Here is a 199,250-nt window from a genome sequence, read left to right on the forward strand (position 1 = left end):
TATTTCGCGCTCTCAGCGGTTCAAGTTCCGGTCAACCGGGGTTCGAACAGCCGGCTTGCGGATGTAGCTCAGTTGGTTAGAGCGCCGGCCTGTCACGCCGGAGGTCGCGGGTTCGAGTCCNNNNCTCCCCCCAAAATCAGTACGACCGACCTCGGGCCCCAAAAAGGCTGCGATAGGGCGACCTTCATCCGAGCCTTGACCATTCCAGGCAAGCGGCGATCTCCTGTGGCCGATAGCCAGCTAGAGGATCCCGACTCAATGAACGCCTATCGGTTGATCGCCGCGCTCATCGTCTGGGCCGGCCTGCTGCTGCAGTATTATCTGATGGTCCACGGCCAAAGCGGCGAGGTGTTCGCCACCCGCACCGTCAACTTCTTCAGCTACTTCACCATCCTCAGCAACCTGCTGGCCGCCGTGGCGTTCTCCGCCCCGGTCGTCGCCCCGGCCAGTCCGATCGGCCGCTTCTTCAGCCGCCCCTCGGTGCGCACCGCCATCGTGCTCTACACCAGCGTCACCGCGGCGACCTATATCGGCATCCTACAGGGCCTGTGGAAGCCGGAAGGCTTGCAGTGGGTCGCCGACACCACCTTGCACTATGTGACCCCAGCGCTCTTCCTCATCGATTGGCTGCTGTTCAGCCCGAAGGGAACGCTGCGCTGGGGTTCGGTCGGGTCCTGGCTGGCCTTTCCGCTGGCCTATGGCCTCTACAGCATCTTCCGCGGACCGCTGTCGGGCTTCTGGCCCTACCCGTTCCTCGACACCTCGCAGCTCGGCATGGCCAAGGTGCTGGTCAACATGGCGGCGATGAGCGGCTTGTTCCTGGTCCTGGGACTGGCCTTCGTGCTCATCGACCGCCTGCTGAAGCGTCGGCGGGGCTAACCGGCCGCGCGCATCGTCTTCAGCGCGCCGGCCCAGCGGGCCAGTTCATCCAGCAGCGCCTTAGCCGAGGTCTCGTGCAGGTCGTTGGGCGTGAAGTTCTTCTCGGCGTCCAGGTGCTGGGGGAACATCGGGATGGTCACCTGCTCGGGCAGCGGCATGATCTTGAAGCTGGTCAGCATCAGCTTCTCGGCCTGCACCGCGCGCAATCCACCCGACACCCCGCCATAGCTGACGAACCCGCCCGCCTTGTTGGCCCACTCGTGGACCAGATAGTTCATGGCGTTCACCAGCGAGGGCGGCGGGCCGTAGTTGTACTCCGGGGTCACGAACACGAAGGCGTCGGCGCTCTCGACGCTCGCGCTCCAGGCCTTGGTGTGGTCGTGCTGATAGTTGCGCAGCCGCGGGTGATGCGGCTCGTCATAGACCGGCAGGTTGAAGTCCGCGAGATCGACCAGTTCGGTTTCGAAGCCGCCATGCGCCTTCGCATAGGTCTCGAACCACCGCCCGATGGAAATCCCGACACGGCCGGGACGGGTGGAACAGACGATGACGTTGAGCTTCAGGGACATGGTCGACCTCATGGAACGTAGAGGTCAGCTATAGCCTGTTGCGCGCCGACCGCTAGCCGGGCGGGCCTTGCGGGAACGCCGGCAGACCGGGCGTCATCTGGTGCCAGGGCGGCGCCTCGGCGGTCCAGATGTGCATGGCCGGCGACAGGGCGGACGGATCGTCCAGGCTGCCGACCTTCACCGCCAGGAACGGCATGCTGGCCGGATCGGAATAGAGCGGCGTGCCGCATTCGGGGCAGAAGACCCGCTCCACATCGGACCCGCTGCCGCCGGCGCTCTTGAACCCCTTGGGATAGCCCTTGGTCAGCTCAAAGGCGGTGCGCGGCGCCAGCGCCACATAGTTCGGCCCGCCGCCGGAACTGTATTGGCACTGCCGGCAGTGGCAGACCCCGACCGCAATCGGCGGCTGGGTGATCTTGTAGCGGACCGATCCGCAGGCGCAGCCGCCTTCCAAGTCGCTCATATCGTCCCTTCCCTAGCCGACCAGCTCAGCACTCTTGGTGAGCACGAAGTCCTTTGGATCGGGCGCCAAGGTGGCGCGCCAGTAGTCCACCAGGGCGAACGGCCAGTTCTGGCTCACCCGCCCCTTCTCGTTCTTGTACCAACTCGTGACCTGAGGCGCGCCCCAGGCCATCAGGCTGTTGCCCTCGTCGACCTTGATGTTGAAGGCGTCGTGCACCTCGCGCTTCGGCTCCATCGCCGCCGAGCCGGTTTCCGCCAGCAGCTTCAGGCATCCCAGGATGTAACGAACGCTGCATTCGGAGAAGAAGATGATCGAGCCGTTGACCACGATGTTGGTGTTGGGGCCGTAGATCATGAACAGGTTGGGGAAGCCCGGCGTGGTCATGCCCAGATAGGCGCGCGCGTCGCCATCCCAACGGGCGTGCAGGTCCGCGCCGTCCCGGCCGGTGATCTTCATCGGCCAGAGGAATTTCGAGGCGTAGAACCCGGTGCCGTAGATGATTACGTCGAAATCGCGGGCCTGGCCGTCGGCGGTGACGACGCCCTGCGGCGTGATCTCCGAAATCCCCTCGGTGACCAGTTCCACGTTGTCGCGCTTCAGGGCCTCGATCCAGACGCCGTTGTCCAGCAGCGAGCGCTTGCCGCCGACCGGATAGGTCGGGATCACCTTGGCGATCAGGTCGGGACGGTCCGGCGCCTGGGCGGCGATAGCCTGGGCGATCATTTCCCGGAAGCCCAGGTTCAGCTCGCTGACCGCGGTCGGCGGCCCCTTCCAGGCCGGATCGGCCGTGACCATGGGCAACAGCCCGTCGGTCACCATCCAGAACATCCAGAACCGGTACCATTTGTCGTAGAACGGCACGTGTTCCATCAGCCAGTTCATGCCGTCTGGCACGTCCTCGTGATAGTGCGGCACCGGGAAACCCCAGGGCGGCGTGCGCTGGAACACCGTCAGGCTGGCGACCTTGCCGGCGATCTCCGGCACGAACTGGAAGGCGCTGGCCCCCGTGCCGATCACCGCCACCCGCTTGCCGGTCAGGTCGACGTCATGACGCCATTCGGCCGAGTGGAAGGCCGCACCGGCGAACCGCTCGCGGCCCTTGATCTCCGGATAACGCGGCCGGTTGAGCTGGCCGACAGCGGTGATCACCGCCTGGGCCTCGACCTGCTCGTGGCCTGAAGGGGTCTTCAGCCGCACCTTCCAGACCGCGCGCGGTTCGTCCCAGACCATCTCCTCGACCGTGGTCTCGAAGCGGACGTGCTTCTTGACGTCGTGACGGGCGGCGACCCCGCGGAAATAGTCCAGCAGCACGGGCTGGGTGGAGAAATGCTGCGGCCAGAAATGGTTCGGCTCGAAGCTGTAGGAGTACATGTGGTTGGAGGAATCCACCCGGCAGCCGGGATAGGTGTTCTCCAGCCAGGTTCCGCCGACATCGGCGTTCTTGTCGACGATCTCGAAGGGAACGCCGGCCTGGGTAAGCCGGATGGCGGCCAGGATGCCGGACATGCCCGCCCCCACCACCAGGACGTTGAGCCGCCGCGCGGCGGCCTTGAGCTGCGGCGAGGACCAGTTCGGATCCTTGGAGCTGTGGCCGTCGAGGGCCAATTCGTCGCTCAGGAAATCCCCATAGCCGTCGGGGATATCGGCGCCGGCGACGAAGCTCATCATCTGGCGGACCGCGTCCGGCCCCGGGATCGGGGCCATCGGCCGCTTGCCGGTCAGGTAGTCGGTGATCGCGACCTTGGCGGCCGCCCGCATCTTGGCCTGTTCGGCTTCCGAGACGCCGGTCTCGCCGCGCGACAGCGGCGTGTAGATCGGCCGCCACTCCGGGCGCAGCCAACCAAGATCGCCGGTCAGGTGCACCAGAGCGGCCGACAACGCCGGGAGATGCGCCGTCTCCAACGCCTGATCGAGGGGGGCCAGATCCACGGCCATGCTCTTCCTCCCTGGGTCGTCCTTGTTCTTGGGAGGAAGCTTACGCCTCTCGCGACCGAGGGAAAGGGCGCCCTGACGTCAGGCGCCCTGCACCCCTCAGGCCACGATCCGAACCGGCAGGGTCTCGTAGCCCTTCACGAAGCTGGAACGGACGCGGCGCGGCTCCTCGACGACCTCGATGCGTTCGAACCGCTTGAGGATCTCCTCCCAGACGACGCGAAGCTGCATTTCCGCCAGCCGGTTGCCGACGCAGCGGTGGATGCCGAAGCCGAACGACATGTGCTGGCGCGGCCGTTCGCGGTCGATGATGAAGCGTTCGGGCTCGGCGATCGCCTCGTCGTCGCGGTTGCCCGAGACGTACCACATGACCACCTTGTCGCCCTTCTTGATGGTCTTGCCGCCCAGCTCGATATCCTCGGTGGCCGTGCGCCGCATGTGGGCCAACGGCGTCTGCCAGCGGATAATCTCCGGGACCATCGAGGTGATCAGCGAGGGGTCGGCCCGCAGCTTGTCATACTGGTCCGGGTTCTGGTTGAGGGCGTAGAGCCCGCCCGACATTGAGTTGCGGGTGGTGTCGTTGCCGCCGACGATCAGCAGGATGATGTTCCCGAGGTACTCGTCAGGCGTCATGTTGCGGGTGGCCTCGCCGTGCGCCAGCATCGAGATCAGGTCACCGCGGGGCGGCTCATTGACCCTCTGGTTCCATAGCTCGGTGAACTCGGCTAGGCACTCCATCAGTTCGGCTTGGCGTTCGTCCTCGGTCTCACAGATCCCGCCCGGCATGGGCAAGCAAGTCGCCACGTCCGACCAGCGGGTGAGCTTGCGACGCTCCTCGAACGGGAAGTCGAACAGGGTCGCGAGCATCTGGGTGGTGAGCTCGATCGACACCCGGTCAACCCAGTCGAAGACCTCGCCCCTAGGCAGGGCGTCCAGGATCTTGGCCGCCCGCTCGCGGATGATCGGCTCCATCATGTGCAGATTGGTCGGCGAGACGATCGGGCTGACGGTCTTGCGCTGAACGTCGTGCCGGGGCGGGTCCATGGCGATGAAGCTGGGCCGGCGCAGATCGGGCCGCGCGTCGCGGATGGTGATGCCGCCCAGCGCCGCCTCGGACGAGAAGGCGCCGTGATTGGTGTCGACCGCCATGATGTCGTTGTACTTGGTCACCGACCAATAGGCGCCGAACTCGGAGTCGGCGCAGTAGTGGACCGGGTCCTCGCGCCGCAACCGTTCAAAATAGGGCCAGTGGGTGTTGTTCAGGAACAGCTCCGGATCACCGGGGTGCATTTCCTCCAGCGGCATGGAATAGGCGCGAGCCCGCGCCTCGTCGGCCAGCTTCATGGAGCCGTCAGCCATAGCGATCCTCCTTGGCTTCGACGCCTGGTTCGCGGCTGTCAGGCGCTCGCCGACGTCGTTGGAGGGATGAAAACCCAAACCGCCCAACGTCACAACGCCTTAAAAATCCAAACTAAGTTCGGTTTCCGCTCAAGATCGTCGCGCCCGCCAGGCCTCATAGGGCGACGCCTGCCCCGCGCCGGGCGGCCGGCGCCGAACATCCATGGCCTGGCTCTCAAGCGGTTTGGCCAGTTCGGCGTAGACGGGCGCCGTCGAAAGGCCGAACGGCTCACCGTCTGCATTGGAGTAGGCGAACCGGACCGCGCCGATCCCAGTCAGGTACATGGCCGACAAGCACATCGGGCACGGCTGGCCGCTGGCATAGACCACGCAGCCGTCCAGGCGCGGGGTTCCCAGGACCTGGGCCGCTCTTCGAATCGCCGAAAGCTCGGCATGGGCGGTCGGGTCGCCGGTGGCGCCGATCTCGTTCACCCCAGTGGCGATCACCACCCCGTCCTTCACGAGCACCGCGCCGAACGGTCGTCCGCCGGCGTCGCGGACATTGGCCAGGGCCAGATCGATAGCCTGCTGCAGGAAGCTCTCGTCGCCGGGCATGGAGGTTCTCCTAGGCTTGGACCTGCTTGATCTGCTCGATGACCTCGCCCGTCAGGCGCATCCCAGAGGCGGCGAGGTTCTCCATCAGGTGGTTCATACGCGTGGTGCCGACCACCGCGCACGATACGTTCGGGTTCGCCAAGACATAGGCCAGCGCCGCCTGGGACGCGGTCATTCCCGGAATTTCGCCAAGAAAACCGAAGCGGGCGCCCCTGGCCACGTCGGCGCGGTGATTTTTCAGGGCGCGCAGGGCGTACCAGATGTCCCGCGGCGCCCGCAGGCGCAGGACTTGACGGTTGGCGTGCCCCATGGCCAGGGCCATGCCCGCCAGCACGCCCTTCCCCTGCCCCGCCGCCTTCGCGATCAGGGCCGTCCGCTCGGGACGCAGGACATTGTAGTCGACCATCACCACGTCGAAGACCGGCAGACCGATCACATGGTCGATCAGGCCCGGGTCGAAGCTGTTGACGCCCAGCGCCCGCACCAGGCCGCGTCGCTTCAGACCCTCCAGCATCGCCAGCATCTCGTCGTCCAGTTCCGCCACGGCCGGACCGTGCAGCTGCAACAGCGGCAAGGCGTCCAGGCCCAGGTTGCGCAGGCTGCCTTCGACGCTGGCCGTGATCGCGACCGGTGAAAAGTCGCGCGCCACGCGGCGGCCGTCGTGGAAGGTGCCGGCCTTGGTGGCGACCACCACCCGGTCCAGGTTCCGGCCCTTTAAGGCCCGGCCGAGCCGTGGCTCGGCCTCACCGCCCGAATAGGCCGCGCCGGTGTCGAAGAAGGTGACGCCATGATCCAGCGCCGCATGGACCAGAGCCAGCGCCTGGCGCTCGTCAAAGGCCTTCTGGCCCCACCAGCTGGCGCAGCCGAGCCCGATCTCAGAGACGGTCAGGCCGGTCATGCCGAGCGGGCGATACTGCATCAACGTCACTTCTTGCAGAAGGCGGCCCTGGACGGGGCTTGTCCTGCGGAGCTCCGGAGGAGCGAAGCAGGATGGTGGGCGGCGAGGGGTTCGAACCCCCGACCCCCTGGGTGTAAACCAGGTGCTCTGACCAGCTGAGCTAGCCGCCCGCATGGGCTCTTTACAGGACAGCCCGTAGATAGCGAAAGGGCGACCTCCGGGTACGGAGGCCGCCCTAGAACGCTAAGTCCGTCGGAACGGACCTTAGTTCAACGAGCCTTTCAGGCCTTCGCCGACGCGGAAGCGCGCGGTCTTCGAGGCCGGACGGCTCACCGTTTCACCGGTGCGCGGATTGCGCGCGGTGCCCGCCGCGCGGTTCACCGGCACAAAGCTGCCGAAACCGACGAGCCGGACTTCTTGGCCCGTCTTCAGCGACTCGGTGACGCTCTCGATGAACGCTTCCAGCGCGTCTTTCGCCTGCGCCTTATTGAGGCCCGCCTTCTCGGCGATCGCCGTGACGAGTTCGGCCTTGGTCATTGTTTGTCTCTCCCAGCCCGTTATCTCAAACCGCGAACCTCTCGCGGAAGCGCGAGGCTGCTTCGCGTTGCGCGATTATGGCGAGCGTTTTTCGCGCGTCAAACAAAGGCGGCGCGGGAATGACCCGCGCCGCCCAATTTAACGTCGATTTTCCACTGTTTAGTGGGTGATGACCGTGTCATCGCCCGCATCATCGGCCGCAACCGATACCGGCGGTTGGTCGGCGGGGTTCCATTCGATGGGACTCAGTGGCTGAGTCAGGGCCCTGGCGAGCACCTCGTCGACGTTCGAGACCGGGATAATCTCCAGCCCCGACTTCACGTTTTCCGGGATATCGGCCAGGTCCTTCACGTTCTCCTGAGGGATCAGGACGGTCTTGACGCCCGAGCGGAGGGCCGCGAGCAGCTTCTCCTTCAGGCCGCCGATGGCCGTCACCCTGCCCCGCAGCGTGACCTCGCCGGTCATGGCGAGATCCTTGCGGATCGGGATTCCCGTCAGCACCGAGACGATAGCGGTGGCCATCGCCGCGCCGGCCGAGGGGCCGTCCTTCGGAGTCGCGCCATCCGGCACGTGGATGTGCACGTCGGTCTTCTCGAAGATCGGCGGCTCGATGCCGAAGTGAGTCGCGCGGCTGCGAACATAGGAGTTCGCCGCGGCGATCGACTCTTTCATCACGTCCTTCAGGTTGCCCGTGATGGACATGCGGCCCTTGCCGGGCATCTTGACCGCTTCGATGGTCAGGATGTCCCCGCCGAACTCGGTGTAGGCCAGGCCGGTGATGATGCCGACTTGGTCTTCCTCGTCCGTTTCGCCGTAGCGGTACTTCTGGACGCCCGCGTACTTGGCCAGCCGCTCGTCGTCGATGGTGATCGACTTGACGCTCTCACGCGAGAGGTCGCGCACCGTCTTACGCGCCAGGTTGCCCAGTTCGCGCTCGAGCGAGCGGACCCCGGCCTCGCGGGTGTAGTAGCGGATCAGGTCGCGGATGGTGTCCTTCGGAACGACGAACTCCTCAGGCGTCAGCCCATGGTCCTTCGTCAGCTTCGGCAGGACGTGCCGCAGGGCGATCTCGACCTTCTCATCCTCGGTGTAGCCGGGGATGCGAATGATCTCCATGCGGTCCAGCAGCGGCTGGGGCATGTTCAGGCTGTTGGCCGTGGTGACGAACATCACCGGCGACAGGTCGTAATCCACCTCGAGATAGTGGTCGGCGAAGGTGGAGTTCTGCGCCGGGTCCAGCACTTCCAGCAGGGCCGAGGACGGGTCGCCGCGATAGTCGGAACCCATCTTGTCGATTTCATCCAGCAGGAAGAAGGCGTTGGTCGACTTGGCCTTCTTCATCGACTGGATGATCTTGCCCGGCATGGAGCCGATATAGGTCCGGCGGTGACCGCGGATCTCGGCCTCGTCACGCACCCCGCCCAGGGAGACCCGGACGAACTCGCGATTGGTGGCTTCGGCGATCGACTTGCCCAGCGAGGTCTTACCCACGCCCGGAGGTCCGACGAGGCAGAGGATCGGGCCCTTCAGGGCGCCGGTCCGGGCCTGCACGGCCAGATACTCCAAGATGCGTTCCTTGACCTTCTCCAGACCGTAGTGGTCCCGGTCGAGGACTTCCTCGGCCTTCGCCAGATCGATGGTCTTGGTCTTGGCCTTGCCCCACGGGATCGAGAGCAGCCAGTCGAGGTAGTTCCGCACGACGGTCGATTCCGCCGACATCGGGCTCATGTTGCGCAGCTTCTTCAGCTCTGCATCAGCCTTGGTGCGGGCTTCCTTGCTGAGCTTCGTGCGCTTGATGCGCTTTTCCAGCTCGAGCAGTTCGTCGCGTTGATCGTCCTGCTCGCCCAGCTCGCGCTGGATCGCCTTCATCTGCTCGTTGAGATAGTACTCGCGCTGGGTCTTCTCCATCTGGCGCTTCACGCGGTTACGGATTTTCTTTTCCGTCTGCATGACGCTGATCTCGCCCTCCATCAGGGCGTAGACCTTCTCCAGGCGCTTCACGACGTTGAAGACCTCAAGCAGGCTCTGCTTCTCGGCGATCTTCACCGACAGATGGCTGGCGATGCGGTCGGCGAGTTCGCCGGGCGCGTCGACTTGCGGCATGGAGGCCAGGGCCTCCGGCGGCACCTTCTTGTTCAGTTTGACGTAGTTCTCGAACTGCTCGACGACCGCACGCGACAGGGCTTCGGCCTCGGCCGACGCTCCGCCGTCTTCGGAAATGAAGGCGATCTCGGCTTCGTAGAACTCTTCCTGTGCGGTGAAGCGGGAAATGCCGGCGCGAGCCTTGCCTTCCACCAACACCTTCACAGTGCCATCGGGCAGCTTCAGAAGCTGCAGGACCGTGGCGACCACACCGACGTCATAGATGGCTTCGGGCGACGGATCGTCGTCGTCCTTGTCCTTTTGGGTGGCCAGAAGGATCTGCTTGCCTTCGCCCCGCATCGCCTCTTCGAGCGCGCGTACGGATTTCTCCCGGCCCACGAAGAGCGGCACCGGTTGATGCGGGAAAACCACGATGTCCCGCAGCGGTAGAATGGGAAGGGTCTTAATCTCGGACATGATGCATTCAACTCCTGCCGGCCTGTTGGGGAGTCAGGCTCGGCCCCCGGGCCGTGGTCACATCAGACGATGCGTCTGAGTCGGACGACCCGTCCGCCTTGGTTGGCGGCTTGTTGGTTCATTTATGTGGACGCTTCTGCGGCGCATTCAAGCGCAGCAACAAACGTCCGCGGCGATCTGTCTAGGAAGTGTGGCGCTCGATACTCAAGCGCCTTCGCTTTTTGCGACCTGTTCTCGGGCTTTTTTCAGCATTTCATCCAGGGCGGCGCGGTCGAAATACTGGCCTTTCAACACCACGCCGCGGATCTGGCGGGTGGCGGCGATGTCGGCCAGCGGGTTGTGGTCAAGGATCAGGATGTCCGCCGCCTTGCCAGGCGCGATCGCGCCATAATGCTGTGATTTGCCCAGGAACCTGGGGCCGTTGATCACCGAGGCCTGCAACGCCTGAAGCGGCGTCAGGCCGCCGGTCACGAAGATCTGAAGTTCGTCGTGCAGGCCGATACCCGGATAGTTGAACGAGTTGAGGAAGCCGGCGTCGGTGCCGGCCAGGATTGACACGCCCGCCGCCTGCAGCAGCGGCAGCAGCGTGACGTTCTTCTCATAGACCGCGTGGCGCCGGGCGATCGCCGCCGCATCGTCCTTCGCCGCCCGCTCGACCCGCCAGGCATAGGTGCCCTTCAGGCCGGGGCCGATGTAGGCGAGATAGGGATCGGCGGCGTGATTGTCCTGGTCCAGATAGGCGGTGACCTTGCTGCCGTTGAGGGTCGGGCTGACGAAGGTTCCACGCGCGGCCAGGCGGCGAAAAGCGGCGCTGGCGGCCGCCTCGCTGAAGGTGGCCAGGGTCTGGTCGGTGGCCTGGATGCTGGTGATCCGGCCGGCGGCCACGTCGGCGGCGATCTGCGCCTCCCGCGGCGAGCCCATCTTCAAGGCGTAGCCCATGTGCTCGATGGAGCCGAGCCCGGCTTCGCTGGCCTGCTCGACGGTCAGGGCGGCGGGAATGTGGGCCGATGTCGTCATCCCGCGCGCCTTGGCCTGACGCAGGACATAGAGGAAGAGATCGGGCTTGAGCGTATTGTCGGTCACCTTGACGAAGTCGACCTTCAGGCCCTGCAGCTTGGTCAGCGCGGCGTCGACCTCGGGCTCCGAACCGACCTCCAGCGTGCCCTTCCAGATCGGCTTCAACCCCTCCAGCTTGGGGCCGGAAGTGTAGATCGTCGGGCCCAGCAGTTTGCCGGCCGCCACCTCGCCGCGCCAGGCCAGCACCTCTTCCGGCAGATCGCCCGAGGCGTCGCGGACGCTGGTGATCCCGTGCGCCAGATAGAGCGGCAGCAGCGCCTTGTTCTCCTCGATCAGCGCCGGGCCGCCGCCGAAATGCACATGGTTGTCCCACAGGCCCGGCATGACGAACCGCCCGCCGGCTTCAACGACCTTGGAGGCGGCGTAGGCCTTCCGCGCCCCGGCCGTGGGCGCCACCGCGACGATCTCGCCGCCGCGCACGGCGACAGCGGTCTTCGGCGACAGAGTCCCAGTGGCCACGTCGATCACCGTGGCGTCGAGGATCAGCAGGTCGACTCGCTCGGTCGCCTGCGCCGCCAGAGCGCCCATGCTGAAGGCCGTGGCGCAGGCGAGAAAGAGCAACGGACGACGCATGAGGGGCCCCTGATTGGCGATTCCCCTCCCTGTTAGCGCCTCAAAAGCGCCACGTCCCGCCGCCCTGGGCGCAATACACGGCTATTTCGTCGCGCCCTGGCCGGTCGAAGGCGCGTACATGAAGGTCCCGCAGAGGTCCGCCTCAGGTGACCTCGCGCTTGGCGGATTGGGGCCCTTGAAGGCGATCAGGACCATGGCGGACGCCCCGCTGCTGTCGCCGCCCTCGTAGCTGACGATGAAGGTGGTGGGATCGGCGCCGCAGAAGCCGCCGTTGCGGGCCTTGGCGGGGTCCTCTTTCGTCACCCGAAGCACCTTCAGATCGGCCGTACCCGGAACGTTGATCAGGCTGCCGAGGCTGGCCTTGGTCACGGCGTAGGGATCGCCGGCCTTGGCGGCCCCTGCCCCTTCGAGGCTATAGGTCTGCCCCTGAGCGAAGGTGAAAACGCCGCCCTCAGCCCTAAGATCGCCAGTCACGCCCATCGCGGTGTTGGAGATCGCGTCGAACTTGCCGCTGGGGACCACGACCGCTGGGCCTGTGGCAGGGCCCGGAGCGATCAATGGCGCGGCGGCCGTCTCAGCGGGCTTGGCGGGTTCGCTAGCGGGCTTGGCGGCCCGGTCGCAGCCGGTCTGGATGAAGCCGACAACCGCCAGGGCGGCGAACGCGGACAGGCGCATCTAGTTCAGATCCACATTGGCGTACCGACCGTCATAGTTGCAGTCGAAGCTGTAGGTCACCGTCCGGGGCCCGACGTCGGCGGCCACATAGCCCTGGACCGAATAGCCCCGGTTCTGGGCCCTAGCCGAGGTGATGCGGTCGATGCGCGCCCGCGAGCCGTAGCGCGAGACCTGGTTGAGCGCCTCATTGGAGCAGCTGTCGACGGCCCGGCGGGTGTCGCCCGACCATGACGAGCCATTGTTGTTGCTGTCGTTCTTCGCGCTGGAGGCCAGAGCCCCCAGGATCAGCCCGCCGATCAACAGACCGCCGACCACGGCGGCGGTGTTGTCCTTGTCCTTGCCGCCGCCGGAATAGCGATCCTCGACGCGGAAGCGCCCGCGGCAACCGCGATCCACCCAGATGCCGCGACCGTCGCGTCCCCAGGTCTGGTTCTCGATGCAGGGGCCGCGATCATTGCTGTACTGCTGGTCCAGCCAAACGCGTCCGCGCGCGTCGACCGAGCAGTAGTTGCGGCCATAGCCGGAGGACGAACAATCGACGTAGGAATCCGCCAGGGCGGGCGTTACAGGCGCCGCCCATAGGCCAAGAACGGTGGCGGTTATCATCAAGCCCACGCGCATGGTCGATCTCCGCTGATGCAGCGGGTGTCACCCTAGCGCGAACAACCTTCTGTTGAAAATAGACCTTGTCATCGGACGACAATGGAACTCAGATCGCCCCGAATGCTGGGCAAGGTGATCGACATGCGGCACGCTTTGGTTACTGGCGCTATTCTTGGCCTCACGCTCCTGGCGGGCTCGGCCGCCGCGCAAAGCGTCGACGCCGCGCTGGCCCGAGGAACCCTCAAGGTCTGCATCGTCGAAGGCGCGCCCTACGCGCTCAAGACCCCGCGCGGCCAGTGGATCGGCCATGAGATCGATGTCGCCGAACGGCTGGCGTCCGACTTTGGTCTCGCGCCCGAGTTCGTGCCGGTGACCTACGCGGACATGATGACCCGCCTGGCCGGGCGCGACTGCGATCTGATCGCGGCCTCGCTGGCCATCGAACCGGACCGGTTGCGCCAGGCCTGGTTCACCACGCCCTATGGCGAAAGCGACGTCGGCGTCGTCACCACTCGCAAGGACGCAGCCGCCCTGGCCGATCTGGACAAGGCCGGCGTCACCATCGGCGCGGTGACGGGCACGCCGGCAGCGGATCTCGCCAAGGCCAGGTTGCCGCTGGCCACCATCGAGGTCTTTCCCGACCTGATCGCCGCCGAGCGCGCCCTGGACGGCGGCGCGGTCGCCGGCCTCGCCTACAAGGCCCCGATCCCCCGCCTGATCGCGGTCAAGGCGCCGGCCAAGTACGTCGTGGTCGGGGGCGATCCACTGGCGCGCACCGCTGACGCCTTCGCCGTCCGCAAGGGCGACACCGACATGCTGAACCTGCTGAACGGATGGGTCGAGGCCCGGCGGCGCGACGGCTTCCTGGCCCGCACCGACGCCTATTGGCTGACCACGCTCGACTGGATGGAGCGGCTCAAGCCCCGCGCAGCCCCCGCCGCCGCGAAATAGTCCCGGCCCCTCAGGCCTTACGCGGACCCGAGCGGATGGTGGCCGCGCCGATCAGTCCGGCGGCGGCGGCGGCGATGGCCGCGGCCTTCATGGCCATGCGATAGCCCTCGGCGAGTTGGCTCGTCGCCTCCCCGCCCGATCCCGCCGCCAGCACGAACCCGACCAGCGCCACCGCCAGCAGGCCGCCGATCCGCGCCGTGGCGTTGTTGATCCCCGAGGCCGCGCCTTCATAGGCGCCTGGAACCGCGCCCAGCACGGCGTCGGTCAGCGGCGCCACCGCGATCCCCATCCCGACCGCCAGCAGGACCAGGCCGGGAAACACACCGCTCCAGTATCCTGGCTCGCCGGCCCGAAGCGCCAGGAGCGCGAACCCGGCCGCGACCACCAACGGGCCGATGGTCAGCATGGTCCGAACGCCCAGCCGCGCCGTCAGCGCGCCGGCCATCGGCGACAGCACCGCCAGGCCGACCGAAAGCGGCAGCAGGGCCGCGCCGGCGCTGGCGGCCGAATAGCCATGACCACGGATGAGTTGGAACGGCAGCAGGAACAGCGCCCCGCTGAACGCCGCATAGAGCAGGAAGGTCAGGCCGTTGGCGCCGCTGAACGTCGCCGACTGGAAAAGCTTCAGCGGGACCATCGGGCTCTCAGCCCGGCGCTCAATGACCACGAAGGCCGCGAGCGCGGCGACGCCCAGCAGCAGCCCGGCGATCACCGATGACGCATGTAGCCCCCGCGCTGGGGCCTCGGTCAGGCTCCAGGTGATCGCAGCCAGCCCCAGCGTGGCGGTCAACGCGCCGGCCCAGTCGACAGGGCCTGCCCTGGGCGCCCGGCTCTCGCGAGCCCCGGCCAGGATGAACCCCACGGCCAGCGCCGCCAGCGGCAGATTGATCAGGAACACCGCCCGCCAACTGACCGTGTCGGTAAGCCAGCCGCCGAGCACCGGCCCGATCGCGCTCATCAAACCGCCGGCCCCGGCCCAAATCCCCACGGCGCGGGCGCGGCCCGCCTGGTCGAAGGAGGCCCCGAGGATGGCCAGGCTGGCCGGAACCAGCAGAGCCGCCCCAAGGCCCTGCAGGCCCCGCGCCGCGATCAGCAGCGGTAGGCTGGGCGCCAGGCCGCACAGGGCCGAAGCGCACGAGAAGACCACCACCCCGACGACAAAGACGCTGCGTCGGCCATAGCGATCAGCCGCCGCGCCGCCCGCCAGGACCAGCGCGCCGAGGAACAGCAGATAGGCGTTCATGATCCACTGCGCCGAGGCCGCGTCGCCGCCGAGCTGCTGCTGGATCACCGGCATGGTCAGGTTGACCGCCGAGCCGTCGATGAAGGCCAGGCTGGAGCCCAGCACCGTCCCGATCAGCACCAGCGGCCCCTTGGCCTTGCCAGGATGAGGCGCGGTGGCGGCGACCACGCCGCGGTCACAGGGCGGCGCGATCTGGCTCATGACCTAGCGGCCAAAGAAAAAGGCCCCGCGGAACATGTCCGCGGGGCCTTGATCACGTTCGGAACCGCCCGGCTCTTAAGCCGCGCCGCCCTTGTCGCGACGCTCGGCGTAGATGACCAGCGGCTGGGCGCGGCCTTCAACCACCTCGGCGTTGACGACGATCTCTTCGACGCCGTCATAGGTCGGCAGCTCGTACATGGTGTCGAGCAGGATGCCTTCCAGGATCGAGCGCAGGCCCCGCGCGCCGGTCTTACGGATGATCGCCTTGCGGGCCACCGCGTTGAGCGCGTCGTCGGTGAAGGTCAGACCGACATTTTCCATGTCGAACAGACGTTGGTATTGCTTCACGAAGGCGTTCTTCGGCTCGGTGAGGATCTTCACCAGGGCCGGTTCGTCCAGGTCGTCCAGGGTGGCGATCACCGGCAGACGGCCGACGAATTCCGGGATCAGGCCAAAGCGCAGCAGATCGTCCGGCTCCACCTGACGGAAGACTTCGCCCGTGCGGCGTTCGTCCGGGTCCGACACCTTCGCGCCGAAACCGATCGAAGTGCCTTGGCCGCGCGCCGAGATGATCTTCTCGAGCCCGGCGAAGGCGCCGCCGCAAATGAACAGGATATTGGTGGTGTCGACCTGCAGGAACTCCTGCTGGGGATGCTTGCGCCCGCCTTGCGGCGGCACGGAGGCGACGGTGCCTTCCATGATCTTCAGCAGCGCCTGTTGGACGCCCTCGCCCGAAACGTCGCGGGTGATCGAGGGGTTGTCCGACTTGCGGCTGATCTTGTCGACTTCGTCGATGTAGACGATGCCGCGCTGAGCGCGCTCGACGTTGTAGTCGGCGGCCTGGAGCAGCTTCAGGATGATATTCTCGACATCCTCACCGACATAACCGGCTTCGGTCAGGGTCGTGGCGTCGGCGACCGTGAACGGAACGTCGATGATTCGAGCCAGAGTCTGAGCCAGCAGAGTCTTGCCGGTCCCGGTCGGGCCGATGAGCAGGATGTTGGCCTTGCCCAGTTCGACGTCGTTATTCTTCGTCGCGTGGTTCAGACGCTTGTAGTGATTGTGGACGGCGACCGAGAGCACCTTCTTGGCGTGGTCTTGCCCGATCACGTAATCGTCGAGAACTTCGCGAATTTCTTTCGGCGTTGGCACGCCGTCCTTAGACTTCACGAAGGAAATCTTATGTTCTTCGCGGATGATATCCATGCACAGCTCTACGCATTCATCACAGATGAACACGGTTGGGCCCGCGATAAGCTTGCGGACCTCATGCTGGCTCTTGCCGCAGAAAGAGCAATAGAGAGTGCTCTTGGAGTCCCCGCTCGCGGCCTTGGTCATGGTCGTTTCTCACTCTCTCGACGACATCGACGCATCGCCATCATCGCTCGGCCCGGAGGCGTCCCTGACGCCATCAGTGCAGGATACGTGCCCGGGGTTGTCTAATCCTTGACATTCCTCGATCCGAGCCACGATCACAAGCCTTCGACAGAACTCAGTGACATTTGGTGTCAGGTCGCCCAATGGCGGGTGCGTCCGAATCCCTAGATGGGATCGTGCCGAAGTGGTGCAAGTGAGCCGCCGTCGATGTCGCACCGGCCCCTCCCCCAAGGCCGACGCGGCGTCCAGCGGCTCTGCTTGAGTTGACACGCGCGCCGGGGCGGTGCGTTGGGGGATATATGGCTAGGCGAAATCTACGGCGCATTGGCGCATCGCCGTTCGAATCCTTGAACGAGAACGTCGAGGACGCAGGCGTGGTCGCCTTCGACTTTGACGGCACTCTGACCGTGCGCGACAGTTTCACCGCCTTCCTGAAATGGCGAGCCGGTCCGGCGCGTTACAATCGGGGAATGGTCAAGCTTCTGCCGGCGGCGATTTCCTATCTGGGACATCGCAATCGGGGTCGGATCAAGGCCGCGGCGGTGCGCGAGTTCCTCACCGGGGTTCCGCGCGAGCAACTGGAGGCCGAGGCGCGCGCCTTCGCCGAGCTCATGGCCCCCCGCCTCCTGCGCCCGGACGCCGTGCGCACCTGGCGGCGCTGGGACCAGCGGCACGCGAAGCTGGTGATCGTCACCGCTTCTCCCGACATCGTGGTGGCGCCCTTCGCGCGCGGCCTCGGGGCCGACCTGCTGATCGGCACGGAACTGGCCTTTGACGACAATGATCGGGTCACCGGCGGCTTCCTGGGCCCCAACTGCCGGGGGCCGGAGAAGGTGCGCCGGCTGCAGGCGGTGTTCGGCCCGGACATCCATCTGGCCGCCGCCTATGGCGACACCAGCGGAGATCGTGAGATGCTGGCCATCGCCGACGAGGCCGGCTACCGGGTTTTTCAGGAAAAGCCCTGACGCCTGCCGCGCCGTCGCCTCAAGACGGAGCACGACACCCGTGATGATCACCGGCCCGCAGATCACCGCTGCCCCCGCCGACGGCGGCGGGCGCTAGCCCCATGCGCTTTCGGGTTCAGAAGCTGATCCGCGACCGGCTGCCGGCGATCATGCGGGCCCAGGGGCTGGCGGTGTTCGACCGGCGGCTGGATGACGACGAGTTCGTCGCCGCCCTGAAGGACAAGCTGCTGGAGGAGGCGCGCGAGGTCCATGAGGCCGCCTCCCCGGCCGAACTGGCCGACGAACTCGCCGATGTGATGGAGGTGATCGCCGCCCTGGTGCAGGCCAGCGGCCTTCGCCCGGACGATATCGAGGCCCGGCGGCAGGCCAAACGGGCCGAGCGCGGCGGCTTCGACCAGCGCGTTTTCAACGCCGCCGTTGAAGCGCAGGACGGCCTGCCGGCCGCAGACTACTATCTGGCCAGGCCGACGCAGTATCCTCGCGAGGACTGAGCAAGCGATGAAGCACGCAGGCGAGCAGGCGCTGGACGAGTTGGAGACGCTGCTGGCGGCCCTGCGCCCGCTACCGGGCGTGATCGAAAAGAAGCGCGGCGTCTTCTATCGCAAGTCCAAGGCCTTCCTGCACTTCCATGAAGACCCCAAGGGCCTGTTCGCCGACCTGCGCGCGGCGGGCGGCGGCGACTTCGAGCGGTTCGACGTGACGCTCGAGGCCGATCGTCAGGCCCTGGTGGCCACGGTGGCGGACCGGCTCAAGGCCTAGCCGACCAGGGCGCCACCTGGCCGATGATGCTCAGGGGCCGGTCGGCGCGGACCGCCTCCAGCACCCCGGCCGAAATCTCGTCATTGGTCAGCCAGCGCGAACCGCCGGCCTCCAGTTTGAACCCCAGCACCACCTGACGGACCTCGCAGGCCGGGAGGCCCTCAGCGACCGCCGCGGCCCGCCCCAGCCGGTCAGGATGGGCGGGATCGGCCGTGGCGCTGCCCAGCACCTGAAACAGCCGTCCCTTGACCTGCGCGGCCAGCAGACGAGGCGCGGCGATCTTCAGGGTGTGGAACCAGGCCACCGCCAGATCGATGGGGCCAGAACGCTCCACAGCCGCCGCCAGGGCCGCGTTGAAGGCTTCCGCGTCATGATAGTCGCAGTCGAAGCCGCCCGCCGTCTGCGACGCATGCCGCGACAAAAGCGAAAGGCGCCCGCCATCGCCGGCGAGCGCCTCCACAAGTCCTGACAACATGCCGGTTCCGCCCACCACGAGGATGTGCGCCGGCATCGGCCTTAGTCGTCCGAGCGCGTCTCATAGACGTGGTCGACGAGACCCCACTCCTTGGCCTCCTCGGCGGTCATGAAGGTGTCGCGGTCGAGCTTTTCCTCGACCTCTTCAAAGGTCCGGCCGGTGTGCTTGGCGTAGATTTCGTTCAGGCGGCGCTTGGTCTTGATGATGTCCTCGGCGTGGCGCTCGATGTCCGAGGCCTTGCCCGAGTAACCGCCCGACGGCTGGTGCACCATGATGCGGGCGTTGGGCAGCGAGATCCGCGAGCCCTTCGCGCCGGCCATCAGCAGGAACGAACCCATCGAGGCGGCCATGCCCATGCACAGCGTCACCACCGGCGACTTGATGTATTGCATGGTGTCGTAGATCGCGAGGCCCGACGTCACCACTCCACCGGGGGAGTTGATGTACATCTGGATCTCTTTCTTGGGGTTCTCGGCTTCGAGATAAAGCAGCTGGGCGCAGATCAACGCCGACATGCCGTCCTCGACCGGACCGTTCAGGAAAATCACCCGCTCCTTCAGGAGGCGGGAGAAAATATCGAAAGCGCGCTCGCCGCGGCTGGTTTGCTCCACGACCATGGGCACCAGGTTCAGCGCGGTGATCTGCGGGTCACGCATAGAAGAAAGCCTCTCTGGATGGGTCGACTCTGCGCGCAGAGCCGCGTTCCCCACCGATATCGCGTGGCGGAGGGGCCAACGCAAGGTGACCGATAGTCCTAAAGAAAATCCCTCCCCGATTCGGGGAGGGATTCTGATGGTGCGATCGACGTTTTGGGGCGCTTAGGCGCCGTAGCCGGCCGGCATGTCGTCTTCCTTGAGGAGCTCTTCCTTGGAGACTTTCTCGTCCGTCACCGTGGCCTTGTCGACGATCAGGTCGACGACCTTGTCTTCGAAGATCGGGGCGCGCAGCTGGGCTTGCATGTTCGGGTTCTGACGGAACATGTCGAAGATCTGCTGGGCTTGCTGGCCGTAGCGCATGGCTTCGGCGCGCATGGCTTCCAGCAGTTCCTGCTCGGTGACCTGCACTTCGTTGGCGCGGCCGATCTCGGCCAGGACCAGGCCCAGACGCACGCGGCGCTCGGCGATCTTGCGGTACTCGGTCTGCAGCTGGTCGTCCGACTTCTCGGAATCTTCCGGCGGCAGGCCGCCACGGTCCTTGTCCTGCTGAACTTGCTGCCAGATGGCGGCGAATTCAGCTTCCACCATCTTCGGCGGCAGCGGGAAGTCGTGGCGCTCGTCCAGCACGTCCAGCAGGGCGCGCTTCAGCTTGAAGCGCGAGGCGCCGGCGTATTGCGACTCCAGGTTCTGCTTCAGCAGTTCCTTCAGCTTCTCGAGGCTTTCGATGCCCAGGCGTTCGGCCATGGCGTCGTCGATCTTGGATTCGACCGGGGCGCGGACTTCCTTCACCGTGGTGGTGAATTCGGCGTCCTTGCCGGCCAGGTTGGCGGCTTGGTAGTCGGCGGGGAAAGCCACCTTCACGATGACTTCGTCGCCGGCCTTGGCGCCGATCAGTTGTTCTTCAAAGCCCGGGATGAACTGGCCCGAACCGAGGACCAGCTCCGAATCGGTGGCCGTGCCGCCCTGGAAGGCTTCACCGTCGATGCGGCCCACGAAGTCGATCACGACCTGGTCGCCGTCCTTGGACTTCACCGACTTGCCGGTGCGCGGCTCGTAGGTGATGTTTTGCTTGCCCAGCTCTTCGACGGCCTCGTCGACTTCCTCGGCGGACGGCTCGTAGGTCGGGCGCGTCAGCGAGATCTTGGTCAGGTCGGTCGGCTCGAAGTCCGGCATGATCTCGACAGCGATCTCGTAGGAGAGATCGGCCTTGCCGTCGATCACCTGGGCGATATCGCCCTCGGGCTTCAGGTCGGGTTCGCCGGCGGGGCGCAGGTTGTTGTCCGCCAGCACCTTTTGGGTGGTCTCGGTGATGGTCTGCTCGACCACCTCGGCCATCAGCGCCTTGCCATGCAGGCGACGGACGTGCGCGGCCGGCACCTTGCCCGGACGGAAGCCCTTGATGTTGAGCTGCGGCATGATCTCGACGATCCGCGCCTCGAGCCGTTCGTTCAGATCCGCGACCGGGACGGTCACGCCGTAAACGCGGCTCAGGCCTTCGCCAGACTTTTCAACGATCTGCATCGACATTCTCGAAATTCCGGAGTGCGGCGCGAACTCGCGCCAACAGATCCGCCCTAGGGGTGAAACGATGGTCGCCGCCGAACAAGCGGCGGCGAGCGGGCGCTCTTATGTCATTTCGCACGCGCCAGTCCAAGCCCAAAGACAGCGCTATCGGACGGCAAGGCGAGCAAGCAACCCGCGCGGGCCGTCGTCTGATTAGGGATTGGTGCGGGCGAGAGGACTCGAACCTCCACGCCTTGCGGCGCTAGAACCTAAATCTAGTGCGTCTACCAGTTCCGCCACGCCCGCGTTCCGCCCCTGCCATCGGCGAACCGGCGGGCCGCGTCAAGCGTCATCGACCAGAAGGCGCGGCCACATTCTGGTTCCTGGTTAACGTACAATTCAGCCGGACGGCGGTGATCCTGCGTCTGGCGGGGCTGGTCCGTCGCGGGGTTGCTGGGCATGGCGCAGGTCGTCGACGTGAAATTGCGGTTGGCCGGGCCGCAGGACAGCGAGCGCATGCTGGCCTGGCGCAACCTGCCGGAGATCCGCCGGTGGATGTACACCGACCACGTCATTTCCCAGGCCGAGCATGAGCGCTGGTTCGCCGGCGCCCTGGCGAACCAGACCCGGCGCTACTGGATCATCGAGCTGGACGGAACGCCTGTCGGGCTAGCCAACCTGGCCGATATCGACGTGGGCCAGCGCCGCGCGGCCTGGGCCTATTACCTCGCCGATCCGTCGGTGCGCGGGCGCGGGGTCGGAGCCTTCGTCGAGTACTTCGTAATCGAGCACGTGTTCGGCGAACTGAACCTCGGCAAGCTCTGGTGCGAGGTGCTGGTCGAGAACGAGGCCGTCTGGAAAATGCACGAGGCCTTCGGCTTCCAGCGCGAGGCGCTGTTCCGCGAGCACGTCTGGAAGGACGGTGTTCCTTCCGACGTGGTCGGGCTGGGGCTTCTGGCCCGCGACTGGGCGGCGGTCCGCGAGGCCAGCCGCGAGCGGCTCAAGACCCGCGGCCTGCCCGTCTAGCCGCCCCTGGGACCGACAAGTTCCAGGGCCAGCGGGATCAACGACACCACCAGCAGCACCGCCATGGCGATGTTGAAACCGCGTAGCACGGCGGGCTTGTCGAGGAAGCGGCGCAGGCCGACGCCAAAGCCTGTCCAACTCATCACGCACGGCAGGTTGATCGCCACGAAGATCAGCGAGACCACCAGGATATTGGCGACATAGTGCTCGCGCGGCGCATAGGCGGTGACCGCGCCGAGCGCCATCGCCCACGCCTTGGGGTTCACCCACTGGAAGGCGGCGGCCTGCAGGAAGGTCTGGGGCTTGCCCGCCCCGTTCCCCGCCGAGATCCCCTTCGCCGTGGCGATCTTCCAGGCCAGCCACAGCAGATAGGCCCCGCCCGCCACCGCCAGGATGTCGTGAAGTTCCGGATAGGCCGAGAACAGCCCGCCCAGTCCCAGGCCGACGGCCACCACCAGGACGAAGAACCCGATGGTCACGCCCAGCAGGTGCGGCACAGTGGCCTTGAAGCCGAAGTTGGCGCCCGAGGCCATCAGCATGGCGTTGTTAGGCCCCGGCGTGATCGAGGACACGAAGGCGAACAGCGCCAACGCCGCCAGCAGTTCGGGAGTAAGGGAAGTCATGGGAGGTTCCTTGAGGGTGCTCCTGGCGCAGGATTGGGGCCCTGAAAGCAAAAACCCCCTCCGTCGCCGGAAGGGGTTTTCGAATGATCGTCAGGTTCGCTTGGAACCCTAGACCTCGACGCCCTCCCACACGCGCAGAACTGCCCGCCCGGCCGATACCGGGCGGCCAATAGCCTGAATGGCTGCTGCGCGTTGGAGGATCGAGATCATGTTGAAATCGGCGTTAGCATGAGCCGCTAGGCTTGGCCACACGGCTAGAGATCGCGCCCCTCATAGAGCCGGCGCAGGATGCTGGGGGCGAGACCGGGCAAGTCCTCCGCCGTCAGGCCAGGACCGTGCAGGTCGGCGGCCTCGGCGTGAATCCAGGCCGCGGCGCAGGCGGCCTCGAAGCTCTCCATGCCCTGGGCGATCAACGACCCGATGAAGCCCGCCAGCACGTCGCCCGACCCCGCCGTCGCCAACCACGGCGAGCCGTTGACGTTGACGCAGACCCGGCCGTCGGGCGCGGCGATCACCGTGTCGCCACCCTTGAGCAGCACGATGGCGTCGGCCTGCTTCGCGGCCCGGCGCGCCGCGGTGATCCGTTCGGGGGAGTCCTTCAGCACGCCAGGGAACAGGCGCTCGAACTCACCCGGATGCGGGGTCAACACGTCGTCGACGTCGAGCACCGAGAACAGCTCCTCAGGGTCGTCGCGGAAAACGGTGATGGCGTCGGCGTCGATCACCAGCGCCGCGCCGGTGCGCGCCAAGGCCAAGACATTGACCAAGGTGTTCTCGGTGACGCCGGCGGCCGGGCCGATGACGGCGGCGTCCACGTCGGCGGCCAGCTGCTCCAGCTCGGCCTCGGTGTCGAAGCCCTTCAGCATCACCGCTTCCAGGTGCCCGGCGTTCACCGACAGCGCTTCCGAAGGCGACAGCAAGGTCACCACGCCGGCCCCCAGACGCAGACCCGAACGCGCCGCGAGCCGCGCCGCGCCGGTGTTCCAGGCCTCGCCCGACACCACCACCAGGCGGCCGCGCGCGTGCTTGTGGGACAGGGAGGTCGGCCAGGGGAAGCTGGAGAGCCAGAAGTCCGGCCCGTTCTCCACCAGATCGCCGAAGGTCTCGGCCAGCCCAATGTCAGCGACGATCACCTCGCCGCACAGGCTATGGCCCGGCAGCAGCACGTGGGCTGGCTTCTTGGCGTGGAAGGTGATGGTCAGGCCGGCCTGGATCACCGGCCCCTGCGGCGCGCCGGTGTCGCCCGGCAGCCCGCTCGGAACATCCACGGCGATCACGGCCTGCGGCTGGTCGGCCAGGCGGGCGGCGATGGCCGCGGCCTCGCCATTCATCGGTCGCGACAGACCAGCGCCGAACATCGCGTCGACAAACAGCCGCGCCTGCAGCGGAGCGTCGAAGGCGACAAGGCCGCCGTCCCAGCGGGCCGCCGCGGCCTTGGCGTCGTCGGTCTGCGGCGGAGCGAGCGCCCTCACCTCCACCGGCCAGCCGCGTTCCTTGAGCAGGCGGGCCACGACATAGCCGTCGCCGCCATTGTTGCCGGGGCCGCACAGAACAGCGACCGAGCGTTGGGAGAAACGTTCGACGATGGCCTCAACCACCGCCGCGCCGGCCCGCTCCATCAGTTCGGCGCCGGGCGTGCCGGCGGCGATGGCGGCCCGATCGGCGGCGGCGATCTCAGCGACCGTGTGAATCCTGCGCGCGGGCACGGCCGCTCCTGTGGCTAGTCTAAAGAACGCCGCTCGAGGCTTCGCGCCCCCGTTCCACCAGGATCAAGTCGTCGCCGCCGGTCTCCAGGGTGGAGATCGAGGCGTGATCCGGGCGGAAGACCAGAACGCGCTCGTCGCCATCCAGATGCGACATGACCGCGTTGATCGCCACATAATGCGAGAAGACGGCGGCGCCACCCCGCGCATGCAGGGCTTTCACGATCTCTCCGCGCCAGGCTTCGTAGTCCAAGTCGCCCTCGACGTCCTTCCACTTGCCTTGGAACACGCCGCGCAGCCAGGCCGGGCGGTCCTGCGCGCTCAGGCCGGCCGGCGTCGGGATTTCCCCCACGGCGGGGTCGATCTCCAGATCGACGCCGAGCGCCTGCGCGGTCGGCATTGCGGTTTCCCGGCAGCGCCGCAGCGGAGAACTGACCACCCGCTTGGGACGGTCAGCTTCCGGCAACGACATCAGATAGTCCCGCGCCGCATCGGCCTGCGCCTTGCCGGCGTCGTCCAGGCCGGGGTCCTCGTCGGCCTCGCCCCAGGTGGCGGCCGGCTTGCCGTGGCGGATCAGGTAAAGTCGGGACATCAAATCAATCCGGTACGAAAATGTTGCGCGCGCCGTCCTCGGAACGTCCGACGGTTCCGGTGCGGCCCACAGCCTCGCTCGCCTCCAGGTCGCGAAGCGTGGCTTCGTCGGCTGGGGTGTTGGCGATGAAGCGGCGGCCCTCCGAATCGCGGCCGATGACGATGCCCATCATGTAACCCTCGCGGCCGTGGACGACCGTGTAGGTTTCGATTGTGGCCGCGCCTGTTGGCGTTTCGATGACAACCGGGTGCGGCAAGGCGTCGATCTGGGCCTGGATCAGCTTCGGGTCCTGCCGCTCGAACGGGCCGTTGAGCGGGGTCGTGGAATAGACGCCGGTCGACTGCTTGGTCAGGAACCAGCCATTGGCCGTGACCAGGCCGTAGGAACCGGGATCATCGCGCAGACGCTGCATCATCACGGCGATGGAGTGCATGGCGTAGTTGTTGCCGGGGCCGCCCATGTACGGGATCCCGCCGGTGACGGTCAGGCCGCGAGGATCGTCCAGCGACAGGCCCAGTTCCTCGGCCCCGACCTCAACCGCAACCGGGAAGCAGGAATAGAGGTCGATATGACCGATGTCGGCGATGCCCACGCCCGCCATCTCCAGGGCCCGCTGGCCGGTCAGCCGCATGGCCGGGCTGGAATGGAAGTCCTGCCGGTCGATCGGGAACCAGAGGTCCGAGGCGTCGGCGCAGCCGTGCAGATAGACCAGCTTGTCTTCCGGCACGCCCAGTTCGCGGGCGGTCTTCAAGCTGGCCACCAGGACCCCGGCGGACTGGTCCACCTCCATGATGGCGTTCAGGTACTTGGTGTAAGGGAAGCCGACCATCCGGTTGCGTTCGGTGATCTCCACCAGTTCCTGCGCCGAGCGCGCGATGGGGAACCAGGCCTCGGGATTCTTGGCGGCCACCTCGGTGAAAGGCGCGAACAGCTCGCCCATGCGCTTCTGGTGGTCGGGAATCGAGCGCCCGTCGCGGGCCCGCAGGGCGTTCTCGAACAAGGGGTAGCAGTTGATCGGCCGGCCGATGCCGTGCTTGGCCTCGTAAGGCGTGACGCCGGGACGCGGATCGCCGATGCGGTTGGGCTCGGGCAGTTCGTCGACATCGTCCCAGTCGGCGAAGCCCAGGCCGCGCTGCAGGCGCTTGGTCGCCGAGCCGAGGAATTCGCAGCCGACCACCAGGGCCAGCTGGGTCTCGCCCTTGGCGATCCGCTCGCAGACGGTGTTGACCAGCTGCTGGGGGCTGTTGCCGCCCATGTGCGAATAGACAGAGTAGGCCGGATCGGCGCCCAACCGCCGAGCCAGGGTGGCGGGCGGATTGGTGGAATGGGGCACCAGCCGCCCTCCCCCTGGCGCGTCGATTGTGAAGCCGACCACCGCCAGGGTGTCGATTCCCGCCAGCGCCTCGGCCTTCAATCCGGCGTCAGTCGCCGCGCGTTCCGCCGCAATCTTCAGCAATGCGGTCGGCGACGGCGATTCGCCCGGTTCGCCCCTGTAGGTGAATTGGCCCGCTCCGATGAGAACCGGTGTCCTGTCGTCCATTTTTCGTCCCCTCCCGACCCGCATCCGCGCCAAACCTAGGCGCTGGACCGACCCGGCAATGCGTTTGCGGCGCTGATCGCCTTTTGGGCGCCGTGTGACTAAAATTGCGGCATTACGATCATCGCATGCTCCCGCGACGGAACCGCAAGCCCCTAGCCCTTGTCGTCCACCGCCCGAGCGTGCTCGTAGCCCCAACCGCAGGGGCGGCCGCTGCACGAGTGAGACCGGGTCATGAAAAAGATCGAAGCCATCATCAAACCGTTCAAGTTGGACGAGGTGAAGGAAGCCCTGCAGGAGCTGGGCGTTCAAGGCATGACCGTGATCGAAGCCAAGGGCTATGGCCGTCAGAAGGGCCATACCGAACTGTACCGAGGCGCGGAGTACGTCGTGGACTTCCTCCCCAAGATCAAGATCGAGGTGGTCGTCGCCGATGATCAGCTTGAGCCCGCACTCGAATCCATCGTAGGCGCAGCCCGCACCGGCCGCATCGGCGACGGGAAAATCTTCGTGTCGGAAATCACCGACGTGCTGCGCATCCGCACCGGGGAGACCGGCGCCGCAGCCGTCTAAGACTTTAGCCTATCGAGACTTCTTCAAGGGGATAAGACCAATGGCTACCGCCCAGGACATTCTGAACGAGATCAAGGAAAAAGACGTCAAGTACGTCGACGTCCGCTTCACCGACATTCGCGGTCGAATGCAGCACGTCACCTTTGATATCGATCTGGTGGACGAGGAATTCCTGACCGACGGCACGATGTTCGACGGTTCGTCGATCGCGGGCTGGAAGGCGATCAACGAAAGCGACATGAAGCTGCGTCCGGACCTGGACACGGCCTATATCGACCCCTTCTACCAGCAGACCACGCTGTGCCTGTTCTGCGACGTCGTGAACCCCGACACCGGCACCCCCTACAACCGCGACCCGCGTTCGATCGCCAAGGCGGCGCTGAACTACGTGAAGTCGGCCGGTATCGGCGACACCGTGTTCTTCGGCCCTGAAGCCGAGTTCTTCATCTTCGACGACGTGCGCTGGTCCACCGATCCGCACAACACCGGCTACTCCTACGACTCGACCGAACTGCCGGCCAACACCGGCAAGTCGTACGCCGAGGGCAATATGGGCCACCGCCCGGGTCCCAAGGGCGGCTACTTCCCGGTCAACCCGGTCGACTCGGCTCAAGACCTGCGCGGCGAAATGCTGGCCGTCATGGGCGAGCTCGGCATGAAGCCGGAAAAGCACCACCACGAAGTGGCGCCGGCCCAGCACGAACTCGGCCTGAAGTTCGACACCATGATCGTCATGGCCGACCGGATGCAGCTCTACAAATACGTCATCCACAACGTGGCCGCGGCCTACGGCAAGTCGGCGACCTTCATGGCCAAGCCGATGTTCGCCGACAACGGTTCGGGCATGCACGTCCACCAGTCGATCTGGGCCGACGGCAAGCCGCTGTTCGCGGGCGACAAGTACGCCGGCCTGTCGCAAATGTGCCTGTGGTACATCGGCGGCATCATCAAGCACGCCAAGGCGATCAACGCCTTCTCGAACTCGACCACCAACTCCTACAAGCGTCTGGTGCCCGGCTACGAAGCCCCGGTGAAGTTGGCCTACTCGGCCCGCAACCGTTCGGCCTCGATCCGCATCCCGCACGTCGACTCGCCGAAGGCCAAGCGCATCGAAGCCCGCTTCCCGGACCCGATGGGCAACCCCTACCTGACCTTCGTCGCCCTGCTGATGGCCGGCCTGGACGGCATCATCAACCAGATCGACCCGGGCGCGGCCCAAGACAAGAACCTGTACGACCTGCCGCCCCGCGAGCAGAAGAAGGTTCCGGAAGTCTGCGGCTCGCTGCGTGAAGCTCTGGAAAACCTCGACAAGGACCGCGGCTTCCTGAAGGCCGGCGGGGTCATGGACGACGACTTCATCGACGCCTACATCGAGCTGAAGATGCAAGAGGTCATGCGCCTCCAGATGCATCCGCACCCGGTCGAATTCGACATGTACTATTCCTGCTAGTCGAAACCGCCTGAGGCGATTTCAGGAAGGGGCCGCGGAGCAATCCGCGGCCCCTTCTCTGTTGGGCGCACCTCAGGGTGGTTGACGGACGCTGTTCAGTCAGCCGACATCCCCGGCCAAGCTTGCGGAAAACGCAGGCGGCGAATGGGGGAATCACGATGGCGAAGAAGCTTCTGACGACGGCCGCCCTGGTGCTGGGCGCGGGTCTGGCCTCCAGCGTCGTCGCCGCCCCCTATGAGGCGCAGATCGTCCGGACCCAGTTCGGCATCCCCCACATCACCGCCAAGAACTATCGCGGCATTGGCTATGGCCAGGGCTACACCTTCGCCCAGGACAACCTCTGCCTGCTGGCCGACAAGGTCGTCACGGTGAACGGCGAGCGCGCCAAGCACTTCGGCCCCGACGCCACCACCGTCATCGCCTTCACCGACATCAAGAACCTGGAGAGCGACTTCTTCTTCCGGGCCAACACCGACATCGCGGCCCTGCGCGCCGCCCGCGCCAAGGGCCCTGCCGACTATCGCGACCTGGTCGACGGCTATGTCGCCGGCTTCAACCGCTTCCTGGCCGACACGCCCAAGGACAAGCTGCCCGGCGAGTGCGGCGACAAGGCCTGGCTGCGGCCGATCACGATCGACGACATGCTGCGCCTGAACGAGGAGCGGATGATCCAGGCCAGCGGCGGGGCCTGGCTGCGCCAGACCAACGCCGCCGCGCCGCCGACGACCGCCGCGGCCCTAAAGCCGGCCGCGAGCCTTGGCCTGCCGAACATGGCCGAGATGATCGGCCTGGGCTCCAACGGCTGGGCCTTCGGCCGCGAGGTCACCGCCAACCAGTCGGGTCTGCTGCTCGGCAACCCCCACTTCCCGTGGGAAGGCACCAATCGCTTCTACCAGACCCACCTGACGATCCCCGGCAAGTTCGACGTGATGGGCGTGACCATCGCCGGCGGACCGGGCATGTCGATCGGGTTCAACAAGGACGTGGCCTGGACCCACACGGTCTCCACCGACCGCCACTTCACCCTGTTCGAACTGGCCCTCGATCCGGCCGATCCGACCGCCTACCTCGTCGACGGCAAGCGCCACGTCATGGATCGCAAGAACGTCACGGTCGAGACCCCCACCGGGCCGCAGACCCGCACATTCTATACGACCAGCTACGGCCCGGTCGTGGTGATGCCCCAGGCTGGCCTGACCTGGAACACCAAGACCGCCTACGCCCTGCGCGACGCCAACCGGGGCAACTCCAACTCGTCCGAAACCTGGCTGCGGATCGCCCGCGCCAAGTCGGTGGGCGAGATCAGGCAGGTGATCGAGCAGACATTGGGCATTCCGTGGGTCAACACCATCGCCGCCGACCGGCATGGCGACGCGCTCTACGCCGACATCACCGCCACCCCCAACGTCTCGGCCCAGAAGCTGAAGGACTGCGCGCCCAGCGCCGCCGCCGCCGCCCTCGGGCCGATGGCGCGGGTCTATGTGCTGGATGGCGCGCGCTCGGCCTGCAACTGGGACGCGCCCGGCCTGATGCCCGGCGCGGCCATGCCGGCCATCGTCCGCACGGACTATGTCGCCAACAGCAATGACAGCTACTGGCTGGCCAACGCCAAGGCGCCGATGGCGGCCTTCTCGCCGCTGGTCGGCCCCGCGGCGACCCCGCAGAACCTGCGCACCCGCTCAGGCATTGTGGAGATCGACAGCCGCCTGGCCGGCGAAGACGGCCTGGAGGGCAAGACCTTCGACGCCCAGAAGATCAAGACCATGCTGTTCTGGAACCGTAACCTGGCCGCCGACCTCTATCTCGACGACGCGCTGAAGGTCTGCGGCGCCAGCCCCACGGCGACCACCGCCGCCGGCAAGACCGTGGACATCAAGGCCGCCTGCGAGGTCCTGGCCAAGTGGGACCGCCGCATGGACAACGAAAGCGTCGGCGCCCACGTCTTCGTCGAGTTCTGGCGTCTGGCCCAGAAGATCCCGAACCTCTACGCCACGCCCTTCGACCCCGCCGATCCGGTCCACACCCCGCGTGGCCTGAAGACCGACGGCGAGACCGCCGCCAAGCTGCGAGCGGCCCTAGCCGGCGCGGTCGAGGTGCTCGAAACCCAAAAGACGCCGCTGGACGCGCCCTATGGCTCGATCCACTTCGCGATCCGCGGCGACCAGAAGATCCCGATCCACGGCGGCGAAGGCGGCGACGGGGTGCTGAACGCCCAGCAAGCGCGCTGGAACCCGCAGGCCGGCGGCTACGTGCCCAATCACGGCTCCAGCTACATCCAGGTCGTGACCTTCGACGACAAGGGACCGGTGGCGGACGCCGTGCTGTCCTACTCGCAGTCCTCGGACCCGGCCTCGCCCTACTTCGCCGACCAGACCTGGCTCTACTCCAAGAAGGGCTGGCACCGCCTGCCCTTCAGCAAGGCCGACATCGCCAAGGACGGCGCCGGGCCAGTGTTGGCGCTCAAGGGAAAATAGGCTCCGGCAGGCGCTCGCCGCTTCGGGCGGGCGCCGCGGCGCGGTTCTCCCGCGCATAATCGGTTCCCTCCCCAGTCCGCGATGTCGCGCCCTGCTGCGCCACATTGCATTCGCTTGGTCGGCGATTCATATGGGGCGGTCTCGAATCGTTCCATTTTCCCGGCAGCATGTCCCAGCCCCCCACTCCGCAAGCTTCCCTCTTCGACGACGCGTTGAATCCCGCGCCCGCCGCGCCGCTGGCGCAGAGCCATGAGCCGCGGCCTGATCCCGTCGTGTTGGGAACCAAGGAGCCGCTCGACGGCTACTCGGCCAAGGACATCGAGGTCCTCGAGGGGCTCGAGCCCGTTCGTAAACGCCCCGGCATGTACATCGGCGGCACTGACGAGCGCGCGCTGCACCACCTGTTCGCCGAAGTTCTCGACAACGCCATGGACGAGGCCGTCGCCGGCCACGCCAAGCTGATCGAGGTGCGGCTGGACGCCGACGGCGTGCTGACCGTCAAGGACGACGGCCGCGGCATCCCCGTCGACCCGCACCCGAAACATCCGGGCAAGTCGGCGCTGGAAGTCATCATGACCGTCCTGCACTCGGGCGGTAAGTTCTCGGGCAAGGCCTATGAGACCTCGGGCGGCCTGCACGGGGTCGGCGTCTCGGTGGTGAACGCGCTGTCTGAGCGCGTCGATGTCACCGCCTGGAAAGACGGCTTCGAATGGCGTCAGTCGTTCAGCCGCGGCAAGCCGCTGGCCGGCATCGAGAAGTTGAACCCGACCCGCAAGAAGGGCACGGCGATCAGCTTCCTGCCCGACCACCAGATCTTCGGCGAGAACGCGGTCTTCAAGCCGGCCCGCCTCTACCGGATGGCGCGCTCCAAGGCCTATCTGTTCGGCGGCGTCGAGATCCGCTGGAGCTGCGATCCCTCCCGCATCCAGGACCAGACCCCGGCCGAAGCGACCTTCCGCTTCCCGAACGGCCTGGCCGACTTCCTGGCCGAGCGGGTCAAGGGCATCGAGACCGTCACCCCCGAGCCCTTCGCCGGGCGCATCGAGCGCAAGAGCGAAGGCGGCGCAGTCGAGTGGGCGCTGACCTGGACCCCGGCCGGCTTCGGTGAGGCCGACGGCTTCATGCAGTCCTACTGCAACACCGTGCCCACCCCGGAAGGCGGCACCCATGAAGCCGGCCTGCGCGCAGCCTTGACCCGGGGCCTGAAAGCCTACGCCGAACTGACCGGCGAGAAGCGCGGCAGCATCCTAACGGCCGAGGACGTGATCTCCCAGGCCGGGGCGCTGATCAGCGTCTTCATCCGCAACCCCGAATTCCAGGGCCAGACCAAGGAGCGGCTGTCGTCGTCCGACGCCCAGAAGCTGGTCGAGAACGCCCTGCGCGACCCCTTCGATCACTGGCTGACCGCGCAGCCCAAGGCCGCCTCGGCCCTGCTCGAGTTCGTGATCGAGCGCGCCGAAGAGCGGCTGAAGCGCCGGCGCGACAAGGACGTCCAACGCGCCTCGGCGACCCGCAAGCTGCGCCTGCCGGGCAAGCTGGCCGACTGTTCGGGCCAAGCCACCGACGGCACGGAGATCTTCCTGGTCGAAGGCGACTCCGCCGGCGGCTCGGCCAAACAGGCCCGCAATCGCCGCACCCAGGCGATCCTGCCCCTGCGCGGCAAAATTTTGAACGTCGCTTCGGCGACGCTCGACAAGCTGGGCGGCAACAAGGAACTGACCGACCTGATGCTGGCGCTGGGCGTCCAGGGCGGCTCGAAATTCAAGGAAGAGGACCTGCGCTACGAGCGCGTGGTGATCATGACCGACGCCGACGTCGACGGCGCCCACATCGCTTCCCTGCTGATCACCTTCTTCTACCGCACCATGCCGAACCTGATCCGGGCCGGCCGGCTCTATCTCGCCCTGCCCCCGCTCTATCGGATGAGCCATGGCGGCAAGACCATCTACGCCCGCGACGATGCACACCGCGAGGAGCTGCTGGCCACCGAGTTCAAGGGCAAGAAGCCCGAGATCGGCCGCTTCAAGGGCCTGGGCGAAATGATGCCGGCCCAGCTCAAGGAGACCACCATGGACCCGACCACCCGGACCATGGCCCGCGTCACCCTGCCCCGCGCCGAGGAAAGCGTGGAGGACCTGGTCGAGGCCCTGATGGGTCGCAAACCGGAGCTCCGCTTCCGCTTCATCCAGGAAAACGCTGAGTTCGCGGTGGCCGACCTCGACGTCTAGCCCCGGCTGGCGGGCTGTTTCCGTCCCAGGGATCCAGCTTGGACGACGGCTCGCCAAGCGTCTTGGCGCCGCCCGCGCCAGCACCGCCGAGCCCTCGGCCGCCGCCTGACATGTCGCGCGCCGGTCTTCGTCCCGCCGTTCATAAGCCGTCCGACCACGGGCGATTTGGCCCGGTCGGCGGACAAACCCCGAGGGCCTTTGAACTACTAGCTACAGAACGCGTTTGACTTGAAGCTCGCACGCCGTATCTTGCCGCCGCGCGTGACGATCGCCGTCCGCGCCGCCGCGGCTTGCAAGCTCACTTCCTTTTACGGGCGGGCGCGCCGCCCCCATTGCAACTGAATGACCGAATTTTCCGAACTGGGCTTGTCGCCCGCTACGCTTCTGGCCGTGGCCGAGACCGGCTACACCACCGCCACGCCGATCCAGGCTGAAGCCATCCCCGTCGCCCTGCAAGGCCGCGACGTTCTTGGCATCGCTCAGACCGGCACGGGCAAGACCGCCGCCTTCACCCTGCCGATGATCGAACGCCTGGCCGCTGGGCGCTCGAAAGCGCGCATGCCGCGCGCCCTGGTGATCGCCCCGACCCGCGAGCTGGCCGACCAGGTCGCCGCCTCCTTCGACAAATACTCCAAGGGTCAGAAGCGGACCCTGTCCTGGGCGCTGCTGATCGGCGGCGTCTCCTTCGGGGACCAGGAGTTGAAGCTTGATCGGGGCGTCGACGTCCTGATCGCCACGCCGGGCCGCCTGCTCGACCATTTCGAACGCGGCAAGCTGCTGATGACCGGCGTGCAGATGCTGGTGGTCGACGAAGCCGACCGCATGCTCGACATGGGGTTCATCCCCGACATCGAGCGCATCTTCAAGCTGACGCCCGCCAAGAAGCAGACGCTGTTCTTCTCGGCGACCATGCCGCCGGAAATCACCCGGCTGACCAAGCAGTTCCTCAATGATCCGGTGCGGATCGAGGCGACGCGGCCGGCCACCACGGCTGAGACCATCTCGCAGTACATCGTGCGACTGCCGACCGCCGATCCGAAGGCCAAGCGCACTGCGCTGCGCATGCTGATCGCCGCCGACGACGTGCGCAACGGCATCGTCTTCTGCAACCGCAAATCCGAAGTCGACATCGTCGCCAAGTCGCTGAAGACCCACGGGTTCGACGCCGCCCCCATCCACGGCGACCTCGATCAGGCCACGCGGATGCGCACGCTGGAAGCGTTCCGCAAGGGCGAGCTGAAGCTGCTCTGCGCGTCGGACGTCGCCGCTCGCGGTCTCGACGTTCCTGACGTCAGCCACGTCTTCAACTACGACGTGCCGCACCATGCCGACGACTATGTGCACCGGATCGGCCGCACCGGCCGGGCCGGCCGCAGCGGCAAGGCCTATATGATCGTCACCCCTGCCGATGCGAAGAACATCGACAAGGTGCTGAAGCTGATCGGCAAGAACCCTGAAGAGGTCGTGCTGGAAGGCGTCGACTTCGCCAGCATCAAGGACGAACGCCGCGAACGCAGCGGTGGACGTGACCGTGGCGGCCGCGAACGCGGTGGCCGCGAACAGCGCCCGCGCCGTATCGAGCCGCACGGTGAAGTCGCCTCGATGGACGCCATTGTCGCGCCGCCAGCCGCCGAGGGCGAGGAAGCTGCTCCGCGTCGCCGGACCCGTGGCCGCGCCGAGCCCAAGCCCGCGACCGTCGTCGCTCCCGAGGCGCCCGTCGTCCGCGAGGAACGTCCCAACCGCGAGGAACGTCCTAGCCGCGAGGAACGCCCCCGCCAGGAAGAACGTCCTCGTCAGGAAGAACGTCCCCGCCGGGAAGAGCGCCCTCGTCAGGAAGAACGCCCGCAACGCGAGGATCGTGCACATCGCGACGCGCGCCCTCGTCGTGACGAGCGTCCCCGCCGCGACGATCACCACGACGACCGCGACAGCGTCGTGGGCTTCGGCGCCGACACTCCGGCGTTCCTGTTGCGCGCCTCGCCCAGACCTTCGACCACCGAATAGAGCCGCGCCTTAACGGCTCGTTCGGCTATCCCGACTAAGGTCATCGCCCAGAATTAGGGTTCTGCGTGAAACGCGGAGCTTGAGACCGGGGAAGACAGAATGTCGGGCGACATCGAAACCAAACTGCGTGGACCGGGGGCTTACGCCCTCGCCCGTCGGACCATGGACGCCATGGAGGCGAACCAGGTTTGGCCGACCGCAGTCAATTTCGAGCTTTGGACCCACTACGTCGCCGAGCCCGACAGCGCCCTGGGGCGGGAAATCGCCCGGCTGCTGTCGTCCGGTGAAGCCTTCACCGACACGCTCGCGGACGAACTGGCCGCCGCCTTCCTGCCGAAGGCCAAGCTGAACGAACAGATCCGCGACGCCGGCGACGCCCTGACCAAGGAATTGGACGCCGTCAGCCGCGCCATCGAAAGCGCCCAGAAATCCAGCGAAGCCTACGGCCAGACCTTGGCCGGCGCCTCACGGTCCCTGGCCGACATGGACGATGCGGCCGAACTCAAGGCCATGGTCGAGAACCTGAGCACCGCCACTCGGCGCGTCCAGCGCGAGAACAAGTCCCTCGAAAAGCGCCTGTCGGAATCGACCTCCGAGGTCACCAAGCTGCGTGAACACCTGGAACAGGTCCGACGCGACGCCACCACGGACGGCCTGACCAACCTGGCCAACCGCAAGGCTTTCGACGAAGAGCTCGCCCGGGCCTGCGCCGACGCCGAGGCCGACGGCCACAGCCTGACCCTGGCGGTCATCGACATCGACCACTTCAAGAACTTCAACGACACCTGGGGCCACCAGACCGGCGACCAGGTGATCCGCTACGTGGCCAGCGTGATCGGCCGGGTCGGCGCACCGCCTCGCTTCGCCGCCCGCTACGGCGGCGAGGAGTTCGCGCTGATCTTCCCGCGCGAGACCGCCGAGATAGCGATCACCGTCCTGGAAGAGATCCGCGAGGAAGTCTCCTCCCGCATGCTGAAGCGCCGCTCCACCAATGACGACCTGGGCGCGATCACCGTCTCGGTCGGATTGGCCGAGCTGCATCGCGGCGAAGGCGCCCACGGCCTGATGGAGCGCTCCGACAGCGCGCTCTATGTTTCCAAGCGTTCGGGCCGCAATCGGGTGACCAGCGCCGAGACCGTCGCCGCCGCAGCCTGAGCCTGGCGCTTTTCCCCTAGCCTGACGCCGGGGTATCCTCTCTTAGATCGTCCGCAGAGACGCCCAAGGGGAGCCCGCCATGGCCTATTCGAAGATCAAGACGTCGGTAAGCGACGGTATCGGCCTGGTGACCCTGGCCGACCCGTCCACCCTGAACGCCGCAGGCCTCGACCTGATGGCCGAGCTTCAGGACGCCTTCGAAGCCTTCAAGAACGACGAGGCCGTGCGCTGCGTGGTGCTGACCGGCGAGGGCCGAGGCTTTTGCTCCGGCGCCAATCTCTCGGGCAGAGGCCCTGCTCCCGAGACGGCCGATCCGGAAGGCCCCGACGCCGGCGCCAGCCTGGAGAGCACCTACAACCCCTTCGTCAGTTCGCTGCGCGAATACCCCATCCCGATCGTCACCGCGATCAACGGCGTCGCCGCCGGCGTCGGCTGTTCGCTGGCCCTGATGGGCGACATCATCGTCGCGGCCGAGAGCGCCTACTTCCTGCAGGCGTTCCGCCGCATCGGCCTGGTGCCGGACGGCGGCTCGACCTACCTGCTGCCCCGGCTGATCGGCAAGGCGCGCGCCATGGAGATGGCCCTGCTCGGCGAGAAGGTTCCGGCCAAGACCGCGCTGGAATGGGGCCTGGTCAACCGCTGCGTGCCCGACGACCAGTTGATGGCCACGGCCATGGAGCTGGCCAAGGCGCTGGCCACCGGCCCCAAGGCCCTGGGCGCCATCCGCAAGCTCGTCTGGGAGAGCCTAGACGAGGAATGGGCCGCCCAGCTCCACGCCGAGCGCACGGCCCAGAAGCACGCCGGCCGCACCGAGGACAGCCGCGAGGGCATCCTGGCCTTCCTTCAGAAGCGCCCCGCGGAGTTCAAGGGCCGCTAGGTCGAGGCGCGGGCTCGCTCACGCCTCACCCAGATGGTCTCGGACGCGGCCACCACCACCAAGACGGCCGAGACCAGCGCGCTCAGGACCAAGGGCGTCATGCTCATCCCAATCGGGGCCAACACCGCCAAGGCCAGCAGGCCACCGATATGGGCGCGAGGCAGTCGCCCGGTCGTCGCGCGCCGGAACAACAGGTCGCCCAGCAGGTAGAGGCCGGGGCCGCCGAGCAGCACCGCGGCGGTGCTGAGATGCATCTCGCCGTAGGGATGGGCCAAGGTCAGTTCGTCGCCTACGGCGGTCACCACCACGCCGGCGATCAGCGGCATGTGGATGTAGGTATAGGCCAGCCGCGCCACTCGGCCGGGATCGCTGGAGGAGACGAACTGCCGGCTCGCGCGCTCGGCGGCGGCGTCGAAATAGATCCACCACATGGCCACGCTGCCGACAAAGGCGGCCAGGAACGCGCCGATCACGCCGACGCTCGGCTCAAGATTGGCGGCGGTCGCGCCGGTGACCAGGATCGACTCGCCCAGCGCGATGATCACGAACAGCGCGCAACGCTCGGCCATGTGCGCGCCCTCGACGTCCCAGTCGGCGGTGGTCGATCGGCCAAGGCCCGGTGTCCAGAAGCCCAGCGACGGCGAGACGAAGTCGATCAGCATGGCGCAGGCCCACAGGGCCAGCCGCGCGCCGTCTTCCGCCAAGCCGCCGGCGATCCACAGCACCCCCGAACCGATCAGCCAGATCGTGATCCGCTGGAAGTTCCGATAGTTGGCCGCGTTGTGGCCGCGAAGCGCCCACATGACGAAGGCCGAGCGCCCGACCTGCATGAAGACATAGGCCCCAGCGAAGGCCAGGCCGCGGTCGCCGAAGGCCCGCGGCAGCGACGTCGAGAGCATCAGCCCCGCCAACATCAGGACCAGCAGCATGAGCCGGACCGGCGTGCGGTCCGGCTCCAGCCAGTTGGTGATCCAGCAGGTGTAGATCCACACCCACCAGACCGCGAGGAACAGCAGCGCGGTCTGCACCGCGCCCATCGGCGTCAGGTGCTCGAGCAGCGAATGAGAAAGCTGGGTGATCGCGAAGACGAAGACCAGATCGAAGAACAGCTCGATATAGGTGACGCGGTGGTGCTCGTGCCCCGCGCGCCTCCGCTGCAGATCCGCCCGCGCCCCGATCATGCCCGTTCTCCGCTTTCGCAGGGGCAAGTCTAGGCCAGCGCAGCGGACGCGCCAGCGGCCTCATGCAAAGATTGTTCGAGAAGCTCGGCCGCCGCTAGGCGTCGTGCGCCTTGGCGGGCTCGATGGTGACGCTTTCGCCGCAACCACAGGCGTCGGTCTCGTTCGGGTTCTGGAAGGTGAACTTCGAGGAGAGCTTGGTGGTCACGTAGTCGATCGTGGTGCCGATCAGGAACAGCACCGCCTTGGGCTCGATCAGGATCGTCACGCCCTTGTCCTCGACCACCTCGTCCAGCGGCCCGGCGGTTTCGGCGTATTCCAGAATGTATTCCTGGCCGGCGCAGCCGCTGTTCTTCACGCCAACCCGCAAGCCTGCATAAGGCTTCTCGGCCTTGTCCATGATCTCGCGCACGCGGACGGCCGCGGCGTCGGTCAGGGTGATGACCTTTGGCCGGGGACGGCGAACGCGAGGAGCGGGCGTGAGGTTAAGGTCGGTCATGCTCAGCCTTATATGGTGTCAGAACATGTTGAGTTGAAGCTTCGCCTCGTCGGACATCCGAGACGGATCCCACGGCGGGTCGAAGACCAGGTCGACTTTTACCTCGCCGATGCCTGGAATTTCCTTCACGGCGTCCTGCACCCAGCCCGGCATCTCGCCAGCCACCGGGCAGCCTGGCGCGGTCAGGGTCATGTCGATGGCGACGTTCTTCTCGTCCGACACGTCGACCTTGTAGATCAGGCCGAGCTCGTAGATGTCGACCGGGATTTCCGGGTCGAACACCGTCTTCAGCTTCTCGATCAGCAGATCCGTCAGAGCGTCTAGCTCTGCTTGGCTCAGCGGCGAGGCGCTGGTCGGTTCGATGGCGGTCGCGTCATCCATAAGCATGCTCAAGCAAAAAAGGCCTGGGTACGGTTGAGGGCGTCGACGAAAACGTCGGCCTCCCCTTCCGTATTATATAGGGCGAAGGAAGCCCGAGCGGAGGACGTGACGCCGAAACGTCGCATCAGGGGCTCGGCGCAGTGAGTTCCGGCCCGCACCTCGACGCCGTAGCGGTCGAGAATTTGGGCCACGTCATGGGCGTGGGCGCCGTCGATGATGAAGGACAGAATAGCGCCCTTGCCAGGCGCCTCACCCAGCACGCGCAGCCAGTTGGCGCCGCTCAGGCCCTCGCGGACCCGCGTATAGATCTTGGCCTCGTGGGCGGCGATCGCGTCGCGATCCAGGCCGTTCAGCCATTCGATGGCCGCGCCCAGACCGATCGCCTCGATGATCGGCGGGGTGCCGGCTTCAAAGCGATGCGGCGGGTCGGCATAGGTGATTTTTTCGAGGCTGACCTCGCCGATCATCTCGCCGCCGCCCTGATAGGGCGGCAGGGCGGCGAGTTCAGCGGCCTTGCCGTAGAGAACGCCTATCCCGGTCGGGCCATAGAGCTTGTGGCCGGAGAAGACGTAGAAATCGACGTCCAGGGCCTTCACGTCGACGGCCAAGTGGACAATGCCCTGGCAGCCGTCCAGCAGCACCTTGGCGCCCACGGCATGGGCCTGGGCGATGATCTCGCCGACCGGATTGATGGTGCCCAGCACGTTGGACATGTGCGTGACGGCCACGACCTTGGTCCGCGCGGTCAGCAGGCCCGGCAGGGCCTCCATGTCCAGACGGCCGTCGTCGAGCACGGGAATGAACTTCAGGACCACGCCCAGGCGTTCGCGCAGGAAGTGCCACGGCACGATGTTGGCGTGGTGCTCCATCTCGCTGAGCACGATCTCGTCGCCGGCCTTGAGGCCCGCGCCGATCCCGGAAGCGACCAGATTGATCGCCTCGGTCCCGCCCTTGGTGAAGACGATCTCGCCCAACTCGGCGTTGAGGAAGCTCGCCACCGACTTGCGGGCGGCCTCGTAGGCGTCGGTGGTCTCGTTGGCCAGGGTGTGCAGGCCGCGGTGCACATTGGCGTAGGAATGCTCCATGACCCGGGTCATGGCCTCGATCACCGCGCGCGGCTTCTGGGCCGAGGCGCCGCTGTCCAGATAGACCAGCGGCTTGCCGTTCACCTGCCGGCCGAGGATCGGGAACTCCGCGCGGACCTTTTCGACGTCGAAGGCCATGGTCAAAGCCCCAGGCCCTTGGCGGCCCAGAGCCTGGCCGCCTCACGCGCGCCCTCGTGCTCGATCCGGTCGATGACCTCGCCGACAAAGGCTTCGGTCAGCAGAGCGCGGGCGACCTCTTCGGGCATGCCGCGCTGCTGGGCGTAGAACAGGGCGTCCTGGTCGAAGGCGCCGATGGTGTTGCCGTGGGCGCATTGAACGTCGTCGGCGAAGATCAGCAGCTCAGGCTTGGCGTCGACCTCGGCCTTGTCGGAGAGGATCAGCGCATGGTGGCCCATGCGGGCGTCGGTGCGGTCGGCGCCTTCGGCGACCACGATCCGGCCCTGGAAAACGCCGCGCGACTGGTCACGGACCACGCCCTTGGTCAGCTGGCTGGTGGTTCCGTCGACGCCCAGATGCTCGACCACAGTGGTCAGGTCGGCATGGCGCTTGCCGGCCAGCAGATAGGCGCCGTCCAGGCGAACCGCCGCGCCAGCGCCCGGATGGGCGACGCGGGTCTCGATGCGCTGGCGACGAGCGCCGTCAGTCAGCACGGTCTGGGCGAACTGCGCTTCGGCCCCTAGGGTGACCTCGGCGATGGAGACGCTGACGCCTTCAGCGCCATCGGCGGCCAGGACGATGCGTTCCAGGCGGGCCTTGGCCCCCACCGTGATCTTCAGGTCCAGATTGGCGACATAGTCGGCGCCGTCGCCCTCATAGCTTTCCAGCAGGATCAGATGGCCGCCGTCGGCGACCTCGACCTGCGCGGACGCCGAATGCGATCCGCCGCCCAGGGCCGCGAAATGCAGCGCCACCACATAGGGCTCCACCGAAGCGCTGCGGATGACGAACGGGTCGCTGGCGTTGACCACATGGATCGGCAGGTTGGCGAGGCTCGCGAACGGCCCGACCGGCGCTTCGCCCGCGAAGGGCTCCGACGGCGGCGGCAGAACGCGCAGCAGGCCGCGCAGGTCGGTCCACTTCCAATCCTCGTCACGCTTGCTGGGAAGCTGCGTGACGTCGTTGGCCTTGAGGGCGGTCGCTAGGCTCAAGCTGCCCTCGCGTACTTGTCGTAGCCTTCGCGCTCCAGCTCGTGGGCCAGTTCCGGACCGCCGCTCTCGGCGATACGGCCATCGGCCAGCACGTGGACGCGGTCGGGTTTGATGTAGTCGAGCAGCCGCTGATAGTGGGTGATCACCAGCATGGCCCGCTCGGGACTGCGCATCGCGTTCACGCCGTCGGCGACGATCTTCAGGGCGTCGATGTCAAGGCCGGAGTCGGTCTCGTCGAGGATCAGGAAGCGCGGCGAAAGCATCGCCATTTGAAAGATTTCCATCCGCTTCTTCTCACCGCCCGAGAAGCCGACATTGAGCGCCCGCTTGAGCATCTCGAAGTCGATCTTCAGCGAGGCGGCCGTCGCCCGGGCCAGCTTCAGGAACGCCGGCGCGGTGATCTCGGCCTCGCCGCGCGCCTTGCGCTGGGCGTTCATGGCGGTGCGGATGAAGGTCAGGGCCGGAACGCCGGGGATCTCCAGCGGATACTGGAACGACAGGAAGACGCCGCGGGCGGCGCGTTCGCTGGGATCCAGCGACAGCAGGTCCTCGCCGTCGAGCGTCGCGGTCCCCTCGCTCACCTCATAGCCCTGACGCCCGGTCAGGACATAGGACAGGGTCGACTTGCCGGCGCCGTTCGGCCCCATGATCGCGTGGACCTCGCCGGCCGGGACGTCGAGCGTCAGGCCCTTGAGGATCGCCTTGCCGTCGATTTCGGCGTGCAGGTTGGAAATCGAAAGCATCAGTTGGTCTCGTCGGCCAGGTATTGCGCCATCAGATCGAGGGCTTCCTCGTTCGTGTTCACCGTTTTGGCCTTACGCGGCGCGGCGGTGGGGGTGGAGGCGGTGCGTTTGTCGCCGGCCCGGACATTGATGGTCCCGGCCTCGAAATAGGCGTCGATCAGGTAATCGTCGTGATGCAGGCTGACCGTGTAGCGGCGAAGCTCCAGGGTCAGTCCTTTTTCCTTCAGGAAGCCCACATCGTCGGCCAGCGCGGCGTGCAGCATTTCGGCGCGCGCCAGATCCTCTTCCTGCTGCTTGCGCTCAGCCTCTTCGCGCGCATGACGAGCGGCGTCGCGGCGGGCGTGTTCAGCTTCGAAGGCGCGGCGGAAGGACATCGTGCGGTTCTCAAAGGTTGCGAGGGTCATCCGACGGATCCCTCCAGGGAAATGGCGACGAGTTTCTGGGCTTCCACGGCGAACTCCATGGGCAGTTCCTGCAGCACGTCCTTGACGAAGCCGTTGACCAGAAGCTGCACGGCCTCCTCCTGGGAGAGCCCGCGCTGCATGGCGTAGAACAGCTGGTCTTCGGAAAGCTTGGTGGTGGTGGCTTCGTGCTCGAACACGCACTGGCCGTTGCGCGCCTCGACATAGGGCACGGTGTGGGCCGCGCAGGTTTTGCCGATCAGCAGGCTGTCGCACTGGGTGAAGTTGCGCGCGCCCTTGGCCTTGGGGTGGGCCGAGACCAGGCCGCGATAGGTGTTGGACGAGCGGCCCGCGCTGATGCCCTTGGAGATGATCCGCGAGCGGGTGTTGGCCCCCAGATGGATCATCTTGGTGCCGGTGTCGGCCTGCTGGCGACCGTTGGTGATGGCGATCGAGTAGAACTCGCCGACGCTGCTCTCGCCGCGCAGGATGCAGGACGGGTACTTCCAGGTGATCGCCGAACCGGTCTCGACCTGGGTCCACGACACCTTGGCGCGGTCACCGCGGCAGTCCGCGCGCTTGGTGACGAAGTTGTAGATGCCGCCCTTCCCGGTTTCCGGGTCGCCCGGATACCAGTTCTGGACGGTGGAATATTTGATCTCGGCGTCGTCCAGGATGATCAGCTCGACCACGGCGGCGTGGAGCTGGTTCTCATCGCGCATCGGGGCGGTGCAGCCCTCCAGATACGAGACGTAAGAGCCCTTGTCGGCGATGATCAGGGTGCGTTCGAACTGACCGCTGTTCTCCGCATTGATACGGAAATAGGTCGAGAGCTCCATCGGGCAGCGCACGCCCGGCGGCACATAGACGAAGCTGCCGTCGGAGAAGACCGCCGCGTTCAGGCAGGCGTAGTAGTTGTCGGAGACCGGCACGACCGAGCTCAGATACTTCTTCACCAGCTCGGGGTGCTCGCGGATCGCCTCGCTCATCGAGCAGAAGATCACCCCGGCCTCGGCCAGTTCCTTCTTGAAGGTGGTGACCACCGAGACGCTGTCGAACACGGCGTCGACCGCGTAGCGCGGCGCGCCCTTCACGCCGGCCAGCACTTCCTGCTCGCGCAGCGGAATGCCCAGCTTGGCGTAGGTCGCCAGGATGTCGGGGTCGACCTCGTCCAGGCTGGCCGGGCCGACCTTTTCCTTGGGCGCGGCGTAGTAGTAGCTGTCCTGGTAGTCGATGCGCGGGAAGTAGACCTTGGCCCATTCCGGCTCGTCCATGGCCAGCCAGCGCTCATAGGCGTCCAGCCGGTACTCCAGCATCCACGCCGGCTCGTTCTTCTTGGCAGAGATGAAGCGCACGATGTCGGGCGACAGGCCCTTGGGGGCGAAGTCCTGCTCGATGTCGGTGACGAAGCCGTGCTTGTACTTCTCGAGGCTTTCGACGTGTTCGACGGTTTGTTTGACGGCGGCCATTTTACTAACTCCTCACGCCGCCGGCGCGCGGTGACGCGCGGCGTGACGGGAATGAACTTGTTCCCAGGCGGCGGCGAAGGCCGCCCAATCCTGCTCGGTGGTCGCCCACCCTCCAGAGACGCGGATGGCGCAGCTGGCCAGGTCGTCCAGGCCCATGGCGGTCAGGACATGGCTGGCCTTCACCTTGCCGGACGAACAGGCTGAGCCGGCGCTGACCATGATCCCGGCCAGATCCAGCGCCATCACCTGAAGTTCCGCGCCATACCCGGCGGCGGCGACGCACAGCGTGTTGGGCAGCCGTGCGGCGTCCTCGCCGATCACCAGCGCGCCATTCGCCTTCAGGCGCTCGGCGGCGGCGTCGCGCCAGGCGCTTTGAATTTCCTTGTCGCGCAACGAGGCCATGGCCGCGGCGCCGAAGCCCGCGATCCCGGCGACGTTCTCGGTGCCGGCGCGGCGTCCGCGCTCCTGCCCGCCGCCGTGCTGGCGACGCACCATGGTGGCGCGGGGGCCGAAGGTCAGCGCGCCCACGCCCTGCGGCCCGCCCAGCTTATGAGCCGAGACGACCAGGGTGTCGGCGCCGAGCGCGCGGCTGTCGGTGATGATCTTGCCGGCGCCCTGGATGGCGTCGACATGCAGCCAACCCTCGGCGGCGCGGACGATCTCGGACGCTTCACGCACCGGCTGGATCACGCCAGTCTCGTTATTGGCCAGCATCAGGGCGACGAAGGGTCGACCGTCGGCGGCGTCCCAGGCGGCGAGCCGCGCGGTCAGCCAACCCAGGTCAGCGGTCCCATCGGCCTTCACCGGCAGATATTCCACCGCGACGCCGGACGCCTTGGCGCTTTCCAGCACGCTGTCGTGTTCGACGGCGCTGACGATCAGGCGCTTGGAGCCGGTGGCGACCGCGCTCTCGATGGCCAGAGCGTTGGCTTCGGTGCCACCCGAGGTGAAGATCACGGTCGAGGCCGGCCCACCGATCAGGGCGGCGACTTCGTTGCGGGCATGCTCGACGATCGCGCGGGCCGAACGTCCGGCCGCGTGCACCGACGATGGATTGCCGCCGATGGCGAAGGCGCGCGTCATCGCCTCGACCGCCTCGGGGCGGATCGGCGCGGTGGCGTTGCAATCGAGGTACACGCCGCTCATGCCGCCCTCGACTCCCGGTCGGACAACCGTCCGCTCACGAGATCCTCAAGCGAGACCGAGGCGAGATAGGTTTCGAGCTGACGCCCCATCTCTTCCCAGAGATCGTGGGTCATGCAGCGCTCGCCCTTGAGCATGCAGCCCTTGCCCTTGCCGCAGCGGGTCGCGCGCAGGGGCTCGTCCACGGCCATGACGATGTCGGCGATGTTGGTGTGTTCGGCCTCGCGGGCCAGGCGATAGCCGCCGCCCGGACCACGCAGGCTCTTCACCAGGCCGCGACGACGCAGGCGGGCGAACAATTGCTCGAGATAGGAGAGCGAAATCTGCTGGCGGGCGGCGATTTCGGCCAGGGTCACGGCGCGATCGCCCTCGGCCAACGCGGCCTGGCGGCGCGCGAGGTCGGCCATGGCCATCACCGCATATCGTCCCTTAGTCGAAAGGCGCATGTCGCTCCGTAAAACCTCAGTGCTTTTTTTCGAGCTTTTGGCGCGGCCCGTATGTTACAGGCCCCGGCTTGCACGGGGCTTGTCGCCGGAACCGGCCGACGGTCGCGATCTAGGAAGACCGAGCGCAGTAGTCAAGTATTAGACGCTACGCCTGACGAGAGGGATAGCATGCCAGAAGTGGTTCTGACCGGCGCGGCCGGGCGGATTGAAGGCCGGTACACCCCGGGCAAGAGCGAGACGGCGCCCATTGCGCTGATCTTGCATCCGCACCCGAAAGCCGGCGGGCAGATGAACCACCCGGTGGCGGTGCAACTCTTCCACCTGTTCATGAAGCGCGGCTTCTCGACCCTGCGGTTCAATTTCCGCGGCGTCGGCCGCAGCCAGGGCGAGTTCGATTCGGGCATCGGCGAATTGGCCGACGCCGCGACGGCGCTTGATTGGCTGCAGACGAACAACCCCGCCGCCTCGCAATGCTGGGTGGCCGGCTACTCGTTCGGCGCCTGGATCGGCATGCAGCTCTTGATGCGTCGCCCGGAGACGGACGGCTTCATCTCGGTCTCGCCGCCGACCAACATGTATGACTTCAGCTTCCTGGCGCCCTGCCCGGCCTCGGGCCTGATCCTGCACGGCGGCGCCGACACCGTGGTTCCGCCCGTCGAGGTGGAACGCGTGGTCTCCAAGCTGCGCACCCAGAAGGGCATCGTCATCGACCACGAGGTCGTCGACGGCGCCACCCACTTCTGGGCCGAGCACCTGCCGGAAGTCGAACGCCGCGTCGGGACCTATCTCGACAAGCGCATCGAAGCCGACCCGATCTAAGCGGGCAACACCGCTCATCCCGGCGAAAGCCCGGGACCTAAGCCGAGGTCGGTTCAAGCTCCGACCTCGGCTTTTTTCTGAGAGGCCGCTTGGATCCCGGCTTTCGCCGGGACGAGCGGCCTTGGCGACTTCAGCCGCCAGACTTCAGGTAATCCAGCGCCATCAGCGCCTGAGCCCGCACGCCGGTCTCCATGGCGCGCTCATCGACGTCGAAGAACGGCGAGTGGTTGCCGCCCTTCGGGTTGCCGACGCCCAGATGATAGAAGAAGCCTGGGATCTCCTTCTGGAAGTACGAGAAGTCCTCGGCGCCCATAATGTAGTCGATGTCGTCATGGACATGGCCCTGCGCGGCGCGCGCCAGGGTCGGCTTCATCTGGTTGGTCAGGGCGCGGTTGTTGTCGGTGACCGGATTGGGCTGGCCCCAGTTGATCTTGCCGCTGGCGCCGTAGCGCTCGGTGATCGAGGCCACCGCCTTGTCGGCCCGGGCCATCACGTCGGTGCGCATGCCGGGGTCGAAGGTCCGCAGCGTCCCCGTCATCGCCATGTCCTCGGGGATGATGTTGTAACGCAAGCCCCCATGCAGGGTCGCGATGGTCAGCACCGTCGGGGTCTTGGAGACATTGATCTGGCGCGAGGCGATCTGGTTGAAGGCCGTGACGATGTCGGCGGTCAGCGACGACATGTCGATCCCTTGCCACGGCATCGAACCATGGGCCTGTTTGCCCTTCAGCTGGATCTCGAAGCGATCGGAGGCGGCCATCATCGGGCCGGGCCGCCAGACCAGGGTCCCGACCTCGCCCGGGAACGCATGCAGACCGAAGATGGCGTCGACCTTGGGGCTCTTCAGCACGCCTTCCTTGACCATCAGCGGCGCGCCGCCCTCCTCGCCCATCGGCGCGCCTTCCTCGGCGGGTTGGAAGATGAAGACCACCGTGCCTTCGATCTGGTCCTTCATGCCGGCGAGGATCTCGGCCGTGCCCATCAGGATGGCGACGTGGCTGTCGTGGCCGCAGGCGTGCATCACCGGCACGGTCTGGCCGTTGTATTGCGCCGTCACTTTCGAGGAGAACGGTAGGCCGGTCTGTTCGGCCACCGGCAGGGCGTCCATGTCGGCGCGCAGAGCCACGACCTTGCCGGGCTTGCCGCCCTTCAGGATGCCGACCACGCCGGTCTTGCCGACCCCGGTGCGGACCTCCATGCCCAGGGCCCGCAGATGGTCGGCGACGATCTTGGCCGTGCGGACCTCGTTGTTGCTGAGCTCAGGGTGCTCATGCAGGTCGCGGCGCCAGGCGATGACCTTGGGCTGCAGCGCCTTGGCCTTGGCGAACACCGCCGCGTCATAGGGCTTGGCCGCCGGGACCTGAGCCGCCGGCGCCTGTTGCGCCTGGGCCGAACCGGCCATCACCATCGCCGCGGCGACACCCGCGAACCAAACCGCCTTGGACATAGTTGCTCCTGCTCTAGGTCGACGGGCGAGCGATGCGCCCGCCGGTCATGGGCGCCGGAACGCCCGTGGTCTTGGGAAATGAGATCGGCAGGCCGCGAAGCGTGCGCGCCGCCAGATAGGCGAAGGCCTCGGCCTCGATGGCGTCGCCGCGCCAGCCATGATCCTCGGCGGTCCTCACCGGCACGCTCAGGCGCTCGGCGAAGGCCTTCATGATCTGCGGATTGTGCCGGCCGCCGCCGCAGACCACCAGTTCGGTCGGCGCCCCGCCCATCATGTCAAAACCCATCTTCAGGGCCTCGGCGGTGAAGGCCACCAGGGTAGCGGCGGCGTCCTCCAGCTTCAGGTGCTCCAGCGAGGTCAGCGAGAAGTCATAGCGGTCGAGCGACTTGGGCGGCGGGGCCTGAAAATAGGAATGGCCCAGCAGGCCGCGCAGCACGCCCTCGTCCACCTGCCCGACGCTGGCGTAACGGCCGCCGGCGTCAAAGCGCCCGGCGCCGCGATCCTGGACCAGCAGATCGATCATGCCGTTGCCCGGGCCAGTGTCGAAGGCCGCGATCTCGTCGCCGCCGGACCAGAAGGTGACATTGGCCACCCCGCCGACATTCAGCACCGCCAGCGGCGCGGCGATCCCAGCGGTTCTCGCGCGGGCCAGATGGTAGATGGGGGCCAGCGGCGCGCCCTCCCCGCCCGCGGCCACGTCGGCGGTGCGGAAGTCGTAGGCGACCGGCACGCCGGCGGCGTCGGCCAGCCATTGCGCGTCGCCCAATTGCACGGTGCGGCCGACGCGCCCCGCCTGCGGGCGTTCATGCAGCACGGTCTGGCCGTGCATGCCCATCAGGTCGATGTCCGCCCAGCTCAGCCCGTGTTCGGCCAGGAAGCCCTCGGCGGCTTCGAAATGCTCGCGGGCGACGGCGGCGGCGGCCTCCTGGAAGATCGCGGGCTCCGGCGCGCCGCGTTCCCATTGCAAGGCCTCGCGGGTGGCGGCCAGCGCGATGTCGCGCGTCGCCTCGGTCAGCTTGCGCTCCCCGGCAGGGCCGAAGGCCGAAATCGTTTCGCCATCGGTCTCCAGGATCGCCATGTCGCAGGCGTCGAGGGAGGTGCCGGTCATGAACCCGAGAACTCGCATGGAGCTTGACTGCCATGACCTACGCGCCGTAGCTAGCCGCCATGATCATCCGCGACGCCATCGCCGGCCGCTATTACCGCCTGCCCTAGAGCAGGCGCGGAACGATCCCTTGCGCCACCCCTTTCGAGGTCGGCGCCGCATCCCCAGGAAAATGACGGTCCCCGGCCTCTCGCCGATCAGGAGCCTGTCAGATGTCCCTCGAAAACTCCGACGCCTGCGTGTTACAGCGCCCTACAGAATCCCAGCCTTCAGAAGACCGCCCCATGTCCGCCGATCAGCCGTACAAGTCCTCCTTCCTGCAAACCATGCAGGAGCGCGGATACATTCATCAGATCACCCACCCGGTGGAGCTGGATGAAGCCGCCGGCAAGGGGCCGATCACGGCCTACATCGGCTTCGACGCCACGGCGTCCAGCCTGCACGTCGGCCATATGATCCAGATCATGATGCTGCGCCGGCTGCAGCAGGCCGGCCACAAGCCGATCGTGCTGATGGGCGGCGGGACCACCAAGGTCGGCGACCCGACCGACAAGGACGGCCAGCGCCCGCTGCTGACCGAAGCGCAAATCCAGGCGAACATCTCGACCATGAAGGTCAGCTTCGCGCGCTTCCTGACATTCGGCGACGGGCCGACCGACGCGGTGATGGTCGACAACGCCGACTGGCTGGACAAGCTGGGCTACGTCCAGTTCCTGCGCGACTACGGCGTGCACTTCACGATCAACCGCATGCTGTCCTTCGAGAGCGTCAAGCTGCGGCTCGAGCGCGAGCAGCCGATGACCTTCCTCGAGTTCAACTACATGCTGATGCAGGCCACCGACTTCCTGGAGTTGGAGCGCACGCACGGCTGCGTCCTGCAGATGGGCGGCTCCGACCAGTGGGGCAACATCATCAACGGGGTGGAGCTGATCCGCCGCGTCGACCAGAAGCCGTCCTTCGGCCTGACCACCCCGCTGCTCTCCACCGCCTCGGGCCAGAAGATGGGCAAGACGGTCGGCGGCGCGGTCTGGCTCAACGCCGACATGCGCAGCCCTTACGACTACTGGCAGTTCTGGCGCAACACCGAGGACGCCGACGTCGGCCGCTTCATGAAGCTGTTCACCGACCTCTCGCTGGAAGACATCGCCCGTTATGAGGCGATGCAGGGCGCCGACATCAACGAGGCCAAGAAGGTGCTGGCCAACGAAGCCACCCGGATGCTGCACGGCGAGGAAGCGGCGTCGGCCGCCGCCGAGGCCGCCCGCGTCGCCTTCGAGGTCGGCAGCGTCTCCGGCGACATGCCGACCTTCGAAGTGCCGAGCGCCGACCTGGCGGCCGGGATCGTCCTGGCCGCGCTGGCGACCGACGCCGGCCTGGCCGCTTCGCGCGGCGAGGCCAGGCGCCTGGCCCAAGGCGGCGGCCTGCGCGTCAACGACAGCGCCGAGGCCGACGCCAACCGCACGATCACCTCGGCCGATCTGGTCGACGGAGTCGTGAAGCTGGCGGCCGGCAAGAAGAAGATCGTTCTGGTGAAGCCCGTTTAGAACCACACCCCTCTACAATCGTCATGGCCGGGCTTGTCCCGGCCATCCATAAACACCGATGCTCGAGATTACCTCCGCCGGCTCGTGTCTATGGATCACCGGGACAAGCCCGGTGATGACGAGCTTGGTGGGGCTCAACACCCGGAAGGCACGCCCATGTCCGAACTGACCCAAGGGGCTCCTGCGCCCGACTTCGAACTGGCCGGCGCCGCGGGCCCGGTGACGCTCACGGGCTTCAAGGGCAAGCCGCTGGTCGTCTATTTCTACCCGAAGGACGACACCTCCGGCTGCACCAAGGAGGCCCAGGAATTCACCGCCCTGGCCGCCGACTTCGCCAAGGCCGGGGTCGCCCTGCTGGGGGTTTCCAAGGACAGCGTCGCCAGTCACGCGAAGTTTACGGCCAAGTACGACCTCGCCGTCCCGCTGGCCTCCGACCCCGAAGGGGTGATGATCGAGCGCTACGGCGCCTGGGTCGAGAAGAACATGTACGGCCGCAAGTACATGGGCATCGAGCGCTCGACCTACCTGATCGACGCCGAGGGCAAGCTGGCCCGAATCTGGCGCAAGGTTAAGGTTCCCGGCCACGCCGCCGAGGTGCTGAAGGCCGCGCAAGCCCTTTGAGCTTAAGCGTGCGGCTGCGACGGGTCGCCGCACGTACCGCCGTTCGTCGTCGTCGCCTGGAACCGTCCGACGCGCGCTCCTGTTGTAGATATGTCGCGGCTGTTTGCTATGTGTGATTGGCGGGGCCGTGACGCGACACCGTATCTAGCGGGACTATTCAGCTCCCGTTAACCAAGGAGTTAATACTCCAAGCTCACGCGACTCGCGCACGCTGCAGCGCGAAGGGCCTTGCGCGCCCTCCAAAACTCATTGCATATCGCCGGCACCCCCAGGTTCCGTAACCGATACGGTGAGCATGACACGCTTCGCGCGCCTTCGCCGATCGCTCGAAGAGCTATTTCCCGAGAGACACCTCTACGTCCGCTCCGGCGGGGAAATGCGCTCTTTCGTTCTGACGTCCGGCCGCCAAATGGTGATCGCCGGCGGTATCGCGGCCGGCGCGCTCTGGATGGGCGTCAGCACGGCGGCGATGATGGTCAACGCCATGGCCCTGTCCGGCCACGACCAGGAACTGGCCCGCATGGAGGCCAAGTCCGAGCGCCTGGTGGCCGACCGCGAAGCCCGTCTCAACAGCGCCGTCGCCCAGCTCAACGCCGCCGAGGGCGGTGTCGACACCCTGGCCGTCACGGTGGAGCGTCGCCACGCGGCGCTCGCCATGCTGCTCACCGAACTCAAGGGCCAGCCTGGCGCCACCGCCGCCCTGACCCCGTCCATCGAGAAGGCCACCAGCGCGCCGCCGAGCGCCAGTCCGCTGCGCCGCATCGAGATGGTTCGCGCCGGCCAGGAACGCCTGATCGACGCCGCCGACGACTTCGCCAAGACTCGCGCCGATCGGCTGCGGCTGGCCTTCCGTCTGGCCGGCCTGACCCCCTCCTCCTATATGCCCAAGGCCGGCTCGCTCGGCGGGCCGCTGATCGAGGCCAAGGACCCCCGCGCCCTGGCCGCCGTGCTCGACGTCGATGAAGGCTTCGCCCAGCGCATCCAGCATGCGGCGACGAACCTCTCCGAGGCCGGCTCCCTGGCTGAGGCGGCCACCCGCCTGCCGTTCGCCCGACCGACGACCTTGACCCCGCAGACCAGCAGCTTCGGCGTGCGGTTCGACCCGTTCACCCGTCGCCCCGCGTTCCATTCCGGGCTCGACTTCGCCGGCGCGACCAACACGCCGATCTATTCCACCGCGCCGGGCGTGGTGTCGTTCACCGGCGTCCGCTCGGGCTATGGCAACACCATCGAGGTCGATCACGGCCGGGGCTTCAAGACCCGCTATGCTCACCTGAACGGCATCGCCGTGCGTCCGGGGCAGCAGATCGCCGTCGGGCAGCGTATCGGCGCGATGGGCTCCACAGGCCGGTCCACCGGACCGCACCTGCATTACGAGGTCTGGGTCAACGGTCGCGCCCAGAACCCCAACCGGTTCATAAAGGCTGGCGATTATGTTCTCCAAAACGGCTAAGCCCGAAAAGGCTTCCGTGAAGTCCGACGCGTCCCTGTCGGCACAATCGAGCGACCCGGCCCGCAAGACGCCGCGTGCGGCCTCTCTCATCAGCGAAGACATCACCATCGAGGGCAGCATCGTCGGCGAAGGCGAACTGCATGTCGACGGCGTGATCCGCGGCGATGTCCGCATCGGCCGCCTGACGATCGGCGAGACCGGCCACATCGAGGGCTCGGTCCAGGCCGAGAGCGTCGAGGCCCGCGGCCGCGTCATCGGCACCCTGACCGCCAAGCAGGTCCGCCTCTACGGCACCGCCTATGTCGACGGCGACATCACCCACGAGCAGTTGTCGGTTGAAACCGGCGCCTTCTTCCAGGGCCGCAGCCTGAAGTTCCAGCGCCCCGCCCCGGTCGCGCTCGCCGCCCCGGAAGCCGCCAAGGAATCCCAGAGCGCCTGAGGCCTGGTTTCAGGCCGCCGCGTCCTCATAGGCGCCGTTCTTCAAGAGCGGCGCGCAATGGCTGACGTTCAGTTCCAGCGCGATCTCGACATCCATCGCGTGCTCGCGCCCGATCAGTTCCTGGCCTGAACGGCAACCGCGTAAGGTCTCGCCCAGATGCGGCTTGGCGCTGCGGAAGGCCTCACGCGCCACCAGCGCCTCGGGCTCGCCTGGCAAGTCCAGGGCCTCGATGATGGCGCCGGCCCCGATCAGATCCTCGATGGCCGGGCGCAGGCTGCCGTCGGCCCAGCGCTCGCCGGCCGGGATCACCGCGACATCCCCGCCCTCAGCCAGGGCGCGGGCCTTGGCGGCGACGGCCTGGGCGTTGCGCAGGCAGCCGGCCAGCACGATCGCCTTGCCGCAGGCCAGCGACAACCGCGAGCCGTTCGGCGAGGGCAACAGCAGGCGCTCTCCGGGATTGAGCTTCATCAGGCTGGCGGGCGACAGGCTGAGCTGTCCGCCGGCCTTGCGGCTCGCCGCCAGCCGGACGCCCAGTCGGGCGGCCTCGGCGCGGGCGGCGTCCTCGTCGCCATAGGGGAACGGGTGGATCCGCGCATGGCGATGCACCGCCACGTCCACGGCCGTCGAAAACGACAAGACGTCGACGATGACCACGACGGCGACGCGATCACGCAGGATCTCGACCCCGTTCGGCCCCCACTCGCAATGGACCTTTTGCATGTCGCACCTGCCTCTTATCCGGCGTCTGTGATCAGAACGCCGGACGCCGCCCAAATGCAAACTTGTCCTTAGCCCTCGAGGTCGCGAGTGTTCCCGACCTTCTGGGCCAGCGAGGCGCCCATGAAGGCGTCCAGGTCGCCATCCAGCACCCCTTGGGTGTCGGAGGTCTCCACCTCGGTCCGCAGGTCCTTCACCATCTGATACGGCTGCAGGACGTAGGAGCGGATCTGGTGACCCCAGCCGATATCGGTCTTTTGGTCTTCCAGGGCCTGGGCCTCGGCCTCGCGCTTCTGCAGTTCCAGCTCATAGAGCCGGGCGCGCAGCATCTTCCAGGCCTCTTCGCGGTTCTGGTGCTGCGAGCGCCCCGCCTGGCAGGCCACCGCCACGCCGGTGGGGATGTGGGTCAGGCGGACGGCGGAATCGGTCTTGTTGATGTGCTGACCGCCGGCGCCCGAGGCGCGGTAGGTGTCGGTGCGCACGTCGGACGGATTGATGTCGATCTCGATGGTGTCGTCGACCACCGGATAGACCCAGACCGACGCGAAGGACGTATGGCGCTTGGCCGCCGAATCGTAGGGCGAGATGCGCACCAGCCGGTGAACACCGGCCTCGGTCTTCAGCCAGCCATAGGCGTTCGGGCCCTTGACCTGCAGAGTGACCGACTTGATCCCGGCCTGTTCGCCGGCCGTCTCTTCCAGGAAGTCGACGGTCATGCCGTGAGCGTTGGCCCAGCGCGAATACATCCGCAGCAGCATCCCGGCCCAGTCGTTGGACTCGGTGCCGCCGGCGCCGGAATTGATTTCAACGAAGGCGTCGTTGCCGTCCGCTTCACCCGAAAGCAGGGCTTCGAGTTCAGCGCGCGCGGCGCGTTCCTTCAGGCTCTTGAGCTGGGCGCGAGCTTCCTCGAGGGAGGCCTCGTCGCCATCCTCATCGGCCATCTCGGCATAGCCCACGGCGTCGGCCAGGTCGCGCTCAAGAGATTGCACGGCCTCGACCTGAGCGGCCAGCTTGCTGCGTTCACGGGTGATCGCCTGGGCGGCGGTCGCGTCGTTCCAAAGGCTGGGATCCTCGACGCGGGCGTTAAGCTCGTCGAGCTTTCTTAGGGCAGGTTCCCAGTCAAAGTCGCCTCCTGAGCAGTTCAATCGACTGCTCGATGTCAGCCTTAGAGGCCTCGACATCCGCTCTCATGGGAATCTCCGAACCAGAAACGTTCTGGGGCGCGGCAGATAGCGCGCGTTTGCGTCCATGACAATGGTGAGGAGCAGATGCTCCCCACCCCAGGCCCTAGTAGAGCCCGGTCATGTCATCCTGCTTCTTCGGGGGCGGCGGAGGCGGAACGCCTTGCGGGGTCAGCTTGCCGTCCGGCCAGACCTGATTGTACGGCATCGGCCCGGCGCTCGGCGCGCCGCTCACGACCGAGGTCGCGACCCGCGGCTCGGTGCCGGGTCGGAAGGCTTCGCGAATGCCCCGGACGCTGGCGAACTTGGCGTTCTTCGGGGCCTTGAACTCTTCCTTCGGCAGGTCCTTGGTCGCCGCGGCCATGAACTCGATGAAGATCGGCACGGCGGCCGTGGTCCCGGTCTCGCCATTGCCCAGGCTGCGGTTGTCGTCGAAGCCGACGAAAATCCCGGCCACGATTTGCGGCGTGAAGCCGACGAACCAGGCGCTGCGGTACTCGTTGGTGGTGCCGGTCTTGCCGCCCACCGGACGGTTCAGCACCAGGGCCGAAGTCGCGGTGCCGCGTTGGACAACGCCCTGCAGCATCGAGGTGACCTGATAGGCGGTGATCGGGTCCATGACCTGCTGGCCGCCTGGCGGAACCCGCGGGCTCTCGTCGCCGCTGAACCCGGCGTCGCACTTCGGGCAATCGCGCTTGTCGGCCCGGAAGATGGTCTCGCCGTTGCGATCCTGGACCAGTTCGATCAGGTGCGGTTCGACCCGTCGGCCGCCGTTGACGAAGGTCGCGTAGGCGGAGGTCAGCTTGAAGGGCGTGGTCTCCCCCGCCCCCAGCGCCATGGCCAGGACCTTGTCCATCTTCTTGACCACGCCCATCCGCACGGCGAGGTCGCTGATCTTGCTCATGCCCACGCCCTGGGCCAGACGGACGGTCATGGCGTTGCGCGACAGCTCCAGGCCGCGCCGCAGGGTGAGCGCGCCATAGTAGCGGCGGTTGTAATTCTCAGGCGTCCAGCTCTCGCCGGCCTTGCCGCCCTGTAGGGTGATCGCCGAGTCCATCACGATGCTGGACGGCGTGTAGCCGTTCTCCAACGCCGCGGCGTAGACGATCGGCTTGAAGGCCGAACCTGGCTGGCGCATCGCCTGGGTCGCGCGGTTGAAGCTCGACAGCGAGAAGGAATAGCCGCCGACCATCGCCAGGACCCGACCGGAATTGGGCTCCATCGCCACCAAGGCGCCATTGACCTGCGGCACCTGACGCAGGCGGAATCCGCCGCCTTGCGCCGGTTCGACGAAGATCAGGTCGCCCGACTTCAGACCCTTGCCCGCACGGGCCCAGGCGACGTCCTGGCTGACGATCGAACCGGTCCCGCCATCGCCGCTCACCCGCACGCGGACATTGCCGCCCGAGGCCTCGGTGACCAGGGCCGCGCGCCAGGCGCGGCGCTCGGCCGGCTGGCTCTTCTTCTTGGCGACGTCTTCCCAGCCGTCGGCGGTGTCGACATGCGCCCAGGCGCCGCGCCAGCCGTGGCGGCGATCGTACTGTTCCAGGCCGTTCATCAGCGCCACCCGCGCCGCCGTCTGCAGCTCGGGATCGAGGGTGGTGCGCATGTAATAACCGCCCTCGTTCAGGCGCTGGCCCAGGGTCGCCAGACCCCGGCGGCGAACTTCCTCCACGAAGAAGTCGGCGTCGCGGTACTTGGCCCGCGTCGGGGCGTTCTGGACCTTGAGGTCCTCACGCTTGGCGGCCTCGGCGTCGGCCCGGCTGACCCAGCCGAGCTCGGCCATCTGGTCGAGGATCCAGTTACGACGGATGATCGCCTGCTGCTTGCGGCGCAGCGGATGATAGTTGTCGGGCCCCTTGGGCAGCGCCGCCAGATAGGCCGACTCCGCCAGGGTCAGATCGGTGATCGACTTGCCGAAATAGTTATAGGCGGCCGCGCCGACCCCGTAGGAGCGGTAGCCCAGCCAAATTTCGTTCAGATAGAGTTCGAGGATCTGTTCCTTGTTGAGCGTCTTTTCCAGACGCCCGGCCAGGATGGCCTCTTTCAGTTTGCGCCCAACGGTGGCGTCGCTGGTCAGCAAGACGTTCTTGGCGACCTGCTGGGTGATGGTCGAACCGCCTTCGAGGCGCCGGCCGTTCACCGCGTTCAAGACGTTCTTGGCCATGGCCCGCGTCAGGCCCATGGCGTCGACGCCGCCGTGGCTGAAGAAATTGCGGTCCTCGGCGGCCAGGAACGCCTGGGCCAGCTGCGGCGGGATGTTGTCGTAAGGGACGTAGATGCGGCGCTCGCGCGAGAACTCGCCGATCAGCACGCCGTCCCAGGCATAGGCCCGCGTCGCGGTCGGCGGGCGGTAATCCACCAGATCGCCCGCGTCGGGCATGTCGTGGAACAGCCATGCGGCATAGATGGCGATGGCGAACCCGGCCAACGCGATAGCGCTCAGCACCGCCACACCGGCGATCGCGATCCATCTTCCCGGGGGATTCAAAACTGACCGACCTCCGCAGGGCGAACCCTACCCGAAGCGTTCGGTCTAGCGTGCATCGGGCCGGGCGCCAACGGCCCTGCGACAGCTTAGCGCGAAGCCAGCTTCGTCTGCTGCCCGAAGTAGTCGTCGATGGCGTCGGCCACGCCGCTCATCAGACGGGTCCGGCGGCTGGGATCGCGCAGCACCGCCTCGTCGTCGGCGTTGGTGATGAAACCCATCTCCAGCAGCACGGCGGGCACGTCGGGGGCGAGCAGCACGGCCAATCCAGCCTCGCGGTGGCTGCGGCGCAGCAGCGGCTGGTGATCGCTGACCCGGTTCAGCAGCACCTCGGCGAAGGTCGCCGAGCGGTTGCGGGTCATGCGCTGGGTCAGGTCCAGCAGAATGGTCGAAACGCCGTTGTCGCCATGGGTTCCGGCCTGCATGAACCAATCGTCCTTGCTGACGAACTTGGCCGAACGGCCGGTCGCGCGGTCGGCCAGGGTGTAGACGCTGGCCCCGCGCAGGCTGGCGTCGGAGCCTGAATCCGCATGCAGAGAGATAAAGAGGTCAGCGTCGGCGCGCCGCGCGATCTGCACGCGCACGCCGTGGTCGACATAGATGTCGGTGTCGCGGGTCATCACGACCTTGTAGCGGCCGGTCTTCTCGAGCTGAGACTTCAGCGCCCGAGCCGCCGCCAGGGTGACGTCTTTTTCATTGCCGGCCGCGCCGCGCGCGCCGGGATCCTTACCGCCGTGGCCGGCGTCGATCACGATCACCTTTTTCAGCGGCAAGGCGGCCTTGATCGGCTTGATGGGGGCCGAGAGGAATCGGGCGCCGGTCGTCTGAGCCACCTGAACCGGCCCAGGCGCCTTGGCGGCCAGATCGACCACATAGCGATAGTTGCTCACCCCGTCGGCGGGCGGCAGCAGGAAACGGCGCTTGATTGTGGCGTCGGCCGCCAGGTCGAGACGCAGACGCGCGCCGCCGGGACCGTCGTCGACAACCCAGGCCTTCACCAGGCCCAGCCCGCCGCCCTGAAGGCCGCCTTCCACCGAGACGCCGGGAAGATTCAGCACCACGCGGCGATCATCGGCGCCGTCAGCCGCCACCTTGCCGGTGGCCGAGCGATTGAGATCGATGACGATGCGGGTTTCGGTGAGGTCGCCGCCGAGACGAACCTTCAGGACATCAGCGCCCGCGCCGGCCGCCTGGGCCCCTGCGACAGCCGCCAGACAGCAGATCGCGGCGCCGACGACAGCCAGCACGCCTTTTCTGCCGATCCTGAAGATGCCGCCCATACGCGCGCAGCCCCGCAACTAAACTGAAACGAACCTAACCCCCATATAGCGTCATGCGACATGGACAAACGGTTAACCCTGTCGTCACACTTTCCATCTTGGTGCGGCGGCTTTCCTTTTTGCGTCCAGTGTTGCAATGTCCGCTCGCGCTGGAGTGCGCGCGCTTTGCGTCGCAAAGCCGCCTTCCGCGCGAAAACCAGCCAGCGTTGGCTATTCGCCCTTCGGCGACAACGCATCATCCGATCCGCGCTCAATGTTGAGCGCGCCTGGGAACACACTAATGGGCAGCGCCGCTCGAGCCCTCTTCCGGCCTACCGCTCGTCTTGTCGGTTTCGACAACGCGATGAGCGGTGGCGTGCGCGCCCTCCTGACAAACCGGCGGCGCCCGAGCCGAGAGTTCGCGGCGCGCCACGGAGACGTATTTAATGTCCAAGAAGATGCTTATCGACGCCGCTCACGCCGAAGAGACGCGTGTGGTGGTGATCGACGGATCCCGGGTTGAAGAGTTCGATTTCGAGAGCCAGAACCGCAAACAACTCAGAGGCAATATCTATCTCGCCAAGGTGACGCGCGTTGAGCCGTCGCTGCAGGCCGCCTTCATCGAGTACGGCGGAAATCGTCACGGCTTCCTCGCCTTCAACGAAATCCACCCCGACTACTACCAGATCCCGGTCGCCGACCGCGAAGCGCTGATGCGCGAAGAGGCCGACGACGAGGACGATCACCACGAGTCGCGCTCGCGCTCGTCCGACGATGAGGACGAGGACGCCGACGAGGCGGACGAAGACGACGTCATGGAAGAAGAAGTCGCCCGGCGTCGCCGGCGGCTGATGCGCAAGTACAAGATCCAGGAAGTGATCCGCCGCCGGCAGATCATGCTGGTTCAGGTCGTCAAGGAAGAGCGCGGCAACAAGGGCGCGGCCCTGACCACCTACCTCTCCCTGGCCGGCCGCTACGGCGTCCTGATGCCGAACACCGCCCGTGGCGGCGGGATCAGCCGCAAGATCACCACCATCACCGACCGCAAGCGCCTGAAGGGCGTCGTCCAGAGCCTGGACGTGCCGGACGGCATGGGCCTGATCGTCCGCACAGCCGGCGCCAAGCGCACCAAGGCCGAGATCAAGCGCGACTACGAATATCTCCTGCGTCTGTGGGAGAACATCCGAGAGACCACCCTGCATTCCGTGGCCCCCGCCCTCATCTATGAGGAAGAGGACCTGGTGAAGCGCACCATCCGCGACCTCTACGATAAGGATATCGACGAGGTCTGGGTCGAGGGCGAGGCCGGCTTCAAGGAAGCCCGCGACTTCATGCGCATGCTGATGCCCTCGCAGGCCAAGAAGGTGCAGCCGTACCGCGAGGCCACCCCGCTGTTCGTCAAGCACCGGGTCGAGGACCACCTCAGCCAGATCTACACGCCGGTCGTGCCGCTGCGCTCCGGCGGCTATCTGGTGATCAACCAGACCGAGGCCCTGGTCGCCGTCGACGTGAACTCCGGCCGCGCCACGCGCGAGCGGAACATCGAGGCCACCGCCCTCAAAACCAACATGGAGGCGGCCGAAGAAACCGCTCGCCAGCTGCGCCTGCGCGACCTAGCCGGCCTGGTGGTCATCGACTTCATCGACATGGATGAGGCGAAGAACAACCGCGCCGTCGAGAAGAAGCTGAAGGACGCGCTGAAGGACGACCGCGCTCGCGTCCAGATGGGCAAGATCAGCTCGTTCGGCCTGATGGAGATCAGCCGCCAGCGCCGCCGTTCGGGCGTCCTGGAAGGCACCACCCACGTCTGCGAGCATTGCGCCGGCACCGGCCGCGTGCGCTCGGTGGAGTCCAGCGCCCTCGCCGCGCTGCGCGCCGTCGAGATCGAAGCCCTGAAGGGCGGCGGCGAAGCGACCTTGAAGGTTCCGCGCGCCGTCGGCCTCTATATCCTCAACGAGAAGCGCAACCATCTGGCGCGCCTCCACGAGAACCTCGGCCTGTTCATCACCATCGCCATCGACGATGCGCTAGCCCACGCCGATCACGAGATCGAGCGGACCGCCAGCGAAACCCGGCCCGAACACACCGCCCTCGTCCATCAACCCGCCGCCCACGCCTACGCTCCCATCGACGACGACTTCGATGACGAAGCTGTCGAGGACGAGGAGGAAGACGAGGAAGAAGAAGACGAGGACGAAGAGGCCATCGAGCGCGAGGCCACCGACGACGACGAGGCCGAGCAGCGCGTGCAGGACCACGAGGACGATGGCGAAGAGCGCGGCGGACGCCGCGGTCGCCGCCGTCGCCGGCGTGGACGTCGTGACGGTGAGCCGCGCGAAGCCGGCGCCGCCGCCGTCGCGCCTGGCGTGCCCAGCGAACAACCTGCCCGCCCCGACGACACTGAAGACGACGGCCAAGGCGGCCGGCGTCGTCGCCGTGGTCGCCGCGGCGGTCGCCGCATGCGCGACGATGGTCGTCCGACGGACATCTTCTCGTGGACCCGTCCGTGGGTGCCGTATGGCGAGGATCCCTTCGTCTGGCACGATCCGGCGGAAGACTTCCCGGCCGCCCGTGCGCCTGCTCCGGTCGCCGCCAATGACGAGGCGCCCGTCGCCGAAGTCGCGGCTGCGTCCCCGGTCCTGAGCGCTCAGCCGGAATTCGACGGCGAAATCTGGGTTGAACTGCCCGCGGTCGAGGAAAAGCCGAAGAAGGGCCGCTCGCGTCGTGGCCGTGGACGCGGCAAGGGCGACAGCGACGAAGCCACGGTGGAAACCGCGGCCGAAGCGCCCGTCGAAGCCGAAGCCGTGATCGAAGTCGCACCGGAACCCGAGCCCGCGCCGGAACCGGTCGTCGAGGTCGAGGCCCCGCCGGCCAAGAAGCCGCGCGCACGCCGCACCAAGGCCTCCATCGCTGCTGAAGCCGCCGCTGCTGAAGCCGCCGAGGCGGTCGCCGAACCGGTGGCCGAGGTCGTCGTCGAGGCCGCGCCGGAACCCGCGGCGGAACCGGAGCCCGCTCCGGAGCCGATCCCCGTGGCCCGCGAACCGGACCCGGCGGAGATCTCCTCCAAGCCTGCCGCTGCGCCCCGCAAGGGCTGGTGGCGTCGCGGCTAGACCGCATATCGGAAAATGGAAACCGGCCGCGCAAGCGAGCCGGTTTCCACTCCGCATGAAGCGCGTTAGGTTTCCATGATGGGGCTTGGCGGGGGGCGCTTGGAGTTGTTCGGCATGGTTTCCCCTGCCCGCCCGTTTTCCCGGATCGCGATGGCCGCTGTCGCGGCGCTGAGCCTTGCGCTGCAATCGGTTCCGGCGCGCGCGGAAGACGGCGTCGCCCTGATCCGCGACACCGAGATCGAGGAAATCCTGCGCAAGGATTCCGAACCGATCTTCAAGGCCGCCGGCGTTGATTCGAGTTCGATCGAGATCCTGCTGATCGGCGGGAAGGACATGCAGGCCTTCGCCGGCCCGGGCGTCATGGGCGTCTATACCGGCCTGATCCTGGAATCGCAGAACCCCAACCAGCTCCAGGGCGTCATCGCCCACGAAGTCGGCCACCTCGCCGCCGGACACTCCGCCCGTTCGGGCGAGATGACGGCGGCCGGCATGAAGCCGTTCCTGCTGACCATGGGCCTGGGCGTGCTGGCCGCGCTCGCCGGGTCAGGCGAAGGCGCGGCGGGCCTGATCGGCAGCGCCAGCTATTTCGGCACCCTGGGCGCCATGGGCTATAGCCGCGAGCAGGAAAGCCGCGCCGACCAGGCGGGCGCGGCGATGCTCGAAAGAGCCGGACTGTCCGGCAAGGGCCTGGCCGACTTCTTCGACAATTTCCGCTACCAGGAGGTCTTCCAGGAAGCGCGGAGGTTCGCCTACTTCCGGTCCCACCCGCTCTCGTCCTCGCGGATCGAGGCCCTGCGCCACCGGGTGGAGCAGAACCCCCACTACAACACCCCCGACACGCCCGAGGCGCTCTTCGAGCACAATGTCATGAAGGCCAAGCTGGACGGGTTCCTGAACCCGACCGTGGCCATCACCAAGTACACCGAGAAGGACGCGTCCTACCCGGCGCGTTACGCCCGGGCGATCGCCTACTACCAGATGAAGCAGCCCGATCAGGCCCTGAAGCTGATCGACGCCCTGCTGACCGAACAACCGACCAACCCCTACCTTTGGGAATTGAAGGGCCAGGTGCTGTTCGAGTTCGGCCGCGCGGTGGAGGCCGAGGCGCCGCAGCGCAAGTCGGTGGAGCTGAAGCCCGACGCCCCGTTGCTGCGCATCAATCTCGGCCAGACCCTGATCGCGCTGAACGACGACAAGAAGGTCGAGGAAGGCGTCGGCGAGCTGCGCAAGGCGCTGACCCAGGAACACGACAACGCCACGGCCTGGCGCATCCTGGCCCAGGCCTATGACAAGCAGGGCAAGGAGGGCCTAGCCCGCCTGGCCACCGGCGAATACTTCTTCGCGCTCGGCGACGCCCAGCAGGCCCGCGTCTTCGGCATGCGGGCCCGCGAAAAACTCGACAAGGACACGCCGGAATGGCGCCGCGCCACCGACATCGTCCTGACCTCAAAACCCAGCAGGGACGATCTCAAGGATCTGGCCTCCGAAGGCTCGATCAACCGGCGTTCCTCACGCTGACGCTTCGCAAACCTCCGCTTCTCACCTATTTGGCCTACATGACCATGACCTCTCGCGCGGCTCTCGCGCTCTGCGCCGCTCTCGCCCTGCCGCTCGCCGCCTGTGCGAAGGATCCCGACGCCGCCTTCGGCCAGAAGGTGCGCGCCTATCTGCTCGCCCACCCCGAAGTGATCGAGGAGGCCGTGCAGAAGCTGCAAGAGAACAAGCAGGTCGCCGCCGCCGAGGCCGCCAGGGCCTCGCTGGGCAAGTTCCGCGCCCAGCTGGAACGCGACCCCCGGGACTTCGTGGCCAATCCCGACGGAAAGATCACCGTCGTCGAGTTCTTCGATTACCGCTGCGGCTACTGCAAGGTCAGCGCGCCCGAGGTGGTGAAGCTCATCAACGAGAACCCCGACGTCCGCTTCGTCTTCAAGGAATTCCCCATCTTCGGCGGCGAATCGAATCTCGCCGCCCAGGTCGCCCTGTCGCCGGTGGCCAAGCCTAAGACCAAGGCCCTGTTCACAGCCTTCATGGCTGAGAAGGCGCTGGACGAGGCCGCCATCGACCGCCACCTGCGCGCCGCCGGGATCGATCCCGCCATCGCCAAGAAGGAAGGCGCGTCGGAAGCCGTGCAGAAGCACATCGCCGACACCCGCGCCCTCGCCCAGGCCCTGGCGATCGAGGGTACGCCAGCCTTCATCATCGGTGATCGCCTGATCCCCGGCGCCGATATGGCCGCCGTGCGCGCCGCCATCGCCGAAGCCAAGACCGGGACCTTGAAGACCGTCCCCAACGTCAAGCCGTCCTAACCGGGAAGTCGCCGCCGAAACTCAGGCTTCCCGCCATCCGACGACGCAGCTAGGCTCCCCTCGGGGAACTTAGGAAACAGTCCGTCCGACAACGGGGGAGCCTGAGTAAGAACATGCACGAACGTGTGTTGGTTATCGGGGCCGGTATAGCTGGACTTTGCACGGCGCTGGCCTTGGCGCCGACTGGACGCGACATCGTCATTCTTGAACGTGATCCGTCGCCGCCGCGTGGCGACGCCGATGAAGCCTTCAAGGATTGGAACCGGCGCGGCGTCGGCCATCTCCGCCACAGCCATGCGTTCCTGGCGCGGCTGCGCACCATCATCAAGACCGAACACCCCGAACTGCACGCCGAGCTTCTGCGCGCCGGTTGCCGCGAAATCGGCTTCGACCGGATGCTCACCGACATTCACCGCGCCGACTACCGGCCGCAGGCCGAGGATCGCGACTTCGTCGTCCTGACCAGCCGGCGCACGACGCTGGAGCTGGTGATCCGGCGCTATGTCGAACATCACCCCAATGTCCGCATCGCCTCGGAGACCTTCGTCCGCAAGCTGCTGACCCAGGCGACGCCCGAAGGCCTGCGCGTGGTCGGGGTCTCGGTGGCCGACGCCAACGGCCCGCGCGACGTCATCGGCGACATCGTGATCGACGCCGGCGGCCGGACCTCCTCGGGCATCGAACAGCTCATGGAGGAAGGGGCTGTGATCCCCGAGGAGAGCGAGACCGCCGGGATCCTCTACTTCACCCGCCACTTCCGACTGCAGCCCGGCGCCAGCGAGCCGCCGCGCAGCAAGCTGGCGGCCACCGGCGATCTTGGCTTCCTGAAGTTCGGGGTGTTCCCAGGCGACAACGGCTGCTTCTCCATCACCATCTGCGTGCCCGAGATCGAGCTCGAGCTGCGCAAGGCGATGGTCGACCCAGAGGTCTTCAACGCCGTCTGCGCGCGTATTCCGGGCCTGGTTCCGTGGATCGATCCGGCGATCGCCGAGGGCGTCAGCCGGATCTACGGCATGGGCGAGTTGAACAGCCGCTGGCGCGATCTCGCACCCGAAGGCGCGCCGTCGGTGCTGGGATACTTCGCGGTCGGCGACAATCTTATCCGCACCAATCCGCTCTATGGCCGCGGCTGCTCGTTCGCCGCCGTCAGCGCCTATCTGCTGCGCGACGTCCTGGTCTCCACCGAGGACGCCGGCGAGCGCCTGATCGAGTTCCAGGCGCGGGTGAACGCCGAACTCCACCCCTACTATCTCAACATGCGCGACCAGGACCGCTCGGCCATCCGCCGCGCGCGGCAGAACCTGACCCCCGGCTATCGCCCCAACATCAAGAGCCGGGTCATCAAGAGTTTCCTGGAGGACGGCGTGAACATCGCCGTGCGGTCGGACGCCAACCTGCTGCGCGAGGCGCTGCGCGGCTTCCACATGCTGGAGCACCCCTCGGCGTGGCTGAAACGCCCGGACAATCTGGCCAAGATCCTGCGCTACTGGCTGCGCGGCAAGGCCCGCAACGCCGAGGCCTATCCGCCCAAGCTGGGACCAGGCCGGATCGAGCTGATGCGGTCCGTCGGCCTCTCGCCTGAGGCCGACATGATCCGCGCGGCCGCCTAGCCTTCGGAAACCGCGTTGAACAACCCGCCACGGGCCATCTGATCGCGGGTGGCCTCAGGCGCCAGCGTCGCCATCTTGTCCAACTCAACCAGTTCCGGCGGCACGTACCAGTGCAGGGTGTCGGCGTGGTAGGCCTGCCAGACCACCTTGGCGACCTCGACCGGCGGGATGGCGCGGAACATGCCGTCCTTGGGCGCGCCCTCGACGACGCCAGGCGGCAGGATCGGCGTGTCGATCACGCCCGGCAGGACGTCGGCCACGCGCACGCCATAGGCCTTGAACTCCACCGACAGGGCTTCAGAGAGCCCCTTCACGGCGTGCTTGGTCGCCGAATAGACCGCGATATTGGCCATGCCGAAGGTGGCCGACGACGAGGAGGTGGTGAAGCAGAGCGAGTTCGGCGTGGCCTTCAACAGCTCGATCCCCGCGTGGATTCCGATCAGCACGCCCATCAGGTTCACCTGGACGACGGCGATCACGTCTTCAAAGGGCTGGTCGGCGAAAGGTCCGCCACGGCCGATGCCGGCGTTGTTGAACAACAGGTCGAGCTTGCCTCCCGTCGCCTGGGCGAAATCGGCCAGGGCGGCGCGATAGTCCTCGCGGTCGGTGACGTCCAAGGTGCGGACGATGCAGGCGCCTTCGCCAAGCTCGGCGGCGAGCGCGCTCAGCCCGGCCTGGTTGACGTCATAGCCGCCGACGAACCAGCCCTTTTCAGCGAACAGCCTGGCGGTCGCCAGGCCCATGCCGGAGGCCGCTCCGGTGATGAAAATCGACTTGCGTCCGTTCGCCTGGCCCATCGCGCTTCCCTTTTCCTCAGGCGCGCGGTGTCATCCCGCGCTGCTTCAGCCGCCACACCAGCACATCGAAGCGGTCTTGTCCGAAGAAGGGCTCATCCTCGAACACCATTGTCGGCACGCCCCAGTGGCCCGCCTCGCGGTGCGCGTCCTGGTTGGCCTGGATTTCAGCGGCGATCCCCTCGGCCTGGGCCAGGGCCGCACTGGAGAGCAGATCGATGTCGAGACCGGCGCGGGCGATAGCCTCGCGAAGCTGATCGCCCTCGTTCCAGGGGCGTTCGCCGCCCTGCCAGATCAGCCGGCTGACCTCGTCGTAGAAGGCCAGCCCCGAGGGCGTGCGGCCCGCCAGCACGCCCAGCGGCATCAGCAGGTCCAGGTGCGGCTGTTCCTTGGCGCCGTTCAGGGTGGCGAAGTCGACGACCACGGGATCGGGCTTCGGCCAGGCCAGCGGCAGCTCCAGGAAATCGGCCAGCCGCCGAATGTCGCGCATCAGATAGGGGATGAACAACGGGTCCTGCTTGGTGAAGAACCCTTCGGAGCGGACCGCCAGCGGGTAGACCGCCCGCACCTTGATGTCGACGTCCCAGGTCTCCGCCAATTCCCGCAAACGCGGCGTCACCAGATAGGAATAGGGACTGCGGAAGGACCAGAAGACGTCGACGCTGAGAGCCATCAAATCAAACCGGATAAGGGTGAGGATGGCTCAGCATACATACGTTTTGGCATACGTCCTGCCAAAAACGATTCCCGACCGGCGATCACCGCATGCTTCATCGCATTGGCCATGCGAATCGGCGATGTCGCGCCGGCGATGGCGGTGTTCATCAGAACCGCGTCGCAGCCGGTCTCCATGGCCAGGACCGCGTCCGACGCCGTGCCGACGCCGGCGTCGACCAGCACCGGGACCTTCGACTGCTCGATGATCAGGCCAAGGTTCAGGAAATTCTGGATGCCCCTGCCCGATCCGATCGGCGCGGCGGCCGGCATGATCGCGCAGGCCCCGGCGTCTTCCAGCTTTTGGGCGTAGACCGGATCGTCGCTGCAATAGACCATCACCTGGAAGCCGTCGGCCACCAGCAGCTTCAGCGCCCGCAGGGTTTCTTCCATGTCCGGCAGCAGATGCTTGGTGTTCGACAGCACCTCCAGCTTCACCAGATCCCAGCCGCCCGCCTCGCGCGCCAGGCGCAGGGTGCGGATGGCGTCCTCGCCCGTGAAGCAGCCGGCGGTGTTGGGCAGGAAGGTGAACCGCTCAGGGCTCACATAGTCGACCAGCATCGGCTGATTGGGGTCGCTGAGGTTCACCCGGCGCACGGCGACCGTGACGATCTCGGCGCCGGCCGCCTCGGCGGCGGCGGCGTTCTCGGCGTAGTCCTTGTACTTGCCGGTGCCGACGATCAGCCGCGAGGTGAAGGTGCGGCCAGCCACCGTCCACGTGTCGCCCTGTTGGATAGACCCATCCATGTCAGCCGCCTCCGATAAAATGCACAATCTCGATCCGGTCGCCGTCAGCGATCGCGGTCTGCAGATAGGCCGAACGCGGCACGATCTCCAGATTGCGTTCGACCGCCACCTTACGCGCGTCCAGGCCCAGTTCGGCCACCAGAGCGGCCAGCGTCGACAGGGTTCCGAAGGCCCTTTCCTCGCCGTTTATGGTCAGCGTCATGACGCCCTCGTGAAGCTTGAAGTTTCCGAATGCTTGTGACCCCCGCCGCCGACCGTTACAAGACGGCGGAATCGACGGCGGAGCCGAATGTCGAAACCGATCTATGTGCTTAGCGGGCCCAACCTCAACCTCTTGGGGGTCCGGGAGCCGGAGATTTACGGGAAAGAGACGCTGGAGGACGTGCGCACTCGTTGCGAGCGTCGCGCCGGCGCCCTTGGCCATGCCGTGATCTTCCGCCAATCCAACCACGAGGGCCAGTTGATCGACTGGGTGCAGGAGGCTCGTACAGAGGCCTGCGCCCTGGTGATCAACCCGGCGGGCTACGGGCATACGTCCGTCGCCCTGCTGGACGCCCTCAAGACGCTCGATATCCCGATTGTCGAGTGCCACCTCTCGAACCCGGCGGCGCGCGAGACGTTCCGTCGCGAAACCTATGTGTCCCTGGCCGCCACCGGAGTCGTCTCCGGCTTCGGCGGGGCAAGCTATGAACTGGCCGTCGAGGCCGCCGCGGGCCTGGCCCGCTAAGCCTCAACCCAAGTTAAGGAATTAAATATGGCTAGCAGTCCCAAGGCTCCTGCCGATCCGATCGACGCCCGCATGGTGCGCAAGCTGGCCGATATCCTCACAGACACCGGCCTGTCGGAAATCGAAGTCGAGTGCGATGGACTGAAGATCCGGGTGGCCAAGACGCTGACCTCGGCCCCGATTCAGTACGCCCCTGCCCCGGCCCCCGTCGCTGCGGTCGCCGCGCCTATCGCCGCCCCGGCCGGTGAGGCCCCTGCGCCAGAACGTCGCAAGGGCGACGTCGTCAACTCGCCGATGGTCGGCACCGTCTACCTGCAGCCGCAGCCCGACTCCCCGGCCTTCGTGAAGGTCGGCGACATGGTCAGCGCGGGTCAGACCCTGCTGATCGTCGAAGCCATGAAGACCATGAACCCGATCCCCGCGCCCAAGGCCGGCAAGGTCGTGGAGATCATCGTCGAAGACGCCCAGCCCGTCGAATTCGGCGAGCCTCTGGTGGTCATCGAGTAGATTCGATGTTCGACAAAATCCTCATCGCCAATCGCGGCGAGATCGCCCTGCGGGTCCATCGGGCCTGTAAGGAAATGGGTATCTCGACGGTGGCGGTCCACTCGCAGGCCGACGCCGGCGCCATGTGGGTCCGGCTGGCCGACGAGAGCGTCTGCATCGGTCCTGCGCCCGCGGCCAAGAGCTACCTGAACATCCCCTCGATCATCGCCGCGGCGGAGATCACCGGCGCCCAGGCCATTCACCCGGGCTATGGGTTCCTCTCGGAAAACGCTCGGTTCGCCGAGATCGTCACCGCCCATGGCCTGACCTTCATCGGTCCGACGTCGGACCACATCAAGATGATGGGCGACAAGATCACCGCCAAACAGGCGGTGAAGGCGGCCGGCATCCCCGTGGTGCCCGGCTCCGACGGCGCCGTCACGACCGAGGAAGAGGCCTTCGCGGCCGCCAAAGAAATCGGCTTCCCCGTGCTGATCAAAGCCGCCGCCGGCGGCGGTGGTCGCGGCATGAAGGTCGCCCAGACCCAGGAAGACCTCTACGAGGCGGTCTCCACGGCCAGGGCCGAGGCCCGCGCGGCGTTCGGCGACGACGCGGTCTATATGGAGCGCTACCTCCAGACCCCGCGCCACATCGAGATCCAGGTCATCGCCGACAAATTCGGCAATGTCTGCCATCTGGGCGAACGCGACTGCTCGCTGCAGCGCCGCCACCAGAAGGTGCTGGAAGAAGCCCCCTCGCCCGTCATCGACGCCGCCGGCCGCGCCAAGATCGGCAAGGTCGTGGTCGATGCGGTCAAGGCCATCGGCTATCTCGGCGTCGGCACCATCGAGTTCCTGTACGAGAACGGCGAGTTCTTCTTCATCGAGATGAACACCCGCCTGCAGGTCGAGCACCCGGTCACCGAGGCCATCACCGGCATCGACCTGGTCCGCGAACAGATCCGCATCGCCGCGGGCCTGCCGCTGTCGTTCCGCCAGGAGGACGTGGTCTTCGAAGGTCACGCCATCGAGTGCCGGATCAACGCCGAGAACCCGAAGACCTTCGTGCCCTCGCCGGGCCTGGTCACCGACTTCCACGCCCCCGGCGGCCTGGGCGTGCGCCTCGATAGCGCGCTCTACGCTGGCTATTCGGTCCCGCCCTACTACGACAGCCTGGTCGGCAAGCTCATCGTCCACGGCCGCGACCGCGAGGAGTGCATCGCGCGCCTCAATCGCTGCCTGAACGAGATGGTGGTCGGCGGTATCGAGACCTCGATCCCGCTGTTCCAGGAACTGCTGCAACAGCCTGACATCCTGGCCGGCGACTACAACATTCACTGGCTGGAACGGTGGATGAAGGCGCAGGCCGAGGCTTAGAGGATCGCCGTCAAGGCCGCATGGACACCTTCGGCCCCCGCGATCTTCTGGAGTGCTACGCGCGCGGCGTCTTCCCGATGGCCGACGCGCGGGAAGACGAAAGCGTCTTCCTGATCGATCCGGAAAAGAGAGGCGTGATCCCGCTGGACGGGTTTCACGTCTCCCGGCGACTTGCCCGCACGGTGCGCGGCGATCCCTTCGAAATCCGTATCGACACCGCCTTCCCGCAGGTCGTGCTGGAATGTGCGGCGTCCAAGCCCGGCCGCACTGAGACCTGGATCAACGGCGTGATCGAGGACCTCTACGCCCAGCTGTTCGAGATCGGCCACGCCCACAGCGTCGAGTGCTGGCGCGACGGGCGCCTGGTCGGCGGGCTGTACGGCGTGTCGCTGGGCGGAGCTTTCTTCGGCGAGAGCATGTTCTCGCGTGAGACCGACGCCTCGAAGATCGCCCTGGTGCATCTGGTGGCCCGGTTGATCGCCGACGGCTTCCGACTATTGGACGCCCAGTTCATCACCGAGCATCTGACGCAGTTCGGGACGCAGGAGATCCCGCGCGCCGAATATCAACGCCGGCTGGCCCGGGCGCTGCCGGTGGCGGCCGATTTTCAGCGGGCGGCGACGGGCACGGGCGCTGCGGCCCTGCAGGTGATCAGCCAGGCGTCATAGACCGGGTGCTGCAGCGGATGCAGCCCAGGTGACGACGCATACATCCAGCCTCGGAAGGTCTGGCGCGCCGGCGGGGTCGGCTTGCCGGGGGCGGAACGCGGCTGCGATTCGACCGTCATATAGGCCATCGAGTCCTCGACCGGCTCATCAGCCGCCGAGCGCTCGCAGGCCTTCACGGTGAAGACCAGGTTCTTGTAGCGGACCGGCCGCCCGACAGCGGCCTCGAAGCGGATCGATTCCGCAGAGATCTTGTCCAGCGCCTGGATCACCGCGACGTCGTAGCGGGCGCGCTTGATCGCCGCTTCGGTCGGTTTGGCGGCCACCGTCGCCTTGGGCGGCGGCGCAGGAGCGACATCCTCGTCGGCGATCGGCGGCGGCGCGGCTACCGGCGGCGGCGCAATCACCTGGACCGGCGGGGCTTCCTCGGCCGGGGCGGGCGCGACAACGGGCGGGGCCGCCGGCGTTGCGGTCGGCGCAGGGGTAGGCGACGGCTGCGCCGTCGCAGGCGCGGCAGGAGGATTGGCCGGCGGCGTGGGCTGCGCGGCGGCGCTGGTCGCGGTCAGCGCAAGCAGGACGGCGATGGTGCTAGCCCGCGCCATGACTATTCCGGACGCCAGGCCTCGTAGTCGCCAGTCGCCTTCTGGCGCTCGCCGCTGCGGGCGATGGAGCCCTGCGGACGCCAGGCGTGAACCGTGCCGGTCAGGTTAGGGATATGGTCCAGTTCCCAGGGCTGCCGCTTCAACGGCTCGAGCGTCGGCGGCAGTTCGAAGGTGTGGTGCAACCAGCCGTGCCAGTCGGGCGAGACCTTCGAGGCCTCGGCGTAGCCGTTATAGACCACGTAGCGGCGCTTACGGCCGTCGTACGAATCCTTGGTGTCCTTGGCTTCGTAGTAGCTGTTGCCCAGCTCGTCCTTGCCGATGAAAACGCCACGGCGACCCAGGGTGAAGCGGATGCCGATGGTCGCGCCGTTCCACCAGGTGAAGATATTCTTGAGCACGTTTGGGAGTTCCGGACAGAGCTAGAGAAGCGCGCGGACTATAGGTGGCGCGCCGGCGAGCGTCCAGCGGCGCGAGCGACGCAATATGTTGGGGATACCGCCAACGGCGACCGCAACATGTATTGCCCGAAGGCGCGGCTCTGCCTAGACTCAGGCTCTGGGAGAGCCATTCATGCGGATCGAGGCGGCGAGGATCGAACAGCGGACGCTGGAGCGCACCGCCAGCGTGACCCAGGTGCTGGCCCCCGCCTCTTGGACCGACGCCCGTGTCGAGGCTTGGCTGGACTGGCTGGACGAGGATTCCGACCTCCCGGCCGCCGTCTTCCGCTACGCCGAGGATCTGGTGCAACGCGGCGACGCCGCCGGCCTGTTCGACAGCGCCCGCGCGCGCGGCGGCTTCCGACGCGACCTCGGCGCCGCCATGCTGTCGGGCCAGATCGCCCTCAGCGCGCCCCGGATCGGCCCGCACATGCCGGTGATCCAGTCCGGCGAACCCGAATTTGACGGCCTGCTCGCCACCCTGCGCGCCGAGCATCGTGGGCGCGCTATGGCGCGGGCCGCAATCCGCGAGATGAGCGCGCGCCTGCAGGCGGTGATGGACAGCATCCTGCGCTGTGAAGGCGACCCGGCGGCCTGCGCCGACCTGCGCGCCAACGCCAACCTGGCCCGTAGCGCCGAGGCCGCCCGCGCGGCCGGCGCCACCGACGCCATGATCCTCGAAGCCATCGGCCTGGCCCGGTCGGGCGAGGACGAGTGGGTCGCCACGCTCCCGATCTTCAACGACGTCGACGGGCTGGAACTGATCTGCGTCACTGGGCGCGCGCCCGACGCCGCCCTGGCCGGCGCGGCCTGGGACACCGGCGCGGCCGCCGCCGCCTTCTCACCCGAGGCCGGCCGCGGCGTCGCGGCCGCCTGGGGCGGAGCCCGCGGCGCGATCAATGTCGTGGCCTTTGGCGCGGGGCAGGATTTCGACGCCGCGGCCTTCGACGCCGCCGTCGCGCTCCTGGCCCTGGCCCTCGCCGCTACCGGCGACGAGCGCCCTGCGTCGCTGGGCATCGCCGGGGTCGCCGACTGGCTGGTGGCCCAAGGGCTGTCCTATGAGTCCGAGGCCGGCCGCGACGTGGTCCGCGACCTCTATCGCCGGGCAGCCTCCGCCACGGTCGCCTCAGGCGCTAAGCTGAACGGCGGCCTGGCCGTGTTCGACGATCCCGAGATCGCCCTGCGGCTGGGCGGCGTCAGCCCCGCCGCCGCACCCTGGCTGGGCCCGATCACGGTGGCTGAGACCGAAGACGGCGCCCTGACCCGGGTGTTGTCCGAAGCCGCCCTGCAAGGCCTGACGGCGGTCGGGGCCGACCTGGCCCAGGCCCGCGGCCATGTGCTGGGCCGCCTCGACCTCTCCGAGGCTCCTGGCGTCGACCACGCGGCCTTGAACGCCCGCGGCTTCACCGACCACGAGATCGCCCAGGCCGAGGCCGCCCTGCCCTTCGCCGCGCATCTGCGCGAGGCCTTCGCCGGCATCGACGCAGGCTTCCTCTGCGACGTGCTGGGGGCGTCCGACGCCGATCTCGCAGACCTGGACTTCGACGTGCTGCAACATGCCGGCTTCTCCGCCGCGGAGATCGCTCAGGCCGAGGAGCATGCGCTCGGCGCCGGCGCCCTAGCCGAGGCCGAGTTCCTGACCCCGGCGCAGCGCGCGGTGTTCCAGACCGCCGACGATCTGGGTCCGGCCCCCTATTTCGCCCTGCTGTCGGCGATCGCCCACGCCCTGGCCGTGCCGGCCATGGCCGAGATCGAGCTGGAGTGGGACACCACGCCCACCGACGCCCGCGAGTTGATGGCCCTGGCCGCCCAGGCCGGCGTACCGGCGATCCGGGTTCGCCGCGCCGCCGCGCCAGCCAACCTGGTGCTTGACCTACCCAGGGTCGCCGAGCAGCCGCCCCGCCCGGCCCGTGAATTCTCGCCGGAGCCCGAAGAGCGCTCGACCCAGGAACGGATCGTCGAGCGCATCGTCGAACGCGACCGGACCCGCCGCAAACTGCCCGATCGCCGCAAGGGCTATATCCAGAAGGCGGCCGTCGGCGGCCACAAGGTCTATCTGCACACCGGCGAGTACGACGACGGCGAGCTCGGCGAGATCTTCATCGACATGCACAAGGAAGGCGCCGCCTTCCGCTCGTTGATGAACAACTTCGCGATCGGCATCTCCATCGGCCTGCAATACGGCGTGCCGCTGGAGGAGTTCGTGGACGCCTTCGTCTTCACCCGCTTCGAGCCCGCCGGCCCGGTCACAGGCAACGACTCGGTGCGCTCGGCCACCTCGATCCTCGACTATCTGTTCCGCGAACTCGGCGTGTCCTATCTGGGCCGCGACGACCTCGCCAACGCCGATCCGGGCGAGTTGAACGCCGACGGCCTGGGACAGGGCAAGTTTGACGATATCGACCAACCCCAGCCCGCCTCGCACTTCATCTCCCGCGGCTTCGCCCGTGGAGCGGCGCCCGACAATCTGGTCTTCCTGCCCAGCGCCGCGCGCGCGCCTGGCGCTTCCATCGAGGCCGATGTCTGCGCGGCTTGCGGAGACGTCGCCGTGGTGAAGAAGGGCGCCAGCCTGATCTGCGAGACCTGCGGAACCCGCGCCGGCCAGCATGGCGGAGACATGACCGGTTAAACCGGGCCTTAAAGCTTGAGCGTTAGACAGGGTCGACTCGTCGGAGGGTTCGACATGAAACCGCTCGCCCTGATAGGCGCCGTGGCCCTGCTGGCCGCGGCCTTGCCCGCAACCGCTCAGAACGCTGGACAGATCGGCCAGGCCCGCCGTGGGGCCAGCTGTCCCAAGTGCAATCTCTTCCAAGCCGATATGAGCGGCCTGGAGATGCGCGGCCAGAATTTCGCCGGCGCCCGGCTGCGCCAGTCCGACCTCTCCCTGGCGGTGATGAACCGCGTCAGCTTCGCCGGCGCCGATCTGCGCGACATCGAGGCCTATGGCGCGGTGTTCTCCGGCGCGAACTTCTCCGGCGCGGACATGACCCATGCCAGCTTCGTGGGCACGCATCTCACGGGGGCGAATTTCTCCGGGGCGCGACTGGAGGGGACCAATTTTTCCGGCGCCGAGATGGATGGCGCACGAGGCTTGTCGCAAGCCCAGCTGAACCGCGCATGCGGCGACGGCTCTACCCGTTTGCCGGGTGGTCTGCGCATTCCACAATGCTAGCTAAGCTGCTGACAATTACCGCGAATTAAGTAGCGTCCACAGGTTCCCGGGGGCACATCTGCGGTCATGGACCACTCGACCCGAGCCAAGACACCCCGTCTGAGCCGCCTCGCCTTCACCCTGACCGCACTGATCGGGACGGCCACGGCCGCTGTCCCCAGTCTCGCCAGCGCGAACATGGGCGACAAGGATGTGGCGCGAATGGTGTCGTTCGGCGGCGCCTGCGCCAAGTGCGAACTCTCAGGCCGCAAGCTGACCGGAGCCCAGTTCGTGGGAGCCAATTTCGCCGGGGCAGCCCTGGTGGGTTCCGACCTCCGCGACGCCCGGTTCATGGGTGCGAACTTCGCCGGGGCCGATCTTTCCCGCGCCGATCTGTCCGACGCCCAGATGGTCGGTTCGAACTTCAGCAAAGCGGTTCTGGTCGACGCCACCCTGCGGTCGGTCGAGGCTAGGGGCGTCAACTTCTCCTCCGCCGATCTTTCCGGCGTGGACATGCGCGACGCCGGCGCGACCGGATCGAATTTCTCCCGGGCCCTGATGGCCAACGCCAAGCTCCAGGCCGCTGAATTTCCCGGCGCCAATTTCACCAGGACCGACGCCCGCGGCGCGAACTTCCGTGACGCCGAGATGAGCGGAGCGACCTTCGCCTCCGGCCTCTTCGACCGCGCGTCCTTCCGCGACGCGGACCTGAGCGCCTCCAACCTGGCCGGGGCCACCTTCGTCGGAGCCGACTTCCGAGGGGCCAGCATGACCAGCGCCAATATCGGCGGCGTCGACCTGTCGCGCGCCAAGGGCCTGGACCAGGATCAGCTCAACGACGCCTGCGCCGACGCCGGGACCAGGGTTCCGGTCGGGCTGGTGGCCAAGAGCTGCCGTGGCGGCGCAAAGGTGCGCTACATCTCCGCGCCGCTGCCGCATAGGCCGCCGGCCCTGCCGAAGGCGCCTGCGCCCCCGGCCGGCCCGCGCTATCTGGTCGCGGTCGACTGAGATATCCAGCCGCCCCCGCGGGGGCGGCCAGCGATCGCCCCTAGACCTTGATCGGCGGGGCGAGACGGATGTGCAGTTCCTTGAGCTGCTTTTCCAGCACCTCGGACGGCGCGTTCATCAGCAAGTCCTGGCCCTGCTGGTTCAGCGGGAAGGCGATGACCTCGCGGATGGCCGTCTGACCGGCCAACAGCATGACGATGCGGTCGATGCCGGGGGCCAGACCACCGTGCGGCGGGGCGCCGTGGCGGAAGGCGTTCAGCATGCCGCCGAACTCTTCCTCGACGACCTCGGGGCCGTAGCCGGCGATCTCGAAGGCCTTCAGCATCAGGTCGGGGCGGTGGTTCCGGATCGCGCCGGAGCACAGCTCGTAGCCGTTGCAAACGATGTCGTACTGGTAGGCCAGGATATCCAAGGGATCCTTGGTTTCCAGCGCTTCCAGTTCGCCCTGCGGCATCGAGAACGGGTTGTGCGAGAAGTCGACGTGGTTCGTCTCCTCGTTCATCTCGTACATCGGGAAGTCGACAATCCAGACGAACTCGAAGCGGGTCTCGTCGATCAGGTTCAGGTCCGTGCCGACCTTGGTCCGCGCCGAACCGGCGAACTTGTAGAAGACCTTGGGATCGCCAGCGACGAAGAAGGCCGCGTCGCCGCGACCAAGGCCGAGCTGGCTCATGACCGCGTCGGTGGCCTCTGCCCCCAGGTTCTTGGCGATCGGGCCGCCCCAGGCGCCCTGGTCTTCGCTCCAGAAGATGTAGCCGAGGCCAGGCTGGCCCTCGCCCTGCGCCCAGCTGTTCATGCGGTCACAGAAGGCGCGGCTGCCGCCCTTGGGCGCCGGGATCGCCCAGACGGCGTTCTTGGCGTCTTCCAGAATGCGGGCGAACAGGCCAAAGCCGCCGCCGCGGAAGCGCTCGGACACGTCCTGCATGACCAGCGGGTTGCGCAGGTCGGGCTTGTCGCTGCCGTACTTGGCGATCGATTCCCGGTACGGGATGCGCGGGAACGGGTACGGGGTGACGGTCTTGCCGTCGCCGAATTCAGTGAAGACGCCGTGCATCACCGGCTCGATGGCCGCGAACACGTCTTCTTGGGTGACGAAGCTCATCTCGACGTCGAGCTGGTAGAATTCCAGGCTGCGGTCGGCGCGCAGATCTTCGTCGCGGAAGCAGGGCGCGATCTGGAAGTAGCGGTCGAAGCCAGCGACCATCAGCAGTTGCTTGAACTGCTGGGGCGCCTGCGGCAGCGCATAGAACTTCGAGGGGTGCAGACGCGAGGGCACCAGGAAGTCGCGCGCGCCTTCCGGCGACGAGGCCGTCAGGATCGGCGTCTGATACTCCAGGAAGTCCTGGGCGATCATACGGTTGCGGATCGAATGGATGACCTTCGAGCGCAGCACGATGTTCTTGTGCAGGGTCTCGCGGCGCAGGTCGAGATAGCGGTGCTTCAGCCGCAGCTCTTCCGGATACTCCGGCTCGCCGAAGACCGGCAGCGGCAGCTCGGCGGCTTCCGACAGCACTTCGACGGTCCGCACGCGTACCTCGACCTCGCCGGTCGGCAGGTTGGCGTTCACGGTCTCGGGCGAGCGGGCCACGACGTCGCCGTCGATGCGGATCACGCTCTCAGCGCGTAGGCGCTCGACGGTCGCGAAACCAGGCGTCTCGGGGCTGATCACCAGCTGGGTCAGGCCGTAGTGGTCGCGCAGGTCGATGAAGACCAGGCCGCCGTGATCTCGCTTACGGTGGATCCACCCCGAGAGGCGGACGGTCTTACCCGTGTCGGCGGCGCGAAGAGCGCCCGCGGTATGGCTGCGGTAGGCGTGCATTTTGGAGTCGCAAACGGCTGAAAATGAGGCGCGGAAGACCGCATGCGGGGCCTGAAAAGTCAAGGTAAGCCGGCCCCTTCCCTCCCATAGCTCTACAAATCGCGTCGTGGCCGGGACAAGCCCGGCCACGACGTTCAATTTGCCTACTTCGCCGGGTCGACCAGCGCCTGATAGACCAGGGTCCGCGTCAGGCCGCTCAGATCCTCGCCGCCGGTTCCGCCATAGCGCTGGACCATGCCGACAAAGACCACGTCGTTGGTGGGATCTGCCCAGAACCAGGTGCCGGCCGCGCCGCCCCAGCTCATCGTGCCCTTGCCTTCCAGCGTCCCGGCCTTGCGCGGATCGTTGACCACCATGAAGTCGAGGCCGAAGCCGACCGACTGGTTGAAGCTGTTGCCCACCGATCCGTTTGAGGAAACCAGCGCCGCCTCGGGAATGACGTTGGTCCCCATCAGCTCGACGCTGGCCGGCGACAGGATGCGCACGCCGTCCAGTTCGCCGCCGTTGACGATCATCTGGGCGAAGCGAGCGTAGTCGGTGGTGGTCGAGACCAGGCCGCCGCCCCCCGACTCCAGGCCCGGCGCGGTGACGAAGGTCGCAATTGGCGACCCGAACAGGACCTTCGCCTCCTCGATCTTGCCGGTGTCCTGATTGGCGATATAGACCGCCGCCAGCCGCGAGGCCTTGGCCTGGCCGGTGCTGAAGGCGGTGTCGGTCATCTTCAGCGGCTTGAAGATGCGGCTGTCGAGAAACTGCCCCAGCGTCTGGCCCGAGAGCTTCTCGACGATGTGGCCCTGCAGGTCGACCGCGACCGAATAGCTCCACTGCTCGCCCGGCTGGTAGATCAGCGGAATGCCGGCGACCTTGGTGGTCATCTCCTGGAGGCTGGAAGACCCCAGCACCCGCTGCTCGCGGAACAGCTTGTCGACCGGATGCTTGTCGCCCAGGCCATAGCCGAAGCCGGCCGTGTGGCTCATCAGCTCGCGCATGGTCGGGGGACGTTTGGCGGCTTCCAGGATCGGCTGACCCTTGGCGTCGACGCCCTTCCAGACCTTCAGGTCCTTGAACTCCGGGATGAACTTGGTGACCGGGTCGTCGAGCTTCCACCTGCCCTCTTCGAACAGGATCATCATCGCCACGCCGGTGATCGGCTTGGTCATCGAATAGATGCGGAAGATCTCGTCCTTGGCCATCGGCTGGCCGGTCTCGAGGCTCGTCTTGCCGTAGGTGTTGAAGGCCACGACCTTGCCATGACGCGCCAGCAGGGTGGTCATCCCCGCCACCCGGCCGTCGGCCACCACCTTGGCCATCGCGCTGTCCAGCCGCTTCAAGCGCTGGCTGTCGAAGCCGACCGCCTCTGGACTGGCGGCCGGCGCCAGCGCCGCCGGCCTGGCCTGGGCGTGGGCCGCAGGCGCGGCCGTCAGGCCGATGGACACGGCCGCCAAGCCGCCCGCAAGCAAATGCATCCTGCGCGTCATACGCTTCCCCCGATCATTGTTCGGTGAAGCTTAGCGACGCCTCGGACACCCGCAAGGCGTCATCAACGCTACTTAGGCTTGAATCGCTTGCTGGTCGGGAAGCCCTTGGGCGCCAGCTTGCCGGCGGCGGCGCGTTTGGCCAGCCAGTCGCGCCATTCGCCCCAGACGCGGGTGCGGCCGGCCGAATCGATCCAGGTCGCGCCCTCTTCGGCCTTGAAGACAATCGCGTCGCGCAGCCCGCCCTCGCGATAGCTCTGCAGCTTGACGCCCTTGCCGCGCGGCATTTCCGGCAGCTCGGCCAAGGGGAAGATCAGCACCTTGCCGTTGTCGCCGACCACGCCCAGGTGATCGCCGGCTAGCGGCATGGCGAAGGCCGCGCCCTTGGCCCCGGCGTTGAGCACCTGCTTGCCGGCGCGGCGGAAGCTGATCGCCTCCTCCTCCGGCAGGATGAAGCCGTAGCCTTCCTTGGACGCGATCACCCGCTTGGTCCCCGGCTTGTGCGGGAACATGTCGATGATGTCGGTCTTGTCGTCGAGATCGAGCATCAGCCGCAGCGGCTCGCCGTGACCTCGCGCGCCCGGCAACTTGTCACAGCCGATGGTGAAGAACCGGCCGTCGGAGGCGAAGATCAGCAGCTTGTCGGTGGTTTCGGCCGGAACGATGAGTCCCAGCTTATCGCCCTCTTTGAACTTCAGTTCCGAGGGGTCTTCCACCTTGCCCTTGGCGGCGCGGATCCAGCCGCGCTCGGACAGGATGACGGTGATCGGCTCGCGCACGATCATCGCCTCGATGGCGGCGTCGGCGTCGACCACCGGAGCGGTGTCGAACAGCGAGCGGCGCTTGCCAAGCTTGGTGTCGGGGCCAAGGATCGCGCGCACGTCCTTCAGGCCCACGCCGACCAGTTTCCACTGGGCCGGTTCAGAGGCCAGCATCTTCAGCAGGCCGTCGCGTTCTTCGGCCAGTTCGGCGTGCTCGCGGCGGAGCTCCATCTCCTCCAGCTTGGCCAGTTGGCGCAGCCGGGTGTTGAGGATGGCGTCAGCCTGGATGTCGGAAAGCTCGAAAGCCTCGATCAGCTTGGCCTTGGGATCGTCCTCGTAACGGACGATGCGGATCACCTCGTCCAGATTGAGGAAGGCGATGACCAAGCCGTCCAGGATGTGCAGGCGCGCTTCGATCTTATCCAGACGGAAGCGGGCCCGGCGGACCAGCACTTCGCGACGGTGATCGAGGAACGCCCGCAGCGCCTGGCGCAGCCCCATGACACCCGGCGAACCGCGGGCGTCCAGCACGTTCATGTTGACCGGGAAACGTGTCTCCAGCGCCGAGAGCTTGAACAGGCTCTCCATCAGCACTTCGGGTTCGACGTTGCGGTTCTTGGGCTCGATGACCAGGCGCACGTCCTCGGCGCTCTCGTCACGCACGTCGCCCAGCAGCGGCGCCTTCTTGTTCTCGATCAGGTCGGCGAGCTGCTCGACCAGATCGGCCTTCTTCACCTGATACGGGATCTCGGTGATGACGATCTGATAGGTGCCGCGCCCGGTCTCTTCTTTCGACCACAGCGCCCGGACCCGGATGCCCCCACGCCCTGTGGCGTAGGTTTCCAGCATGCTCTCGCGCGGTTCGACAATGACGCCGCCGGTCGGGAAGTCAGGCCCCTGGACATGCTCCATCAGGCGAGCGGTGTCGGCGTTCGGGTCTTCCAGCAGCACCAGGCAGGCGTCGATCAGTTCGGCGGCGTTGTGCGGCGGGATCGAGGTCGCCATGCCCACGGCGATGCCGCTGGAGCCGTTGGCGAGCAGGTTGGGGAAGCCGGCCGGCAATACCACCGGCTCTTCGTCTTCGCCGTCATAGGTCGGGCGGAAGTCGACCGCGTTCTCGTCGATCCCGTCGAGCAGCAACTGGGCGGCGACCGTGAGCTTGCACTCGGTGTACCGCATGGCCGCGGCGTTATCGCCGTCGATATTGCCGAAGTTCCCCTGGCCGTCGATCAGCGGGTAACGCTGGGCGAAGTCCTGGGCCAGGCGCACCAAGGCCTCATAGACCGCGACGTCGCCATGCGGGTGATACTTACCGATCACATCGCCGACCACGCGGGCGCACTTCTTGGCCGAGCTGTTCGGATCCATACGCAGTTGGCGCATGGCGTACATCAGCCGCCGGTGAACGGGTTTCATCCCATCGCGGACGTCAGGCAGGGCGCGGCCGGTGATGGTGGACAACGCGTAGGCGAGATAGCGCCGAGACAGGGCCTCGGTCAGCGGCTCATCGATAATGCGGTCGCCGTCGCCGCTACCCGGCGGGGTGATGTGCTTGGTCATGTCGAATCAAACTCGGAGTTCAGTCCACTTCTAGCGGGCGCCGCAGCGGAAGTCGCCGCGACGCATGGACTCTCCGAGCGCCCGACGCAACTCCCCGGCGCCGAGCCGCGTCAGCAGGCCGCCGGCGAGCCTCACCCTAACGTCCGACCAGGGCCTCGTCGGGCATCTCGATGTCGATTTCGAGCGTCGAGACCTGGGCCCCGCGGTCGAGTTTGACGATGACCTTGTCCTGATCGATCGGGATGTGCTTGGCGATGACCGCAAGGATTTCCTTGTGGAGAATCGCCGCCAGATCCGACTGCCCCGCTTGCACCCGCTCGTGGGCCAACAGCAGTTGCAGCCGATCACGGGCGACCGGCGCCGAGCGGCTACGCGTGAAAAAATTCAGGAAGCTCATGCCACGGCCGCCTTTCGCCCGAACAGCCGGCGCATGAGGCTCTGTCGCTCAGGCGGCGTGTCCACCACGATATTCTCACCGAGCAACCGGCGCGCCGCGTCGATATAGGCGCGCCCCGCAGCCGAGGTCGGATTGTGCAGCGTCACCGGGGACCCGACGTTCGAGGCGCTGAGGACGTCAGGGCTCTCGCTGACGATGCCGAGCAGCGGGATCGCCAGGATCTCCAGGATGTCGTCCACCTTCATCATCTCGCCCCGCGCCGCCCGCGCGGCGTCGTAGCGGGTCAGCAGCAGGTGCTTCTCCAGCCGGCCGCCGTCCTCGGCGCGCTGCGTCTTGGAATCGAGCATACCGATGATCCGGTCGGAGTCCCGCACCGACGAAACCTCGGGGTTGGTGACCACCACCGCCAGGTCGGCGAACCGCATGGCCAGCAACGCGCCCTTCTCGATCCCGGCGGGGCTGTCGCAAACGATCCAGTCGAAGCGCTCGCGCAGTTCGCCGATCACCCGACCGACGCCCTCCTCGGTCAGGGCGTCTTTGTCGCGGGTCTGGGAGGCCGGCAGCAGATAGAGCGTCTCGACCCGCTTATCGCGGATCAGCGCCTGGGGCAGCTTGGCGTCGCCCTGAACCACATTGACGAGATCGAAGACGACACGTCGCTCGGCCCCCATCACCAGGTCCAGATTGCGCAGCCCGACATCGAAATCGACCACGACGACATTCTGGCCCGCCTGGGCCAGGGCCGCGCCGAGTGATGCGGAAGACGTGGTCTTTCCCACGCCCCCCTTGCCCGACGTGACGACCATTACCTTGGACATGCGAGACACACTTTCTTCACTGGCCTAATTTTGAGAACATTCAGTCGAGCGCCGTCAGGCGCAGCGCGCCGCGATCAGACATCACCTGGACGGGGCGGCCGTGCAGCGCCTCGCCCCAGTGTTCGGCCGTCCGGTACAGGCGGTCGACGCCGACCAGTTCGGCCTCCAGCCTGCGGCAGAAGATCCGCGCCGCCGCGCCGGTTCGAAGCCCGGCGATCGCCCGGCCGCGCAGCGAGCCGTAGATGTGGATCGAGCCCCCGGCGATCACCTCGGCGCCCGAGGAGACCGGACCAATGATCGTGACGTCGCCGTCCTCGAAAAGGACCGACTGGCCAGAGCGCACCGGCCGATCGATCAGCAGCGAGGGCGCGTTGGACGAAGTGACAGGCGCTGGCGAACGCTCCCCGCCCGCCGCCACAGGAGATGTTTCAGCCCAGGCCTCGAGCGTCTGCGCGCGCCCGTGCAGCGTCTTGGGCATGCGTTCCCAACGGGTCCCCGCCAAGAGCGCCGGATCGACGCCCTCGACCCCGATGAGCCTCAGCTCGCGCGCCTCAAGGCCCTCCAGCACGATGAACACCGCTTCCGGCCCGCCGGCCTCAAGGGTCTCGGCCAGGTTGGCGACGATGGGGCGATCGACAAAGAAGCCTGCCGCGCCGCGCATCTGCTGATCAAACGCCGCAAACCACGTCGCCATCGGAAACGCCGGGGTGACGACCAGGGCCATGAAGGTCCGGCCGCGGAGCGTGACGTGGGGCAATTCGAGCCCCTCCGGCATATCCGCAAGACGACTCTGTCGGGGGTCGAGCAAGTCCGCCATGAGCCGTGTGATCTCCGTCCAAATCCGGCCCGACGGAGCATCACCGCTCCCGGCGAGCTTTCGCCGCCGCGAGCCGCATGCACGGCCGGGTTTTTGATTGTCTGGCTGTTCGACTGGCGTTGCAGAACGCCCGGAGCGCAGCGCCGTGGCTGCATTCCGAATCGTGCTGCGAAAGAAGGCCGCGACCCAGCGTGTCGGACCTGTTCTTCCCGCGAACATAGGCCAATTTTGGACCGGTCAAGCTCGTGTTTTGAACGAAATCCCGCCGCTTTTGGGCCATCTTTGGCCCAACGGCGCTCGCTATCACGGATCGAAAATCACAAGCGCTGCGTGTCGGTCAGGCGCTCGACCATCCAGACCCGGGCTGGCGGCAACGGCCGGTTCAGCGGGCCGAACACGAACAGTTCAAGAAAGTGCGCGGTCAGATCCAGGCCAGCCAGCACATCGCCCGGCGACAGCCGGCTCTGGGACGACAGCATGAAGGGCGGCAACGGCAGCAGGCGGTCCTTGTAGGGCTCGCCCGCCGTGCGACAGACGGCCCGGCCGGTGCGGGGACTGACATAGATCAGATCGTCCCGCGAGCCGGTCGCCGCGCACTTGGAGAGATCAAGGCCAAAGCCGAGATCCTGCAACAGACCCGCTTCAAATCGCACGAACACCGCCGGCCAGACATCAGGCAAAGCCAGGGCCGCGGTCAGCGCCTCGAAGGCCAGGAAGGCGCCTGGATGGGGCTCGCGCTCCGGCAGGGCGGCGGCGACCACGGCGGCGGCGGCCGACAACCCGGCCAGCGCCATGGGATCATCGAACAGCGCGGCAGGCCCCTCGCCCACCGGCTCCAACGCCGCCGAGCCAAGCTGGTCCGAGACCCTGGCCCGGTACTGGACGATGGTGCGCGCGCCGGCCTGCAGGAACGGCTTCATGCGTCGAGACGCGCCGCCCGCGACGTGAGCCGCCCATTTGCCGTGGTGGGCGGTCAGCAGTTCAACGATCGCCCCGGTTTCCCCGTGAACGCGGGCCGACAGCACATAGGCGTCGTCCTCGAATTCCATCAGCTCCCCGCAGCGACCGCGCGCTCGAACAGCGGCGCCCAATCGGGCTCGACGGCCAGGCCGAAGGTCTCGGCGAGCACCTCGCCGATCTCCGGCGCGCTGAGGATACGCCGCTCCACCTTCCCATCCAGGGCGCGGATGGTCAGCCGGTTATGCAACAGGCTGTAACGGGCCTCCCGCGTCGTGCGCGCCGCCATCAGGTTTTGCCGGAAATGCGAGGTTGGATGGGTGGAGGTGAACCAGTTGGGCAGGTCGTAGTCCACGTCGAGCTGCACCTCGCGCGACAGCTGATAGACCGGCGTCCAGACCTCGCCCAGCAAGACCTGCAGCGCGATGTCCTCACCCTCCGGCACCAGACGGAAGGTCTCGTGCGGGGTCGGCTGGGGATCGATGATCCCGAACTTCAACGGCGCGGTCAGGACCAGGCCGCCAAAGCCGACATCGGCGTACCAAGGCTCCTCGTCGATGGTCACCCACAGGCCCATATGGGTGCGGGCGCGTGGCGGCGTCCCCGGCGGCAGGGTCCACTGCACGCGGGCGATCAGGCCCTCGACCTCGAAGCCGAGCGCCGTGAGCGCGCGCTTAAAGAGGAGGTTCTGCTCGTAGCAGTAGCCGCCTCGACCAGCTCCAATCAGCTTGGCGTCGACCACCGCCGGATCGAGGTCGACGCCCCGATCCAACAGGACGTCGATAGCCTCGAACGGGATGGCGGCCGGATGCAGGGCGTGCAGCGCCCGCAGCGTGTCCAGGGTCGGCGTGCGCGGCCCGTCGTAACCGATGCGGGCCAGGTAGGCGTCAAGGTCGATCATGCCGCCTACCTATGGCCTCAGACGTCGAAGTCCAGGCCCACGTCGCCGTAGAACTCGCGCTTGTCGGCCCAGCGCTCGTCGACCTTCACGTGCAGGAACAGGTGCACTGTGCGGTCGAGCAGCTCAGTCAGCTCTTCACGCGACTTCTGGCCGATCCATTTCAGGGTCTGGCCGTTCTTGCCCAGGATGATCGGGCGCTGGCTCTCGCGTTCCACATAGATCGTTTGCTCGATCCGCAGCGAACCGTCCTTGCGCTCTTCGAAGGCCGTGGTTTCGACGGCCGCGGCGTAGGGCAGTTCCTCGTGCACGCGCAGGAACAGCTTCTCGCGGGTGATCTCGGCGGCCAACAGGCGGGCCGGAAGGTCGGCCGTCTGCTCTGCCGGATAGAGCCAGGGGCTCTCGGGCATCAGGGCCGCGAGCCGGGCCTTCAGGTCGTCCACGCCCTGGCCGTCGGCGGCCGAGATCATGAACACCTCGGAATAGACGCCGGTCTCGAACAGGCGCTGGGCCAGGGCCAACAGCGTATCGCGGCGCATGCCGTCGATCTTGTTGAGCGCCAGGATCGCCTTCTTGCCGGACCGCTGGAGCCCTTCAACGATGGTGACGACGTCGATGGCCGAACGCTTGTCGGCGGACTTGGCGCCCGGCTCGCCGGCGGCCAGTTCGGCCACCGAGTCGACCAGGTGGACGATGTTGTCGGCCTCGTCAGCGCCGCCCCAGGCCGAGCGGACCATGGCGCGGTCCAGCCGGCGACGGGGCGAAAAGATGCCGGGGGTGTCGACCAGGATGATCTGGGCCTCACCGGCCATGGCCACGCCACGGACGGGGAAACGGGTGGTCTGGACCTTCTGGGTCACGATGGAGACCTTGGCCCCCACCAGACGGTTGGTCAGGGTCGACTTCCCCGCATTGGGGGCTCCGATGATCGCGGCGAAGCCGGCGCGGGTGGTCATAGAGGTCCTTCTCGTTTCAATAACATCGTTAGGGCCGCAGCCTTTTCGGCGTCCTGTCTGGACGGTCCTTGGGCAAGCTCCGGCTCGTAGTCGCCGACGGTCACCGAGACGGTGAACGACGGCGCATGGTCGGGTCCTTCGCGGCCGACGACCTTGTAGGCTGGCAAAGCCATACCACGTCCCTGCGCCCATTCCTGCAGCTGCGTCTTCGGGTCCTTGATCCGCGGCTCGTCCAGCATGGCGAACTCTTCGGTCCAGAACTCCAGGAAGAAGGCGCGGGCGGCCTCCAGCCCGTCGTCGACATAGAGCGCGCCGATCATCGCCTCGCAGGCGTCTCCGAGCACGGTGTCCTTGTCGCGGGCCCCGATCTTGGTGGCGCTGGCCGCCATGCGCAGGGCGTTGGGCAGGCCGATCCGCCGGGCGACGCGAGCGCAGGAATGGTAGTTCACCAACCCGGCCATCAACCGGCTCATCTCGCCTTCCCGTGCGTCGGGATTGAGCGCCATCAGCCGTTCGGCGGCGAGCAGGTTCAGCACCCGGTCGCCCAGGAACTCGAGCCGCTCATAGTGGCGGACCTTCAAGGCGCCGTCGCCCACGCTGGCGTGGGTCAGGGCCCGTTCCAGAAGCTCGCGGTCATGAAAGGTGTGGCCGATCCGGCCCTCAAGCTCGGCGACCGCGACTTCGCGCTTGTTCATTGAAGGACGTTGAAGAACCGGCTCGGACGCGCGTTCAGCACCCAAGTCCAGGGCTTGAACAGCGAGGCGCCGGGGTTCCAGGACAGCAGGATGATCTGCGCCTTGCCGACCAGGTTCTCGGCCGGCACGAAGCCGACGCCGATCTCGGCGGGCACGCGGCTGTCGAGGGAGTTGTCGCGGTTATCGCCCATGAAGAAGTAGTGGCCCTCGGGCACGACGAAGGTCGGGGTCTTATCGACCTCGCCGTCGGGACCGAAGTCATAGGTCAGGAACTGCTTCCCGTTCGGGAAGGTCTCTTTGTATTGCTCGACGGTGCGGGTGAAGCCGTAGCCCGAATCGATCATCACCGGCGGCAGGGCCTGGCGCGGGACTTCCTTCTCGTTGATCCACAGCCGGCCTTCGCGCATCTGCACGCGGTCGCCCGGCAGGCCGACGAGGCGCTTGATGTAGTCGGTGCGACCGTCACGCGGCAGCTTGAAGACGATGATGTCGCCCCGGTTCGGCACACGTTCCATGATCCGGCCGTCGAAGATCGGCGGGCTGAACGGGATCGAGTGACGCGAGTAGCCGTACGAATACTTGGAGACGATGATGTAGTCGCCTTCCAGCAGCGTCGGCTCCATCGAGGCCGACGGAATGGTGAAGGGCTGGAAGAACAGAACGCGCAGGAACAGCGCGATAAGCAGGGCGTAGGCGACCGTTTTCACGATCTCGACAAACTCGTTCACCGCACCGGACTTATCCGGGGATTCCGAGGTCTCTGCGCTGTCGGTCATCATGGATCCTGCGATTTGTCCCGAAGTAGCGGACAGTCTGCCTAGCTAGACGCTGCATACGTCCGGAGCAAGCACGCCACCCGTGAACTCTGTGTCATGGCCTGTAAAGGCGCTTATGCCGCAATGCGAGCAAGATCGAGGCCATGCGACGCTCGGTGCGATTGCGGCTCCGCTTGCAGGGTCTATGTACTGATCTGATGAACCGATCCGCCCTTCCCTGGCTGCACGTCCTGCTCGCCCTCGCGGTCGTGGCCGTGTGGGGCACCAACTTCGTCGTCATCCGAATCGGGCTGGATCATCTCCCGCCCCTGACCTTCGCGACGCTGCGCTTCACCTTCGCCTTACTGCCGGCGGTCTTCTTCCTGAAGAAGCCTGACGTCCCGTGGCGCAACCTGGCGGCCTACGGCGCCCTGATCGGCGCCGGGCAGTTCGGCCTGCTCTACATCGCCATGAGCGGCTTCATCTCGCCGGGCCTGGCCTCGCTGGTCGTGCAGACCCAGGTGTTCTTCACCATCGGCCTGGCCATGTGGCTGGCCAAGGAGCAGATCCGCAGCTTCCAGATGATCGCCCTGGCGCTGGCCGCTGTCGGCCTGGTGGTCATTGTGGCCCATACCGACGCCTCGGTGACGCCGCTGGGACTGGTGCTGGTGCTGTTCGCCGCGGCCAGTTGGGCCGGCGGCAACGCCTTCTCCAAGGCCGCCGGCAAGGTCAACATGCTGGCCTATGTCGTCTGGGCGAGCCTGTTCTCGGTCCCGCCGCTGCTGATCCTGGCCCTGGTCTTCGAGGGTCCGCAGGCGATGATCCAAGGCGTGCGCGCCGCCGACGCCGCCACCTGGTCGGCGGTGATCTGGCAATCGGTCGGCAACACCCTGTTCGGCTACGCCGCCTGGGGCTGGCTGCTTTCGCGCCACCCGGCGGCGGTGATCACCCCGATGGCCATGCTGGTACCGGTGTTCGGCATGGGCGCCTCGGCCATCTGGCTGGGCGAGAGCCTGCCCCCGTGGAAGCTGCTGGCGGCGGGCCTGGTCATGAGCGGGCTGGCGATCAACATCTTCTGGCCGGCCCTGGAACGGCGGTTCGCCCAGGCTTAGCTATAAGGCCGTTTCCTGGAGGACCGCCCATGCCGAGCCGCGCAGCCGTAGACGCCTTCACCGCCCAGGTGCTGAGCGGCGACCATGTCGGCGCCATCCGCGACTGGTACGCCCAAGACGCCTCGATGCAGGAAAACCAGGGCGAGCCCCGCGTCGGCCGCGACCTGCTGATGGCGGGCGAGGCCAAGACCCTGGCGCGGGTGAAGAGCGTGGAGACCGAGCTCCTGGCCCCGCCGATCATCGACGGCGACACCGTGGCGATCCGCTGGCGCTTCACCTTCGTGCCGCACGAGGGCGAGCCGCGATCCATGGAAGAGGTCACCTGGCAGACCTGGAGCGGCGACAAGGTCGATTGCGAGACCTTCTTCTACGACCCTAAGCAGATGGCCTCGTAGTCGTCGCCTACTCCGGCAGCGCCTCGATGATCACGAAGGCCTGGGCGTAGGGGTGATCGTCGGTGAGCGACAGGTGGATCACCGCCTTGTGGCCGGGCGGGGTCATCGCCTCCAGCCGCTTCAGCGCCCCGCCGGTCAGCGCCATGGTCGGCTGGCCCGAGCGCATATTGACCACGCCCATGTCGCGCCAGAAGACCCCGGCCCGCATGCCGGTGCCCAGGGCCTTGGCGCAGGCTTCCTTGGCCGCGAACCGCTTGGCGTAACTGGACGCCTTGTCCGGCTTGCGTTCCGAACGCGTGCGCTCGATCTCGGTGAAGATGCGGTGGGTGAAGCGCTCGCCAAAGCGCCCCAGGGTGTCGGCGACCCGGCGAATGTCCGACAGGTCCGAGCCGATCCCGATGATCACGCCGCTCTCCCGATCCGGGCTTCGTCCATCAGGGTGCGCATGCGCTGAATGGCCGGGGTCAACCCGACGAAGATCGCCTCGCCGATCAGGAAGTGACCGATGTTGAGCTCGGCGAGTTCCGGGATCGCGGCGACCGCCTTGACCGTCTCATAGTCGATGCCGTGACCGGCATGGACCTCAAGGCCTAGGCGCGCGGCCTCGGCCGCGGTGGCCTTCAGGGCGCCCAGCAGACGTTCGACCTCCGGCGAGCGTTCACGAACCGCGTCGCAATAGGCGCCGGTGTGCAATTCGACGACCTGCGCGCCCATGGCCTGGGAGGCCGCGGCCTGGGCGGGATCGGCGTCGATGAAGCAGGAGACCCGCACACCGGCGTCGACCAGCTTGCGAACCACTGGAGCAATGTGATTGTGGCCGCCGGCCACGTCGAGGCCGCCCTCGGTCGTGCGCTCTTCGCGCCGCTCGGGCACCAGGCAGGCCGCGTGCGGCAGATGCGCCAGCGCGATGGCCTCCATCTCCCGGGTGACCGCCATCTCGAAGTTCAACGGCCGGCCGCGCTTGCGGGTGATGACCGCCAGGGCCTCGATGTCGGCGTCGGAGATATGCCGGCGATCTTCGCGCAGGTGCGCGGTGATTCCATCGGCGCCCGCCGCGATGGCCAGTTCGGCTGCGCGCACCGGATCGGGATAACTTCCGCCACGCGCGTTCCGAATGGTCGCCACGTGGTCGATGTTCACGCCCAGGCGCAGCCGGCTCATCCGTGCAGTCTCCGGCTGCCGGGATCCTCGATCGGGATCGCGGCGAGTTCTGGCGGCAATTGATCGGCCGGATAGGCCGGCACGTCGAGGCGGGCCAGGGCCACGAACGGCGCGCCCGGATCAGCCCGGCCGCCGGAACGGTCGACGATGCAGGCCGCGACCACAACATTGCCGCCCGCCGCCTTGATCGCCTCGACGCATTCACGCGACGACAGCCCTGTGGAGACGATGTCCTCGACCATGGCGATCCGCGCGCCCGGCGGGATCGAGAAGGCCCGGCGCAGCTTGAACGAGCCGCCCTCGCGCTCGACATACATCGACGGCACGCCCAGATGCCGCGCGGTTTCGTAGCCTGGGATGATGCCGCCGACGGCCGGGGAGATGCACAGATCGACCTCGCCCACCGTCTCGACGATCTTGGCCGCCAGCGCCTTGCAGAGCCGCTCGGTGCGCTCCGGATACTGGAAGACCAGGTTCTTCTGCAGGAAGGTGCCGGAGTGCAGCCCGCTGGACAGCACGAAGTGTCCTTCGCGCAAAGCGCCCGAGGCGCGGAATTCTTCGAGGACGTCTTCGGTGTTCATAGTGGGCCTCCTGACTTGCGGATTACCCAACGCCTGCCAAGCTGTCACCGACCAATTCGTTTTGGGAGGACGAACCGGTGAAGCTGTTCCAGACCTATGACTCGCCCTTCCCGACCCGGGTGCGGCTGTTGCTCTACGCCAAGGGCATCGACGCCGAGATCATCCGGCCGCCGGGCTTCGGGGCTACGGCGGAGTCCAAGGCCGAGTATCTGAACGTCAATCCGATCGGCCGGGTGCCGGCCCTGGTGCTGGACGACGGCCGGGTGCTGCCGGAATCCGAGGTGATCTGCGAGTACCTCGAAGACGCCTATCCGACCCCGTCGCTGCGTCCGACCGATCCCTGGGAGCGGGCCAGGATGCGGCTGCTGTCGCGGATCTGCGACTTCTACGTGGTGATGGCCATGGTTCCGCTATTCAACTTCGCCGGCCGCTCGCGCCGTCATTGGGAGATGCAGGCCATCTATGACGCCTCTGGCAAGGTCGCCGAGGCCCTGGCCTATCTGGAGACCTTCATCGGGTCCGACGGCTACGCCGTGGGCGGCGCCCTGACCCAGGCCGACGGCGCCATCGCCCCGCAACTGGTCCTGGCCAGCGAGTGGATTCCAGCGCTGTTCGGAACGCCCGATCCGCTGGCCAGCCTGCCCAAACTCGCCGCCTACTGGGTCGCCATCCAGAAGGACCCCATCGCCAGCCGCCTGATCGAGGAGACCCGTGAGGCTATCGCTCAGCAGCAGGCCGCGGCGCGCGAAATGGCCAAGCAGGCCGTTTGATGATCGATCGCGGCCTGCGCCTCGCCACGCCGCGCCTGATCCTTCGCGCCTTCGAGCCGGCCGACGCTCAACGGCTGTTTGAGATCCAGTCCAACTGGAACGTCACCCGGATGCTGCGCCTGGCGCCCTGGCCCGCCACACTGGAGGCCATGAGCGAATGGGTGGACATCCACGGCCAGGAGTGGCGGGCCGGCGCGGCCTACCGCTTCGCCTGCGTGCTGGACGGCCGGGTCATCGGCTGCGCCGACATCGACGGGCTCGACGGAGGCGGCGGCGAGCTCGGCTACTTCTTCGATGAGGCCCATTGGGGAAAGGGCTTGGCCCGCGAGGCCGCCGGGGCGGTGCGCGACTTCGCCTTCGGCCATCTGGCGCTGGATCACCTGATCGCAGGCCATGCCGCCGAGAACCCGGCCTCGGGCAAGGTGCTGCAGGCGCTGGGCTTTCGCTATGTCGGCGAGACCACCAAGTTCTCCAAGCCGTATGGCCAGGACGTAGCCTATCGCCTGCTGCGCCTGAAGCAGGCCTGGCTCTAGACGGCGAAGGTCGTGAGATCCGGCGCCTGGCTGTTCCAGCCGCTGGCCCGCTCGAACGCCGCCGCCAGGGTGACGACGGAGGCCTCGTCCGCTGGCCCGCCCATGATCTGAAGGCCGGCGGGCAAGCCATTAGCCGTCAGGCCGCAGGGCGCGGTCGCGGCCGGCAGGTCCAGATAGTTTCCGGCGCGGGTCAGGCTGGAGAGCGGGGAAATCGTCTCGTCCACACCAGCGATGGGCGGGGCCTCGATGGGACAGGTCGGGCAGACCAGCGCCGAGTAGCCCGCCAGCCAGGCGTGAAACTCGGCTTGGTCCTCAACCCGCCTGGCGCGGGCGGCGACCAACTGCGCATCGGTGATGCCCCGGCCCATCCGAAAGCGACTGACGATCCACGGATCCATCTGATCGGCGTTCGCCTCGATGTGAGCCCCGCGCACGCGCCAGCCTTCGGCGGCCATCAGCACGCCGTTGGGTTCGAAATAGGCCGACAAGGGGCGCGGCGGCATGGCGGTCTCGATCTCCACACCCGCCTTGCGCAAAGCGTCGAGGGCCAAGCCGTAGAGCCGCGCGATCTGCGGCTCCATGTCGTCGATGGCTTCAGGCGCCAGCGCCGCANNNNCTTCCCCATCGGGCCCGGAGATGATCGCCAAGGCGCGCGCGGCCTCGGCGACGCTGCGGGCCAGGGTTCCCACCGTGTCGAGACTGGGCGCCAGGTCATGGACGCCCCGCAGACTGACCAGTCCCCGCCCTGGCTTCAGGCCGACCACGCCGCACACCCCGGCCGGGATGCGCACCGAGCCGCCGGTGTCGGTGCCCAGCGCCACGTCGCAGAGGCCCGCCGCCACCGCGACCGCCGATCCGCTGGACGAACCGCCAGGCGCGCGATGAACCTGGGCGTCCCACGGGTTCCATGGCTCCCCCACCGCTCGATTGGTGCCCCAGCCGCCATAGGCCAACTCCACGGTCTGGGTCTTGCCCACCGCCGCCCAACCGGCCTCCAGCAGCCGCTCGACGGCCGCGGCGTGGCGTGCGGGCGATGGATCCAGCGGCGAGCGCCCGCCGCCACCGGTCGGGACGCCGGCGAAATCGATCATATCCTTGACGGCAAAAGTCGGTCCCTGCCCGGCCGCCGGGTCGAAGACGGTGGTGAAGGCGTTCAGCCTGCCGCCATAGCGGTCAATCCGCGCCCTGGCCTGCGACGGGGTCACCAGGCCCAACTCCAATCCTTGGCGGTGGGACGGCAACCACCGTCAGCCCAGCCCTTCCAGGCCCGCCCGCGCACCACCTGCCCGGCGGCGACGCCGGTCGGCTCGCCGTCCGCCAGGACCAGCTTGCCGTTCACCAGCACATGGCTGACGCCGGTGGCGAACTGCTTGGGCTGCTCGTAGGTCCCCTTGTCGCCGATGGTCTTGGGATCAAACAACACCACGTCGGCGTGATAGCCGACCTTGAGCAGCCCCCGGTCCCTTAGCCCCAGGTTCTGGGCCGGAAACGCCGAGAGCCTGCGCACCGCGTCGGCCAGGCTGGTGGTCTTCTCCTCACGCACATACTTGCCGAGCACCCGGGCGAAGTTGCCATAAGCGCGCGGATGGGTGCTGGATTTCAGGAATACGCCCTCCGGCGCCTGGGCCGAAGCGTCGGAGCCGAAGCTCATCCAGGGCAGCGCCGTCTGGCGGGCGACGTTCTCCTCCGACATCAGGAAATAGACCACCTGCACGCGGCTGCCGTCCTCGATGACCAGGTCGATGGCCGCGTCCTCAGGACTGATCCCCCGCGCCTTGGCGACCTGCGCCAGGGTCTTGCCGGTCAGGTCCTTCATGGCCGGGTTCTTGAACCCGACCAGCAGGGTCCCCTCAGCCCCGGCATGGCGATAGAGGTTCTCGAAGGACGGCTTTTCCTGACGCATTTCGGCGATGACCTTGGCGCGGGTGTCCGGGTCCTTCATCCGGCCGATCCACTGCTCCACCCCGCCCGCCTGCACCCAGGGCGGCATGGCGGCGTCCAGACCCGTGGAGCCGGCGGTGTAGGTGTACATGTCGGCGGTGATGCGCTGGCCGCTGGCGCGGGCGGCCTCGATCCGGGCGATGGCGGGATCGAGCTTGGACCAGTTGGCGCGGCCAGCCTGTTTCAGGTGGTAGATCTCCGCGGGCGCGCCCGATAGGCGAGAGATCTCGATCAGTTCGTCGATGGCCTCCAGCAACCGGTCGGCTTCCGAGCGCATGTGGCTGATATAGATCCCGCCGCAGCGCCCAGCGTCGGTGGCCAGGGCGGTCAGCTCCGGCGTCTCGGCGTAGCTGGCTGGCGCGTAGATCAGCGATGAGCCGACCCCGAGCGCGCCATCCTCCATCGCCGCAACCACCAGCTTGCGCATGGCCAAGAGTTGCTCGGGCGTTGGATCGACATCGCCCTCGCCCAGCACGTGTTCACGTACGGTGGCCGCGCCCACGAACGAGGCCACGTTCACCGCCACGCCGCGCTTCTCCAGCCAGGCCAGGTACTGATCGAGCGTGGTCCATTCGATGGGATACTTGATGTCGCCCATTCGCTGGGTTTGCAGGCGTTTCATCTCCGGACTCAGCGGGCCCATCGAACTCCCCTCGCCCATGACCTCCAGCGTCACGCCCTGCTTCAGGTCCGAGAGGCCGCGCCCGTCGGCGATCAGGCTGTCGGTCGCCCAGGAGAGCATGTTGATGAAACCGGGCGAGACCGCCCTGCCCTTGGCGTCGATGGTGGTTCTGGCGGTTTCCGGCGCTCGCGGGCCGACATAGGCGATCCGGCCGTCCGCCACCGCCACGTCGCCCTTGAACGGCGCGCCCCCCGAACCGTCATAGATCTGGGCGTTGCGGATCACCACGTCATAGGCCGGCGGCGAGGCGGCGAGCGCCGCGGTCGAGGCCAGCAGGGCGGCGGTCAGGGCGAAGGCGGCGTGTCTGTGCATGACGCCATGTGAAGCGAGAATCCGCCGTCTGTCAGGCGAGAGTTTTTTCGTCCGCCCCTGGAACTTCGCCCCGAGGCTCCTCGTTTACTCCTTGATCGATGACGAAAGTCGGAGATCACGCCCGATCAAACACCAGCAGTGGAAATGATCGGACAAGAAGCCCGGCGAACGCTCCCACAATCCTGGTGAGAACGCCGGGCTTCGCTGTTTCTGGGCGCCGGCGGCGGGTCGCTATATCTGGCCGCCCGCGGAACGCGACCTTCCCCCGCCCGTTTCGCCGCTAAGGCCCGCCGCAGCGGCCGGCCATTTCCCTGGGAGTCTTCGCCATGAAAGTCAGCGATTGCATGACGCGTAACGTCAAGATGGCCGGCCCGACGCAAACCCTTCAGGAAGCCGCGCGGATGATGTTCGACCTCGACGCCGGCGTGCTGCCCGTCAGCGAGGGCGACCGGCTCGTCGGGATGATCACCGACCGCGACATCGCCGTCCGCGGCGTGGCCCAAGGCAAGGGTCCGGACGCCCGGGTCGGCGACGTCATGAGCAAGGAAGTTCGCTACTGCTACGACGACGAGGAAAGCGAGGCGGTGCTGCGCAACATGGGCGACATCCAGCTCCGCCGCCTTCCGGTCCTTAATCGCGACAAGCGCCTGATCGGCATCGTCTCGCTCGCCGATCTCGCCTCGGTCGGCCAGACCGCCCGCGCGGGCGAAGCGCTCGGCGGCATCGTCCGCCCCGGCGGCGAACACTCCCAGTCGATCCACTAGAAACAGCTCGCTCGCTTAGATCCTCCCCCGCTGGGGGAGGTGGCGCGCGAAGCGCGACGGAGGGGACTGCGGCGGGTGTCGAAGCCCCCTCCGTCAGCCAATCGGCTGACAGCTCCCCCAGCGGGGAGCATCTGACGGGGTGAGCCGCTAGCCCTTCGCCCGGTCCACGGTCTCGATGCTGGGATTGGCGCGCAGGGCCGCGGCGATATGGGTCAGGTGGCGGGCGTCCTTCACCTCGACGTCGAAATCCACGTCGAAGAAGTCCGATTGCCGCCGGTGCATGCGCAGATTGACGATATTGCCGCCAGCCTCGCCGATCACCGTGCAGGCCTGGCCCAGCACGCCCGGCGCATTCTTGATTGTGGCGCTCAGCTTGGACAGCGTGACGGTGTTGCGCTCGGCCTCGGGCGTCCATTGCAGGTCGCGCCAGAGTTCCTCGCGATCCTCGAAATCGGCCAGGGTCGCGCAGTCGATGGTGTGGATCGTCAGGCCCGTGCCGTCCGGCTCCAGGATGCCGACGATGCGGTCGCCCGGCACCGGGGTGCAGCAGGTTCCGAAGTTCAGCGAGACGCCGGGCGTCAGCCCGCCGCCGCGCACATAGAGCCTGGCCCCCTTGCCGCCTTCGATGCGGCGCGTGGCTGTAGCGGCGTCGCGGTCGGAGGCCTTCAGGCCGGGGAAGATCACGTCCAGCACCTGGGTCGGCGAGATGCGCCCACGGCCGACCGCCTCGAACAGGTCTTCCTCGGTGGCGACGGCGAAGCGTTCCAGCGACGGCTTCAGCAGCACGTCCTTGCGCGCCTTGCCGGCCCGCTCGAAGGTCTGGTCGACGGTGGCGAGGCCGAGCCGGATGAACTCTTCCTTCTCGGTCTGGCGGATGTGACGGCGGATCGCCGAGCGCGCCCGGCCGGTGACCGTCAGCGAGCGCCAGTCCGGCGGCACCACCGGCTTGGCGCCGCGGATCACCTCGACCACGTCGCCGTTCTGAAGAGCTGTCCGTAAGGGTTTGAGTTCGCCGTTGATTTTGACGCCGATGCAGGTGTCGCCAACGTCGGTGTGGACGGCATAGGCGAAGTCCAGCGGCATCCCCCCGCGCGGCAGGCTAACCAGCTTGCCCTTGGGCGTGAACACGAACACCTGGTCGAGATACATCTCGAGCTTGGCGTGCTCGACCAGTTCCTCGACGTCGCCGCCGTGCTCCAGCACCTGGACCAGGTGGCGCAGGTTGACCAGCGGGTCGCGGCCGCCCTCGGCGGCCTGGGCCTCGGCGTCGAAGCCGTAGGACTTGTCCTTGTAGCGCCAGTGAGCGGCCACGCCGTCCTCGGCGATCCGGTCCATGGTCTCGGTGCGGATCTGCATCTCGATGCGCATGCCGCGCGGGCCGACCACGGTGGTGTGGATCGAGCGGTAGTTGTTCCGCTTCGGCGTCGAGATGTAGTCCTTGAACCGCTCAGGCACGCTCGGCCAGGCCCGGTGGATGACGCCCAGCGCCTGATAGCAGTCGCTCTCGGAATCGACGATCACCCGGAAGGCGAAGATATCGGAGAGCTGGGAGAAGCCGATCGATTTGCGCTGCAGCTTGCGCCAGATCGAATAGGGGTTCTTCTCGCGCCCGAAGACCCTGGCCGACAGACCGGCGGCCTCCAGCCGGCTGGCGATTTCGCCAGACACCACCGCGACCGCCCCGCCCTGCTCGATCCGCAGGGCCTCGAGCCGGCGGCCGATGGCGTCGCGCGCCACCGGGTTCAGGTGCTCGAAGGCCAGCTCCTCCAGCTCCGAACAGATCCGGTGACAGCCGATGGAGCGCGCCAGCGGCGCATAGATGTCGAGGGTTTCGCGGGCGATCCGCTCACGCTTGGCGGGGCTCTTGATGTAGTGGAGCGTCCGCATGTTGTGCAGACGGTCGGCCAGCTTGACCATCAGGACGCGCACGTCCTTGGAGATGGCCAGGATGAACTTGCGAAGGTTCTCGGCCTGCTTGGTATGTTCGCTGTTGAGCTCGAGCTTGGTGAGCTTGGTCACGCCCTCGACCAGCTCGGTGATCTCGCCCCCGAACAAGGCGCGGATATCGTCCGGGGTGACCGGCGTATCCTCGATCACGTCATGCAGCAGGGCTGTGACGATGGTGGCGGTGTCCAACCGATAGTCGGTCAGGATCCCCGCCACCTCGATAGGATGGGCGAAGTATGGGTCGCCGGAAGCGCGCTTCTGACTGCCATGCATCCGCATGGCGTAGACATAGGCGCGGTTCAGGACCGCTTCGTCGGCGGTAGGGTCGTACGAGCGGACCTTTTCGATCAACTCGTACTGACGAAGCATCTTCGGACGCTTGACGACCGGCGCGTCCGTTCTGTCGGCGGGCGGTTCGGGCGCCGCCGTTAAGGTGAGAGGTTCTGGGCCTTCTGGGCTCAGTACCGCTCCTCCTGGCCGCCGTCGCGGTCGCTCTGCAGAGCGCGGACCAGCTCCAGCTCGCTCATCTGCATGTGGGTCGGATCGGCCAGCAGGGCGAGGGTTTCAGCCTCTTCCTCGGCTTCCGAGCGCTCGTCAACACGTTGCAGGGTCCCGATCAGGTTCTCCCGCAGCTCGTCGGCGTCGACCACGTCGTCGGCGATTTCACGCAGCGAAACGACCGGGTTTTTGTCGTTGTCGCGGTCGACCAGGAGCGGAGCGCCAGCGGAAATGGCGCGGGCGCGATGGGCCGCCAGCAGCACGAGGCTGAAGCGGTTGGGGACCTTCTCGACGCAATCTTCGACGGTGACGCGGGCCATGGAATCCTCAGAGGGGCGATAGAACCGAACAAAATAGAGGCTTTGCGCTCATTGTGCAACGCCGCAACGCGGGCTTATCGGCGTTCAGATGCCGCAGAGGCCGGCCTCATGCAGGATATCGCCTGGCGTTTCAAACACCGCGCTCGGTCGCTGGGCGCGCAGGATCTCTGGCGTCGCATAGCCCCAGGTGACCGCGCCGGTCGCCAGATGCGCCTTGCGGGCGGCCTCGATGTCGCGAACCTCGTCGCCCACGCAGAGCACGTCGGCCTCGGCCACGCCGGACTTGCGGATGACCGCGCGGAACTTCGCCGCCTTGCCGAACACCGAGGCGCCGCAGCCGTAGTGAGCGATCAGTCCGACCAGATCGGGGCCCAGAACCTGGCGGACCGTCGCCTCGGCGTTGGAACTGACCACGGCGATCTTCACGCCGCCGGCGTCCAGGCGGCGAAGCATGTCGCCCACGCCTGGGAACAGTTGAAGCGACGGCGCGGCCTCGGCGGCGAGCGCCCGGAAATGCGCCGCGATGAACGGCATCTTCCAGGTCGGCACGCCCAGGCGGCTGACGATCTCGCGGTTGGAGCACCCGCGCAGGGCCGCCATCTCAGCGAGATCGATCTGGCGGAAGCCGAAGCGTTTGGCGACGTCGTTGAGCACGCACGCAAACCACTGCGCGCTGTCGGCCAGCGTTCCGTCAAAATCGAAAATCAGAAGGCGGTAGCCCAAGAGAGCACCTGCATACCGACGATAGGGCGGCGGGGGCTATACCTTGAGATGTTCCCCGTCAACGGAGCACTCCCCAGGCGTGACTTCGCGTCGCGGCTGGCGCCCCTCATCGGCTCAGAGATCGGGCGGGAGCTGAACCGGCGTTGCATCGCGCCCGACGCTGGCCGTCCGCGCCAATTCGGCGGCGGTGCTCCCCAGCACCGGATGGCGCCACCCTGGGTCGATTTCAGCCAACGGCCCCATCACGAACAGCCGTTCATGGGCGCGGGGATGCGGCAAGGTGAGACGGGGGTCGTCCGACACCACCCGGCCATAGGCGATGAGATCCAGATCCAAGGTTCGCGACGCGTTTGGCGCGCCCCTGGTCCGACCGAACTCGGCCTCGATCATGAACAACGTTCGGATTAGCTCATCGGGCGAAAGCTGAGCCTCGACAAGCACAACGCCGTTGCGATACTCCTGGGCATTCGGGTCCGGCCAGGCGGCGGAGCGCCACCAGGACGACCTTCTCAGCATGGGCAATCCCGCCTTCGCGAAACGAGCGAGCGCCGCCTCAAGAAGGGCTTCGGACGAACCAAAGTCGCCGGCCATATTGCCGCCAAGGGCGACGATGACCGCATCGTCCGAATTCATGCCCAACGCCCTATTTCCAGGATTTTCGAACCCATGACCTTCTACCCCACCGACAGGCTCGCGCTCTTCATCGACGGAGCGAACCTGTACTCGGCCGCCAAGGGTCTGGGCTTCGATATAGACTATCGCAAGCTGCTGGAAGAGTTCCGCCAGCGGGGCGTCCTGGTTCGAGCCTATTACTACACCGCCCTGGTCGAGGATCAGGAATATTCGCCGATCCGCCCGCTGGTGGACTGGTTGGATTACAATGGCTTCCGGCTGGTGACTAAGCCGGCGCGCGAGTACACCGACGCTCAGGGCCGCAAGCGCTGGCGCGGTGACATGGACGTCGAGATCGCCGTCGACATGCTGGAGATGGCGGCGCACGCCGACCACCTGGTGCTGTTCTCCGGCGACGGGGACTTCCGCGTCCTGGTCGAGGCCGTGCAGCGCCGCGGCGCGCGGGTGACCGTCGTCTCGACGGTCAAATCACAACCCCCGATGGCGTCCGACGACCTGCGCCGGCAGGCTGACAGCTTCGTGGACCTGGCCGACCTGGCCGACATCATCGGCCGGCCCTCGCGTCTGCCGCGCTTCATCCAGGAAAGCCGTGTGGCCCGCGAGAGCGACGCCGATCACGACGCCGACGCCGAGGCCTGATGTCTGTCGAGCTATGGGGCGCAGAGCCGCCCCGCGACTGCCCTCTCTGCCCCCGGCTCGTGGCTTACCGCGAAACCAACCGCGCCCAGAACCCCGACTGGTGGAACGGCCCGGCCCCATCCTTCGGCGACGCCGAGGGCCGCCTGCTGATCGCGGGCTTGGCGCCTGGCCGCACCGGGGCCAACCGCACCGGCCGACCCTTCACCGGCGATCACGCCGGCTGGATGCTCTACGACACCTTGACCAAGACCGGCTTCGCCAACGGCAAGTTCGACGCCCGCATCGATGACGGCCTTGAGTTGACCGACTGCATGATCACCAACGCCGTGCGTTGCGCCCCACCTGGCAACAAGCCTGAGACCAGCGAAGAGAACACCTGCCGCCCGTTCCTGACCGCGCGACTGGCGGCGATGCCGAATTTGAAGGTGATCGTCACCCTGGGCGACGTCTCGCGCCGCAACGTGCTCAAGGCCCTTGGCCTGAAGGCTTCGGCGGGCATTCCCGGCCACGGGACCGAGTTCCAAGCAGGCCCCTACGTGGTGCTGAACAGCTACCACTGCTCACGGCTCAACACGAACACCGGCCGGCTGACGGCGGAGATGTTCGAGGCGGTGTTCCGGCGCGCGCGAGAACTCGTGGGCGTCTAAACAGCGCGCGCACCCGCCTATCGGCGGTTGAAGTGCTTTTATTCAGGATAGCGAATCCGCGACGTCGACTTCGCGCAACCTTCACCATCTAGGCGAGCGCGACCGGGCGTGCCTGACAGGCGATTGGCGCGCCCTTTTGCAGTCTGCTCAAGGGATTCGACAATATGCGTAAAGTTCTGCTGGCCAGCGCCATGGCGCTGGCCGTTTCGACCTTCGCCGGCGCCGCCGATGCCGCGGTCAATATTCTGTACCGCGTCGACCACACGAACGGCGTCGACTACGTCGCCCAGGCCCTGAACAACGGGGCCTACAACGTGACCACCACGTCCGGTGATCTCAGCGGCTACAACCTCTCGTTCTACGACATCGTCGTCTATCTGAATCAGGACTCAAACGTTCCTGGCGGCGATGTTGGACGCCTCGACAGCTACATCAACAGCGGCGGCAAGCTGATCTTCAACACCTGGCAGGCCGGCCATCCGAGCCTCGGCGGCGACTACGGCGGAAAGAACAACAACGACACGTTGAACGTCGGCGCCGTGTTCGACGCCGGCATCGGATCGCCTCTGTCCATCACCAAGGCCGGCGAATGGGACACGTTCAGCAGCAGCCTCATCCCGACCTCTGCGACGATCGCGGCGACCTACGGCGACGGGACGGCCGCAATTCTGCTGGGCAACGGCGGGCGCACCATCTGGAACGGCTTCCTCAACGACTCGGTCGCTTCCAGCCAGCTCTATGGCAACCAGCTCAGCTACCTGGCGGGCGCGATCTCGGCCGTGCCGGAACCGGCCACCTGGGCGATGATGATCACCGGCTTCGGCCTCGCCGGCTCAGCCCTGCGTCGCCGCAGAGACGGTCTGGCGCTCGCGGCCTGATCACCCGGCCCGAGGGGACGCCTCGCGCGGCCCCTCAGCTACCGGCTCCAGTACAGATACCGCCAGGCGCGCTCGAACCCGACGCCGCGATAGAGCGACCTCGCGCCGGCGTTGCTTTCCTCGACCTGCAGGAACACCCGCTCGATCCCGCGCGCTTGAGCAGCCGCGCCCAGGCCGGCCAGGACCCGCCCGGCAAGCCCCTCCCCGCGCCTGGCCTTGTCGGTGCGCATGCCGTGCACGCTGGCCCAGCCATGCCCGAAGGCGGCCACGCCCACCGCGATGGTGCGACCTCCGTCGCTGACCCCGCCATAGACGGCGTCAGGGGACCTGGAGAGCGCGGCGACCCGATTGGCGCCGTCGGCGGGATCGAAACCCTCGCTGGTGAACACCGCCGCCCAACCGGGGCTTGGCGCGCCCTCGACCGGGGCCGGTTCGCCGCGCGCACCTGCGATCATGCCCAAGGCCCCGCCGGTCTTCACCAGGGTCGGTTGTTCAGACACATAGCCGCGGCGCGTAAGCTCGACGCGGACGTCTTCCAGACCCGGAGCATCGGCGATCCTGAACGCCGGCTTCAGGCCTCGCGCGGCGTAGGCCGCTTCGATCTCGTCCAGAACCGCAACATCGCAGGCCAAGTCATGGCGCAGAGGAACCGCGCTGCTGGCGCGCCGGATCGTGCCGGGGTCCAGCGTGACCAGCCAATCGCCGATCTCCAGCACCTCATGCGGCGTGACGGCGGCTGCCGTGGCGCGTTCGATAGCTTCGACGTCGACGGCCGTGGCCACGCCTAGCCCTTGTCGCGGAGCAGCCGGGCCTTGTCGCGGGCCCAGTCGCGGTCGGCGGTGGCCTCGCGCTTGTCGTGCAGCTTCTTGCCCTTGGCGAGCGCGATCTCGAGCTTGGCCAGGCCCTTCTCGTTCCAATAGAGCTTGGTCGGGATGATCGTGCGGCCGTCGCGCTGGACCGCGCCGATCAGCTTGTCGAGCTGCTTGCGGTGCAGCAGCAGCTTCCGGTGCCGACGCGGCTCGTGGTTGAAGCGGTTGGCCTGGGCGAAGGGCGGGATGTCGGCGTTGATCAACACCACCTCGTTCCCCTCGATCGAGGCGTAGGACTCGGCGATGTTGGCGCGGCCGACCCGCAGCGATTTGACTTCCGAACCGGTCAGCATGATGCCGGCCTCGAAGGTGTCTTCGAGGAAGTAGTCGAACCGCGCGCGGCGGTTTTCGGCGATCAGCTTGCCAACCATCAAATGACGCCAGCGTCTCTCATGCCGGCCAACACTTCGGCGCGCGAGGCCTCGGAGGCCGCCACGATGGGCAGGCGCACATCTTCCAGGCAGAGGCCCAGGTGCGCCATGGCGAACTTGGTCGGCGAGGGCGAGGCGTCGGTGAACAGCGCCTTGTGCAGGCGGATCAGCCGGTCCTGCCAATAGAGCGCGGTCTTCCAGTCATCGCCCATGACGGCGTTGTAGAAAGTGGCGCAAAGGTCGGGCGCGACGTTCGAGGTCACCGAGATGCAGCCATGGCCGCCGTGAGCCATGTAGCCCAGGGCCGTCAGGTCGTCGCCCGACAGCATCACCCAGTCGTCGCCGCACAGCAGGCGCTGCATGGTCGCGCGGGTCATGTCGCCGGTGGCGTCCTTGATCCCGACGACGTTCGGCAGCTTGGACAGGCGCCCCAGGGTCTCGTTGGAGATGTCGATCGCCGTGCGCGAGGGCACGTTGTAGACCAGCACCGGCAGCTGAACGGCCTCGTTGATCGCCGCGTAGTGAGCGTAGAGGCCCTCCTGGCTGGGGCGATTGTAGTAGGGCGTCACCACCAGGGCGGCGTCGGCGCCGACCGCCTTGGCGTGCTTCACGAGCTCGATGGCCTCGTCGGTCGCGTTGGAGCCGGCGCCAGCGATCACCGGCACGCGGCCGGCGGCGGTCTTCACCGTCAGCTCGACGACGCGGCGATGCTCGTCATGCGACAGGGTCGCGGTCTCGCCGGTGGTGCCGACGGGCACGAGGCCGTGGACGCCGCCGGCGATCTGGCGCTCGACGAGGGCCACCAAGGCGTGCTCATCCACCGCGCCGTCGCGGAAAGGGGTCACCAGGGCCGGCATCACGCCCTTGAACAAAGGATCTGACATGGTCTGCAAAAAGCCGTGAAAGCGAGGCGAGTTGTTGCGGCCTCAAGATTTGGCCGGACAATATGGCGGGGCGACCCCGCGCCGCAACATATCTTCCGTATTCCGAGAAACCTGGAGTTCGACACCTTGGCTTTCAAGGCCCGCAAAGCGTTCCTGACAACGACTTCCATCGTTCTGCTGGCCACGGTCGCCCAGGCCCAGCAGGCGCCGACTCAGGCGCCGTCGCCGCAGGATCGGCCGCCCTACGAGGGTCCGCGCCCTATCGAGCTCACCCAGACGCCGCAATCGGCCTATCGCCAGACGCCCGCTCAGACCGATGTCGCCACCCTGAATTCGGCATTGGCGTCGGCCAAACGCGGCGATGTGACCGGCGCACGCACCGCGATCGCGATGCTGAACGACCCGATCGCCAAGAAAATCGCCACCTGGGCGCTGGCCGACTCGGCCGGTGATTCGCTGTCGTTCTTCGAAATCGACCAGGCGCGGCGCGATCTGGCCGGATGGCCAAGAGCCGCCCGCCGCCAGCTGGCCGCCGAAAAGCTGCTCGAAACGTCGGGGCAAAGCCCGCAGCAGATCATCCAATGGTTCGGCGGCGCGGAGCCGCAGACCGCCGAGGGCGCGATGGCCCTGGCCTCGGCCTATCAGGCCACGGGCAAGTCCCGGGAAGCCGCCGATCTCATCCGCCGGGTCTGGCGCGACAACCTGTTCGAAGTCGGTCCGCAGAGGACCATGCTGGCCCGCTTCGGCGGGATGCTGACCCCGGAAGACCACGTCCGCCGCGCCGACATCCTGCTCTACGGAGCTCAAGGGCCGGCCGCGCGGGACATCCTGGTGCTGCTGCCGCCCGACCAGCTTCAACTCGCCCAGGTCCGAATGGCGCTGCGGTCGGGCGCCGGGAACGCCAACGACCTGATGGCCGCCCTGCCCGGCAACCTGATCAACGATCCGGGGATCGCGTTCGAACGCGCCAGCTACTACCGCAAGCGGAACCTGGAGAACCTCGCCCTGGCCAATGTCGCGAACTTCCCGCGCGACCTGGCTCACGGCGACATGGCCACCCGGATCTGGGACGAACGCTACCGCCTGGTCCTCTACGCCCTGCGCAACGGCGACTCGGCCGGCGCATATGCGGCGGCGGCCAACAGCGGCCTGACCTCCGGCGCGCCTGGCGCCGACGCCGAGTTTTACGCCGGCTGGATCGCCCTGACCCGGCTGAAGAACCCGACCCAGGCCAATATCCACTTCGCCAATGTGGAAAAGATCGGCCAATCGCCGATCACGCGCGGCCGAGCCTTCTACTGGCTGGGACGCACGGCCGAGGCGCGCGGCGACCGGGCCGCCGCCCAGCGATTCTATGGGGCCGGAGCCAAGTACAACACCACCTTCTACGGCCAGCTGGCCGCCGAGAAGGTGGACGGCGGGCGCCTGGTCCTCGGGGCCGACCCGGTCATCACCCAGGCCGATCGCGCCCGTTTCGAGGCCCGCGATACGGTCCGGGCCGCACGGCTGCTGAACGACATCGGCAATCGCGATCTCTTCCGCACCTTCGTGCTGGCGCTGGACGATATCCTGCCCACGGTCGAGGAACAGGCCATGCTGGTCGACCTGGCCCGCGGCTATGGCGACCAGGACACCTCGATGAAGGTCGTCCGCACCGCGGCCCAGCGCGGCTTCATCCTGCCCGAGCGCGGCTATCCGCTGCGCACGCCGCCGCCAGTGATGGGCGCGCCCGATCCCGCCCTGACCCTGGGCATCACCCGGCAGGAAAGCGGATTCGATCCGATGGCGCGGTCCGGCGCCGACGCGCGCGGCATGATGCAGTTGCTGCCGGCCACCGCCGCCAGCGAAGCGAGGCGCCTGGGCATGAGCTTCGAGACCTCGATGCTCTACCAGCCGGACTTCAACATGCAGCTTGGCCAGGCCTTCCTGGGCCGACAGATCAACAATTTCTCCGGTTCGTACCCGATGGCCATCGCCGCCTACAACGCCGGGCCCGGACGGCCGCCGCAATGGATCACCTTCTGCGGCGACCCGCGCGGCGCGGCCACTGATCCGATCGACTTCATCGAGTGCATCCCGTTCTCCGAGACGCGCAACTACGTGATGCGGGTCATGGAAGGCATGCAGGTCTATCGCGCTCGCTTGAGCAACGGCTCTGCGCCCATCACCCTCAGCGCCGACCTGAAGCGCGGCGGCTACACCTATGCTGGGCCGACAACGACCACGTCTCAGCCGCTGCCTATCGGCGGCAGCAACGCGCCGATCCCCAATCCCTAGAGACGCTCGCTCCACCACCGCTCGATCAACGGAGCGATCAGCTCGGTCTCCTCATAGAGGTGGTCGTCTCCGGGGATTTCGCGGATCGTCGCCTGCTCATGGCCCATGACCACCGCCGCAAGGTCGTCGTGGGATCCATTGTAGTCGGCGGTCTGCTGAATCAGCAGGGTCGGGACTTCGGCCAGGTGCGCCGACAGCAACGGGACCAGGCCCTGAGCCTCGAACCGTTTCAGCGGCGTGGCGATGAACACGGCGGCGCGCGGCGCCAGGCCGTAGTCGCGGCGAGCGATCATCGCGACCAGGGTCCCGATAGACTTGGCGATGACCAGATCGGCCCCTATCGCCGCGACCGCCTCAGCCTCGGGCCGCACATCGGGGTTGGCGATGTCCTCATGGCTCCAGAAGCCATAAGGTCGCAGGGTCACGACGTCTTGCCCGAGCCGCAGACGGTCGGTCAGGTCCTGCATCTGCTTGAATGTCGAAGGCTTGCGTCCAGGGAGGGCGAGCAGTTTCACCGCCCGGCCCCGGATCGCGCCTAGTCCACCACTAGGCCGTACATCAGGCCGTCGAGGGTGACCTCGATCAGTTCCTCGGTGGGGGCCCAGCCGAAGTTCGGACGATTGACCATCAGCGCGACCACGCCGTGGCACGACGCCCAGAGCGCCTGGGCCGCGGAATCGGCGCTGCCGGTCCGCAGACGGCCCTGCGCAGCGATCTCGCGCACGACGTCTGAGAAGATCTCGTAGCACTGCGCGCCAAGGTCGGCGGTGGTCATCTCGTCCTGCATCACCGCGGTGATGTGGCGAACATTGGAGAACACCAGCTCATAGGCGTTGGGATGGTCGAGGCCCCAGCGCATATAGCTTTCCAGCATCAGCTTGACGCGATTAGCCGCATCCATCGGCATGGACGCTATCTCGGCGTTGCGCTCGAGAAGCTGGCGGATCGTGCCCTGGCAGATCTCCAGCAGGATGCAGCTCTTGTCGGGGAAGTGCATGTAAAGCGCGGTGGACGACACCCCCACCTCGTCGGCGATCTTGCGGATCGTCGCGCCGTCATAGCCCTCGGCCACGAAGATGCGCTCGGCGGCTTCGAGAATTTCCGCCCGACGCAGATGCCCGTCGCCCTTGGGCTTGCGAGCTGATCGCCTCGTGGTGACTGAAGTGGTCACGGGTTTCCTTCCGAGTCCGTACTATGGCGAACGGAAACCAAAACCACGGCCGTGGCAAGCCCGCGCGCAATAAAGTGAGGCAATTCCGAGACTAAGGCCATGACCTTAGGTCACTACCAGCGTTTTCTTGACGCAGGCGCCAGCTTGGGCGCCAAACTGCGGTGTCGGGGGACGCAAAGTTGAACGGAGCGGCTATGAGATTGCCCGACGACCAACTGCAGCGCCTGGCGCTGCACAGCGCCTTTGGCCTCCATCTGATCGCCAAATGGATGGCTGGGCGCACTGATGTCGACCCCGAGATCCGCGACCGGTTGAGCGTGCACATCGCCGCGCTCGACGGCGTCCTGTTGGCCAACGGTCACGACTGGATTCGCGACGAAATCGAGGGCACCGAGGCGGCTCTGCAGGGCCGCTGATCTCGCCGGGGGCTGGACCTCGGCGCGCCGAACCGGCTAGTCGGTGGCCATGAGCACGCCTGCCCCCGTTGTCGCGGACCTTCCCGGCGCCATGCGCACCACCGGATGGGCCGATTACGCCCTGCTGGACTCCGGCGGCGGCCGTAAGCTGGAACGCTACGGCCCCTATACGGTCGTGCGCCCCGAGCCGCAGGCCATGTGGACCCCGCGCCTGCCCGACAGCGCCTGGGAGCAGGCCGACGCGGTCTTCAATCCCAGCGACGAGGAAGACGCCGGCAACTGGCGTTTCAAGGGCAAGCCGCAGGAAAGCTGGCCGATGGCCTGGGGCGAAGCGAAGTTCCACGCCCGGTTCACCGCCTTCCGCCACCTGGCCTTCTTCCCCGAGCAGGCCGCCAACTGGGCCTGGCTGGATGAGCGGCTGCGCGCCGCGCACGGCCAGCCGCGCGTGCTGAACCTGTTCGGTTACACCGGCGTCGCCAGCCTGGTCTGCGCGGCGGCCGGCGCCCATGTCACCCATGTCGACGCCTCCAAGAAGGCCATCGGCTGGGCCCGCGAGAACGCCGCCCTCTCAGGGCTGGAGGACAGGCCGATCCGCTGGATCTGCGAGGACGCCCGCCGCTATGTGCAGCGCGAGGTGCGCCGTGGCTCGCGCTACGACGGCATCATCCTCGATCCGCCCAAATACGGCCGCGGCCCCGACGGCGAGGTCTGGCGACTGTTCGAAAACCTGCCGGAACTCGCGGCCCTATGTTCCGAACTTCTTTCGGAAAACGCCTCATTCCTGCTGCTCAACGCCTATGCCGAACGAATCTCGGGGGCGGCGCTGTCGTCGCTGCTGGCCTCGAACCTCGAAGATCGCGGCGGGAGCATCGACTGGGGCGAGCTGACCCTGGTCGAAGATAAACAGGACCGCCAGATCGGCATGTCCTTCTATGGCCGGTGGGCGTCATGAGCCGCGCCGTCACCTCGCTGACCAACCCGACCGTCAAGGCGGTCCGCGCCCTGCACCTGCGCAAGGAGCGCGAGGAAACCGGGCTGTTCGTGGCCGAAGGCCTCAAGATCGTCACCGACGCGGTCGAGCTGGGCCACGCGCCGCGCATCTTGATGTACGGGCAGGACGCGCAAAGCCACCCCCTGCTCCGCCGCGCCATCGAGGCCACCGGCGCCGCGCACGGCGAGGTGCTCGAAGTCACCCACGACATCCTGGCCAAGGTGTCCCGCCGCGATAATCCCCAAGCGGTGGTGGGCGTCTTCGCCCAGGTCTTCACGCCGCTCGCTGATCTGAAGCCGGAGGCGGCCCCCTGCTTCGTCGCCCTGCACCGGGTCCGCGATCCGGGCAATCTGGGCACCATCGTGCGCACCGCCGACGCCGCCGGCTGCGGCGCGGTGATCCTTGTCGGCGAATGCTGCGATCCGTTCTCGGTCGAGGCCGTACGCGCCACCATGGGCTCGATCTTCGCCGTCCCCATCGTGCGCGCCACCGAGGCGGAGTTCGCCGAATGGCGCTCGTCATGGCCCGGTTCGGTCGTCGGCACCCTACTGACCGCCGAGGTCGACCATCGTCAGGCGACCTACGCCAAGCCGGCCCTGGTGCTGATGGGTAACGAGCAACAGGGCCTGACCCCGGACATGGCCGCGCTCTGCGACGTCAACGTCAAGATTCCCATGCGCGGCCGCGCCGACAGCCTGAACCTGTCGGTCGCCACCGGCATCATGATCTACGCCGCGACTTAGGCTTCTTCTCTCCCCCGCCGGGAAGAGGAACCCTAGGTCCCGCGCGGCTTGGCGCGGGCGGTGGGGGCGGTGTTGGCCGGGTCCTCGGGCCAGACGTGCTTGGGATAGCGACCTCGCATGTCCGAGCGAACGTCCTTCCACGACCCGCCCCAGAACCCTGGCAGGTCCTTGGTGGTCTGGATCGGGCGGTGCCCCGGCGACAGCAGCGACAGGGTCAGCGGCACGCCGGCGACACGCGGGTGCTCGGTCAGGCCAAACACCTCCTGCACGCGCACGTCCACCCGCGGCCCGCCCTCGGCGGCGTAGTCGATGGTGAAGCTGTTGCCAGTCGGCGCGGTCCAGCGGGCCGGGGCGGTCGATTCCAACCGTCGTTGCTGTTCCCAGGGCACCAACGCGCGAACGGCGCCGTCCAGTGCGTCGGGCCTCAGGGCCGCGAGCGACCTCACCCCTGCGAGCAACGGCGTCAGCCAGTCGTCCACGGTGTCGATCAGGGCGGCGTCGGAGAGATCGGGCCAGTCGGCGCCCTGCGCCCGCAGGAAGGCGCCGCGCTGGCGGAACGACTTGGCCGCGTCGCCCCAGGGCAGTTTGGCCAAGCCCTCGGTTCGGACGCGCCCGGCCAGGGCCGAGGCGATCATCGCCGGATCGGGGTTCTCATCGATCTCCTCACGGATGGTGATCCGTCCGAGCCGGGTCAGGCGCTTGCCGCGCAGACGGCCGCCGCCGCTTTCGTCCAGGCGATTTTCCACCTCGAGCTGACCGGCGAAGGCCCGCACCAACTCGGTCTCGTCCAGCGGCGCGGCCAGCAGGATGCGGTCACGGCGATCGCCGCCGCCGAGTTCGGCGATGGCCAGCCATTTCTCTCGCGCCAAAGCGTCGGTCGGCTCGACGAAGGCGCCGCGGCCGGTGACCAACTGGAACTCGCCCGACCCGCCACGCGCCTTGGCGATGCGTTCGGGATAGGCGAAGGCGAGCAGCAGCCCGTCGTCCAACGGCTCGCCCCGGCCAGGCTTGCCGGCTAGGCCCGCCCAACGCTCGGCCAGGGTTCGGGCGTCTCGCGCCCGGGTCGAGCGATCACGCTGGAAGCCTTCCAGACGGTGGCGCAGGTCGGCGTCGCGCCCCCCGAGGTTTCGCTCGGTCACCAGGGCGGCGATCTGCGCCGCGCGCGGGGCCTGGCCCGTTGCGGCCGCCTTCAGCACCATATGGGCCAGGCGCGGGGCCAGTGGGAACTCGCTCAGCGCCTCGCCGTGCGCGGTCAGAACCCCGTCCTCGGTCAGCGCCTCAAGGCGTCGCAGCAGGCTCCGCGCCTCGCTAAAGGCCGCGCTGGGCGGTGGATCGAGGAAGGCCAGGTCTGCGGCGTCCTTCGCGCCCCAGCGGGCGAGATCGAGCGCCAGGCCCGAAAGATCGGCGTCCAGGATCTCAGGATCGGCGAAGGCCGGCAGGGCGCGGGTCTCGGCCTCGTCCCATAGGCGATAGGCGACGCCCGGCTCGGTGCGCCCGGCCCGGCCGCGACGCTGGTCGGCGGCCGCGCGACTGACACGGATAGTGGCCAGCCGCGTCAGGCCGCTGGCCGGATCGAACCTTGGAACCCGCGCGACGCCCGAATCGATCACCACGCGGACGCCCTCGATGGTCAGGCTGGTCTCGGCGATGGAGGTGGCCAGCACCACCTTGCGGACACCGGGCGGCGCCGGAGAGATCGCGCGGTCCTGTTCGGCCGGATCCAGCGCGCCATAGAGCGGCGCGATCCGAACGTCGGGACGCCGCACGCGCTCGGCCAGCAACTCGGCGGTGCGGCGGATCTCGCCCTGCCCCGGCAGGAACACCAGGATGCTGCCGGTTTCCTCGGCCAGGGCCCGCTCAACGGCGCGCACCGCGCGGTCCTCCAGCCTCAGGCGCTCGTCGCGGCCGAGATAGCGGGTGTCGACGGGATGGGCCCGGCCCTGGCTCTCGATGACCGGAGCCTCGCCCAGCAATCTCGCCACCGCAGCGCCGTCGAGGGTCGCCGACATCACCAGGATGCGCAGGTCCTCGCGCAGCAGGCCCTGAGCGTCACGCGCCAGGGCCAGGCCCAGGTCCGCGTCCAAGCTACGTTCGTGGAATTCGTCGAAAATCACCGCGCCCACGCCATCTAGGCTGGGATCGCCAAGGATCATCCGGTTGAAGACGCCCTCGGTGACGACCTCGATCCGGGTGCGCGCCGAGACCCGCGACTGCATCCGAACCCGGTAGCCGACCGTCTCACCGACCTTTTCGCCCAGGGTCTTGGCCATGCGGTCGGCCGCGGCGCGGGCGGCCAGACGGCGCGGCTCCAGCATCACGATCTTGCGGCCCGCGAGCCAGGGCGCATCCAGCAGCCGAAGCGGAACCACCGTGGTCTTGCCCGCGCCAGGCGGCGCGACCAGCACCGCTTCGGTGCGGACATTCAGCGCGGCCTGCAGTGCAGGCAAAATATCCTCAACCGGAAGCATGCCGTGGTCTAGCCGCGCCTGCTTCCCACGCCAAGCAGGACGCTCATCCCGCAGGCGCCTGGTTTCCCGCAATGGGGCCTTACTGCTTGCCGCTTGACCGCAAGGTTCCGAACGGGCCACGTAGCGCCAAATCAAGACCGCGCGGCGGGGGCCGTTCGGATTCTCCAGGAGGAAATATGTGGCGAGTTAAATCGCTCGACGCGATTCTTGCGACCGCAGAAAAGAAGTCGCTGCACCGCTCGCTGGGTCCGTTCCAGCTCACCATGCTCGGGATCGGCGCCATTATCGGCACGGGGATTTTCGTGCTGACCGCCGAAGCCGCCCAAAAAGCCGGGCCCGGCATGATCGCCGCCTTCATCATTGCCGGCTTCGTCTGCGCGGTCGCCGCGCTTTGCTACGCCGAAATGTCGTCCATGGTCCCGGTTTCGGGGTCGGCCTACACCTACAGCTACGCCGTCATGGGCGAGATGCTGGCCTGGATGGTCGGCTGGGCGCTGATTCTTGAATACGCGGTCGCGGCCGGCGCCGTTTCCGTCGGCTGGTCCGGCTATGTGGTCGGCCTGATCGAAAACGCCTTCCACATCGACATTCCTAGCGCCCTGGTGCTCGGTCCGATGGACGGGGGGATCATCAATCTGCCCGCCGCGATGATCGCCCTGGTGGTCACCGCCCTGCTGGTGGTCGGCACCAAGGAATCGGCGACCGTCAACGCCTTCCTGGTGGCTATCAAGGTGGCGGCCCTGTCGCTGTTCTGCGTCCTGGCCCTGCCGGTGATGAAGATGGAGAACTTCGAACCCTTCGCCCCGCTCGGCATGGCCGGGATCTCGGCGGCCGCGGCCTCGATCTTCTTCGCCTATGTTGGTTTCGACGCGGTCTCGACCGCGGCTGAGGAAACCAAGAACCCTCAACGCAACATGCCCATCGGCCTGATCGGCTCGCTAGGCATCTGCACCATCTTCTACATCCTGGTCGCCGCGGGCGTCATCGGCGGCGTCGGCGCGCAACCGGTCATGGACGCGGCCGGCGCAGGCCTGCGTCCGGGCAGCGCCGAACTCACCGCGGCCTGCCAGACAGCGGGCGCCACCCATGTCGTCTGCTCCAAGGAGGCGCTGGCCTGGACCCTGCGTGAAATCGGCTGGCCGCAGATCGGCAACCTGATCGGCCTCGCCGCCGGTCTCGCCCTGCCTTCGGTCATCCTGATGATGATGTTCGGCCAGACCCGCATCTTCTTCGTCATGAGCCGCGACGGCCTGCTCCCGGCCGTGTTCTCCAAGGTCCACCCGACCTTCCACACCCCCTATGTGATCACCATCATCACCGGGGTGTTCGTGGCGCTGTTCGCGGCGTTCTTCCCGGTCGGCGTATTGGCCGACATCTCCAACTCCGGGACGCTGTTCGCCTTCGCCATGGTGGCCATCGCCGTCTTGGTGCTGCGACGCACCGATCCGGACCGCAAGCGTCCGTTCCGCACGCCGGCCGTGATGGTCGTCGCGCCGCTGGCCGCCATCGGCTGCGTCTATCTGTTCTTCAGCCTGTCGACCGAGACCAAGCTGCTGTTCGTGGGTTGGGCCGCGATCGGTCTGGTGGTCTATTTCCTCTACGGTTACCGCCGGAGCCATGTGGGCCAAGGCATCGTGGACGTGCCGGAACTCGATCCGGACGCGCCTCCCGGACCAGTGGCGCCGATGCCCGGCGCGCCAGCGCCCGGCGATCGCCAACACTAAAAATGGAAAGGCCCGGGTTCGCCCGGGCCTTTTCTTATGGCGCGCAAGGCCCGATGCTGGGGCCATGCAAGCCGAGCCTCCCATCCGCGCCCTGATCGCGCCGGTCACCCCTCTCCAGCAGAACTGCACCATCGTCTGGTGCGCCAAGACCCTGAAGGCCGCCATCATCGATCCCGGCGGCGAGGTTCCGCGCCTGATCGAGGCGCTCAAGGAGCATAACCTCACGCTCGAGAAGATCTGGATCACCCATGGGCATCTGGACCACGCCGGCGGCACGGCGGCGCTGAAGCAGGCGTTCGACTGCCCCATCGAGGGCCCGCATCCCGACGACGCCTTCTGGATCGACGAAATCGAAACGTCAGGCGCCAAGTGGGGCATGCCCGACGCGCGCAGTTTCACCCCCGATCGCTGGCTGGCCGACGGCGACAGAGTGACGCTGGGCGAGACCGAGTTCGAGGTCTACCACTGCCCCGGCCACACCCCCGGCCACGTGATCTTCTTCCATCGCGAGGCGCGCTTCGCCCAGGTCGGCGACGTGCTGTTCCAAGGCTCCATCGGTCGCACCGATTTCCCACGGGGCAACCATCAGCAGCTCATCGCCTCGATCACCGGCAAGCTCTGGCCGCTGGGCGACGACGTGCGCTTCGTGCCCGGCCACGGCCCAATGTCCAGCTTCGGACAGGAGCGCCGCACCAACCCCTATGTGGCCGACCAAGTGCTGGCGGACGCCTGATGCTTTCAGGCGTGAAATCTGAGTGTTACGCGAGGGCGTGAGTATGGCCCCGATGGAAACGCGCATCGAACAGTCCGCCGCCGGGGTGCAAGGCGCCCAGACGGGCGCCCGCATCCTCATGGTCGACGACGACCCGGGGATCCGCGACGTCGTCTCCGACTTCCTCGGCAAGCACGGCTACACCGTGGAGACCGCCGGCGACGCCCGTGAAATGGAACAGGTTCTGGAGCGCGGCTCCGTCGACCTGATCGTGCTGGACGTCATGCTGCCCGGCGAGGACGGCCTAGCGATCTGCCGTCGGCTGGCGGTCGGCGAAGGCCCCCCGGTCATCATGCTCTCGGCCATGGGCGAGGACACCGACCGCATCGTCGGGCTCGAGCTCGGGGCCGACGACTATCTCTCCAAGCCCTGCAACCCCCGCGAACTGCTCGCCCGGGTGCGCGCGGTGCTGCGACGGGCCGAACACCGCGCCCAGAACGGCGGCGTCGGCGCCGGTTGCGAGTTCGCCGGCTGGCGGCTGGACCTTGTGCGCCGCGAACTGCGCTCGCCGCAGGGCGTGGTGGTGAACCTCTCGTCCGGCGAATTCTCGTTGCTGCGCGCCTTTGTCGAGCGCCCGCAACGGGTGCTGACCCGCGATCAACTGCTGGAGTTCGCGCGTGGCCCGGATTCGGAAGCCTTCGACCGCGCGATCGACGTCCAAATCAGCCGGCTGCGGCGAAAGCTGGACGATGGCGGCGGTCAGGATCTGATCCGCACGATCCGCAATGAAGGCTACATGTTCACCGCCAAGGTGAAGCGTACATGACGCCCCCGTGGGCCGGGCGGCCTACGGCCTCGTTGTTCGGCCAACTGCTGGCCCTGATCGGCCTCAGCCTGGCGGCGGCGCAGGTCATCAGCCTGATCCTGCTGTTCAACCTGCCGCCCCCCGCCCCCGACTTTTACCGGGTGAGCGAAATCGTCCAGGCGTTCCACGGAACGTCTCCGGCCTTCACCGAGCGCCGTCCGCTGGTGCTCAAGATCGTCGACCGTCCCCCGACCACGGTCATGGCGCTGGAAGGGCGGATGACGCTCAAGATCCGAAGCCAGTTGGCCGAGGCCCTCGGCGTGCCCGACGAGCGGGTGGTGATCTCCTCCAGTTCCCACTTCCCGGTTTCCGACCGCCGCATCTTCCGCGTGATCCGCGACCGCATGGCGCGTGACGGGGGCGAACAGGAGGAACATTTTCTGATCGCGCCCTTCGACGTGGCGCTTCGGCGCGATGACGGCCGCTGGGAAATCGTGCGTCCCGAAAGGGGCATCGGGCTCGATCCCTGGCAACAGCGGATCGTGCTGCTGTTCTTCCTGTCCGCCCTGGTCATGACCCCGATCGCCTTCGTATTCGCCCGGCGGCTCTCCGCGCCGATCACGCTGTTCACGGATGCGGCCGAACGGCTGGGCCGCGACCCTCGCGCGCCGCCGCTGTCGGTGAAGGGCTCAGCCGAGATCACCGTAGCGGTCAGGGCGTTCAACGACATGCAGGAGCGCCTGCGCCGCTACGTCGAGGACCGCACCGCCATGGTCGGCGCCATCGCCCACGACCTGCGCACCCCCCTCACCCGCCTGCGATTCCGCATCGAGAACGTCCCCGAAGACGTCAGGATCAAGATGTCGGCCGACATCGACCAGATGGAGGACATGATCTCCGCCGCCCTGGCCTTCGTGCGCGACACCACCCGCGAGGGGGAACGGACGCCGCTTGAGCTGTCCTCCCTGCTGGAAAGCCTTTGCGACGAAATGGCCGAGACCGGGGCCGATACACAGGTCGAGTTGGGTCAAAAGGTCGTCCTGCACGGCGACCCGCTGGCGCTGCGGCGGCTGTTCACAAACCTGCTCGAGAACGCCGTGAAGTTCGGCAACCGGGCGCGGGCGCGCGTCTATAGCGACGCGGTCAGCGTAATCGTCGAGATCGAGGACGACGGCCCCGGTATTCCGCCAGATGAAGTCGAGCGCGTGTTCGAGCCCTTCTACCGGCGCGAGCCCTCGCGCAGCCGCCAGACCGGCGGCATCGGCCTGGGCCTGGCCGTCGTGCGCTCCATCGCGCGCGGCCACGGCGGCGACGTCATGCTGATCAATCGCCAGGGCGGTGGTCTGACGGCTAGAGTTCAACTGCCGATCTGAGAATTGTTGCCGGGGCGCAAGACTTGGTCGCCTAGTGAAATTGCCCAGAAACGCTGATTGGGTCTTGATGCTGGACACGGTTCGTATCGCCGACCCAGTCAGCGGGTGTTCACCGGAACTTGCGTAGACGTTCGGCGATACTGCATCGACCAGCGGAGACTACACGTCGCATGAGCCAGACCCCGCCTCGTCCCGCCAAGCGCGGCCTGCGCCTGCCCAAGGTCGGCTGGATCGTGCTGATCGTCCTGGTGCTCGCGGCCCTGGGGGTCGCGGGATGGCAGCTCATGAAGCCCAAGGAGCCCAAGGATCCCTACCGCATGGCCGCGGTGGAGACCGGCGCGATCACCAAGTCGGTGTCGGCCTCAGGCACGCTTGAGGCTCTGGTGACCGTCGATGTCGGCTCTCAGATCTCCGGCCAGATCATCAAGGTCATGGCCGACTTCAACGACGTGGTGAAACGCGGCCAGATCCTGGCCGTGCTCGATCCCCAGACCTATCAGACGCGTGTGGCCCAGGGGCAGGCCGACGTGATGGCCGGCGAGGCCTCGTTGCGACAGGCCCAGGCGCAGCTGGCCTCGGCCCAGGCGGACTACGACCGCAAGAAGACCCTGGTCGCCCAGAACATCTACGCCCCCTCGGTGCTCGACACGAGCCAGGCGACCTTCCGCACGGCGCGCGCCGCCGTCGGCGCGGCTCGCGCCCGCATCGCCCAGAGCCAGGCGGCCTTGAACAGCCAGCGGGTGGACCTTGGCCGCACCAGCATCATCGCTCCCATCGACGGGGTGATCGTCGATCGCCAGATCGAGCCAGGCCAGACCGTCGCCGCCAGCCTGCAGGCCCCCGTGCTGTTCCGCATCGCCCAGGACCTGTCGAAGGTCGAGGTGAAGATCTCCGTCGACGAGGCCGACATCGGCCAGGTCAAGGAAGGCCAGTCGGTCAAGTTCACGGTGGACGCCTTCCCGGACGACAACTTCACCGGCGTCGTCACCCAGGTTCGCAAGCAGCCGGTGACCGACCAGAACGTCGTCGCCTATGTGGTGATGGCCCAAGCCGACAATCCCAAGGGCACGCTGCTGCCCGGCATGACCGCAAACGCCGACATCGTGATCGAGCAGAAGCGCGACGTCATGAAGGTTCCGGCCGCGGCTTTGCGCTGGACCCCGCCCAGCGCCAACGGCCAGACCGTGCGCACCTCGGGCTTTGGCCCTCCCGGCATGGGCGGCCCGCCTGGCGGCGGTCAGCGCCAACAGGGCGCTCGCCAAGGCGGCATGGGCGGCGGTCAGCGGATCATCGAACAACTCGACCTCGACGCCGCCCAGCAAAAGGCCTGGAGCGTGATCCAGGCCGATCTGCGCCAGAAATCGGCGGCGGCGAGCGCCTCGGCCGGCGGCGACCGCGGCGCGGCCCGCGAGGCCATGCGCAAGAACATGACTGAAGCCTTCGCCAAGCTCGAGCCCTTCCTGAAGCCCGCCCAGAAGCAAAAGCTGGACGCCTTGCGCGCCACCATGGGCCAGGGCGGTCGCGGCGACGCGGGCGGCTTCAGCAGCGGCGTGGTCTATGTGCTGCGCGACGACAAGCCGGTCCCGGTCCCGGTCCGGGTCGGGGCCACCGACGGCGCGTTCACCGAAATCCGCGCTCGCGACCTGAAGACCGGCGATCAGGTGATCACCGGCGGCGGCCCAAAGGCCAAGATCAAGGCCGCCAGCTCGCCCATGGGCGGCGGGCCCGGCGGCGGCGGCGTCCGGGTGCGGATGTAGGCCGTGATCGAAATCACCGACCTGCGGAAGCTCTATGTGATGGGCGAGGAAGAGGTGGCGGCGCTGGCCGGCGTCACCCTCTCCATCGGCCGGGGCGAGAACGTCGCCGTGATCGGCCCGTCGGGTTCGGGCAAGTCATCCCTGATGAACATCCTGGGCGGCCTCGACCGCCCCTCCAGCGGTGCCTACCGGTTCGACGGCGAGGACGTGGGAGGCTTCACCGACGACGAACTGGCCGCCTTCCGCCGCCAGCGGATCGGCTTCGTGTTCCAGTCCTTCCAGCTGCTGCCCCGGCTGACCGCGCTGCAGAACGTCGAGCTGCCGATGATCTACGCGGGTCTGCCGCCGAGGGACCGCCGCGACCGCGCCGCGGCCCTGTTGGACCGCGTGGGCCTTGGAACCCGCATGGGCCACAAGCCGACCCAATTGTCCGGCGGCCAACAGCAGCGCGTGGCCATCGCCCGCAGCCTGGCCAACTCTCCCGACCTGTTGCTGGCCGACGAGCCGACCGGCGCGCTGGACACCCATACCGGTCAGGAAGTGCTGGCGCTGTTCCGGCAGCTCAACAGCGAAGGCCTGACGCTGGTCATCGTCACCCACGACCTCGACGTCGCGGCCGCCGCGCGGCGGCGCATCTCGTTCCGCGACGGCCTGGTCGTCGAGGACGAACGCGAGGCGGCGGCATGAGACCGATCGAACTCCTGCGCTTCGCCACCGGCGCCATCATCGCCCACCCGATGCGCTCGGCGCTGACCTCGCTCGGCGTGGTCATCGGCGTCGCCGCCGTGGTGATGATGACCTCCATCGGCCTGGGCGCGCAGCAGCGCGTCACCTCGACCATCGCCGGGCTCGGCTCGAACCTTATCATCGTCAGCCCAGGCGCCTCCCGGGCCGGCGGCGGCGGGGGTGGCGGGGGCTTCGTCATGGGGGCGGCGGGCTCTGGCCAGACCCTGACCGACTCCGACGCCGAGACCATCGCCAAACAGGTCGAGGGCGTGGTCGCCGTGGCCCCCGTGGTCCGCGGCCAGGTTCAGCTGATCGCCGACGGGGCGAACTGGAACACCCGTATCGAGGGCGTCACCCCCGACTATCTGGTGGCGCGCGACCTCACCCTCGCCTCCGGCCGGATGTTCGACGAGCGCGAGGCGCGTCAGGGCAAAAAGGCCATCGTCATCGGCCAGACCGTGGCCACCGAGCTATGGGGCGATCTCGACCCGATCGGGCGGCGCGTGCGGGTGCGCGGCGTACCGTTCGAAGTCATCGGCGTGCTGGCCTCGAAGGGCCAGTCGAGCTTCGGCCAGGATCAGGACGACGTGGTGCTGGGCCCGCTTGGCGCGGTGCGCTCGCGCATCGTCGGACGTCGGGCGCGCGGCACGACCGTTCAGACCATCTATGTGAAGGCCGCCGACGCCGACAGCCTCGACCGCGTGCAGGAGGACACCACCAACCTGCTGCGCGACCTGCACCGCATTCGGCCCGGTGACAGCGACGATTTCCAGACCCAGAACATGGCCTCGATCCTCCAGGCCTCGCAGGCGGCCGTCGCCACCTTCACCATCCTGCTGGCCGCGGTGGCCGCCGTTTCGTTGTTGGTGGGCGGGGTCGGCATCATGAACATCATGCTGGTGGCTGTGACCGAACGAACGCGCGAGATCGGCCTGCGCATGGCGGTGGGGGCCAAGCGGACAGACATCCTCATTCAGTTCGCGCTGGAATCGATCACGCTTTCACTGGCCGGTGGATTGATCGGACTGACCATCGGCGTGCTGGGCGCTGTCGCGATCGCCAAGCTCGGGTCCTGGCCGGTGGCCATTCCGGCCTGGGCGGGTCCTGTATCCTTGGGCTTTTCGAGCCTGGTCGGCCTGGTGTTCGGCGCCTATCCCTCCTGGCGCGCGGCCCGGTTGGATCCCATCGAGGCGCTCAGGCGCGAATAGGTCGCAGGTCCAATCGTCATTTTCCGCGCAACCTCCGCCGCACCTGGCGAGTTTGCTTGACCGTAACGGAAGCAGTGGCGTCACCGCCCTCTCCCCAACGGTTGACGCAAAGAGGAACCGCTCATGGATCTTGACCCCAACGCCAAGCCGAAATCCCGTCGCGGATTCGCCGCTATGAATCCCGAACGCCGCCGCGAGATCGCGCGCAAGGGCGGGGCCAGCGTGCCCGGCGAAAAACGCAGCTTCGCGAAGGACCGCGACCTGGCCGCCTCAGCGGGGCGCAAGGGCGGCGAGTCCTCTCGGGGCGGCGGCCGCACCCGCGGCGAACGCCTGGAAAGCTAAGCTCGCAGGAGCACCATCGCGAAGCTCGGAGCGGGGCTTTCCCAGCACCGCTCCAGCTTCCACCCTGCCTGCCGGGCAAGCTCGGCGAAGCCCTCGACGGTGAACTTGTAGGAGTTTTCCGTGTGGATGGTTTCGCCGGCCGCGAACCGGAATGCCCGGCCGGCGACGCTCACGCTCTGGTCGATACGGCTGACCACATGCATCTCCACGCGGCTCTCGGCCGCGTTCCAGATCGCGCGATGCTCAAAGGCCGCGAGATCGAAATCCCCGCCAAGCTCTCGATTGATCCTGACCAGCAGGTTCAGATTGAACGCCGCCGTGACGCCCTGCGCGTCGTCATAGGCCGCGACCAGGGTCTGCTCGTCCTTCGCCAGATCGATCCCGACCAGAAACCCCGCCCCTTCGCCCAGCAGCCGTTTGGCGCCGGCCAGGAAGGCCACCACTTCGCCTGGCCGGAAGTTGCCGATCGTGGATCCCGGGAAGAAGCCAACATGCGGCCGGCCCGCGGCTTGCGAGGGCAAGGCCAGGGCCGTGGTGAAGTCGTCGACCAGCGGCGCCACCGGCAGGCCGGGATAGTCCGCCGCGATGGCCTGGGCCGCCGCGTCGAGCGCCGACTTGCTGATGTCGATGGGGACATAGACGCCAAGCTGCGGCGCGGCGTCGAGCAGCAGGCGCGTCTTGGTGCTGGCGCCGCTGCCGAACTCGACCAGCGCCGCACCCTTAGGGATGGCCGCGGCCATCTCCGGCACACGTTCCTTCAACAAGGCAAGCTCAGTGCGGGTCGGATAGTATTCCGGCAGTTCGGTGATCGCCTCGAACAGCCGCGAGCCCTCCGCGTCGTAGAAGTATTTCGCCGGCAGCTCCTTCCGCGGCCGCGAAAGCCCGTCCAGCACATCGGCTTCAAAGCCCTCGCTCGGCGCTTGGTCCCGATCAGCGTCCCAAGCCAGGCGCAGACCCGAGAACATCCACCGCTGATGCGGATGGAAGAAATTGCGGTAGCTGGGGCGAATGTGGCCGTCGGGCGTCACGCAACAACCGCCGCGCAGCACCATCTGGCCGATCATGAACTTGCCATTGTATTCGCCGACCGCGCCGGCCGCCGGGTGGAAGCCGGGATAGGGGCCATAGGCGCTGCGAGTCCATTCCCAGACATCGCCGAACATCTGGCGCAGGCCGGCGGCGGACTTGGCGGCGGCGGGGCCAAGCTGGCCCTGCTCCAGCAGGTTTCCGGCCACCTGCAAACCGGACGCGGCATGCTCCCACTCCGCCTCGGTCGGCAGGCGCGCGCCGGCCCAGGTCGCATAGGCGTCGGCCTCGTAGAAGCTGATGTGCGTCACCGGAGCGTGCGGCGCCAAGGCGCGGCGGCCCTGCAGCGTCATGGCCAGCCAGCCGATGTCGCCCTCCTCCCAGTAGAGCGGCGCGGTCCAGCCCTCGGCCTGGACGCGGGCCCAGCCTTCCGAGAGCCAGAGTTCCGGCCGGCGATACCCGCCGTCGGCCATGAACGACAGCCACTCGCTGTTGGTCACCAACCGGTCGGCCAGGCGATAGGGCTTCAGATAGGCGCGATGCCTGGGGCCCTCGTTATCGAAGGCGAACCCGTCGCCGTCGTGACCGATGTCCACCAATCCGCCGTCGAAGAGGGTCGCCGCCGCCGCGCCCGGATCGCGTCCGACCGGCAGGGCCGGCGCTGGCGCATAGGCGGGCTTCAACGGCGACTGGGCGAACAGGTGCAAGATATCCATCAGGATCAGCTCCTGATGCTGTTCCTCGTGCGCCAGGCCCAGGTCCAACAGGTCGGTGAAGTCCTCGACGCCGCCGGCCAACAGCTTGGCCATGCCCTCGTCGACATGGCCGCGATAGGCCAGGACCTGCGCCAGCGAGGGGCGGGTCAGCAGCCCGCGTTCGGGGCGCGGCTGACGCGGGCCCAGCGCCTCATAGTAGGAATTGAACAGATAGGCGTAGGCGGGGTCGAACGGCGCGTAGCCTGGCAGGTGCGGCCCCAGCAGGAAGGTCTCGAAGAACCAGGTCGTATGGGCCAGGTGCCACTTGGCCGGGCTGGCGTCGGGCATGGACTGAGCCGACTGGTCCTCCGCCGAAAGATGCGCCGTCAGGCCCAGGGTCGCCTGCCGCACACGGCGGTAGCGGGCGCCCGGATCGCGAGCCTGTGTCGCCCTGAGCGGGGCCGGGGCCAGTCTCGCCTCGTCGTGTGACGCCATCGGCCGCTCCACTTCGTTTATCAGATCATGGACGCCGCTGGTCTCGCGACGGGGTTGCAGCTGGTCCCGGCCAGAACGCCGCAACCTGTACGCAGTTCCGGAAATCTGGGGTGTCGGCGACGGAACGCAAGCCGGAACGGTTGAAGCAAGGGCGCGTTGAAAAGCCGTCGAAGCGCGAGATTCGCCTGACGGGCGACCGTGCCGATCGAGGCCAGCATGAGCAACGAAAGTGATTGGCGCAATGACGTCGTGGCGATGATCCCCGCCCTCCGCGCCTTCGCTTGGTCCTTGAGCCACAACGGTTCGGACGCCGACGACCTGGTCCAGGACACCCTGATCAAGGCCTGGACCAACCGCGACAAGTTCGAGCCCGGCACCAATCTGCGGGCCTGGTTGTTCACGATCCTGCGCAACACCTACTACACGCAGGTCATCCGTCGACGCCGCGAAGTCCGTGACGAGACCGGCGAGTACGCCAACAATCTCAGCTCGCCGCCGACCCAGGATTGGAGCGTCGCCGTGCGCGCCCTGCAGGCTGGGCTGGCCCAATTGCCGGACGAACACCGCGAGGCCCTGATCCTCGTGGGCGCCGCGGGGCTGTCTTACGAGGAGGCCGCCGGGATCTGCGGCTGCGCGCTCGGCACCATCAAGAGCCGCGTCAACCGGGCCCGCGCCCGCCTGCTGAAGATCATGGACGCCGCCGACGCCGCCGATGTGATGGCCCAGGACGCCCCGGCGGCCAACCGGGCCTAGCCGCGCCGCGCCCCACCGCTACTATGCCGGCCGACTCAGCTCCGACCGGATATTCCATGCCTCGCTCACTGCCCGCCGCCGCCCTGCTCGCCGCTCTTCTCGCCTCGCCCGCCGTGGCGGCGCCGAACGGAGGAGCGGCCAAGATCGTCGGCAGCCCGGCCTTCAAGGCGGCCCAGGCCACGTTGGATCGCGAGCATGAGCGCACGGTGGCCGACATCGTGACCCTGACCGAGATCCCGGCCCCGCCCTTCAAGGAGACCGCCCGAGGCAAGGTCTATCGCGCGATGCTGGAAGCACACGGCCTGACCAACGTCGAGACCGACGCCGAGGGCAATGTGATGGGCCTGCGCAAGGGGACCAAGCCGGGCCCCGTGGTCGTGGTGTCGGCCCACCTGGACACCGTCTTTCCGGAAGGAACCGACGTGAAGGTCCGCCGCGAAGGGACCAAGCTCTATGCGCCGGGCATCGCCGACGACACGCGGGCGCTGGCCGTGCTGCTCGCCTGGGTCCGCGCGCTCGACGCAGCCAAGATCAGCACCAAGAGCGACATCCTCTTCGTCGGCACGGTGGGCGAGGAAGGCGCAGGCGACCTGCGCGGCGTCCGCTACTTCTTCGGTCAGGGCAAGTACAAGGATCGCACCAAGGCGTTCTTCTCGGTCGACGGCCTCGACCCCAGCCAGATCACCCACATCGGCGTCGGCTCGAAGCGCTATCGCGCCACCTTCAAGGGTCCGGGCGGCCACAGCTATGGCGCGTTCGGGATCGTCAATCCGATGGCCGCCATGGGCAAGGCCGTCGCCGACCTCTACACCGTCCAGGTTCCGACCGATCCGAAGGTGACCTATTCGGCCTCCGTCACCGGCGGCGGCACGTCGGTCAACGCTATCCCCGACAAGGTGTTCACCGAGTTCGACATGCGCTCGGCCGACCCGGTCGAGCTGGCCAAGCTCGAAACCCGCTTCAAGACGATCGTGGACGAGGCCGTGGCCGGCGAGAACAAGGCCCGCTCGACCCGCTTTGGCCCGGTCAGCGCCGAGCTGACCTCGATCGGCGACCGCCCGGCCGGTCAGACGGTTCTGACCGCCCCGCTCGTGACCGACACCGCCGCGGCGATCACCGCCCTCGGCTTCACGCCCACCTTCAACGCCTCCTCGACCGACGCCAATGCGCCGATGGCCAAGGGCGTGCCGGCGATCACCATCGGTTCGGGCGGAACCGGCGGCCGGGCGCATTCGCTCGAAGAATGGATCGACGTCGAAAAGGGCCCGAGCGTGCGCGGGATGAGCGTGGGCCTGGCCGCGATCCTCGCGGCGGCGGGCGTCAACTAACCCTGAAGACCGCCAGCAGGCCTTTGAACCAGCCCGCCAACGCCTCCCACAGCCCTGCAAACCAGGACTGCGGGCTGGCGGGCTTCTCCGGCACGAACCAACTGGGCGCGGCGGGCGGGGCGCAGTTCATGCGCATGCCCACGCCCTTCAGATAGCCGCGCCGTATGCCGCCGGCCTTGATCGCCGCCTCGACCACCTTGCGATGCTGGTCGGCCCCCGTGAGTTTCCGCACCCAGCCCCGGAACGGCAGCAGATCCTGGGTTTCACCCCGCACGCCCGCGACGGCGGCGGCCTTGGCCTGCGCGCCGACCTTCTGCAGGCGCGTACGCTCGTCCGGCGCCGGCGCCTCGTCCAGGTCCGGGCCAAGCGCGGCGTCCAGCTTCCCGATCTCGCCGGCGATCGCCTCGCAACGGCCAAGCTCGCCGACATCGTAGGGATCGGCGACCGCGCGCCTCAGCACATCGGGAATGTCGTCCTGCTTGATGTTCAGATCTTCGAGCGGCGCGGTCACCGCGCCGCGAAAGCCTTCGTCGCGCTGGGTGCTGCCGCGGTCGACGGCGTGGGCCGAACCGGCAAGGCATAGGATGAGGGGCGGAAGAAAAATCAGGACTGGACGCATCCACGGCAATCTAGCGGCCTCCGCGCCGCTTGGCCTGCGGCTTATTCGGCTTCGTCGGAACAGGCGCATCGCCCCGTCGTTTCTCCGAGGAGCCTGTGGAGGACCCGCGCCATGCCCCATCGCGATCACCACCCCGAAGACCCTCGCGACGAACGCCGATGGCGTGAAGCTGAGGCGCGGGACGAGCGCCGAGCCGATCACGGTCCCCGCAGCTTCGGCGAGGAGGGCCGCTACTCCTCCGATCAGGCGCGCTACTACGGCGCCGACGCCCGATCCTATGGTCCGTCCCCCAGCCACCGGGCTCATCTGGAGCGACCGCCGTGGCGGCGCGCCCGTTTCGAAGCCAATGGCTCCGAACCCGCGCCGGCCCTGCCCGCCGACTACGAAGACGCCCTCACCCGCGGCTACTACAGCCTGGAGGGACCGCATGGCGGCCAGGAGTACGGCATCGAGGCCCACGGCTATCGGGAATCACTCCCCAGCCAGCACCAGCGCCGTCAGCGCCATCGTCACCCGCCGTCAGGCTACGAGGACGCGCCCTATGGCGATCAGCCGCTGGACCGCCGCGACCCGGGCATTCGAGAGTTCGGCCCTCCCGCCGACTACGCCTACCACCCCCACGCCAACACCGAGTTCGACCCTGAGTACCTGACCTGGCGTGAAGAGCAGCTTCACGGCCATGATCGCGACTACGCCTTCTGGCGCGCCGAGCAGCACCAGAAGTACGACGCCGAGTACCGGATCTTCCGCAGCCAGCGTCAGGACGAGTTCGGCAGGAGCTTCGCTGACTGGCGCACCCAACGCGACGCCCAGAACCCGCTGAACGCCCCAGCCAGCGAAGGCCAGGCCCCGCCCGAGGACAAGGTCTGAAGGGGCCTAGCTCGTCACGCGCGTGAGCCAGGTCAGCAGATCGGCGACGACCTCGGCGCGATTGGTCTCGTTGAGCATCTCGTGGCGACCGCCTGGGTAGATCTTCACGTCCAGGTCCTGGAGGCCCGCCGCGCGGTAGCGATCAATCAGCGGCGTCAGCAGCGCCAAATCCTGGTTGATCGGGTCCTTGTCACCGACGAACACATAGATCGGCAGGCTTTTCGGGATCTTGGCGATCTCGCCCTCGTCCTTCAGCCGCGCCGCCACACGTGCGAAACTCCCTGCGCTGCTGGCCTGCCTGGAGAATCCGCACAGGGGATCGGCGATATAGGCGTCCACCTCCGCCTCATCGCGCGAGAGCCAGTCAAAGGGCGTGCGGGGCGTCTCGCCCTCGTCGCCGATCTGGTCCAGCGACTTGGCCGCGCCGGTCCTGTCGCCGAATGCGGCGGTTCCCGACAGGACCAGTCCGTCGATCTCGTCGCCATGATCGAAGACGTAGGCTTGGGCGAAAAACGATCCGAGGCTGTGGCCCAGCAGGATCAGCGGCAGGCCTGGATGCTCGGCCCGCGCGATGGCCGTGAGCCGGGCGATGTCCTCGATGACCGCCTCAGCTCCATTCTCGCCGAAGTCGCCGAGCGCCTCCTTGCTGGGGGCGGTGTAGCCGTGACCACGGTGATCCTCGGCATAGAGCACGAACCCCGCCGTCATCAACGGCGCCAGCGGTCCGGGGTAGCGCCGGGCGTGCTCGCCCATTCCATGAGCGATCTGCACGATCGCCCTGGGCTCCACGCCCGCCGCCGCCCAGCAGTATGCGGCGATCGAGGCGCCGTCGGCGGCCTCGAAGCGGAACTGTCGCTCTTCGATGTTCATGGGCCTCCCCCGCGCTCACGCCTGCGCATGATCCAGGCTTCGCTGGACCGAGTCGACGGCCTTGGCGCGCCGAAGCCGCTCGGCGGCTCAAATTGGAAGGAAAATGGCGGTGACGCAGGGATTCGAACCCTGGATACGCTTTCACGTATGACGATTTAGCAAACCGTTGCCTTCAGCCACTCGGCCACGTCACCAGCGTTTTTGCGGGTTGTCTCCCGCCCGGCCGGGGTGTTCGCAGTCGTTCGACGGCGAGCGCTCCAAATCGGGTCGCACTCCATAACCGAAACCCTATGCCCGGAGCAACGGGGCTTAGGCGATAAAGGTGGATTGTCTGCCTGCCGATAGAAAGACACCGCCCCTCCTATGAAGGGCGAGGCGTTGGCCATGCCGGAAAAAACCTAGGCCAGGGCAAGTGCGGCGCGCGCCGCACGCCCGCAAACCCGCGCCGACGAAGTCGATGATGCGGCCCGGCACGGCTGTTGCAGCGAACGCCGATACGAGACACTCGCGCACCAAAACGAGCCCATCGTGCAGTGCGCGCAGCCGGCCCCCTCAGGGCGTCGGCGAGAGGCAGGGGGAGCGCATCGACCAGCGGCGCGCTCCCCTTGCTGACCCTCTGGTCAGGTCTGGGGCTTGCTGTAGCGTCGGTTCGCCCGAACGGCGTCCACGCTCTCGGCATAGGTGTCGAGGATCCATTTGCGGGTCGCCAGCTTCTCGTTGCCGGTCCGCGAGAGCGAGATCCCTTCAACATCGGCGATGCGTTCCATCAGCCGATAGGCGACGTGTTCAGGCGAATTCTCGCCGGACTGCGATAGGGTTTGATCGGCCACAGATCCCTCGACTTGTTCCTGACAACCATCAGGCGCGCGCTATCGGCCGCTCGACCAAGCGCCACGCCTTTAGGTGGCAACGCGCGGAAATCGCTACGGTTGCGCCGCTCCACCCCGCTCCATAGACAGGGCGTTCCGATCGCTCGAGGCTTGAGAACCAGCATGGAAATCAAGTGCAGATCCTGGATCGTCGCCTTGGCCGTCGCCGCGACGCTGACCGGCACGACCTCCCTGGCCGCCCCGGTCCCGCCCAATGAGATCTCGGCGCATCCAGGCCTTCTGGCCCGGCTTCCAGACGGCCGCCGGCTGAATTTCCGATGTTCCGGGCAAGGCGCGCCCACCGTGATCCTCGAAGGCGGCTACGCCGCCACCTCGCTGGCTTGGTCGCGAGTTCGGGCGCTGGTCGCCAAGACCAACCGCGTCTGTACATATGATCGCGCCGGCTACGGCTTCAGCGATCCGGGGCCCCTGCCCCGCGACGGCGCGGCGATCGCCCGCGATCTCGATCGCGGATTGCGCGCGGCCAGGATCAGCGGCCCCTTCATCCTCGTCGGGCACTCGGCCGGCGCGCTCTATGTGCGCCTGTTCTCCAACCGCCGACCGCGCGAGGTCGTGGGCATGGTGCTGGTCGATCCCTCGGTGGAATATCAGGAGCAACGATTCGCCGCCGAATTCGGACCAGGCGCCGGCAGCGTGGCCCCGCTCAAGGCGGTGGCGGCCCGCTGCCTGGCCGCAGCCGAACAAGACCTGCTGCCCTCAAGCGAACCGGGCCTGGCCCGCTGCTCCGACCGCGCTTCGCAAAATCAGCCCGCCAGCGTCGCCGCCGCACGCATGGCTGAAAGCATCCGCGCCTCGACGTGGCGGACCAAGCTGTCGGAGTTGGACACCCTGTGGACCTCGACATCGATGCAACTCAGCGATGGGAGACAATCCTATGGCGAGTTGCCGCTCATCGTGCTCACCGCCGAGGGGACCTATTCCAGTGCGCCCGAGCCCGCCCGCGGCGCCGTCCAAAGCCTATGGCAGCGGCTGCATCAGGAGCTCGCGGACCGCTCCACACGGGGTGTGGAGCGGCAAGTCGCCAACAGTTCGCACATGATGATGAATGATCGCCCAGAGGTAGTGGCGGCCGCGATTGCAGAAATCGCTGGCGCGGCTCGCTCCCGGGTGCGCCGCTGAGAAATTCGCCTGCTGGTTGATTGTAAAATTTTAAGCATCGCGACCGATGACGGTAGTCGTCCGTCCACTATTCATTCATCATGATTGCTCGGCGCGTTCAACTTTTGACAAATCGCGCCGTAAGGTTTGCAGGAATAGTACAAGGAGTATATGGCCGCGCCACCGACGTTAACGGCTCGCATAGGGCCGGTATGTCAAAGTCGCGTGGCATCTTCTCAACTACCGGTCCCCAATGTCCTCCGTCGTCGACCTCACGCCAAACCACTCGCCCGACCGTCGCGCTAGGCGACAGGCCGACGTTTCGGCGGCTGAGTGGGCCGCGCCCGGCCGTGACCGGCGGGGCCCGCTGCGCCCTGAAAGGCTGACTCCCACCCGCTTGAGGCTCTCGGGCCGGGTGCTGACCAGGTTCTTCCAGGCCGGCGACGCCCTGGCCTTGATCCTGGGCGGCGTCATGGCCGCGGCGCTGACCCACGGTGCCAATGTCTTGCTGATCTATGGCGGCGCGGCCGTCGCCACCTTCGCCAGCCTGCGGTTGTTCGACTGCTACAAGTTCGGTCGGCGCGAAGATCTCGCAACCCATCTCATGCGCGTGACGGTCTGCTTCGCCGTGGCGGTCGCCATGTGCTTTGCGATCCTGACCCACTTTGTTGGCGTGGTGATGCTGGCGGCCTCGCTCGGGGTCTGGACCCCGATGGCCTTCCTGGCGGTCGCCGCCGCGCACGGGGTCTGGTGGCTAAATGTCAAACGTTGGCGCGCCAACGGCCGGCTGACCCCCAACCTGGTCGTCGTCGGGGCCACCGGGGCCGCCGAACGCCTGATCGCCGCGGTTCTCGACACCCGCGAGGCCAATGTGCTGGGCGTGTTCGATGACCGCGTATCCGACAATCCGCCGCAGTTGCACGGCGTCCCGCTATTGGGCGGCACCGACGAACTGCTCGCGCACCGCATCATGCCTTACGTGGACCGGATCGTGTTGACCGTGCCCTCGGGCGCGCGTGACCGGGTGCACAACCTGCTGGAACGGCTGATCGTTCTCCCCAACGAGATCACGCTGCTGCTCGATCAGGACGGCGAGGCCGACGAAGCCGAGGCCATCGACCGGATCGCCAACATTCCACTGACCCGCATCTCGGGCGATCAGATCGATCAGGGCAAGGCGATCGCCAAGCGCGCCCAGGACATCGTCGTCGGCTCGCTCGCCCTATTCATCGCCGCGCCGATCATGCTGATGGTCGCCGCCGCGGTGAAGCTCGACAGCCCCGGCCCGATCTTCTTCCGGCAACGTCGCCACGGTTTCAACAATGAGGAAATCGTCGTCTGGAAGTTCCGCTCGATGCGGACCGACGCCGAGGACGCCAAGGCCGCGCGCCAGATCAGCGTCGGAGACGACCGGGTCACCAAGGTCGGCGCCTTCATCCGCAAGACCAGCCTCGACGAGCTGCCGCAGCTGATCAACGTGCTGACGGGCGAGATGTCGCTGGTCGGGCCGCGTCCGCACGCCATCGGGATGAAGACCGGCCAAGTCGAAAGCTCACGCCTGGTGAGCGAGTATGCGCACCGCCACCGCATGAAGCCCGGCATGACCGGCTGGGCGGCCATCAACGGTTCGCGCGGCGCCGTCGATACGCCGGAACTGGTGCGCGCCCGGGTGGCCCTGGACGTCGAGTACATCGAGCGCCAGTCGTTCTGGCTCGACCTCTACATCATGTTCATGACCGTGCCCTGCCTGCTGGGCGACTCCGAGACGGTCCGCTAGGGGCGCCAAGCCCCGCCCCCTTAACGGTTTGCAACAGGTCTTCGGGCCATTCTCCTCGCCAGGCGGCCCCAGAACGGGCGCGCCTGCGACGTGCAGAAGGGCGGCTCGATGTTCTGGCGGGGCGTGATCGGCTACTTGCCGGTCAACATTGTGCAGGGGCTCGTGGGGTTGCTCACGATCGTCACCTTCACACGCCTGCTGACCCCAGGGCAGTTTGGCGACTACGCCATCGGCTTCGCCGTGATGAGCCTGGTTCACACCTCGGTCTTCACCTGGAACGAAGCGGCGATGGCCCGCTACTGGCCCAGCGAAGACCTACGCGACGGCGGCGCCGACCATGCCGCGGCGATCTATCGGACCTGGCTGATCCTGCTGGCCGCCGTGCCATTGGCCTGCATCGTCGCCCTGGCCCTGCCGTTGAACAGCGGCCTGAAGCTGGCGATCGTCGCCGGCCTGGCCGCGGTCCTGCCCAGGACCTTCGCCAAGCTCGCCCAGGAACGCCGCCGCGCGGCCGGCGAGGTCGGCGGCTCGGCGACGATCGACCTTGTCCAGACTCTCGGCGGTTTCATGATCGGCGCCGGCCTTGTCTGGGCCGGCTGGGGCGGCGCGGGACCGCTCGCCGGCTTTGGGTTCGCATCGCTGATCTGCGCTGTCTGGTGTTTCCGCTCCGAGATCGGCAAGGCCAAGGGCGGGCGCTTCGAAGCGGTCCGCCTGCAGCGACACGCCCAGTACGGAGTTCCGCTGGCGCTGTCCCTGATCCTCTCGCTGATCCTGTCCAGCACCGACCGTTTCCTGCTGGCCGCCTTCCTCGATGAAGCCGCGGTCGGCGCCTATCACGCCGGCTACAGCCTCGCCAACCGCACCCTCGACGTGGCCTTCATCTGGCTCGGCGCCGCGGGCGGCCCGGCCCTGGTCATGGCCCTGGAGCGCGGCGGCCGCGACGAGCTGATCACCGCAGCCCGCGAGCAGGCCTCGCTGATGATCCTGCTCACCGTGCCCGCGGCGGTCGGCCTGGCCCTGGTGGCGGCCCCGCTGTCGCACCTGATGGTCGGCGACGGCCTGGCCGACAGCGCCGCCCAGGTCACCCCGTGGATCGCTCTGAGCGGCCTGCTGGCCGGCCTGACCACCTACTACTTCAACCAGGCCTTCATTCTCAGCCAGCGCACCAGCCTGCTGCTGCTGGCCATGGCGGCGCCGGTCATCGCCAACATCATCCTCAACATCATCCTGATCCCGCGGTTCGGCTTGCACGGCGCCCTTTGGGCGACGCTAGCCAGCTACGCGCTGGGCCTGTTGACGGCCGCCATCCTCGGCCGCCGCTCGCTCCCCTTGCCCCTCCCCTGGCTGACCCTGGCCCAGGCGGTCGGCGCGGCGGCGCTGATGGCCCTGGTCGTCAGCCGTATTCCAGCCCTTGGCGGCCTGCCGGAGTTGATCGCCAAAGCCGCTGCCGGGGCCGCCGTCTATGGCCTGATCGTCTACCTGGTCGACGCCGGCGAGTTCCGCAGCCGAGCCGAAGCCGTCCTGCGCACCCTACGCGCCCGGAACGCGACATGACCCAGACCGTGACCCTGTTCGACAACGCCGCCTGGGCGCGAAACCAGGCCAAGCTTTCGGTCCTCATTCCGTTCAAGGGCGACGATCCGACCCCGCTGCTCGCAGCGCTGGCGCGCGAAACCTGCGCGGCGGAGATCGTCATTCTGGACGACGGCTCCGATAACGCCGACCTCGCCGCCAAGGTCGAGGCCGCCATCGCGGCCCTGCCTCTACCCGCACGGTTTGTCCGCCTGGCGCGTAACGAAGGACGCTCCAAGGGCCGCAACCGCCTGGTCTCCCACGCCCGCGCCGACCGCTTCCTGTTTCTCGACAGCGACATGCTGCCGGACGATCCCCACTTCCTCGGCCACTGGCTGAACCTCGTCGCCGAGGCCGACCCACCAGTGGCCTTCGGCGGGTTCTCGCTGAAACAGGTTCCCGCGCGCCGCGACCAGGCGCTGCACCGGGCGATGGCGTCTCACAGCGACTGCCTGGGCGCCGAGGTCCGGGCGCTGAACCCGGAGAAGCACGTCTTCACCTCCAACCTGCTGGTGCGCCGCGACGTGTTCCAGGCCGAGGCCTTCGACGAGAGCTTCGCCGGCTGGGGTTGGGAGGACGTCGAATGGGGCATGCGCGTCGCCCGCCGCTGGCCGATCCTGCACCTCGACAACACCGCCACCCACCTAGGTCTCGACACCGCTGGGGCCATGGCCGCCAAGTATGAGCAGTCGGCCGCGAACTTCGCGCGCGTCATCGCCGCCCATCCGGCGGTGGTCGCGACCTATCCCAGCTACCGCGCCGCCAAGGTCCTGAAGCGGGCCCCGCTGCGCGGCCTCTGGCGGCCGATGCTGAAGCGCTACGCCCTGACCGAGGGCGCCCCGCTCTCCAGCCGCGCCTTCGCCATGCGGCTCTATCGAGCCGCGCTCTACGCCGAGGCGGTCTAGCTCAGCGCCGCCGTGCGCTTGGGGTCGAGATTTCCCGGTCCGGCCAGGCCAGCTTGACTGCGATCGTCACGAACAGCAGCCAGCGGAAGTCATGGAAGGTGACAGCGATGCTCTCCGTCAGCGTCATCAGGCTGTAGACCATCAGGAACGGCACAGCGAGATAGGCGCCCCGGTCGCGGAACACCGCCACCACCGCCAGGACCACGGTCTGAAAATACATCATGGCGAAGGCCGCCAGCCCGAACACGCCCAGTCCCAGCCACTGTTCGATCCAGGAGTTATGGGCGTGGATCGGCACGAACCCGGCGTCCCGGCTGATCTCGGCCAGCGGCGCCCAGACGCCCTTCAAATCCCACACGACCCCGTAGCCGTAGCCTGTCCAGGGTCGCCGCTCGATCTGGCGCATGGCGGCGTCCCAGATCTGGGTCCGCCCGGTGAAGGTGGCGTCCTTGCCCAGCACGCTGAAGAACAGGTCCGAGGCGAACAGGAACAGCGCCGCCACCATCGCCACGCCCAGCACCGCCAACCAGATCGTCGTCACCCCCGCCGCCGGATTTCGGCGCACCAGGGCCACGAAGATCAGGCCGCCGAACCCCAGCATCAACGACACCAGCGAGGTCTTGGAGGTCGACATCAACACCAGGAACAGGGCCAGGATCGCAAAGCCCGACCAGAGCAGCGCCCGCCGGGGATTGAGCACCGCCGCCGCCGCGAGCACCACGAACCCCAGGGCCATGATCCCGCCCAGCGCGTTCTTCTCCGGCCAGACGCCGCGCCAGGCCCCCGGGAACAGCGAGTGCATCACCCCGATCGAGGGGACCAGCAGCGAGACCAGGATCGCGATGACGGTCAGTAGCGCAAAGCAGCCCGCCAGGATCTCGGTCAGCGTCTCCCAGCGATAGCGGGCGGCCAGGATGATGGCCCCCAGCGTGGTGAAACAGAGGGCGACCGCGCGGCGCAGGGTTTGATCAGGTGCCACCGACCAGGCGGTCGAGAGCACCACGATCAGCAGCAGGACGATCAGGAACGGCTGGCGCAGGGTGGCCAGCAGCGTCTCGCGCGGCGACAGGACGCACAGCCCCAGGGTCGCGGCGTAGGCCGGCAGGTACAGCATGCGCACGATGCCGCTCGCCGCCGGGTCGCCGCTCTCGCCCAGCAGCGGGAACACCCAGAACTGGCTGTAGATCAGGAAAACCAGGGCCGCGGCGCCGATGGTCAGCAACCGCCACGCCGTAACAGGCTCCTCCCCGGCCGCATCTCGGCCGAAGACGGCCTGGGTCACGGCAGGATGGCCTTCAGGAATGCCGGCGTCGTCACCACGCCGCGATTGAAGAACAGGCCGGTCATGTGCCCGCCGGCGGCGGTGACGGCGTCGCGTAGCTGGGCCGGGGCCCGGACGTCAGCCTGGTCGGCGGCGACCACCAGCACGGTCTGATCCATGAACGGCGCCACGGTCAGGGCCGCGCGTGACCGCTCGGGCGAGGGCCCGTCGACAATCACCACGTCGGCGAACCGGCGCAGGGCGTTCCAATAGTCGCCGGTCGGCAGGATGTGGACGGTCTGGCTGCCGACCAGCCGTTCGCGCTGGAACCGCGTCACCCACCACCGCGCCGCGCCGACCCGGTGGGCGGCGAGATAATGGGCGTCGGGCCAGACATCGCCGCTGGCGGTGCGCGCCGCCGGCTGGACCGTAAAGAACATCGAACCGTCCGGGCTGGCCTGGGCCGGCGCCGACAGCGCCCCATAGCGTCCCGCGCCGGCGGTGATCGCGGCGTGCTGGGGCGCGGCCATCAGGTCAAGGTCAACCAGCCAGACCGAGCGCCCGGCGCCCTTGGCGACATAGAGCGCGAGTTCGCGCGCCACGGTCGAGACGCCCTCGCCTCGGCGCGCGGCGGTGATCTGGATCACCCGCCCACGACCAGCCGCAGGCGGCCCGAGGGACGCCCACAGTTCGGCCATCTCGGAGTTCAGGTCGACCATGTCTCGAATCGCTGCGCGCGGAGTTGGCCAAGGCTACCGCAAAGCGGAGCTTTCTACCGCGCCTTCATCGTGGCCGCGCCCAGGATCGGGAGGTCCAGGGTGCGCGAGGCCGATTGCGGCGTCGGCATGCCCGGCCGCAGGAACATCCGCAGCAAACCCGCGCAGAGGGCGGTGAAGCCAGCGAACAGGAAGGCCAGCACCACCACCGGTTTCCGCAGGCTCTTGCCCTTGGTCGGCGGGATGGCGCGCTGGACGATTCGGATATTGTCGTTGGTCAGGGCGGCGATCTCCTGCGCCGCGCGGCTCTGCTCTTCCTTGACCGTGAAGTCGCGGACATTGGCCTGCATGACATCGCGGTTGAGCGAGAGCTCCTGGAACCGCGGCTCCAACTGCGCCAGGCGCAGGCGGCGCTGCATCACTTGCTCGATCTGGCCGGCCAAGGCCGCCTGGGACTGCTTCAGGGCGCCGACCTCCGAGGTCAGCTGGATCTTCTCGGTCTGCAGCGTCTGATAGACCGGATTGACGCCGATGCGCTTAGCGCCCTCGCCCGCTGTTCGCCCTGCCGCGATCCCGGCTTCCAGTTGGGCGATCTGGGCGTCCAACTCCTGCACGGGCCTCGCGTCGGCGCGATAGCGCGACAGCAGATCTTCCCGCTGCAGCTTGAGGGTGACGAGCTTCTCGCCCGGCGCGCTGGATACGTCGCGATAGAGGCCGACCTCGCGCGCCACGGCGCCGAACTGGCCGTTCAGAGCGGCCAACCGGCCGATACGGTCCTGCAGCTGGGCGTCGGTCTGATACTTCTGCTGCTCGATCTGCGCCTGCAGCTGCGACAGCGACGTCTTCTCGGCGACGAAATCGCCGATCCGGTTGTTGGTGAGGAAGTCCTCATAGGCGCCGTCGGCCTCGGCCAGACGGCTCTCGAACAACCGACGCTGCTGCTCCAGAGCCGGAGAGCTCGGATCGAGCAGCACCGAGCGCCGATAGATCAGATATTCCTCGAGCAGGGTGTTCAGGATCAGCGCCGCGGTTTGCGGGTCCTGGTGGCTGAACCCGATCCGCACCACCGGGGTGTCCGGCGCGGTTTCGATCTTCAGACCCTGCTCGATGGAGCGGGCGGCCAGCGCCATGATCAGCTTTTTGTCGGCCGGGGAGGCCTTGGCGTACTTGGTGGCGAGCTCAGGATAGGTTCGCGACAGGCCGAGCCGCTCGATCACCCGCAGCTTGAGCTGCCCCGCGCCGAGGATCTCGGTCTCCGATTGCAGCATCTGGTCGGAATCAAGCACCGCCCCTCGCCCGGCGTCACCGGCCCGCGGCTCGTAGACATACTCCTGGCCCAGCCGCACCAGCACGCTGGAATAGGCTTCATAGCTGGTCTTCATGTTCAGCGCCGCCAGCACGCCCAGCACGAAAATCGCCAGGAATATCGCCAGCATCAGGTAGCGCTCGCGCCACAGCAGCGTCGGGAAGTCGGTCAGGGCGTAGCGCGGCCGCGCCGTCCAAAGCGAGGATGGCGCTGCATCCTGCGTCCGTGCTGCCCAACCGCCCTGCGCGACCATGGAATCCCGACCAAACCAACCCTGACCGGACCCTGGGGGCCTGCGATTAACACTCCGTTACCCATTCTCCTTAACCTTTAGGCCATGCTCAGAAGGCGCTCCTCCGCACCCGTGCTCGCCGCTTGCGCCGGCCTGGCCTTGGCCGGATGCGCGATGCCGTCCGCTCCGCCCATGGACGTGATGGGACGGTGGCGGGAACCCGCGCCACGCCAAGCTGCGCAAGCGTTTGGCGACATTCCCTACGCCAGCTGGAGCGACTACGAGCCCGACTACCGGTTCTATCCCGGCGACGAGCTGGAGATTTCGCTGGCCTCGGCGCCGGAGCTCAACAAGACCGTCACGGTGCAGCCCGACGGGCGCATATCGCTGCCGCTGATTCCCGCCGTGATGGCCGCGGACCGGACGATTCCCGAGCTTCAGGCGAGCCTGGCGCGGGCCTACTCCACCCAGCTTCTACGCCCGCAGGTCGATGTGGTCGCCAAGGCCGCGCCCCTGAAGATCTTTGTCGGCGGCGAGGTGGGCAATCCCGGGGTCATCGACCTGACCGGCGACGCCGACGCCCTGCGCGCGATCATCCAGGCTGGGGATTTCAAGACCACGGCAGATCGCAGCGCGGTCTACATCATTCGCCGGGGACCGGACGGACGCGGCATGATGCGGCGCGCCGACCTGTTCCGCGGCCTGAGGAACGCCGAGGCGGACCTGGTTCCCTTAAGGCGCTTCGATATCGTCTATGTCCCGCGCAGCGGCGTGGCCGAGGCCTCGCTGTTCGTGCAGCAGTACTTCCGGGACCTGTCGCCGATTCAATTCGGCTTCAGCTACGCGCTCGGCGCGCAGAATGTCGCTCAATAGACGCAGCGAGAGCTGATCGCGACGCGATCAGCCGGTGGCCAGCCACTCGCGGGCCTGACGCTGAGCCTCGGCGACCTCGTCGGACGCCATCTCCTGGCTCAGTTCCTTGCGATAGACCTTGGCTTCCAACGAGCCGCGCATGGCGGCCAGGTTGAACAGCATGTGGGCGGACACGTAGTCGAGCGGCGCGCCGCCCTGTCCGGTCGAATAGAGCAGCCCCATCTTGAACAGCTCGTCGCCCGAAGCATTCGGTGTCGGCAGCGGCAGCCCTTCCGCGCCTTCGTTTTCCACGCTCGTAAGCATGAGTTCGTTTCCCTAGCCCCGCTGGTCCGTCCCCATTCTGGGTTCCGATCCCGGCGTTCATGAGGGATAGAAAAGTCGATACCCACTAAACATAGGGTTAATCGCCAAAATTCAGCGTGTGCGACGGGTTCTCAATCACTATTCGCGACGCTTACTGCCTGGAAAACTCGGCATCCGGAATCCTATATTTTCCGCGCCCCAGAGCCGTGGCGAGGCGTCATGCGCCCAAGCTGACAACCTCGTTCAGGTCGAGTTCAGGCAAGGCGGATCAAATTATGTATCAACGACACTAACTGCTGAGCCTGGAGGCCTAGCCATGAAACGCCTGATCTTAAGCCTCGCCGTCGCGGCCGCCGTCGCTGGCCCGATGGCCTTCAGCGCGACCTCGGCCCTCGCCGACGACGACCGCGGCCGTGGTCGCGGAAACCACGAGCAACGCTGGGACCGCCATGACGGGCGCGGCGACCGCGATCGCGGCGGTCGCTGGGAGCGTGATGATCGCCGGGGCGACCGGGGTGATCGCTGGGACCGCCGGGACGACCGTCGCGACCATTGGGATCGCCGCGACGACCGCCGCAGCTACAACAACTGGGATCGCGGTCGCCACAACGGCTATTACTACAACAACCGCTGGTACTACGGCCCGCCGCCGCAAGCCTATTACGGCAATCCCTACTATCGCCCAGGCTACGCCGCCTGGCGCCGGGGTTCGTCGCTGCCGCCCTACTACCGCGGCTATGTGGTGAACGACTACTACCGCTACCATCTGCGCCAGCCGCCGCGCGGCTATGCTTGGTACCGGGTCGGAGACGACTATCTGCTGGCCGCCATCGCCAGCGGCATCATCTTCGACATCATCGTCAACGGCTCTTAGCCGCCCGAATGAAAACGCCCCGGAGGTCTCCTCCGGGGCGTTTGACTATCAGATGCCCAGCTTGGACTTCAGCAGCTGGTTGACCGTTCCGGGGTTGGCCTTGCCCCCGGTGGCCTTCATCACCTGGCCCACGAACCAGCCGATGGCCTGAGGCTTTTCCTTGACCGAGTCGGCCTGGCCCGGATTGGCCGCGATCAGGTCCTCGATGATCTTCTCCAGCGCCCCGGTGTCGGAGACCTGTTGCAGCCCTTGCTTCTCCACGATCTCACGCGGACGGCCCTCGCCGGCCCACATGCGCTCGAAGACGTCCTTGGCGATCTTGGAGGAGATAACGTCCTCCTCGATCAGCGACACCAGCTCGGCGATCACGTCGGGCTTCAGCGGACTGTCGGTGATGTCCAGGCCGCCGGCCGTCAGCTTGGCGGCCAGTTCGTTGGTCACCCAGTTCGAGACCAGCTTGGCGTCACGGCCCTTGGCCGCTTCCTCGAAGAAGTCGGCCCTGGCCTGCTCGATGATCAGCACGCCGGCGTCATAGGCGGTCAGGCCATACTGCGACTGCAAGCGCGCCTTCTTGGCGTCCGGCAGTTCGGGCAGCGAGTCCTGGATCGCCTTCACCCACGCCGGGTCGAGCTCCAACGGCAGCAGGTCGGGATCGGGGAAGTAGCGATAGTCGTGCGCCTCTTCCTTGGAGCGCATCGAACGGGTTTCCAGCTTGGTCGGATCGAACAGGCGAGTTTCCTGATCGATCTTGCCGCCGTCCTCGATGATCTCGATCTGGCGGCGGGCCTCGTACTCGATGGCCTGCTGGATATAGCGGTAGGAGTTGACGTTCTTGATCTCGCAGCGCGTGCCCAGGTGGCTGAAGTCGCCGGTCTCGCGGAACTTCTCATAGTTGCCAACGCGGCAGACCGAGACGTTCACGTCGGCGCGCAGGTTGCCCTTCTCCATGTCGCCGTCGCAGGTGCCGAGATAGACCAGGATCGTGCGCAGCTTCTTCACATAGGCCGCAGCCTCGGCGGAGCAACGCATGTCGGGCATCGACACGATTTCCATCAAGGCGGTGCCGGCCCGGTTCAGGTCGACATAGGTCGAGTTCGGGTCCTGGTCGTGCAGCGACTTGCCGGCGTCCTGCTCCAGGTGCAGGCGCTCGATACGGACGTTGAAGGTCGAGCCGTCGTCGTGTTCGACGATGACCACGCCCTCGCCCACGATCGGGTCCTTGAACTGGCTGATCTGATAGCCTTGCGGCAGGTCAGGATAGAAATAGTTCTTCCGGTCAAAGTGGCTCTTCAGATTGATCTTAGCCTCCAGGCCAAGCCCGGTCTTCACCGCCTGCTCGACGCAGTGACGGTTGATGACCGGCAGCATGCCGGGCATGGCCGCGTCGACCAGCGAGACCTGCTGATTGGGCCCCGCGCCAAATCCCACGGCGGCGCCGGAGAACAACTTGGCGTTCGACGCCACCTGGGCGTGAACCTCCAGGCCCAGAACCACTTCCCATTGGCCGGTGCGGCCGGCGATCAATTTCGACGTATCGGTCATGCCGCGTTCCTAGCGCCCCTGGCGGCGGAGCGGAAGTCGGACGCGTGAAATCCCTTGCACGACGCGCGGAACAGGGGCTGAAATCCGCGCCTTAATTAGGGGATTAGGAAACACCCAGATGAACAAGCTGCTCACCGCAGGCCTCATTGGCCTGTCGCTCTCCCTTGGCGCGCTCACGGCTCCGGCCTTCGCCGAGACTCCCGCCGCCGCCGTCTCGGCCGGGGACACCCCGATCGCCGACATCGCCGCCACGCCGGAAGGCAAGGCCGCGCTGGACAAGAACCTGCCGGGCATCACCAGCCATGAGGCCTACGACCAGTTCAAGGGCATGACCCTGAAGCAAGTCCAGCCGATGAGCCAAGGCGCGATCACCGACGATCAGATCAAGGCCCTGCAAGCCGATCTGGACAAGCTGAAGAAGTAAGTTCGACCTTGGTCGAAGCGAGAGCCCCGTCCTCACCGGCGGGGCTTTTTGCTGCACGCCTTCGAAGGCTCGGCGGCAACCTGGACCAGGGCGCAGGCGTTTAATCGCCAAGGCCGGTCCCGACGCAACGGACGCCGGGGCGTCCGCGCCCCCGAAAGAGGCAGGTCCGATGAGACAGGCCGGCGCTATCCCCACCACCCTATTCCTCCTGACCTCAGCCGTCGGCTGGTTGTTGGCCTATCTGACCTATCTCGGCGCCGGTCCGACGCCCGCGCTCTGGGTCGCAGGCCTGTTCCTGGCGCTCGCCCTGCTGGTGGGCGCGGCCGTCAAGGTCGCCCGCCAGTGGGAGCGCGCCGTGGTCCTGCGGCTGGGCCGCTTCCAGACCCTGCGGGGTCCGGGCCTGTTCTTCATCGTGCCGCTGATCGACACCATCGCCTACTGGATCGACATCCGGGTGATCACCTCGACCTTCAAGGCCGAGAAGACCCTGACCAAGGACACCGTCCCGGTCGACGTTGACGCGGTGCTGTTCTGGAAGGTGGTCGATCCGAAGAAGGCGGCGCTCGACGTCGAGGACTTCAGCAACGCCATCGCCTGGGCCTCGCAGACCGCCCTGCGCGACGTGATCGGCAAGACCATGCTGGCCGACATGCTGGAGGGCCGCGAAAAGATCAGCCGCGAGCTGGGCCGGATCATCGAGGCCCGTAGCCAGCCCTGGGGCGTCGAGGTCATCTCGGTCGAACTGAAGGACGTGCTGATCCCGGCCTCGCTGGAGGACGCCATGTCGATGCAGGCCCAGGCCGAGCGCGAACGGCAGGCGCGGGTCATCCTGGGCGATTCCGAACGTCAGGTGGCCGCGAAATTCAAGGAAGCCGCACTGACCTACACCGACGATCCCGTCGCCTTCCATCTGCGGGCGATGAACATGCTTTATGAGGGGCTGAAGCAGAACTCGACCATCGTGATCGTGCCGTCGAGCGCGGTCGAGACGATGAACCTGGGCGGCCTGGCCGGGACCACGGCCTTGGGACTGCAACTGGCCAAGGGCCGCGAGCACAAGCCAGCCCCTGCACGGCCGGCGGCGATCCGGCCGGCGGCCTGAGCCAACCGCTAGATGGAGCGCGCCATGAACGTGTTCATTCTGTTCGCGGGCAGCGGGCCGGTGGTGATCCTCACCTCCCACGCCTCGATCGAAGACCCTGCCCTGCTGGAGAAATTAGCCGCCAAGGGCGTCGACAAGTTCCTCGCCTATAGCGTCCCGTCGGCCCTGGCCAAGGCACGCTATGGCATGCACTTCGACATCGTGGCGCGCGGCCTCTCCGAAACCGACGACCTGCGGGTGTTGGATTTCGACGGCGCGCGGGCCTTCCGGCTGTTCGCCTTCAAGGAAATGACCGGCCCGTTCGTCTACGAGGCCGCGACGCCGCCCCGTGTGGGATCGCTGGCGACAGCATAGTTGGAAGCCCTCCCCGGTCAGGGAGGGCTTCTCAACGATCTACCACCACTTGGCGGGCTTGGCCTTGAAGTCGGCGGCCTTCTCGATGGCGCCGCCGAGCGAGAACAGGGTCCCCTCGTCCAGCGCCTTGCCGATCAGCTGCAGGCCAAGCGGCAGGCCGTTCACATCGACGCCGGCGGGGATGCTCATGCCGGGCAGGCCCGCCAGGTTCACCGTCACCGTGAAGATGTCGTTCAGGTACATGGCCACCGGGTCGTCGGCGTTCTCGCCCAGGCCGAACGCCGCGGACGGCGCGGTGGGGGTGAGCAGCGCGTCGACCTTCTCGAAGGCCTGGTCGAAGTCGTCGGCGATGCGGCGGCGGACCTTCAGCGCCTTCAGATAGTAGGCGTCGTAATAGCCGGCCGAGAGCACGTAGGTGCCGATCAGGATGCGGCGCTTCACCTCGGGGCCGAAACCGGCGGCGCGGGTGTTCTCGTAGGTCTCGGTGAGGTTGGCGCCCTCTTCGCGCAGGCCAAACCGCATGCCGTCATAGCGGGCCAGGTTCGAGGACGCCTCGGCCGGGGCCACGATGTAGTAGGCTGGCAGCGCGTATTTGGTGTGCGGCAGGGAGACCTCGACGATCTCGCAGCCGGCGTCCTTGAGCCAGGCGATGCCCTGCTCCCAGAGCTTCTCGATCTCGGCCGGCATGCCGTCGACCCGGTATTCCTTCGGAATGCCGACCCGCAGGCCCTTGACCGACTTGCCGACGAAGCTCGGGAAGTCCGGCACGTCGATGTCGAGGCTGGTCGAGTCCTTGGCGTCGTGGCCGGACATCGACTTCAGCAGGATGGCGGCGTCCTCGACGGTCTTGGCGATCGGGCCGGCCTGGTCGAGCGACGAGGCGAAGGCGACGACGCCCCAGCGCGAGCAACGGCCGTAGGTCGGCTTGATGCCCACGGTGCCGGTGAAAGCGGCAGGCTGGCGGATCGAACCGCCGGTGTCGGTCGCCGTGGCGCCCAGGCAGAGGTCAGCGGCCACCGAGGCGGCCGAACCGCCGGACGAGCCGCCCGGGGTCAGCTTGGCGTTGGAGCCTTCCGAGCGCCACGGATTGATCACCGGACCGAAGGCCGAAGTCTCGTTGGACGAGCCCATGGCGAATTCGTCGAGGTTCAGCTTGCCCAGCATCACCGCCCCGTCGCGCCACAGATTGGCGGTGACGGTCGACTCATAGGTCGGAATGAAGTTGCCCAGGATGTTCGAGCAGGCCGTGGAGCGGACGCCCTCGGTGCAGAACAGGTCCTTGATGCCCAGCGGCGCGCCGTCCAGCGCGCCGGCCTCGCCCTTGGCGCGGCGGGCGTCGGAGGCCTTGGCCATCTCGATGGCCTTTTCCGGCGTTTCGAGCACGAAGGCGTTCAGCGGCTTGGCGGCCGCGACGGCCTCGACGTGGGCCTGGGTCAGTTCCTGCGAGGAGAACGACTTGTCGGCCAGCCCGTCGAGGGCGGCCTTCAGCGTAAGCTTGGTGAGCGAGGTCATACTATTCCACCACCTTGGGAACGACGAAGAAGCCGTCCACGGTCTTGGGCGCGTTGGAGAGCACCTTGGAGGCGTCGCCGCCCTCGGTGACCACGTCCTCGCGCATCGGCGCAGGCATGTGCACCGCCGAGGTCATCGGCTCGACACCGTCGGTGTCGACTTCGCTCAGTTGTTCGATCCAGGTCATGATGCCGTTCAGCTCGCTCGCGAGCTGTTCCAGCTTCTCCTCGGGCTCGGCGATCCGCGCGAGCCTCGCGACCTTACGGACGGTCGCGGCGTCGATGGCCATGGGGCCCTCCTAATGGTTCGAGGGAGGGGTTAGCCGTGTGGGCCTCCCTTTGACAAGCGATGACCGCTATTGAGAGCCATGGCCGTTGTCGAACTGACTGAAATTCCCGCCCTGATTCCCCGCTATTCAGCCCTGATCGGCCTCGATCTGGGCGAGAAGACCATTGGCGTGGCGGTGTCCGACACCACCCGCATGGTGGCCAGCCCCTTGGAGCTGATCCGCAAGACCAAGTTCACCCAGGAGGCCAACCGGCTGTTCTCGCTGATCGACGGGCGCGAGGTCGGCGCCATTGTCATCGGCCTGCCGATCAATATGGACGGCACCGAGGGCGTCCGTTGCCAGTCCAACCGCGCCTTCGCCCGCAACCTGCTGCGGCTGCGCGAGATCCCGATCGCCTTCTGGGACGAGCGGATGTCGACCATGGCGGTGAACCGCTTCCTGATCGACCAATTGGACGCCAGCCGCGCAAAACGGGCCGGTCTGGTGGACCAGATGGCGGCCGCCTGGATCCTGCAGGGCGCGCTGGAACGCCTGCGATCTGTGGGTGAATGAGCGGCAACGCTTGGCGCCTCCCGCCAGGAGGCCTAAGACGCCGCTTTAATGAGCGCAGCACCCACCGGTCTGAACGAGGTCCTTTCGAGGACCTTCCCCTTCCCGAAGCGTCACTTCCTGTCCGTGGTCGATCTCAACCCTGTTGAGGTTTCCGGATTGCTGGATCTGGCCGACAGCTTCGTGTCCCTCAACAGGCAACATTCGAAAAAGCTCGACCTGCTCAAGGGTCGAACTTTGATGAACCTGTTCTTCGAGAACTCGACGCGAACCCAAAGCTCGTTCGAGCTGGCCGGCAAGCGGCTGGGCGCCGACGTGGTCAATATGAGCCCGCGCTCGTCCTCGATCTCCAAGGGCGAGACCCTGATCGACACGGCGGTCACGCTGAACGCGATGCAGCCCGACCTGCTGGTCGTGCGGCATTCGTCCTCGGGGGCGGCTTCGCTGCTGTCGCAGAAGGTCACCTGCTCGGTGATCAACGCCGGCGACGGCCAGCACGAGCATCCAACCCAGGCGCTACTGGACATGCTGTCCATGCGCCGCGCCTTCGGCCGGATCGCCGGCCTGAAGATCGCGATCTGCGGCGACGTGCTGCACAGCCGGGTGGCGCGCTCGAACGTCGGGCTGTTGCAGATGATGGGCGCGGACGTGCGCCTGGTCGGCCCGCCGACCCTGATGCCCACCGACGCCGACCGTTGGGGCGTCGATGTCTATCACGACATGCGCAAGGGCATCGCCGGCTGCGACGTGGTGATGATGCTGCGCCTGCAGCTTGAGCGCATGGACGGGGTCATGGCCCCCTCGCAGCGCGAGTATTTCCGCTTCTACGGCCTGGACCGCGAGAAGCTGGCCTTCGCCTCCGACAATGTCCGGGTCATGCACCCCGGCCCGATGAACCGTGGGGTCGAGATCGACTCCGACGTCGCCGACGATCTCGCCGTCTCGCTGATCCAGGATCAGGTGGAGATGGGCGTGGCCGCGCGCATGGCGGTGCTGGCCTCGCTCGCGGCGCGCCTGGACAACGACTGATGAGCGCCATCGCCTCCGTCTGCGTGTTCTGCGGGGCGAGCCCCGGCGGAGACCCTGTCTATCGCGCCGCCGCCGAGGCCATGGGGCGGCAGATCGCCGAACGAGGCATGCGGCTGATCTATGGCGGGGCCAAGGTCGGGTTGATGGGCGCGGTCGCCGATGCGGCGCTGGACGCTGGAGCCGAGGTGATCGGGGTCCTGCCCCACGCCCTGAGCGACAAGGAAATCGCTCATACCGGCCTCACCCGCCTTGAGATCGTCGGCTCGATGCACGAGCGCAAGGCGCGGATGGCCGAACTTTCGGACGCCTTCATCGCCCTGCCCGGCGGCGCCGGCACCCTGGAGGAGATCTTCGAGATCTGGACCTGGGGCCAGCTCGGCTTCCACGCCAAGCCGGCCGGGTTCCTGAACGTGCGCGGTTACTATGACGGCCTGCGCGGCTTTGTGGACCATGCGGTCGGCGAGGCGTTCCTGAGGGCCCCGCACCGCGACATGCTGATTTTCCGCGAGGACTGCGTGGAGATGCTGGACGCGCTAGGCGCCTACGTCCCGCCCGTCGTCGAAAAATGGATCGGACGCCCAGAACTATGACCCAACGCCCGACCGCCTTTGTGAACGCCCGCCTCGTCGATCCGGCCAGCGGCTGGGACGGCCCTGGCGCGCTGCTGATCCGTGACGGCAAGATCGCCGATGTCGCCCAGGGCGGCGACCTTGGCACGCTCTCGGCCGACATCGACGTGATCGACGCCCGCGGCGCGATGCTGGCCCCGGGCCTGGTCGATATCCGCGTGAAGACCGGCGAGCCCGGCGCGGAGACCAAGGAGACCCTGAAGTCGGCGGCCCTGGCCGCGGCGGCCGGCGGCGTCACCTCCATCGTCCTGCAGCCCGACACCGATCCGGTGATCGACGAAGCCTCGGTGGTGGACTTCATCCTGCGCCGCACCCGCGACATCGAACTGGTCCATGTCTATCCGGCTGGCGCGGCCACCAAGGGCTGTAAGGGCGAACGCATGGCCGAGATCGGACTGATGCGCGAAGCCGGCTGCCTCTATGTGACCGACGCCGACCGGCCGATCGTCAATTCCAAGGTGATGCAACGGGTCCTGGCCTACGCCAAGAGCTTCGACACCCTGGTCGCCCACCGCCCGGCCGACCCCTGGCTGTCGGCCGGAGCCGTCGCCACCGCCAGCGAGTTCGCCGGCCGCATGGGCCTGTCCAGCGTGCCGCCGATCGCCGAGAAGATCATGCTGGAGCGCGACCTGGCCCTGGTCGAACTGACCGGCGCGCGGTTCCTGGTCGACCAGATCACCACCGCCTGCGCGCTGGAAAGCCTGGCGCGCGGCAAGGCGAAGGGCCTGCCGGTCACCGCCACCACCTCGATCAACCACCTGTCGTTCAACGAGATCGACATCGGCGACTACCGCACCTTCCTGAAGTTCGACCCGCCGGTGCGCGGCGAGGACGACCGGCAGGCGACCATCGAGGCCCTGGCCTCGGGCCTGATCGACATCGTGGTCTCCGCCCACGCCCCGGCCCCGGCCGAGGACAAGCGCCTGCCCTATGACGAGGCCGCGCCCGGCGCCGTTGGCTTGCAGACCCTGCTGCCCGCCCTGCTCGCCTTCCACCATGACGGCCGCATTCCGCTGGTGGACCTGATGCGCACGGTGACCAGCCGCCCCGCCGAACTGCTGGGCCTGGCCGCCGGTCGCCTGGCCAAGGGCGCGCCCGCCGACCTGGTGCTCTGCGACCTCAACGCCCCCATCGTGGTCGACCTGGACAAGCTGAAGTCCAAGTCCCGCAACTCGCCCTTCGACGGCCGCCGGCTGTTCGGCGAGGTGCAGATGACGATTGTTGATGGGCGGGTCGTGTATCGGGTCTGACAGACCGACCCCAACCAAGAACAATTGACGAACAATCTCCTTCGCTAGAAGCTTGGCCTTGACGCTGGGCGGATGACGGCGCGCGCGAGCGCGGCTACCACTGGGCTGACGAGAGGGAACGCCGATGCCTGATTCACTCAGCCCTATGCTGATCGCCGCCGCCGTCGTGGGAGGCTATCTGCTGGGCTCGATCCCCTTTGGCCTGATCGCCGCCAAGCTGGGCGGCCAGGGCGATATCCGCTCCATCGGTTCAGGCAATATCGGCGCGACCAATGTCCTGCGCACCGGCCGTAAGGACCTGGCGCTGATCACCCTGCTGGGCGACGGCGGCAAGGGCGCGGTGGCGGTGCTCATCGCCTGGCTGCTGACCCGCAACGCCGGGGCGCAGGCGCAGGCTCAGTTGACGGCCCTAGCCGGCGGGTCGGCGTTCCTGGGCCACCTGTTCCCGGTCTGGTTGGGCTTCAAGGGCGGCAAGGGCGTGGCGACCTTCTTCGGCACCCTGCTGGCCGCCGCCTGGCCCGTGGGTCTGGCGGCCGGGGCGACCTGGATCGCCATGTTCTTCATCTTCCGGCTGTCGTCGCTGGCGGGCCTGACCGCGGCGGCCCTGGCGCCGATCCTGGCGCTGTTCGTGTTCGACCGCCCCTACCCGATCGCGGTGATGGCGCTGGTCATGGCGGTGCTGATCTTCATCCGCCACAAGGACAATATCGGCCGCTTGCTGAAGGGCGAGGAACCCAAGAGCGGCTCGGCTAAGAAAAAAGACCCTGCGTGATCCGCGCGCGCGGGGAACCAACGACCTGATCCGCCAGGGCGCGGCGCTGTGCGAGGGCGTGGAAGACGTGCTGCGTGCGCTGGAGAGCTTCGGCGGGTTCCGCGAGCCGGAACGGCCCTTCGCCCCGTCGCCAGTTCCGGACACCGAAATCGACGCCGTGCGCGAGCGAGTCGCCGCCCTGCTGTCGCCCACACCGGTCTCTCGTGATGAGCTGGTGAGGGCGGCTGGCGCCCCGGCCTCAGTGGTTTTCGCGGCCCTGGTGGAGCTCACCCTGGCGGGCCGGGCGGAATTGTTGCCGGGCGGATTGGTCGCGGGGCTCTAAAGAGCCCCGGTTTTCAGAAGGTGGGCGCCTATCCAAACGTGCGCCTTGCCTAATTCCTCAGGCTGGTTGACACAGCCTAGGCGCCTCCCTCACCTTTCGCGCCCTTGAATTTCGGGCCTCCTGCCCGGGACGCCCCTATATAGAGCGCCCATGAACCTCGTCGTCGTCGAAAGCCCGGCTAAGGCTAAGACCATCAATAAGTACCTCGGCTCGGACTATACGGTCCTGGCCTCGTACGGCCACGTGCGTGACCTGCCGGCCAAGGATGGATCGGTACGGCCCGACGAAGACTTCGCCATGATCTGGGATGTGGACGCCAAGTCCGCCAAACGGCTCAGCGACATCGCCGAGGTCGCCAAAAAGGCCGACCGCATCATCCTCGCCACCGACCCCGACCGCGAAGGAGAGGCGATCTCGTGGCACGTCCTGGAGGTCCTTCAGAAGAAGAAGGTCCTGAAGGACACCAAGGTCGAGCGCGTGGTGTTCAACGCCATCACCAAGTCGGCCGTGACCGAGGCGATGAAGAACCCGCGCGCCATCGACATGGAGTTGGTGGACGCCTACCTCGCCCGCCGGGCGCTGGACTATCTGGTGGGGTTCACCCTCTCGCCGGTGCTGTGGCGCAAGCTGCCGGGCTCGCGCTCGGCCGGCCGCGTGCAGTCGGTGGCCCTGCGCCTGGTCGTCGATCGTGAGATCGAGATCGAGAAGTTCAAGACCCAGGAATATTGGACCGTCGAGGCCGACGTCTCGGCCGGCGGCGATCCCTTCCTGGCCCGCATGGTCAAGCATGACGGCAAGCGTCTGACCAAGTTCGACCTGGGCAACGAGGCCTCGGCCCACGCCGCCCAGGCGGCGGTGAAGGCCGCGACCTTCAAGATCTCGGCGGTCGAGAAGAAGCCCGGCCGGCGCTCGCCCGCCCCGCCCTTCACCACCTCGACCCTGCAGCAGGAAGCCTCCCGCAAGCTCGGCTTCTCGGCTCAGCGCACCATGCAGGCGGCCCAGAAGCTGTACGAAGGCATCGACATCGGCGGCGAGACCGTCGGTCTGATCACCTACATGCGTACCGACGGCGTCCAGGCCGCGCCCGAAGCTATCGACGAGGCGCGTCAGGTGATCGCCGGCGTCTATGGCAAGGAATACGTCCCCGAGAGCGCCCGGATCTACAAGACCAAGGCCAAGAACGCCCAGGAGGCCCACGAAGCCATCCGGCCGACCAGCTTGACCCGCAACCCCGGCTCGCTGCGCCTGGAGAGCGACCTTGGCCGCCTCTACGAGCTGATCTGGAAGCGGATGATCGCCTCGCAGATGGAGGCGGCCCGCATCGAGCGGACCTCCATCGATCTGGAAAGCGCCGACGGCAGGACCGGCCTGCGCGCCACCGGCCAGGTGATCCTGTTCGACGGTTATCTGGCCGTCTACGAGGAAGGTCGCGACGACGCCGACGACGAGGAAGGCGGCCGCCTGCCGCAGGTCAAGGAAGGCGCCGACGCCCGCGTGATCGACGCGCGCGCCGACCAGCACTTCACCGAACCGCCCCCGCGCTATTCGGAAGCCAGCCTGGTCAAGAAGATGGAAGAGCTCGGCATCGGCCGGCCCTCAACCTACGCTTCGGTGCTGACCGTGCTGCGCGATCGCGAATACGTCCGCATGGACAAGAACCGTTTCATTCCCGAGGACAAGGGCCGCCTGGTCACCGCGTTCCTCGAGCAGTTCTTCGCCCGCTACGTGGAATACGACTTCACCGCCGCCCTGGAAGAAAAGCTCGACCTGGTCTCGGCCGGGGAGATGAACTGGAAGGCCCTGCTGCGCGAGTTCTGGCAGGACTTCCACGCTGCAGTCGGCGAAATCGCCGAACTGCGCGTCACCAACGTGCTCGACGCGCTGAACGAAGCGCTCGGCCCGCACATCTTCCCGGCGAAGGAAGACGGGTCCGATCCGCGCGGCTGCCCGACCTGCGACACCGGCCGGCTGTCGCTGAAGACCGGCAAGTTCGGGGCCTTCATCGGCTGCTCCAACTATCCGGAGTGCCGCTACACCCGCCCCATCGCCCAGTCGGACGATGAGAACGCCGCTGAAAGCGGCGACCGTGAACTGGGCGTCGACCCGGTCACCGGCGAGAAGGTGTTCCTGAAGGCCGGCCGTTTTGGCCCCTATGTCCAGCTCGGCGAGGGCGAAAAGCCCAAGCGTTCCTCCCTGCCCAAGGGATGGTCGGCCGCCGCCATGGACCTGGAAAAGGGCCTGCGCCTGCTGCGCCTGCCGCGCGACGTCGGGGCCCACCCCGAGGACGGCGGCATGATCACCGCCGGCATCGGCCGGTTCGGACCGTTCGTGCTGCACAACGGCACCTATGCGAACCTGCCCAGCGTCGACGAGGTGTTCGACGTCGGTCTCAACCGCGCCGTCACTCTGCTGGCCGAGAAGCGGGCCGGCGGCGGACGCCCTGGACGTGGCGAATCGGCGGCCCTGAAGGATCTGGGCGCCCACCCGGCGGACGGCGCGCCTGTGAAGGTGCTGGCCGGCCGCTATGGCCCCTACATCAAGCACGGCTCGACCAACGCCAACGTGCCCAAGGGCAAGGACCCGGCGGACATTACGCTGGAAGAAGCCGTGCTCCTGATCGCCGAGCGCGAGGCCAAGGGCGGCGGCAAGAAGAAGCCGGCCGCGAAGAAAGCCGCTGCGAAACCCAAGGCCGAAAAGGCCGCGGCCCCCAAGAAGGCCGCGGCCAAGAAGCCGGCTGCGAAGAAGCCCGCAGCCAAGAAGGCCAGCGCCAAGACCGAGGAAGCGGTCCCGGCGAGCGCCGGCGGCGCCGCGCCCTGGGACGACGAGTAGGTCGTTGAGGCGGCCTTAACCGGCCGCCGGCAACCTGCGCGCGAGCCAGGGAGCCCAGCATGCCGGAGACGCCGACATTCGGCCGCCGCCAGCCCAAAGCGTTCGCGCCGCCCGCTCGGAGCGGGCGCGTTCCGAGCTTGGCTGAACTCGGTGTCGCCCCGGCCGACGCAGATGCCCAGGAACTTGAAGCCTGGCGCCAAGCGCAACGCGAGAAACGGCGCCGGGCCTATCTGCGCCAGTTCACCGGCCTGAGAGGCGTGGGTTTTGGACTCCTGCTCTGCAGCGTCATCCTGAAGTTGGCCGACCTGAATGTGCTCAGCCTGATCCCAGGGACTCTCGCCCCGATTTTCATGTTCGTCGGCTGGCGCCGCAATCGAGCGGCGGACTGAAACCGGCGTCGCTCGATAGTCCGTCGCGAAAACACATCGCAGCGGCTATCTAGGGACCATGGCCAAGTCTCGCACGCCCAAGTCCGCACGGTTCGCCCCCAAGACCGAAAGGCCGCCCCAGGGGCTGCCCGATCGCGAAACCCTGCTGAAGTTCGTCCGCGAGGCCGGTGAGACCGACAAGGCCGACATGGCCCGCGCCTTCGGCCTGAAGGGCAACGACCGCCGCGCCCTGCGCGACATGCTCAAGGAACTCGAGACCTCCGGCGCGCTCGGCAAGCGTGGCCGCAAGGGCTTCTCCGAGGCCGGCGCCGTGCCGCCGGTCGGCGTCGTGGACGTGGTCGAGCGCGATCCGGACGGCGACCTGCTGGTGAAGCTCGTCAAGGGCGACGACGTCCCGCTGGTGCGGCTGGCCCCCGACCGCACAGGCGCCGTGGGCGGCGCGCCGGGCCTGGGCGACCGGATGCTAGTGCGCTTCGAAAGGCTGGAGAACGGCGAACTCGAAGCGCGGGTGATCAAGCGCCTGGGCCAAAGCGCCCACCGCATCCTCGGCGTCGTCCGCAAGGAGAACAAGCAGGTCCGCGTGGAGCCCGTCGATCGCCGCTCCAAGGAGAGCATGATCCTGGTCCCGGCCGAGGCCGCGAACCTCAGCGACGGCGATCTGGTTCTGGCCCAGGTCACGGTCGAGGAGCGCTATGGCCCCAAGCGCGGCAAGGTGCTGGAGGTCGTCGGCCGCGTCGACCAGCCGCGCGCCGCCTCGCTGATCGCCATCCATTCGCACGGCATCCCCACCGGCTTCAGCCAAGACGCCGAAGCCGAGGCCGAGGCCGCCGAGGCCCCGACCCTGAAGGGGCGCGAGGACCTGCGCGCGGTCCCGCTGGTCACCATCGACCCGCCGGACGCCCGCGACCACGACGACGCCGTCTATGCCGAGCCCGACACCGATCCGGCGAACGAGGGCGGCTGGATCGTCTGGGTCGCCATCGCCGATGTCGCGGCCTATGTCCGCTCCGACTCAGCCCTGGACCGCGACGCCCGCGACAAGGGCAACTCGACCTACTTCCCCGACCGCGTCGAACCGATGCTGCCCGAGCGGCTGTCGGCGGGCCTCTGTTCGCTGCGGCAGGGCGAGAACCGCGCCTGCCTGGCCGTGCGGATGGTGTTCGGCAAGGACGGCCGCAAGCGTTCGCACAAGTTCATCCGCGGCCTGATGCGCTCGGCCGCCAAGCTCTCCTACGAACAGGCCCAGCGCGCGATCGACGGCTTCCCCGACGACCAGACCAACCCCCTGCTGGAACCGATCATCAAGCCGCTGTGGGCGGCCTATGAGACGATGATGAAGGGCCGCCGCGCCCGCTCGCCGCTGGCCATCGAGAGCCAGGAGCGCAAGATCGTCATCAACGCCGAGGGCGAAGTCACCTCGATCACGCCGCGCGCCGCGCTGGAGGCCCACAAGCTGATCGAGGAGATGATGGTCCAGGCCAATGTCTGCGCCGCCGAGACCCTGGAGCAGAAGAAGACCCCGCTGATCTACCGGATCCACGACACCCCCAGCCAGGAGAAGGTCCAGTCGCTGGCAGAGTTCCTGCAAACGCTGGGGATCGCCTGGAACAAGGGCGAGGCGCCGCGCACCGACCGCTTCAACAAGCTGCTGGAAGAGACCCGCGAGGGTCCCAGCGCCCAGATCATCAACGAGGTCGTACTGCGCACCCAGATGCAGGCGATCTATTCGACCGAGAACATCGGCCACTTCGGCCTGAACCTCGACCGCTACGCCCACTTCACCTCGCCGATCCGCCGCTATGCCGACCTGATCGTGCACCGTGCGCTGATCCGGGCCCTGGGGCTGGGCGACGACGGCATCACCGACCGCGACATCTCGCAGATGAAGGACACCGCCGAGCGGATCACCTTCGCCGAGCGGCGCTCCATGGCCGCCGAGCGCGACGCCACCGACCGCTATGTGGCGTCCTTCCTCTCCGACCGGGTGGGCGCAGAGTTCCCCGGCCGCATCACCGGCGTCACCCGCTTTGGCCTGTTCGTCCGGCTGGACGAAACCGGCGCTGACGGCCTGGTCCCGGTCTCGACCCTGGGCGACGAGTATTTCGTCCACGACGACAAGGCCCACGCCCTGGTCGGCGAACGCACCGGCCGGCGCTGGCCGCTCGGAACCTCGGTTCAGGTGAAACTGAAGGAAGCCGCGCCCATCACCGGCGGGCTGGTCTTCGAGATGATCAGCGAGCCCCTGCCCGTCGATCCGAACGCCCCTCGGCCCCGGCTAGGCATGCGAGCTCGCACCCCCTTCACCGGCCCCAAGCGTGGTGGCGGCGCTGGACGGCCGCCCGGCAAGGCCAAGTCGAAAAGCGGAAAGCGCCGCTAGCGCGCTGATGGCTCGCCAATAGATTTGCGAAGCTTCACTGGAAGAACGGCGTAATCATTACATGAACAAGAAAATGGGCGTTTCAGTCGCGGTCATCGCTCTCCTGGCGGCGGGAGGCCTGTATCTGCTCGTGAAGCCGGCAGGGGACGCGCCGGCTCCCGCCATGCCCGCCCCTGCACCCGTGGCGTCTGCAGGGCCGGCGACCGCGCCGGTCGATCAAGCGGCGACAGCCGGTCAGGTTGCGTTCGACGCCAAGAACTCAACATTCACGCTCGATGGACAATCCGTAACTCTGAAGAACGGCACATCGAGCATCCCGTCGGCTCCAGGGTCCGCGAGTTCAACAACCACGCGATATTTTGGCGATGATGGACGCGGCGATCTCAATAACGACGGCCAAGAAGACATAGCCTTCATTGTCACCCAAGACGCGGGCGGCAGCGGCCTCTTCTATTATGTCGTGGCCGCGATGAAGGAAGCCGATGGCTATAAGACCACCAATGGATTTTTCATCGGCGACCGCATCGCTCCGCAGTCGATCACCATTCCACGGAACTCAAACGAGCTCCAAGTCAACTTCGCTAACCGCCAGCCGGGGGAGCCCATGACGGCTCCACCGACGGTGGGGCGCGTTCTGCTTCTCAAAGTGACGCCGCAAGGCGTGCTTGAGGGCCTGATGAAATAGGCCCTCTCGGACGAGGGCTTCCCACCACGGGTTCCGGCGCCGCTAGGCCGGCTGCAAGCCCGCCAGGAACCCCTGCTTGGTGATGGTGATCCGCTCGTCGCCCAGGTCACGTAGGCAGTCCTTCTCGCTAAGCGTCGCGAAGGCGGCGTCCAGCCGGGCGGGCTCGAAGCCGCGCGCGATCCCAGCGTCACGGACCGGCGCGCGCGACATCGCCTCGCCCGGCCAGATGTCCATTTCCCGCAAGGTCGCCAGCACCGCGCGCTCGGCGTCATCGAGGATCAGCAGCCTCGGCCCGGCGGGGGTCAACTCCCCCGTGGCGGTCTGATCGACGCCTGCGGGCGGTCCCTCGGGCTCCAGCATGCCGCGGGCGATCTGCTCCTCTCCCATCACCACGCGGTCGGCGCCATGGGCGATCAGGTGCGCGGCTTCAGTGTCGGAGTGGGCCCGGGCGACGATCTCCAGTCCGGGATTGGCCTTGCGGGCCTTGTCGACCACGCCCCCGCCTTCGAAGCCGTCCGCCACGGCGACGAACATCCGCACCGCGCGCTCGACACCTGCAGCCTCCAAGACCCTGGGGTCGGTCGCCGTGCCGATGATCGTCTCATAGCCGTGATTGCGGGCTCTCAGCCCCATCTCCGTCTCGGTCTCGACCAGGACGAAGGGATAGGCCTCGGCCCTCAGCCCCGCCGCGACCACCTCGCCCACCCGGCCGTAGCCGACCAGGATCGTGTGCCCGCCCAGATGGGTCGGTGAGAGATCGTTGGCGGGTTCCGGGTCGGGCGTCGGAACCGCGGGCGCCGGTTGGGCGCGCGGCGTGCGCGTCGCCAGGCCGAAGATGAACGGGTTCAGCATGATCGAGATGATCGCGCCGGCCAGGATCAGGTCGCGGCCGTCCTTGGGCAGGATCTCCAGGTCAACGCCCATGGTCGCCAGGATGAACGAGAACTCCCCGATCTGCGCCAGGCTGGCGGCCACCGTGACGGCGGTGGTGTTGGAGCGTCCGAAAGCCTTGATGATCGCCAGCGCGGCCAGCGACTTGCCGATGATGATGATGCCCAGCACCGCCAGCACCGTCCACGGATGGGCCAGCACCACGAACGGGTTGAACAGCATCCCCACCGAGACGAAGAACAGCACGGCGAAGGCGTCGCGCAACGGCAAGGTCTCCTCGGCCGCGCGCTGGCTGAGCTCGGATTCGGCCAGGATCATGCCGGCGAAGAAGGCCCCGAGCGCGAACGAGACGCCAAACAGCATCGCCGCCCCGAACGCCACGCCGAGCGCGATCGCCAGCACCGCCAGCCGGAACAACTCGCGCGATCCGGTGTGGGCCACATAGTGCAGCAGCCAAGGCACGACCCGCCGCCCGACGATCAGCATGAAAGCGACGAAGCCGCCGACCTTCAGCAGCGTGATCCCCAAGGGCATGACCCAAGCGGTGAGCGGATCGGCCGCGCCGTCGCCGGCCTTCATCGCCCCGGCCAGGGCCGGCAGCAGCACCAGGGCCAGGACCATTGCCAGGTCCTCGACGATCAGCCAGCCGACCGCGATCTTGCCCCGGTCGGTCTGGATCAGCCGTCGCTCCTGCAAGGCGCGCAGCAGCACCACCGTCGAGGCCACCGAGAGCGCCAGGCCGAACACCAGGCCCGAGATCAGCGGCCAGCCCAGCAGGGTGGCGAGCCCGATGCCGAGCAGGGTGGCGACCGCCATCTGCCCCAGGGCGCCTGGCACGGCGATCTTCCGAACCGCCAGCAGATCCTTGAGCGAGAAATGCAGCCCGACCCCGAACATCAGCAGGATCACGCCGATCTCGGCCAGTTCGTTGGCGATCTTCTGGTCGGCCACATAGCCCGGCGTGAACGGCCCGACGAGCACCCCCGCCAGCAGATACCCCACCAAGGGCGACAACCGCAGGCGCTGGGCGAGCGCGCCCAGGGCGAAAGCGGCCACGAGGCCCGCAACGATGGTGGCGATCAGCGGCGTGTGGTGGGGCATGGGCCTCCGGAAACTTGAGTGTGGGACCTCTTGAATTTGGGACGATGTGGGCGCAGATCAACCAAAATGGCTGAAATCTCCGGACACAACGACGTCATCCAGCCCTGCCAGTGCCGGGCCGCGCGCGGCCTGCTGGACTGGACGCAGGATCACCTGGCTCATGCGGCCGGCGTCTCGCGCAGCACGATCCGCGATTTCGAGAGCGGCCGGCACGCTCTGCAGCGCTCCACCGCCAAACTGATCGAGACGGCGTTGGACGAGGCCGGCGTCGTCCTGCTGAACGCCGAGGCCGAGGGTTTCGGCGTCAGGCTTGCCGCGGCGCGGTGAAGACCAGGGCCATCCAGGCCGCCAGCGCCCAACTCGACCCCAGGGCCCACCCGGCCAGGACGTCGGTTGGCCAGTGAACCCCTAGATAGACGCGGCTGACGCCCACCGCGAGGACGCCGCTGATGGCCAGGCCATAGACCAGCGCCTTGGTCCGCCGCCGCGGCTCCACGCTCGCCACCACCGTGGCCAGGGTCAGGAAGGTCGCCGCCGCCGCCGTCGAGTGGCCGCTGGGGAAGCTCTGGGAATAGACGATGCTGCCATGGGCCACGATCATCGGCCGGTCGCGATCATAGAACGCCTTCAGGATCTCGCTGGAAGCGTAGGCCAGCACCACCGTCGTCGCGAAGATCAGCGCCTCGCGCCCGCGTCGGTGGAAAACCAGCAGCAGGGTCGCGGCGATGGTCACGATGGTCAGCACCGTGAAGCCGCCCAGCGCGGTGATGTCGCGCATCGATTCCTCGAACCACCGCGGCCCGATCGGATCGGAAGGATCGCTCGGCATCCGGAACGCGAGCAGAAGCCGCCGGTCGAGGGCCGCGGTTTCCCCCTCGGCGACCTCGCCCGCGATGGTGAGGAACAGCGACGGGACGCCGACCAGGGCGACGAGCAGCACCAGGGTTCGCGTCTCAAGCTTGCCCAGCAGGGACTTCAGGCGTTCGATCATCGCGCCGGCGACTCGCGATCTGCGGCGCCAAGGCTGACGGGGACGGACCGAATGAAGACCATGCTCTCTTCCTGGCAGATGTGGGCGCTGTTGTCGGCGGGGTTCGCGGCCCTCACCGCCGTTTTCGCCAAGGTCGGCGTGGACAATATCAACTCCGACTACGCCACCCTGATCCGCACCATCGTGATTTTGGGAGTCGCCGCGCTGATTGTCACCGCCACCGGCCAATGGCAGGCGCCGGGCGCGGTCAGCTCGCGGACCTATCTGTTCCTGGTGCTGTCGGGCCTGGCCACCGGCGCGTCCTGGCTCTGCTATTTCCGCGCGCTCAAGCTCGGCGACGCGGCGCGGGTCGCACCCCTGGACAAGCTTAGCGTCGTCCTGGTCGCGGTGATCAGCGTGGTCTTCCTGGGAGAGCGGTTGTCGGGGGCCAACTGGGCCGGCGTCGGGCTGATCGCGGCTGGCGCCGTGCTGGTCGCGTGGCGCGGTTGACGTAAGGGCGGTGTTCCCAGGGCCTGAGTCGGCTCATACAGTTGTTTCATGAGCAATGTCGAAACAGTCCGGCGGCCGGAGGGCGGTCGCCTCCGCGCTGACGGAACCCGCGCCGTCCGCCCGCGTAACGCCGCCACCCTGATCATCGTCCGCCGCGACCGCAGCACGCCGCAGGTGCTGATGGGCAAGCGTCACAGCGGCCATGATTTCATGCCGAACCTCTGGGTCTTCCCGGGCGGGCGCATCGACCGCAGCGATTTCCGCGCGCCCTTCGCCACCGACCTGCGGCCCGAGGTGGCGGCGAAGTTCGAAGCCCATATCCCCATGACCCGTGGCCGCGCCCTGGCGCTGACCGCCATCCGCGAAACCTACGAAGAGGCCGGCCTGCTGCTCGCCAAGCCGGTTCCGGCGCGCCCGGTGGCGGGACCCTGGCGGGAATTCCTGGCCCATGGCGCCGCGCCCGACCTGGCGGCCCTGGAGATCGTCGCCCGCGCCGTCACGCCGGCCGCCCTCGCCAAGCGCTTCGACACCTGGTTCCTGATGGCGAAGGCCGAGCATCTGATCAGCCTGGAGCGCCAGCCGGACTGCGGCGAGTTGGAGGAGATCGCCTGGGTCGACTTCGACGAGGCCATCGCCCTGCCCCTGCCCTCCGTCACCCGCACCGTGATCGGCGAGGCTATCCAGCGGCTGGAAGACCCCAGTCGTCCGCAGCCCTTCATGCGCTTCACGACAGGCGCTCCCCGCTTGAGCCACCTGTAGAGCCCGTCGCGCATTTCAGCTGCGAATTATTCGCAACAAGCTTGCGCTTGGCCGCCCCCGTTGTTAGTGCGAACCATTATTAGCACCTCCGGGGGAATGGGATCTTGTCGGCTTCTGAGCTTGTGGGCGCCAAACCGGTCATCGACGAGGCCCAGGTCTTGGCCAAGGCGCAGGCCAAGCGCGCGGCCCAGCGCCGCGCCGCGCTCATGCGCCAGATGGTGCAATGGCATTGGATCAGCGCCGCCATCTGCCTGATCGGCATGCTGCTGTTCGCCGTCACCGGCATCACGCTCAACCACGCCGGCGCCATCGAGACCAAGCCCCAGACGGTCGAGATCGAGGGCCGACTTCCGCCCGAACTGATGGCCGTCGCCAAAACCGCCCAGACTTCCAAGGCCGCCTTGCCCGACGAGATCCGCGTCTGGCTGGCCAAGGACCTCGACGTAAAGGCCCCGAAGGGCGCGGCGGTCGAGTGGACTGACGACGAGGGCTATGTCGCCCTACCTCGTCCCGGCGGCGACGGCTGGGTCACCTTCGACGCCGCGTCCGGCGACGTGCTGGCCGAGCGCACCGACCGCGGCGCGATCGCCTACCTCAACGACCTGCACAAGGGGCGCAACTCCGGCGCGGTCTGGAGCCTGTTCCTCGACGTCTTCGCCGTCGGCTGCGTGGTCTTCTGCCTGACCGGCCTGGTGCTGCTGCAACTGCATTCCAAGGCCCGCAAGATCACCTGGCCGCTAGTTGGCCTGGGTCTCGCCGTGCCTCTGATCCTCGTCCTCCTCTTCATCCATTGACCGGAGCCTCCATGCGCCTGCCCGTCTACACCGCCGCTCTGACCGGCCTGATGGCGAGCCCCGCCCTGGCGGCGGACCTGGAGCTCAGCCTGGAGATCCCTCGGCTGACGGTGGCCGAGTATCACCGGCCCTACGTCTCGGTCTGGATCGAGAACCCCGACAAGACCGCCGTGAAGACCCTGGCCGTCTGGTACAACGTCAAGCTGAAGAACAACGAAGGCCAGAAGTGGCTGAAGGACATGCGCCAGTGGTGGCGCCGGGCCGGCCGCGACATGAGCCTGCCGGCCGACGGCGTCAGCGCCGCGACCCGCGCGCCCGGCAAGCACCAGGTGGTGTTCAAGCCCGGCGCCCTGCCCGCCGGCCAGTATAACCTCGTCGTCGAGGCCGCCCGTGAAGTCGGCGGCGTCGAGGTGCTTCGCGCACCGTTCCAATGGCCGCCCAAGGCCCGCGTCTCCTCCTCGGCGAAGGGTGCCAGCGAGCTCGGCGCCATGAGCGTCACCGTCAAGCCGTGAACCCTAGAAGGATCCATCAGATGATCTCGCTTCGTCGCGGCGCCATCGCCGCCGTCTCCCTCATGGCCGTGCTGGCCGTTCCGGTCGCCGCCAACGCCCACCGCCAATGGCTGCTGCCCTCGGCCACGGTGCTGTCGGGCAATGATCCCTGGATCACGGTCGACGCCGCCGTCTCCAACGACCTGTTCTACTTCGACCACATGCCGATGCGCCTGGACGGCATCACGGTCATGGGCCCCGACGGCTCCAAGGGCGAAATCAAGAACGGCGCGACCGGCAAGTACCGCAGCACCTTCGACGTCCAACTCGACAAGCCTGGCACCTACAAGATCGCCAATGTCAGCGACGGCCTGATGGCGTCCTACAAGCTGAACGGCGAAGCCAAGCGCTGGCGCGGCCCGCTCGCCGACCTGGCGACCGCCATCCCCAAGGACGCCACCGAGGTGAAGCTGACCCAGTCGCAGCGCCGGCTGGAAATCTTCGCCACCCGCGGCAGCCCGACCAAGGAGGTCCTGAAGGTCACCGGCCAGGGCCTCGAGCTGGAGCCCGTCACCCACCCTAACGACCTCGTGTCGGGCGAGGCCGCGACCTTCAAGCTGCTGCTGGACGGCAAGCCGGCCGCGGGCGTCGAGGTCGAGGTCGTGCCGGGCGGCAATCGCTATCGCAACGGCACCGGCGAGATGAAGTTGACCACCGACGCGCAGGGCGCCTTCACCATCACCTGGCCGAACCCGGGCATGTACTGGCTGGAAGCCTCGGTTCGCGGCGGCAAGGCCACCGTGCCCAACGCCGAGCGCAACGCCTCCTATGTGACGACGCTGGAAGTTCTCCCGGACTAGGCCCGCGCCTGATGAATCGCGTCGCGGTTCCCCTCGACCTCTCGCCGCCGGCCGCAAGGCCGCGCGGCGGAGTCATGATCGAACTCGGCGGCCCGACCATGGGCGTCGCCTGGAGCGCCAAGGCCCTCGCCCCGGTCGGCTTCGACGCCGCCGCGGCCGAGGCGGCGATACAGACCCTGCTCAACCGGCTCGTCGCGCAGATGAGCCCGTGGGAGCCGCAATCGGACATCAGCCGGTTCAACCGCGCGCCGGCCGGCGCATGGATGGACATGGCCCCGGCCTTCCACCACGTGCTCAGCGGCGCGCTGCGCTGGGCGCAAGCCAGCGACGGGGCTTTCGACCCCACGGCGGGGCGACTGGTCGACCTGTGGGGCTTTGGCCCTGCGGGGGCCGTGGAGGCCCCGCCAGCGCCCGCCGCGATCGAGGCCGCCCTTGCGGCCGGCGGATGGGACAGACTGGCCCTGGAGGGCTCCAGGGCCTTCCAGCCGGGCGGGCTGGAGCTGGACTTCTCCGGCATCGCCAAAGGCTTCGGCGTCGACGAGGTGTCGCGGGCGCTCAGCGCCATGGGCCTGCCCGACCACCTGGTCGAGATCGGCGGCGAGTTGCGCGGCCAGGGCGTCAAGCCAGGCGGCGAGCCTTGGTGGGTGGAGATCGCCGCTCCGCCCGGATCGGCCCTGCCCGGCGGCCCCATCCTGCTGGCGCTACACGGGCTCTCCATCGCCACATCGGGGGACTACCGGCGCTTCCTTGAGCATGACGGCCGCCGCTACGCCCACACCCTCGATCCCCGACTCGGCCGACCGATCGACAACGGCGTGCGCTCGGTCAGCGTGATTCACGGGACCTGCATGGACGCCGACGCACTCAGCACCGCCCTAAGCGTGCTGGGGCCGGTAGCGGGGCCGGAATTCGCCGAAAAACACGGCCTGGCGGCCTATTTCCTGGTGGACGACGGGGACGATTTACGCGAAATGCCCTCCTCGAAGTTCGAAGCCATGCTCGGCTGAGACATCACCCCATGCGGCAATTTCCCGACCCGGATTGACTTTGGGTTCGGGATTCGTATTGTCCGCCGCTCTTTCGAACACCTGCCGGTCAAGCCGGCCCCGCGAGGACCGACCATGGCGAAGCCCGCCTCCATCAAGATCCGTCTGAATTCGTCGGCGGACACCGGCTACTTCTACGTGACCAAGAAGAACGCCCGCACCAAGACTGAAAAGCTGGTGATGATGAAGTACGACCCCGTGGTCCGTAAGCACGTTGAATTCAAAGAAGGCAAGATTAAGTAGTCTTCTTTCAGACTCTCCAGTCTGTGAAGCGCCCGGCCGTCTGGCCGGGCGTTTTTCGTTGTCAGAATCGCCGCGACTTCCCCAGCAGGGAAAGCCCAAGGCCGACAACGGTTATGCCGAACATCAGGCCGATGATCAGCGTCAGGCGCTGCTCGCGGGCGCTGACCTCGGCTCCGGCCTTCATCGCATCGCCGTAGTGGCCGAAGAACGACATCCAGAACATCGCGCAGGCAAAGCCCCATCCGGCGGTCAGCCACCGCTCGACAGGCCTGCGCAGCGCCAGCAAGCCGCCCGCCACCAGCAGGGCCGCGGCGACATAGTCGACCACCCAGAACGGCCACCACTGCCAGTCGCCCCAGTTGCGGACCGCCTCCAGCACGCCGAGAATCAGCCCGAAGGCGATGGCCAGCCACGCCGAAATCTTGATCATCCCGATCCTCCCCGATCTTTGGGGCCAAGCTTGGCCTTGATGGATCGATATTGGAAGAGAGCAGCCGGCCGGCTACCTGAAGATCATAATCCAGTTCTCGAACCCGCCAGCGCCACCGACGCGGCTATGGTCTGCGACCTCGAACCCTAGCCGCCGGTAGAACGAGACGTTCTCCTTCTTCTGGGTCGTCAATGAGGCTGGGAAGCCGGAGGGCTTCACCGTTTCGGCCAACTCCCGGCGCAGCAACGCGCTGCCCATACCCTGCCCGCGATGGGCCGGGTCCACGACCATGTTGTTCAGATACCAGCTGTCCTGCCCGGCAAGGCTCTGATGCCGGCGCGCCTCAAGCTCGTCGACAGACTTCAGCATGCGTGAGAACGCGGGCCATCCGTGCAGGACGGGCATGCTGAAAAAACCAAAGCGCGCGAGTTGCCTGAGCGTCGCCTTGGGCGCACCCGGCGCATGCCAGAACGCCATGGCGGCGATCTGGCCTTCAGCCCCCCTGGCCGCAAAGCTCTGCCCGACAGTGAACTGACCGCCGAGATTGGTGTGCATCAGCCAACGGAGCTGCTGGAGACGCTTGGCGGGGTCAGGGTAGATGAAGGTGTGCGCTGGGTTGTCGTAGAAGGCGTCTGCAAGGAGGTCGGCGGCGGCTGCTCGGTCCACAAGCGTCAATGATATCGGCTGCATAGTCGGGGTCCCTCTGCAGGCGACGCCCCAACGAGCGCGGCTCAGGCCGCCCGGGCGACGACTTTGTTCCGGCCAGAGGCCTTGGCCTCGTAGACCGCTTCGTCGGCGCGCTTCAGCAAGGCTTCAGGCCGATCGGTCTCGCCGATGGTCGCGGCCACGCCGATGGAGATGGTGACGGTCAGCAGCTCCGAGCCGCTCATCACCCGGAAGGGCGAGCCGGCGACATGCAGACGGATACGCTCGGCGATCCGTTCGGCGTCTTCGAGCTTGGTGTCGGGCATCACCACCACGAACTCCTCGCCGCCATAGCGGCAAGGCAGGTCGATGGCCCGCACGTTGGAGGCCAGGCGCACGGCGAATTCACGCAGCACCTCGTCGCCCACGTCGTGGCCATAGCCGTCGTTGATCTTCTTGAAATGGTCGATGTCGATCAACAGGCAGGCCACGGCGTCACCGCCATGGGTGGCGCGCTTCACCAGGGCCTCGAGCTGCCCGGTCATGTAGCGGCGGTTGTGCAGGCCGGTCAGCTGGTCGGTGACGGCCAGCTCCAGCGAATGATCGAGATTGTCCCGCAGATAGTCGGTGTAGCGCTTGCGGCGGATCTGGGTGCGCGCGCGCGCAGCCAGCTCCTGCGGATCGATCGGCTTGGAAAGGATGTCGTTGACCCCGATCTCCAGGGCCTTCACCAGCCGGGCCCGCTCGTCGAAGTCGACGATGGCGAGGATCGGCAGGTGGCGCGTCGCCTCGTCAGACCGCATCTGGGCGGCCAGCCGCAGGCCGTCGAAGGACCGCGAGGTCGCATTGACGATGATCAGGTCCACCGGCCCCTTGGCGGTCATCAAGGCCTTGTCGGGATCAGCCTCGATCACAGGTCGGTGCTCGATGGCCAATTCCGCGGCGACGCGCTGGGCCTGGCGCTCGTGATCGTCGACGATCAGCACCCTGCCCCCGGTTCCGCCCAGCCGCGACGCCGCGCCGGCGATCACGCCCATGCGGCGGCCCGAGGCCTCCCGGTCGCGCAGTTCGTCGATGACCATCTTCAGGCGGGTCAGGCTGCGCACGCGGGCGAACAGCATGACGTCGTCGATGGGTTTGGTCAGGAATTCGTCGGCGCCGGCCTCTAGGCCGGCGATCCGGTCGGCGCGGCCATCCAGGGCGGTGACCAGCACCACCGGCACGTGCCGCGTCTCGGGGTCGTCCTTCAGCCGCCGACAGACCTGAAACCCGTCCATGCCGGGCATCATCACGTCCAGCAGGACGATGTCGGGCTTTTCCTTGGCCGCGATGGCCAGGGCCGTCGGTCCGTCGCTCGCTGTCAGGACTTCATAGTACTCGGCCGTCAGCTTGGCTTCGAGCAAGCGGACGTTGGCCTCGATATCGTCGACGACAAGGATGCGCGCGGACATGGCGGGGCTAACTCAACAGACGGCGAATGGTATCGAGGAAATGTGACACCGAGATGGGCTTCGAGATGTAGGCCTCGCAACCTCCCTCACGGATACGCTCCTCGTCGCCCTTCATAGCAAAGGCGGTGACGGCGACGACCGGAATCCCGGCCAGCTCGTCGTCCTCCTTCAGCCACTTGGTGACTTCCAGGCCCGAAATTTCCGGCAGCTGGATATCCATTAAAATCAAGTCGGGGCGATGCTCCCGGGCCAACGCAAGCGCCTGCAGCCCCTCGCGGGTCTGCAAAGTTTCGTAGCCTTGGGCATCGAGCAGATCATGAAAGAGTTTCATGTTCAGCTCGTTATCCTCGACGATGAGGACCTTCTTGGCCATTTTCGTCTCGACGATGCTTCGGAGCCCGCGAATCGACGCTGACCCAACCTTGTCATCGTTGATCTCACGGATATCCTTAAACTCGCGTTAGTCGCGCTCGGAGATCCAAACTGACCAACGCCCCGTCCGTCGCCGCCTCGATCCGGCCGCCCAACCTCGCCGACATGGGGCTCGACACCCGCCGCCCGCTGCTCCTGGTCGACGTCGATGAGGTGCTAGGCCTGTTCATGCAGGGGTTTGGGCGTTTTCTTGAGGATCGCGGCCTGGAGTTCCGCGTCGACCGGTTCGCCCTGTTCCAGAACATCTATCGCCCCGGCGAGGACCAGCACCTGCCGGTCGACCAGGGAAAAATCCACTTCGATGACTTTTTCCGGCTGGGCTGCGGCGACATGGAACCGGCCCCTGGCGGCGCAGAAGCGCTGCGCGCGCTGTCGGAACACGCCAATGTCGTGATCCTGACCAATGCGCCTGGCCCGGCCCGCATGGCGCGCGCCCGCTGGCTCGGACGCCATCGCATGGACTATCCGCTGGTCCTCAACACCGGCCCTAAGGGACCGCAGGCCGCCGGCATGGTTCGCCAGGTCCGGGGCCCGGCCGTCTTCATCGACGACCTGATGTCGAACCTCGACTCGGTCGCGCAGAGCGCGCCGCAGGTGCACCGCTTCCAGATGGTCGCCGATCCGCGCCTGCAGCCGTTGGCGCCCACCGCGCCCAACCGCCATCGCCGGATCGACGACTGGGACGAGCTGCGGCAGGCTATCGAGGCCGCAATCCTCTAAGGACCTGCGGTCTCATCGCCTCAGGAGGCCGGCGTCGCCGGGGCTGGCGGCGCGGCGGCGGCTTGAGTGAACTCGGCCTCGATCATGACCTCCACCTCGTCGCCGACGCCGAAGTTCGAGCCCGGCGCCGGAACGCCATAGCTCACGCCGAACTCCGAACGCTTCAGCACGCCGTGCGCCGAGAAGCCGATCCGCGAGCCGGGATCCATGGCGCTGGGCTTGGAGCCGCCGTTGAACGTCGTCTCCAGCGTCACCGGACGGGTCACGCCGTGCAGGGTCAGGTCGCCCGTCACCTTGGCCGTCGCCGGGCCGGTCACGTCGACCTTGGTGGACTTGAAGGTGATCTTCGGAAATTTCGCCGAGTCCAGCCACGACGGCCCCGCCAGTTCGGCGTCGAAGTCGGGCTTGTCGCCATGGAAGTCGGTCTCGATCGAGCGCGGATCGATCGTCGCGCTCACGCTCATCGCCGCCGGGTTGGCCGGATCGAACTGCAGATCGGCCTCGATATCAGTAAACCGCGCGGTGTAGCGGGACATGCCCAGGTGGCTGACCCGGAAGGTCACGCTGGCGTGGTTCTCGTCGATTTTGTAGTCGCCGGGCGAGGCTTCATTGACCGGCGCCTTGGCGGCAGGCGCGGCGGGCGCCGGCGCGGTCTCGGCCTTTTGAGCCGGTTGCGGCGAACAGGCCGCCAGCGACGCCGCCGTCAGGGCGGTGATCCAAAAACTACGTTTCATGCTGAAGTTCCCATCGAGATTGGCGAGCCTGCGCCCAGCTGAAATCCACATCCGCCGCCCAGGGTTGCACGAAGATTGTCGTTCAAGCCACGTCAAACCGAACCGCCGCCTCCAGGCCCGTCTCACCCATTGAACTGCGGCCCGAAACGGAACAAATCATGATCCCATGATCCGGATCGGGGTGGACTTCGGCGGTACGAAGATTGAGGCCGCTGCGCTCGACGCCAACGGCCGCTTCCTGGCGCGCGTCCGCGGCGGTTCTCCCAGGGACTACGGCGCTGGTCTCGAAGCCGTGCGCGACCTCGTCGCCGAGGCCGAGCGCCAGGCTGGGGTCAGCGGCGCCAGCGTCGGGGTCGGCGGGCCAGGATCGCCATCACCGCTGACCGGCCTGATGCGCAACGCCAACTCCACCGAGCTGAACGGACACCCGTTCCCCGTCGACCTCGCCCGCGTCCTGGAACGCCCGGTTCGCTACGCCAACGACGCCAACTGCCTGGCGCTGTCCGAAGCCGTCGACGGCGCAGGCGCGGGCCACGAAGTCGTGCTGGCGGTGATCCTCGGCACCGGCTGCGGCGCCGGCGTCACGGTCGGCGGACGCATCCTGGAAGGCCGCAACGCCATCGCCGGGGAATGGGGCCACATGCCCCTGCCCTGGCCGACCGCGACCGAGCATCCTGGCCCGGAATGCTGGTGCGGCCGGCGCAACTGCCTGGAGCTGTGGGTTTCCGGCACGGGCTTCGCCAAGGATCATGGCGGCGGCCGGAGCGGCGAACAGATCATCGCGGCGGCCCGGCGCGGCGACGATGCGGCCAGCGCCGCCCTTGACCGTTACGTCGACCGGCTGGCCCGGGGCCTGGCGGTGGTCTGCGACGTCCTCGATCCGGACATCATCGTGCTGGGCGGCGGCATGTCCAATGTCGCCGAGCTCTATGAGCGCCTGCCCGGCGCCATCGCCCCGCTGGTGTTCTCCGACGTCTTCACCACGCCGCTCGCCCCCGCCATGCACGGCGACTCGTCCGGTGTTCGCGGCGCCGCCTGGCTTTGGCCGCTGGTTCCATGAGCGCGCTGTGCCGCGATTGCTTCAGGCGCGGCGACCTTGGCCGCCGCTGTCCACGCTGCGGCTCCCCGCGGGTGATCGCCCACGACGAGCTGGAGCAGCTCTCCATCGCCCATATGGACTGCGACGCCTTCTACGCCTCGGTGGAGAAGCGCGACGATCCCTCCCTGCGCGACCACGCCGTGATCGTCGGCGGCGGCAAGCGCGGGGTGGTGACCACCTGCTGCTACATCGCCCGCATCTCCGGCGTCCGCTCGGCCATGCCGATGTTCAAGGCCCGGCAGCTCTGCCCGCAGGCGATCATCATCAAGCCGAACTTCACCAAGTACCGCACCGAGAGCCGGCGGATCATGGCGATGGTCCGCGACCTGACCCCGCTGGTGCAGCCGCTGTCGCTGGACGAGGCCTGGATGGATCTGTCGGGCACCGAGCGCCTGCATGGCGCCCCGCCGGTCGAGACCCTGTCGCGGCTGCAGGCCAAGATCGAGGCCGAAATCGGCATCACCGTCTCTATCGGCCTGGCCCCCAACAAGTTCCTGGCCAAGATCGCCTCGGACCTGGACAAACCGCGCGGCTTCTCCGTCATCGGCTCGGCCGACGCGCAAGGCTTCCTGGCGACCAAACCCGTGGGGATCATCCCCGGCGTCGGGCCGGCCATGGTCAAGTCGATGGAAGGCGCGGGCTACCGCACGGTCGGCGATCTGGCGCGAGCAGAGCCTAAGGAACTGGTCGAGCGGTTCGGCGCCAACGGCCTGCGCTTGTCAGACCTGGCCCATGGCCGCGACAACCGCCCGGTCAATCCGAACGAGGAGCGCAAGGGGATCAGCGCCGAGACCACCTTCAACGACGATCTCCACACCTTCGCGGACCTGGAGGACAAGCTCGCGCCCCTCTGTGAGCGGGTGGCCCGCCAGATCCGGGCCGGCGGCGTCGCCGGTCGCGTCGTGACGCTGAAGCTGCGCGGAACGGACTTCAAGATCATCACCCGGCGCCGGGCGCTTCCGGTGCCGACCCAAACCGCCAAGACCCTGTTCGCGGTCGGGCGGGAGCTCCTGGCCAAGGAGGCCAACGGCCGCAGCTGGCGGCTGATCGGCATCGGAGTCGCCGAACTGATCGACGCCGATGCGGTGGAGCATGACTTCTTCGCCGGCGCGGAACGTCGCGCCCTGGTCGAGGAGACCGCCGTCGACAAGCTAAGGGCGCGATTCGGCCCCGATGCCGTGACGACGGGACGCGCCCTGGGCGCGAAACGCACCTCCGACGATTGAAACCTGCATGGCTCGCAGGCCTATAGCGTGACAAAAACACGCGGATCGCGGGGTTGGGATCGCAAGCGACGATTTCAACCCTTCCATACGGCGTCCTTTTCCATATCTAATCCATAGATAGCGAGGGCGAGCGCCCTCAGGAGACCTGTTAGATGGCCGAGCGAAAGCAAGGTGATCAAGATACGGGCGTCCGGTCGACGGTCATCACTCAGACCAAGCCGAAGACGCAGAAACCGTCGATGTATCGCGTGCTCATCCTAAATGATGACTACACGCCGATGGAATTCGTCGTTTACGTGCTTGAGCAGTACTTCAACAAGTCGCGCGAAGACGCGACCAGGATCATGCTGCACGTCCACCAACATGGGGTGGGTGTGTGCGGCGTGTTCACTTACGAAGTGGCGGAAACAAAGGTGGCTCAGGTCGTTGATACCGCAAGACGGCATCAACACCCGCTGCAATGCACCATGGAAAAGGATTGAGGCCCAGAGTGCCGTCATTCTCGCGCCATCTAGAAGAATCTCTCCACCGCGCGGTGGCCTTCGCAAATCAGCGAAAGCACGAGTACGCGACGCTTGAGCACCTGCTGCTCTCCCTCATCGACGATGAGGATTCGGCCGGTGTCATGCGGGCGTGCGACGTGGACCTAGCGGCCCTGCGCACCACCCTCACCAACTATGTGGACAACGAGCTGCGCTCCCTGGTCGTCGATGACGGCGAGGACGCCAAGCCGACCTCATCGTTCCAGCGCGTGATCCAGCGTGCGGTGATCCACGTCCAGTCCTCGGGCCGTGAGGAAGTGACCGGAGCCAATGTGCTCGTGGCCATTTTCTCCGAGCGCGAGAGCCATGCCGCCTACTTCCTGCAAGAGCAGGACATGACGCGGTACGACGCGGTGAACTACATCGCCCACGGCATCGCCAAGAAGGCCGGGGCCGACCAGCCCAAGGCCGTCAAGGGCTCCGAGGACGAGGACAAGCCCGCGGTGAAGACTGGCGGCGAGGCGCTCGAAGCCTACTGCGTGAACCTCAACGAGAAGGCCAAGCAGGGTAAGGTCGATCCGCTGATCGGGCGTTCGGCCGAGGTCGAGCGCTGCATCCAGATCCTGTGCCGCCGGACCAAGAACAACCCGCTCCTGGTCGGCGACCCCGGCGTCGGCAAGACCGCCATCGCCGAGGGCCTGGCCCGCAAGATCGTCAACGGCCAGGTGCCGGAGGTGCTCTCGGGCTCGACCATTTTCTCGCTCGACATGGGCTCGCTCCTGGCGGGCACCCGCTATCGCGGCGATTTCGAAGAGCGCGTGAAGCAGGTGGTCAAGGAACTCGAGAACCACGCCGACGCGATCCTGTTCATCGACGAGATCCATACGGTCATCGGCGCCGGCGCGACCAGCGGCGGGGCCATGGACGCCTCGAACCTGCTGAAGCCGGCCCTGGCTTCAGGCACCCTGCGCTGCATGGGCTCCACGACCTACAAGGAGTTCCGTCAGCACTTCGAAAAGGATCGGGCGCTGGTTCGCCGGTTCCAGAAGATCGACGTCAACGAGCCGACCATCGATGACACGATCAAGATCCTGAAGGGCCTGAAGACCTACTACGAGGACTTCCACAAGCTCCGCTACACCAACGACGCCATCAAGGCGGCGGTGGAGCTGTCGGCCAAGTACATCACCGACCGCAAGCTGCCGGACAAGGCCATCGACATCATCGATGAAGCCGGCGCTGGCCAAATGCTGCTGACCGAGTCCAAGCGCAAGAAGGTCATCGGCGTGAAGGAGGTCGAGGCCGTCGTGGCCAAGATCGCCCGCATCCCGCCGAAGTCCGTCTCCAAGACCGACACCGAGGCTCTGAAGGAGCTGCAGGTCGATCTGAAGCGCGCGGTCTATGGTCAGGACGAGGCGATCGAACAGCTGTCCTCCGCCATGAAGATGGCTCGGGCCGGTCTGCGCGACGCCAACAAGCCGATCGGTTGCTATCTCTTCTCGGGGCCCACCGGCACCGGCAAGACCGAGACCGCCCGCCAGCTGGCCTCGACCATGGGCATCGAACTCCTGCGCTTCGACATGAGCGAGTACATGGAGCGCCACACGGTCAGCCGCCTGATCGGCGCGCCTCCCGGCTATGTCGGGTTCGACCAGGGCGGCCTGCTGACCGACGCCGTCGACCAGCATCCGCACTCGGTCGTCCTGCTGGACGAAATCGAGAAGGCCCACCCGGACGTCTTCAACATCCTGCTGCAGGTCATGGACCACGGGGTCCTCACCGACGCCAACGGCAAGAAGGTCGACTTCCGCAACGTGGTCCTGATCATGACCACCAACGCCGGCGCCTCCGACGCTCAGCGTAACGCCATCGGCTTCGGCCGCGGCAAGCAGGACGACGAAGTGGACGAGGCTCTCAAGCGCCTGTTCACCCCGGAGTTCCGCAACCGCCTCGACGCCGTGGTGCCCTTCAAGTCGCTCAGCCAGGAGATCATCCGGCAGGTCGTCCAGAAGTTCGTCATGCAGCTGGAAGCCCAGCTCGCCGACCGTCACGTCACCATCGAGACGACGGAAGAGGCGACCGACTGGCTGGCCAAGAACGGCTTCGACGAGCTCTACGGCGCCCGGCCTCTGGCCCGGGTCATCCAGGAGCACATCAAGAAGCCGCTGGCCGACGAGATTCTGTTCGGCAAGCTGGTCAAGGGCGGCCACGTCAAGGTGGTGCTCAAGGACAGCAAGCTGGCCTTCGAAATCGAGGGCGACGACCGCGAACCGGGCGCCCCGATCATCGAGGATCCGGCCGAGGACACCGCCGCCGCCGAGCTGACCAACTAGGCCAGGCGCCAGTCACGAAACGAGAAACCCCGGGGCGCGAACCCCGGGGTTTTTTCGTTTCCCCCGCTGGGGAGAGGTCGGGTGAGGGGCTAGAGCCTCACCGCTCGGCGCGGCCGATGGCTTGTTGAGCGCCGCTCCGCGACGCCCCCTCACCTAACCTCTCCCGAGGGAGAGGGACCTCTCAGGCGATCTTGGCGGCGATCTGTTCGGCCAGCACCTTCAGCTCGGCGGGATCAGCCATGCTGCCCGAGGCGTGACGCCCCATGGCCACGCCTTCCCAGCGCGGGATGATGTGGAAATGCAGGTGATAGATCGTCTGCCCCGAAGCCGCGCCATTGAACTGGGTGACCACGATGCCGTCCGGATTGAGCGCCGAACGCACCGCCCGCGTCACCCGTTGCACGCCCAGGATCAGCGGAGCCAGGACCGCGGGGTCCTCCTCCAGCAGGTTGCGCGCCTTGGAGTGCTTGGGAATCACCAGGGTGTGCCCCCGGCTCTGCGGAAACACGTCCATGAAGGCGAAGACCTCGCCGTCCTCAAAGACCTTGGCGCAGGGCATCTCGCCCCGCAAAATCTTGGCGAAGATGTTGCCGTCCTCGTAGGTCCCGTCCAGGCTCATCGCGCGCTCCTCCAAACACTTGGCACGGTGGTAGCGCATCGGCCCTGAGGACGGAACATGAGCCTGACGGAACGCCAGCAGAAGTGGTTCGCCTCGATCCAGGCCAGCACCGAGCGTGAGACCGGCAAGACCATCGACGAATGGATCGCCATCGCCCGCACCTGTCCCGAGACCAAGCCCCGCGCCCGCCAGGCCTGGCTGAAGGAACATCACGGCCTTGGCGTGAACCGGGCGTCCTACGTACTCTCGCTGGCCTTCCCGTCAGAAGAGCGCTGGGACCAGCCAGACGTTCTGCGGGCCAAGCTCTGGAGCGACCCCGCCGCGATCAAGATCCTGGAAGCGGTCGAGGCCGCGGCTATCGCCCTGCCCGATGTGGTGGTCGGCCAACGCAAGGGCTTCACCGCCTTCTCCCGCAAGGTCCAGTTCGCGGCGCTGCGGCCGCTCAAGGATGGCCAGGTCGCGCTGGGCCTGGCCATCGTTCCGACGCTCGAACTAGGTCTTCAGGCGCCCAGGAACGAGCCATGGTCGGAGCGCTTGACGGCGCGCCTCACCCTCCCCGCTCCCGCCGAGGTCGACGAGAGGATCACCGCGCTTCTGGCCGCGGCGTGGGCGCGTTCCTAGCCCGCGCAATCGACGTTTTCGTCAGAAATTTCTGGCGGCTCTGACTATTCCAACCGCAAGCGCCATAAGGCTTTTCGCCTTCACAGAACCATCAATCCTTCGTCGCGCCGACGTCACTCGCTCTCCCTAGGGGACGGTTCCTCAACTTCGGGGATCGACGTTATGACCAGCCGCAAACTCATCCTGCTCGCCAGCAGCGCCGCCGCCATCGCCTGGTGGGGCCCGGCCGCAGCCGACGACGTCGCCGACGGTTCGGCGCAGGTCGAGGAATTGATCGTCACCGCCCAGAAGCGCGAACAGAAGACCCTCGACGTTCCGATCGCCATCACCGCCTACAGCCGCGCCAATCTCGATCGCCTGGGCGTCCAGGAGTTCGAGGAGTTGTCGCTCTATGTCCCTGGCTTCGAGGTCCAGAACCAGTCGCCGAACAACCCAGGCTTCGTGATGCGCGGCATCACCTCGGACTCCGGCGAGGCCACCAACGAGCCGCGGGTCTCGGTGTTCCAGGACGGCGTCTCGATCTCCAAGTCCCGCGGCTCCTACATCGAGCTGTTCGACCTCGAGCGCGTCGAAATCGCCAAGGGTCCCCAATCGACCCTCTATGGCCGCGGCGCCCTGATCGGCGCGGTGAACCTGGTGCAGGCCAAGGCCGACCCGACGGGCTGGGCCGCCAGCTCCAAGGTCGAGGCCGGCAATTTCGGCTACGCCATGTTCGAGAGCATGCTGAACATGCCGGTCAGCGACACCTTCGCCGTCCGGGTGGCCGGCCGGCTGAAGAAGCGCGACGGCTTCGTCGAAAACCTGCTGGGCGGCAAGGACTTCAACTCGACCAACACCGCCGCTGGCCGCGTCGTCCTGAACTGGCGTCCGACCGAGAAGCTGAGCGCCGACCTGATCTACAATTACGAGCGCGACCGGCCGAGCGGCACCTCGTTCAAGTCCCTCACCTATTTGCCCACCGATCCGACCACCGGCGCGGTGATCGGCGATCTTGGCCGCAACTCCGGCGCGGCCCTATCGGCCTCCGACGGCTTCGAGGGCGGCAAGGACCTTGGTCTCGACCGCACGGTCTGGGGCGTGACCGCCCTGGTCGACTACACGATCAGCGACAGCCTCAGCCTCTCGTCGATCACCGCCTATCGCGAGTTCGACAGCCTGGAGGTCTTCGACGCCGACGGCTTCTCGCTGCCGCTGTTCGTCTTCGCCGAAGACGCCCAGGGCAAGCAGACCAGCCAGGAGCTGCGCCTGAACTATGACGGCGGCGGCAAGCTGACGGCGTTTGGCGGCGTGAGTTACTTCCACGAGGATGGCTTCCAGCGCGTGCCGCTGCAATTCAACGAGAAGATCTTCGCCCTGCACTCGGCCGGCGTGATGCCTAAGCCGCGCGGCCTGTCGCTGCCAGTCATCAACGCGCTCGCCCCGGCCGCGCTGAAGTCGGCCCACCGCGAGACCTCCGCCAACTACGGCGAAACCACCGCCTACGACGTCTTCGCCGACGCCACCTACAAGCTCACCGACAAGCTCGAGCTGACCGGCGGGGTTCGCTACACCCACGATGACAAGACCAGCGGCTATGGCGCCAGGCTGGAAAATGGCGGCTCGGTCGCCGGCGGGTCGACGCCGACCCTGGCCCGCGGCCTCTTCCTGCAGCCTACGAAGAACGGCCTCCCGGAATACCAGGATCTGACCGACGAGGGTCTGACCTACCGGGTCGTCGGCCGTTACGCGGCCAGCGAACAGCTCAGCTTCTACGCCTCCTATGCACGGGGCCGCCGTCCCAAAATCCTGACCGTGGCCGCCCCGGCGGCGCCCGGCGGACCTGTGCGCTTCAACGAACTGCCGGCGGAAAAGGTCGACTCCTACGAGGTCGGCGCCAAGAGCGAGCTGTTCGAGCGTCGGCTGAGCCTGGAGGGCTCGGTCTATCACTACAGCTACGACAACTTCCAAACCTCGGTGCTGAACAGCGCCGGGCAGATCGTCGCCGCCAACGCCGGCGAGGCCGCCGCCACCGGCTTCGAGGGGCAGCTCAACCTGCGGCCGACCAGCAATCTCGAGGTCTTCGGCACCTACGCCTACAATCACGCCCGGTTCGGCAACGGCATTTTCGAGGGCAATAGCTTCAGGCTGTCGCCCGACCATTCGCTGTCGCTCGGCGCGCGCTTCACCGCCCAGGTCCCGGGCGGCGCCCTGGCGATCACCCCGACCTACACTTGGCAGAGCAAGGTCTTCTTCGAGGCCAACAACGACATCCCGGCCCTGCAGACCAACGACACCATCCAGGATGAACTGCAGGAGTCCTACGGCCTGATGAATCTGCGGGTCGGCTACACGCCGGCCCAGGGGCCCTGGCAGGTGGAGGTGTTCGCCACCAACCTGCTGGACGAAGAGTACATCAAGGACGCCGGCAACACTGGCGGCGCCTTCGGGATCCCCACCTTCATCGCTGGCGAGCCGCGCTACTACGGCGTCTCGTTCTCAATCCGCTACTGATCGGGAGCCTGACCGATGTCGCTTAACAGACGCAATGCGCTGACCTGGCTCGGGCTGGGGATCAACGCCGCAGCGCTCACGCCTTCGGCCGCCCAGGCCGCAGCCGTAACCTTCGACCACGGCGTAGCCTCGGGCGATCCGCTCGCCGACCGGCTGATCATCTGGACGCGGGCCACCCCGCCCGCCCCGACGACGAAGCCCTTTCCGGTCGCTTGGACGGTCGCCGACAGCCCCGACTTCAAGAGCGTGGTGGCGCGCGGTCAGGTCCAGGCCGGCGCGGACCGCGACTTCACCGTCAAGATCGATGTCGGGGGCCTCAAGCCCGGCGCCGACTACTGGTTCCGGTTCACGGCCGCGGGCGTCTCGTCTCCGGTCGGCCGGACCCGCACCCTGCCTGTCGCGGGCGTCAAGGACGTCGCCTTGGCGGTCGTCTCCTGCTCGCTCTACCCGGCGGGCTACTTCAACGCCTACGACGCCGTGGCCAAACTCGACCGCGTCGACGCCGTCGTTCACCTGGGCGACTACATCTACGAGTACGGCGCCGGCCCGAACGATTACGGGACCGCCGGGGCCGTCAAGATGGGCCGGCTGCTGGAGCCGAAGCACGAGATCGTCTCGCTGGCCGACTACCGGCTACGCCACGCGACCTACAAGAGCGATCCGCACCTGCAGGCCGCCCACGCCCGCGCGCCGTGGATCTGCGTCTGGGACGACCACGAGACCGCCAATGACTCCTGGCTGGGCGGGGCCGAGAACCACACCGCCGGCGCCGAAGGCGACTGGAACGCTCGCAAGGCCAACGCCCTGCGCGCCTATTACGAATGGATGCCCCTGCGCGAGCCCGCCGCCGGCGGCCTGGCCGAGGCGATCAACCGGACCTTCCGCTTTGGCGACGTCGCCGAACTGGTGATGGTCGAGACCCGGCTGCTGGCTCGCGCCAAGCAGCTCGACTACGCCGAACTTCCGATGCGAACGGTTGATGGCCAGCAAGTTCCGGACTTCGCCGCCTTCATGGCCGAGCGCGCCGACCCGGGGCGTCAGTTGCTGGGCGACAAGCAGGAGCGTTGGCTCGCCGACACCTTGAAGACCTCCGCCGACGCCGGATGCGCCTGGCAAATCTTGGGCAACCAGGTGGTGATGGGCCAGGTGAAAGGCCCCGACCTCAAGGCCGCCATGTCACCGGCCGATTGGGCCGCGATGCTGGCTGACCTGCCCGAGGCGTTCCGCCCGCGCATCGAGAAGATGGCCGCCCTGTTCGCCCAGGGCGTGCCGTTCAATCTCGACGCCTGGGACGGCTACCCCGCAGCGCGCGAGCGGGTCTATGCGATGATCAAAGCCGCCAAGGCCCAGGCCATCGTCCTGGCCGGCGACAGCCACGCCTTCTGGGTCAACGAATTACATGACGCGACCGGCGATCGCGTGGCCGTGGAGTTCGGGACCACCGCTGTCACCAGCCCTGGCTGGGGCGACTTCCTGCCCAAGCAGGACATGGGCAAGATCATCGCCGACCAGAACGACGAGGTGATCTATTCCCATCAATCGGCCAAGGGCTTCACCCTGCTGACCCTGACCCGCTTGGAGGCCCGCGCCGACCTGATCGCGGTCTCGACCGTCACCGACCGCGACTATCGGGCCAGCACCCTAAAGACCTATCAGGTGGCCCGCGAGTTCGGGGCCGGGGTTCGGGAGGCCTAACCCCGATCACCCCTGCCGGAACGGCGAGTACTCGTCCGCCAGCCACTCCATCTCGCCCTCCACCGCCTCGCGCTCCCTTTGCAGGAAGTCCTCGACCGGGGCGCGCAGGCGTGGGTCGGCTATGAAGTGCGTCGAGTAGATCGGGCTCGGCAGGTAGCCGCGGGCGATCTTGTGCTCGCCCTGGGCGCCGGCCTCCACCCGTGCCAGGCCGCGCGAGATCGCGAAGTCGATGGCCTGGTAGTAGCAGAGCTCGAAATGCAGGAACGGCACCTCCTCGACGCAACCCCAGTTGCGGCCATAGAGGCAGTCATCGCCGATCAGGTTCAGGGCGCCGGCGATCCACCGACCATCGCGCCGCGCCATGACGAGCAGCACCCGATCGGCCATCCGCTCGCCCAGCAGCGAGAAGAACAGGCGGTTCAGATAGGGCCGGCCCCATTTGCGCGAACCGGTGTCCATGTAGAAGCCGAAGAAGGCGTCCCAGTGATCCTCGGTGATCTGGCTTCCGGTCAGAGAGACGATATCGACCTCCGCCTGAGCGTCGCGGCGCTCGCGGCGGATGGTCTTGCGCCGGCCTGAGGACAGTGCCGCCAGGAAGTCGTCGAAGGTCCCGTAGCCGCGGTTCTCCCAATGGTACTGCCGCCCCTGGCGCAGCGAGAGCCCCTGCCCGCCCATCCAGGACCACTCCTCCTGCGTCGGGAAGTTCACGTGGAAGGACGAGGCCTCATAGCGCTCGCACAGCGCCAGGCCTCCGCCCAGCAGGATGGACCATGCCTCCTGTCGGTCGACATCTGGCCGCACCAGCAGGCGTGGCCCGGTGGCCGGCGTGAACGGCGCGGCCGAGATCAGCTTGGGATAGTAGCGCCCGCCCGCCCGCTCATAGGCGTCGGCCCAGGCGTGGTCGAAGACGTATTCACCCTGGCTGTGGGACTTCAGATAGACCGGCATCACCGCGGCCACCCGCCCGGCTTCGTCCTGCACCGACAGGTGCTGAGGCCCCCAGCCGGTGCGCTCGACCGCGCAACCGGACTCTTCGACAATGTCCAGGAAGTCGAAGGAGACGAACGGATTGCCGAGATAGCTCGGGGCGCCGGCGCAACCATCCCACGCCTCGCGCCCGATCTCGGCGATCCGGCGGCTGACCTGCACCGCCGGCTTCAGGCTCACGCGGCGAAACCCTCGAAAATCAGATTGTCGCAGTGGTCCTTCACCGCGTCCCATTGAGCCGGATCACGGACCGTCCAGCCGACCACCGGCATGCCCTCGGCCCGATGCTTGGCGACCCGTTCGTCCGGCAGCATGTCGATATGCATGGCCAGGAAGTGCGGCCGGGCGATCGCCACGTGTTCCAGCCGGGCGAAGGACTCGCGCTGGACGTCGGCCAGATGCGGCGCGCGCTTGTAGTCGTAGCTGTCCAGCCCGCGCAGCACGCCCGGGAAACGGTCGGCGAACCAGGCGTGGGAATAGGGATTGAACCCGATCACGCAGGTCGGCCCGACGTGGTCCATCAGCACCTCGTGAACCCGTTGCTCCAGCGGCCCGACCTCGCCATAGGGGGTCTTCAGCTCGACATGGACCATGACCCGGCGTCCGATGACGGCCAGGGTCTCCAGCAGGGTCGGGATGTATTCGTCCGTGCCGGCCAGCTTCATCTGCGCGAGATCAGCGGCGCTGTAATCGCGGATCCGACCTTCGGCGCCGGTCATCCGCTTCAGGTTGTCGTCGTGGAAGACCACCGCCTCGCCATCGGCCGACAGCTGAACGTCAAGCTCAACGCCATAGCCGGCCTGGCGGGCCGCCTGGAAGGCGCCCAGCGAGTTCTCCGGCGCGCCGCCTGGCGTCCACAGACCCCGGTGCGCCACCGGCGGGTGGAACAGCAGGTCCCAGGCTTCGCCGAAGGAGTTCTTCACCGCACTTCCACCACCGCATCGACCTCGACGGCGAAGTTCAACGGCAGGCGATAGACGCCGACGGCCGAGCGGGCGTGTTTCCCGGCGTCGCCGAACGCCGCGACCATCAGGTCGGAGGCGCCGTTCACGACCTGGGGAATGTCGAAGAATTCAGGACCGGACTGCACGAAGCCGCCCAGCTTCACCACGCGGACGACGCGATCGAGATCGCCGTCGCAGGCCGCACGCATCTGGGCGATCAGATTGATCCCGCAGATCTTGGCCGCGCGCTTGGCGGTCTCCAGATCGACATCCTCGCCGACGATCCCGCGCACGCCGCCATCGGCGTCGAGCGAGACCTGGCCGGAGATGTGCACCAAGTTCCCGGCCCTGACGAAGGGCACGTAGTTGGCGACCGGCGGGTTGGGCTGCGGCAACGTGATTCCGAGCGCGGCGAGACGTTCTTCGACCTGGGACATACCGAAGGTCTAGCGCCCGGACCGGAGCCCGAAAAGAGAAAAGGCCCGCGCCATGAATGACGCGGGCCCTTCCGGGGGAGATGCCTCAGATACGCGAGGCTACTGGAGGTTCTTAGCGAGCCGCTTGCAGGCGCTCGACGGCGGCGGTGACGCGCTCGTTCAGCGGCTTCACCGAATCCTTCACCGAGGCCGACACGATCTCCGACATCTTGGAGAACTCGGCCATGTAGGCTTCGAGGGCCGACTTGGCGTAGTTGGTTTGCAGCTCGACCACTTCCTGGATCGACTTGGCGCCCGACAGCGACTTGGCGGCGGCGACCTGGTCTTCAACGGCCTTCTTGGAATAGGCCATGGCCTGCGCGCCCAGGGCTTCGGCGCCCTTGGTCGAGGCGGTCACCGACGCGATGACGGCTTCCAGGTTCTTCTTGGAGTGGGCGTTGACTTCGTTCAGCGAGGCCAGCGACTTCTCGACCGCGTCCTTGAACGCGACGTTGCCGGCGGTGGTGAACTGTTCGACGGTGTTCTTGACGGTTTCAGCGGCGGCCATGGTGGGCTCCTGGGTCGGAATTGGGCGGCGTGTTCGCCGCAACGCAAACTGGGACGGGGATAGCCTTGATTACGAACACGGTTTTCTCATGTTGCAGTGCAGCAGTCAAGCGACTTTTGTGCAGTGCACAATAACCTTCATGAGAGCGTCATCGTAACGTCGGAGCCACCCCTCCCCGTCCCGATCGGCGAACCTCGCCAAGTCGCGTCCCGGCGCCCGGCTGGCCGTGACGACGGACTTTCGAACGCCAAGACGATTTCGACGCGATGCCGAGATGTTGATTGAGAACGTTGCGACAAATCGGCTCGTTCAAGAGCTGTTTACCATCGCGCAAGGCTCCAGCTGTCATGTTAGGATTCTCGTAAGGCGGTCCTATTCACCGCCCAACCCTAGTATCGACGGACGAACCGTATGTTCGAGCGCGCCCGCCGCCTGTTTGCGTCAATCGCCCTCGCCGCCGCGACAGCTGTCGCGCCGGTGGCGTCTACCGCCCAGGCCCAGATCCCTTACCTCCAGCTGCCCGACAGCCAGCCGAAGTACGCCGCGGTTGTTGTCGACGCGAAAACCGGGGAGGTTCTGTACGCCAAACGCGCAGATAGCCCGCGGTATCCCGCGTCGATCACAAAAGTGATGACGCTGTATCTGGCCTTCGAAGCGCTGCAGGCCGGACGGCTCAAGCTGGACGATCCGGTCGAGATCTCGCCGCGCGCCGCCGCCCAGGCCCCGACCAAGCTCGGCCTTCGCCCCGGCGAAACCCTGACCGTCGAACAGGCTATGCAGGCCCTGGCCATCAAGTCCGCCAACGACATCGCCGTCGCCCTGGCTGAAAAGCTCGGCGGCTCGGAAGCCCGCTTCGCCGCCATGATGACCCTGCGCGCCCAGGAGCTGGGCATGCGCAACACCCGGTTCGTCAACGCCTCGGGCCTGCCCGACAGCCGCCAGATCTCGACGGCGCGGGACATCGCCATCCTGTCGCGCGCGGTGATGCGCGACTACCCGCAATACTACAAGCTGTTCAGCCAGCAGAGCTTCACGTTCCGCGGCGTGACCATGCGCAACCATAACGGCCTGCTGGGCCGCATGCCCGGCGTCGACGGCTTGAAGACCGGCTATACCAACGCCTCGGGCTTCAACATCGCGGTCTCCGCCGTGCGCGACAATCGCCGCCTGATCACCGTGGTGCTGGGCGCGCCGTCCACCGCCATCCGCAACAACAACGCCGAGGACCTGATCCTCACCGGCTTCGACGTGATGGCCCGTCGCGACCGCGGCGAGAAGATCACCGTCGCCCAGAACCTGTTCGAGCCGGAGCCCCGCGGCCCGATCGTCCGCCCCTCGATCGAACAGGGCGACAACGATCAGGACGGCCTGAAGATCGTGCTGGCCTCGGCCACGCCGTCCATCGCGGCGGCCCGCACCAAGGTCGAGCCTTCCTCGTCGGCCCTTCGCGGCTCGTCCAAGAAGGACGCCGGCAAGAAGGCGGCCGGGAAATGGGCGGTCCAGGTCGGGGCCTTCAAGTCCAAGGCCGACGCCAAGGAACAGATGACCTTCGTCACCAAGCGCTTTGGCAATCACTTCCAGACCGCTCGCGGTTCAGTCGGCGACAAGGTCGGCGGCTCCTATCGCGTCCGCTTCACCGGCTATAGCGAAGCCTCTGCCAAGGACGCCTGCAAAGCGATGAAGGCCAAGCGCCTGGCCTGCCTGGTCGTCGACCCGGCCTAGTCGTTACTTCTTCAAAAGACGATCCCTGGCCGCGTTGAGTTGCGCGGCCAGGCCGCTGGTCCCGCCCTTGTCGGGGTGGGCCATGCGCATCAGCCGCGAATAGGCGGCCTTGATATCCTCATCGGTGGCGCTAGCGTCCACGCCCAGGATCGAGCGGGCTTCGGCGGCGCTGATCCGGCTGCTGGCCCGGGGCGGCGGCGACGGGACGCCGGTGCGGCGCGTCGAGACCGCCAGCCACAGCCCCAGCACCACCAGCACGATGGACTTCCCCCACCCGCCGCGCATGCCGACATAGGCGGCCGCGGCGAAGCAGGCGACGGCGAAGGCGCCGGCCAGGAACCGCCACTCACGACGCTTCAAGACGGGCTTCCCTCGGCTCGCCCACAGGAACAGCACCAGGACGGCGCAGCCGATCGCGAGATAGAGCATGGGATTTGGCGGCTACTGAGCCGCCAGGAGTTCTTCACCGGCCAGACCCAGCGATCCCACCAGCGCCCGCAGCTCCTGGCGCGCCGCCACATGCTGCAGCGACATCGCCACCGGCCTGATGGTCGGCGACAGGTCGGCGATGGTCAGGCCGAAGGGGAAGAGCTCGCGATAGATCACCCGGTCGCGCAGGCCCGGCCCGACGCGGAACCCGACCCGGCGCGACAGAGCCTGGACCCGTTCGTCCAGACGCTTGCGGTTACGGGCCTCGGTCGGGGCCAGACGGTTACGCAGCACCACCCAGTCGATGGACTTGCCGCTGGCCACGGCGCGCGCCTTGCGGCTGTTCCAGACGGTCTCGGAATAGAGGCTGGGACGCTTCAGATCGAGCGTCACCGGGTCGACGATGCCCAGCATGTCGAAATCGACGAAGCTGTCGTTCATCGGCGTGACGATCAAGTCGGCCAGGCCATGGGCCGAGCGGCTGATCGCCGTATCGCCGCCGGGGGTGTCGATCAGCACGAAGTCGGCCTCGCTCGAGGCCTTGCCGAAGGCCTCCTCGAAGTGGGCCATCGCCTCGGCGTCGGGAACCTTCGCCAGATCGGCGCTCAGCGGGTACTCGAGCGGCATCGGCGCGACCGCGCCGTTGGCGTCCAGCCACGCGCGCCGATGGGCGAAGAAGTGCCCCATCGACTGCTGACGCAGGTCGAGGTCAAGAATCGCCACCTTGGCGCCGGCATGCAGCAGCGCGGCCACCACGTGAATGGCGATGGTGGACTTGCCCGCCCCGCCTTTTTCATTTCCGACGACGATCACCTTGGCTTGTGACATCGAATTTCCCAACTCCACGATCAGTCAGCGGCTTCGCACTGATTCTATTCGTTAAGGAACCCTTACAGCGACGCTGCGTCAACGCGCGCGCCGACGCGGTCTGTGGATGGAATGGACGGGGGGCCGCGCCCGCGCCATAAGCCCCTCGCCTCAACAGCGAGCCCACCATGCCCCAGATCGCCATCGTCCGCACCGTCGCCGACCTCCGCGCCCAAGTGGCCGCCTGGAAGCGCGACGGACAACGCGTGGCGCTGGTCCCCACCATGGGCGCGTTGCACGACGGTCACCTCTCCCTGATCACCCTGGCCAAGACGAAGGCCGACCGGGTCGTCGCCAGCGTTTTCGTCAACCCGACCCAGTTCGGACCGAATGAGGATTTCGACGCCTATCCTCGCAACGAGGAGCGCGACGCCGACCTCCTGGCCGGGGCCGGCTGCGACCTGCTGTTCGCGCCCACGGTCGGTGAGATGTATGCGCCTGGCTTCGCCACCACCGTCAATGTCACCGGCGTCTCCGAGCCCCTCGACGGCGCCGCGCGGCCAGGCCATTTCGCCGGCGTCGCCACCGTGGTCTCCAAGCTGCTGATGCAATGCGGACCCGACGTCGCCGTCTTCGGCGAGAAGGACTACCAGCAACTCCAGGTGATCAAGCGCGTGGTCGCCGACCTGAACATCCCGACGCAGATCGTCGGCGCACCGACCTCACGGCTGGAAGACGGCCTGGCCCGCTCCTCGCGCAACGCCTATCTCAGCGCGGCCGAGCGCGAGATCGCCGGCCGCCTGAACCTGGCTCTCGCCGACGCCGTCCGCCGCCTGCAGGCCGGCGAGAGCGTCGAACGGGTCGAGGCCACCGGCCTGGCGGCCCTGGAACGCGCGGGCTTCCAGCGGATCGACTATTTCGAGGTCCGCAACGCCGAGGACCTGTCCCATCCCGGCCCCGGCCCCCTGAACATCCCGGCCCGCGTCCTGGCGGCGGCGGTGATCGGCAAGACCCGGCTGATCGACAACATGGCGGTCTAGACCCGAACTATCGCTTGCCAATCGGCGGCCGGAGCCGGCTCAATCGGCTCCGGCGGGGCGTCCTTGAACAGGAGGACGAACATATGGCCGGTAAACCAAACATCATACTTGTGCACGGCGCCTGGGGGGACGGCTCCCATTGGCGTCACGTGATCCCGCCGCTGCACGCCAAGGGCTACAAGGTCACCGCGGTGCAGAACCCGCTGACCTCGCTGGCCGACGACGTCGACCGCACCACGCGGCTGGCGGCCGCGCAGGACGGCCCGACCCTGCTGGTCGGCCACTCCTATGGCGGCGCGGTCATCACTGGCGCGGGCCACGCGCCCAATGTGGCTGGGCTGGTCTATGTCGCCGCCTTCGCCCCGGATGAAGGCGACAGCCTAGGCGCGCTGCTGGCGCGCGAAGCGCCGCCGGGCGGAGCCGCCATCCGGCCGGACGCCGACGGCTTCCTGTGGATCGCCCCAGACCAGTTCCACGAGAATTTCTGCGCCGACCTCGACGAGACCGAGGCCCTGGTCATGGCCCTCAGCCAGAAGCCGATCGCAGGACGCTGCTTTGAGGACAAGTCCGGCCCGCCGGCCTGGAAGTCCAAGCCCAGCTGGTATCAGGCTTCCTCCGGCGACCGGATGATCCCGCCGCCGACCCAGGCCTGGATGGCGAGCCGGCTCGGGACCAAGAAGACCATCACCTTGGATTCCAGCCACGCCTCTCTGGCCTCGCATCCCACCGAGATCGTCGCTCTGATCGAGGAAGCGGCGGTCGCCGTCAGCTAACCGCCTACCAGGCTCCAGCTTCCCGGAGTTGGCGCGCCAGCTCCGGGGGGATGTCTCCGTCCACGCCGCCCGACAGATCCGGCGGCGCATCCTTGGCTTCGAGATAGCGCCAGCCCTGGAAGGCTCGGCGCGGGGTTGGCGCGACCCGCACGAAGTTCGGATCGACCGTCACCTCGCAACGCGCGTTGGGCCCCTCACCCACCGTGTCGACGGCCAGGATCGGCTGGCGGCAGAGGATCACGCCCTTGAACACTCGATAGAGCGAGCCGCCCGCCAGCAGATCGGCGGCGCGCTTGGGCGTCTGGCGCGTGTGCATGATCCACGGGCCAGGCTTGTCGGCGTGCCAGGCCAACAGGTCCTCAATGGTGTCGCAGCCCACCACCAGCTTGATCATATGCAGCGTCATGGGACGATCAGAGCGCCCAGCTGGGCTTACGCTTGTCGAGGAAGGCGCGGACGCCCTCCTGACCTTCCTCGCTGATCCGCGCGCGCGCGATGCGCTTGGCGGTCTCGTCCATCACGTCCTCGATCGCCTGGTAGGCCACATCCTCGACCAGCCGCTTGGACTCTGCCACGGCCCCGGGCGCGCAGGCCATCATCTCGGTGGCGATACGCTCGCGAGCGGCGTCCAGTTCGACGGCGTCGGCCACCACCTCGGTGACCAGTCCGACCTTCTCGGCGTAGGCGGCGTCGAACAGCCGGCCGGTCGCGAACAGGCCGCGCGCCTGACGCGGGCCGACCGCGGCGACCACATAGGGGCTGATGGTGGCGGCGATGATGCCGAGCCGCACCTCGGAGAAGCTGAACTTGGCGTCGGCGGTGGCCACGGCCATGTCGCAGGCCGCGGCCAGGCCCGCCCCGCCGCCGAAGGCCCCGCCCTCGACCAGGGCGACCGTCAGCGCCGGGATGTCCCACAGGCTCTTCAACATCTTCGCCATTTGATAGGCGTCGTCGCGGTTGTCGGCCTCGGTCCGGTCGATGGCGTCGCGCATCCACTCCAGGTCCGCCCCGGCGCTGAACGTGCCGCCGGCGCCGCGCAGGAACACCACCCGCACGCCCTCGGCCCCATGCAGGGTCTCGAACGCCTCATGCAGGGCGGCGATCAGTTCGGCGTTGAAGGCGTTGCGGCGCAAGGCCCGGTTCAAGGTCACGGTCGCCACGCCCTCGGGCGTCGCCTCGATCTGCACCAGCTTGGACGCGACGTCGGTGTCGGGCACCTCAACCAGCGGATCGGCGATGGGATTGGTCATGCTGCGCACTCCTGTACGAGGCTAGAACGCTGGACCCGGACGTTTGGATCAGGCCAAGCCATAGCCGCCCACGACGACGCAAGCTAGGCTGCCCGCGTGGTCACCTTGCCAGACATCCCGACCGACTCGGCGCTAGCGCGTCTCTTCTACGAGGAGCGCAGCCAAGGCGACGCCACATGGTTCTCGCTGCCGGGCGGCGCGACCCTGTTCAAGGCCGGCGAACCTGCTGACCACCTCTATTTCCTGCGCGCCGGGCGACTGGGCGCGTTCCGCAAGGAAGAAGGCGGCGAGCCCCAGTTCCTGGGCGTGATCCGGCCCGGCGAACCGGCCGGCGAAATGTCCCTGATCACCGGCGTTCCTCACACCGGCACCGTGGTCGCCCTGCGGGATTCCGAAATTTTCGCTATCCCAAGGCAGCTGTTCCTCGACGCCTGCGAGACCGACGCCACGGTGATGACCGAGTTGGCCCGCCTGATGATCCTGCGCAGCCGCCAGGCGGCGACCAAGGCTTCGGTCGGCGAACCTTCGGTGTTCGGCTTCGTCGCCGCAGGCGAACCCACCGCCGTGCGCACCCTGGTCGACAAGATCGGCCGCGAGATGGGCAAGCTCGGCTATTCAGTGACCGTGGTCGGCTCCGAGGCCCAGCACGCCCCGACCGAATGGTTCTCCGAGGTCGAGCGCAACTACGACTTCGTGCTGTACGCGGCCGAGGCCAACGACCTTGGCTGGCGCCAGGTGGTGGGGCGTCAGGTCGACCGTCTGTTCCGGGTGGCCCGCGGCGACGCCGCCCCGCCGGCCGAAGGCTTCGCTCGCACCACCGAGCCGCTCCAGGCCCAGAATCTGGTCGATCTGATCCTGGTGCAGCCCAAGACCCGGGCGACGCCGCAAGGATCGCAGGCCTGGGTCGACGCCCTGAAGCCTGCTCGCCTGTTCCACGTCCGCCGCGAGCGCAGCGAGGACATCGCCAGGCTGGCGCGGGTGCTGACCGGGCAGTCCGTGGGCCTGGTGCTGTCGGGCGGCGGCGCGCGGGCCTACGCCCATGTCGGCGCCATCCAGGCGCTGCGCGAACGCGGCGTGCCCGTCGACTTTGTCGGCGGGGTCTCGATGGGCGCCATCATCGCCGCGGGCCTGGCGCTCGGCTGGGAAAGCGCGGAGATGGACACCCGCATCCGCGACGCCTTCGTCTCGACCAGCCCACTGGACGACATCGCCCTGCCGCTGCTGGCCATGACCCGTGGCGAGAAGGTCCGCGAGCGCCTCGCCCGCCATTTCGGCGATATCGAGATCGCCGACCTGTGGCTGCCGTTCTTCTGCGTCTCGTCAAACCTGACCACTGGGACCTACCAGCTTCACAAGAGCGGACTGCTGCGCGACGCCCTGCGCGCCAGCATCTCCCTGCCCGGCGTCCTGCCGCCGGCCACCACGCCAGACAACAACGTCCTGGTGGATGGCGCGGTGATGAAAAACTTCCCCGCCGACATCATGCGGCTGTCCCAGCTTGGCCCCATCGTTGGCGTGGACGTCAGCCGGGGCCGGTCGATCACCGCCGACGATGTGGCGCGGCCGGAGTCGGTCTGGCGCTGGATCCGCTCGGGCCAGTGGCGCAAGGGCCCACCGATCGTCTCGCTGTTGATGCGGGCCGCCACCGTCTCCAGCGGCCGGGATCTGGCCGCGGCGCGTGAGGCCACCGACGTCCTGGTCACGCCGGACCTGACCGGCGTCGAAATCCGCGACTGGTCGGCCTACGAACCCGCTGTCGCCGCGGGTTACCGCGCCACCATCGAGGCCCTGGACAAGCTGGACCGGCCAGTCACCGAACTGCGCCGCCGGCCCAGCCGCCATGCGCCCGCCGCCCCAGCCGCGGCCGCAGCCGCAGCCGCAGCCGCAGCGGCAGCGGTCACGATCACCTGACTGTTAGACGGCGTTCAATAAACAGGTTTGCGACTCTGAAAATCGCCCCCATATTGAAGATCCTGTTCAACAGCTGAAAGGAGGTGACCAAGTGTCTCATTGTCTTCATCTGCAAGTGGAATCCGTGACACGGGTTGCCGCTTACGAGGTCTCCAAGTAAGCGCCGAGTTGCGAGCCGCTAATGCGGTCCGACAATGGAAGGGCCGGTCCCCTCGGGGGGACCGGCCCTTTGCGTATGCGGAACTATTTCCAGCCGCCCGCCCGCGCCGCGGTCTCTTCGGTCCGGTCCAGCGGATCACCGACCATCATCTGATCCATCGCAGCCAAGACCGCCGGGGGCATCGCCGATCCCGCCATCTGGTAGTCGCCGCCGGCTTGCGGCCTGACTTCGGCGAGCGTGCGCACCGCCCAACGGCCATCCTCCCTGCAGGCCAAGCCGGCCAGGGCTTCGCGATCCATCCGGAATGTCCGGCAATAGGCCCGGCCGGCGTCCCGGAACGAGACCCCCATCCGTACCGGCCCCTCATCGGCCGCCAGCTTGCCGTCCAAGGCCCTGGCCAAGGCGCCCCGCGCCTGTAGCCCCCCCGCCCCCGAAACCACCGGCCCGGAGGGAATGGCGTAGCCCGCCAACACGCCGAGCGCCAAGCACGCGGCCATGGCCGCCCAATGCGGCGGGCCAAACCGTCGAACGAGCGCCGACCGCGCGACCCGTTCCGATGGGGCCTCCCGGGCGGCGGCCAGCAGTCGTTCGGGAACCGGTTCGGTCAGAACGGCCGCGAAAGCCCCCCCCGCCGCATCGCGCAACTGCAGATGCCTGGCCACCTCCTCGGCCAGGGCCGGGTCCGAGGTCATGGCCGCTTCCACCGCCAGGGCCTCTTCGTGGCTCAGCTCCCCGTCCACATAGGCCAGAACCGTTTCCTTGGAGATCATACCGGCCTCCCCGCCTCCGCCAGCCGCGCCAGCACCTGATTGCGGCCACGCACCAACCGGCTCGTCAGGGTGCCCATCGGAACCTCAAGCACATCGGCGGCCTCACGATAGGAAAGGCCCTCGATCAACACCAACGCCACGGCCAGGCGCTGATCCTCGGGGAGACGCGCCAGTTCGCGCTCCACCTCGACGGCCTCTAGGCGTCGTTCGACCCGCGCCGCCCCCTCGTCGCCCACGTGCTCGCCCGCCTCTTCGGGCGCGAAGACGAGGTCGCGACGTCTGCGGGCGCGGGTTTCATCGATCCAGGCGTTCTTCATGATCCGAAACATCCAACTGTCGAGGCGCGTACCGACTGTCCACTGCTGCGTCCGCGCCAAGGCCCGCTCCACCGTCAGCTGAACGAGGTCGTCCGCATCAGCGGGCGTCCGCGCGAGCACGCGCGCGAAGCGGCGTAATCGCGGCAGCAACTCGACCATTTCGCGCTGGAATGCGTTCAAGACTTGCCTCTGTCTAAGGATGAAACGCCCCGCCTCACGCGTTTCATCCTCAGTGCGCACGATTTTCCAGGATCAAACCATGGTTAGACACCGAACCCCAGCCAGACGAGGGTCCTGCGCCTGGAAGACCGCGGTCCTGCTGCTGGCCCTGGCCGTGCCGCCAAGCGCCCAAGCTCAACTCATGCCCGGGCTCGACTTGCCCACCACGTCCTTGCCCGGCCTCCCCAGCGGCGCGATCCAAGGCCGCCTGCCCCCACCCCTGTCCTTGCCCGACGCCCCCGGCTTGGCCAACCGGGTCCTGCAGCAGGCGCGCGCCGTGCGCTTGACGGCCCTGATCCGCGACAATCCCGCGATCATCGACGTCGACGACCGCGGCGCGCCCGTCGTTAGGGGCGAAGTGCTGGCGGTGTCGCCCTCGCCGGAGGCGCTTGTGCGGCTGGAGACAGGCGGCTTCCGCGTCCGAAGCCGCACGGCGTTTGAGGGGCTGGGGCTCGACCTGGTCGTGCTGGCGATCCCTGCCGGGCTATCGGCGCGCGAGGCGGTCAGACGCGTCAGGGCGATCGATCCTGAAGGCGAATATGACTTCAACCACATCTATTCAGCCGCCGGCGCGGCCGAAGCGCCCGGGGCGCCTGCATCAGGCGACGGCGGGGCCGCCGCCCGGGTCGGGCTGATCGACGGCGGCGTCGACACCCGCCATCCGGCGCTGCGCAATGTCCGCATCGAACAGCGCGGCTTCGCCCCCGGCGGCGTCCAGCCGCGGGCGCACGGCCTGGCGGTCGCGTCGCTGCTGGCGGGCTCCCAAGGCCGCTTCCAGGGTTCGGCGCCCGGCGCCTCGCTCTATGTCGCCGACGTCTACGGTTCCACCCCGGCCGGCGGGTCGGCGGCGGCCCTCGCCGCCGCGCTCGGCTGGATGGCGCAGTCGAAGGTCGGCGTGATCAATGTCAGCCTGGTGGGCCCGCCGAACCTGACCTTGCAGGCGGCGGTGAGGGCCATGGTCGCCCGAGGGCACCTGATTGTCGCCGCGGTCGGGAACGACGGCCCGGCGGCGCCGCCGCTGTATCCCGCGGCCTACCCTGGCGTGATCGCGGTCACCGCCGTCGACAGCCGCCGTCGCCTGTTGCCTGAGGCCGGACGGCCGCCCCGCATCGACTTCGCCGCCCCCGGCGCCGACATGGCCGCTCCGGGGGCGGACGGCGGCTTCGTAGCGGTCAGGGGGACCTCTTTCGCCGCGCCGATTGTCGCCGGCCGGCTTGCACGAAACCTGCCGACCCCCGACCCAGCCTCCGCCGCGCGCGCGACCGCGCTCCTGGCCAGGGATGCGCAGGACCTGGGCGCCAAGGGACCCGACGCCAGGTTCGGCAAGGGCCTGGTCGGCTTCGAGTTGGCCACGCGCCCCGCGACCGTGGCCGCCAGGGGCGTGCTGACCCATCCCTGATTTTCTTCGCTAAGCAGGGATGAAATCTCCCATCGGCGTCGTTGGACCCTGTGAGAGGCGACTGAGCCTCTCGACCATCGCAGGAGATTCCAATGCGCAAGACCACGCTCATTCTCGCCGCCGCCGCTCTCGCCTTCGCCGGCGGCGCCCAGGCCCAGCTGCTGGGCGGGTCGCTCGGCGGTTCCGGCTCGGTCCTCGGCGGCGTCTCGGGGGACCTTGGCGGCTTGACCGGATCGGCGGCCGGGTCCTTTGGCGGCTCCGGCTCGCTCGGGGCCGGCCGTCTGGGATCGCGGCTCGATGACGTCCGTGGCCGCGCGACCGACCGCGTCGACAGGACCCGCGGCGAAGCACGAGCCGCCAAGCACGCGGCCACAGCCACCGCCCTGGGCGCGGCGGGCCAGGCGCAAGGCGCCGCTCAAGGCGCCGCTGGCTCAGCGACGAACGCTTCAAACCAGGGACTCGACCTCAACGCCGAAGGCCAGGCCGGTGGCGACACTTCCGTCGTGAGCGGCCTGACGTCGGCGACGGGCTCAGGTTCCGCATCAGGCTCGGCCTCGCGCCAGGGCGCGAGCGCGTCGGCCGGCGGCGCGGCTCAGGCTTCGGCCCAAAGTCCGCGTTAACCCAAGCTGAGAAGCGCGGCGCGCGAGGAGAGGCTCGTCTGAGCGCGCGTAACCGCCGCTTCCAGCAGGCGGGGCCGTCGAAGAAGCCTTCGGCGGCCCCGCCTTTACCTCAGAGGTCATGGAGCCCGGACGCCCGTGCCGCTAGGCTCCCCGAATGATCGCAACAGCCACAGCGGTGGGTGACCACCTTCGACAATGGCGTCAACGCCGCCGCCTCAGCCAGCTCGACCTGGCGCTCGACGCCGAGATCTCGACGCGGCACCTGAGCTTCCTGGAAACCGGCCGCGCCCAACCCAGCCGCGACATGGTCCTGCGCCTCGCCGACCAGCTGGAAATCCCCCTGCGCGAGCGCAACACCATCCTGGTCGCCGCCGGCTTCGCCCCGGTGTTTCCGCAGCGGTCGCTGGACGATCCGGCCCTGATCGCCGCGCGCAAGGCCGTGGACATCATCTTGACCGGCCATGAGCCGCATCCGGCCCTGGTGGTGGATCGCGGCTGGAACCTGATCAGCGCCAACCGGATGGTCGCGCCGCTGATGGAGGGGGCCGATCCTGAACTGCTGAAGCCGCCGCTGAACGTGCTGCGCCTGACCCTGCATCCCAAGGGGCTCGCGCCTCGGGTCCAAAATCTGCACGAATGGCGCGCGCACCGGCTGGACCGGCTGCGGCGCGAGGTCGAAATGACCGCCGATCCGCGCCTCAGCGAGTTGCTGACCGAGTTGAAGGCCTATCCGATCCCGGGCGGACAACCGCCGCGCAGGCCCTTCGACGAATATGGCGGCGTCGCCATCCCCTTCCGGCTCGATACGCCCTTGGGAACCCTGTCGTTCTTCAGCACCACGACGGTGTTCGGCACGCCTGTGGACGTGACCCTGTCGGAACTTACCCTGGAGACCTTCTTCCCGGCCGATACGCAGACCGCCGAGGCTCTGCGCGCCGCCGCCGCGGCCCTGCCCGCCTAGAAGGCGACGCAGGCCGCCTGGGTGACCAGCAGCACCGATTCCTGATTGAACCGCTTGGCGTAGGCCTTGCGCGCGTCGTTCAGCTTCTGCGGGCCTTCCCGGCCGTTCGGCAGGACCAGGACCACGATCTTGGAGGCTTCGCGGATCAGCTTGTTCTCCGCGCCCTTCCACTGACCGCCGCCGTCCAGGACCGTCAGGCCGCCTGGGAAGCGAGGGGTCAATTCCTCGTCGAGGAACTTGCGGAAGTCGGCGTCGCTGACGCCGGGCTTGTCGCCGATATTCTGGCCGAAGAAGAGTTGAGCGGTGCGCATAGGCTCCTGCCCCATCGGACAGGCGGGCGCTGCATCCAGGGTGGCGCAACCACCGAGCGCCAGCACGCCCGTGGCCGCCGCGATGAGCACGACACGCTTCATGGAAAGGTGGTTAGCACGCGTCGCGGGCCGGGCGAAACCGGCCCGTGGCTATTCGTCGCGTTCCAGATTCTCGTCGGTCGGCTCGATGTCCGAGCGACCCAGGCGGTCGAGGATCATGTAGACCGCCACGCCGATCAGACCGACGCCGGCGATCCCCGCCAGCCACACCACGGTGCCAGGGTTCAGCACCCCGCCGCCGGCCGGGCTGGGCACATTGATCGCCCAGAACAGGCACCCGCCAAAGAGGCCCACGCCGGCCGTCGCCAGGCCCAGGGCGGGCAGGAAGGCGGGCTTGGACTTCTTCGCCGGCTGGGTGGCGTCGAAGGTCGGTTCATAAGCGGCCGCGAGGGGCGCGCTCACCTGCGCGGCGGGCTCCAGCTCAAGCTCAGCCAGGGGCTCAGCAGGTTCCGGCTCGATCTCAGCCACGACCTCTTCCAAGATCGGATCATCGAAGAGGCTCGGCTCGGACTCGTTGGCCGCGACCAGCTCCAGCTTCGGCGGCTTGGCGGCCGGCGGCGCCAGGTCTTCTTCCGGCTGGGTCAGGTTGAAGGCGTGCTCGGCCTCGCTCGCCAAGGCGTGCGGGAACGGCGCCAGGCTCGATGTGGCGATTTCTTCGATCACCAGGCGCGGGCCGGGCGCGGCGGCTTCGGCCACCGAGCGGATATTGGCCACGTCGTCGGCGCTGAAGATCGTCGAAAGGCGCGAGGTCAGCGTCGCCGCCGCAAGGGTGGTCGGGCTGGGGCTGTCGTCCTCCACCGCCTGGGTCGGCATCTCCTGGTTCGCCTCGTCGCGCTCGACCCTCGCGACCGGGCCGTCCATCCGCGCGGTCAGGGCGGTCGGGGTCTGGCGCGGCACCACGCCGGTGGTGTCCAGGTCCAGGTTCGGCTGCAGCAACGGCGACGGGGCCGGCACCCAGCCGTTCGTCGGGGTCAGGAACAGGGTCTTCTCGGCCGAGCGGCGGCGGACCAGGGCGTCGACGACGATGCGTTCGCCCTCGAACTCGGCCTTGCGCCACAGTTCCATGGCGCAGGCGGCCTGGATCAGCGCGCCCTCGTTCAGGCGGCGCAGCACCGAGGAGCCGCGGAAATTGTCGAGACCGATATTGAAGGCGAAGGCGGTCAGCGCATCGAACTGATTTTGCGTCAGCGGCGTGTAGACCCACTCGTTCACCGAGTGCGCCACCGCGATCAGGTCGTAGATGAGGAGAGCTTCAGCGTCCTGTTCCGAGACATCGGCGCCCTCGCGGGCGGTCAAGGTGTGGCCATAGCCGATCGTCCAGCGGCCATCAGCCAGCCGCGCCGACTTGCGTCGGTAGCCTTCGAAACGCTTGATCAGCTCAATCGCTGATCTGGACACCTGATAACGCGGTTTCATGGCCCGGTTGACCCATCCTGACACACGGGCGCACGCACCCAGGGCTCGACCGGCAAGATAGAGGCCGCTTACAGCAGGATCACGGCCGCGAGACCCAGGAAGGCGAAGAAACCTGTGAAGTCTGTGGCGAAAGTCACGAAAACTGAGGATGAAACCGCCGGGTCGCGGCCCATCTTCTCCAGGGCCAGCGGCGCGAGCACCCCGGCCAGCGACGCCACGAACAGATTGATCATCAGGGCCAGGCCGAAGGTCAGGCTAAGCCGCGCGTCGTGGAACAGGAAATAGACCACCGTGCCGGTCACCAGGGCCAGGGCCGCGCCGTTGGCCAGGCCCACGCCCATCTCCCGGAAGACGGTGCGATAGGCGTTGACCTCGGACAGCTCCTTGCTGGCCAGGGCGCGCACCGCGACCGCCAGGGCCTGGGTGCCGGCGTTGCCGCCCAGCGAGGCGACAATGGGCATCAGGACCGCCAGGGTCACCAGCTTGGCGATCTCGCCCTCGAACCCGTGGATCACGCTGGCGGCCATCGCGGCGGTCACGGTGTTGATCATCAGCCAGGGCAGGCGCGCGCGAATGATGTCGACGACCGGCGCGTTCCGGCCGGCGTCGGACACACCGGCCAGGGCCAGGATGTCTTCTTCGCTTTCGTCCTGAATAACGCCGACGATGTCGTCGACGGTGATCTGGCCCACCAGCCGGCCGCCGGGCTCGATCACGGGCGCGGAGATCAGGTGATACTTGTCGAAGATGTAGGCCACCTCCTCCTGGTCCATTCCGACCGGGATCTCGGTGATGGCCTCCATGATCTGCGCCAGCGGCGCGTCGCGCTTGGCGCGCAGCAGATGACTGACGGGTACGGCGCCCACCGGCTTGTGGCTGGGGTCGATCACGTAGATGTCGAAGAACAGCTCCGGCAGGTCGTCGGCTTCCTGGCGGAAGTGATCGATCGTCTGTCCCACGGTCCAGAACTGCGGCGCGGCGACGACCTCGCGCTGCATCAGGCGGCCGGCGGTCTCGTCCTCGTAGGCCAGCGATGATTCGATGGCCGTCCGCTCGGTCTCGGGCATGGCGGCCAGGACCTGGACCCGCTTGTCGGCCTCAAGGTCGTCGACCACGTCGGCGGCGTCGTCCGAATCGAGCTCCTCCAGCGCCTTGGCCAGAGTCGCGGGCGCGACGGTCTCCAGGACCTCTTCGCGGATTTCGGTGTCGAGTTCGGAGAGAATTTCAGCCAGGGCTTCGGGCGCCAGGTGCGCCAGAATCTCCTCGCGGTAATCCGCCGAGAGGAAGCCCATCAGGTCGGCCACGTCGGCCGGGTGTAACGCCCCGAGTAGATCCCGGAGGCGCTCGGCGTCGCCGCGATCGGCGGCGTCAACCACCATCGCGACGAAGTCCGGGTTTAGCGCGTAGTCCTCGCCTAGGGCGAGGTCTTCAAGGTCTTCTTCCAGCTCCGGAGAGGTCTTGTCGCGCACTTCAGTCGGGTCAGCCGTTTGGCGGCTCATTCGGACCTCTCTGGGTGTTTGACTAAGATTTGCTCTGTAGCTGTTTAAGACCTTGTTTCACTGGTGCGGTCGAGAAGACTCGAACTTCCACGGGTTGCCCCACAGCGACCTCAACGCTGCGCGTCTACCAATTCCGCCACGACCGCTCGTGGTGAGGCGCGGCTGTTAGCAAACGCTTTTGGCTTTGTGAAGGCCTACTGACCACCAGCCATGAAATCATACACATCTGCTGCACGGGTGACGGCGATCGAGATGCGGTCTTCGTTGATCTGAATCTCCCCGCGGGCGACCGGATGGTTGTTCGCCAGGATCCAAACCTCGTCGTTCACGCCCGCGTCCAGAGGGATCACGGCGCCCCGCCCCATGCGAAGCAATTGCTGCATCGGCAGCGTCGATCGGCCAAGAACGACCGAGATCTCGACATTGACCGCTTTGACCTGACCCAAGACGAAAAGCCCTCGAAACTCTAATACATATAGGGTCCCAGCCTTGTTCAGCCCGCCCCAGGCGCCACATTGAGTCCGACATGCTTGACCGGCCGTTAACCCTAGCCGCAGACGCCCCGCTCTTTGGTCGCGAAGATGGCGTTCCGGCCGGCTGGGCGGTGTCCCAGGGCCAGGTGCCCTATCCCGAGGCCGTCGCCGCCATGGAGGCCCGCGCCCTGGCCATCGCCGAGGGCCGCGCCGGAGAGCTTGTCTGGCTGCTGGAACATCCGCCGCTCTATACCGGCGGGGTCTCGGCCAAGCCGGGCGATCTGCTGGATCCGAATCGATTCCCGGTCTTCGCGTCCGGACGCGGCGGGCAGTTCACCTATCATGGCCCCGGGCAGCGGGTGGCTTACGTGATGCTCGACCTGACCAAGCGTCGGCGCGACGTCCGCGCCTTTGTCGCCAGCCTCGAGACCTGGGTGATCGGGGCGCTTGGCCGCTTCAATGTCGAGGGCGAGATGCGCGACGGCCGCGTCGGGGTCTGGGTCGAGCGCCGCACGCCCGGCCTGCCCACGCGCGAAGACAAGATCGCCGCCATCGGCGTGAAGCTGCGCCGCTGGGTGTCGTTCCATGGAGTGTCGCTGAACGTCGAGCCGGACCTGGGGCACTTCTCCGGCATCGTGCCCTGCGGGCAGACGCAGCACGGCGTGACCAGCCTGGTCGACCTTGGCCTGCCGGTGACCATGGACGAGGCCGACGACGCCCTGCGGGCCAGCTTCCGGCAGGTGTTCGGCGCGGTCGAGGACGCCCCGCCGCTGCTCTGAGCGATGCTCCCCCGCTGGGGGAGCTGTCAGCGAAGCTGACTGAGGGGGACTTGGACTCACNGAGGTCAGGCCGCCAGCGGCCTCAGCGGGTTGGGGCCGTAGCGGTTGGCGCCCTCCTCCCCGCTCAGCACGCCCAACTCCACGACGGCCCAGATCAGCGAGACCCCGAACAGGAAGTCCAGGAACCCGATCGGCTGGGGCCAGACGGCCACCAGGGCCGCCAGGATCAGCGCAGCCCACCATCCGGACTTCCCCCGGTCGTGCAGGCGCTTGGAGAGCACGCAGGCGCCCCCATAGATCAGCGCCGGATAGACGAACCATCCCGTCAGCCAATGGATCGTGACGCCGACCACGGCCTCATAGACCGAGGCGACGCCCAGCAGGATCGCCGCGCCGAGCAGGAACGGCGTGCGCGCGATGCGGCCGTCCGCGGACAGGAACAGGGCTCCCCAGTCGGTCTGACCGTTCATGGATGCGTCACCTCGGATTCGACGCTTGGATCATAGCTCAAGCGAACTCGACCAGCACCTCGTCGGCGGCGACGGAGTCACCGGGCTTGGCGCCGATGG

197 protein-coding genes, 4 tRNA genes and 1 pseudogene are annotated in these 199,250 nt (G+C 67.3%); 95 read left to right on the forward strand and 107 right to left on the reverse strand.

All coding sequences use genetic code 11. The features are described from left to right. The first annotated feature begins 258 nt into the window (after positions 1-258). Positions 259-879, forward strand: coding sequence for a Pr6Pr family membrane protein (locus ASE02_RS12250; protein ID WP_056734935.1), 621 nt, complete (start codon positions 259-261; stop codon positions 877-879). Here the strand turns inward: ASE02_RS12250 and ASE02_RS12255 are convergent. The 12 genes from ASE02_RS12255 to ASE02_RS12310 all read right to left on the reverse strand — a co-directional run bounded on the left by ASE02_RS12255 (position 876) and on the right by ASE02_RS12310 (position 12,736). Further along, complete coding sequence (locus ASE02_RS12255; protein WP_056734533.1) at positions 876-1,448, reverse strand: NADPH-dependent FMN reductase; 573 nt, start codon at positions 1,446-1,448, stop codon at positions 876-878. The genes ASE02_RS12250 and ASE02_RS12255 overlap by 4 nt on opposite strands. A gap of 52 nt (positions 1,449-1,500) precedes the next feature. Next, positions 1,501-1,911, reverse strand: coding sequence for a GFA family protein (locus tag ASE02_RS12260; RefSeq protein WP_056734535.1), 411 nt, complete (start codon positions 1,909-1,911; stop codon positions 1,501-1,503). 12 nt (positions 1,912-1,923) lie between these two features. Next, positions 1,924-3,846, reverse strand: coding sequence for an NAD(P)/FAD-dependent oxidoreductase (locus tag ASE02_RS12265; RefSeq protein WP_056734536.1), 1,923 nt, complete (start codon positions 3,844-3,846; stop codon positions 1,924-1,926). 96 nt (positions 3,847-3,942) lie between these two features. Next, positions 3,943-5,202 (reverse strand): cytochrome P450, encoded by a 1,260-nt coding sequence (locus ASE02_RS12270; protein ID WP_056734538.1) that lies wholly within the window; start codon positions 5,200-5,202, stop codon positions 3,943-3,945. Between the two features lie 129 nt (positions 5,203-5,331). After that, positions 5,332-5,796, reverse strand: a complete 465-nt coding sequence (locus ASE02_RS12275; RefSeq protein ID WP_056734540.1) for a nucleoside deaminase — start codon at positions 5,794-5,796, stop codon at positions 5,332-5,334. A 10-nt stretch (positions 5,797-5,806) separates the two neighbouring features. Next, positions 5,807-6,715: an aldo/keto reductase gene (locus ASE02_RS12280; protein WP_056734543.1), complete on the reverse strand. Its 909-nt coding sequence runs from the start codon at positions 6,713-6,715 to the stop codon at positions 5,807-5,809. A gap of 72 nt (positions 6,716-6,787) precedes the next feature. Continuing rightward, positions 6,788-6,864: transfer RNA gene (locus tag ASE02_RS12285), tRNA-Val, on the reverse strand. A 94-nt stretch (positions 6,865-6,958) separates the two neighbouring features. Continuing rightward, positions 6,959-7,231 (reverse strand): HU family DNA-binding protein, encoded by a 273-nt coding sequence (locus ASE02_RS12290; protein ID WP_056734545.1) that lies wholly within the window; start codon positions 7,229-7,231, stop codon positions 6,959-6,961. A gap of 159 nt (positions 7,232-7,390) precedes the next feature. After that, positions 7,391-9,790, reverse strand: coding sequence for an endopeptidase La (gene lon, locus ASE02_RS12295; RefSeq protein ID WP_056734547.1), 2,400 nt, complete (start codon positions 9,788-9,790; stop codon positions 7,391-7,393). A 204-nt stretch (positions 9,791-9,994) separates the two neighbouring features. Continuing rightward, positions 9,995-11,440: an amidohydrolase family protein gene (locus ASE02_RS12300; RefSeq protein WP_056734549.1), complete on the reverse strand. Its 1,446-nt coding sequence runs from the start codon at positions 11,438-11,440 to the stop codon at positions 9,995-9,997. 81 nt (positions 11,441-11,521) lie between these two features. Continuing rightward, positions 11,522-12,115, reverse strand: coding sequence for a hypothetical protein (locus ASE02_RS12305; RefSeq protein ID WP_056734551.1), 594 nt, complete (start codon positions 12,113-12,115; stop codon positions 11,522-11,524). Continuing rightward, complete coding sequence (locus ASE02_RS12310; RefSeq protein WP_056734553.1) at positions 12,116-12,736, reverse strand: DUF3011 domain-containing protein; 621 nt, start codon at positions 12,734-12,736, stop codon at positions 12,116-12,118. 123 nt (positions 12,737-12,859) lie between these two features. Here ASE02_RS12310 and ASE02_RS12315 point away from each other — a divergent pair, with 123 nt between their 5' ends. Next, positions 12,860-13,669 carry an ABC transporter substrate-binding protein gene (locus tag ASE02_RS12315; protein WP_235536682.1) on the forward strand — a complete coding sequence of 270 codons (810 nt, stop codon included), beginning with the start codon at positions 12,860-12,862 and terminating at the stop codon, positions 13,667-13,669. 10 nt (positions 13,670-13,679) lie between these two features. On the opposite strand, the gene ASE02_RS12320 is transcribed toward ASE02_RS12315, so the two are convergent. Both ASE02_RS12320 and clpX read right to left on the reverse strand, forming a co-directional pair. Next, on the reverse strand, positions 13,680-15,113 hold the full coding sequence (locus tag ASE02_RS12320) for an MFS transporter (protein ID WP_056734556.1): 1,434 nt from the start codon (positions 15,111-15,113) through the stop codon (positions 13,680-13,682). Positions 15,114-15,188: 75 nt separating this feature from the next. Next, positions 15,189-16,451, reverse strand: a complete 1,263-nt coding sequence (gene clpX, locus ASE02_RS12325; RefSeq protein WP_056734559.1) for an ATP-dependent Clp protease ATP-binding subunit ClpX — start codon at positions 16,449-16,451, stop codon at positions 15,189-15,191. 338 nt (positions 16,452-16,789) lie between these two features. Here clpX and ASE02_RS12330 point away from each other — a divergent pair, with 338 nt between their 5' ends. The 3 genes from ASE02_RS12330 (at position 16,790) to ASE02_RS12340 (ending at position 18,214) form a co-directional block, all read left to right on the forward strand. After that, positions 16,790-17,455, forward strand: a complete 666-nt coding sequence (locus ASE02_RS12330) for an HAD-IB family hydrolase (RefSeq protein WP_056734560.1) — start codon at positions 16,790-16,792, stop codon at positions 17,453-17,455. Positions 17,456-17,556: 101 nt separating this feature from the next. After that, the gene (locus ASE02_RS12335; protein ID WP_082602033.1) at positions 17,557-17,946 is read left to right on the forward strand and encodes a nucleoside triphosphate pyrophosphohydrolase; all 390 of its coding nucleotides are present in this window, start codon (positions 17,557-17,559) and stop codon (positions 17,944-17,946) included. Between the two features lie 7 nt (positions 17,947-17,953). Beyond that, positions 17,954-18,214, forward strand: coding sequence for a hypothetical protein (locus ASE02_RS12340; protein ID WP_056734562.1), 261 nt, complete (start codon positions 17,954-17,956; stop codon positions 18,212-18,214). On the opposite strand, the gene ASE02_RS12345 is transcribed toward ASE02_RS12340, so the two are convergent. The 4 genes from ASE02_RS12345 to ASE02_RS12360 all read right to left on the reverse strand — a co-directional run bounded on the left by ASE02_RS12345 (position 18,204) and on the right by ASE02_RS12360 (position 21,154). After that, complete coding sequence (locus ASE02_RS12345) at positions 18,204-18,725, reverse strand: hypothetical protein (protein ID WP_056734564.1); 522 nt, start codon at positions 18,723-18,725, stop codon at positions 18,204-18,206. The genes ASE02_RS12340 and ASE02_RS12345 overlap by 11 nt on opposite strands. Before the next feature lie 5 nt (positions 18,726-18,730). Then, entirely contained in the window at positions 18,731-19,345 is a 615-nt protein-coding gene (locus ASE02_RS12350) for an ATP-dependent Clp protease proteolytic subunit (RefSeq protein ID WP_056734567.1), read from the reverse strand. Positions 19,346-19,507: 162 nt separating this feature from the next. Next, a complete protein-coding gene (tig, locus tag ASE02_RS12355) occupies positions 19,508-20,866 on the reverse strand; it encodes a trigger factor (protein ID WP_293460329.1) in 1,359 nt (452 codons plus the stop codon). Between the two features lie 203 nt (positions 20,867-21,069). Beyond that, a tRNA-Leu gene (locus tag ASE02_RS12360) sits at positions 21,070-21,154 on the reverse strand. 153 nt (positions 21,155-21,307) lie between these two features. Here ASE02_RS12360 and pseH point away from each other — a divergent pair. Continuing rightward, positions 21,308-21,874, forward strand: coding sequence for a UDP-4-amino-4,6-dideoxy-N-acetyl-beta-L-altrosamine N-acetyltransferase (pseH, locus tag ASE02_RS12365; RefSeq protein WP_056734570.1), 567 nt, complete (start codon positions 21,308-21,310; stop codon positions 21,872-21,874). On the opposite strand, the gene ASE02_RS12370 is transcribed toward pseH, so the two are convergent. From ASE02_RS12370 to ASE02_RS12385, 4 genes are all read right to left on the reverse strand, one after another. Next, positions 21,871-22,497 (reverse strand): LysE family translocator, encoded by a 627-nt coding sequence (locus ASE02_RS12370; protein ID WP_056734572.1) that lies wholly within the window; start codon positions 22,495-22,497, stop codon positions 21,871-21,873. The two genes, pseH and ASE02_RS12370, sit on opposite strands and share 4 nt — an antisense overlap. Positions 22,498-22,751: 254 nt before the next feature. After that, the gene (locus ASE02_RS12375; protein WP_056734574.1) at positions 22,752-24,203 is read right to left on the reverse strand and encodes a bifunctional ADP-dependent NAD(P)H-hydrate dehydratase/NAD(P)H-hydrate epimerase; all 1,452 of its coding nucleotides are present in this window, start codon (positions 24,201-24,203) and stop codon (positions 22,752-22,754) included. Positions 24,204-24,222: 19 nt separating this feature from the next. Next, a complete protein-coding gene (locus tag ASE02_RS12380) occupies positions 24,223-24,792 on the reverse strand; it encodes a histidine phosphatase family protein (RefSeq protein ID WP_056734937.1) in 570 nt (189 codons plus the stop codon). 4 nt (positions 24,793-24,796) lie between these two features. Further along, positions 24,797-26,332, reverse strand: coding sequence for an acetyl-CoA acetyltransferase (locus tag ASE02_RS12385; protein WP_056734576.1), 1,536 nt, complete (start codon positions 26,330-26,332; stop codon positions 24,797-24,799). A 231-nt stretch (positions 26,333-26,563) separates the two neighbouring features. Here ASE02_RS12385 and ASE02_RS12390 point away from each other — a divergent pair, with 231 nt between their 5' ends. The 7 genes from ASE02_RS12390 to ASE02_RS12420 all read left to right on the forward strand — a co-directional run bounded on the left by ASE02_RS12390 (position 26,564) and on the right by ASE02_RS12420 (position 37,090). Beyond that, positions 26,564-26,902 (forward strand): P-II family nitrogen regulator, encoded by a 339-nt coding sequence (locus ASE02_RS12390; protein ID WP_056734578.1) that lies wholly within the window; start codon positions 26,564-26,566, stop codon positions 26,900-26,902. 40 nt (positions 26,903-26,942) lie between these two features. Continuing rightward, on the forward strand, positions 26,943-28,352 hold the full coding sequence (gene glnA, locus ASE02_RS12395) for a type I glutamate--ammonia ligase (RefSeq protein ID WP_056734580.1): 1,410 nt from the start codon (positions 26,943-26,945) through the stop codon (positions 28,350-28,352). A gap of 158 nt (positions 28,353-28,510) precedes the next feature. After that, positions 28,511-30,826: an acylase gene (locus ASE02_RS12400; protein ID WP_082602034.1), complete on the forward strand. Its 2,316-nt coding sequence runs from the start codon at positions 28,511-28,513 to the stop codon at positions 30,824-30,826. 167 nt (positions 30,827-30,993) lie between these two features. Then, positions 30,994-33,054, forward strand: coding sequence for a DNA topoisomerase IV subunit B (parE, locus tag ASE02_RS12405; protein ID WP_056734581.1), 2,061 nt, complete (start codon positions 30,994-30,996; stop codon positions 33,052-33,054). 342 nt (positions 33,055-33,396) lie between these two features. Beyond that, positions 33,397-35,058 (forward strand): DEAD/DEAH box helicase, encoded by a 1,662-nt coding sequence (locus tag ASE02_RS12410; RefSeq protein ID WP_056734583.1) that lies wholly within the window; start codon positions 33,397-33,399, stop codon positions 35,056-35,058. Between the two features lie 99 nt (positions 35,059-35,157). Continuing rightward, entirely contained in the window at positions 35,158-36,213 is a 1,056-nt protein-coding gene (locus ASE02_RS12415) for a GGDEF domain-containing protein (RefSeq protein ID WP_056734586.1), read from the forward strand. Positions 36,214-36,292: 79 nt separating this feature from the next. Beyond that, positions 36,293-37,090, forward strand: a complete 798-nt coding sequence (locus ASE02_RS12420) for an enoyl-CoA hydratase/isomerase (RefSeq protein ID WP_056734588.1) — start codon at positions 36,293-36,295, stop codon at positions 37,088-37,090. On the opposite strand, the gene ASE02_RS12425 is transcribed toward ASE02_RS12420, so the two are convergent. The 10 genes from ASE02_RS12425 to ASE02_RS12470 all read right to left on the reverse strand — a co-directional run bounded on the left by ASE02_RS12425 (position 37,087) and on the right by ASE02_RS12470 (position 45,604). Then, positions 37,087-38,271 (reverse strand): low temperature requirement protein A, encoded by a 1,185-nt coding sequence (locus ASE02_RS12425; protein ID WP_056734590.1) that lies wholly within the window; start codon positions 38,269-38,271, stop codon positions 37,087-37,089. The two genes, ASE02_RS12420 and ASE02_RS12425, sit on opposite strands and share 4 nt — an antisense overlap. A gap of 94 nt (positions 38,272-38,365) precedes the next feature. Then, the gene (locus tag ASE02_RS12430) at positions 38,366-38,767 is read right to left on the reverse strand and encodes an iron-sulfur cluster assembly accessory protein (RefSeq protein ID WP_056734592.1); all 402 of its coding nucleotides are present in this window, start codon (positions 38,765-38,767) and stop codon (positions 38,366-38,368) included. A gap of 18 nt (positions 38,768-38,785) precedes the next feature. Next, on the reverse strand, positions 38,786-39,148 hold the full coding sequence (locus ASE02_RS12435) for an SUF system Fe-S cluster assembly protein (RefSeq protein ID WP_056734594.1): 363 nt from the start codon (positions 39,146-39,148) through the stop codon (positions 38,786-38,788). Between the two features lie 8 nt (positions 39,149-39,156). Continuing rightward, entirely contained in the window at positions 39,157-40,371 is a 1,215-nt protein-coding gene (locus ASE02_RS12440) for an aminotransferase class V-fold PLP-dependent enzyme (RefSeq protein ID WP_056734941.1), read from the reverse strand. 2 nt (positions 40,372-40,373) lie between these two features. Continuing rightward, on the reverse strand, positions 40,374-41,402 hold the full coding sequence (sufD, locus tag ASE02_RS12445; protein WP_056734597.1) for a Fe-S cluster assembly protein SufD: 1,029 nt from the start codon (positions 41,400-41,402) through the stop codon (positions 40,374-40,376). Then, positions 41,399-42,145: a Fe-S cluster assembly ATPase SufC gene (gene sufC / locus ASE02_RS12450; RefSeq protein WP_056734599.1), complete on the reverse strand. Its 747-nt coding sequence runs from the start codon at positions 42,143-42,145 to the stop codon at positions 41,399-41,401. Before sufC ends, sufD begins: the two co-directional genes overlap by 4 nt. Further along, a complete protein-coding gene (locus tag ASE02_RS12455; RefSeq protein WP_156406026.1) occupies positions 42,145-42,549 on the reverse strand; it encodes a hypothetical protein in 405 nt (134 codons plus the stop codon). The genes sufC and ASE02_RS12455 overlap by 1 nt, the downstream gene beginning before the upstream one ends. After that, entirely contained in the window at positions 42,546-44,015 is a 1,470-nt protein-coding gene (gene sufB / locus ASE02_RS12460) for a Fe-S cluster assembly protein SufB (protein ID WP_056734603.1), read from the reverse strand. Before sufB ends, ASE02_RS12455 begins: the two co-directional genes overlap by 4 nt. A gap of 12 nt (positions 44,016-44,027) precedes the next feature. Then, a complete protein-coding gene (locus tag ASE02_RS12465; protein ID WP_056734605.1) occupies positions 44,028-45,161 on the reverse strand; it encodes a cysteine desulfurase family protein in 1,134 nt (377 codons plus the stop codon). After that, on the reverse strand, positions 45,158-45,604 hold the full coding sequence (locus ASE02_RS12470; RefSeq protein ID WP_056734607.1) for an Rrf2 family transcriptional regulator: 447 nt from the start codon (positions 45,602-45,604) through the stop codon (positions 45,158-45,160). Before ASE02_RS12470 ends, ASE02_RS12465 begins: the two co-directional genes overlap by 4 nt. 168 nt (positions 45,605-45,772) lie before the next feature. Here ASE02_RS12470 and ASE02_RS12475 point away from each other — a divergent pair, with 168 nt between their 5' ends. Continuing rightward, entirely contained in the window at positions 45,773-46,423 is a 651-nt protein-coding gene (locus tag ASE02_RS12475; RefSeq protein ID WP_056734609.1) for an alpha/beta hydrolase, read from the forward strand. 130 nt (positions 46,424-46,553) lie between these two features. On the opposite strand, the gene ASE02_RS12480 is transcribed toward ASE02_RS12475, so the two are convergent. Then, positions 46,554-47,870, reverse strand: coding sequence for an amidohydrolase (locus ASE02_RS12480; RefSeq protein WP_235536683.1), 1,317 nt, complete (start codon positions 47,868-47,870; stop codon positions 46,554-46,556). A gap of 13 nt (positions 47,871-47,883) precedes the next feature. After that, entirely contained in the window at positions 47,884-48,996 is a 1,113-nt protein-coding gene (locus tag ASE02_RS12485; RefSeq protein WP_056734612.1) for an anhydro-N-acetylmuramic acid kinase, read from the reverse strand. A 191-nt stretch (positions 48,997-49,187) separates the two neighbouring features. Between ASE02_RS12485 and tyrS the strand changes: the two genes are divergently transcribed. The 4 genes from tyrS (at position 49,188) to ASE02_RS12505 (ending at position 53,032) form a co-directional block, all read left to right on the forward strand. Further along, positions 49,188-50,519 carry a tyrosine--tRNA ligase gene (tyrS, locus tag ASE02_RS12490; RefSeq protein WP_162257167.1) on the forward strand — a complete coding sequence of 444 codons (1,332 nt, stop codon included), beginning with the start codon at positions 49,188-49,190 and terminating at the stop codon, positions 50,517-50,519. Positions 50,520-50,675: 156 nt separating this feature from the next. Beyond that, positions 50,676-51,140 carry a peroxiredoxin gene (locus tag ASE02_RS12495; RefSeq protein ID WP_056734616.1) on the forward strand — a complete coding sequence of 155 codons (465 nt, stop codon included), beginning with the start codon at positions 50,676-50,678 and terminating at the stop codon, positions 51,138-51,140. 289 nt (positions 51,141-51,429) lie between these two features. Next, positions 51,430-52,593: a M23 family metallopeptidase gene (locus tag ASE02_RS12500; RefSeq protein ID WP_056734618.1), complete on the forward strand. Its 1,164-nt coding sequence runs from the start codon at positions 51,430-51,432 to the stop codon at positions 52,591-52,593. Further along, the gene (locus ASE02_RS12505; protein ID WP_056734619.1) at positions 52,574-53,032 is read left to right on the forward strand and encodes a polymer-forming cytoskeletal protein; all 459 of its coding nucleotides are present in this window, start codon (positions 52,574-52,576) and stop codon (positions 53,030-53,032) included. Before ASE02_RS12500 ends, ASE02_RS12505 begins: the two co-directional genes overlap by 20 nt. A 9-nt stretch (positions 53,033-53,041) precedes the next feature. Here ASE02_RS12505 and ASE02_RS12510 read toward each other — a convergent pair whose 3' ends face one another. The 4 genes from ASE02_RS12510 to ASE02_RS12525 all read right to left on the reverse strand — a co-directional run bounded on the left by ASE02_RS12510 (position 53,042) and on the right by ASE02_RS12525 (position 58,698). Then, positions 53,042-53,752: a 2-phosphosulfolactate phosphatase gene (locus ASE02_RS12510; protein WP_056734621.1), complete on the reverse strand. Its 711-nt coding sequence runs from the start codon at positions 53,750-53,752 to the stop codon at positions 53,042-53,044. Positions 53,753-53,820: 68 nt separating this feature from the next. Further along, positions 53,821-54,940, reverse strand: a protein-coding gene (prfB, locus tag ASE02_RS12515; RefSeq protein WP_156406027.1) for a peptide chain release factor 2 whose coding sequence is annotated in 2 segments (ribosomal slippage) — positions 53,821-54,870 and positions 54,872-54,940 — 1,119 coding nt in all. Because the reading frame shifts where the segments join, the coding sequence is not laid out codon by codon here. Positions 54,941-55,036: 96 nt separating this feature from the next. After that, positions 55,037-57,379 carry a penicillin-binding protein 1A gene (locus ASE02_RS12520; protein ID WP_369818554.1) on the reverse strand — a complete coding sequence of 781 codons (2,343 nt, stop codon included), beginning with the start codon at positions 57,377-57,379 and terminating at the stop codon, positions 55,037-55,039. A gap of 128 nt (positions 57,380-57,507) precedes the next feature. Further along, positions 57,508-58,698 carry an N-acetylmuramoyl-L-alanine amidase gene (locus tag ASE02_RS12525; protein WP_056734626.1) on the reverse strand — a complete coding sequence of 397 codons (1,191 nt, stop codon included), beginning with the start codon at positions 58,696-58,698 and terminating at the stop codon, positions 57,508-57,510. Between the two features lie 425 nt (positions 58,699-59,123). On the opposite strand from ASE02_RS12525, the gene ASE02_RS12530 reads away from it, so the two are divergent. From ASE02_RS12530 to ASE02_RS12545, 4 genes are all read left to right on the forward strand, one after another. Then, complete coding sequence (locus tag ASE02_RS12530) at positions 59,124-61,787, forward strand: ribonuclease E/G (protein ID WP_056734627.1); 2,664 nt, start codon at positions 59,124-59,126, stop codon at positions 61,785-61,787. Positions 61,788-61,901: 114 nt separating this feature from the next. Further along, positions 61,902-63,305, forward strand: a complete 1,404-nt coding sequence (locus ASE02_RS12535; protein WP_056734947.1) for a M48 family metalloprotease — start codon at positions 61,902-61,904, stop codon at positions 63,303-63,305. Positions 63,306-63,343: 38 nt separating this feature from the next. Then, complete coding sequence (locus ASE02_RS12540; protein ID WP_056734949.1) at positions 63,344-64,093, forward strand: DsbA family protein; 750 nt, start codon at positions 63,344-63,346, stop codon at positions 64,091-64,093. Positions 64,094-64,206: 113 nt separating this feature from the next. Then, the gene (locus ASE02_RS12545; RefSeq protein WP_056734629.1) at positions 64,207-65,703 is read left to right on the forward strand and encodes an NAD(P)/FAD-dependent oxidoreductase; all 1,497 of its coding nucleotides are present in this window, start codon (positions 64,207-64,209) and stop codon (positions 65,701-65,703) included. Here the strand turns inward: ASE02_RS12545 and ASE02_RS12550 are convergent. Genes ASE02_RS12550 through thiS form a run of 4 tightly spaced genes read right to left on the reverse strand, consistent with a single transcriptional unit; the run spans position 65,700 to position 68,160 of the window. After that, positions 65,700-66,500, reverse strand: coding sequence for an SDR family oxidoreductase (locus ASE02_RS12550; RefSeq protein WP_056734631.1), 801 nt, complete (start codon positions 66,498-66,500; stop codon positions 65,700-65,702). The genes ASE02_RS12545 and ASE02_RS12550 overlap by 4 nt on opposite strands. A gap of 16 nt (positions 66,501-66,516) precedes the next feature. Next, a complete protein-coding gene (locus ASE02_RS12555) occupies positions 66,517-67,170 on the reverse strand; it encodes a 2-hydroxychromene-2-carboxylate isomerase (protein ID WP_056734633.1) in 654 nt (217 codons plus the stop codon). Next, positions 67,170-67,958, reverse strand: coding sequence for a thiazole synthase (locus ASE02_RS12560; RefSeq protein ID WP_056734635.1), 789 nt, complete (start codon positions 67,956-67,958; stop codon positions 67,170-67,172). The genes ASE02_RS12555 and ASE02_RS12560 overlap by 1 nt, the downstream gene beginning before the upstream one ends. Position 67,959: 1 nt before the next feature. Further along, positions 67,960-68,160, reverse strand: coding sequence for a sulfur carrier protein ThiS (thiS, locus tag ASE02_RS12565; protein ID WP_056734637.1), 201 nt, complete (start codon positions 68,158-68,160; stop codon positions 67,960-67,962). Positions 68,161-68,247: 87 nt separating this feature from the next. Between thiS and ASE02_RS12570 the strand changes: the two genes are divergently transcribed. From ASE02_RS12570 to aat, 4 genes are read left to right on the forward strand one after another with little or no spacing between them, the layout of a single operon-like run. After that, on the forward strand, positions 68,248-68,685 hold the full coding sequence (locus ASE02_RS12570; RefSeq protein WP_056734639.1) for a type II 3-dehydroquinate dehydratase: 438 nt from the start codon (positions 68,248-68,250) through the stop codon (positions 68,683-68,685). Positions 68,686-68,712: 27 nt separating this feature from the next. After that, positions 68,713-69,192: an acetyl-CoA carboxylase biotin carboxyl carrier protein gene (gene accB, locus ASE02_RS12575; RefSeq protein ID WP_056734641.1), complete on the forward strand. Its 480-nt coding sequence runs from the start codon at positions 68,713-68,715 to the stop codon at positions 69,190-69,192. 5 nt (positions 69,193-69,197) lie between these two features. Further along, positions 69,198-70,547, forward strand: a complete 1,350-nt coding sequence (gene accC, locus ASE02_RS12580) for an acetyl-CoA carboxylase biotin carboxylase subunit (RefSeq protein WP_056734642.1) — start codon at positions 69,198-69,200, stop codon at positions 70,545-70,547. Positions 70,548-70,567: 20 nt separating this feature from the next. Further along, entirely contained in the window at positions 70,568-71,215 is a 648-nt protein-coding gene (gene aat, locus ASE02_RS12585; RefSeq protein ID WP_056734644.1) for a leucyl/phenylalanyl-tRNA--protein transferase, read from the forward strand. Here the strand turns inward: aat and ASE02_RS12590 are convergent. Then, positions 71,155-71,814 carry a DUF2155 domain-containing protein gene (locus tag ASE02_RS12590; RefSeq protein WP_056734646.1) on the reverse strand — a complete coding sequence of 220 codons (660 nt, stop codon included), beginning with the start codon at positions 71,812-71,814 and terminating at the stop codon, positions 71,155-71,157. The genes aat and ASE02_RS12590 overlap by 61 nt on opposite strands. Positions 71,815-71,816: 2 nt before the next feature. Beyond that, positions 71,817-72,212, reverse strand: coding sequence for an NADH:ubiquinone oxidoreductase subunit NDUFA12 (locus ASE02_RS12595; protein ID WP_056734647.1), 396 nt, complete (start codon positions 72,210-72,212; stop codon positions 71,817-71,819). 172 nt (positions 72,213-72,384) lie between these two features. On the opposite strand from ASE02_RS12595, the gene ASE02_RS12600 reads away from it, so the two are divergent. The 3 genes from ASE02_RS12600 (at position 72,385) to ASE02_RS12610 (ending at position 76,410) form a co-directional block, all read left to right on the forward strand. Beyond that, positions 72,385-74,880 (forward strand): hypothetical protein, encoded by a 2,496-nt coding sequence (locus ASE02_RS12600; RefSeq protein WP_056734648.1) that lies wholly within the window; start codon positions 72,385-72,387, stop codon positions 74,878-74,880. Positions 74,881-74,934: 54 nt separating this feature from the next. Continuing rightward, a complete protein-coding gene (locus tag ASE02_RS12605) occupies positions 74,935-75,423 on the forward strand; it encodes a pentapeptide repeat-containing protein (protein WP_056734650.1) in 489 nt (162 codons plus the stop codon). Between the two features lie 66 nt (positions 75,424-75,489). Beyond that, positions 75,490-76,410, forward strand: coding sequence for a pentapeptide repeat-containing protein (locus tag ASE02_RS12610; protein ID WP_056734654.1), 921 nt, complete (start codon positions 75,490-75,492; stop codon positions 76,408-76,410). Positions 76,411-76,450: 40 nt separating this feature from the next. Here the strand turns inward: ASE02_RS12610 and aspS are convergent, their stop codons facing one another. The 11 genes from aspS to lepB form a co-directional block, all read right to left on the reverse strand. Next, positions 76,451-78,229 (reverse strand): aspartate--tRNA ligase, encoded by a 1,779-nt coding sequence (gene aspS, locus ASE02_RS12615; RefSeq protein WP_056734657.1) that lies wholly within the window; start codon positions 78,227-78,229, stop codon positions 76,451-76,453. Between the two features lie 143 nt (positions 78,230-78,372). Beyond that, positions 78,373-79,695, reverse strand: a complete 1,323-nt coding sequence (locus ASE02_RS12620; RefSeq protein ID WP_235536686.1) for a serine hydrolase — start codon at positions 79,693-79,695, stop codon at positions 78,373-78,375. Positions 79,696-79,775: 80 nt separating this feature from the next. Further along, the gene (parC, locus tag ASE02_RS12625) at positions 79,776-82,025 is read right to left on the reverse strand and encodes a DNA topoisomerase IV subunit A (protein ID WP_056734661.1); all 2,250 of its coding nucleotides are present in this window, start codon (positions 82,023-82,025) and stop codon (positions 79,776-79,778) included. 136 nt (positions 82,026-82,161) lie between these two features. Further along, positions 82,162-82,422 carry a cell division topological specificity factor MinE gene (minE, locus tag ASE02_RS12630; protein WP_056734663.1) on the reverse strand — a complete coding sequence of 87 codons (261 nt, stop codon included), beginning with the start codon at positions 82,420-82,422 and terminating at the stop codon, positions 82,162-82,164. After that, entirely contained in the window at positions 82,419-83,240 is an 822-nt protein-coding gene (minD, locus tag ASE02_RS12635) for a septum site-determining protein MinD (RefSeq protein ID WP_056734665.1), read from the reverse strand. The genes minE and minD overlap by 4 nt, the downstream gene beginning before the upstream one ends. A 40-nt stretch (positions 83,241-83,280) precedes the next feature. Next, positions 83,281-83,997, reverse strand: a complete 717-nt coding sequence (gene minC, locus ASE02_RS12640; protein ID WP_235536687.1) for a septum site-determining protein MinC — start codon at positions 83,995-83,997, stop codon at positions 83,281-83,283. A gap of 377 nt (positions 83,998-84,374) precedes the next feature. Next, positions 84,375-85,106: a DNA repair protein RecO gene (gene recO / locus ASE02_RS12645; RefSeq protein ID WP_056734669.1), complete on the reverse strand. Its 732-nt coding sequence runs from the start codon at positions 85,104-85,106 to the stop codon at positions 84,375-84,377. Beyond that, positions 85,106-85,915: an arylamine N-acetyltransferase gene (locus ASE02_RS12650; RefSeq protein ID WP_056734672.1), complete on the reverse strand. Its 810-nt coding sequence runs from the start codon at positions 85,913-85,915 to the stop codon at positions 85,106-85,108. The genes recO and ASE02_RS12650 overlap by 1 nt, the downstream gene beginning before the upstream one ends. Positions 85,916-85,932: 17 nt before the next feature. Then, positions 85,933-86,868: a GTPase Era gene (era, locus tag ASE02_RS12655; RefSeq protein ID WP_056734675.1), complete on the reverse strand. Its 936-nt coding sequence runs from the start codon at positions 86,866-86,868 to the stop codon at positions 85,933-85,935. Continuing rightward, on the reverse strand, positions 86,865-87,563 hold the full coding sequence (rnc, locus tag ASE02_RS12660) for a ribonuclease III (RefSeq protein WP_056734678.1): 699 nt from the start codon (positions 87,561-87,563) through the stop codon (positions 86,865-86,867). The genes era and rnc overlap by 4 nt, the downstream gene beginning before the upstream one ends. Further along, positions 87,560-88,339, reverse strand: a complete 780-nt coding sequence (lepB, locus tag ASE02_RS12665) for a signal peptidase I (RefSeq protein WP_056734951.1) — start codon at positions 88,337-88,339, stop codon at positions 87,560-87,562. Before lepB ends, rnc begins: the two co-directional genes overlap by 4 nt. 197 nt (positions 88,340-88,536) lie before the next feature. Between lepB and ASE02_RS12670 the strand changes: the two genes are divergently transcribed. Both ASE02_RS12670 and ASE02_RS12675 read left to right on the forward strand, forming a co-directional pair. Next, positions 88,537-89,430: an EamA family transporter gene (locus ASE02_RS12670; protein ID WP_056734680.1), complete on the forward strand. Its 894-nt coding sequence runs from the start codon at positions 88,537-88,539 to the stop codon at positions 89,428-89,430. A 29-nt stretch (positions 89,431-89,459) separates the two neighbouring features. After that, on the forward strand, positions 89,460-89,825 hold the full coding sequence (locus ASE02_RS12675) for a nuclear transport factor 2 family protein (protein ID WP_056734681.1): 366 nt from the start codon (positions 89,460-89,462) through the stop codon (positions 89,823-89,825). Between the two features lie 7 nt (positions 89,826-89,832). Here ASE02_RS12675 and acpS read toward each other — a convergent pair whose 3' ends face one another. The 3 genes from acpS to pyrE are packed head-to-tail and all read right to left on the reverse strand — an operon-like array spanning position 89,833 to position 91,567. Continuing rightward, complete coding sequence (gene acpS / locus ASE02_RS12680) at positions 89,833-90,231, reverse strand: holo-ACP synthase (protein WP_056734684.1); 399 nt, start codon at positions 90,229-90,231, stop codon at positions 89,833-89,835. Then, the gene (locus tag ASE02_RS12685) at positions 90,228-90,986 is read right to left on the reverse strand and encodes a pyridoxine 5'-phosphate synthase (protein ID WP_056734686.1); all 759 of its coding nucleotides are present in this window, start codon (positions 90,984-90,986) and stop codon (positions 90,228-90,230) included. The genes acpS and ASE02_RS12685 overlap by 4 nt, the downstream gene beginning before the upstream one ends. After that, positions 90,983-91,567 carry an orotate phosphoribosyltransferase gene (gene pyrE / locus ASE02_RS12690; RefSeq protein WP_056734688.1) on the reverse strand — a complete coding sequence of 195 codons (585 nt, stop codon included), beginning with the start codon at positions 91,565-91,567 and terminating at the stop codon, positions 90,983-90,985. The genes ASE02_RS12685 and pyrE overlap by 4 nt, the downstream gene beginning before the upstream one ends. 77 nt (positions 91,568-91,644) lie before the next feature. Here pyrE and ASE02_RS12695 point away from each other — a divergent pair, with 77 nt between their 5' ends. Then, positions 91,645-92,337, forward strand: coding sequence for a glutathione S-transferase family protein (locus ASE02_RS12695; RefSeq protein ID WP_056734690.1), 693 nt, complete (start codon positions 91,645-91,647; stop codon positions 92,335-92,337). Continuing rightward, complete coding sequence (locus ASE02_RS12700) at positions 92,337-92,870, forward strand: GNAT family N-acetyltransferase (protein WP_056734692.1); 534 nt, start codon at positions 92,337-92,339, stop codon at positions 92,868-92,870. Before ASE02_RS12695 ends, ASE02_RS12700 begins: the two co-directional genes overlap by 1 nt. Here ASE02_RS12700 and ASE02_RS22975 read toward each other — a convergent pair. The 3 genes and pseudogenes from ASE02_RS22975 to ASE02_RS12710 all read right to left on the reverse strand — a co-directional run. Further along, positions 92,867-93,482: amidase family protein (locus tag ASE02_RS22975; protein ID WP_235536688.1), on the reverse strand; the 616-nt coding region annotated here is incomplete at its 5' end. The two genes, ASE02_RS12700 and ASE02_RS22975, sit on opposite strands and share 4 nt — an antisense overlap. 4 nt (positions 93,483-93,486) lie before the next feature. Next, positions 93,487-93,961 (reverse strand): annotated as a pseudogene (locus tag ASE02_RS23350) (amidase family protein); the annotation flags it as partial. A 110-nt stretch (positions 93,962-94,071) separates the two neighbouring features. Beyond that, the gene (locus ASE02_RS12710; RefSeq protein ID WP_056734697.1) at positions 94,072-95,805 is read right to left on the reverse strand and encodes an amidohydrolase family protein; all 1,734 of its coding nucleotides are present in this window, start codon (positions 95,803-95,805) and stop codon (positions 94,072-94,074) included. 326 nt (positions 95,806-96,131) lie between these two features. On the opposite strand from ASE02_RS12710, the gene ASE02_RS12715 reads away from it, so the two are divergent. Continuing rightward, complete coding sequence (locus tag ASE02_RS12715) at positions 96,132-96,569, forward strand: CBS domain-containing protein (RefSeq protein ID WP_056734699.1); 438 nt, start codon at positions 96,132-96,134, stop codon at positions 96,567-96,569. Between the two features lie 147 nt (positions 96,570-96,716). Here the strand turns inward: ASE02_RS12715 and ASE02_RS12720 are convergent, their stop codons facing one another. The 4 genes from ASE02_RS12720 to folK all read right to left on the reverse strand — a co-directional run bounded on the left by ASE02_RS12720 (position 96,717) and on the right by folK (position 100,690). Then, on the reverse strand, positions 96,717-98,885 hold the full coding sequence (locus ASE02_RS12720; RefSeq protein WP_056734701.1) for a bifunctional (p)ppGpp synthetase/guanosine-3',5'-bis(diphosphate) 3'-pyrophosphohydrolase: 2,169 nt from the start codon (positions 98,883-98,885) through the stop codon (positions 96,717-96,719). A gap of 89 nt (positions 98,886-98,974) precedes the next feature. Next, entirely contained in the window at positions 98,975-99,334 is a 360-nt protein-coding gene (gene rpoZ / locus ASE02_RS12725; protein ID WP_056734703.1) for a DNA-directed RNA polymerase subunit omega, read from the reverse strand. An 84-nt stretch (positions 99,335-99,418) separates the two neighbouring features. Next, positions 99,419-100,057 carry an HAD hydrolase-like protein gene (locus ASE02_RS12730; protein WP_056734705.1) on the reverse strand — a complete coding sequence of 213 codons (639 nt, stop codon included), beginning with the start codon at positions 100,055-100,057 and terminating at the stop codon, positions 99,419-99,421. Positions 100,058-100,171: 114 nt separating this feature from the next. Then, positions 100,172-100,690, reverse strand: a complete 519-nt coding sequence (gene folK, locus ASE02_RS12735) for a 2-amino-4-hydroxy-6-hydroxymethyldihydropteridine diphosphokinase (protein WP_056734953.1) — start codon at positions 100,688-100,690, stop codon at positions 100,172-100,174. 33 nt (positions 100,691-100,723) lie between these two features. Here folK and ASE02_RS12740 point away from each other — a divergent pair, with 33 nt between their 5' ends. The 3 genes from ASE02_RS12740 (at position 100,724) to ASE02_RS12750 (ending at position 102,854) form a co-directional block, all read left to right on the forward strand. Then, on the forward strand, positions 100,724-101,329 hold the full coding sequence (locus ASE02_RS12740; RefSeq protein ID WP_056734707.1) for an NYN domain-containing protein: 606 nt from the start codon (positions 100,724-100,726) through the stop codon (positions 101,327-101,329). Continuing rightward, positions 101,329-101,976, forward strand: a complete 648-nt coding sequence (locus tag ASE02_RS12745) for a uracil-DNA glycosylase (RefSeq protein ID WP_056734709.1) — start codon at positions 101,329-101,331, stop codon at positions 101,974-101,976. The genes ASE02_RS12740 and ASE02_RS12745 overlap by 1 nt, the downstream gene beginning before the upstream one ends. 164 nt (positions 101,977-102,140) lie before the next feature. Next, positions 102,141-102,854, forward strand: coding sequence for a PEPxxWA-CTERM sorting domain-containing protein (locus ASE02_RS12750; RefSeq protein ID WP_056734711.1), 714 nt, complete (start codon positions 102,141-102,143; stop codon positions 102,852-102,854). 38 nt (positions 102,855-102,892) lie between these two features. On the opposite strand, the gene ASE02_RS12755 is transcribed toward ASE02_RS12750, so the two are convergent. From ASE02_RS12755 to dapA, 3 genes are read right to left on the reverse strand one after another with little or no spacing between them, the layout of a single operon-like run. Continuing rightward, positions 102,893-103,636, reverse strand: coding sequence for a GNAT family N-acetyltransferase (locus ASE02_RS12755; RefSeq protein ID WP_056734716.1), 744 nt, complete (start codon positions 103,634-103,636; stop codon positions 102,893-102,895). Between the two features lie 2 nt (positions 103,637-103,638). Beyond that, a complete protein-coding gene (gene smpB / locus ASE02_RS12760) occupies positions 103,639-104,094 on the reverse strand; it encodes an SsrA-binding protein SmpB (protein WP_056734718.1) in 456 nt (151 codons plus the stop codon). Then, complete coding sequence (gene dapA, locus ASE02_RS12765; protein ID WP_056734954.1) at positions 104,094-104,978, reverse strand: 4-hydroxy-tetrahydrodipicolinate synthase; 885 nt, start codon at positions 104,976-104,978, stop codon at positions 104,094-104,096. The genes smpB and dapA overlap by 1 nt, the downstream gene beginning before the upstream one ends. A gap of 126 nt (positions 104,979-105,104) precedes the next feature. Here dapA and ASE02_RS12770 point away from each other — a divergent pair, with 126 nt between their 5' ends. After that, positions 105,105-107,255 carry a lytic transglycosylase domain-containing protein gene (locus ASE02_RS12770; protein WP_056734720.1) on the forward strand — a complete coding sequence of 717 codons (2,151 nt, stop codon included), beginning with the start codon at positions 105,105-105,107 and terminating at the stop codon, positions 107,253-107,255. Here the strand turns inward: ASE02_RS12770 and ASE02_RS12775 are convergent. Together ASE02_RS12775 and ASE02_RS12780 are read right to left on the reverse strand one after the other, a co-directional pair. Then, positions 107,252-107,770, reverse strand: a complete 519-nt coding sequence (locus ASE02_RS12775; RefSeq protein ID WP_156406029.1) for a hypothetical protein — start codon at positions 107,768-107,770, stop codon at positions 107,252-107,254. The genes ASE02_RS12770 and ASE02_RS12775 overlap by 4 nt on opposite strands. A gap of 20 nt (positions 107,771-107,790) precedes the next feature. Beyond that, positions 107,791-108,426, reverse strand: coding sequence for a TetR/AcrR family transcriptional regulator (locus ASE02_RS12780; protein WP_056734724.1), 636 nt, complete (start codon positions 108,424-108,426; stop codon positions 107,791-107,793). A gap of 194 nt (positions 108,427-108,620) precedes the next feature. On the opposite strand from ASE02_RS12780, the gene ASE02_RS12785 reads away from it, so the two are divergent. From ASE02_RS12785 to ASE02_RS12795, 3 genes are read left to right on the forward strand one after another with little or no spacing between them, the layout of a single operon-like run. Beyond that, the gene (locus ASE02_RS12785) at positions 108,621-108,842 is read left to right on the forward strand and encodes a hypothetical protein (RefSeq protein ID WP_056734726.1); all 222 of its coding nucleotides are present in this window, start codon (positions 108,621-108,623) and stop codon (positions 108,840-108,842) included. Between the two features lie 49 nt (positions 108,843-108,891). Further along, the gene (locus ASE02_RS12790) at positions 108,892-109,794 is read left to right on the forward strand and encodes a class I SAM-dependent methyltransferase (RefSeq protein ID WP_056734728.1); all 903 of its coding nucleotides are present in this window, start codon (positions 108,892-108,894) and stop codon (positions 109,792-109,794) included. Further along, positions 109,791-110,576 carry an RNA methyltransferase gene (locus ASE02_RS12795; RefSeq protein ID WP_056734957.1) on the forward strand — a complete coding sequence of 262 codons (786 nt, stop codon included), beginning with the start codon at positions 109,791-109,793 and terminating at the stop codon, positions 110,574-110,576. Before ASE02_RS12790 ends, ASE02_RS12795 begins: the two co-directional genes overlap by 4 nt. A gap of 32 nt (positions 110,577-110,608) precedes the next feature. On the opposite strand, the gene hrpB is transcribed toward ASE02_RS12795, so the two are convergent. Continuing rightward, complete coding sequence (gene hrpB, locus ASE02_RS12800; RefSeq protein ID WP_056734729.1) at positions 110,609-113,044, reverse strand: ATP-dependent helicase HrpB; 2,436 nt, start codon at positions 113,042-113,044, stop codon at positions 110,609-110,611. Positions 113,045-113,220: 176 nt separating this feature from the next. On the opposite strand from hrpB, the gene ASE02_RS12805 reads away from it, so the two are divergent. The 8 genes from ASE02_RS12805 to ASE02_RS12840 all read left to right on the forward strand — a co-directional run bounded on the left by ASE02_RS12805 (position 113,221) and on the right by ASE02_RS12840 (position 121,691). Continuing rightward, complete coding sequence (locus ASE02_RS12805) at positions 113,221-114,768, forward strand: amino acid permease (protein WP_056734731.1); 1,548 nt, start codon at positions 113,221-113,223, stop codon at positions 114,766-114,768. 64 nt (positions 114,769-114,832) lie between these two features. Continuing rightward, the gene (locus ASE02_RS12810) at positions 114,833-115,501 is read left to right on the forward strand and encodes an MBL fold metallo-hydrolase (protein WP_056734734.1); all 669 of its coding nucleotides are present in this window, start codon (positions 114,833-114,835) and stop codon (positions 115,499-115,501) included. Between the two features lie 52 nt (positions 115,502-115,553). Then, entirely contained in the window at positions 115,554-116,306 is a 753-nt protein-coding gene (locus ASE02_RS12815) for a response regulator (protein WP_156406030.1), read from the forward strand. Then, positions 116,303-117,658, forward strand: coding sequence for an ATP-binding protein (locus ASE02_RS12820; protein ID WP_056734739.1), 1,356 nt, complete (start codon positions 116,303-116,305; stop codon positions 117,656-117,658). Before ASE02_RS12815 ends, ASE02_RS12820 begins: the two co-directional genes overlap by 4 nt. 170 nt (positions 117,659-117,828) lie before the next feature. Next, positions 117,829-119,415, forward strand: coding sequence for an efflux RND transporter periplasmic adaptor subunit (locus ASE02_RS12825; RefSeq protein ID WP_056734741.1), 1,587 nt, complete (start codon positions 117,829-117,831; stop codon positions 119,413-119,415). A gap of 3 nt (positions 119,416-119,418) precedes the next feature. Further along, positions 119,419-120,102: an ABC transporter ATP-binding protein gene (locus ASE02_RS12830; protein ID WP_056734743.1), complete on the forward strand. Its 684-nt coding sequence runs from the start codon at positions 119,419-119,421 to the stop codon at positions 120,100-120,102. Next, a complete protein-coding gene (locus ASE02_RS12835) occupies positions 120,099-121,349 on the forward strand; it encodes an ABC transporter permease (protein ID WP_056734744.1) in 1,251 nt (416 codons plus the stop codon). The genes ASE02_RS12830 and ASE02_RS12835 overlap by 4 nt, the downstream gene beginning before the upstream one ends. Before the next feature lie 123 nt (positions 121,350-121,472). Then, the gene (locus ASE02_RS12840) at positions 121,473-121,691 is read left to right on the forward strand and encodes a general stress protein (protein WP_056734746.1); all 219 of its coding nucleotides are present in this window, start codon (positions 121,473-121,475) and stop codon (positions 121,689-121,691) included. On the opposite strand, the gene egtB is transcribed toward ASE02_RS12840, so the two are convergent. After that, entirely contained in the window at positions 121,688-123,907 is a 2,220-nt protein-coding gene (gene egtB / locus ASE02_RS12845) for an ergothioneine biosynthesis protein EgtB (RefSeq protein ID WP_056734748.1), read from the reverse strand. The genes ASE02_RS12840 and egtB overlap by 4 nt on opposite strands. A 216-nt stretch (positions 123,908-124,123) precedes the next feature. Here egtB and ASE02_RS12850 point away from each other — a divergent pair, with 216 nt between their 5' ends. Both ASE02_RS12850 and ASE02_RS12855 read left to right on the forward strand, forming a co-directional pair. Beyond that, positions 124,124-124,660 carry a sigma-70 family RNA polymerase sigma factor gene (locus ASE02_RS12850; protein ID WP_056734959.1) on the forward strand — a complete coding sequence of 179 codons (537 nt, stop codon included), beginning with the start codon at positions 124,124-124,126 and terminating at the stop codon, positions 124,658-124,660. 56 nt (positions 124,661-124,716) lie between these two features. After that, positions 124,717-125,988, forward strand: coding sequence for a M20/M25/M40 family metallo-hydrolase (locus ASE02_RS12855; protein ID WP_056734961.1), 1,272 nt, complete (start codon positions 124,717-124,719; stop codon positions 125,986-125,988). Here ASE02_RS12855 and ASE02_RS12860 read toward each other — a convergent pair. Beyond that, a complete protein-coding gene (locus ASE02_RS12860) occupies positions 125,981-126,607 on the reverse strand; it encodes a hypothetical protein (RefSeq protein WP_056734750.1) in 627 nt (208 codons plus the stop codon). The genes ASE02_RS12855 and ASE02_RS12860 overlap by 8 nt on opposite strands. 111 nt (positions 126,608-126,718) lie before the next feature. On the opposite strand from ASE02_RS12860, the gene ASE02_RS12865 reads away from it, so the two are divergent. Next, a complete protein-coding gene (locus ASE02_RS12865; RefSeq protein ID WP_056734752.1) occupies positions 126,719-127,477 on the forward strand; it encodes a hypothetical protein in 759 nt (252 codons plus the stop codon). Positions 127,478-127,483: 6 nt separating this feature from the next. Here ASE02_RS12865 and ASE02_RS12870 read toward each other — a convergent pair whose 3' ends face one another. The 3 genes from ASE02_RS12870 to ASE02_RS12880 all read right to left on the reverse strand — a co-directional run bounded on the left by ASE02_RS12870 (position 127,484) and on the right by ASE02_RS12880 (position 129,177). Then, positions 127,484-128,347 (reverse strand): alpha/beta fold hydrolase, encoded by an 864-nt coding sequence (locus ASE02_RS12870; protein WP_056734754.1) that lies wholly within the window; start codon positions 128,345-128,347, stop codon positions 127,484-127,486. 104 nt (positions 128,348-128,451) lie between these two features. Next, positions 128,452-128,541 (reverse strand) — tRNA-Ser (locus ASE02_RS12875). A gap of 426 nt (positions 128,542-128,967) precedes the next feature. After that, positions 128,968-129,177: a hypothetical protein gene (locus tag ASE02_RS12880; RefSeq protein WP_056734755.1), complete on the reverse strand. Its 210-nt coding sequence runs from the start codon at positions 129,175-129,177 to the stop codon at positions 128,968-128,970. Between the two features lie 162 nt (positions 129,178-129,339). Here ASE02_RS12880 and ASE02_RS12885 point away from each other — a divergent pair, with 162 nt between their 5' ends. From ASE02_RS12885 to ASE02_RS12900, 4 genes are all read left to right on the forward strand, one after another. Next, positions 129,340-130,356, forward strand: a complete 1,017-nt coding sequence (locus ASE02_RS12885; RefSeq protein ID WP_056734757.1) for an alpha/beta fold hydrolase — start codon at positions 129,340-129,342, stop codon at positions 130,354-130,356. Between the two features lie 376 nt (positions 130,357-130,732). Next, positions 130,733-132,112: an exopolysaccharide biosynthesis polyprenyl glycosylphosphotransferase gene (locus ASE02_RS12890; RefSeq protein WP_304438359.1), complete on the forward strand. Its 1,380-nt coding sequence runs from the start codon at positions 130,733-130,735 to the stop codon at positions 132,110-132,112. Positions 132,113-132,202: 90 nt separating this feature from the next. Continuing rightward, positions 132,203-133,666 carry a lipopolysaccharide biosynthesis protein gene (locus tag ASE02_RS12895; protein ID WP_304438360.1) on the forward strand — a complete coding sequence of 488 codons (1,464 nt, stop codon included), beginning with the start codon at positions 132,203-132,205 and terminating at the stop codon, positions 133,664-133,666. Continuing rightward, on the forward strand, positions 133,663-134,589 hold the full coding sequence (locus ASE02_RS12900; protein ID WP_056734761.1) for a glycosyltransferase family 2 protein: 927 nt from the start codon (positions 133,663-133,665) through the stop codon (positions 134,587-134,589). Before ASE02_RS12895 ends, ASE02_RS12900 begins: the two co-directional genes overlap by 4 nt. A gap of 1 nt (position 134,590) precedes the next feature. On the opposite strand, the gene ASE02_RS12905 is transcribed toward ASE02_RS12900, so the two are convergent. Genes ASE02_RS12905 through ASE02_RS12915 form a run of 3 tightly spaced genes read right to left on the reverse strand, consistent with a single transcriptional unit; the run spans position 134,591 to position 138,125 of the window. Beyond that, positions 134,591-135,871: an O-antigen ligase gene (locus ASE02_RS12905; RefSeq protein ID WP_235536689.1), complete on the reverse strand. Its 1,281-nt coding sequence runs from the start codon at positions 135,869-135,871 to the stop codon at positions 134,591-134,593. Further along, positions 135,868-136,569 carry a hypothetical protein gene (locus ASE02_RS12910; protein ID WP_056734765.1) on the reverse strand — a complete coding sequence of 234 codons (702 nt, stop codon included), beginning with the start codon at positions 136,567-136,569 and terminating at the stop codon, positions 135,868-135,870. Before ASE02_RS12910 ends, ASE02_RS12905 begins: the two co-directional genes overlap by 4 nt. Positions 136,570-136,622: 53 nt before the next feature. Continuing rightward, complete coding sequence (locus ASE02_RS12915) at positions 136,623-138,125, reverse strand: lipopolysaccharide biosynthesis protein (protein WP_056734767.1); 1,503 nt, start codon at positions 138,123-138,125, stop codon at positions 136,623-136,625. 153 nt (positions 138,126-138,278) lie between these two features. Between ASE02_RS12915 and ASE02_RS12920 the strand changes: the two genes are divergently transcribed. Continuing rightward, a complete protein-coding gene (locus ASE02_RS12920; protein ID WP_056734964.1) occupies positions 138,279-138,977 on the forward strand; it encodes a polysaccharide biosynthesis/export family protein in 699 nt (232 codons plus the stop codon). 27 nt (positions 138,978-139,004) lie between these two features. Here the strand turns inward: ASE02_RS12920 and ASE02_RS12925 are convergent, their stop codons facing one another. Then, on the reverse strand, positions 139,005-139,280 hold the full coding sequence (locus ASE02_RS12925; RefSeq protein ID WP_056734769.1) for a sel1 repeat family protein: 276 nt from the start codon (positions 139,278-139,280) through the stop codon (positions 139,005-139,007). A gap of 316 nt (positions 139,281-139,596) precedes the next feature. Between ASE02_RS12925 and ASE02_RS12930 the strand changes: the two genes are divergently transcribed. Further along, positions 139,597-140,154 (forward strand): RcnB family protein, encoded by a 558-nt coding sequence (locus ASE02_RS12930; protein ID WP_056734771.1) that lies wholly within the window; start codon positions 139,597-139,599, stop codon positions 140,152-140,154. 48 nt (positions 140,155-140,202) lie between these two features. On the opposite strand, the gene gatB is transcribed toward ASE02_RS12930, so the two are convergent. Further along, a complete protein-coding gene (gatB, locus tag ASE02_RS12935; RefSeq protein WP_056734773.1) occupies positions 140,203-141,696 on the reverse strand; it encodes an Asp-tRNA(Asn)/Glu-tRNA(Gln) amidotransferase subunit GatB in 1,494 nt (497 codons plus the stop codon). A 118-nt stretch (positions 141,697-141,814) separates the two neighbouring features. Between gatB and ASE02_RS12940 the strand changes: the two genes are divergently transcribed. From ASE02_RS12940 to ASE02_RS12950, 3 genes are all read left to right on the forward strand, one after another. Then, positions 141,815-142,120, forward strand: coding sequence for a hypothetical protein (locus ASE02_RS12940; RefSeq protein WP_056734775.1), 306 nt, complete (start codon positions 141,815-141,817; stop codon positions 142,118-142,120). A gap of 169 nt (positions 142,121-142,289) precedes the next feature. After that, the gene (locus tag ASE02_RS12945; RefSeq protein WP_056734778.1) at positions 142,290-143,222 is read left to right on the forward strand and encodes a slipin family protein; all 933 of its coding nucleotides are present in this window, start codon (positions 142,290-142,292) and stop codon (positions 143,220-143,222) included. A gap of 24 nt (positions 143,223-143,246) precedes the next feature. Next, positions 143,247-143,576 (forward strand): hypothetical protein, encoded by a 330-nt coding sequence (locus tag ASE02_RS12950; RefSeq protein ID WP_056734967.1) that lies wholly within the window; start codon positions 143,247-143,249, stop codon positions 143,574-143,576. A 39-nt stretch (positions 143,577-143,615) separates the two neighbouring features. Here the strand turns inward: ASE02_RS12950 and gatA are convergent, their stop codons facing one another. Beyond that, positions 143,616-145,088 carry an Asp-tRNA(Asn)/Glu-tRNA(Gln) amidotransferase subunit GatA gene (gene gatA, locus ASE02_RS12955; protein WP_056734779.1) on the reverse strand — a complete coding sequence of 491 codons (1,473 nt, stop codon included), beginning with the start codon at positions 145,086-145,088 and terminating at the stop codon, positions 143,616-143,618. A 1-nt stretch (position 145,089) separates the two neighbouring features. Continuing rightward, positions 145,090-145,377: an Asp-tRNA(Asn)/Glu-tRNA(Gln) amidotransferase subunit GatC gene (gatC, locus tag ASE02_RS12960; protein ID WP_056734781.1), complete on the reverse strand. Its 288-nt coding sequence runs from the start codon at positions 145,375-145,377 to the stop codon at positions 145,090-145,092. 78 nt (positions 145,378-145,455) lie between these two features. Here gatC and ruvX point away from each other — a divergent pair, with 78 nt between their 5' ends. From ruvX to ASE02_RS13010, 10 genes are all read left to right on the forward strand, one after another. Beyond that, complete coding sequence (ruvX, locus tag ASE02_RS12965) at positions 145,456-145,929, forward strand: Holliday junction resolvase RuvX (RefSeq protein ID WP_056734783.1); 474 nt, start codon at positions 145,456-145,458, stop codon at positions 145,927-145,929. A gap of 48 nt (positions 145,930-145,977) precedes the next feature. Further along, positions 145,978-146,955 carry an aspartate carbamoyltransferase catalytic subunit gene (locus ASE02_RS12970; RefSeq protein ID WP_056734785.1) on the forward strand — a complete coding sequence of 326 codons (978 nt, stop codon included), beginning with the start codon at positions 145,978-145,980 and terminating at the stop codon, positions 146,953-146,955. Beyond that, positions 146,955-147,545 (forward strand): TIGR00730 family Rossman fold protein, encoded by a 591-nt coding sequence (locus ASE02_RS12975; RefSeq protein WP_056734787.1) that lies wholly within the window; start codon positions 146,955-146,957, stop codon positions 147,543-147,545. The genes ASE02_RS12970 and ASE02_RS12975 overlap by 1 nt, the downstream gene beginning before the upstream one ends. Continuing rightward, positions 147,542-148,834, forward strand: coding sequence for a dihydroorotase (gene pyrC, locus ASE02_RS12980; RefSeq protein ID WP_056734789.1), 1,293 nt, complete (start codon positions 147,542-147,544; stop codon positions 148,832-148,834). The genes ASE02_RS12975 and pyrC overlap by 4 nt, the downstream gene beginning before the upstream one ends. A 124-nt stretch (positions 148,835-148,958) precedes the next feature. After that, complete coding sequence (gene plsY, locus ASE02_RS12985; RefSeq protein ID WP_056734791.1) at positions 148,959-149,606, forward strand: glycerol-3-phosphate 1-O-acyltransferase PlsY; 648 nt, start codon at positions 148,959-148,961, stop codon at positions 149,604-149,606. 58 nt (positions 149,607-149,664) lie between these two features. Beyond that, on the forward strand, positions 149,665-149,928 hold the full coding sequence (locus tag ASE02_RS12990; protein ID WP_056734793.1) for a hypothetical protein: 264 nt from the start codon (positions 149,665-149,667) through the stop codon (positions 149,926-149,928). A 150-nt stretch (positions 149,929-150,078) separates the two neighbouring features. Beyond that, entirely contained in the window at positions 150,079-152,757 is a 2,679-nt protein-coding gene (gene topA / locus ASE02_RS12995) for a type I DNA topoisomerase (protein WP_056734795.1), read from the forward strand. 59 nt (positions 152,758-152,816) lie between these two features. Beyond that, entirely contained in the window at positions 152,817-153,146 is a 330-nt protein-coding gene (locus ASE02_RS13000) for a hypothetical protein (RefSeq protein WP_056734797.1), read from the forward strand. 58 nt (positions 153,147-153,204) lie between these two features. Beyond that, positions 153,205-155,523, forward strand: coding sequence for a ribonuclease R (gene rnr / locus ASE02_RS13005; RefSeq protein ID WP_056734798.1), 2,319 nt, complete (start codon positions 153,205-153,207; stop codon positions 155,521-155,523). A 61-nt stretch (positions 155,524-155,584) separates the two neighbouring features. Next, complete coding sequence (locus ASE02_RS13010; RefSeq protein ID WP_056734800.1) at positions 155,585-156,208, forward strand: hypothetical protein; 624 nt, start codon at positions 155,585-155,587, stop codon at positions 156,206-156,208. A gap of 42 nt (positions 156,209-156,250) precedes the next feature. On the opposite strand, the gene ybaL is transcribed toward ASE02_RS13010, so the two are convergent. Next, entirely contained in the window at positions 156,251-158,200 is a 1,950-nt protein-coding gene (gene ybaL / locus ASE02_RS13015; protein WP_082602036.1) for a YbaL family putative K(+) efflux transporter, read from the reverse strand. A gap of 66 nt (positions 158,201-158,266) precedes the next feature. Between ybaL and ASE02_RS13020 the strand changes: the two genes are divergently transcribed. Further along, complete coding sequence (locus ASE02_RS13020) at positions 158,267-158,527, forward strand: helix-turn-helix transcriptional regulator (protein ID WP_056734802.1); 261 nt, start codon at positions 158,267-158,269, stop codon at positions 158,525-158,527. Here ASE02_RS13020 and ASE02_RS13025 read toward each other — a convergent pair. Continuing rightward, a complete protein-coding gene (locus ASE02_RS13025) occupies positions 158,505-159,191 on the reverse strand; it encodes a phosphatase PAP2 family protein (protein ID WP_056734804.1) in 687 nt (228 codons plus the stop codon). The genes ASE02_RS13020 and ASE02_RS13025 overlap by 23 nt on opposite strands. Before the next feature lie 51 nt (positions 159,192-159,242). Here ASE02_RS13025 and ASE02_RS13030 point away from each other — a divergent pair, with 51 nt between their 5' ends. The 7 genes from ASE02_RS13030 (at position 159,243) to rpmG (ending at position 163,873) form a co-directional block, all read left to right on the forward strand. Next, positions 159,243-159,680 carry an EamA family transporter gene (locus ASE02_RS13030; RefSeq protein WP_056734805.1) on the forward strand — a complete coding sequence of 146 codons (438 nt, stop codon included), beginning with the start codon at positions 159,243-159,245 and terminating at the stop codon, positions 159,678-159,680. Between the two features lie 48 nt (positions 159,681-159,728). Then, positions 159,729-160,439 (forward strand): NUDIX domain-containing protein, encoded by a 711-nt coding sequence (locus tag ASE02_RS13035; RefSeq protein WP_056734808.1) that lies wholly within the window; start codon positions 159,729-159,731, stop codon positions 160,437-160,439. Positions 160,440-160,543: 104 nt separating this feature from the next. After that, a complete protein-coding gene (locus ASE02_RS13040; protein WP_235536690.1) occupies positions 160,544-161,233 on the forward strand; it encodes a PepSY-associated TM helix domain-containing protein in 690 nt (229 codons plus the stop codon). Positions 161,234-161,244: 11 nt separating this feature from the next. Further along, positions 161,245-161,745 carry a DUF2271 domain-containing protein gene (locus ASE02_RS13045; protein ID WP_056734810.1) on the forward strand — a complete coding sequence of 167 codons (501 nt, stop codon included), beginning with the start codon at positions 161,245-161,247 and terminating at the stop codon, positions 161,743-161,745. A gap of 20 nt (positions 161,746-161,765) precedes the next feature. Further along, positions 161,766-162,584: a DUF4198 domain-containing protein gene (locus tag ASE02_RS13050; protein ID WP_056734812.1), complete on the forward strand. Its 819-nt coding sequence runs from the start codon at positions 161,766-161,768 to the stop codon at positions 162,582-162,584. A gap of 74 nt (positions 162,585-162,658) precedes the next feature. Continuing rightward, positions 162,659-163,591, forward strand: a complete 933-nt coding sequence (locus ASE02_RS13055; RefSeq protein ID WP_235536691.1) for an FAD:protein FMN transferase — start codon at positions 162,659-162,661, stop codon at positions 163,589-163,591. A gap of 114 nt (positions 163,592-163,705) precedes the next feature. After that, positions 163,706-163,873: a 50S ribosomal protein L33 gene (gene rpmG, locus ASE02_RS13060; protein ID WP_056018215.1), complete on the forward strand. Its 168-nt coding sequence runs from the start codon at positions 163,706-163,708 to the stop codon at positions 163,871-163,873. Between the two features lie 61 nt (positions 163,874-163,934). Here rpmG and ASE02_RS13065 read toward each other — a convergent pair whose 3' ends face one another. The 4 genes from ASE02_RS13065 to ASE02_RS13080 all read right to left on the reverse strand — a co-directional run bounded on the left by ASE02_RS13065 (position 163,935) and on the right by ASE02_RS13080 (position 166,772). Continuing rightward, positions 163,935-164,303 (reverse strand): hypothetical protein, encoded by a 369-nt coding sequence (locus ASE02_RS13065; protein ID WP_056734815.1) that lies wholly within the window; start codon positions 164,301-164,303, stop codon positions 163,935-163,937. A gap of 72 nt (positions 164,304-164,375) precedes the next feature. After that, positions 164,376-164,993, reverse strand: a complete 618-nt coding sequence (locus tag ASE02_RS13070; RefSeq protein ID WP_056734817.1) for a GNAT family N-acetyltransferase — start codon at positions 164,991-164,993, stop codon at positions 164,376-164,378. A 41-nt stretch (positions 164,994-165,034) separates the two neighbouring features. Then, entirely contained in the window at positions 165,035-166,399 is a 1,365-nt protein-coding gene (locus tag ASE02_RS13075) for a PleD family two-component system response regulator (protein WP_056734819.1), read from the reverse strand. A gap of 7 nt (positions 166,400-166,406) precedes the next feature. Further along, the gene (locus ASE02_RS13080) at positions 166,407-166,772 is read right to left on the reverse strand and encodes a response regulator (RefSeq protein ID WP_056734821.1); all 366 of its coding nucleotides are present in this window, start codon (positions 166,770-166,772) and stop codon (positions 166,407-166,409) included. A gap of 164 nt (positions 166,773-166,936) precedes the next feature. Between ASE02_RS13080 and ASE02_RS13085 the strand changes: the two genes are divergently transcribed. Further along, a complete protein-coding gene (locus ASE02_RS13085) occupies positions 166,937-167,551 on the forward strand; it encodes a hypothetical protein (RefSeq protein WP_056734822.1) in 615 nt (204 codons plus the stop codon). Between the two features lie 20 nt (positions 167,552-167,571). On the opposite strand, the gene ASE02_RS13090 is transcribed toward ASE02_RS13085, so the two are convergent. After that, positions 167,572-168,285: a YceI family protein gene (locus ASE02_RS13090; protein ID WP_056734824.1), complete on the reverse strand. Its 714-nt coding sequence runs from the start codon at positions 168,283-168,285 to the stop codon at positions 167,572-167,574. 166 nt (positions 168,286-168,451) lie between these two features. Between ASE02_RS13090 and ASE02_RS13095 the strand changes: the two genes are divergently transcribed. The 4 genes from ASE02_RS13095 (at position 168,452) to clpA (ending at position 173,425) form a co-directional block, all read left to right on the forward strand. Then, positions 168,452-169,345 carry an ROK family protein gene (locus tag ASE02_RS13095; protein ID WP_056734826.1) on the forward strand — a complete coding sequence of 298 codons (894 nt, stop codon included), beginning with the start codon at positions 168,452-168,454 and terminating at the stop codon, positions 169,343-169,345. Beyond that, a complete protein-coding gene (locus ASE02_RS13100) occupies positions 169,342-170,610 on the forward strand; it encodes a DNA polymerase IV (protein ID WP_056734828.1) in 1,269 nt (422 codons plus the stop codon). The genes ASE02_RS13095 and ASE02_RS13100 overlap by 4 nt, the downstream gene beginning before the upstream one ends. 152 nt (positions 170,611-170,762) lie before the next feature. Beyond that, the gene (clpS, locus tag ASE02_RS13105) at positions 170,763-171,092 is read left to right on the forward strand and encodes an ATP-dependent Clp protease adapter ClpS (RefSeq protein WP_056734830.1); all 330 of its coding nucleotides are present in this window, start codon (positions 170,763-170,765) and stop codon (positions 171,090-171,092) included. Positions 171,093-171,100: 8 nt separating this feature from the next. Further along, on the forward strand, positions 171,101-173,425 hold the full coding sequence (gene clpA, locus ASE02_RS13110; protein ID WP_056734832.1) for an ATP-dependent Clp protease ATP-binding subunit ClpA: 2,325 nt from the start codon (positions 171,101-171,103) through the stop codon (positions 173,423-173,425). Positions 173,426-173,606: 181 nt separating this feature from the next. On the opposite strand, the gene ASE02_RS13115 is transcribed toward clpA, so the two are convergent. Further along, on the reverse strand, positions 173,607-174,044 hold the full coding sequence (locus ASE02_RS13115; protein WP_056734834.1) for an HIT family protein: 438 nt from the start codon (positions 174,042-174,044) through the stop codon (positions 173,607-173,609). A 57-nt stretch (positions 174,045-174,101) separates the two neighbouring features. Here ASE02_RS13115 and ASE02_RS13120 point away from each other — a divergent pair, with 57 nt between their 5' ends. From ASE02_RS13120 to ASE02_RS13130, 3 genes are all read left to right on the forward strand, one after another. After that, on the forward strand, positions 174,102-174,665 hold the full coding sequence (locus ASE02_RS13120) for a DUF4287 domain-containing protein (RefSeq protein ID WP_056734836.1): 564 nt from the start codon (positions 174,102-174,104) through the stop codon (positions 174,663-174,665). Between the two features lie 162 nt (positions 174,666-174,827). Further along, positions 174,828-177,155 (forward strand): TonB-dependent receptor, encoded by a 2,328-nt coding sequence (locus ASE02_RS13125; protein ID WP_056734838.1) that lies wholly within the window; start codon positions 174,828-174,830, stop codon positions 177,153-177,155. A gap of 15 nt (positions 177,156-177,170) precedes the next feature. Next, positions 177,171-178,850 (forward strand): alkaline phosphatase, encoded by a 1,680-nt coding sequence (locus tag ASE02_RS13130; RefSeq protein WP_056734840.1) that lies wholly within the window; start codon positions 177,171-177,173, stop codon positions 178,848-178,850. 6 nt (positions 178,851-178,856) lie between these two features. Here the strand turns inward: ASE02_RS13130 and ASE02_RS13135 are convergent, their stop codons facing one another. The 4 genes from ASE02_RS13135 to ASE02_RS13150 form a co-directional block, all read right to left on the reverse strand. Then, complete coding sequence (locus tag ASE02_RS13135) at positions 178,857-180,017, reverse strand: GNAT family N-acetyltransferase (protein ID WP_056734842.1); 1,161 nt, start codon at positions 180,015-180,017, stop codon at positions 178,857-178,859. Then, positions 180,014-180,760, reverse strand: coding sequence for a glycerophosphodiester phosphodiesterase (locus tag ASE02_RS13140; RefSeq protein WP_056734844.1), 747 nt, complete (start codon positions 180,758-180,760; stop codon positions 180,014-180,016). The genes ASE02_RS13135 and ASE02_RS13140 overlap by 4 nt, the downstream gene beginning before the upstream one ends. Beyond that, positions 180,757-181,218, reverse strand: coding sequence for a RidA family protein (locus ASE02_RS13145; RefSeq protein ID WP_056734845.1), 462 nt, complete (start codon positions 181,216-181,218; stop codon positions 180,757-180,759). The genes ASE02_RS13140 and ASE02_RS13145 overlap by 4 nt, the downstream gene beginning before the upstream one ends. 112 nt (positions 181,219-181,330) lie before the next feature. Continuing rightward, positions 181,331-181,765 carry a phasin family protein gene (locus tag ASE02_RS13150; protein WP_056734848.1) on the reverse strand — a complete coding sequence of 145 codons (435 nt, stop codon included), beginning with the start codon at positions 181,763-181,765 and terminating at the stop codon, positions 181,331-181,333. 411 nt (positions 181,766-182,176) lie between these two features. On the opposite strand from ASE02_RS13150, the gene ASE02_RS13155 reads away from it, so the two are divergent. Further along, positions 182,177-183,487, forward strand: a complete 1,311-nt coding sequence (locus ASE02_RS13155) for a D-alanyl-D-alanine carboxypeptidase (protein ID WP_056734850.1) — start codon at positions 182,177-182,179, stop codon at positions 183,485-183,487. 3 nt (positions 183,488-183,490) lie between these two features. Here ASE02_RS13155 and ASE02_RS13160 read toward each other — a convergent pair whose 3' ends face one another. Together ASE02_RS13160 and ASE02_RS13165 are read right to left on the reverse strand one after the other, a co-directional pair. Continuing rightward, positions 183,491-183,916: a DnaJ domain-containing protein gene (locus tag ASE02_RS13160; protein WP_056734851.1), complete on the reverse strand. Its 426-nt coding sequence runs from the start codon at positions 183,914-183,916 to the stop codon at positions 183,491-183,493. A gap of 12 nt (positions 183,917-183,928) precedes the next feature. Further along, a complete protein-coding gene (locus tag ASE02_RS13165; protein ID WP_056734854.1) occupies positions 183,929-184,744 on the reverse strand; it encodes a division plane positioning ATPase MipZ in 816 nt (271 codons plus the stop codon). Positions 184,745-184,911: 167 nt separating this feature from the next. Here ASE02_RS13165 and panC point away from each other — a divergent pair, with 167 nt between their 5' ends. Both panC and ASE02_RS13175 read left to right on the forward strand, forming a co-directional pair. Continuing rightward, the gene (gene panC / locus ASE02_RS13170) at positions 184,912-185,763 is read left to right on the forward strand and encodes a pantoate--beta-alanine ligase (protein ID WP_056734855.1); all 852 of its coding nucleotides are present in this window, start codon (positions 184,912-184,914) and stop codon (positions 185,761-185,763) included. An 83-nt stretch (positions 185,764-185,846) separates the two neighbouring features. Next, positions 185,847-186,536: an alpha/beta fold hydrolase gene (locus ASE02_RS13175; RefSeq protein ID WP_056734857.1), complete on the forward strand. Its 690-nt coding sequence runs from the start codon at positions 185,847-185,849 to the stop codon at positions 186,534-186,536. A gap of 4 nt (positions 186,537-186,540) precedes the next feature. Here the strand turns inward: ASE02_RS13175 and ASE02_RS13180 are convergent, their stop codons facing one another. Next, positions 186,541-186,942 carry a DUF1489 family protein gene (locus ASE02_RS13180; protein WP_056734859.1) on the reverse strand — a complete coding sequence of 134 codons (402 nt, stop codon included), beginning with the start codon at positions 186,940-186,942 and terminating at the stop codon, positions 186,541-186,543. A 7-nt stretch (positions 186,943-186,949) separates the two neighbouring features. Further along, positions 186,950-187,786, reverse strand: coding sequence for an enoyl-CoA hydratase-related protein (locus ASE02_RS13185; protein WP_056734861.1), 837 nt, complete (start codon positions 187,784-187,786; stop codon positions 186,950-186,952). A 96-nt stretch (positions 187,787-187,882) separates the two neighbouring features. Between ASE02_RS13185 and ASE02_RS13190 the strand changes: the two genes are divergently transcribed. Further along, a complete protein-coding gene (locus ASE02_RS13190; protein WP_056734863.1) occupies positions 187,883-189,697 on the forward strand; it encodes a patatin-like phospholipase family protein in 1,815 nt (604 codons plus the stop codon). A gap of 243 nt (positions 189,698-189,940) precedes the next feature. On the opposite strand, the gene ASE02_RS13195 is transcribed toward ASE02_RS13190, so the two are convergent. Next, positions 189,941-190,627 carry an anti-sigma factor gene (locus ASE02_RS13195; RefSeq protein ID WP_056734865.1) on the reverse strand — a complete coding sequence of 229 codons (687 nt, stop codon included), beginning with the start codon at positions 190,625-190,627 and terminating at the stop codon, positions 189,941-189,943. Next, complete coding sequence (locus ASE02_RS13200) at positions 190,624-191,103, reverse strand: sigma-70 family RNA polymerase sigma factor (RefSeq protein ID WP_056734971.1); 480 nt, start codon at positions 191,101-191,103, stop codon at positions 190,624-190,626. Before ASE02_RS13200 ends, ASE02_RS13195 begins: the two co-directional genes overlap by 4 nt. 100 nt (positions 191,104-191,203) lie before the next feature. Between ASE02_RS13200 and ASE02_RS13205 the strand changes: the two genes are divergently transcribed. The 3 genes from ASE02_RS13205 to ASE02_RS13215 all read left to right on the forward strand — a co-directional run bounded on the left by ASE02_RS13205 (position 191,204) and on the right by ASE02_RS13215 (position 194,143). Further along, a complete protein-coding gene (locus ASE02_RS13205) occupies positions 191,204-192,562 on the forward strand; it encodes a S8 family serine peptidase (protein WP_235536692.1) in 1,359 nt (452 codons plus the stop codon). Positions 192,563-192,654: 92 nt separating this feature from the next. Continuing rightward, positions 192,655-193,182, forward strand: coding sequence for a hypothetical protein (locus ASE02_RS13210; RefSeq protein ID WP_056734867.1), 528 nt, complete (start codon positions 192,655-192,657; stop codon positions 193,180-193,182). Between the two features lie 154 nt (positions 193,183-193,336). Then, entirely contained in the window at positions 193,337-194,143 is an 807-nt protein-coding gene (locus tag ASE02_RS13215) for a helix-turn-helix domain-containing protein (RefSeq protein ID WP_056734869.1), read from the forward strand. On the opposite strand, the gene ASE02_RS13220 is transcribed toward ASE02_RS13215, so the two are convergent. The 5 genes from ASE02_RS13220 to ASE02_RS13240 all read right to left on the reverse strand — a co-directional run bounded on the left by ASE02_RS13220 (position 194,140) and on the right by ASE02_RS13240 (position 197,875). After that, positions 194,140-194,544 carry a DUF3574 domain-containing protein gene (locus tag ASE02_RS13220; RefSeq protein WP_162257168.1) on the reverse strand — a complete coding sequence of 135 codons (405 nt, stop codon included), beginning with the start codon at positions 194,542-194,544 and terminating at the stop codon, positions 194,140-194,142. The genes ASE02_RS13215 and ASE02_RS13220 overlap by 4 nt on opposite strands. Before the next feature lie 60 nt (positions 194,545-194,604). Then, positions 194,605-195,930: a lysozyme gene (locus ASE02_RS13225; protein ID WP_056734873.1), complete on the reverse strand. Its 1,326-nt coding sequence runs from the start codon at positions 195,928-195,930 to the stop codon at positions 194,605-194,607. A gap of 68 nt (positions 195,931-195,998) precedes the next feature. Continuing rightward, entirely contained in the window at positions 195,999-197,429 is a 1,431-nt protein-coding gene (mgtE, locus tag ASE02_RS13230; RefSeq protein WP_056734875.1) for a magnesium transporter, read from the reverse strand. A gap of 61 nt (positions 197,430-197,490) precedes the next feature. Next, a tRNA-Leu gene (locus ASE02_RS13235) sits at positions 197,491-197,575 on the reverse strand. A gap of 48 nt (positions 197,576-197,623) precedes the next feature. Continuing rightward, a complete protein-coding gene (locus tag ASE02_RS13240) occupies positions 197,624-197,875 on the reverse strand; it encodes a FliM/FliN family flagellar motor switch protein (RefSeq protein ID WP_056734876.1) in 252 nt (83 codons plus the stop codon). Between the two features lie 80 nt (positions 197,876-197,955). On the opposite strand from ASE02_RS13240, the gene lipB reads away from it, so the two are divergent. Further along, positions 197,956-198,681, forward strand: a complete 726-nt coding sequence (gene lipB / locus ASE02_RS13245; RefSeq protein WP_056734877.1) for a lipoyl(octanoyl) transferase LipB — start codon at positions 197,956-197,958, stop codon at positions 198,679-198,681. 65 nt (positions 198,682-198,746) lie between these two features. Here lipB and ASE02_RS13250 read toward each other — a convergent pair whose 3' ends face one another. Continuing rightward, positions 198,747-199,151: a DUF805 domain-containing protein gene (locus ASE02_RS13250; RefSeq protein ID WP_056734879.1), complete on the reverse strand. Its 405-nt coding sequence runs from the start codon at positions 199,149-199,151 to the stop codon at positions 198,747-198,749. Positions 199,152-199,250 lie beyond the last annotated feature (99 nt).

It is taken from the genome of Phenylobacterium sp. Root700 (assembly GCF_001429025.1).
Taxonomy (GTDB): domain Bacteria; phylum Pseudomonadota; class Alphaproteobacteria; order Caulobacterales; family Caulobacteraceae; genus Phenylobacterium.

Coding starts and splice junctions, on each gene's coding strand:
- ASE02_RS12250 (WP_056734935.1), top strand. CDS start 259: ATGAACGCCTATCGGTTGATCGCCGCGCTCATCGTCTGGGCCGGCCTG.
- ASE02_RS12255 (WP_056734533.1), bottom strand. CDS start 1,448: ATGTCCCTGAAGCTCAACGTCATCGTCTGTTCCACCCGTCCCGGCCGT.
- ASE02_RS12260 (WP_056734535.1), bottom strand. CDS start 1,911: ATGAGCGACTTGGAAGGCGGCTGCGCCTGCGGATCGGTCCGCTACAAG.
- ASE02_RS12265 (WP_056734536.1), bottom strand. CDS start 3,846: ATGGCCGTGGATCTGGCCCCCCTCGATCAGGCGTTGGAGACGGCGCAT.
- ASE02_RS12270 (WP_056734538.1), bottom strand. CDS start 5,202: ATGGCTGACGGCTCCATGAAGCTGGCCGACGAGGCGCGGGCTCGCGCC.
- ASE02_RS12275 (WP_056734540.1), bottom strand. CDS start 5,796: ATGCCCGGCGACGAGAGCTTCCTGCAGCAGGCTATCGATCTGGCCCTG.
- ASE02_RS12280 (WP_056734543.1), bottom strand. CDS start 6,715: ATGCAGTATCGCCCGCTCGGCATGACCGGCCTGACCGTCTCTGAGATC.
- ASE02_RS12290 (WP_056734545.1), bottom strand. CDS start 7,231: ATGACCAAGGCCGAACTCGTCACGGCGATCGCCGAGAAGGCGGGCCTC.
- lon (WP_056734547.1), bottom strand. CDS start 9,790: ATGTCCGAGATTAAGACCCTTCCCATTCTACCGCTGCGGGACATCGTG.
- ASE02_RS12300 (WP_056734549.1), bottom strand. CDS start 11,440: ATGCGTCGTCCGTTGCTCTTTCTCGCCTGCGCCACGGCCTTCAGCATG.
- ASE02_RS12305 (WP_056734551.1), bottom strand. CDS start 12,115: ATGCGCCTGTCCGCGTTCGCCGCCCTGGCGGTTGTCGGCTTCATCCAG.
- ASE02_RS12310 (WP_056734553.1), bottom strand. CDS start 12,736: ATGCGCGTGGGCTTGATGATAACCGCCACCGTTCTTGGCCTATGGGCG.
- ASE02_RS12315 (WP_235536682.1), top strand. CDS start 12,860: ATGCGGCACGCTTTGGTTACTGGCGCTATTCTTGGCCTCACGCTCCTG.
- ASE02_RS12320 (WP_056734556.1), bottom strand. CDS start 15,113: ATGAGCCAGATCGCGCCGCCCTGTGACCGCGGCGTGGTCGCCGCCACC.
- clpX (WP_056734559.1), bottom strand. CDS start 16,451: ATGACCAAGGCCGCGAGCGGGGACTCCAAGAGCACTCTCTATTGCTCT.
- ASE02_RS12330 (WP_056734560.1), top strand. CDS start 16,790: ATGGCTAGGCGAAATCTACGGCGCATTGGCGCATCGCCGTTCGAATCC.
- ASE02_RS12335 (WP_082602033.1), top strand. CDS start 17,557: ATGCGCTTTCGGGTTCAGAAGCTGATCCGCGACCGGCTGCCGGCGATC.
- ASE02_RS12340 (WP_056734562.1), top strand. CDS start 17,954: ATGAAGCACGCAGGCGAGCAGGCGCTGGACGAGTTGGAGACGCTGCTG.
- ASE02_RS12345 (WP_056734564.1), bottom strand. CDS start 18,725: ATGCCGGCGCACATCCTCGTGGTGGGCGGAACCGGCATGTTGTCAGGA.
- ASE02_RS12350 (WP_056734567.1), bottom strand. CDS start 19,345: ATGCGTGACCCGCAGATCACCGCGCTGAACCTGGTGCCCATGGTCGTG.
- tig (WP_293460329.1), bottom strand. CDS start 20,866: ATGCAGATCGTTGAAAAGTCTGGCGAAGGCCTGAGCCGCGTTTACGGC.
- pseH (WP_056734570.1), top strand. CDS start 21,308: ATGGCGCAGGTCGTCGACGTGAAATTGCGGTTGGCCGGGCCGCAGGAC.
- ASE02_RS12370 (WP_056734572.1), bottom strand. CDS start 22,497: ATGACTTCCCTTACTCCCGAACTGCTGGCGGCGTTGGCGCTGTTCGCC.
- ASE02_RS12380 (WP_056734937.1), bottom strand. CDS start 24,792: ATGTCCCGACTTTACCTGATCCGCCACGGCAAGCCGGCCGCCACCTGG.
- ASE02_RS12385 (WP_056734576.1), bottom strand. CDS start 26,332: ATGGACGACAGGACACCGGTTCTCATCGGAGCGGGCCAATTCACCTAC.
- ASE02_RS12390 (WP_056734578.1), top strand. CDS start 26,564: ATGAAAAAGATCGAAGCCATCATCAAACCGTTCAAGTTGGACGAGGTG.
- glnA (WP_056734580.1), top strand. CDS start 26,943: ATGGCTACCGCCCAGGACATTCTGAACGAGATCAAGGAAAAAGACGTC.
- ASE02_RS12400 (WP_082602034.1), top strand. CDS start 28,511: ATGGCGAAGAAGCTTCTGACGACGGCCGCCCTGGTGCTGGGCGCGGGT.
- parE (WP_056734581.1), top strand. CDS start 30,994: ATGTCCCAGCCCCCCACTCCGCAAGCTTCCCTCTTCGACGACGCGTTG.
- ASE02_RS12410 (WP_056734583.1), top strand. CDS start 33,397: ATGACCGAATTTTCCGAACTGGGCTTGTCGCCCGCTACGCTTCTGGCC.
- ASE02_RS12415 (WP_056734586.1), top strand. CDS start 35,158: ATGTCGGGCGACATCGAAACCAAACTGCGTGGACCGGGGGCTTACGCC.
- ASE02_RS12420 (WP_056734588.1), top strand. CDS start 36,293: ATGGCCTATTCGAAGATCAAGACGTCGGTAAGCGACGGTATCGGCCTG.
- ASE02_RS12425 (WP_056734590.1), bottom strand. CDS start 38,271: ATGATCGGGGCGCGGGCGGATCTGCAGCGGAGGCGCGCGGGGCACGAG.
- ASE02_RS12430 (WP_056734592.1), bottom strand. CDS start 38,767: ATGACCGACCTTAACCTCACGCCCGCTCCTCGCGTTCGCCGTCCCCGG.
- ASE02_RS12435 (WP_056734594.1), bottom strand. CDS start 39,148: ATGGATGACGCGACCGCCATCGAACCGACCAGCGCCTCGCCGCTGAGC.
- ASE02_RS12440 (WP_056734941.1), bottom strand. CDS start 40,371: ATGGCCTTCGACGTCGAAAAGGTCCGCGCGGAGTTCCCGATCCTCGGC.
- sufC (WP_056734599.1), bottom strand. CDS start 42,145: ATGCTTTCGATTTCCAACCTGCACGCCGAAATCGACGGCAAGGCGATC.
- ASE02_RS12455 (WP_156406026.1), bottom strand. CDS start 42,549: ATGACCCTCGCAACCTTTGAGAACCGCACGATGTCCTTCCGCCGCGCC.
- sufB (WP_056734603.1), bottom strand. CDS start 44,015: ATGGCCGCCGTCAAACAAACCGTCGAACACGTCGAAAGCCTCGAGAAG.
- ASE02_RS12465 (WP_056734605.1), bottom strand. CDS start 45,161: ATGAGCGGCGTGTACCTCGATTGCAACGCCACCGCGCCGATCCGCCCC.
- ASE02_RS12470 (WP_056734607.1), bottom strand. CDS start 45,604: ATGCGCCTTTCGACTAAGGGACGATATGCGGTGATGGCCATGGCCGAC.
- ASE02_RS12475 (WP_056734609.1), top strand. CDS start 45,773: ATGCCAGAAGTGGTTCTGACCGGCGCGGCCGGGCGGATTGAAGGCCGG.
- ASE02_RS12480 (WP_235536683.1), bottom strand. CDS start 47,870: ATGTCCAAGGCGGTTTGGTTCGCGGGTGTCGCCGCGGCGATGGTGATG.
- ASE02_RS12485 (WP_056734612.1), bottom strand. CDS start 48,996: ATGCGAGTTCTCGGGTTCATGACCGGCACCTCCCTCGACGCCTGCGAC.
- tyrS (WP_162257167.1), top strand. CDS start 49,188: ATGTCCCTCGAAAACTCCGACGCCTGCGTGTTACAGCGCCCTACAGAA.
- ASE02_RS12495 (WP_056734616.1), top strand. CDS start 50,676: ATGTCCGAACTGACCCAAGGGGCTCCTGCGCCCGACTTCGAACTGGCC.
- ASE02_RS12505 (WP_056734619.1), top strand. CDS start 52,574: ATGTTCTCCAAAACGGCTAAGCCCGAAAAGGCTTCCGTGAAGTCCGAC.
- ASE02_RS12510 (WP_056734621.1), bottom strand. CDS start 53,752: ATGCAAAAGGTCCATTGCGAGTGGGGGCCGAACGGGGTCGAGATCCTG.
- ASE02_RS12525 (WP_056734626.1), bottom strand. CDS start 58,698: ATGGGCGGCATCTTCAGGATCGGCAGAAAAGGCGTGCTGGCTGTCGTC.
- ASE02_RS12530 (WP_056734627.1), top strand. CDS start 59,124: ATGTCCAAGAAGATGCTTATCGACGCCGCTCACGCCGAAGAGACGCGT.
- ASE02_RS12535 (WP_056734947.1), top strand. CDS start 61,902: ATGGTTTCCCCTGCCCGCCCGTTTTCCCGGATCGCGATGGCCGCTGTC.
- ASE02_RS12540 (WP_056734949.1), top strand. CDS start 63,344: ATGACCATGACCTCTCGCGCGGCTCTCGCGCTCTGCGCCGCTCTCGCC.
- ASE02_RS12545 (WP_056734629.1), top strand. CDS start 64,207: ATGCACGAACGTGTGTTGGTTATCGGGGCCGGTATAGCTGGACTTTGC.
- ASE02_RS12550 (WP_056734631.1), bottom strand. CDS start 66,500: ATGGGCCAGGCGAACGGACGCAAGTCGATTTTCATCACCGGAGCGGCC.
- ASE02_RS12555 (WP_056734633.1), bottom strand. CDS start 67,170: ATGGCTCTCAGCGTCGACGTCTTCTGGTCCTTCCGCAGTCCCTATTCC.
- ASE02_RS12560 (WP_056734635.1), bottom strand. CDS start 67,958: ATGGATGGGTCTATCCAACAGGGCGACACGTGGACGGTGGCTGGCCGC.
- thiS (WP_056734637.1), bottom strand. CDS start 68,160: ATGACGCTGACCATAAACGGCGAGGAAAGGGCCTTCGGAACCCTGTCG.
- ASE02_RS12570 (WP_056734639.1), top strand. CDS start 68,248: ATGTCGAAACCGATCTATGTGCTTAGCGGGCCCAACCTCAACCTCTTG.
- accB (WP_056734641.1), top strand. CDS start 68,713: ATGGCTAGCAGTCCCAAGGCTCCTGCCGATCCGATCGACGCCCGCATG.
- accC (WP_056734642.1), top strand. CDS start 69,198: ATGTTCGACAAAATCCTCATCGCCAATCGCGGCGAGATCGCCCTGCGG.
- aat (WP_056734644.1), top strand. CDS start 70,568: ATGGACACCTTCGGCCCCCGCGATCTTCTGGAGTGCTACGCGCGCGGC.
- ASE02_RS12590 (WP_056734646.1), bottom strand. CDS start 71,814: ATGGCGCGGGCTAGCACCATCGCCGTCCTGCTTGCGCTGACCGCGACC.
- ASE02_RS12600 (WP_056734648.1), top strand. CDS start 72,385: ATGCGGATCGAGGCGGCGAGGATCGAACAGCGGACGCTGGAGCGCACC.
- ASE02_RS12605 (WP_056734650.1), top strand. CDS start 74,935: ATGAAACCGCTCGCCCTGATAGGCGCCGTGGCCCTGCTGGCCGCGGCC.
- ASE02_RS12610 (WP_056734654.1), top strand. CDS start 75,490: ATGGACCACTCGACCCGAGCCAAGACACCCCGTCTGAGCCGCCTCGCC.
- aspS (WP_056734657.1), bottom strand. CDS start 78,229: ATGCACGCCTACCGCAGCCATACCGCGGGCGCTCTTCGCGCCGCCGAC.
- ASE02_RS12620 (WP_235536686.1), bottom strand. CDS start 79,695: ATGCATTTGCTTGCGGGCGGCTTGGCGGCCGTGTCCATCGGCCTGACG.
- parC (WP_056734661.1), bottom strand. CDS start 82,025: ATGACCAAGCACATCACCCCGCCGGGTAGCGGCGACGGCGACCGCATT.
- minE (WP_056734663.1), bottom strand. CDS start 82,422: ATGAGCTTCCTGAATTTTTTCACGCGTAGCCGCTCGGCGCCGGTCGCC.
- minD (WP_056734665.1), bottom strand. CDS start 83,240: ATGTCCAAGGTAATGGTCGTCACGTCGGGCAAGGGGGGCGTGGGAAAG.
- recO (WP_056734669.1), bottom strand. CDS start 85,106: ATGGAATTCGAGGACGACGCCTATGTGCTGTCGGCCCGCGTTCACGGG.
- ASE02_RS12650 (WP_056734672.1), bottom strand. CDS start 85,915: ATGATCGACCTTGACGCCTACCTGGCCCGCATCGGTTACGACGGGCCG.
- era (WP_056734675.1), bottom strand. CDS start 86,868: ATGACCACCCGCGCCGGCTTCGCCGCGATCATCGGAGCCCCCAATGCG.
- rnc (WP_056734678.1), bottom strand. CDS start 87,563: ATGAACAAGCGCGAAGTCGCGGTCGCCGAGCTTGAGGGCCGGATCGGC.
- lepB (WP_056734951.1), bottom strand. CDS start 88,339: ATGACCGACAGCGCAGAGACCTCGGAATCCCCGGATAAGTCCGGTGCG.
- ASE02_RS12670 (WP_056734680.1), top strand. CDS start 88,537: ATGAACCGATCCGCCCTTCCCTGGCTGCACGTCCTGCTCGCCCTCGCG.
- ASE02_RS12675 (WP_056734681.1), top strand. CDS start 89,460: ATGCCGAGCCGCGCAGCCGTAGACGCCTTCACCGCCCAGGTGCTGAGC.
- ASE02_RS12685 (WP_056734686.1), bottom strand. CDS start 90,986: ATGAGCCGGCTGCGCCTGGGCGTGAACATCGACCACGTGGCGACCATT.
- pyrE (WP_056734688.1), bottom strand. CDS start 91,567: ATGAACACCGAAGACGTCCTCGAAGAATTCCGCGCCTCGGGCGCTTTG.
- ASE02_RS12700 (WP_056734692.1), top strand. CDS start 92,337: ATGATCGATCGCGGCCTGCGCCTCGCCACGCCGCGCCTGATCCTTCGC.
- ASE02_RS12710 (WP_056734697.1), bottom strand. CDS start 95,805: ATGCACAGACACGCCGCCTTCGCCCTGACCGCCGCCCTGCTGGCCTCG.
- ASE02_RS12715 (WP_056734699.1), top strand. CDS start 96,132: ATGAAAGTCAGCGATTGCATGACGCGTAACGTCAAGATGGCCGGCCCG.
- ASE02_RS12720 (WP_056734701.1), bottom strand. CDS start 98,885: ATGCTTCGTCAGTACGAGTTGATCGAAAAGGTCCGCTCGTACGACCCT.
- rpoZ (WP_056734703.1), bottom strand. CDS start 99,334: ATGGCCCGCGTCACCGTCGAAGATTGCGTCGAGAAGGTCCCCAACCGC.
- folK (WP_056734953.1), bottom strand. CDS start 100,690: ATGAATTCGGACGATGCGGTCATCGTCGCCCTTGGCGGCAATATGGCC.
- ASE02_RS12740 (WP_056734707.1), top strand. CDS start 100,724: ATGACCTTCTACCCCACCGACAGGCTCGCGCTCTTCATCGACGGAGCG.
- ASE02_RS12745 (WP_056734709.1), top strand. CDS start 101,329: ATGTCTGTCGAGCTATGGGGCGCAGAGCCGCCCCGCGACTGCCCTCTC.
- ASE02_RS12750 (WP_056734711.1), top strand. CDS start 102,141: ATGCGTAAAGTTCTGCTGGCCAGCGCCATGGCGCTGGCCGTTTCGACC.
- smpB (WP_056734718.1), bottom strand. CDS start 104,094: ATGGTTGGCAAGCTGATCGCCGAAAACCGCCGCGCGCGGTTCGACTAC.
- dapA (WP_056734954.1), bottom strand. CDS start 104,978: ATGTCAGATCCTTTGTTCAAGGGCGTGATGCCGGCCCTGGTGACCCCT.
- ASE02_RS12785 (WP_056734726.1), top strand. CDS start 108,621: ATGAGATTGCCCGACGACCAACTGCAGCGCCTGGCGCTGCACAGCGCC.
- ASE02_RS12790 (WP_056734728.1), top strand. CDS start 108,892: ATGAGCACGCCTGCCCCCGTTGTCGCGGACCTTCCCGGCGCCATGCGC.
- ASE02_RS12795 (WP_056734957.1), top strand. CDS start 109,791: ATGAGCCGCGCCGTCACCTCGCTGACCAACCCGACCGTCAAGGCGGTC.
- hrpB (WP_056734729.1), bottom strand. CDS start 113,044: ATGCTTCCGGTTGAGGATATTTTGCCTGCACTGCAGGCCGCGCTGAAT.
- ASE02_RS12805 (WP_056734731.1), top strand. CDS start 113,221: ATGTGGCGAGTTAAATCGCTCGACGCGATTCTTGCGACCGCAGAAAAG.
- ASE02_RS12810 (WP_056734734.1), top strand. CDS start 114,833: ATGCAAGCCGAGCCTCCCATCCGCGCCCTGATCGCGCCGGTCACCCCT.
- ASE02_RS12815 (WP_156406030.1), top strand. CDS start 115,554: ATGGAAACGCGCATCGAACAGTCCGCCGCCGGGGTGCAAGGCGCCCAG.
- ASE02_RS12820 (WP_056734739.1), top strand. CDS start 116,303: ATGACGCCCCCGTGGGCCGGGCGGCCTACGGCCTCGTTGTTCGGCCAA.
- ASE02_RS12825 (WP_056734741.1), top strand. CDS start 117,829: ATGAGCCAGACCCCGCCTCGTCCCGCCAAGCGCGGCCTGCGCCTGCCC.
- ASE02_RS12835 (WP_056734744.1), top strand. CDS start 120,099: ATGAGACCGATCGAACTCCTGCGCTTCGCCACCGGCGCCATCATCGCC.
- ASE02_RS12840 (WP_056734746.1), top strand. CDS start 121,473: ATGGATCTTGACCCCAACGCCAAGCCGAAATCCCGTCGCGGATTCGCC.
- egtB (WP_056734748.1), bottom strand. CDS start 123,907: ATGGCGTCACACGACGAGGCGAGACTGGCCCCGGCCCCGCTCAGGGCG.
- ASE02_RS12850 (WP_056734959.1), top strand. CDS start 124,124: ATGAGCAACGAAAGTGATTGGCGCAATGACGTCGTGGCGATGATCCCC.
- ASE02_RS12855 (WP_056734961.1), top strand. CDS start 124,717: ATGCCTCGCTCACTGCCCGCCGCCGCCCTGCTCGCCGCTCTTCTCGCC.
- ASE02_RS12860 (WP_056734750.1), bottom strand. CDS start 126,607: ATGCGTCCAGTCCTGATTTTTCTTCCGCCCCTCATCCTATGCCTTGCC.
- ASE02_RS12865 (WP_056734752.1), top strand. CDS start 126,719: ATGCCCCATCGCGATCACCACCCCGAAGACCCTCGCGACGAACGCCGA.
- ASE02_RS12870 (WP_056734754.1), bottom strand. CDS start 128,347: ATGAACATCGAAGAGCGACAGTTCCGCTTCGAGGCCGCCGACGGCGCC.
- ASE02_RS12885 (WP_056734757.1), top strand. CDS start 129,340: ATGGAAATCAAGTGCAGATCCTGGATCGTCGCCTTGGCCGTCGCCGCG.
- ASE02_RS12900 (WP_056734761.1), top strand. CDS start 133,663: ATGACCCAGACCGTGACCCTGTTCGACAACGCCGCCTGGGCGCGAAAC.
- ASE02_RS12910 (WP_056734765.1), bottom strand. CDS start 136,569: ATGGTCGACCTGAACTCCGAGATGGCCGAACTGTGGGCGTCCCTCGGG.
- ASE02_RS12915 (WP_056734767.1), bottom strand. CDS start 138,125: ATGGTCGCGCAGGGCGGTTGGGCAGCACGGACGCAGGATGCAGCGCCA.
- ASE02_RS12920 (WP_056734964.1), top strand. CDS start 138,279: ATGCCGTCCGCTCCGCCCATGGACGTGATGGGACGGTGGCGGGAACCC.
- ASE02_RS12925 (WP_056734769.1), bottom strand. CDS start 139,280: ATGCTTACGAGCGTGGAAAACGAAGGCGCGGAAGGGCTGCCGCTGCCG.
- ASE02_RS12930 (WP_056734771.1), top strand. CDS start 139,597: ATGAAACGCCTGATCTTAAGCCTCGCCGTCGCGGCCGCCGTCGCTGGC.
- gatB (WP_056734773.1), bottom strand. CDS start 141,696: ATGACCGATACGTCGAAATTGATCGCCGGCCGCACCGGCCAATGGGAA.
- ASE02_RS12940 (WP_056734775.1), top strand. CDS start 141,815: ATGAACAAGCTGCTCACCGCAGGCCTCATTGGCCTGTCGCTCTCCCTT.
- ASE02_RS12945 (WP_056734778.1), top strand. CDS start 142,290: ATGAGACAGGCCGGCGCTATCCCCACCACCCTATTCCTCCTGACCTCA.
- ASE02_RS12950 (WP_056734967.1), top strand. CDS start 143,247: ATGAACGTGTTCATTCTGTTCGCGGGCAGCGGGCCGGTGGTGATCCTC.
- gatA (WP_056734779.1), bottom strand. CDS start 145,088: ATGACCTCGCTCACCAAGCTTACGCTGAAGGCCGCCCTCGACGGGCTG.
- gatC (WP_056734781.1), bottom strand. CDS start 145,377: ATGGCCATCGACGCCGCGACCGTCCGTAAGGTCGCGAGGCTCGCGCGG.
- ruvX (WP_056734783.1), top strand. CDS start 145,456: ATGGCCGTTGTCGAACTGACTGAAATTCCCGCCCTGATTCCCCGCTAT.
- ASE02_RS12970 (WP_056734785.1), top strand. CDS start 145,978: ATGAGCGCAGCACCCACCGGTCTGAACGAGGTCCTTTCGAGGACCTTC.
- ASE02_RS12975 (WP_056734787.1), top strand. CDS start 146,955: ATGAGCGCCATCGCCTCCGTCTGCGTGTTCTGCGGGGCGAGCCCCGGC.
- pyrC (WP_056734789.1), top strand. CDS start 147,542: ATGACCCAACGCCCGACCGCCTTTGTGAACGCCCGCCTCGTCGATCCG.
- plsY (WP_056734791.1), top strand. CDS start 148,959: ATGCCTGATTCACTCAGCCCTATGCTGATCGCCGCCGCCGTCGTGGGA.
- topA (WP_056734795.1), top strand. CDS start 150,079: ATGAACCTCGTCGTCGTCGAAAGCCCGGCTAAGGCTAAGACCATCAAT.
- ASE02_RS13000 (WP_056734797.1), top strand. CDS start 152,817: ATGCCGGAGACGCCGACATTCGGCCGCCGCCAGCCCAAAGCGTTCGCG.
- rnr (WP_056734798.1), top strand. CDS start 153,205: ATGGCCAAGTCTCGCACGCCCAAGTCCGCACGGTTCGCCCCCAAGACC.
- ASE02_RS13010 (WP_056734800.1), top strand. CDS start 155,585: ATGAACAAGAAAATGGGCGTTTCAGTCGCGGTCATCGCTCTCCTGGCG.
- ybaL (WP_082602036.1), bottom strand. CDS start 158,200: ATGCCCCACCACACGCCGCTGATCGCCACCATCGTTGCGGGCCTCGTG.
- ASE02_RS13020 (WP_056734802.1), top strand. CDS start 158,267: ATGGCTGAAATCTCCGGACACAACGACGTCATCCAGCCCTGCCAGTGC.
- ASE02_RS13025 (WP_056734804.1), bottom strand. CDS start 159,191: ATGATCGAACGCCTGAAGTCCCTGCTGGGCAAGCTTGAGACGCGAACC.
- ASE02_RS13030 (WP_056734805.1), top strand. CDS start 159,243: ATGAAGACCATGCTCTCTTCCTGGCAGATGTGGGCGCTGTTGTCGGCG.
- ASE02_RS13035 (WP_056734808.1), top strand. CDS start 159,729: ATGAGCAATGTCGAAACAGTCCGGCGGCCGGAGGGCGGTCGCCTCCGC.
- ASE02_RS13045 (WP_056734810.1), top strand. CDS start 161,245: ATGCGCCTGCCCGTCTACACCGCCGCTCTGACCGGCCTGATGGCGAGC.
- ASE02_RS13050 (WP_056734812.1), top strand. CDS start 161,766: ATGATCTCGCTTCGTCGCGGCGCCATCGCCGCCGTCTCCCTCATGGCC.
- ASE02_RS13055 (WP_235536691.1), top strand. CDS start 162,659: ATGATCGAACTCGGCGGCCCGACCATGGGCGTCGCCTGGAGCGCCAAG.
- rpmG (WP_056018215.1), top strand. CDS start 163,706: ATGGCGAAGCCCGCCTCCATCAAGATCCGTCTGAATTCGTCGGCGGAC.
- ASE02_RS13065 (WP_056734815.1), bottom strand. CDS start 164,303: ATGATCAAGATTTCGGCGTGGCTGGCCATCGCCTTCGGGCTGATTCTC.
- ASE02_RS13070 (WP_056734817.1), bottom strand. CDS start 164,993: ATGCAGCCGATATCATTGACGCTTGTGGACCGAGCAGCCGCCGCCGAC.
- ASE02_RS13075 (WP_056734819.1), bottom strand. CDS start 166,399: ATGTCCGCGCGCATCCTTGTCGTCGACGATATCGAGGCCAACGTCCGC.
- ASE02_RS13080 (WP_056734821.1), bottom strand. CDS start 166,772: ATGGCCAAGAAGGTCCTCATCGTCGAGGATAACGAGCTGAACATGAAA.
- ASE02_RS13085 (WP_056734822.1), top strand. CDS start 166,937: ATGGGGCTCGACACCCGCCGCCCGCTGCTCCTGGTCGACGTCGATGAG.
- ASE02_RS13090 (WP_056734824.1), bottom strand. CDS start 168,285: ATGAAACGTAGTTTTTGGATCACCGCCCTGACGGCGGCGTCGCTGGCG.
- ASE02_RS13095 (WP_056734826.1), top strand. CDS start 168,452: ATGATCCGGATCGGGGTGGACTTCGGCGGTACGAAGATTGAGGCCGCT.
- ASE02_RS13100 (WP_056734828.1), top strand. CDS start 169,342: ATGAGCGCGCTGTGCCGCGATTGCTTCAGGCGCGGCGACCTTGGCCGC.
- clpS (WP_056734830.1), top strand. CDS start 170,763: ATGGCCGAGCGAAAGCAAGGTGATCAAGATACGGGCGTCCGGTCGACG.
- ASE02_RS13115 (WP_056734834.1), bottom strand. CDS start 174,044: ATGAGCCTGGACGGGACCTACGAGGACGGCAACATCTTCGCCAAGATT.
- ASE02_RS13120 (WP_056734836.1), top strand. CDS start 174,102: ATGAGCCTGACGGAACGCCAGCAGAAGTGGTTCGCCTCGATCCAGGCC.
- ASE02_RS13125 (WP_056734838.1), top strand. CDS start 174,828: ATGACCAGCCGCAAACTCATCCTGCTCGCCAGCAGCGCCGCCGCCATC.
- ASE02_RS13130 (WP_056734840.1), top strand. CDS start 177,171: ATGTCGCTTAACAGACGCAATGCGCTGACCTGGCTCGGGCTGGGGATC.
- ASE02_RS13145 (WP_056734845.1), bottom strand. CDS start 181,218: ATGTCCCAGGTCGAAGAACGTCTCGCCGCGCTCGGAATCACGTTGCCG.
- ASE02_RS13150 (WP_056734848.1), bottom strand. CDS start 181,765: ATGGCCGCCGCTGAAACCGTCAAGAACACCGTCGAACAGTTCACCACC.
- ASE02_RS13155 (WP_056734850.1), top strand. CDS start 182,177: ATGTTCGAGCGCGCCCGCCGCCTGTTTGCGTCAATCGCCCTCGCCGCC.
- ASE02_RS13160 (WP_056734851.1), bottom strand. CDS start 183,916: ATGCTCTATCTCGCGATCGGCTGCGCCGTCCTGGTGCTGTTCCTGTGG.
- ASE02_RS13165 (WP_056734854.1), bottom strand. CDS start 184,744: ATGTCACAAGCCAAGGTGATCGTCGTCGGAAATGAAAAAGGCGGGGCG.
- panC (WP_056734855.1), top strand. CDS start 184,912: ATGCCCCAGATCGCCATCGTCCGCACCGTCGCCGACCTCCGCGCCCAA.
- ASE02_RS13175 (WP_056734857.1), top strand. CDS start 185,847: ATGGCCGGTAAACCAAACATCATACTTGTGCACGGCGCCTGGGGGGAC.
- ASE02_RS13180 (WP_056734859.1), bottom strand. CDS start 186,942: ATGACGCTGCATATGATCAAGCTGGTGGTGGGCTGCGACACCATTGAG.
- ASE02_RS13185 (WP_056734861.1), bottom strand. CDS start 187,786: ATGACCAATCCCATCGCCGATCCGCTGGTTGAGGTGCCCGACACCGAC.
- ASE02_RS13195 (WP_056734865.1), bottom strand. CDS start 190,627: ATGATCTCCAAGGAAACGGTTCTGGCCTATGTGGACGGGGAGCTGAGC.
- ASE02_RS13200 (WP_056734971.1), bottom strand. CDS start 191,103: ATGGTCGAGTTGCTGCCGCGATTACGCCGCTTCGCGCGCGTGCTCGCG.
- ASE02_RS13205 (WP_235536692.1), top strand. CDS start 191,204: ATGGTTAGACACCGAACCCCAGCCAGACGAGGGTCCTGCGCCTGGAAG.
- ASE02_RS13210 (WP_056734867.1), top strand. CDS start 192,655: ATGCGCAAGACCACGCTCATTCTCGCCGCCGCCGCTCTCGCCTTCGCC.
- ASE02_RS13215 (WP_056734869.1), top strand. CDS start 193,337: ATGATCGCAACAGCCACAGCGGTGGGTGACCACCTTCGACAATGGCGT.
- ASE02_RS13225 (WP_056734873.1), bottom strand. CDS start 195,930: ATGAAACCGCGTTATCAGGTGTCCAGATCAGCGATTGAGCTGATCAAG.
- mgtE (WP_056734875.1), bottom strand. CDS start 197,429: ATGAGCCGCCAAACGGCTGACCCGACTGAAGTGCGCGACAAGACCTCT.
- lipB (WP_056734877.1), top strand. CDS start 197,956: ATGCTTGACCGGCCGTTAACCCTAGCCGCAGACGCCCCGCTCTTTGGT.
- ASE02_RS13250 (WP_056734879.1), bottom strand. CDS start 199,151: ATGAACGGTCAGACCGACTGGGGAGCCCTGTTCCTGTCCGCGGACGGC.